Raw genomic sequence first — 230,686 nt, forward strand, 5'->3', positions numbered from 1 at the left:
TTGGGAGTCGGCTTTGCGCTATTGCTGGCGATATTGAATGCAATGTGGGGTGAGAATGAAGCGAGTCGGGCCTTGAGTGACAATGACGAGCAACCGCGATGACTCAGCAATGCTCAGATGCCCAGCCGTCTTCACGCATTCATCTGGCGAGTCTGATGATTGCCATAGCCATCATGCTTGCCTGCACGCTGTACCCTCCGATAATGGCAACCCCGGAGGGAAAAGCTGATCACGCTCTGGCGGGCGCATTATTTGCGGCGATGAGCGTGGCTTTCGTCAGGGGCGTGGGTTTTATCCCGCGCCGCTGGCTGTGGCGCTGGCTGTTCTCAGGCTGGACCTGCACTGCGGCATTGGTACTGGCCGGATGGCTGATGTTCGTGCGGTGATGGCGGGCTAGACGTTCAATGACGCTGCACGAGAACGGCGACAGTAGTATTTGCTGCGCCGTTCATTCAGTTCCCTGGCCAAGTATCACGCCGTTCACTTCTTTGCCATAAAGATTGACCCCGTCATTGGCATGGAATTTCAATCGGGTCTGCTCGATGGAACCGGCAATCATTCTGGGGTCTTTCGGCCGTTCGTGGCTGTTCATGTAGGCAGCAACGTGCCAGGCCTCATCGGCGGACAGGGTGGCGCCTTTACCCAATGGCATATTCGACTTTATGAACCCGGCTGCGGTATTGATGCGATGCATCCCCGCGCCCCAGTTGAATGAATCTTTGCCCCATAACGGTGGGAATACGTAGTCGTTCCCCGCCTTTTGACCTTCGCCCTCGTTGCCATGACACACAGCGCATTGCTTGGTGTAGATGACCTTGCCCTTGGCCAGATCGAAGCCTCCCGCCGGTTGCGGCACTTCAGGATAAGCTCGCCCGGGCAGCTCCTGGCCTAGCGGTGCTCCCGTTGCCAACCAGTAGGAAAAGGCAGTCAGGGCGGCGATGACCTGCCCGTCGGCCGGAGGCGGTTTTCCGTTCATGCTGAACTCAAAGCAACCTTGTAAGCGCTCGGCGTAGGTATTGACCTTGTCGTTCTTTTTTCGATAGGCCGGGTACATCGTGTAAGCCGCCCAAAGGGGCGCCGAGTCGGCTTTTCTGCCTTGTTCCAAATGACAGTTGGTGCAGTTCATCCCGTTCCCCACGAACTCGGGGGCGTTGGCTTTGGTATCGACAAAGATCGCATGCCCTTGCCGCACCAGACGGCCAAAGGCGTTATCAGGCAGCGTGTCCTCTGCGGGCGGAGTAAACGTCGCCGTCCTCTGTTGGGGGGTGTCTGGGCCGGGGGAGGGGACCGATGTATTTGCCACATCAGCAGCGCCTGCCATCGATACTAGGTTGAAACTGATGAGTGCCGCGATGAATGACTTCATGGCCAGACCTCTATTGACTGAGCTCAGCAAAATACCGGGAGACAGCCTCGACCTCGGCTTCAGTGAGGGACCTCGCAATGTGGCCCATGAGATCGTCTGGATCATTTTTTCGGGTCTTCTGTCGCCAGGCATTCAGTTGCGAGACCAGGTACTGAGTCGATTGGCCGGCCAGCGGTGGAAAAGAGGCACCGACCCCGATTCCGCCAGGGCCATGACAGGAGACACACTCGGGTATGTTTCGATCCCACGCCCCTCTCAACGCCAGGACTTGCCCAGGGCCCTTGGCCGCATTCGCACGATTGACCGGGTTGACGGCTGGACCTGGCTTTTTGGCGAGCATACTGGCGAGGGCTTGTACTTCGTCCTCGCTCAACGCCTGGGCGATGGGAAGCATGATTGGGTTGGCCCTGGAGCCTGAGCGAAAGTCCGCGATCTGCTTTGCGAAGTATTCAGCAGGTAACCCTGCAAGCCTTGGAAAGCCTGCCGCGGGCATCCCTGTACCGTCCGCACCATGACAGGTCGAACAAGCAATGGCGGCGGGATTGGCCCCGCCTTGGGTGAAGGTCTTTTGCGCGTCCGCTGCATAAGCGGATGTTGCCAGCGCACCGGATAAAATAAGGACTGATCCCCATCGCGACATACCCATCGTTCTGCCTCGCAGACGTTATGAGGGACAGGCCCCCTGGTGCGCCATCAACTGCAACTCACCCTCTTATTTGACCAGGGTAATCGGGATACTGGACAGCTGGATGACTTTGGCCGCGACAGAGCCCAGGAAGATGCCTTCGAGAAAACCACTGCCGTGCGAACCCAGGATGATGCTGTCGCACCCCAGGGATTTGGAGCACGCCACGATTCTGGTGGCCGCGTCGCCGTGCAGCGTATGAAAGGTGAAGGCGATGCCTTGCTGCTTCAGAAGAGCGATTGCCTTATGGGCATCTTCGGCACTTTTGCCATCGTAGTAACGGTCAAGTTCATCCTTGCTCATGGTTTGCGCGATGCGAGTGGGTAAAAATGACTGCGCATTAACCAGGTGCACTTCCACGTTGCCTCCCAGCAATCCGCCGTCCTGGATCAGTCCAATGAGGTAACGCACCACACGTTCGGAGTGCTCTGAACCATCGACAGCGACCAATACTTTGTGCATTTCCCGGATCCTCTTTCAGTAACATTCAGCGGCTGGTCGAATACCTTGCCATCCGCAGCGTCAGGGTGACTTCGGGTCCTGTCCCACTATGAGCGTAGCGCCCTTGGGGTCGGTTAACCGTAGCCGAATCTGTTTTTCAGTTTCGATGATCGCAAAGAGCGCGATGCCCACTGCGATAATCAATAGCCCATCCATAAAGGGAATCGCTTGAGTGGCAAACACCCTTTGCAGAGGAGGCGCATAGGTGATGGCGAACTGAGCGAAGGTTACCACCGCGACGGTCAGCCACACGACCTTTGTGCCTCTTACAGCCTTCCAGGTCAGTGACGTGCCATAAAGATTGCGAATGAAGAACAGGTGGAATATTTCCATCACAACCAGTGTGTTGACAGCGATGGTGCGGGCCAACTCCACCGGGTAGCCCCGGTCGAGCGCGTAGGTAAAAATCCCGTAGACGCCGCAAAGAAACAGGATCGAAACCAGCACCATGTGCCAGATCAAGGCGCCGCTTATCAACGGCTCGTGCCTGGCGCGTGGCGGCCTGCGCATGGTGTTTTCTTCGGTCGGCTCGAACGCCAGGGCAATACCTAGCGTGATCGCGGTAATCAGGTTGATCCACAAGATTTGAATCGGTGTCACCGGCAGGGTGAAGCCAAACAGCAGCGCGACAATGATGGTCATGGTTTCGCCCGCGTTGGTGGGCAACGTCCAGCTCAGCACTTTCTTGATGTTGTCGTAGACCGTTCGACCTTCACGTACCGCAGCCACGATGGAGGCGAAGTTGTCATCGGCCAGTACCAGGTCCGCGGCCTCTTTTGCCGCTTCACTGCCTTTGTCACCCATGGCGATGCCGGCGTCGGCGCGTTTGAGCGCTGGCGCGTCGTTGACGCCATCGCCGGTCATGGCCACGGTCATGCCGTTGGACTGCAGCAGCATCACCAGGCGCAGCTTATGTTCGGGGCTGGTGCGGGCGAAGATATTCACGTCCTTGAGCGCTTCTTTGAGCGTGGCGTCGTTCATCGCATCCAGGTCGACGCCGGTCAGCACCTTGTCGGGATTTTGCAGGCCGATTTGCGCGCCGATGGCGGCGGCGGTGCCGAAGTGATCGCCGGTGATCATCTTGACTGCGATACCGGCAGCCCGGCATTGCTGGACCGCCTGGATCGTCTCTGGGCGAGGCGGGTCAATCATGCCTGTCATGCCGATCAGGGTCAGCGAACCCTGCACGTCGCCAAACTCCAGCACGGTGTGCTCGGACGGCACGGGCCGGCTGGCAAACGCCAGCACGCGCTGGCCTTTGCTGGCAATGGTGTTCGCCTGTTGGAGCCAGTAGTCAGCATTGAGCGGCTCTGTGGCACCGGTACTGCCACGCTGCTGCGCGCACATGGCCAGGATCTGTTCCGGCGCGCCTTTTACATAGATTGAGGCTTGTCGCTCATGGTTGTGGTGCAACGTCGCCATGAAGCGGTGTTTGGCGTCAAACGGAATCGCATCGGTGCGAGGCCAGGTGTGTCGCTCTTCTTCGCCATCGATTCCGGCCTTCACGGAAAACGCCAGCAGCGCACCCTCCATGGGATCGCCCTCGACCTTCCATGTGGCTTCGTGCTGCCTCAACACCGCGTCATTGCACAGCGAGGCGGCGCGTCCCAGTTCGGCTAACGTGGGGTGATTGGAGGTGTCGATCAACTGGTCCGCCAGGTTCATGTTTCCCGACGGTTGATAACCGGCGCCGTCGACCGTGAACGTGAGATCACTGGTGACCACCGACGCGACCATCATTTCGTTGCGGGTGAGGGTGCCGGTCTTGTCCGTGCAGATGACCGAAACCGAGCCCAGGGTTTCGATGGCGGGCAAGCGGCGCACGATGGCGTTGCGACGGGCCATCGCGCGAACCCCGACCGCCAGGGTAATGGTCAGTACGGCGGGCAGTCCTTCGGGTATGGCGGCGACCGACATGCCCACCACCACCATGAATATCTCGTTAAAGGCGTAATGGCCGACAAAATGACCGTAAACGAGTAGCAGCCCTGCCACGAGCAAAATCAGGATCGTCAGCCAGCGCGCAAAGACGTTCATTTGCTGGACCAATGGAGTGGTCAGCGTCTCGACTTCCGACAACAGATTGCTGATGCGCCCGATCTCGGCCGCAGTTGCGGTCGCCACCACGACCCCGGTGGCCTGCCCACAGGTCACCAGGGTTCCACTGAAGGCCATGCAGGCACGATCCCCCAGGGCCGCTCCAATGCGCACAGGTTCAGTGTGCTTCTCCACGGGGGCGGACTCACCGGTCAGGATGGCTTCCTGGATCTGCAGCCTGTTGGCGTGCAGCAAGCGAAGGTCCGCGGGGACTTTATCGCCAGCTTCTAACAAGACGATATCGCCGGGTACCAGCGCTTCACCCGCGATGCTCAAACGTTCACCGGCACGAATCACTGCGGCGCGGGGCGCCAGCATCTGCCGGATCGCGTCCATGGCTTTTTCCGCTTTGCCTTCCTGGACATAGCCAATGATGGCGTTGGCCACCACCACCGCCAGAATGACCACCGTATCCCAGACGTGTTGCAGCAACGCGGTGATCACCGCAGAGCCCAGCAGCACATAAATCAGGATGTTGTGGAACTGCAACATAAACCGCAGCCACGCCGGTCGCCGTGCCGATTCCGGCAGGCGATTGAAGCCTGTGCGCTCAAGCCGGGCTTGAACGTCGGCGTCGCTCAGCCCGGTGTGCTCGTTGACCTCGAGCAGCGTGAGCACTTGCGGGGCGGTGCGTGTGTACCAAGCCTCAGCCTCCGTGGGAATCGGGTTCTGTTCAGTCGGTGCGTTACTCGCTCGGTTCATCAGGCAATTGTCCCTGTGCTCATTACATGCTCGGCGGTCCTGCCTTCAATCGAACTGCTGCGGCGCAATCACCCACAAGCTGCACGGCATCTTGTACAGCAGCCCTTCCACGGTGCTGCCGATCAGCTTGTCCAGGCCACCATAGCGCACGCGCCCCATGACGATGACGTCAATCTCATGGGATGCAGCATAGCTGGCCAGCACCCTGACCGGGTCGCCCATGACCATGCGCCGTTGTTCCGGCGCGATCCCGTTGCGTTCGGCCAATGCGTCAAAGGCTTCGCCCTGGGATTCATAGAGCTGTCGGGCCAGAGTGGAGGAAAAGAACATCGAGCCGCTGCCGAAACCGTATTCGGAGGCGGTGATGGACGACAGGTCATAGGCGTAGATGACTTCCAGGCTCGCGTCGCAGGAAGCGGCCAGTTTGTTGGCTTCGCTCAGGATCCGGTCGTTGAGGCCTTCGTAGCGGCCGTCGAGATGAAAGGGGTCAATGGCCGCCATAATTTTGCGCGGACGGGCGTGAGTGACCTTGTTGACGAAATGCAGCGGGACTTCGCTTTCGCGCAGCAGATGCACATCCAGTGGGGTGAACATCAGGCGCGAGAACCAGGACTCATGCTCCACCGTCTTGATCAGGGCATCCATCGGTTGCTCTTTGAGGTGGACCAGAATCTCCTGCAGCGGGCGCTCAACCCATGTCACTTCGGTCGTGACTTCAATGCCCAGCTTGCGCAGCGGCCGGGCCTGCTCCTCCAGCCAGTGGCGATGGCGTTCAACGTAACCCAGGCGCATCTGCTCCAGGGCCTGCTCATTGACCAGGTTGGCGGTCGCCAGGCCTTCGAGGTAGTCGAAGGCAACGATGTGCAGCGCGGCGCCTTCAGCCTTGGCCAGTGCCGCTGCCCGGTCGAAGGCCGGGCTGTGTTCCATCAGCGGCGAGACGACCAACATCAAGCGTGATTGTGTGGACATGACAAACCTCCCGAGCTTCGACGTGTTGGCACCGGGCGACCTTTCGCGCGGCGTGCTGTCTGGGTTTGATCATGATCGTATCGAGCACCGTGGGCTTGATTTGCATCAAGCTCACGCCAGAAGCGTGGTATCAATGCGCACGACGCCGGGCAATGGCGCTATGTTTGATCATGAATCTTCCCAGGGGCTACCCTGGACTCAGGTACAACCGGAACATTCAGTATAGAACCGCCACCATGAGCGAAACCCTGGACTTTGCCAACGCCGCCGCTGCGCTGGGAATCGGTCTGTTGATCGGGCTTGAGCGCGAGCGTCGCAAAGGCGAGGGCGTCAGGCGCGACTTCGCCGGTCTGCGGACCTTTGCCATCACTTCGTTGCTTGGCTACCTCACGGTCCAGGCCGGCGGCCCGTTGTTGCTGGGGTTCATGGCGCTGGCATTGGGCGCCTTGGTGACGGTGGCGTACTGGAAAAGCCTCGACGAAGACCCCGGCATCACCAGCGAAGTGGCGTTGTTTGCCGTGTTGGCCTTAGGCGCGCTCTGTGTGAGTGCCCCGGCCCTCGCGACCGCGATTGGCGTGGTGATGGCCGGTCTGCTCGCCAGCCGCCAGGCGTTGCACCATTTTGCCCGCAATCAATTGACCGCAGCCGAGATGCGCGACGGCCTGGTGCTGTTGATCGCCGCGCTGGTGGTGTTGCCGCTGGTGCCGGATCGTTTCCTCGGGCCTTACGATGCGATCAACCTGCGCACCATCTGTATGTTGACGGTCATGTTGATGGCGGTGGGTGCGCTGGGGCATGTCGCGGTGCGTACGCTTGGCACTCACTACGGTTACGCCCTCAGCGCGGTTGCGTCGGGGTTTGCCTCGGCCACGCTGACCGTTGCGACCATGGGTAACATCGCCGCGAAAGAGCCGGCCAATCTCAAGGTGCTGAGCGCCGCTGCCATATTGTCCAATCTGGCGACAGTGGCGCAGATAGGACTGATCCTCGGCGCGGTAGAACCGGCCCTGCTGCTTTGGATGTGGGGCCCGCTGCTCTGCGGCGTGCTGACAACGTTGGTCTACGCCGGGGTGTTGATGTTTCCCCGTTCCAGGGTACGGGCTGATGAACCGATCAAGCGCGGCGGGGCCTTCAACCTAAAACTGGCCTTGACGGTAGTCCTGGCGATGACCGGTATTACGGTCCTGTCGTCGGCGATGCTTGCCGAATTCGGTCAGACCGGGGTAACCGTAACCGCGGTTTTCAGCGGGCTGGTTGATGCTCATGCCTCGATTGCCTCTGTTGCTTCCCTGGCGAAGGCCGGGTTGTTGCCCCTGGATGGCATCGCCATACCGGTCTTGATGGCGATGAGCAGCAATTCCCTGAGTAAATGCGTGGTGGCCTGGCTCAGTGGTGGACGGCGTTTCGCCGGGTATTTCATTCCCGGCCAGGTGCTGGTGACGCTGGCGATGTGGGCCGGTGTTCTGCTCCCGAATCTGTGAGCCTGTGTGGTGGCAGTTTGATGAAGATCAAGTCCCGCCCGTGCCATACGTTCATTCTGGAACCCTCAATCCTTTAAGTGGCTAGCGCCACGTGCCGAGGTGTTCCATGTCCCAGACCCAACGTTTGTTGTTATTGGCACCCGATGCCATGACCCGTTCGCCTGCGTTCGACCGCGCCACCGAACTGGCCCTGGCACTGGATTTGCCCCTGCACATCGTCGCCATCGATTATCTGGAGGTGCTCTCGGTGGCCGGTCTTTTTGCGCCGGAGCAGGTCAAGAAGGCTCGCGACGGGTATCTGGAAACGCATCGGCACTGGTTATGGCAACAGGCTGAGCTGGCGCGCCGCCACGGTGTGGAGGCAACGAGCGAGGTGGTCTGGGGCAAAGACGCTTATCAGGCCTTGCAGCAGTACGTCAAAGAGCTGCCATTGGCGCTGATCATCAAGGACGCCGAGCCTGAACCGGTGATGAAGCGGATTTTCTTCACGCCCATGGACTGGCGCCTGCTGCGGGACTGTCCGGTGCCGGTACACCTGGTCACTGATGCGCGTCATCCGCGGCCCCGGCAGGTCCTGGCGATCGTCGATGTGCTGCGCAGCGAGGAGCAGGACCTGGTGTTCAACGACCGGATCGTCGATGCCGCGGTGAAACTGGCTGAACAATGCAACGCTCAGGTCGAGTTGCTGCACGCCTTCGACTGGACGGCGGTGTACGCCGCCGATATGGGCGTGGGTGCGCTCCCGCTCGCCACCGGGCTCTATGAAGCATTGGGGCAGGCGCAGCACGAAGTGTTTGAATCGCTGGCCGAGCGTCACGGGGTGCCGCCGCAGCAGCGCCACTTCATTGAAGGTGCGCCGCTGAGCAGCATCTGCACGTTCGCCACCGATCATCAGTGCGACGTCATTGTCATGGGCACGACACAGCATCGAGGCCTGGACAAGCACTTGGGCAGTACCGCCGAGCAGGTGCTGCAACGGGCACCTTGCAGCGTATGGGCAATCAAGCCGGGCGAGTGAAGGCAGTAGCAACTGCGCGGGACCTGAAGCCGGGGCCCGCGCTATGAGTTGTGGCTAAAGATAGAGACGATGGATGACCTGCCGGGCGTCGTCGGGGTCGGTGCGGGTTTCGAACCCCAGGCTATGGGCCAGGTCCCGCATGGGGGCGTTATCGGCGGAGTCGATGGAATACAACTGGCGATAGCCGTTCTTGCGGGCCGCCTCTATCAGATGCTCCATCAACAACGTACCCAGCCCCAGATGCTGCCATTGATCGGCGACCGTCACGGCGCACTCGCATTCGTGTTCACTGGTGGCGCAATAGCGACTGACACCGATTTCGATCAGTTGTCCGTTGTCATGGATCAGGGCGATGTAGGCCAGGCGCGTCTTGCAGTCGACATCCATCAACTGGTCGAGCATGGCCGCGCCTGGTTCATTGATTTGCGCCAGGAAACGCATGTGCCGGGACTCCGGCGACAGATGCTTGATGAAGTCGTATTCACGCTGGCGATCTTCTTCCTTCAGTGGCCTGATCAGCACGTGCCGGCCATCTCTGAGTGCCTGGATCCAGTGCTTGCCGCTGATGCTGGCATACATGGCAGCGGCGCGTTCATTGTGGTCTTTGGCGTTGAGCATGATGCGTTCCTCCATCGGGTGTGAACTTTCGGCGCGGCAAAGGCCGTGCATTCGTTACTGTTCTACGCCGGCGCGGCGGATCGATTCTGATCTGGATCAGTGCTCTCCAATCCGCTCGTCGATGATCAATGCCGGGGGGATATTGGCGGGGTGTGTCGGGATTGCGCTGGGGCTGGTGGGTTTGGATCGATGGCGTCGCGCAAATAAAGGTTTTTGGGGGCAATTTCTGTGGGAGCCAAACCTGTGGGAGCAAGGCTTGCCCGCGATGAACATTCATGCGGTCCACCTGAAGACCTGGGTGCCTGCATCGCGAGCAAGCTTTGCTCCCACAGGTATGTGCATGCAGTTGATAAAGATCAAGCCGCCCCGGGGTGACAAGCGCACGCTGTGTCCATGCCAGAGAGGGACCGCTCGGGACCTGATGGCGAACAGACCCGTGGAGGTATGTGATGGGACAGTACCAACGTTTGCTATTGATCGTTGAGGCCGACCTGCATCCGTCTGCCGCGCTGCGTCGGGCCTGTGCCCTGGCCAGGGTCAGCGGCGCGGCCTTGCACCTGTGCGCATTCGTTCAACCACCGCCACACACCCATTTGTGGGGCGAAAAAGACGATGAAGCGACGGTTCAGCGCTATATGCACCACTATCGTCGCTGGATGGTGGAGGAAGCGGCACTGCTCAAGGAGCAAGGGCTGGATGTGACGACACATGTGGTCTGGACCACTCATCCATTGCTGGACATTCTGCGTTACGTCGAACAGTTCCAGCCCGACTTGCTGATCAAGGATGTGACCCTCGAGCCGCTGCTCAAGCGTGTTTTCGTGACGCCTCTGGACTGCCATCTGCTGCGCGATTGCCCGGTGCCGGTGCATCTGGTCAACCATGCCACCCACAGTTTGCCGCGCCGGGTCGTGGCGGCGGTGGACCCCGCCAGTCCCCAGTCCTATGCTTTGAATGAGCGCATTATCCAGGCTGCCGGGGCAATGGCCCTGCAATGCAATGCCCCGTTGCATCTGCTGCACGCCTGCGATCTGTCACCGGCCTTCAACGGCGAGACCCCGTTGCTGGCAGGGGCTGGGGATGACGACTTTGCCGAGGCCTTGCGAGAGTCGCTGCACACTGCATTCATCAATTTGGCCGAGCGCTGGAGCGTTCCTCCCGAGCGCCGGCACTTCGTCATTGGTATGCCGGTGCCGGTGATCCAGGAATTCCTCAATGAGTTCGAGGTTGATGTGGTGGTGATGGGCACCGAGCAACGCCTGGGCCTGGACCGTCTGATCGGCAGCACGACAGAGCGGGCCCTGTATTCGGTGTCGGGCAGTCTGTTGGCGGTCAGGGAATGAGCAGGGCGCTGATTCTGATGTAAATCAAGTCGGGCCTGTTCAAGCGCTCCAGAATCAGTCATGGCAGACCGTTCGATAGCGGTTCAAGCGACCAGGACAGGTCGCGGTTAGTCCAGCCTCTTTGGGAGAATGTGATGAGCGATTTTCTTAGCCCCGACCAACTGGAAGGCATTGACGCCTATTGGCGTGCCTCCAATTACCTGGCCGTGGGCCAGATTTACCTCAAAGACAACCCTTTGTTGCGCAAACCGCTGCTACTGGGCCACGTCAAACCACGCCTGTTGGGCCATTGGGGGACGACGCCGGGGCTTAACCTGGTTTACGTGCACCTCAATCACCTGATCAAGGCCCACGACCTGAACATGATTCTGGTCACCGGCCCTGGGCACGGCGGACCGGCCATCGTCGCCCAAAGCTATCTGGAGGGCAGCTTCACCCAGTGTTATCCCTCGGTGGAACAGAACGAAAACGGGATGCTACGCCTGTTCCGGCAGTTCTCCTGGCCCTACGGGTTGTCCAGTCATGTCTCGGCGCAGATTCCGGGTTCCATCCATGAAGGCGGGGAACTGGGGTATTGCCTGGCCCACGCCTACGGTGCGGCGTTCGACAACCCTGACCTGATCGTGGCCTGCGTCATCGGTGACGGTGAAGCCGAAACCGGTACGCTGGCAGCGAGCTGGCATTCCAACAAGTTCCTCAACCCCAGGCGCGACGGCGCCGTGCTACCCATTCTTCATCTCAATGGCTTCAAAATCGCCAACCCCACTTTGCTTTCGCGTATCAGTGAAGACGAGCTGTCAGCCCTGATGTACGGGTATGGCTACGATCCCTATTTTGTCGAAGGCGATGATCCGCAAACCGTTCACCAGCAACTGGCGATGGTCCTGGACGGCATGCTGCTCAAGATCCGCGAAATCCAGCGCACGGCCCGTGCGGACTCCTCGGGACAGGAACTGGAGCGGCCATTGTGGCCCATGCTGGTGCTGCGCACGCCCAAGGGTTGGACCGGTCCGCGGTTTGTCGACGGTCAGCAGGTCGAGGGCACCTGGCGCTCCCACCAGGTGCCACTGAGCCATTTCGAGCAGCCCATGCATTTGACGCAGTTGCAACAATGGCTCGAGAGCTACCGGCCGCAGGAACTGTTCGACGCCGGCGGTGCGTTGCTGCCGGAGATTGCGGCGCTGGCGCCCACAGGGCATCGGCGTCTGGGCGCCAATCCCCACGCCAATGGCGGCTTGCTCATCCAGCCACTTGAGCTGCCGCGGTTTACCGATTACGCCGTGCAGTTTTCCGCGCCCGGCAGTGTGCAGGCCGAGTCCACCCGGGTGTTGGGCGGTTTTGTCCGGGACGTGATGAAGTACAACCTCAAGGCTGGCAACTTTCGCCTGTTCGGCCCCGACGAAACCGCCTCCAATCGCCTTGACGCGGTGTACGAGGTCAGTGGCAAGACCTGGATGGCGACCACTGAAACGGGGGATACCAACCTGGCATGCGACGGCCGGGTGATGGAAATCCTCAGCGAGCAGGTGTGTGAAGGCTGGCTTGAAGGGTATTTGCTGACGGGCCGTCATGGACTGTTCTCCTGCTATGAGGCGTTCATCCATATCGTCGATTCGATGTTCAACCAGCACGCCAAATGGCTCAAGACCGCTGCGCAGATTCCCTGGCGGGCGTCGATCGCTTCGCTCAACTACCTGCTCACATCCCACGTCTGGCGCCAGGACCACAATGGCTTCTCCCATCAGGATCCGGGGTTTATCGATCATGTGGCGAACAAGAGTGCCAATGTGGTGCGTATCTACTTGCCGCCGGATGCCAACTGTTTGTTGTCGGTTGCCGATCACTGTCTCAAGAGTCGCGATTACATCAACGTAATCGTGGCCGGCAAGCAACCGGAGTGGCAATGGCTGGATATCGACTCGGCCATCAGGCACTGCTCCACTGGCATCGGTCGTTGGGCCTTCGCCTGCCACAACGATGAAGACCCGGACGTGGTGATGGCCTGCGCCGGTGACGTGCCGACCCTGGAAACCCTGGCTGCCGTGACCCTGTTGCGCGAATACGTGCCGGATCTGCGCGTGCGGGTCGTGAACGTGGTGGACCTGATGGCCCTGCAACCGCCGCAACAACATTCCCATGGTCTGCCGGATGCCGGATTCGATGAGCTGTTTACTGTGGACAAACCGGTGATTTTCGCTTTCCACGGCTACCCTTCACTGATCCATCGTCTGGTCTACAAACGCCATAACCATGACAATTTCCATGTGCGCGGTTTCATGGAGGAGGGGGCCACCACCACGCCGTTCGACATGGTGGTGATCAATCACCTGGATCGCTACCAACTGGCATTCGATGTCATCCAGCGGGTACCACGGTTGCAATCGCTGGTGGAGAACGCCCGGGACCGCTACTGGGCCACCATGGAGAAGCACCAGCTTTACCTGATCGAACATGGGCAGGACATGCCTGAAGTCTTGAACTGGCACTGGACGCCGACGCCGGGTTGACTGTCTCACGCATGTCATGACTTCGGCGTCGCGCCGTTCCACTTTTTGGAGATCCATCATGAGCCAGTACCAGCGCTTGCTGTTGATTCTCAACCCGGCACAACGACACTCTCCCGCGCTGCATCATGCCGCAGCCCTGACGGCGGCCAGCGGGGCGCACTTGCATGTTTCTGCGTTGGTGCCGTCACTGGACATACTCTCGCTGTTGGAGCAAGAGCCCCGTGATGAAGCGCGCCAGAACTACCTGCAGGACCATCGCCACTGGCTCGAGGAGGAGGCCGACAAGATGCGGCGTCGAGGCCTGAGGGTCACCACGCAGGTGGAGTGGGTCGACGGCATGGACGAGCAAATTCTGCAGCACGTTACGCAAATCCAGCCTGATCTGCTTATCAAGCAGGTGCAACACGAGCCCCTGCTCAAACGGGCCTTCCTTACACCGCTGGACTGGCGTCTGTTGCGCCAGTGCCCGGTTCCGATGTACCTGGTGGGCGCCACTGGCCACGCCTTGCCGCGCAAAGTGGTTGCTGCGGTGGATCCTTCCAGCGACTTTGCGCAAAACAGTGGGCTCAACGACCGGATCATTCGCGAGGCAATCGGCTTGGCCTTGCAGTGCGACGCCGAACTGCATCTGATTCACGCCTATGAGGTCTCCTCGGTCTATCTGGGCGATGTCGGTGGTGGTGGCCTGACGCTCAAACAGCTCAGCAATGAACTGCGCAGAAGCCTGGAAAAAACTTTCCTGGAGCTGGCCAACCTGTTCGGCGTGCCGGCCGAGCGCAGGCACTTCGTGCTCGGCCATCCGGTTTCAGCCTTGAGTGAATTTGCCCTGGAACATGAGGTAGATGTCGTGGTCATGGGCCGCTCCCAGAAGGGTGGCCCACACGGGCTATTGGGTAGTACCACAGAGCATATTTTGTATCAGGTGTCGTGCAGCGTGCTGGCTGTGTGAGGAAACCGGCGTTCACCGCTGCGTCCTTGATGAAAGTCAATGGCCGTTTGTGTGAATAGTGCGACCAATGGAACTTCCATCGATGGTTCAGGAGCACGCTCATGCGCATGACGTTTCTAGGGGCGGCCGGCACGGTCACCGGTAGCAAATACCTGTTGGAGCACGACGATCAGCGAATCCTGATCGACTGCGGGCTGTTTCAGGGCTACAAACAGTTGCGCTTGCACAACTGGGACCCCTTCGAACTGCCGATGCGTGACCTGGACGCGATCGTGCTGACTCACGCACACCTGGACCACAGCGGTTACCTGCCAGTGCAGGTACGCAACGGCTATCGCGGTCCGGTCTATGCCACGCCGGCCACCTGCGAGTTGGTCAAGATCCTCTTGCTCGACAGCGCCCGCTTGCAGGAAGAAGAGGCCGAATACGCCAACCGCAAGGGGTTTTCCAAGCATGATCCTGCCATGCCGTTGTACACCCGGGACCATGCCGAGCGGGCGCTGAAACTGTTACGCCCGATAGCGTTCGATCATCCGGTGGATATCGCCCGTGGGGTGGGGATTGTGCTGCGCCGCGCGGGACACATCCTGGGCGCCGCTACGGTGCAGGTGCAGGCCGGTGGCGTTACGTTGGTGTGCTCCGGCGACCTGGGGCGCCCCGAGGACCCGGTGATGTTTGCCCCGCAGACCATCGAGCAGGCGGACTACCTGTTGGTTGAGTCCACCTACGGCGACCGGCGGCACCCGAATCAATCGCCGGAAGATCAACTGGCTGACGTCATCACCCGCACCGCGTTGCGCGGCGGCATCACCTTGGTGCCCTCGTTCACGGTCGGTCGGGCACAACTGCTGATGTATCACCTGTACCGCCTGAAACAACGTATGGCGATCCCGGACATTCCCATCTACCTGAACAGCCCCATGGCCATCGACGTAACCCGCTTGTATCAACGCTTTGGCGATGAACATCGTTTGTCCAGGGAGGAGTGCGAAGGCATGTGCCACATCGCGCATCCAGTGCGCTCGGCCAGGGACTCCATGAACCTGGACCTGCAACGCACCCCCGCGGTGATCATCGCCGCCAGTGGCATGGCTACCGGAGGGCGGGTGTTGTTTCACCTCAAGAGCCTGGCGCCCAACCCCATCAATACCTTGTTGATGCCGGGTTTCCAGGCCGGTGGCACGCGCGGCGCAAGGATCGTGGCGGGCGAGCCTGCGGTGCGCATCCATGGCAAGGACGTGCCAATCAACGCTGAAGTGGTGCCGATGCAAACATTGTCCGCCCATGCCGATGCCGACGAAATCATGCAATGGTTGCGCGGTTTCAAGACACCGCCCCGGCATACCTATGTCGTCCACGGCGAACCCAACGCTTCCGATGTCTTGCGCCATCGCATTCGCGATGAACTGGGCTGGTCGGTATCGGTGCCGGAATATCGCGACAGCGTGGAGCTCTGAGGGCCCCCTTCGCGAGCAGGCTCGCTCCCACATTCGTACGCGGTATTTGTGTTCACCGCCGGACCCTGTGTGCGAGCTTGCTCGCGAAGCGGCCATCAGCTTCAACAACACATTCGAGCAAGTTCATTCCCGCACGAATGCACAGGCAAGAAAAAGCCCCTCATGCGTGGCTAGCTCGCCCGAGTTTCTTTGGGTAGCTGGGGTCCTGAACTGCCCTGCAAGGAAATTGATATAAATCAACGCCTGGGCAGCTATATCGGAGGACGCTGGATTATCGTTGAACGATGGGCACAACAGCCTGGGGAGATTTTCCAATGAATCAGAGTCCTTCATTGCAAACGGTGTGGGAGGACAGGCGCGCAGCGGGGCATGGGCTGGTGGAAGATTTGCTCAAATACGCCCATCGACCCGACGTCATCGTCCTGGCCTTGCCGCGCGGCGGGGTTCCGGTGGCCTATGAAGTGGTCACCGCTCTGCAGGTACGCCTGGACCTTTTGCTGGTCCGCAAACTGGGTGTACCGTCCAACCCGGAATTCGCCATGGGCGCCATTGCCAGTGGCGGCATACAGATTCTCAATGATGAGGCACTTCGTGCTCACCCGATTGATCAGGCCGGTTTCGACGCCGTGGTTGCTCGGGAAACCCGGGAGCTGTTGCGTCGTGAGCAGGCTTACCGAGGCACGCGTGCGCCTGTACAACTCAAGGACCAGGTGGTCATCCTGATTGACGACGGCGTGGCGACAGGGGCCTCGATGATGGCGGCGATCCACGCGGTCCGCACGCAAGGACCTTCGCGCATCGTGGTCGCCGTACCGGTTGCGCCGCTTGAAACGCTGGAGGCGCTGCGCAGCGAAGTGGATGAGGTGATTTGTCCGTTGATTCCTGACTGGATGATGTCCATAGGCTATTGGTACAAGGAGTTTCCCCAGACATCGGATGAAATCGTCATCGATTTGCTGCAGCGAGCCTGGCACCGGGAATCGACCGCCGACTTTCAGGGGGAGGGCGGCCGGCAGCCATAGCGACGATGTGGGCTTCGCTGGCCAGTTGCGGGTCGATGCAGTCCAGATATCCTGGTCGTGGCCGTTCACGCTCAGCGCGTTAGAGGTCGCGCAGCCCGTATCAAGGGGCGCTTGAGCGGTAGGAGCGGGGCAAATTCTTCAGGGGTCAGGGTTTCCCTTTCCAGCAAGAGACGAGCGCCGGCGTCGAGATCGTCCCGATGGCTTTCAAGCAGGACCTTGGCTCGCTGATAGGCTTCATCGAGTAGGGCGCGTATGCCCAGATCCACTTCTCTGGCGGTTATTTGCGAATAATCCCGTTCTGCGACTTCCTGCATGCGTTCACCCAGGTAAGTGGCACTTTTACGTTCCAGCACCGCCTGACCAAGCTCAGCACTCATGCCGAACCGGGTGATCAGCTGGCGGGCTATATCGGTTGCACGGGCCAGGTCATCGGCGGCGCCGGTTGATATCTGGCCATAGGCAAGGAATTCGGCGGCGCGGCCGGCCATCAGCACGACAATGCGATCCTTGAGCATCTGGCAACTGATGAGGAAATGGTCTTCGGTCGGTCGCTGTAACGTGTAACCGAGCGAACCGATGGCGCGGGGCACAATCGAGACCTTGTGGACCGGGTCCATGGCCGGCAGGTTGCTGGCGGCCAGGGCATGACCAATTTCGTGATAGGCCACCACCTGGCGTTCATCAGGCAACAACAGGCTGCTCTTGCGTTCAATCCCGGCGACGATGCGTTCCACGGCTGCCGTGAAGTCATCGAGACTGACGGTTTCGGCGCCGCGACGAGTGGCAACGATGGCGGCTTCGTTGACCAGGTTGGCTATGTCAGCGCCAGTGAAACCGGTGGTGATGTCAGCGATGCGCTCGCTGTCAAGGTCCGGCCCCACGACGATTTTCTTAAGGTGAACGGTGAGGATCGCCTGCCGGCCTTTACGGTCGGGGCGATCGATCAGAATCTGCCGGTCTATCCGGCCGGCACGCAGCAATGCCGGGTCCAGTACCTCGGGCCGGTTGGTGGCGGCGAGCAACACAACACCCTCTCGAGGGTCGAACCCATCCAGTTCCGCCAGTAATTGGTTAAGGGTCTGTTCTTTCTCGTCATTGCCACCCCAGGCGCCGACACCGCGCATCTTGCCCAGCGCATCGAGTTCATCGATAAAAATGATGCAGGGGGCCGCCTGCCGGGCCTGCTCGAACAAATCGTGTACGCGAGCGGCACCGACACCGACGAACATCTCGACGAACTCGGAGCCCGATATCGAGAAGAAGGGCACCCCGGCTTCTCCGGCGATGGCTTTGGCCACCAGGGTCTTGCCGGTGCCCGGCGGGCCGACCAGCAGCGTACCTTTGGGGATATGCGCCCCCAGCCGTGCGTATTTGGCCTTGTCCTTGAGAAAGGACACAATTTCCACCAGTTCGACCCTGGCCTCGTCGATTCCTGCCACATCGGCAAAGGTCACTCCGGTATCCCGCTCGACGAATACCTTGGCGCGGGACTTGCCGATGTTCATCAGCCCGCCCATGCCTTGTTTTTCCGCCAACCCCCGGAACATGAAATGCCAGATCAGCATGATCAAGCCGAAGGGCAGCAACCAGCCCAGCAAACCACCCAGGAAGGTGTTTTCGTTGACCCCGGTAAAGCCGACACCCGAGTGGGCGAGATCCGTCGCTAGCGCAGGATCGACCCGTATGGTCGAGAACAGGTTATGACCGGCGATGGGCTCCTGCAGTTTGCCGCTGATCCGGTCGTTTTCCACCCGTAGGTCGCTGACCTTTTGCTCGTTGACCAGCTGCAGGAACTGGCTGTAGGGGATGACCTGCACCGTTGGCCGTTCGGAAAACAGAAACTGCGCAACGCTGAACACAACCAGTGCGACCAGGAAATATGACAGGTTCCATTGGTGATTTTTTTCATGGCCTCGGCTCAATGACGACAACGGCTGGACACACAACGCAAGGATCGCCGCAGAGAAGGTTCGCCCTGCGGGTCTGCGACTCAGACAAGCAACAGGTGATTGTCCACCTCTCTGACTCCCGGCACCGACCACGCCGCCCGTTCCGCGATTTTACGCTGGCGCCATAGATGGACCTTGCCTTCGAGCCTCACCACATCCCCATCGACCTTGACGTGAATCCCCTTGGCATCCACTTCGGCATTGCGTTTAAGGGCCTCCTCGATACGACGCTGGATCTGGATATTGCCCGCGTCCACTCGAGGGCGCAGGGTAAGCCGGTTGCTCACGCCCACCACGCCGGACAACTTGAATACGGCCCGCTCCACGCTTTCTTTCTGGTATTGCCAGTCCACTTCGCCTTCCAGGCTGACCCAGCCGTTTTGCACGATGACTTTTATGTCGCCTTCAGGAACGTCGCAGCTCCAATTGATGATCTTCAAGGCGCGATTGGCAATGGTGTCGTCTGCGGTGCCGGCGTTTTTATTCAGTCGGACCTGGATTTGCTCAGCCACGGCGCGCACGCCTTCGATGTTTTTGACGGCGCGTTCAGCGCTGATTTTTTCTGCATAGCTGCTGACGTGGCCGGAGAGGGTGACAACGCCGTTGTCGACGGCCACGCCAATATGGGCTGCATTGATGTCGGGTTGGAACTCCAGTTCTTCCAGAATGGTCTTGCGCAGGGTCAAGTCGCTCATCGAGGCGTCCTCCAGATGATGCAAAGCGGGCGAGCTGTCAGGGCCCGGTCTGCTTTTTCTACGCCTGGGTGATGGCGAGACATTGAGCTAAATCAACAAGGGGGTAAGTGAGCCGTCGCGCGGCCTGGCAACTGCCTGTGAGCTGACAAAAGTCAGAAAGGCAGCCCCGCCTTCCAGTTGGATGGTCGATCAGGCAACGGGCAGATAATCAGGGACGCAAGCGCGTCGAGAGGGTTTTACAGCGCTGAGTGACGATGACAACCAGCGACTTTTTGCCTGAGGCCGGGCAGGTCCAGGATGGTGACGTTGCGTCCATGCATTTCTACCAGTTCCTCTTCTCGCAGGTGCGCGATACCCCGGCAGATCGTTTCCAGCCGCAGGCCCAGATAAGAGCCGATAGCCTCACGGCTCATGCGCAAGACGAATTCCCTGGAGGAGTAACCGCGCATATTCAGGCGTTGAGACAGGTTCAGCAGAAACGCCGCAAGTCGCTCATCGGCATTCATGTTGCCAATCATCAGTAGCATGCTGTGGTCGCGCACGATCTCTCGGCTCATGAGCTTGTTGAGGTTGTGCTGTAACGATGGCAAATCGTGGGCAAGTTTTTCCAGGCTGTTGAAAGGAAGCGGGCACACTTCGCTGTCTTCCAGCGCTATTGCATTGCAGGCGTAATGATCGGTGCTGATGGCGTCCAGACCGAGCATTTCGCCTTGCATCTGGAACCCGGTGATTTGTTCGCGACCGTCGATCGACAATACGCTGGTCTTGAAGAAGCCCAGCCGCACGGCATACAACGAGCGCAGCGGATCGCCGGTGCGGTACAGCGCCGCACCTTTTTTGATCTTCACCCGCTGAGAAATCAAGGTGTCCAGACGCTCGACTTCGCCCCCCGTCAGCCCGATAGGCAGGCACAGCTCAAGCACGCTGCAGTTGGAGCAGGCGGCCTTGAGGGAGTGCACGTGTAGCAATCGCGGTTCAAGTTCAGCCATTCGAAGAAACTCCTTTAATGGAGCCAGCATAGAGGATCAATCCCGCTACGCCTGATGTTTGTCGCCCATAGCGGTACCGCCTGTCTTGTTTTCAACATGTCGCGCGCCTGCGCAGCGGTGTTTTCTGGCGATAACGTTGGCACGCTGAACTTTCATGAACTCGTGCGTTGCACAGGGATCTAGATTTGCAACCTGAAGGCTCTATGAAAAATATCCGAACCCGCATTCGAAGGATTTATCCGAGCTGCAAGTCCCGACTCTGGATACTGAAACCGGGGCGAAGGAGAGCGAAGGCGTTTCAGCCAAGCGGATTGAGGATTATCAATGTCGAACATCAATGAGCTGGCCACGCCAACACCCACGCCTAGCGAATACGAAAGCTTCATCACCATGGGTGCCAGCGCGCTCGATGCCATCCCTGGCGCGCTCTACCTTTGCGACCACGAGGGTTGGATTGTCAGGCACAACAGTGAGGCGGCCGAGCTGTGGGGGAGAGCGCCGGACCTTGGAAAAAACGGTGACCGTTTCTGCGGCTCCTATCGGCTTTTCCTCCCAGACGGTACACCGTTGGCCTTTGAAGATTGCCCTATGGCTTCGGCGCTTGATACCGGCGTAGCGGTACGTAACCGCAAAGTGCTGATTGAGCGTGCGGACGGGAGCCGTATCGTGGCCCTGGTGAACATCCAGGCCCTTAGAGATCGGCACGGTGCCATTCAAGGGGCGATCAATTGCTTTCAGGACGTCTCGGCGCACCACGCCATGGCCGAAGAGCTGCGACGCAAGAGTGCCGACTTCGAGGACTTTTTCGATAATGGCGCAGTGGGTCTGCACATTGTCAGTGGAGAGGGCATTATCCTGCGCGCCAACAAGGCTGAACTGTCCCTGTTGGGTTATTCGGCTGAAGAATATATCGGTCGCCCTATCACTGAGTTTCATGTGGATGAGTCGGTCATTGGCGACATCCTCAATAAACTGGGCAGCGGCAAGAGTCTTGACAGTTATCCGGCGCGGTTAAGAGCCAAAGACGGCACGATCAAACATGTCGCGATTACTTCCAATGGCAGGATTGAGGACGGCAAGCTTTTCCACACGCGCTGTTTCACCATCGACGTCACCGTCGCCCAGCGAATGGAAAGCCAGATTCGTGAAAGCGAACGGCATATGCGCAATCTTCTCGAGGCTCTGCCCGCTGCGGTGTATACGACCGATGCACAAGGGCGCATCACCTTTTTCAATCGGGCGGCCGTGGAGTTGTCCGGCCGAACGCCTCAGTTGGGTGACCTGTGGTGTGTGACCTGGAAACTATTCAACACCGACGGAAGCGCGCTTGCCCACGACCAATGCCCGATGGCGGTGGCCTTGAAGGAAAACCGCCCGATACGTGGTGTCGAGGCCATTGCCGAGCGGCCCGATGGCACTCGTGTGCCGTTTGCGCCTTATCCCACACCGCTGCATGACGCCGATGGCAACCTGGTGGGCGCCATCAACATGCTGGTGGATATCACCGAGCGAAAGCAGGCGGAAAACCGCCAGAAGACCCTGATCGACGAACTCAATCATCGGGTCAAGAATACCCTGGCCACTGTGCAGTCCCTGGCGGCACAAACGGCGCGCAATGCCGAGGATGCGAACGACGGTTACAAACGTTTCGAAGCCAGGCTGCTTGCGTTGTCCCGGGCCCACGATCTGTTGACCCGGCGCCATTGGGGGCAGACGCCAATGGGGTCCCTTGCCCATGAAGTGCTGATGCCGATATTCGGTCAGGAACCCGGTCGAATCGTGGTTGAGGGCGACCCTGTCGATGTCAGTACCCGAGTCGCCCTCAACCTCACGATGACCCTCAATGAGCTGGCGATCAATGCACTTAAATACGGAGCGATGTCTGTGGAGACGGGCACGGTGTCCGTGACGTGGGCGGTGCAACCACAATCCAATGGCGTGCTGCTGACCCTGGACTGGCGCGAGCAGGGCGGGCCGCAGGTATCCCAGCCAAGCCGGCAGGGGCTGGGTTCGCGTTTGATGAAACGCTGCATCGAGCGCGACTTGGGCGGGGCATTTGACCTCACCTTTGACCCGAAGGGGGTTTGCTGCCGACTCTCGTTTCAGATCGGGGCGCCCAGCCCATGAGTTCGTTCCCTGGAGTCAGAGTGCTGGTGGTCGAGGACGAAGGCGCGATTGCCATGCTGGTCGAAGAAATGCTGGAGGAACTCGGCTGCGTGGTGGTGGCGTCAATGGCTCGGCTTGCTACGGCGTGTGAAGTGGCGAACCTGGTGGCGATCGACCTGGCCATTCTGGATGTCAACCTGGCCGGCGAGCGGGTTTTTCCGGTTGCCGAAATTCTTCAGGCCCGGCAAATTCCGTTTTTATTCAGCACCGGATACGGCGCCAGCGGGTTGCCGAACGAGTTCGCCCATCGTCCTGTGTTGCGCAAGCCCTTCTCCCAAAACGATTTGCAACTGAAGATCGCTCTTGCACTGGGGCGCTGACCTTCAGCGGTGAACGGACCGACTGTCCGGTTCTGGTGATTCTCCCGCAGGCGTCCCTGTGCGGGTTCATTCCAGTTTATGAAACGATGGATTGCAGTTCGTGCGTATTCCTCCCCAATCCCTTTGGGAAGAAGATAACCCCACCTGCAATGCACCCTCGGCAAGAGGCGTAGCGCAGTCCCCCTGACCGTAGCGTCTCAACGCAGTCTGCAAGGCTGCGGGCGCGAGGAGTAGCTGATGGACGAAGCCTCGAAACTACAATCGTCACCCTGGCATGAAGGCGAATTGACCTTGCAACGCTCGGTCGGTGCGGTCGACATGATGACCAGCGTTGGCCAGCGCCAATTGGCGCGCAACTGGATGCCGGACCAGCACCGGGAGTTCTACGCGCAGTTGCCTTTCGTGGTATTGGGCGCCGTGGATCGGCAAGGTGACGTGTGGGCGACCCTGCGCACCGGCAAACCCGGCTTCATGCGCTCACCTGATCCGCAAACCCTGCAGATCAATCTCAAGCCGCAACCCAGTGATCCGGCCCAGGAGGGCATGGGCGAGGGGGCTGCCATCGGCATGCTGGGTATCGAATTGCACACCCGTCGGCGCAACCGCATGAACGGCAACATTCGCCGCCTGCTCGATCACGGGCTGGAAATTTCCGTCAGCCAGGCCTATGGCAATTGCCCTCGCTATATCAACCTGCGCCAATATTCCTTTGTCCGCGAGCAGGCTGGTGACGCCCGACACTTGGTGGCAACGGACCCATTGGCCCGGCGCCTGATCACGGCGGCTGATTCGTTTTATATCGCCACCTATGTGGAGCGCGACGGCGAGCGGCAGGTCGATGCATCTCATCGCGGCGGCAAGCCGGGTTTTGTGCGCATGGATGAGGACGGGACGCTGACCATTCCGGACTTTTCCGGAAACCTGTTCTTCAACACCCTGGGCAACATCCTGCTCAATCCCCGTGCGGGCCTGACCTTCATCGATTTCAAGACCGGCGATCTTCTGCAAATGACCGGTTCAGCCCAAGTGTTGCTGGACGACCCCGAAATAGCAGCGTTCCAGGGCGCCGAGCGGCTGCTGCGCTTCAAGCCGCAGCGCGTTGTTTACCGCACGGCAGCGATCCCATTGCGCTGGAAGGACCAGAGCGCGGGCGACTCACCCAATTCATTGATGACCGGGAGCTGGGAGCAGGCCGCTGAGCGCTTGCAGGCCGAAGCCCTGCGGACCCATTGGCGCCCCTTGCGCGTGGTTCGTGTGGTGGATGAGAGCCACAACATTCGCTCTTTCTATCTGCAAGCGGCCGACGGAGCGGGCGTGCCCCGGTTTGACGCTGGCCAGCACTTGCCTGTGCGAATTTTGCTGGAGGGGCAGAAAGCCCCCTCGATTCGTACCTACAGCGTGTCCAGCGCGCCGTCGGATGATTTCCTGCGCATCAGCGTTAAGCGCGATGGCTTGGTCTCCGCGCATCTGCACGACCAGATTCAAGTGGCGCACGAGCTTGAGGCGCGAGCGCCTCAAGGGCATTTCACGGTTCAGGCCACTGAGCGGCGGCCCTTGGTGCTGCTGGCGGCGGGCGTGGGTGTGACGCCGCTGTTGTCGATGTTGCGCGAGGTGGTTTATCAGGGCCTGCGCATGAGCCGGATGCGTCCGGTCTGGATGGTGCAAAGCGCGCGTACGGTTGCCGACCTGGCCTTTCGCGAGGAAATCGATGAGCTGGTCAAGCGCGCCGCAGGCAAGGTAAAGGTCCTGCGTCTGGTCAGCCAACCGCCCAGCGAAGGGGCCGGGCAAGGTTATGACGCGACGGGCAGGATCGATGTCGAGCTGCTCAAGCAACTGCTGGCGCTCGATGACTACGACTACTACCTGTGCGGGCCCGGCAGCTTTACCCAGTCGCTGTATGACGGGTTGCGCACATTGCGCATTCCAGACGATCGCATTCATGCCGAAACCTTCGGCCCATCCACACTGGTACGCGACGCCGAAGTCAGCGTGCCAGCGGCCCCGCAAGTGCCTGCATCGAGCGAGTCGGTGAAAATCCTGTTCGCCAGCTCCGGCAAGGAGGCCCGCTGGGAACCGGGCAGCGGGACCCTGCTGGAGCTTGCCGAAGCCCGGGGCCTGAGCCCTGAGTTCAGCTGCCGCGGCGGTTCGTGCGGCACCTGTAAAACCCGGTTGAGCCAGGGGCAGGTGCATTATCTGAACAGTCCGGCCGAGCCGGTCGGCGAAGATGAGGTACTGATCTGTTGCGCAGTGCCGGCACAGGGGAGCGAGACCGTGGTTCTGGACGTTTGAGCAGGTGCTACTCCCTCGCCAAAAGAGCAGTTCGGAGATACATCATCTGAGCAGGTGAAACACCCTTTTGTGGCGAGGGGATTTATCCCCGTTGGGCTGCGCAGCGGCCCCAAACCAGCAACTCGGTGTGCCAGGAAGATTGAGTTGGTTGCTTTAGGGCTGTTACGCAGCCCAGCGGGGATAAATTCCCTTGCCACAGGCTAGATCGTACGTCGCACTTTTCCTGGTGCTTGCCCATAAATCTCCTTGAACTTCTTGCTGAACGCCGCCTGGGATTGGTAACCGACCTGCACGGCAATATCGCTCAAACCCAAGTGCGAATGGCTCAGCAGACTGAACGCTAACTCCATGCGTATTTGCGTCAACAACACCCAAGGCGATACGCCGGCCACGCGAACGAACGTGCGCATGAAGCTCGCGCGGGACATGTTCGCGAGGTCCGCCAGGCCTTGAATCGTCCACTCGTAGGCCGGATCTGCCAGCATCGCCTGCCACGCTCGCCCCAGACGTTTATCGCCCAACAGGGCCAGCGAGCCGCTGTCCTGGCCATGATTTGCCAGATGCGCACGCAGAATAAGCGTGAACAATGCCTGGGAAAGCGCATCGAGCAGAAAACGAGCGCCGACCTTGTCCTCATCGGCTTCCGCACGAATGACGTCCACCAGCGCGGGTAGCGGACCGTTGGCCGGTAACGCGCCGCTGGGGATGACCAGGTATTCGGGCAGGGAGGCAAACAGCAGTGAGGCCCGATTGAAGTGAAAGTCGCCACACAGCATGTCCAGTTCGGCACTGGCGTTGCCAATACGATGGACCGGCAGCGCGCCACCTGTGACGAGTTTCGGTGAGGTTGGCGCCACTGTTTTCCCAGGGCTGTGCATCAGGTGCCGCGCCCCACGAGGTAGAAGCAGGATGTCACCTGCGCGCATGGGTAAACGTTGCCCGTCGGGAAACTCCACCCGGCACTCTCCCGCCAACACAATGTGATAGGGCGCTCTGCCCAGGGCTTGCTGTTCATGATCCAGAGCCCAGTCACCCTGGAACTGACAGCGTAGATCCAGACTGCCGCGCACATTGGCCAGGCTGATGAGCCTATCGATCGCATTCATTTGAGAGCATCGCCAAAAAAACTGAGCGGATTGAACAAAATCGACCCGCGCCAGAGTGAAAAACTGAGGGCGTCGAAACAGTACACCCAACCCACTCAGGAGTTAATGCCATGTTCAACAACTGGTCTGAATTGTTGCCCACCATTCAAAAAGCCTTTGGCGCGCTGGGCAAGAGCAACCCTAAAATGGTCAAGGCCTACATGGCCCTTGGGGAGGCCGCCAGCGAAAACGACGTACTCGATGCCAAGACTCGCGAACTGATTTCAATCGCAATCGCAGTCACCACCCGCTGCGATGGCTGTATCGCCGCGCACACCGACGCGGCGATCAAGGCGGGTGCCAGCCGCGAAGAGGTGGCCGCCGCCCTGGCAACCGCGATCTCGCTGAATGCAGGTGCCGCGTACATTTACTCGCTGCGTTCGCTTGAAGCCTATGACACGTTGAAAAACCGGGCGTGACGCCACGTAACTTCAGACCCCGGCACTGCAAAGTACCGGGGCTTTTGTCCGTTTTATGGAAAACAGCCAGTTGATTGTGCTAAACCTTCTGATCGGTTGATGCCGGCTTGCTGGCAGTCAACTGTTCTAATAACCGCTTAAGGAATGATCATGAGCCTGCACGGTGATTACGATCCGCAGAACATCTTCGCGCTAATCCTTCGTGGCGACGCGCCGTGCTACAAGATTTACGAAGACGCCGATGTACTGGCCTTTCTGGATATTTTTCCTCAATCGCGCGGCCACGTCCTGGTGATTCCCAAAGCGTGCCAGGCCCGGAATATTCTTGATGTCGAGCCTGCGGTCCTTGGCGCGATGATGTCTGCCGTGCAGCGGCTCACGCGGGTCGTCGTGGACGAGTTGAAGCCCGATGGTGTGCAAATCGCGCAGTTCAACGGGGCTCCGGCCGGGCAAACGGTCTACCACATTCATGTACACATCGTCCCTCGCTGGGAGGGCGAGGAGGCGGGCATACATGGGCGGGGCAAGGCCGATCCCGAGGAACTCAAATTGCTGCAGGCACGTCTGGTCGAGCGCATCCGTGCAGGGGACTAGTGCTGGCCCGATCCTGACGTAGGTAGAGAGTCAGTACGAGTCAGTACACGGTTTTCTTGAAAGGGCGGGTGACCACGCCCTTGTAGAACGCCAGGATCGCGAGCCCTTGCACCACGACGGCGGCAACCACGATAGCGGCGATGGCCTGGCTCGGTTCGGCAAAGACGGAGCGGACCAGGCCGAAGAACGCCGGGGCGAAGGCGTAGGTGGCTTGACTGATTGCGACCATCAGCGCAATCACCCTGGCGGTTTGTTCACGGCTGAACTCAGCCTGGGCAATCAACGGCGGCAATGAAGTGGCGTTGCCGATCCCCGAACCGATCAACACCACCGCCACCCAGGCGACCGCCGGGTGGATATCCAGGCCCAGGAGCATCAGTGTTCCAAGCATCTGAATCCCATAACCCAGGCAGGCCAGTTGACGGCGGTTGACGCCTTGGGTCATCAAGCGTGCGGCTACGTAACGTCCGCCCATGGCGCTGGCGGTGGCCAGGCCCATGGCGTATGAGGCGTCATGGGCGCCCATGCGTCCCGCCAGAATCGAATACAGGTGCGCGATCAAGCCTATCTGGGCGAACAGCCCCAGGGACATGCCCGCTGCCAGGGAACGGAAATTTGCCGACTTGAGGGTTTGCGCCGCAGTCCAGGGGGCGGCGCTCGTGCCAGTGGCTACCGGTTCTGGTTGGTCGGCATTGTCGGGATGCTGACCGAGGCTTTGAGGGCTTTTATTGAAAACCAGAAAGGCGAAGCTACCCAGCAGCAGCACGGCTGCGAGGCTGATCACCAGTGCCGCCGTGGCAAAGCCAAAACGCTCGATCAGCAACACCCACAGCGGCGAGAAAATTACCCCACCCATGCTGGCGCCGTTGTAAGCCTTGCCCAAGGCCTTGGGCCGCTCCTTGATATACCAAGGGGCGATCAGGGTGTTAACGGCTGCGGCGCCTAATGTCACCCAACCGATGCCCGAGCAGATGGCCCCGGCATACAGCACCCATAACTGGCTCGCCTGCGCCCAGAGATTCACCCCGACCCCCAGCACCACGCAGCCCAGCAAGGTAATGGCCGGCACACCAACGCGCGCGTAGAGCCTTGGCAGGTTGGCGATGACCAGCGTACCGCTGAGAAAGTGCAGCGTGACGGCCGCCGACACCTGGGCAACCGGCCAGCCGGTGCGATCCATAACGGCTTGCATATAGATCGGCGGTCCATAGAAACCGACTCCCCAACCGATCATTGCCAGGATGAATGTGCAGGTCAGTACGGTCTTTCCAAAAAAACGGGTGGGCTTCATCGCCATCTCCTCCATGTGGGCTCACAGGTTATGCACCTGCTGCATCGCTCACTTCGAGGAGGGTCAAACTATGGATGTTGTTGCGCCTGATGCTGATTATCTGGTGCCCGGTGCCCGATTCAGCGCACGCGCGTGCGGCTCTGCTCCGCCAGGTCCAGCGCTTTTTGCATGTCCAGGCGCGCCGATCGACCGACGTCCTTGTCGTTTAGCTGATAGCGGCGCTCCGACGGCAGGATGGGCGCGGTGAGGTCCTCGCCATCCATCCGTTCGAAGTCGTGGTTTTCACCGATGGTCATGGCGCTGCGCCGTAGCAGCATGTGTAACTGCTCGGGCTGAAGTTGTGGGTTGATGGACAGCATCGCCGCCAGCAGGCCCGCGACCATGGGTGTGGCATAGGACGTGCCGCAATGCACTGCGCCGTTTTCGCCGGCGCGGGCGGTTGAGGCGTGGGCGCAAGCGGCGGCGGTGATATCCACGCGCATGTCGATGTTCGAGGAGCTGCGCTTGACCGCATAGCCCGGGTCATCGACGGCAAACCCGGCGCGCTCGCTGCGCTGGTGCCCGCCGACCACCAGCAGTTGTTCGGTGATGAACGAAGAGGGCAGGCGGTATTCATCGCTGCCCGAGAACGAAGACCCATTGCCAGCGGAGTTCACCACCACCACGTCGGGATGCTCCTTGCGCAGCCACAGGAAAAACTCCTCCAGCAGTTCCTCGTAACCGCTCATGGCGATGCCTGAGCGCAACAGCGAGTCCACTTCATCACCTTTGACGTTTTTCGCGCCAACGCGGTGAATGCCCCAACTCCAGTTGAGCACCCGCACGCCGTCCTCCACGAGGTTGACCGAGGCGGCGATGTTGGCAGTGATCCCGGCATCGGAGTTGCGCTCGACAATGACCTCAAAGCCTGCGCTGGCTTTGTCCAGACCCCGGAGAAAACCGGTGTTTCCACTCTCATCCCAGCGCGCGGCGAGAATGCCCGCGACGGTGGTGCCGTGGTTGTCCGGCGTGTTCGCATCGCGCGCATAGACGCAGGTGCGCGGCATCGAGCAGCCGCCGAGGTAGTCGGCGAAATCGGCGGTGTCGAAATCCACGTTACGTTCGATCAGGCCGATGCGCACCGGTTGTGGCCGGGCGGGCGGTTGCCGCGCGGGAATGCGTCGCTGGTAGTAATTCACTGCGTCGAGAAAGCGGTTGGCGGCCCATTCATCGGAGTCCAGGGCTGGCTTCTTCGGTTCTTCAGGACGGGTGCTGGCTTGCTCGGCTTCTTCTGCCGCCGACTCCTCGATCACCACGGCATCGACGCTGGTTTCGCTGCCCATCCGTAGCACCAGCGCGTCGCGCTGCACCAGGTCCTTGGCGGGTAGCCGAAGCTGATACAGGTTCAGGGGGGCAATACTGCCGACGACCTTGGCGCCGTATTTTTGGGCAAGACGCTCAGCTTCCTGGCGCCCATCGTGATTCTCCTCGATCAACAGGCTGACCAGATCGACGTAGGTGCTCAAGCCGTCCATGTTCTTCGCCACCTCGTCCGGCCCGGCGGCCAGTACGTGGCTGTTGCGCAGGCTCAGCCAGGCTGCATTGCTGAGGCGCGGGCCGTCCTCCAGCCAGAGAGGGCCGCTTTGATAGGCGGCGCTGTCGAGACGCAACCGCAGGGTTTCGCCTTTGCGCTGGACTGCCCGCGCGGGTAGCGCTTTTGCACCCAGTTTCAGTTGTGGCGTTTGATTGCCCAGCCCGCGCACGGTCAGGCACCAGTCCTGGCGCTGGCTTTGCAGCAGGTCACCGCAGCGGTCCAGGCGTTCCAGGCGCAGCGGTTCTTGCGCGGCGGACGCCGTGTGGGCGGCCAACGTGAGCAACGTAGCGAGGACAGCGGATCGTAAGGGCATGAGTCAGGTTTTTTGCCAAGGGGTCTGGTGTTCCGACTGCCCCGTAGGTTGATTCGTTCAGCGGCTGCAGGAACGACGACTGACTCAGCGCGCCTGGACAAAAACCAGTTTCACCTGACCTGCTCGCCGAGGATTTCGCCCGAAATCCTTGCCGCATCGCGTGCCGGGGGCAGCCCGAAGACCCGTGCGTAATCGCGACTGAACTGTGTAGCGCTTTCGTAACCGACCTCAAATGCCGCGCTAGTCACGCTTTTGGCATGGGCGACCAGGAGTGTCCGAGCCTGCAGCAAGCGCACTCTTTTTTGGTACTGCAGAGGGCTCAGTGCGGTCACGGCCTTGAAGTGACGGTGAAAGGCCGAAACGCTCATCGCTGCCCGTTGTGCCAGCGCTTCCACGCGAATGGACTCGGCAAACTCCCGGCGAATGTACTGGATCGCGAGGCTGACCCGAGCCATGGCACTATCGGGTGCTGCGATATCGCGCAGCATCCAGCCGTGGGGGCCTTGTAACACCCGGTAGAGGATCTCGCGTTCGTAAACGGGGGCGAGGGCTGCAATGTCTTCAGGCCGGTCCATCAATCGCAGCATGCGTACCCAGGCATCCATCAACTCGGGCGTGACTGCGGCGACCGAAAAGCCTGCGTCCTTTTCGTACTGGCCGACAGGTTTGGGCAGGTCGGCGAGCAAGGTCGCCAGGACCGTTGGGTCGAGTGTCAGACTGACTGCCAGATACGGCTCGCCGGATGCAGCTGGGTGGACTTGGCCGACTGCTGGCAATTCGATGGACATGACGAAATAGGTCGCGGGGTCATAGTCCAGCGTACGGTCGCCGATGGTCATTGACTTACTGCCTTGCAGAATCAGGTTGATCATCGGTTCGTAAACGGCGGCCAGCAAATGCGCCGGGATTTCACCCTGGACCATGGCCAGGCGTGGTATGCCCGTTTCGGTGCGGCGGTTTTCGGCCCGAGAGGCCAGGGCGCGCAGTTCATTGAGTGGGTTTGTCATGGGGATCATCTGAACCCAGGCTGATGCATTCACGCAAGCAAAAAGCAGAAACAGGCAGGATTCGAGCAGGAACGGCTGCGCTCGCTGCGAAGGCGATGGTTACTGTGGTGACTCAACTCAGTGACAGTGGAGCAGCGAATGAGCGTGATCGTGATCACCGGTGGCAGCCGCGGCATCGGCGCCAGTACCGCCGAACAGTGCGCCCGGCGCGGGATGGGAGTGATCCTGACCTACAAGAGCGAGGCTGAATCAGCCGATGCGGTGGTGCAGCGTATTCAGGCCTCGGGCGGCAAGGCTGTAGCGCTTGAACTGGACGTCGCCGACGTGAGCCGTTTCGACAGTTTTCGCCAAGCCGTGGTGCTTGCCTTGCAGGCGACCTGGGGCGTGAAAACCCTCGCCGGCCTGGTCAACAACGCCGGGTATGGCTTGTTCAATCCTCTGGAGTCGGTCACCGAGGCGCAGTTTGACGGCTTGCTGAACGTTCACCTTAAAGGCCCGTTTTTCCTGACGCAAACCTTGCTGCCGCTGATGGAGGAGGGGGCCTGCATCGTTAACCTGACCAGCGCCACGACCCGTGTCGCCACTGCGGGAGTCGCGCCTTATGCGGCCTTCAAGGGGGGGCTAGACGTTCTGACCCGGTACATGGCCAAAGAATTCGGCCCTCGGCGTATCCGTGCCAACGCTGTTTCGCCGGGAGCGATTCGCACGGAACTGGGTGGCGGTCTGAATGACGAATTCGAGGCGTTACTCGCCTCACAAACTGCCCTGGGCCGGGTGGGTGAGCCGGAGGATGTCGCTCGGGTTATCGCCATGCTGCTGTCCGAAGAAGGACGCTGGATCAATGCCCAGACGATCGAAGTCGCGGGCGGCTACAACATCTGAATAGCGAGGCTAACGCATGCTTGATCATATTTTTATCTCAGTCAGCGACATTGAGCGTTCCATCCGTTTCTACACCGCAACACTGACTCCGTTGGGCGTTACCGCGCGACTTGATTATGACGGCAAGGATGGCCCGCCAGGCCACCCGGATCTCAAGGGCTTCGGCGCCAATGGGCGGATGTTTTTCTGGTTGCGCGAGGGCGTCGTCGAGGGGCGGGCCGTACATGTCGGTTTCGTGGCGAGCAGCAAGGCCGAGGTCAACGCGGCGTATGCGGCGGCCATGGATAGTGGCGCTCGTGACAACGGCGCACCCGGCGCACGTCTGCATTACGACCCCGATTACTACGCAGCCAATGTCCTTGACCCGGACGGCTACAGCCTCGAATTCGTCTACAAGAACTGGCAGCACAATCAATGAAAAAATTAATGATCTACGGCGCGACGGGCTACACCGGTCGCATGGCTGCCGAGCATGCCAAAGCGTTGGGGCTGGATGTTGTCATCGCCGGACGCAATGACGAAAGGTTGCAGTCTCTGGCTGCGCAACTGAACGTCGCCTACCGAGTGTTCAGCCCGGATACCCACGCAGCAAAATCCCTGGAAGGCATCAGCGTGCTGCTCAATTTCGCAGGGCCTTTTGCACAGACAGCGCACGCCCTGATGCAGGCCTGCATCAACGCAGGGGTCGATTATCTGGACATCACCGCCGAGATCAACGTCTATCGGCAGGCGGAACAGCTTGGTACCCAGGCCGCCGAGGCGGGCGTGATGTTGCTGCCTGGCGTCGGCTGGGACGTGGTGCCGACAGACTGTCTGGCCATGCATGTCGCTCGCCGTGTACAGGATCCGCAGTCGCTGAAGGTGGCGCTGCAGGTCGCAGGTTCCATGTCACGGGGATCGGCTTTGAGCGTCAGCGAGATCATCGGCGCGGGGCTCTTGGCGCGGGTGGACGGATCGCTGGTTGCAACCCCCGACGCGCAGCCTCGGCACTTCGATTTTGGCGATGGCCCGGCACTGTGCGCGCCGCTGTCCTTCGGTGATCTGATCACCGGTTGGCATTCCACCGCTATCCCCAATATCGCCATGTTCGTGAATATCACCGGTGATGCTTTTCCCGAAGGCGACCTGTCACAACTTCCCGACGGCCCAAGCGTTGCGCAACGCGAGGCCAACCGCGCCCGCGCCGTGGCTGAAGTGACCGGGGCTGACGGCACGGTGGCGCGTTCAATGATCGAAACGGTCAACGGCTACACCTACACCCCCCTGGCGGCTGTGGAGGCGGCGCGCCGAGTCCTGGACGGTGAGCGACGGGCAGGCTTCGAAACCCCGGCGCGAATGTTCGGCGTCGGTTTCGCCGAGACGATTGCAGGGACGACAATCACTGATTTATAGGGTGCTATGGCGCCTCGATAACCTCTGGAGTGGACGTTCTGAACCTGGCGACATCGCGCGCCGGGGGCATCCCGAACAGACGCGCATATTCACGGCTGAACTGCGATGCGCTTTCATAACCCACCGTGAAAGCGATTGAGGCGGCATCGCGGGGCTCGAACAGCAACAACCAGCGCGCCCTGAGCAGGCGCAGACGCTTCTGATATTGAATGGGCGTCATGCCGGTGATGGATTTGAAGTGGCGATAGAACGACGCGACGCTCATATCAGTCATTGTCGCCAGTGGCTCGACGTGAAAGGGTTCAGTGTAGTGTTCACCGATCCATTGGGTGGCGCGGCGGACCTGCGCCAAACGGCCGTCCGGGCGAGCTATTTCACGCAGCATTGGTCCTAACGGTCCTTGCAAGACTCGAAACAGAATCTCTCGCTCAATCATCGGCCCTAGCACTGCAGCTTCGTTTGGGCGATCCATCAGCCGCATCATGCGTAACCAGGCATCAATCATTTCAGCAGGTGCTGACACCGCACAGAAGCGACTCGTGGCTGGTTGCTCGGCCGTCAGGGTCTCGCCCGTCAGCAGCGTGGCGATGACGTTCGGGTCCAGGGTCAGACTGATCGCAAGATAGGGCCGCCCCGGCCCGCTCGGATGAATCTCGCCGGTGGCGGGCACATCCACAGGCACGAGGAAATAGGTGATCGGCAAGTACTGCAGAACCTGATCGCCGATAGACAAGGTTTTGGCACCCTGGAGTACCAGGTGCAGCATCGGCTGATAAACCTGACTGGCACACGCCTCTGCCTGGACCATCGCCACCCGAGGCAGTCCGGTGTCCGTCCATTGGGTTTCTGCGCGCATTACCAGACTGCGCAGTTCATCGATCGCGTTGTTCATGTGCATGAACATGGGCCACAGCAGCGGGCAAAGCAAGCTATGTGAGAAGAATAGGCAAGCATCCGAGAACAACTGGCAAGCGTCTGGGCTTCTGTTGCCCGAATACTGTGAGCAAGCGGCAGGTTGCTGTCAGGCCATACAACCTGACGGCGAATGTCCATGCGACACATCACTCAACTTTGGAAAAGGTAACCCCATGAAGCTTGAAGGAAAGATTGCTGTTGTCACTGGCGCATCAAAAGGTATCGGTGCCGGTATCGCCAAAGCGTTAGGTGCGGCGGGCGCTACGGTCATTGTGAACTATGCCTCGAGCAAATCTGGCGCTGACGCGGTTGTTGCACAGATTCAGGAGCAGGGCGGTAAAGCCGTTGGCATCCAGGCAGACATGAGCAAGGCCGTCGACGTGATCCGTTTGTTCGATACGGTCAAGGCCGACTACGGCACGTTGGATATTCTCGTCAATAATGCCGGTGTAGCGGTGTTCCAGATGATCGAAGACCTCACCGAGGAGGCGTTCCACCAGCAATTCAACGTCAATGTACTCGGGTATCTTTTGGCGGTTCGAGAAGCCGTCAAGCTTCTTGGCCCATCGGCCAGCATCATCAACATCAGCTCAATCCTCAGCACCGATCCCTATTTGGCTTCCAGTGTCTATTCAGCCACCAAGGGCGCGGTCGATACGTTGACGTTCGCGTTGGCGCGAGAGCTTGGACCGCGTGGTATCAGGGTCAACTCGATTTTGCCTGGTCACACCAACACGCCAGCGACTGACGGTAACTTCGCTGGTGAGTTTGGCGAAACACTGATCGCTGGCACACCGCTGGGCCGTTTCGGCGAGCCCGAAGACATCGCACCGCTGGCGGTGTTCCTGGCGTCCGAGGACTCGCATTGGGTAACAGGCGAATCCATCCGAGCTTCGGGTGGCGTACGAGGGGTTGGTTACTAAACACCACCGATTAAAGCTGTAGGCGCACGGTGACGTGCGTCTGTAGATACTCAGGTTCCAAATTATGACCCAAGCCTTAGCCGCAGCAGGTGTTCACTCCGATTCATCCCCTTCGTCTATTTCTTCTCCCGGTCCCGCTTCATGGAGTGCGGTTGCAGCCATTGGTGTAGGGGCGTTTGCTCTCGTTACAGCAGAGTTCCTGCCTGTCGGGCTACTCCCTCAAATTGCCAGTGATCTAATGATCAGTGAGGGACAAACAGGCCTCATGATCACTATTCCAGGTCTCGTGGCGGCCTGTTCGGCACTCTTGACGATCAGTTTGGCCAAGTCTTTTGATCGCAGGCACGTACTTTGGGTCCTGCTCAGTCTCTTGGTCGCGTCTAACGCACTAATGGCATGCGCAAGTGGATTAATCGTTCTGTTAGCGGGTCGTGTCCTGCTTGGCATTGCGGTGGGCGGATTCTGGACTATCGGTGTTGCGCTTGGCCCGAGGTTGAGACCCGACGCGGTGGGACGGGCGACATCGATTATCTTTTCGGGGGTTACGCTTGGCACTGTCGCAGGCATCCCGACAGGGACGCTGCTTGGAGGCATTTTCGGTTGGCGAATGGCATTCGGCGTTTTCGCCGTATTGGCCTCATTTGTCGTCATTGCGTTAGTACTGCTTCTGCCATCGATTCGTCCAGAAAAGTCATCGGGTCTCGGGCAGATACCGAGGGTGCTGAAACAGCCTGAGGTTCAGGTGGGGCTGGTGGCGGTGATCCTCATATTTACCGGACAATTTGCAGCTTATACCTACATCACGCCCTATCTGAATCAAATCAGCGGGATTGAATCGAACGAGCTGAGCTTGCTGCTATTGGGATATGGCGTTGCCGGTGTATTTGGCAATCTGTTTTGCGGATGGTGTGTCGAACGTGATGTGCGCCTGGCAGTGTTGGGAACATCGCTGCTATTGGGGTTCGCAATGTTATTGCTCGCTTGTATGGGCAACAACCCACTGCTGGCAGTAGCTGCTGTCATCACTTGGGGGTTCGGGTTCGGGATGTTGCCCATTGCCATTCAGAACTGGATTTTCAGGGCAGCGCCTGATCGCCTGGAAAGCGTGGCGGCGCTATTTGTTTCCATCGCTCAGCTCGCAATGGGGGGAGGGGCATTGATGGGAGGATTGGCGGTCGATCACTATGGCGTCGCGAGCGCCGTTTGGCTAGGAGCAGTGGGTGCCTTGGGCGGGGCAATATGGATTTTTGTACGCTTCCCGCACAAGCAGATTAGATAGGTACCGTAACAAGCCAGCACGAATGGCTAGCTCGCCGGTATCAGCCATTTGGGTTGAGATCCCCCAAGCCAAGCGTCTATCTTTTTCTCTTCAGTCAGTCCTTGTCATTTAGTCGCTGTGCTTATCCATGGACCCTCACCGTGAACCTGAACGATGGTTTCATGTTCATTCCACGTGAAATGTGAGAGTCCAGGTGGAAACACGACAACTCCACCGGGTTTGAGTGGCACGCAACTGGCTCTGTCAAACGTTTCGCCCACTCCGACATAGAGGACCCCGGAGATCACCGTGTTGCGCTCTGCGAAAGGCGCGAGGTGTGAGTGTGGGGTTGCCTCAAGGCCAGCAGGTAGCTTGACTCGGGCAATGAAAGGACCGGGCTCGGTGATCGAGCCTTCGACGTCGAAATACTTGATCTCAGGTGCTCCGGGGAAATCCTTCCAATTTGTATCTTCAAAAATCGAAATAATGGCTGAGCGATTCAAAGCATTGATCCTTGTTCGTAAAGAGGAAGGCGGTGGTGGGAACGTCAGACTTGCGCCTGGCCGCCATCTGCAAAAATTTCGGCGCCATTCACAAAACTGGCGTCGTCAGAAGCCAGAAATAGCGCGACTCTGGCAATCTCTTCTGGCTCACCGACACGGCCCAAGGGGATGCGTGTACTGAGATAGTCGAGCATACCCTGTTGCTGAGCCGGATCTTCGCCAGCGAAGTCGAGGAGAAATGGTGTACGGACTGGGCCCGGGCTCAAAACATTCACACGAATGCCAGTCCCTTTGAGATCAAGTACCCAACTACGCGCCAGGTTGCGAACAGCTGCTTTGGAAGCGGAGTAGACACTGAACGCAGCGGTGCCCTCAATGCTGGCGCTCGAGCCTGCCAGGATGATCGACGCACCCTTGGCCATGAGTGGCAAGGCTTTCTGAACGGTCAAAATCGTGCCCTTAACATTTCGCCCGAACGTATCATCGACGTGTGCTTCGGTGATCTGTTCCAGAGCAAGCATGCTCCCGCCACCGGCGTTGGCGAATAACACATCAAGGCCGCCTGCTTCGGCCTTGATTTGATCAAACAACCGCTCAAGATCTGTGCTGCGGGTTGAATCTGCCTGGACGCTGGTGACGTTGCCGCCGATTTCGTCCTGCGCCGCTTTCAGGGTGTTCTGGTTGCGACCGGTTATGTAGACATGCGCGCCTTCAGCCGCGAACAGTTTCGCGGTGGCCAGACCGATGCCACTGGTAGCGCCGGTAATAAGGGCGATTTTGCCGTCAAGTCTATCCTGCATGGTGATGTTCCCTAGCGTCAGGAGCGCGGCTTATCCGAAAAAGTCGAATCAGCCTCCTGAATCGAGTCTAGAGCCGTTCAAAACGCAGCAGAAGCCCGCCACGGTGAAGACATAATCTACCTCACGGGATAATCGGATCAGCGCGTGACGTTGTGTTCACTGAGCGCAATGGATGTGTCGCAGCGGACATTTTTTTGTGGCGAAAAAACTACCCAGGCTTGCAGTCTTCTCTACTGAACAACTCGACGGCCCAGTCAGCGAAGGCGCGTAGTTTCGCGCTCGGGTGGCGGGTTGCCGGATACACAAGCTGGATCGGATGTGAGGGTTGAGTCCAGTCTTCCAGGATCGGAACCAACTGACCCGTGCCCAAATGCGCTCGCGCGCTGAAACGGAAAATCTGGCCGATGCCCAGTCCCGTCAGCACCGCTTCCGTGAGGGCGGTGCTCTCACTCACGTTCATCACTGAACGCCCGTTTGATTTCGTACTTCTGGGCGCCTTGACTGAAATGCAGCGGCAACGATTTACCAGTGTGTGGAAAGAAGTAGCGAATGGTTTGATGATGCTCTTCGAGTTCCTGGGGGTGCCGCGGGATTCCGTATTTAGAGAAATAAGCGGGAGTAGCACACGTCACATAATCGATACTGCAAAGGTGTCGCGCGATGAGTGAGCTATCAGGCAGAGCTCCGCCGCGAATCACGCAATCGACACCCTCACCGATGAGGTCGGCAGGACGATCACTGACACCCAGAAGCAGCTCCAAAGCGGGATAGCGTGCTTGGAATTCAGGTAGCGCCGGAATGATGACCAGGTTCGCCAGTGATGAACCGACGTCAACGCGAAGCCTACCGTGGGGGCTGACTCGCGCTTCCCCCGCGGTTGTGTCCATTTCGTCCAGCTGTGCCAGGAGCGCCAAGGTTTGTTCCCGGTATGCTTCACCCGCCGCAGTAATGGTGAATGAGCGCGTACTGCGCTCGACGAGTTTTACACCCAGATGCTGCTCAAGGTCCTGTAGTAGCTTGCTGACTGATGAGCGAGGGATATTGAGCGAGTCTGCCGCTTTGGCAAATGAGCGGGCATCTGTGATTCGAATGAAAACCCTCATGGCGAGAAGTTGGTTCAATGCTGCGCTCCTGCAACAGGTGAGGGAGAGACGTAACCGGCTACGTCCACAGTCGCATTGCTTTCTATGCTCGAAGCGGCATAACAGCGGCGTTTCTGAAAGACCTGCACCGTACACCTCCACCGATCGTTGGAATACCTAAAGAGGTGTTCACTCGAGAGGATTGAAAATGAAATATGAATGTTCCTGGTTCAGTGGTGGCCCCAGCGCGTGGCGCTCGCTCCTGGTTCTCAATCCTCAAGGCAAGGTGCTCTGTTTGCGATAGGTCTTTGCCAAGTCCCGAGCCAGCACGACGAAATTGTGCAATGCGGGTGATTCGTTGGTCTGGCGGCAGACCAGCGTCAGCGGCGCGACCAGGCGGGGGCGGGCGCCCAAGATGCGCCGGTAGACGACACTTTCCCGGTGAATGTCGCGCATCGAAGCTGGCACCACTGAAACCCCCTCGCCAGCCGCCACCAGGCTGACATTGGTCAGCATCCTTTCTACCTCGAAAGCGACTCGCGGTTCGAAGCCGGCCGCCTCGCAGGCTCGCAACAGATTGGCGTACATCCCTGGCGCGCCGGGCCGCCGCACCAGGATGAAGGGCTCGTCACGTATGGCCCGCAGCTCGACGGCATCGGGATACTCGGCCAGTGCGGGGTGGCCAACCGGCAACACCATCAATAACTCTTCCACTAGCAGTCGGTGGAACTCGATTCCGTCTGGTCGGCTGACCGGCGCACGAAGGAGGCTCACGTCCAACTGGCCGGCGCTGGCACGTTCGGTCAGGCGACCGGCGTTGCCTTCGGCGAGCGTGATCGCCACCGCCGGGTACTGTTCGCGAAAGGCACGGATGATGCGCGGAATCAGCGGGTGCGCCGCGGCCGACGAGGTGAAGCCAATCGCCAATGTGCCTTCCACTCCTTTGGCCACCCTCGCGGCCCGACGCGAACCGTCCTGCACGCGGGCCAGGATGGCCTTGGCCTCCTCCAGAAACACGGCACCGCCGGTGGTCAGGTCCGCGCCCTTGGGATGGCGTTTGAACAATTCGAACCCGAGTTCCGTTTCCAGCGCGCGGATCTGTTGGCTCAGCGGAGGCTGTTGCATGTTCAGGCGCGCGGCGGCGCGGGTGAAATGGCCTTCTTCGGCGACCATGACGAAATAGCGGAGATGGCGAAGTTCCATATAAGCGGGAGTCCTGGTGGGGCTGGAGCAGACCGGTGGCGCAACTGCGGCGCCTGATCGGTTAGGATACGGGGCACTGAAGCGACTAAAACAACAATATTGCGCGACGGCCCATGATTTTAGCCAAGCTATACCGCAACGATACCCTGCTGATCCTGATCGCGATTGCCTTGGGCATATCGCTCGGTGTCGTGCAGCCAGAATTGGCGACGCGGATGAAACCGCTGAGCGATGTTTTTCTCGGTGTGATCGGCCATGCGGTACCGCTGGTGATGTTCGTGCTGGTGGTGTCTTCTGCGGTAGCGGGTTTCGGCGAACGCGGGCAAAAGACGCGATGCGCCAGCCGCGTGCTGGCGTACTTCCTGCTGATGACTGTGCTGTCGCTGATCACCGGGGCGGCACTGGCGATATTGCTGGCGCCTGGCGGCGGTGAGTCGCTCCCGGCTTCCGTCGCGCGGCCGATTAGCGATCTGCCCTCGGCGGTGATGACCAGCCTGGCTCAGATAATGGCTCATACCGTTATTCTTCCCGTGTTGTTGGCGGCATTGGTGTTCGGCCTGGGGATTGGCTATGCCGGCGATGCGGGCGAGCCGCTGCGGCGCAGGCTGGATGCGCTGGTTGGCTGGCTGCTATGGGCGCTGCGCAAGGTGCTCAGATTCGCGCCGCTGGCCGCCTTCGGGGCAATGGCCTTCACAGTGGGACGCTATGGGCCAGCATCCGCCTGGTCGCTGCTCAAGTTCGTGGGCACGGTCTATTTCGCCTGTTTGCTGTTTGTCACCCTGGTGCTGGGCCTGACGGCGCGGTGTACCGGCTTCGGGTTATGGCGTCTTATCGCCTACATCAAGGCGGAGCTTTGTCTGGTGGCCTTTACCGGCGCTTCGGTGGCGGCGGTGCCAGGGTTGATCGAAAAACTTGAACGGGCCGGTTGCGATCGCCGGGTGGTGCGGCTGGTGCTCAGCACCGGCTACACCTTCAACCTCACCGGCTCGAACATCTACCTGACCTGCGCCCTGGTGTTTCTCGCCCAGGCCGCGGGTGTTGTGCTGGATGGACCGCTACTGGTGATGCTGCTGTTGGTGACGCTTGTGACCTCGATGGGTTCGACCAGCGCGGCTGGCTCTGCCTTTCTGACGCTTGCGGCCACGGTCGCGGGCCTGAATCTGGTGCCGCTGGAAAACCTCGGTCTCTTGCTCGGTGTCGAGCGATTGATGAAATGCCGATCACTGACCAACGTGATCGGCAACAGCCTGGCGTGTGTGGTGATCTCGGCCTGGAGTGGTGCGCTGGACCGCCTGGCCCTGCGCGAGGCGCTGATGCCCCGGAGGAAAACGGCGCTTCCCGACGCTGTCGCAGGGAAGCGCTAGGGCTCAGTTCTTCAGTAGGGCGCCAAAGGCATTGCCCAGGGTGGTCTCGGCCTTCGCCAGCCGGTCACGGCGACCATTGGCCCAGTGCTGATCACCGGCCAGCGCGTCGTTCGCTTCCTTGAGCATGCGCTTGACCTCAGCCGGTTGCGGGCCGCCCGTGCCGACGCGGGTCTTGACCATGTTCTGCGGCGACAAAGTGGCCCGGAAAGCCGACTCACTCAGCGGCAGGGTGCGGGTCTTCCAGTTGTACTTCTGCGCTGCTTTGGTGAACAGTTGCTGCGCCTCGGCGTAGGGGAAGTTGGCCGGCACAAAACCTTCCTTGCGCGCATGACCAACCACCATCGAGGCGAAACTGTGACCGATGCGGAAGGGCACCTTGTGCTCACGCTCCAGGGTGTCGGCCAGCTCCATCGAGGTGGTCCATTCGCCTTCCAGCTCCTCCAGCGCACGCTGCGGATTGACCACCAGCGCATCCAGGACCTGGCGCGTGCGGACGAACATCTGCTGCGCATTATCGAACAGCCCGAGCGCATCGAAGGCGAACTTGTAGTCAGTCATCCCGGTGGTCACGTTGTGCGCACGCAGGGTGACGGTCTGGGCAAGCCCCACCACATCGGTGGCCGATTCCCGCGCGCGCATGATCAGGCCCGGGTTGCGCTTCTGCGGCATGGCGCTGCTGGTGTAGGTGGCGCCTTCCTCAAGCAGCAGCCAGGGGCGAATCTGATGATATTGCGTATGGATGTCGCCCAGCATCGCGCCGACACGGATCGCTGAAGACGAGGCGATCCCGGCCGCCTCGATGGGGATGTCATAGGTCGAGACCTGTCCGGCATCCAGCGAATTTTCGCGCACACCATCGAAACCTAGCAGTTCGGCCAGGCGCTCACGGTTGAGCGGCCAGCCGGAATTGGCCAGCACCGCCGTACCCATAGGGCTGAGATTCAGACGCTCGTACAGCTCGCGAATACGCTGGGCGTCGCGCTCGAACGCGGCCTCGTAGGCCAGCAGGTAATGGGCGTAGGTGATCGGCTGCGCCTGCACGCCATTGGTGTAGGCGGGGATCAGTGTGTCGACGTTATCCTTCGCCAGCTTCAGCAGTTGCGCGCGGGTGTCATTCATCGCATCGGTGTAATCGAGCAGTTGGCTGCGCAAGGTCGCGAGGCGGTAGGTGGCGTACATGTCCTGGCGACTGCGGCCGGAGTGGATCAGCGAGGCCTGCGGGCCGATCTTGTCGATCATGATGCGCTCGATCTGTAGCACGTCGCTGGGCTTCTTGCCGTCGGGTTTGCCGGCCTGATCAATCACGTACTCAACGCCGCGGGCGATCTCTTGCCCCTGCTGACGGCTGACGATGTCTTCTTCGGTCAGCATGACGATGGACGCTTTGTTGATCCGGTTGACCCAGGCGAACTGGTTGTCGTGTTTGCTGGGCTTGGCAGCGGCACGATCGACCGTCGCGCCAATCTTCGCCGCCTCGGCCGCGCATTCAGCCGTGGTGCGGCAGGGCAGGTCGGCAGTGTCTGCCGCCTGTGCGCTCAGATGGGTGGTGGCCAGGGCGAACGCCACGGCCAGGGACAGCAGTGTCTTTTGCAAAGTCATGATGAATATCCTGTTCAGCAAACCGTTGCCCGCTCGGGCAACGGTACGGTGTGGGCGGGCGTTAGAGCAGCGACAAGGTGTAGCTGAGGATGAAGCGGGTCTGATCGATGTCATTGCCCGTGCTTCGGTAGGTGCCGTTGCGCAGCTTCACGCCGAAGTTCTTCAGAGCGCCTTGCTGGAACACGTAGCCGATGTCGGTATTGCGTTCCCACTCACGGCCGTCGCGTCCGCCAGGGCCGTCGAAGTCGTCGCCCCGTACATAGCGGGTCATGAAGCTCAACCCAGGCAGGCCCAAGGCCGCGAAGTCGTAGTCGTAGCGCAACTGCCAGGACTTCTCGCCGGGGCTGGCGAAGTCCGGCGAGATCATCACGTAGTTCACCAGATACGAATTGGTGCCATTGATATGCGGAAAACCCGTCTCGCCACTCATCTTCTGGTACGCCGCACCGAACGCGTGACCGCCCAGCTCATAGGTGAACTTGGCGCCAAAGGCATCGTTGTCGACGTTGGTGTTCCCAGCCTCGGTGGAACGGGCGAAGCGCAGATCGCTCTTGAACGCCTGGTCCTCGCCCAGCGCCAGCACGTGCGCCAGGTTGAAGATGTGCTGCTTGTAGTTCTGATCCAGATGGGCGTAGTGATAGCCCGTGGTCAGTTTGGGCGTCCAACGATAGCTGGCGCTGGCAAAATCGAACTGGTCGCTGGCCTGACCGCCTCTGATGCCTTTGCCGGCCACCAGCATGTCCTCATTGGCGGCGGAGTTGCGCAGGCTGTTCTGGGTCAGGCGACCGGCGTTCAGCGTCAGCCCTTTGATTTCCCGCGACGTCAGCATCCCGCCGCGAAAGGTTTGCGGCAGCAGGCGTGAATCGTTGGGCAGCACGGTCGGAAGCTTCGGCACCAAAGTCCCGGCGAACAGCGTGGTTTTCGAATAACGCGCCTTGGCTGTGACGCCCAACTGGCTGTACTCATCCGGGGCCTTGTCATCGCCGACCGGCAACAGACCGGAGTTCTGTCGGTCCGGCCCCGAGTCGAGCTTTACCCCCAGCAGGCCAATCGCATCGATACCAAACCCCACCGGCCCTTCGGTAAATCCGGACTGGTAATTGAATAGAAAGCCCTGCGCCCATTCTTCGCGTTTCGACTGGTTAGCGTCTTCCTGTCGGTAATCGGCGTTGAAGTAGAAATTGCGCAGCTCCAGCGATGCCTTGCTGTCCGCAAGAAAGTCGGCCATGACCACACCCGGCAAACCCGCGCCCAGCGCAGCGGCCGCAATTGCCGCGGCGAGCGGCTTCGGTGACCTGTGCATTGATGTCTCCTGATTATTTTTATTGGAGGTGGACGCCGCCGACACAAGGCCACGCAGCGTCCGGGCGAATGCTAGTCACCGGTGCAAGGGAATTGAAAATATATGTTATGTACTGAGTTCAGATGTTTTGCGTATGGCTTGGGCGAATGGGCGTTTTTTGGCGGGGTACTTGCTGGACCCATTGTTTATTGGTCGTTGAATAACGAATAGGTCGACTGCGACAGCAGCGCAGTGCTCCATGAACAGCGCCTTAGCGGCAACGATGATGCGTTCTCTGGGCGGCAGTTGGGGAATCATCTCTAGAAGATAAACCCATCCGAGGGTTGATCCTGTTTGATGCGAAGGGCTTCGAATTGCCAAAAGCAGCTGTTCGTGACCGGCAGGAATCGGCCATCAACAGGCCAAGATCTCCTTTCGTCTCATTGGCTCGATGTCGATGCGTTTGCTGGGAGCGGGGGGTCGCTGTTTTCTGCCGTTTTGCCTGAACCAATAGTCGGACGACCGATACACCACGCATCCCATAGCGTCATGATTTGCGTCACCGCGTCATCTATCTGTTTGAGGGGCACGCCGTCTCGGGCCAGTACCGAAATCCCCAACAGAAAGCTGTCAAACACCGTGGCCAATGTCTCGGGCACGACCGTGGTTGGTAGCTCCCCGGATGCGATAGCGCGTTCGACACACGCCACCATCCCTGCACGGTTCAAGGATCTGGCGTCAGCCAGCGGCTGCGAGATGGCTTTGCTTTCATCCGTGCAGGCACTCAGCAGACCCAGCGCCACCAGGCATCCTGTCGGGTGGTCGGGCTCGCACTGCATTTTTGCGGAGCGCCGCAGCGTGAGTTCGATCGACTCTCTCGGGGGGAGTGTGGTGTCAAACAGACTATCGGTCACCCGGCCATGGGTGTTCAGATAACGCTCCATCACCTCATTGAACAGCGCCTGCTTTGAGCCGAATGCAGCGTAGAAGCTGGGTGCGGTGATGCCGCCGCCAATATTTGCCTTGAGCTGGCTGAGTGATGTTGCGTCGTAGCCGTGCTCCCAGAACAAATGCATCGCCTGAGTAATCGCCACGCCACGGTCAAAGGTGCGTGGGCGTCCCATCTGTGCCATGTGAACCTCCTTTCGATCAATTAAATACTAATCGATATATAAGTCGTTGACTAGATCGCGGCACACCTCCATATTGTACCGATCGATATATATGTGGGATAGCAAATGACTACAGATGAGCGACAGAGCGCAAAACTTCCGCTTGGGGCATTACTTGCACTGGCCATGACGGGTTTCATTTGCATTGTCACCGAGACCTTGCCAGCGGGCTTGCTGCCCGGAATTGGCAGTGGGCTGGGTGTCTCTGCGTCTCTGGCCGGACAGATGGTGACTGTCTATGCATTGGGGTCATTGCTGGCAGCAATCCCGCTGACCATTGCCACGCAAAGCTGGCGTCGTAGAACGGTACTGCTGGTGACCATTGTCGGTTTCCTGGCATTCAACTCCCTCACGGCGCTGTCTTCCGATTACTGGCTGACGCTGATTGCACGGTTTTTCGCCGGGGTTTCAGCGGGGCTGGCCTGGAGCCTTATCGCGGGTTACGCACGGCGCATGGTCGCCCCTCATTTGCAGGGGCGCGCATTGGCGGTGGCGATGGTGGGTACGCCCATCGCGTTGTCGTTGGGTGTGCCCATGGGAACCTGGCTGGGTGGATTCATGGGCTGGCGCCTGGCCTTTGGATTGATGTCCGGCATGACCCTGGTATTGATCGTTTGGGTGCTGATCAAAGTGCCGGATTATCCAGGCCAATCATCCTCACAGCGCATGCCGTTACGTCAGGTGTTTTTCACCCCAGGCGTCCGCTCGGTATTGGCTGTCGTCTTCACCTGGATGCTGGCCCACAACATTCTTTACACCTATGTCGCGCCCTTCGTTTCCAAGGCTGGGCTGAACAGTCACGTCGATTTGGTATTGCTCACATTTGGTGTCGCGGCACTGGCAGGCATCTGGCTCACGGGTCGGTTGGTTGATCGGCACCTGCGAACAACCGTGCTGGCCAGCCTTGCAACATTCTCAGCGGTTTCGATTTTCCTCGGAATGTTCTCAGGCTCCGTCACGGCCATTTACGTGGGTGTCTTCATTTGGGGACTGACCTTTGGTGGCGCGGCCACCCTGCTGCAAACAGCACTTGCCGACGCAGCAGGTAAGGGCGCTGACGTTGCGCTCTCCATGAACGTCGTGGTCTGGAACAGCGCTATTGCCGGCGGTGGACTGCTGGGTGGCGTGTTACTCGGCCAATGGGGAACGAGTGCATTTCCGGGCGTGTTGCTGGCGTTGCTATTGATCAGCCTGGCCATTGCATTTCGGGCACGGGCGCATGGTTTTCCGCAAGGTCAACGGCACACCACCCAGGCGCTCCACGGTCATTGATCGGGGATAGCACGCCTTCGCATGGTCGTAATTTTCAGTCATAACTCGATGGATAAATAAAATGAAAAAGCGCATTAGATTGGCCCTCGCCACAGTCGCAATCACCCTGGCTTTGCCATGCTTGGCTCAAGCGGCAGAGTTTCCTGTTCCAGCGGGATTCAAGAGTGAATTCAAAACCATAGACGGCGTCAGACTCCACTATGTGAAGGGCGGTTCCGGGCCTTTGGTTTACCTGGTCCACGGATTTGGTCAAGCCTGGTATGAGTGGCACAGCTTGATGCCCGAACTCGCGAAGACTCACACCGTAGTTGCGGTGGATTTACCGGGCCTGGGCGAGTCGGAACCGCCCAAGACCAGTTACACCGGCACTGACGTCTCGAAATATCTGTTCGCCCTCGCGACACAGCTAAGCGGCAATCAGCCGTTTGACTTGGTTGCGCATGACATCGGTATCTGGAACACCTATCCCATGGCAGTAACCCACCAAAGCCAGATAAGGAAACTGGTGTACATGGAGGCACCGATTCCCGACAAGCGCATGTACGATTTCCCGGCATTCTCACCACAGGGTGAGTCACTGGTCTGGCATTTCAGCTTCTTTGCCGCTGGCAACCAATTGGCCGAAAGGTTGATCACTGGGCATGAAAAGTTGTTCCTCTCGCACTTCATCAAAGAACACGCTACCAACAAGGATGCCTTTACGCCTGAGCTGCTCGATCTTTACGCCAAGTCATACGCCAAGCCTCATACGCTGAACGCGTCGTTTGAATACTACCGAGCGCTTAACCACTCGATCACTGAAAACGTCGAGCTGTCGAAGACTTCCCTGAACATGCCCGTGCTGGCAATCGGCGGTGGAGGGCACGGCGGAATGGGGCAATTTCAAGTGGATCAGATGAAACAGTACGCGACCGATGTACAAGGCCAAGTCTTGCCCAATTGTGGGCATTGGTTGCCGGAGGAGTGCTCCGCTGAATTGAACCCTCTGGTGGTCAAGTTCTTGAATAACTGACGAATGCCCTTCGCGCTCGGCCAGTTCGCGGTCGACCATCAGGCCCAGACGCTCATTGAAGCCGAGGTCGTTGATGTCCGGTGTGACGCGCTGCTCGCCAAGCGCTTTGATTGTCCAATAAGTTGCTTCGCCGGCATACTCCGAGCGTTTCGATTCAACTTTGGGTTTCTACGATCCTGAGCCAAGGCCAGCGAGCCTGATAACTTTTCACCTTCTGATCGAACAGGTCTGGCTTGGGATTCTTTGGGTTGATGCGAAGGAGTCCTTGCTCGGTGTCGGTCAGGCCGTTGGGAGCATAGACTTCGCCAGTTTCAACATCCAAACCAATGCAGGTACCGGAAACCAGGTAGCGATCAATTCCGTCTTTAGCCGACTGAAGCTGGGGATAGTCCGCACCAAACCGCTGGCGGTACCACAGGTGAACGCGAGCCTGATTCTTGATCTCAACGTTCACTTCGAGGTCTTGGAAGAGACGCTGAGCTGCGTTGATGACCTCATTCTCAGCGTCCCAAGACAGATTACTGTCGAAGTAAAAAACGTCGTAATCCTTCACCCCCCAAGCTGGCGGCAGTTGTGACTGATGATTCCAGACGGCTTGGAACAGGCAGCCTGCAGTGAGCATGCATTGATTCAAACCGAGTGAAGGTAAGCGCGAGGTGATTTCAGCGTTTATTGGATTGGCCATGGCTATCCTGACCAACCTTTCGACAGTTAACGTCATTTTCGTCCCTTTGGAATCGATATAGTCCTGGCGACCGGCAATACATCATAGTTTTGTAAAATTTCTCCAAAGACAGCGTTTTCACACCCTATGGGCCAAGAGCGGTCGTCGGTGACGGGGGCTACAAACCGGGCTGTCGATGCCGGGCATAGAGTACTGAACCACCCACTCCAGACGTTCCTCTAGTTTGTAGTTCAAACGTATCCGGATATCCCTTGATTAACTCACTGAGTTTTTTATAACCATGGGTGCGAGGGTCGAATTCAGGTCTCAATTTGCTGATGTTGGTGCCCAGCGCACCCAGGTGAACCCAGCCATCCTCGTCGGCAATGTCATCCAAGATCTTCGCAATGAAACTTACGGGTGCCTTGGGCAGTTTTTTTGCCTCGGGCGCACTGGCGACATTGACGGTCTCAATTTCGGCGGGTGACTCGGGTTCGGGTCGATCATGTCCATTGCTTGAAGCGCCAAGCACTTCACCGCGCAGCAATTCGGTATAGATGAACTTGTCGCAGGCCGATACGAACGGTCTCGGGGTTTTTTCTTCACCAAACCCATAGACCGTCAAACCTTCTTCTCGTAACCGCGATGCGAGTCGGGTGAAGTCACTGTCGCTCGAGACCAGGCAGAAACCATCGAAGCGGCGGGTGTACAGCAGGTCCATTGCGTCGATGATCAACGCACTGTCTGTTGCGTTCTTACCTTTGGTATACGCGAACTGTTGAATAGGCTGAATCGAATGGTCGAGCAGCACCTTTTTCCATCCGCCCAACTGAGGGCCAGTCCAGTCGCCATAGATCCGCTTGACGTTGGCGACACCATACTTGGCGATTTCTTCGAATAAACCTTCAACAATTGCCGCGGCGGCGTTGTCGGCGTCGATTAACACTGCCAAGTGTTTTTGCGTGACGGTGGGTGCGTGGATGGCCATAGGTCGTCCTCGAGTTGAGGACTTAAACATACCGTTAAAGCAACGACGAACAAAAGGGGCACCGCTGCCAGAGGGCATGAAACAGTGGGCGGCTGCGTTGATGAGTTTGAAGTTCGATAGGGGTAAGAAATGGCGAATCAACCAGACCCCGAGTCATGCATGTTGCGCCATGAGGTGCAGGGGGACGCGTCAACAGGGGAAGCCTATGGGCCAGGAAATAAGCTGGGTAATCAGGAGTCCGGGATGCCGATGCTGTTATCCGAGTTACTGAGAAGGCGAATACGACCGTAGTACCTGAGAAGCCATGGAACAAAGGGCCTAGCCCTGTGAAGACGGTTTTTCATCCTGAAGGGTGCCCACCAGGGGCACCGTTTTCAGTTCTATCGCAAGACGGCCAGACTCAAACCAAGTCTTCAGGCTGCAGGGTCAAAATGATTTTTCCGACGTTCGCTGAAGATTCCATCCGGCGATGTGCATCGGCAGCACGTGATAACGGGAACGTGCTGTCAACGACAGGCTCGAGGCTTGCAGCGCCATCGAAGCGATCAAGCCAATGCTCGCGGAAGCGCCTGATCATGTCGTGCTTCTCCGGCTGCGTGCGGGACTTCATGACCGTGCCAATGATTTGCAAGTGACGGTAGAGGATCTGCTCCAGCTCTATAGTTACTTTGCCGCCACCGCCGAGGATGCCAACCTGAATCAGGCGGCCGCCATGCGCAAGGGACGCGACGTTTCGTGCGAAGTAGGGCTCGCCGACGAAGTCGATGACGACATCGACGCCTCGACCGTTGGTTTTATCGGCAATGACTTCGGCGAAGTCCTGTGTCTTGTAGTCAATTGCAACATCTGCCCCCAAGTGCTCGACACGAGACAACTTGCTGCCTTCAGTTGTCGCATACACCGTGGCGCCTGTGGCGTAAGCCAGTTGCACGGCGGCAGACCCAACGCCTCCAGCAGCCGCGTGAATCAGCACCGAGTCGCTGGCCTTGAGCCGAGCCAGATGCATCATCGCTTCATGGGCGGTGACGAAGACCTCCGGAATTGCTGCCGCGTGCACATAGTCCAGCTGTGCAGGGATGTGCATGGCCATGCGGTAGTCGATTCGAGCCAGTTCGGCATAGGCGCCGCCTCCAACAACGCCCATCACTCGATCACCCACCTCAAATCCGCTCACCTCACTGCCTGCTTCGATCACCTCACCGGCGATCTCCAGCCCGATGATCAGGGAGTCACCGAAATTAGGATGGCCATAGCCACCCGTTCGATGAGTCAGATCCGCACGGTTCACTCCCGCGGCATAGACACGCACTAGCAGGTCGGTAGGCCGCACTTCAGGGTTGGCAGCCTCTGCGAGTTCCAGGACGTCTGCGGCACCAAATTCTCTGATGTTGATGGCTTTCATGCTGGGTTTTTCTCCGATTCGGTAAACGTGGCGTTGGCGATAGCAGACGCGGTAATGGCACCAGGGAAGCCCACGTAGAAAGCCAGGTGAGTGATCGCCGCGGCAATTTCGTCATGGTTAACGCCATTGCCGACCGCCCGGCGTAAATGAGCGGGCAATTCTTCCGAGTGGCCTCCGGCGATCAATGCGGCCACGGTGATCAGGCTGCGGTCGCGGGGGGACAATGCCGGATCGCTCCAGATCTGCGGATAAAGCGTCGAGTCGACGAACTGCGACAGCTTCGGAGTGAACGCGCGCGCCGCTTCGCGGGGACTGCTGAAATTGATCTTGGACATGGGAATCCTCCTTAAACCTGGCTGATGAATTTGTGGGTCAGATAGTGCTCGATGCCTTCAATGCCGCCTTCCGAGCCATGACCGCTTTCTTTCATGCCGCCGAACGGAAGCTCGGTGGCGACGATGCGGTATTGGTTGATCCCGATCATTCCGGCCTCCAATCCGTCAGCAACGTCAATTGCGGTTCGCGCACTGGATGTGAATGCGTACGCTGAGAGCCCGTAGGGCAGGCGGTTCGCTTCTTTCAGTCCATCCGCCAATTCATCGAACGGCATCAGCACTGCGATGGGGCCAAAGGGTTCTTCGTGCATGACTCGGGCGTTCAGCGGCACATCCGCCAGAACGGTGGGCTGGAAGAAGAAGCCTTCACGTGACAAGGCTTCGCCACCGACCAATACCCGTGCACCTTTCTCGACGGCATCGGCCACCAGTTCTTCCATCTTTGCCAATTGCCTTGGGTTGGCCAAGGGACCTACTTGAGTGTCTGGATGCAGGCCATCGCCGATTCTCAGGGCTTTGGTTGCAGCGACAAAGTGATCGACAAATGCTTGATAGGCACCACGCTGGATCAGAAATCGAGTGGATGAAATGCACACCTGTCCGGTCCCACGAAACCGGTTCGCGACACCTTCGGTTGCAGCCTTTTCAATATCTGCATCTTCGAATACGAGCACGGGGCCGTGCCCACCCAACTCAAGGGTGATGGGCTTAACGCCTTCGGCAGCTCGGGCAGATAGCAGGCGACCGATGGGCACTGAGCCGGTAAAGGTCACTTTGCGAATGATCGGTGAGGCGATCAGATGGCTGGACACTTGATCCGGTACGCCGAAGACCACCTGCAGCACCCCTTTGGGCAAGCCTGCGTCGTCGAGCGCACGAGCCAGGGCCAGCGCTGTGGAAGGACTTTCTTCACCTGGTTTGAGGATAACGCTGCACCCGGCGGCCAAGGCTGCCGAGAGCTTGCGGGCTGGAGTAATGGCCGGGAAGTTCCAGGGTGTGAACGCTGCCACTGGGCCGATGGCCTGGCGTTTGACCAGTTGCAGTACGCCAGGACGGTTGGCCGGTACCACGCGGCCATCAATACGCCGGGCGCTCTCGGCGAACCACTCGAAGTATTCCGCCGCACGTGTCACTTCATCCATGCTTTCACCCAGTGGCTTGCCTTCTTCCAGGGTCATTTGCGCGGCGATGTGCGGGGCTCGTTCAATGATCAGGTCGGCGGCCCGCTTGAGGATTTTTGCGCGTTTGTCAGGTACGGTCTGGCGCCATTGTTCGAAGCTCAGTCGAGCCACCTCAAGGGCGTTATCAAGGTCACCTGCGGTGGCGAGGGGGACGCGCCCGATAATCCGTCCGGTCGCCGGGTTAACGACAGCAGCAGTGTCGCGCCCTTGGTCACTGATCCATTCACCACCGATGAAAAGATAAAGCGGGTCGTAGGGAGTGTTCATGATGTGGCCTTCATTTGGTTGTCAGGGTTTGGTATGACGCTCGGCGCCTGAGTGGCTTTGCCGCAGGGCCTGTTGAGGCGGCCTGTGCAACCAAGTCTATGGAAGGCGACACCGTTGATTTAGTCGGCCCAGAGGGAATCATTGTTGTCAGCAGAGGTAATATCGAGCCTCGGGACGAGCGTGTAGCATCATGGAAAAATGCGTGTTGTCACGGGTATGCGTCAGATCTGAAGGAAGGTCGCAATGGATAAGCTTTCGAACATGTCGGTCTACATAAAGGTTGTCGAGATGGGCAGTTTCACTGCCGTGGCAAATCATCTGGACTCCACAGTAGGTAACGTATCGCGTGCTGTTTCTGCACTTGAAAACGTGCTCGATGCGCGTCTATTGCAACGCTCGACCCGGCGCCTGTCGGTCACCGATGCGGGGCGGCGGTTCTATGAGCGGTGCAGGAAAATTCTGGCTGATCTTGAGAGTGCGGAAGCCGAAGCAAGCAACGCGGCCTTGCAGCCCAGGGGAACACTACGTGTGCATTGCGTACCCGGACTGGCCCGGCATCTGGTCACGGGGGCCGTGCTGGAATACCGCAAACATTTTCCGGATGTCACTGTGGATTTATTGCTTTCCCAGCGCATGCCTAACCTGCTTGAAGACCAGCTGGATGTCTCAATTCTGATTGCCCGAACGCTGCCTGATTCGGCGTATGTCAGCCAAAAGATCGGTGTCAGCCATTGCGTTCTGGTGGCATCACCAGACTACCTGGCTCGACATGCGCCGCCCGTGACGCCGAAAGATCTCGCTGATCACCAGTGTCTGCTGCTGGGCACCGTGGACTATGTCAGGGATGAATGGCAACTGAAGAGCAAGGCGGGCGACGCGACATTTGTCCCTGCCGGGCCAAGTTTCAGTGTGAACGATATGGATGCGATGGCGGTGGCTATTCGGGAGGGGGCTGGAATTGGGTTGCTGGCCGGGTTTACGGCTGTCGACGATTTGCGCTCCGGGAAGCTGGTGCGGGTTTTGCCTGACTTCCATACGTATGAGCGCAACGTCTATGCCATCTATAACTCACGACAGTTTGTCGATGCAAAAATCACCCGCTTCATCGACACGTTAAAGGATAGGGTGGGTCGTCAGCTGGCAGCCACCGCTCAGGAACTCATCCATTGAAATACCGCGAGTCATAAGTATTTGCACCTCGACATGACAACTTTCGAGCAGCTCGCCTAAGCGCAAGGATATGTAGCCCCCCAAAAACCACCACCGGTAGCATCGGCTGGCCAATACCCAATAGTGAATTAAGCTATGAGGGCTGACCGCTTCCCGGATCAAGTCGCTTTCAGGACACGTTAAGTCGTCTGTGTGCAATCGCCACCCCCCGGGAATGGCAAGCTGTAACGATGCCCCGGACCTGGTGCGCCTAGACACTTGGCCGGAGAGCGAGAAGAATGGTGACTGGATCAGCCACGCGTCCGTGACGTGGCCCGGCACCGCAGCCAAGACTCCGGACGGCCATCGCCCATGCGGCGGTGTCGTTCGAGATGCCGAGGTACGTTTATGCCTGATGAGACGCTTCACCTGCCTCTGATTCATAGCGTGTTGCAGCGCGAAAAGGACACCCCCGGTGCCTTGCTGCCGATTCTCCACGCCATCCAGGAAGGCTGCGGGTACGTTCCCGACGCCGCCGTCCCGGAGATTGCCCATGCCTTGAACCTCAGCCAGGCTGAAGTGCGCGGCGTAATCAGCTTCTACCACGATTTTCGGACCTCGCCGCCGGCGCGCCATACGCTGCGTCTGTGCCGGGCCGAGTCCTGCCAGAGCATGGGGGCCGAAGGCCTGGCTGCGCAGTTGCGTGAGCAACTGGCGCTGGATGACCACGGCACCAGTGCCGATGGCAGCATCAGCCTGCGTCCCGTCTATTGCCTGGGTGCCTGCGTCTGTTCACCCGCTCTGGAGCTGGACGGTGAGCTGCATGCGCGGTTAACCCCCGAGCGCTTGCGCGAGCTGGTGAAGGGTTGTATGGAGGAGGGCGCATGCTGAAGCTCTGTATCCCCCGTGATTCAGTGGCCCGTGCCGTGGGGGCGGACAAGGTCGCCGCTGCACTGGTGAGTGAGGCTGAGCGTCGACAACTGCCGCTTGAGCTGCGCCGCACCAGTTCCCGTGGGCTCTACTGGTTGGAGCCGATGCTGGAGCTTGAAACCGCCAATGGTCGGCTGGGCTTTGGCCCGATCACGCCGCAAGACGTGCCGAGCCTGCTCGATGCCCTGGCGGGAGATCCTGCCAGCCATCCGCTGGCCTTGGGGCCGGTTGAAGAAATCCCGTATCTCAAAAGCCAGCAGCGTCTGCTGTTTGCGCGTGCCGGCGTCACTCAACCGCTGTCTCTGGACGATTACCGTGCCCAAGGTGGTTTTCTCGGGCTTGCGCGGGCGATCCAGATGGACGGCGCAGAGGTGGTCGCCAGCGTGCTCGATTCCGGCCTGCGTGGCCGCGGTGGCGCGGCCTTCCCGGCGGGCATCAAGTGGCGCACCGTTCGCGACGCGGTAGGGGCACAGAAGTACGTGGTGTGTAACGCCGATGAGGGCGACTCCGGCACCTTTGCCGACCGCATGTTGATGGAAGGCGATCCGTTCCTTTTGATCGAAGGCATGATTATCGCGGGCATCGCCGTCGGCGCGACCATGGGCTACATCTATGTGCGTTCGGAATACCCGGACGCGGTTGCCACCCTCAACGCCGCGCTGGGCATCGCTCGCGAGGCGGGTTACCTGGGGACGAACGTGGGCGGCAGCGGTCGCGCGTTCGAGCTGGAAGTCCGGGTGGGCGCCGGGGCCTACATCTGCGGTGAGGAAACCGCCCTGCTGGAATCGCTGGAGGGCAAGCGCGGCACCGTTCGCGCCAAACCGCCATTGCCGGCGCTGCAAGGTTTGTTCGGGCTGCCGACACTGGTGCACAACGTGCTGACCCTGGCCTCTGTGCCCGTGATCCTGGAGAAGGGCGCGCAGTTTTACCGTGATTTCGGCATGGGCCGTTCCCTGGGCACGATGCCTTTTCAACTGGCGGGCAACATCCGCCACGGTGGTCTGGTGGAGCGCGCCTTCGGTTTGAGCCTGCGTGAGCTGGTGGAAGGTTATGGTGGCGGTACCGCCAGCGGTCGGCCACTCAAGGCCGCGCAGGTGGGTGGACCGTTGGGTGCCTGGGTGCCGCCTTCGCAGTTCGACACGCCGTTGGACTACGAGGCATTCGCCGCCATGGGCGCCATGCTCGGCCACGGTGGCGTGGTGGTGGCCGATGACAGCCTGGACATGGCCCAGATGGCCCGTTTCGCCCTGCAGTTCTGCGCCGAGGAGTCCTGTGGCAAGTGTACGCCGTGCCGGATTGGCTCCACCCGTGGCGTGGAAGTGGTGGACCGCTTGATCGCCAGCACCGATGCCGCTGCGCGCCAGGAGCAGGCACTGCTGCTGCATGACCTTTGCGACACTATGCAATACGGCTCGCTCTGCGCCCTGGGTGGGATGACTTCCTTTCCCGTCGGCAGCGCCCTCAAGCATTTTCCCGCCGACTTCGGTCTGGCGACCACGGAGGCCGACCAATGATCAATATCTTCGACCCAAGCAGCGATATCGACCTTGGCACCCCGGCACGTGAAAGCGATGTGCAGGTCAGCCTGACCATTGATGGCCGCGAAATCAGCGTCGCCTCCGGCACTTCGGTGATGCGCGCGGCGGCCATGCTCGGCACCACCATTCCAAAACTCTGCGCCACTGACAGCCTGGAAGCCTTCGGCTCCTGCCGCATGTGCCTGGTGGAGATCGACGGTATGCGCGGCTACCCGGCGTCCTGCACCACGCCAGTGACGCCAGGCATGGTGGTGCGCACTCAAACGTCCAAACTGGCCGATCTGCGGCGCAACGTGATGGAAATGTACATTTCCGATCACCCGCTGGACTGCCTGACTTGCGCAGCCAACGGTAATTGCGAATTGCAGACGGTGGCGGGGCAGGTGGGCCTGCGCGAGGTGCGCTACGGCTACGAAGGCGCCAATCACCTGGCCGAAGCCAAGGACGTCTCCAACCCCTATTTCGAGTATGACCCGAGCAAGTGCATCGTCTGTAACCGGTGTGTGCGTGCCTGTGAGGAAATCCAGGGCACCTTTGCCCTGACGATCACCGGACGCGGCTTCGATTCCCGCGTAGCGGCGGCCGGCGGTGACAACTTCCTCGACTCCGAATGCGTCTCCTGCGGCGCCTGCGTCCAGGCCTGCCCGACGGCGACCCTGATCGACAAGAGCGTCGTGGAGATCGGCCAACCGGAGCGCAGTGTCATCACCACCTGTGCCTATTGCGGTGTGGGCTGCTCCTTCCGCGCCGAAATGAAAGGCGAGCAACTGGTGCGCATGGTCCCGGACAAGAACGGCCAGGCCAACCATGGCCACTCCTGCGTCAAGGGCCGCTTCGCCTGGGGTTACGCCACCCACCCGGACCGCATCACCACGCCGATGATCCGCAAACACATCAGCGACCCGTGGCAGGAAGTCAGCTGGGAAGAGGCGGTCACCTACGCGGCCAGCGAATTGCGCCGCATCCAGCTCAAATACGGGCGCGACTCCATCGGCGGCATCACCTCCAGCCGCTGCACCAACGAAGAAACCTATCTGGTGCAGAAACTGGTGCGCACCGCTTTCGGCAACAACAACGTCGACACGTGCGCCAGGGTCTGCCATTCGCCCACGGGTTATGGCCTCAAGCAGACCTTGGGCGAATCCGCCGGCACCCAGAATTTCGACTCGGTGATGAAGGCCGACGTGATCCTGGTGATGGGCGCCAACCCCACCGACGCTCACCCGGTGTTCGGCTCCCAGCTCAAGCGTCGCTTGCGCCAGGGCGCTCGGCTGATCGTCATCGACCCGCGTCGTATCGATCTGGTGGACTCCCCCCATGCCCGTGCCGACCTGCACTTGCAACTGCGTCCGGGCACCAACGTGGCCATGCTCAATGCGCTGGCCCATGTGATTGTCACTGAGGGGTTGGTCAACCAGCCTTTCGTCGAGGAGCGCTGCGAGGCGGCGGATTTCACCCGTTGGCGCGACTTCGTCAGCCAGCCGGAAAACTCGCCCGAAGTCCTGGGACCGGTGTGTGGCGTGCCCGCCGAGCAGATCCGTGCTGCCGCGCGGCTGTACGCCAGCGTTAACAATGCGGCTATCTACTATGGCCTCGGCGTCACCGAACACAGCCAGGGCAGCACCTCGGTGATGGGTATCGCCAACCTGGCCATGGTCACCGGCAACATCGGCCGCGAAGGGGTCGGGGTGAATCCGCTGCGCGGGCAGAACAATGTCCAGGGCTCCTGCGACATGGGTTCTTTCCCCCACGAGTTGCCGGGCTATCGGCACATTTCCAACGAGACGGTACGCGCCCAGTTCGAACAGGCCTGGAACGTGACGCTGCAACCCGATCCGGGGTTGCGCATTCCCAATATGTTCGAAGCAGCGCTGGACGGGACCTTCAAGGCGCTGTACTGCCAGGGCGAGGATATCGCCCAGAGCGACCCGAACACCCAGCACGTGACTGCGGCGCTGTCGGCCATGGAATGCGTGGTGGTGCAGGATATCTTCCTCAACGAGACGGCCAAGTTCGCCCATGTGTTCCTGCCGGGCAGCTCGTTCCTTGAGAAGGACGGCACCTTCACCAACGCCGAGCGCCGCATCTCCCGGGTGCGCAAGGTGATGGAACCGCTGGCCGGTAAGGCCGACTGGGAAGCCACCGTGGCCCTGGCCGATGCCTTGGGCTACAAGATGCACTACAGCCATCCTTCGCAGATCATGGATGAGATCGCTCGCCTGACGCCGACCTTCAGCCGCGTCAGCTACGCCGAACTGGATCGTCACGGCAGCCTGCAATGGCCGTGCAACGATGCCGCACCGGACGGCACGCCGACCATGCACATCGATCAGTTCGTCCGCGGCAAAGGGCGCTTCATGCTCACCGGCTACGTGCCCACCGAGGAGAAGGTCAACGGCCGCTACCCGCTGCTGCTGACCACCGGACGCATCCTCAGCCAGTACAACGTCGGCGCCCAGACCCGACGCACCGACAACGTGGCCTGGCATGAGGAGGACCGCCTGGAAATCCACCCGACTGACGCCGAGAATCGCGGCATCGTCGAGGGCGACTGGGTCGGTATCGGCAGTCGCGCCGGGCAGACCGTACTGCGTGCGAAAGTCACCGAGCGGGTGGCGCCTGGGGTGGTCTACACCACCTTCCACTTCCCTGAGTCGGGCGCCAACGTCATCACCACCGACAACTCCGACTGGGCCACCAACTGCCCGGAATACAAAGTGACGGCGGTCGAGATCGTGCGGGTCAGCCAGCCTTCCGAATGGCAGAAGCGTTACCAGGCCTTCAGTGATGAACAGGGGCGTCTGCTCAGAGAACGTCGCCATGCCGAGAAAGCCGAGGTGCGGCGATGAGTTCCGAAAGCCTGATCAAGATGGCTAACCAGATCGCGCAGTACTTCGCCAGTGAACCGGATCACGCGCAGGCAGTGAACGGTGTGCGCCAACACATAAAGAGCTTCTGGACGCCGGCCATGCGTCGCCAGCTAAGTGCTTGGCAAACCGAGCACCCGGGCGCAGTACTGCATCCCCTGGTGCTGGCGGCACTGACGGAAACCACGGAGGGGGCGGTCTAGCCGGGGCTGCGATTGCAGGAGAAACCAGGCAAGTCAGCCGCCGTGCTCGTTCGTCCGGCTGCTGACTTCCGCCGGTACGTCATCCCCGGCCATGCGTTTGCGAAACAACGCGGCCCGGGCCAGCAACAGGGTGGTCACCGGCACCGTGATGGACAGCAGGATCGGTATCAGCCAGGCATGCAGGACCGGCTCGGACTTGAGCGCTGAAAAATAGATGATCGAGGCCAGTGCCACGCACCAGGCGCCCAGTGTCGAAGCCAGGGCCGGCGGGTGCATGCGCTGGAAATAGTCCTTCAAACGCACCAGGCCGATCGCTCCGGCCAGGGCGAACAAGCTGCTGAGTACCAGCAGGATCGCCACGGGAATTTCGACCCACATCGACAGTTCGCCGTTCATTCAATCACCTCGCCGCGCAACAGGAACTTGGCCAGGGCGAACGAGCCGACAAAGCCAAACAGGGCAATCATCAGTGCCGCCTCGAAATAGGTGTCACTGGCATAACGAATGCCCAGCACCAGCATCATCAGCATCGCCACGATGTACAGGTAGTCCAGGGCCAGTACCCGGTCTTGCGCCGACGGCCCCTTGAACAGACGCAGCAAGGTCAGCACCATCGTCAGCGAGAACAGGAACAGGCTCACCAGAATCGCATTGGACAGCAACGGGCTCATTCGAAAATCTCCATCAGCGGCCGTTCGAAGGTGGCCTTGAAGTGCGCGATGAATGCCGCTTCGTCGTCCAGATCGAACACATGCAGTAGCAGGACGCTGCGATCCAGGGCCAGTTCCGACCAGACCGTGCCGGGAATCACCGTGGTGATCATCGACAGCGCCGCCAGGCCATTGGCATCGTGCAGGTCCAGCGGCACCTTGATGAACCGCGAGCGAGGTGGGCGGTGTCCGGCGTTCATCACACTCCAGGCCACGGCCAGATTGGACACCAGCACCTCGCGACCCACTAGCAGGAACAACCGCAGCACCGCCCAGGGCCGCCGAATATGGATGGGCCTGGGGCGCAACGGGCGCATCATCAAAGGTGCCAGCACGCCGAGTGCCGCCCCCAGCAGCAGGTGCCCGGCGCTGAGGGACAGGTTCAACAGCAGCCAGAGCAAGCAGAGTGCCAGGGACAACCACGGGGCAGGAAACAGACGTTTCATGGTTGCACCTCTGTCAGTGCGCTGTCCGCTTTCGGGCCGGGGACGGCGCGGGTCGCGAGCACCGACATCACATAGTGTTCGGGATTGTTCAGCCCGGCGGCAGCCTCCTGGGTGCAGCGCAGCAGTGGCTCGGCCTTGAAGGTCAACGCGATGCCCAACCCTAGCAGCACGATGATCGGCAGGCATTCAAAAGGTCGCAACAACGGTGAAGGCCGCTCTTGCGGCGTCCAGAAACGCTGGATACCCAGGCGCGAGAACGCGATCAACGACGCCAGCCCCGACAGGATCAGCAACGCCAACAACCCCCACGCCTGGTTCGACACCGGTTCCACACTTTCCCCAAGCCCCTGAGGGTTGAGCAGCGCGCTCATGAGCCCCAGCTTGCCGATGAACCCCGAAAGCGGCGGCATGCCCACCACCAGCAGTGTGCAGGCGATGAAACTCAAGCCGAGGAAGGCCATGGTCCAGGGAATGACTTGCCCGATGACGGCTTTCTGTTCGTCATCGAGGTTGATGCCCTTGGGCGGTTGCAGGGATTCAAGCGGCCGAGGCAGGACATCGAGATCGTCCTCCAGCGACGGTTCATTGGCCGAGCGCGAGCGTTCGATCAGCTCGGCCAGCAAGAACAACGCACAGAGTGCCAGGGTCGAGCTCACCAGATAGAACAGCGCCGCACCCACCAGGTTTGGCTGGGCAAAGCCGATGGCCGACAACAGGATTCCGGCGGACACCAGGATACTCAGGCTGGCCATGCGTTCCAGGCGCTGGGCGGCAAGAATGGCGATGGCGGCACAGACAATCGTCGCCATGCCGCCGTAGATCAGCCAGTCGCCGCCGAAATACGCCGAGGCACCGGCCTGGCCGGAGAACAGCAACGTCCACAGACGCAGGATCGTGTAGACGCCGACCTTGGTCATGATCGCGAACAGCGCTGCCACCGGCGCACTGGCGGCGCTGTAGGCCGGCACCAGCCAGAAGTTCAGCGGCCACATCCCGGCCTTGGCCAGAAATGCCACCGCCAGGATTCCGGCCCCGGCGTGCAGCAAACCCCGGTCGGCTTCCGGCACCAGCGGCACCTTCAACGCCAGGTCAGCCATGTTCAACGTGCCGGTGACGCCATAGATCAGCGCCGCGCCGATCAGGAACAGCGACGAGGCCAGCAGGTTGATGGAAATGTAGTGCAACCCCGATGACACCCGCGCCCGGCCCGAGCCGTGCAGCATCAAACCGTACGATGCTGCCAGCAGCACCTCGAAGAACACAAACAGATTGAACAGATCCGCCGTCAGGAAGGCCCCGTAGAGGCCCATCAACTGGATCTGGAACAGCGCATGGAAACTCGCCCCGGCACGATCCCAGCGGGCTGTGGCGAACAGCAAGGCACAGACGGCGATGATACCGGTCAGCACCAGCATCAGCGCCGACAGACGATCGACCACCAATACGATGCCGAACGGCGCCTGCCAGTTGCCCGGCAGGTATACGCCGATGGAGGCGGGCAGGGCCTGGTCCTGGGTCCACTGCAACAACAGCATGGCGATGCCCAGGCCCAGCAGGCTGGATAACAGGTTGATCCGCGCTTTGAGCGGGCGATGCTTCTCGCCCAGCATGAGCATCAATGCAGCGGTCAGCAGCGGCAACAGGATCGGCGCCGCGATCAAATGAGGCGTCAAGATCATTCCTTGGGCTCCCGACCGTCCACATGGTCCGTGCCGGTCAGGCCCCGGGAGGCCAGCAGGACCACCAGGAACAGCGCGGTCATGGCGAAGCTGATCACAATCGCGGTGAGGACCAGGGCCTGGGGCAGTGGGTCGGTGTAATGCAGCAGGTCCTGGGGTATGCCGTCCTTGATGATCGGTTCCTTGCCGATGAACAGGCTGCCCATGCTGAAGATGAACAGGTTGACGCCATAGGACAGCAGGCACAGGCCCATGACCACTTGGAACGTCCGTGGCCGCAGCACCAGCCAGACCCCGGAGGCGGCCAGCACGCCGATTGCTATTGCGATGACTTCTTCCATCAGGCCGCGCCTCCCGCTACCGGTTGTGCAATGGGTTTTGGATGCAGGCCAGGCTTGTGGGCCCGCACCGATTGGTGCGCCAGAGCGGTGAGAATCAACAGGGTCGAACCGACCACTACGGCGTAGACGCCGATGTCGAAGAACAGCGCGCTGGCCAAGTGAATATCACCCAGCAACGGCAACTCGAAATGCCAGGTGTGGGTGGTCAGGAACGGATAACCGACGGCCATCGCCCCAAGTCCCGTGACCGTGGCGAACAACAGCCCCGTGCCCATCCAGCGCAGCGGACGCAGGCTCATCTGCGCTTCGACCCATTGGGTGCCGGCGACCATGTATTGCAAGATGAACGCCACCGACATCACCAGTCCGGCGACGAAACCGCCACCGGGTTGGTTATGACCGCGCATGAACAGGTAGAACGACACCACCAGGGAGATCGGCAGCAGCAAGCGCACCAGCACCGACGGCACCATCATGAACCCCAGCGCGGTATCACTGGCGTGGCGCGGGTTGACCAGATCGGTGACCACGTCGGGTGCCAGCAGACGCTGTTGGGCCGGTAGCTGCATGCTTTCCTTGGGTGGTCGGAAACGGCGCAGCAGGGCGAAGACCGCCAGGGCCACCGCCGCCAGCACTGTGATTTCTCCCAAGGTGTCGAAGCCGCGGAAATCCACCAGCATCACGTTCACCACGTTGCTGCCGCCGCCCTCGGGCAAGGCCCGGCTGAGGTAAAACGAAGAAATATCGTTGGGTGTCTGACGGGTCAGCATCGCGTAGGACAGCAGCGCCATGCCGCCACCGACGGCGATGGACAGCAACAGATCCCGCAGGCGCCGGATGCGGGCGCGTCGTTCGCTGTTGGGCCGCGGCGCTGCATCCTCGATCCGCCGGGGCAGCCAGCGCAGGCCCAGCAGGATCAGCACCGTGGTCACCACTTCCACGGCCAGTTGCGTCAGGGCCAGATCGGGCGCCGAGAACCAGACGAAGGTCACGCAGGTCATCAGGCCGCAGACGCTGACCATGGTCAGGGCCGCGAGCCGGTGATACTTGGCCTGCCAGGCCGCGCCCAGGGCGCAGGCAATTGCCAGTAGCCACAGGGTCACGAACACGATGGAGCCGGGGATCTTCGGCCGGTCGCCCCACACCAGCGGGCTGTTGAGCATCGGAATCAGTCCCGCCAGTACGGCGGCCAGCACCAGCCAGAACAACTGCGCTTGCAGGCGCCGGGTACTGATCTTGCGTTCCAGTCGTCGGCCCTGACGCATCATTAGCACCAGGCAGCGCTCGAACAGCCGCTTGCCGCTGAATCGACCAATGAACGGTGGATGGGTGATGTGGCCCAGTTTGAACTGATTGCGCAGCAGCAGATAAAGCACGATGCCGCCGGACATCGCCACCAGGCTCATGATCATCGGCGCGTTCAGACCGTGCCAGATTGCCAGGCTGTACTCAGGCAACGGGCCGCCCACCACCGGCAGTGCGGCGGCTGCCAGCAACGAACCGACCACTTGGGCAGGGAAAATGCCTACCAGCAGACAGGCGAACACCAGCAACTCCACCGGCGCTCGCATCCAGCGTGGAGGCTCATGGGGGGTATGGGGCAGGTCGGTGGCGGTGGGGCCGAAGAACACGTCCACGGTAAAGCGCAGGGAGTAGGCGACGCTGAAGGTCCCGGCGATGGTGGCGATGATTGGCAGCGCCAACTCGACCCAGGCCGTGGCGGAGATGAACACGGTTTCGGCGAAGAACATCTCCTTGGACAAGAACCCGTTGAGCAGCGGCACTCCGGCCATCGCCGCGCTGGCGACCATGGCCAGGGTGGCGGTGAACGGAATCAGCCGCACCAGACCGCTGAGCCGACGAATATCGCGGGTGCCGCTTTCGTGGTCGATGATCCCGGCGGCCATGAACAGCGAGGCTTTGAAGGTGGCGTGGTTAAGAATATGAAACACCGCCGCCACCGCGGCCAACGGACTGTTGAGACCCAGTAACAGGGTGATCAGCCCCAGATGGCTGATGGTGGAGTAGGCCAGCAGCCCCTTGAGGTCGTTCTGGAACATCGCGCAGTAGGCACCCAGCAACAACGTACAGGCCCCGGCGCCGCCGACGATGTAAAACCATTGTTCACTGCCCGACAGCGACGGCCACAACCGCGCCAGCAGGAATACACCGGCCTTGACCATGGTGGCCGAATGCAGATACGCCGACACCGGAGTGGGCGCGGCCATGGCATGGGGAAGCCAGAAATGAAAAGGAAACTGCGCACTTTTGCTCAGCGCGCCGATCAGGATCAGCGGCAGCAGAACGGGGTAGAGGGTGTGGTCACGGATCACGTTGCCGGCAGCCAGGACCTGGTCCAGGTCATAGCTGCCCACCACATGGCCGAGGATCATCACGCCGGCCAACAGGCACAACCCGCCGGCCCCGGTCACCATCAAGGCCATGTAGGCACCGCGCCGGGCATCGGCGCGGTGGTGCCAATAGCCGATCAGCAGGAATGAGAACAGGCTGGTCAGTTCCCAGAAGAACACCATCTGGATCAGGTTGCCGGAAATCACCAACCCAAGCATGGCGCCCATGAAGGCCAGGAAAAACGCAAAGAAACGCGGTACCGGATCGTCCGGCGACATGTAGTAGCGGGCATACAGCGACACCAGCGTGCCGATGCCCAGCACCAGCATCGCGAACAGCCAGGCGAAACCGTCCAGGCGCAGCACGAAATTCAGGCCCAGGCTCGGTAGCCAGAAATACTCCTCACGAATCACGCCACCGTCGGCGATCTGCGGGTACAGCAAAGCCACCTGAACGGTGCCGACCAAGGCCACGAGGCCTGCCAGCAAAGATTCGGCGTTACGGGCGTTATGCGGCAGCAGCGCCGCGATACAGCTGCCGATGAAGGGCAAAAGCAATAGAACTATCAGTGACATAGGCTTCTATTCGGCGGGAGTTTGTCAGGGATCATACGTGGCGTGCGTCCGATCACCAACCGCCAGCCTGTCGCAGAATCCTACAAGGTAGATGGATTTTTCCTGTTTTTGGGTGTTTCGGTGAGCGCCGGTTCGTTGGGATCGGCCAAGGATAACAAGGCACTCGTACCACACGAACGGTCTCCGGGTGCAGTACCTATGTACCGCACTTCAGCACGGCTTCATCGCCATGCTGCGCCATACAGAAAAGGAGATCTGTATGGCAACGCGAACATTTAGCGATGGATCAGATGGAACGGTAGTCATCAGGCCTGGGCCAACGGCTTCAGGTGGCGGTTTCCAGATTGGAAGCGGCGGCTTTTCAGGCGGGTTTGGTGGCTCGGGCAGCAGGCGCAGCAAACGCCGCCGTAAAGCCAGGGCCAGAGCCAGGTACGAACAGATTAAGGCCCAGCAAGAAGCTCAGGCAAAGGCAGACGCGGAGAAGGCCACCGCCATGGCCCAGGAGCAAGCGCGTCTCCAGGCACGGCAACAAGCGCTGGCGACAATGGTCCAGCGATACACCAATACCCGGGCCGAGGTGGATCGGAACTTCGCGGGCAAAAAGCAACAACTCGACGCATCTCTTCAAAAGGACATCGCCGCCGCAAAACGGCCCCCCGTTTCGAACTCGACCGAACGCTGGCAGCTATACACCATCACCAAAGAGAAAAACGAGATCGACGGGCTGATCGCCCGAAAAACCACGGAACTCAACGCCAAGAACAGCGCCGCCCGTGTCTTCGACGGACAGGATCCGCTCACCCGTTCGGCGAACGACTACCGCACGCGACTGGCTCAATTCGGCGCCGCGCTTGAAGAAGGTCACCGACTCTGGGAACAGGCTTACACCGCGGCCCAAGAGGCCCGGCTGCTGTCGGAGCAGATCAAGGCACTCACCGAAAAGTCCAACTCGCTGGCCCGGCACCATGCCGAACAGACCGTGGTTTGGCGGGAGCGGGAGGCTGTCTGGGAGCGCCAACGTCAGTATGCCGAGCAGCGGGCGGAGCGCATCCGTTTCAAACAGCAAGTGGATGAAAGCATTCGACTGGAGCGGTTCAGGCAAATCCATACCCTGAGTGTGCCTGCGCTTTCGATGACTGCGGGCGGGATGGTATTGAGCCAGGGGACCGTGTTTGTGCCCCGGCAAGACACGGCGGTATTGGACAAGGCTGTCCAGTCGACCGTGGAGATGCTCGGTGAGTTAAAGAGCATTGCCTTGAAGGGGCCAGGTTTATTTATCGCGCTGGCGACACACACCACCCCTCTGGGCAACGGAGAACTTACTGTCGAGCAACGTCGACGATTGTTTCAAGGCGTTGGCGTACCGGCCCAGGCACTGGGTCTGGCGGACGAGCAGAGGCTGAGGTCAGTTGCCGACGCAGGTGGCTCGGTAGAAATGCCTCACCGGCTAAAACCTGAAACCGTATCCGAAGGCACCACGATCCACGTCGCCAGTACCGGCGGGGCAATCAGTGCTCAGGTTCCGGTCATCAATGCAGTCCTGGACCCACTGTCCGGCCTCTATAAGGCCGAAGTTCCTGGCGTTGTAACCCGGCAACTACAGTTCGCCACTGACGCGGTGCCACACACTGCCCCGACAACCCCGTCAGTGCTGATGCTCATGGCGCCACAAGTCGAGACCCTTCCGGCGGGCGCGGACCTACGCATTCAAGACTGCATCGTCTGCGTGCCTGGCCTGCCACCAACCTATTTCTCTTTCGATTTGCCACCCCTCGGCTCAGGCATCGTCACGGGCGCTGGCAAACCGGCAGCGAATGATTGGTGGAACACCGCAAGCCAGGCCCAGGGTGCGGCCATTCCCGAACAGCTCGGCCACCAGCTACGGGCTCGGGAAATCAAGTCGTTCAGTGCTTTCGATCAGGCCGTATGGCAAACCCTGGCCGAGCATCCGACGCTGTGGAGCGACATAGACGAAATCAACCAAAAACGCATCGAACGTGGCTTTGCGCCCTATGCGCCGAAAAGCACTTGGGTCGGTGAGCGTCGCCAATTCGAACTGCGTTACCAGGAGCGGGCAGAGCTGGGTGAAAACCCGTTCAACCTCGACCGCATCAGCATTACCACGCCAAACAGCCTGCTCGGCAGACCGGGTATCGTCCCGGCCGTCATACCCTGGCCGGCGCCTCCCATCGGCAACGGCCCCCGAACACCCCTGGTCCCGCCGGGCATCGAACAGCTCGGCCCGACCACCTTACCGATTACACCGCCACTTTCGCCGGTATATCCCGGCAACCCTGTAATCCCGGTCCTACCGGAAAACGAGACGTTTCCGGCTGTTGATCCGGGGCAAGTCGGTGCCAATATTCCGGGGTATCCGGCGGACATGGAGCTGCCTTCGCCGGGGTTGGTGTTTGTCGGCCCTCCGGTAGAACCGTTGGAGGTGGGGCCGTATAACGAACTCAGTGGTCGAAGCAGAGCGGATGGGTTGGATATTGATCACATACCGTCTAGGAAGGCGTTGGAGTTTCATATTCGTATGAACGGTTACGATATGAGCCCCTTCGAAATCCGGGAAGCGATCCGACGGGCACCGTGCATTGCCGTTCCTTCAAGTGTCCATCGCGAATTCAGTGAGACGTATGGTGGACGCAACAGTTTGGAGAAGAGCATGAATGATGCTGCAGATCTGGAGGCAGCAGTGAACAGTAACCTAGCAGCACTAAAACCGGGTCTTATGGAGTCTGGTGCATCAGAGTCAGATATAGATGCGGCCCTAGAGTTGTTGCACGATTTGCATAAAAAACAGGGGTGGTACTGATGAATGTTTTTGAATTTGAAGTACTCATCGAACGTATCGGAACTTCGCACGAGGTACTGGTAGGGCAGGGCGTACTTCCCGACCAAACATTGACCGAAATATATGAGGGGCGAGATCGTCTTGAGCTTGAACTGGAACCGGGTATTGAGTTGGAGTTCTGGCGTGAGACGAGGAGGTTCGAGACGCTTTTCGTTACACTCATACGAACCATACCTTCTATGTCGAAATATGAAGGCGAGCTTCCTATTTCATATATGTTGGAAATGACGCAGTCTGATGTTCATGCGGTTTTCGGGGAACCGATGGCATCGAAAGGTCCAATAAAGATGCCAGTGCCGATAGGGATGACTGGGGGGTGGGATTCGTACCCGTTGGACCCAGAACTGTATCCCGGTAAAAAGGTTGTTTTTCAATATGCCCAGGATATGAGAGTGAAAACCTTGGTCTTCACTTTGATAGATAAAGGGCACCGTTGATCAAGATGATGATCGCGCCGAATCGCTTTTATCGAGAATGGCTGCTAAATGATCTTCAAAAAAATATGAAGACTATACCGAATTTGAGTCTTTATAAACCCGGCTTCAAGCCGGAATAGATCAGGCCCCGCGTACGCATCTGCTCGAACAATCGAGCAGGTGCATTGCCGAGCATGCACGCTTAAACATATTCCGTCGAGGGTGGCCTTCATAAAAAACAAGGATGGTACTAATGAACAAGTTGGGCTTGAAGAGCTTATTAAAAGTATTGGAAGTAGTCATGAGGCCTTGATAAGTCGGGGGCTCCTGCCGGATGGTCGTTGAGTGAAACGTATGAAGGTCGGGATCGGTTGGGGTTTAAGCCAGAGCTTCAACGAAAGGAATCTGAAACATATGCTTAACGGCTCTGCAGCGTATCCAAGTCAACTTGATCAAGTCGGCGGACGCAAAAAATTTGAATTGCACCATAAGGTAGAGGTGGCAAAAGGCGGCGGGGTTTACGATATGGAAAATCTGGTTGTTATGACTCCTAAGCGGCATATCCATATTCATAAAGGTAACGGCCAATGATCTTTGCGAAGAAGAAGTATGAGGAGTACACAAAGAGTGAATTTCTCGATTTTTTACGCTGTTTTTTTGAGTTTCCTGACGGCATGAGGGGGGAAGCCCTGAATGATTACACAGACCAACTAATTGATCACTTCAATGAGATTACTGAGCATCCAGATCGCTCAGACGTTATTTTCTACCCAAAGAAAGATCAGGAGGACAGTCCAGAAGGAATACTAAAAGAGGTAAAAGAATGGCGAGCGCGCCATAACAAGCCTGGTTTCAAGCCAGAATAAACCACCCTAACACCCCTGGTCCCGCCGGGCATCGAACAGCTCGGCCCGACCACCTTACCGATTACACCGCCACTCTCGCCGGTATATCCCGGCAACCCTGTAATCCCGGTCCTACCGGAAAACGAGACGTTTCCGGCTGTTGATCCGGGGCAAGTCGGTGCCAATATTCCGGGGTATCCGGCGGACATGGAGCTGCCTTCGCCGGATGCGCTGTTTTATGACCGGCGGGATGATCATGGCGTGGCGCTGGGGTTTGGGCGGCCAGTGTCGGGCATTTGGTTGGGGGAGGTGGCGAGGACGACTGGCGCACCTATTCCTGATCGGATTGCGGATCAGTTGAGGGGGAGGAAGTTTGCGAATTTTCATCGGTTCAGGGAGGCGGTTTGGAAGTCCGTGGCGGTGGATGCGGAGCTGGGTCAGCAATTTACCGGCATCAATTTGGATAGGATGCGAAATGGCCAGTCACCATACTCCATAAGAAAGGACCAAGTAGGAGGGCGAAAAGTATTTGAACTCCATCATGAGATTGAAATTTCAAAAGGTGGTGATGTGTATAACGTGGACAACATTCGTGTACTTACGCCCAAGCGTCACATCCAACACCACAGGGAGGGTTAAGGATAATGATCTTTAAAGAAGCGCTGGAAGATTATACCGAGCTGGAATTTTTATCCTTTCTCGGGGAGCTGTTCCATAATACGAGTGATCTTAAAGGGCAGGACCTGGGGAAGTATCTGGATAAACTGGTTGATCATTTCGAACTTATTACAGAACACCCCGACGGTTCAGATGTTCTCTTCTACCCAAAGGAAGGCCAGGAAGACAGCCCCGAAGGCATCCTGAAAGAAGTCAAGGAATGGCGCGCCCGCAATAACAAACCCGGCTTCAAGCCCGAATAATCCCGCCCGTTGAACGCATCTGCCCGACACGCCGCGAGCAGGTGCGTCATCGAGGACGTACGCTTAAACAAGGAAAACCCAAGATGGAACTTAAACCAAAACTCAAGGATTACACCGAGTCCGAGTTTCAGATGTTCGTCGACAAAATCTGGGACGTGGATACCGATAAAGAAAATCATGACCGGCTCATCGCCCACTTTGATCAAATAGTCGGTCATCCCAGCGGAGCGGACCTGTTGTTTTATTCGCAGGACCCCTTCAATCCGAATTCCCCGGGCGCTGTCGTCTACCATCTCAAACATTGGTATCACCAAAAGAAAGTTATTCCTTTCAAGAACGGAGTGCTTCCAGCGCCATTCACACCGGTCACCGGGTCGAGCTTCGTTGAAAACGCCACGGCGAGAGCCAGGCGCGAACTTGCCAATGCGCAGCGGATGGGGGCGGACATTGCCGCTGCAGAGCAAACGATTGAGTCGACGTACTCTCTGCTTGAAAGCGCTATTAAGCATCTGCCGATCCAACAAGATCCGAACGTGACGCTGAAGGAGTTGGAAAAAGGCATCCGCCAGATCGAGCACGCGCAGCATGAGGTGCTGATGGCCGTTCGTGCATTCGAACGCAAGAAAATGGGCGTTGAATTCGCCAAAAACACGGCCCAGCAGAATCTCACTTATAACCAAGCTGACAAAACCGTTTGGCAAGCCAATGTGCAGCAGGCTACGGCCAATCACGGTCGTTATATTGCGCGTTTATCCTTGATCACCCAGCGCCATGCTCAACTTCACGCCAGGGCCGAAACCGCGGTAGAACATGCTTGGCAGCAACGGGTGCGCTTGCGTACCTTCGATCAGTACCGAAACGTGTTTCGTCTGTCTATCGCCGATAACCAGGGCCGCCCGAATCTATTGATTAGCAACGCGCAGCCGCTGATGCCAGTGCAACGAATGGACTTGCAAAAGACCATCCGTTCGGCAATCGCCGAGTTCCATTGGTCACTGACCGACGGCGCGCAGGAGCATCTAGGGCAATACGCTGGCGTGGTGAGCTTCAACTTCGTCAGTCGAGCCAAGGCCGTGCGCTTTGGCCTCTGCGTGCCGTTGACCGAGCTCTCCCTGATTGATCCTGATTGGCATGTGCTTGCCGCCCAGCGTGGTGAGGTCGAGTTGCCTATGCGAATGAGTGCCACGACGGTCGCGGTGAAACCCGGCAGCCTGTCTTATGGGCTAAAAGCAATACGCGAGCTTTTCGAGATCTATATCACGCCCTGCGCCGGGGGTTTACCTGCGAAGGTTCGTGTCAGGCCAGCGGTCTGGCATGAAGACGAGAGGGTTTACCGTTTCACGACAGATGACCGGCAGGACTCCGCTATCGAATGGGCGCAACCCCCTGGCTTGGAGGCGTCAGTTGAGACCAAGCTGGATCGGCTCGATTCCGCTGGCTTTGTCCGGTCCTCACCGGTGCCCGAATTGGCCTCGTTCGACTCTGTCGAAGAGGTGCGATTCGATGATTATGTCGTGGTGTTCCCCCACGATTCCGGGCTGGAGCCGGTTTATGTGATGTTCAACGACCGTCGGGATTGTCCGGGTGTCGTGAGCGGAGCAGGGCTGGAGGTGGCTGAGGGCTGGCAGACGCAAGCGGCGAGCAGCCAGGGCGCCCCTGTTCCGGCGTTGGTTGCCGATCAATTGCGCGGGCAAGTCTTCGAGCGTTTAGACCTGTTCAAACGTGCGTTCTGGAAAGCTGTCGCGGCGACGCCGACACTGAACGCACAGTTCACAATGGACAACCGGGTGTTACTGCTCAGCGGTTCGGCGCCTCGCAGCGAGCAACCCGGTCATCGTGCGCTGCGCATCTTGCACCGTGTCGACGTCACGCAAGGCGGTGGTGTCTACGATCTTGATAACCTGATTGTTCGTGGTTGACTTCGTCTGGGCCCCTCAAATCGGTGCAGAGGATGGGGAATCAACCTTCGCGCTCAGGCACTTCAGCCACCTCGACCGCATTTTTGCCCCGAGTCTTCAGTTCGCTGACGATCACCGCCGCCACGATCAGCCCCGCGCCTACCAGCGCAATCGCCGGCAACCGCTCGCCGGCCAGGCGTCCGGCAATGCCGGCCCATACCGGTTCCCCGGCATAGATCAGCGTGGCGCGGGTGGGCGAGACGCTTTTCTGTGCCCAGTTCATCGCCACCTGGATCGCCGCGCTGGCGGCGCCCAGGCCCACGGCACTGACCAGTAGCAACCAGGAAAATGGCGGGATCGTTTCTTGGGTCGGCACCACCATCAGGAACGCCAGCACCGCCGTGCTCGCCAGTTGCACCACGGTTACCCGGCGCACATCGACCTGGCCGGCGTAGGCGCTGATCAGGATGATTTCGGCGGCAATGGCGATGGCGCTGATCAGCGTGGCGATTTCACCGGGGCTGAAATTCAACGATGCCCCGGCCGGGCCTGACACCAGCATCAACCCGGTGAATGCCAGCATGATGCCGAGGCTGGGCATCAAGCCGGGCCGGCGGCCCAGCACCAGCCACTGCAACAGCGGCACGAACGGCACGTACAGCGCGGTGATGAACGCCGACTGGCTGCTGGGAATGGTCTGCAGGCCGACGGTCTGCAAGCCATAGCCGAGCATGATCGCCACGCCGATGAAGCATCCGGCCTTGAGTTCGAACAGGGTCAGGTCGCGCAGATGCCGCCACGAAAACAGCGCGACAAACGCTGCTGCGGCGGCAAACCGCAAGCCTACGAAAAACATCGGTCCGCTGACCGTCATGGCGTGCTGCACCAGCAAGAAGGTTCCACCCCAGATCATGGTGATCAGCACCAGCACGCATTCGGCCTTGCTGAACCTTGAGAAACGGGAGGAAGCTTGAGGGGAGTTCACCGATGCCATGACCTTGCGCGCCACTTGAGGCGGACGCACAATGCGCCCGAAGAAGGTGGGCAGTATAATGCGCAACCCCAGCAGATGAGCAATATAGTGCACAAAGAAAACGGTCAGCGGGCATCCGTCCTGCAACACGTCAGCCAGAACGTCCGCCGCCTGCGGCACGCCTCGCAGCTGAGCCAGACAACCCTGGCCGAACTGTCCGGGGTCAGCCGGCGCATGCTGGTGGCCATCGAGGCCGGTGAAAAGAACGTCAGCCTGACCACCCTTGACCGTGTCGCCGAAGCCCTCGACGTGGCCTTCAGCGACTTGATTCAGGCCCCCGATGCTCGTGACCCGAGTCGCATCAACGAACTGGCCTGGGCCGGTACCATCCCCGGTAGCAAAGCGGTTTTACTGGCCAAGGCCACCGCCAGCCGCGAAGTCGAACTCTGGGAATGGCGCCTGGAGCCCGGGGAGCATTATCCATCCGAACCCGATGCCGATGGCTGGAGCGAGCAGCTCTATGTATTCGAGGGCTGCCTGACCCTGATGCTGGGCAGCGAAGAGCGCCAGATAGGCGCCGGTGAGTTTTTCATGTTCGCCAGCAACCAGCCCCATGCCTATCGCAATGATGGTTCGGTGGCGGCGAGATTCGTACGCAACGTGGTGATTTGATTCCTGGAGAGCGACATGCATACAGCGCTGGATCGACCTGGCAGCAGCATCACCCGCGAGGCCGACGTCCTGATCATCGGCGGCGGGCTGAGCGGAGCCATGCTGGCGGCGCAGCTATTGCGTCTGCCTGGACGGCGCAACGTGCTGATCGTCGAGCCGCGCAGCGAGCTGGGTCGGGGTGAGGCCTACAGCGCTGTGGAGCTGGGCCACACCTTGAACGGCAATGCCGCGCGGATGAGCGTCGATCCGGACAACGCCGATGACCTGACCCAATGGCTCGCCGAATTCATCGAGGCCGGTGGCTGGCCCGAGTCGGATCAGCAGCATGTACCGGTCAGCGAGCTGTTTCCCCCCCGGGGCATCTTCGGTTTGTATGTGCAACAGCGCCTGGCTGAAGCCCGGGCGCTGGGAGCCCGCAATGGCTCCGGGGTCGAGCATGTGCGCGGGGAAGCCGTGGATCTGCAGGTCGCGGGTGACACCGTGCTGTTGACGCTTGACGATGGCCAGACGTTGCGCGGAGGTTTCGCGGTGCTCGCCACTGGCATGTTCCCGGCGGCGCGTACCCCGCAGACCGAATCCAGCGGCTTGAATGCCGCCGCGCTGGACCCTTGGGATGTAGCGGCGATGCGTCGGCTCGACCCGCAATCCACGGTGTTGATCATTGGCTCAGGGCTGACAATGGTGGATGCCGTGGTGTCCCTGGAGCAGGCCGGACATCGTGGACCTATCGAAGTGTTTTCCCGTCATGGCCTGCTGCCCCATGTGCGTCGACAACCGCCTGAATGGGTGGATTTTCTCGCCGACGATCACAGTCTCCGCTCGCCGCGCCAATTGATGCGGGCCCTGCGTGAGCAATGTCGTCAGGCCCAGGCCGAGGGCATCGACTGGCAGGCCCCGCTGGACACGGTGCGCGCCCACATTGGGCGCCTTTGGAGCCAGGCCAGCGATGTGCAACGCCGACAATTCGTTCGCCACGTACGGCCATGGTGGGAGAGCCATCATCATCGTTCGCCTCCTTTGAGCGCCGAGCTGGTGGCGCGGCTGCACGAGGAAGGGCGGTTGCGGATCCAGGCGGCGTCGTTCAAGGGGCTGGCGTCGTCTGCCGAGGGAACGGTGAACATCCGCATTCGCCGGCGGGGCGAGGCGGATCTGACGGTGGTGCAGGGCGCTGCGCTGATCAACTCCAGTGGCATCGAATACGATTGGCGCCGGGTTGCACGCCCGTTGCCTCAACAACTGCTGGCTCGTGGATTGGTCCAGCCCGGCCCATTGGCCCTGGGTATCGCCGCCCATCCTGATGGCGCGGTGCTGGATGCCCAGGGCAAGCCTGCCAGTCGTCTGTTCGCCATGGGACCACCGTTGCGCGGGATGTGGTGGGAAAGCACCGCAGTGACCGATGTGGCGAGCCAGGCCAAGGTGCTGGCGGCGCGGTTGGTTGCGCTGCAAACCCAATACCCAGGCTGAACACCGCCCCCTGTGGCGAGGGGATTTATCCCCGCTGGGTCGCGTAGCGGCCCCAAAATTCCTTCCTGACACACCGAGGCGTCAGTTTCAGGGGCGCTTCGCACCCCAGCGGGGATAAATCCCCTCGCCACAAAGGTGGGGCACAAATCGGCAGCGTGTCAGCCAGTCACCTCCACCCACCGCTGCTCCCGCGCCGCCAGGCGAATCGCCGCCGCCAGCCGCTCCACTTCCCAGGCCTCTTCAAAATCGGTCCCGTTGCCGCCCTGGCCGGCGAGGGCCATGATCAATTCCTGGACCTCCAGGGTCTTCAATTCGTTGTACCCCAACTGATGCCCGGCCGCTGGGCTGAACGCGGCATAGCCTGGCAGCTCCGGGCCGGCCAGCAGACGTTGGAAGCCCCCATGGCCGACGCGGCACAAGCGCAGTTCATTCAGTCGTTCCTGATCGAACGCCAGGGTGCCGAGCGTGCCGCTGATCTCGAAGCTCAGGTGGTTCTTGTAGCCGTGCTTGAGCCAACTGCTGCTGACCGTGCCTCGGGCGCCGTTGGCAAAGCGCAGCAGGGCGTGGACCTGGTCATCCACGGCGATGGCGCGTTGTTCAGTGTTGCCGGCGCTGGCGGGACGCTGGCTGTGTACGGTCTGGCTGTCGGCACACACGGCCGCGACATCGCCCAATAAATGACGGGCCATGGCCAGCAAATGACTGCCCAGATCCGCCAACGCGCCGCCGGCGTGGGCGGCTTCGCAGCGCCATGACCACGGTGAGGTCGGGTCGGCCATGAAGTCTTCGCTGAACTCGCCCTGGAAACTGATGATCTGCCCCAGCTCCCCGCGCTGGATCATGTCCCGCGCCCGCTGAATGATCGGATTGTGCTGATAGTTGTAGCCGACCCGCGTGATCACGCCGGCCGCCTTGGCCGCCCGTTGCATCTGATCAGCCTGTTCGAGGGACACGGCGAGGGGTTTTTCACAATAAACCGGCTTGCCCGCTGTCAGGGCAGCCATGGCCATCGGGTAATGCAAATGATTGGGAGTGGTGATGGCGATCAGATTGACCTTGGGGTCGTCGATCAGTTGTTGCCAGTCGCTGTGTGCCGTCTCGAACCCCCAGTTCTGGGCACACTGCCGGGCACGCTGGGGATCGGCATCGGCCAAGGCCGCCAGTTTCAGGTTCAGGGGGAGGTCGAACACCGCTTTGGCATTATGAAATGCCAAGGCATGGGCACGGCCCATGAAGCCGGTGCCAATCAGACCGATGCCGAGTTCGTGCATGAGAAAGAGCCCTTTGAGTTTTTATTTTCAGAAGGGCTCTTTATGGAATAAATATTCGCATATTGCAAATATTGGAATAAATATTCATTTCGTGGGCACTGAGACCCTGTGGGAGCGGGCTTGCTCGCGAATGGGGTGGATCAGTCAATACAGTGGTGACTGACCTTCCGCATTCGCGAGCAAGCCCGCTCCCACAAGTGGAACATCATCAGGAGAGGAAACCCCCATCCACATTCAGGGACACACCCGTGGTATAGCTGGACGCATCACTGGCCAGGTACAGCACCGCGCCGGCCATTTCGCTTGGATCGGCCACACGCTTGAGCGGGATCTGCGCCAGGGCGGTTTTCAGGATCGCATCGTTCTTGACCAGCGCCGAGGCGAACTTGGTGTCGGTCAGGCCCGGCAGCAAGGCGTTGCAGCGGATGCCGAATTGCGCGCATTCCTTGGCGAACACCTTGGTCATGTTGATCACCGCGGCTTTGGTCACCGAATAGATGCCCTGGAAGATCCCCGGCGATATGCCGTTGATTGATGCAACGTTGATGATGCTGCCACCACCGTTCTCGCGCATCAGCTTGCCGGCTTCCACCGACATGAAGAAATAGCCGCGAATGTTCACGTCGACGGTTTTCTGGAACGCCCCCAGATCGGTGTCCAGCACGTTGCAGAACTGCGGGTTGGTGGCGGCGTTGTTCACCAGGATGTCCAGGCGCCCGAACTGCTCGCGGATACCGGCGAATACCTGGCTGATCTGCTCCATTTCACCGATGTGGCAGGCAATGGCGGTCGCTTTGCCGCCAGCGGAGATGATGGCGTCGGCCACGTGCTGGCAACCCTCGAGTTTGCGGCTCGAGACGATCACATGGGCACCTTGCTGGGCCAGCAGTTTGGCGATGGCCTCGCCGATGCCGCGGCTGGCGCCGGAAACGAAAGCGATTTTACCGTCGAGGTCGAACAACTGAGTCTTGGACATGCTGTTTCCTTGTTATAGAGGCGCTCAGAGCGTGGATTTGTTGATGACCTGCAGGCTCATCTGCTCCAGCAGTTTGTTCATCTGAACGAACTGCGCGAAGCGTTTGTCCTGGGTCTGGCCGTGGAAGAAGCGGTAGTAGATCTGCTGGACGATGCCGGCGAGGCGGAACAGGCCGTAGGTGTAATAGAAGTCGAAATTGTCGATGCGGATTCCGGCGCGTTCGGCGTAGTAATCGACGAACTCGCGACGCGTCAGCATGCCCGGTGCATGGCTCGGTTGGCGGCGCATCAGTTGCACCGGTGCCGGGTCGCCGGCTTCGATCCAGTAGGCGAGGCTATTACCCAGGTCCATCAGCGGGTCGCCAAGGGTGGTCAGTTCCCAGTCCAGCACGCCGATGATCTGCATCGGGTTCTCTGGGTCGAGGATCACGTTGTCGAAGCGGTAGTCGTTGTGGACGATGCTGGAGGTGGGGTGGTCGGCAGGCATTTTCTCGTTGAGCCAGGCCTTGACCGCCTCCCATTTCGGCGCGTCCGGGGTCAGGGCTTTTTCGTAACGGTCGCTCCAGCCACGGATCTGTCGGGCCACGTAGCCTTCGGGTTTGCCCAGGTCGGCCAGGCCGCAGGCCTTGTAGTCGACCTGGTGCAGTTCGACGAGCCGGTCGATGAAACTCTTGCACAGGGCTTCGGTACGGGCAGCGTCAAAACCCAGTTCCGGCGGCAGGTCGGAGCGCAGGATGATGCCCTTGACCCGCTCCATCACGTAGAACTCGGCGCCCATCACCGACTCGTCGGTGCAGTGCACGTAGGCTTTCGGGCAATACGGAAAACCTTCGCGCAACTGATTGAGGATGCGGAACTCACGACCCATGTCGTGGGCGGACTTGGCTTTATGGCCGAACGGCGGACGCCGCAGGACGAATTCCTGTTCAGGGTATTCCAGCAGGTAAGTCAGGTTCGACGCGCCACCGGGAAACTGGCTGATCTGCGGCGTACCGGTGAGGCCTGGAATGTGGGCCTTGAGGTACGGGTCGATCAGACTGGCATCGAGTTCTTCACCGTCGCGGACACGGGTGGACTGATCAGTAAACGCCATGCTTATCCCTTCTGCTTATTTTGGAGGCCATCGATCATTGGCTAATCTAATGGCAGGTGAAAGGCGTCACAAGCTCGCCAAGGTCTTATAGGTTAGCGTGTTGCAGGATAATCAGCGGGCCTGATGCCGGGTGGATGAGCTATGGTTTGAGCGTCTGTCGCTTTTCAGGGAGCCATCGCGATGGGATGCCCGCAAGTCTGTGGTACCGCAACCTTGCAATGCAGTTTCGGCGCGGCCCCGGCGGTGCTCAATGTGCTGCCGGTCAATCGGCTGCTGACCGGCGGGATGCCGGCGGCGAATATCATGGATCACATTCCTCTGGTGAACATCACCACATTCGGCATGTGTCAAAGCCTGGCTAACCCGACCGTCGCCGCCGCGACTGCCGCGGCATTGGGCGTGCTGACACCCATGCCGTGCATTCCCGCCACCGCGACGCCCTGGATCCCCGGCGGCCCACCGACCTTGCTGCTGGGCAACATGCCGGCCATCGATGCCAACAGTACCCTGATGTGTACCTGGGCCGGGGTGATCAAGGTCGTCGTGCCGGGGCAGGTGCAGATGTTGATTCCCTGACGGGCGTGAGGTGGACGCAGGCTTGCTGCCCACCGCGATCTCCCTGTGGGAGCGGGCTTGCTCGCGAAGAGGCCGGTACATTCAGTACTGAATGTCGACTGTTAGGCCGCTTTCGCGAGCAAGCCCGCTCCCACACTGGGTCTTCAGTGGACTCAAGTTTTGTGTTTGCCCCAAATCTCTTGTTGGAGTGGGGTGTTCAGGCTTGTGCCGGATCATTCCAGCGCCTGAACCACCAGCGCACCCTGGAGATCGGCTTGCCGTCGGCGTCCAGTGGTCGACCGTCTTCAGCGTAGGCGTGTGTCGGTTCCAGCAGTTGGCCGTTGAGGTAGCGGGCGTCGACGGCGGGCTTGCCATTGGGGTGCATGCGTCGATAACGACCGTCACGTACACCGTCACGATAGAACTCTGACTCGGCCAGTTGCCCGTCGGGAAAATAGTTGTTCGCTTCACCGTGCAGCAACCCACCCCGATAAGTGGCCTGGCGCTGCAGCCCGCCTTCGGCGGCGTAAAAACTCGCCACGCCCTGCAGTTTGCCTTTGACGAAGGGCAACACTGCCGAGACTTTGCCGTTGGGGTGATACAGCGTGCTGGTGCCTTGCAGCTCACCTTGCTGATAGTTGAGTTTCGCTTGCGGGCGCTGGGCCTCCTCAATCTGCAGCGGGCCGTTGAGGTGGCCGTCGACCAGTTGCCCGCTCAGGTGACTGTCGCCACGCTCCACGTCGAGTTTTTTCGAGGTCATTGGCACGCTCCCGTCAGTTGACCTTCACCAGGCCGCCCTTGATGGTCAGCATGCCGCCGCCGTCCACGGTCTGTTCGGCGGCGGCCTTGTTCAACAGGCTGATGCCGGCGTCGTTGGTCAGGGTCGTGCCGGCCTTGTTTTCCAATGATGTACCTGCCTGGTTGCTCAGGGCGGTTCCAGCCTTCTGGCTGATGGAGGTGCTGGCCTGGGCCGCGAGGTCCGCACCGCTCTTGATCGCGAAGCTACCGCCGCTTTGCAGGGTCAGGGTGCCACTGACCTTGATGGTCAGGTTGCCGTCCACCGTCAGCTCATAGTTACCGCTGACCTTGTGCGCGTAGTTGCCCCCGGTGCTGTGGTTCTGGTCAGAACCCACGGTGACGGTGCGGGTGTCCTTGACATCGAGGCTGTCGCTGCCGGTCTGGATGGTCACGCTGCGTTTGCCTTTTTCCAGGGTGACGGTTTCGTCGCCTTCCTTGACCGTGCGAGTGCGAGCATTCTGCACCGTGAGGGTTTCATCGTGACCGACCGTGGCGGTGGTGTCGTTGAGCACGTTGATGTTGAAGTCTTTCTGGGCTTGGAGAAAAACCTCCTCGGCGTCCTTCTTGTCCTCGAAGCGCAATTCGTTGAAACCGCCGCCGCCCTTGGACGAGTTGGTCTTGATCCCGGACTGGGTCTGGTTGGCCGGCAGTGCGTAAGGCAGGGCGTTGTCGCCGTTGTAGACACAACCGGTCACCAGTGGCCGGTCGGGGTCGCCGTCGATGAAGGTGACGATGACTTCCTGGCCGATACGCGGCACGAACTGCATGCCAAAACCCTTGCCGCTCCAGGGCAAAACCACACGAACCCAGCAGGATGAGCTTTCGTCGTTCTTGCCGGTGCGGTCCCAGGGGAACTGCAACTTGATCCGTCCGTATTCATCGGTCCAGATTTCTTCGCCGGCCTTGCCCACCACCAGTGCGGTCTGGGTGTGCATGCGCGGTTTTGGCGTGAGGCGGGGCGGTCGATAAGTCGTGGCCTTGGGAATCGCCTCGAAGCGGTTTCGGTAGCTGTCGTGGCTGGCTTCGTGGCTGACCGAGGTCACCACCCAATCGATATTCAGCGTCGAGTCTTCATGGCCGGCGAGGGTGAACCAATACCCCGGCACCAGCCAGCGGCAGTCGCTTTCGCCAACAAAACGCTTTTCCTGACTGCGCAGGCCGTCCACTCGCTGTTTGGTCAGTGCATCGCCCTGGGCCTTGGCGGTATAGCCGCCTGGATGCTCGTATATCGAACTCGGCCCGGCAACGGCTTCGGCCTGGCTGTAGAGCGACGTGGTCGGTGTGGTGAATTCATAATCGGTCGCCTGGTAAACCCCGGCCACCGCTTGCAGGCACACCTGGCCTGAACGGACACCGTGCAGTTCTCGATCCCCCATTTTCTGCCCGAGATAATTCACCGTCGGGCCATTGGGGATGGGCTCGAAGGCGTCGTTGCTGTCGGCCAGTACCAGCGTGTGCTTACCGTCTTCATGGCTGAAGAACCAGAAAATCCCGTCTTCCTCCAGCAGACGCGAGACGAAGGCCAGGTCGGTTTCGCCGTATTGCACGCAGTACTCGCGGGGTGTGTAGCTGCCGCTGAGCTTGAGCTGGAAGTCGGTGAAACCGTGGGCCTTGAAAATCGTGGTGACGATGTCCGAAGTGGCAAGGTTCTGAAACACCCGGTTGTTGCTCGCCAGGGTCAGCCACCAAAGCCATGGGCGCAGTAAAAGTTGATAGCGTTCGGCGGTAGCGTCGGCGGGGAGCTGACGGATTTCCGCAACCAGACAGTCCAGCAGGCGCAACAAGGCGTCTTTGTGCAGCGTCATGGTGACATGGCTGGCGATAGCGCTGGTGAGGGTCAGCGAAGGGCCGTCGTTGATGCCGTTGAGAATATGCGAGCCCAACGCATTGAGGCTCTCTTCGCCGGACAGCGATTCCGGATACAGCGCCGACAGCGTGGCGGCGGTGAGGGAAAGGGTGGTGTTGCTGTCGGTGGAGCGGGGCATTGATTATCCTCAGCGCCTTTAAATATCGTCAGGAAACCCTTCGACCGGGCCTGCCCATAAACATGACTCAACCGGGAAAGGAACATTGTCCAGTTGATTGGTATTGACCCCAATGCGTTGAGCGCAAATTTTGTCAGGCTCGCCAACTTTTTTAATCTTGATGAATCCGCTATTTACGTAATCATCCACTTTCTTCATCTGTTTTGGTTTTATCCATGCGAGGTTGAAATACAAAACATAGACTTCTGACAGTTTGCTAATGCCGAGTTTTTCTTTTTTCTCTCGTATTTCAGACGGTGGTATGGTCGTTAAATAGAAACCTTCGTCATGCTGCTTTTTGAACCAGGCCCACTTTTGAGGCTGATTCATCGTGCATTTCCACTCCCTGACGGCGGGGGTGCCGATTTGATTATCAGTGATGGATTTGGCCGCTGACTGGGTGGTGTAGTGATAGAACTTCATAAGGGCTCCGGTCCAACTCAGAAAGTCTTAACAGGCGATGAACGACGACGGTTTGTCACTCCAACACCCACTCCGCCAACTTCCCCGTCACCTGCGTCATCAACACATTCTCGACGTCCCGTGCCCCCGCCGCGCTGCATTTGGCCAACACGGCCTTGACGATCCCCGCATCGAACTCGAATTGCTTGCCGGTCGCAGCCTTGTAGCGCCCACGCAATTTCTCCAGCTTTGCCAGCACGATCCCTTCCAGCGTCGCCTCATCCAGCGGCCGATACGCCACCACCGTCATGCGCGCTAGAAAGGCGGGTCGAAACGCTTGCAGCAACACTGTATGCAAGGCTTCGTTGAAGGCGTCGCTGCCCAACTGCGCGGCCGGCGTGTCCAGTAGCAGTTCGGCGCCGACGTTGCTGGTGGCGAGCATCACCGTGTTCTTGAAGTCCACCACCAGGCCGGTGCCGTCTTCCATCAGGCCTTTGTCGAAGACGTTATAGAAGGCCTCGAGCACATCCGGGTGGGCCTTTTCGATTTCATCCAGCAACACTACCGAATAGGGTTTGCGCCGAACCGCTTCGGTGAGCACACCGCCGCTGCCGTAGCCGACATAGCCGGGCGGGGCGCCTTTGAGTTGGCTGACGGTGTGGGCTTCCTGGTATTCCGAAAGGTTGATGCTGATCAGGTTGCGTTCGCCGCCATACAAGGCATCGGCCAGGGCGTAGGCGGTTTCGGTCTTGCCCACGCCGGTGGGGCCCACCAGCAGGAACACGCCGACCGGTTTCTGCGGGTCGGTCAGGCCGGCGCGGTAGGCTTGCAGGCGCTGGGCGATGGTGTTCAACGCGGTGTCCTGGCCCATCACCCGCAGGCCCATGCGCTGGCCGAGGGTGCGCACGGCGTGGGCTTCGTCGGCGAGCATCTTGCCTACCGGAATGCCGGTCCAGCCGGCGATCACGGCGGCGACGGTCTTGCTGTCCACCTGTTCGGGCACCAGCGGATCGTCCTGGCGAATGGCATCCAGGCCGGCCTCCAGACGCAGCAGTTCGGCGGCCAGGTGGTCGATGCGGTTATCGATCTCGGTGTCGGGCTTTTCACCGTCGGCGCGTTCGCTCAAGGCCAGCAGTTCGCGGCGGGTGTCGAGCAGTTCGCGCACCGCTTCGCGCTCTTCGCCCCAACGGGTCTCCAGCTCGCGGATGGCCTGCACGTTACCGCCCGACTCTGCTTCCAGCAGGGTGATGCGCTCGCGGTGATCCAGCCCGGTGGCCTGTTCACGGCGCAAGCGTTCGACTTCGTCCTTGAGGCTGTTCTGGCGGTGGCGCAGGCTTTCCAGCGGCGGCGGCACATCGTGTTGGCCGAGGGCGACCCGGGCGCAGGCAGTGTCGAGCACGCTGATGGCTTTGTCCGGCAATTGTCGCCCGGAAATGTAGCGGTGGGACAATTTCACCGCTTCCTGAATGGCCGCGTCCAACACATGTACGCCGTGGTGTTGTTCCAGTTTGGTCGCCACGCCACGGAGCATTTCCACGGCGGTGAGTTCGTCCGGTTCTTCGACCTGCACCAGTTGGAAACGACGAGCCAGGGCCGGGTCTTTCTCGAAGTATTTTTTGTATTCCAGCCAGGTGGTGGCGGCCAGGGTGCGTAGTTCGCCCCGGGCCAAGGCCGGTTTGAGCAGGTTGGCCGCATCGCTGCCACCTTCGGCGCCGCCGGCACCGATCAGGGTATGGGCTTCGTCGATAAACAGAATGATCGGTTTTTCAGCGCTGCGCACGGCGTCGATCACGCCTTTGAGCCGCTGTTCGAACTCGCCCTTGACACCCGCGCCGGCCTGCAACAGGCCCAGATCCAGCACGCGCAACGTGACCTCCTGCAATGACGGGGGCACGTCACCGGCGGCGATGCGCAGGGCCAGGCCTTCCACCACGGCGGTCTTGCCAACACCCGGCGCGCCCACCAGGATAGGGTTGTTCTGCCGACGCCTGAGCAGGATATCGATGCACTGACGAATCTCACCGTCGCGCCCGACGATGGGGTCGATGCGTCCGTCCCGGGCGTCGGCGGTCAGGTCCTGGGTGTACTGGTCGAGCACCGGGTCCTGTTTCTGTGGCACCTCACCGGGCTTTGTCGGGCGCACACCGCCGACATGTTCCCGAGAGCTTTCGGTCCATTCCAGCAGATGAGCGCGCAGGGCCTCCCGGGGAATGCGCAGCAGCGATGAGGCGCTGTTGAGCAACAGGCTGCGACGCTCATCACGGTCCAGCAGCGCCAGCAACAACAAGCCGGAACGGATGCTGTCCAGGCCCAGCACGCTGGCCTGGACTACGGCGTCTTCCAGCAGGCCAATGGTTTGCGTCGACAGGGCCGGCGTGCGGGTGCTGCCGGATTTGAACAACTCCAGGGCCTTGTTGATTTCTGCCGCCACCGCGTCGCGCTCCAGGCCGAAGCGCGGCAGCAGGCAGGCGAAGTCACCGCCTTCGATGTCCAGCAGTTCCAATAGCAGGTGCTCGATTTCCACATAGTGATGGCTGCGTTGCAGGCAGCGTTGCGCAGCGCGTTCCAGGGCGCGACGGTTGTCCGGGTTGAGGCGTCCGATCAGGCTGGCCAGTTCCATTTCAGGCGATCTCCGGCTGACGAAGGCGGGTTTCGATCCGTTGTACGGTAAGGTTGGGCTGGCGTTGCAGGCCACCGTTCCAGCTCAATCGTGGCGGCGTCTGGCGAACCAGTTGCAGTGGCCCGGCGCCACGGATCAGCAGCACTAGGGTGCAATCCAGGTCGGGGCCGAAGTACAAGGCGTAAAGGCCGGCGAGCAGCGGATGGGTCTCGCCGGTGGGCAGCAATGTGTAGGCCTGGATGGCGGTCAGCGGGCCGAGGGTCAGGCGCACGCCGGCATGTTCGTCCCAGACCCGGGTGCCCGCCACCGCGCTGCGGCCCAGGCGCAAGTTACTGCCACCGGGCTGCAAGCGGCTGCGGCTGGCGGGGGGGATTTCCCGCCAGCCACCTTCGTAAGCGGTCAGTTCCACCGGCAGCCCGAACTGTTCGCGCACAATCGCCGCGAACCCGGCCAGGGAGCGCCGGCCATCGGCGTACAGCGCCGGACACGCCAGCACAGCAGCATCGGGCGCGGCCTGGCGTTCTTGCAAAGCCTTGGGCAGCAGGCCGGTCAACGCTCGCAATTGTGCCTGCACGGCGGACGCCGCCGGAGCAGTAAAACCCAGGGCGATGCGGTGTTTGCGCATCACTTTGTAGAGCAAACTGAGCAGGCGATGCTGGAACAGGTCGAGAAATTCCGCTGGCGCATGATCGCGTGCTCGGGTCCGTTGTTGCAGCCATTCCTGATAGGCGTAGGGCAGGGGACCGTCGGGGCCGCCGAGGCCAAAGATCGGCGTGGTCAGGATTGGCGCCGTACCGGGCTCGTGCTTCAGGCTTTCGACTTCACTGGCGGCGAACAACGGTGTCAACGGCCCGCGCAGGCGCAAGGCTTCGGCGTGGGGCGCGGTGCCGCTGCCCAGGGTTTCGGCCTGGGGCTGTTCGCGCTCCAGCACCAGCAACGCCTGAAGCCATTCGAAGCGCTGCGGATCGCGCCGCAAGCGTTGGCTCAGGTTCAGAGCGTCAGGGGTTTGCCGGCTTGGGGTTGCCATGTTTTCACCTCCCTGTCCGATTGAACCAGCACCGTGCACACGAAACGATTGGCGGTGGCATAGAGGGAAAAGAACTGCGCCAGCACCCCGGAGAACAGCACGGCACTGCTGCCGACGAAGTGTTGCGGGTCCAGTTGCAGGCGCACTTGCAGCCCGTTGCGCCACCCGCGCCAGGCGTCTTCGCCGACATGGGCGATGACCCGGTCACAAGCCAGTTCCAGGACCCCGGCGATCTGTCGCCGGGCGCTGGCCTCGTCCCGCAGATTGTGCAATTCGAGTATTTCCCGCAGCGCGTCGAGAGCCTGGGGACCTTCCACCAGTGATAGGTGGTTGAGGGTCAATTGCGACACCAGTCTCCAGCGCGATTCGCCGTCCAGGCGCGGCATGCTTTGCGGACTGGGTGGGTTGCGCAGGCGAGCCCAGGCCACCGGTCCGGGACGCTCAAAACCCAGGGCGGTGCCGGATGGCAGGCTCTGGGCCAGGTGCCGGTTGGTGCACAGCAACTCCGCGGTGAGGCTGTAGTCGCGCGTGTCAGCCAGCGGGTCGAACTGAGTGTCCACCAGGCTGACCATCAGATCAGTGCCCAGACGATTGGGGCTCATGCCGCTGACTCGCCGCGCATGCCAGTAACAGGCCTGGTCGTTGCCGTGCTGACTGCCGTAGTAGGCGGGGACTTTGTGCACACCCTGACTGGACGTTGCGCGCATGCCGCGGATGCTGTGGATCTCGACGCTGTTTTCCCGATGACTGTCGGCCACCAGACGGTACTCGCTGCGGGTGCCGTCGGGGCGTAGCGGCTCGGACGTCCTGGGGAACAGGTTGATCACTGGCGCGCAGCCCAGGGCGATGTCGCTGGCCTGGAGCGGCAGGCGGCTGACAGGGGCACGGTCGAACACGATATACAGGTACAAGGATTGGCTGTCGCTGGTCGCTCCGGCCAGTGGCAGGTCGAAAAAGCCGAATTTGTCGGGGAAGGCAAAGTATTCCGCCAGCAGACGCATGCCGGGATGCACACCGTCTTCGTCCGGCAGCAAGGCTTGGTCACTGGCGAAGCCGACGATCTCTGGCAGACCGCTCAGCGGTTCCGGCACGCTGCCCGGTGGGCCGGCCAGGACCTTCACGGCATGGGCGCCGAGCAGGTCATACAGCCAGGCGTTGATCATCGGTGAGGCAGCCAGGTGTACCCGCAAGGCGTCGATCCCCAGCGTCGACCATTGGCTTTCCCCCAGGCAGCGCAGGTTCAGGCGCAAGGCCGAACGCGCCTGAACCACCCCCGTCAGTGCTTGTGCCTCATCGCTGCCCAGCAGCAACGCTTCACTGACTTCGATCGGCCACAGGCGCACGGCGGCGGTGGTGCGAAAATGAATGCTCTGCCCCTTGTCGGTGGTGACGAACAAGGGGGTGTCCCGGGGCAGTGGGTAGCCTTCGTTGAGGTTGCCTTTGCTTGGGTCGGGCTCGAACTGCACGATGGCGCAGGACGGCAAAGGGCGTAAGGCCAGGGGGTAAAGCTGTTCGAGCAAGGCATCGCTGAACTCGGCGTAGTCGTCGTCCAGTCTTCGCTGCAAGCGGGCGGCCAGCAACGCGAAGCCCTCCAGCAGTCGCTCGACATGCGGGTCGGGGCATTCGCCGGGAGACAGCTCCAGGCGCCTGGCGACCTTGGGGTAACGTTCGGCGAACAGGCTCCCAGCATGCCTCAGCCAGGTCAGTTCACGCTGGTAGTAATCCAGCAGTTGCGGGTCAATCGAGTCGCTCATGTCGTACCTCAAGGCCGTCGCTGGCGGGCTCGATGACAAACGCCACAGGCCAGGAGTGCTGGTCGCCGCGCAACTCGCCCAATAACCGTATGTTCAGTTGCTGGGGATGACCCGGCACAGGGTTGACCTGGACCTCGCCCAATCGCAGGCGCGGTTCGAAGTGATTGATGGCCTGGCGGATCTCGCGGGTCAGTTGGCGACGGTCATCGCTGCGCTGCTGCTGTAGCGCGGTCCAGTCAGCGATGCCGTAATCCAGGATGCTCGGCGGTTCGGTCAGCGCTTTCGGGCCGCGGCGGGTGTTGAACAGGCGCAGCAGTTCGGCATGAACCGAGTCCTGCAACGCCTGCCGGTCGAACGCCCGCTCAGGGTCGTGCGCCGGGCTGGCCAGGCGTTCGAACAGGGGAGGGCGAAGCCCGAAGCCAGCCATGGGCGCGGCTTCTTTACTTGGTCATCTTGTTGGCCGCCAGGTCCCACGTCGTGCCCGCCGTGCCTTCCTTGGTGCCGTCGTCTTTCTGCGCGGTGAGTTCCCATTTGATCTTGGTGAAGTTCAGCGACAGGGTTTCCACCGGCTTGCCCCCGGTACCGCCACTGACGCTGACGTTGGACAGCACGACGTTGGTCAGGGTGTAGATGATGAAGGGCATGAGCTTGCCGCTGCCTTCGGCGGCGTTGCGGCCGATGGTGATGATGGCCTCGGGGATCGGTTTGCCGGCGCAGCAATATTCGTTGAGGGTGGGGGTGGAACTGTCGACGAATTTGGTCAGGGTGAATTCGCCGATGTGGGGCCGGCCAGAGGTGCGTTCCGAGTTGCTGACGTCGTTGGTGACTTGCATCGCCACGTTGTGGCTGTAGGACATGACTTCGATTTTGTCGGTGAAACCCTCAAGCAGGCTGTCGCCCTTGATGTCGCCGCCGAGGTCGAGAATGATCGCATCCATTGTGTGGAACTCCTGAAGTCGAGTGGGGTGTTACCCGATACCGAACCGTTAAAGATGAACGCTGAACCTGTGGCGAGGGGATTTATCCCCGCTGGGCTGCGCAGCAGCCCCCTAAGCGGTCCACTTAGGGTGGTCAGATTTAGGGCCGCTTCGCGCCCCAGCGGGGATAAATCCCCTCGCCACAAGCTCCTCGCCAGAGGTTTCAACCGTCAGGCAGCTACCGGCGGCGGCAGGGTCGCCACCAGGCGGATCGAGGCGGTCAGTTCCTCCAGCTGAAAGTGTGGGCGCAGGAACACCGTGGCCTTGTAGGCCCCTGGCTTGCCCGCCACTTCCGTGACGTCCACCCGCGCTTCGCGCAACGGGTACTGCGCCTTGATCTCTTGCGGCGCGTTGTCGTTGATCAGCACGTAATCGGCGATCCAGTTATTGAGGTAGGTCTGCACGTTGTCGCGGGTCATGAAGCTGCCGACTTTGTCGCGCATGATGACCTTCAGGTAATGGGCGAAACGCGAGGCCGCGAGCACGTACGGCAACATCGCCGAGATTCGCGCGTTGGCGTTGGCCTCGTTGGTGTTGTAGACCTTGGCCTTGTTGGTGGTCTGGCCGCCGAAGAACACTGCCACGTCACTGTTTTTCTTGTGGCACAGGGAAATGAAGCCCAAGTCGTTGAGTTCTTTTTCGCGACGGTCGGTGATCGCCACTTCGGTCGGGCATTTGAGCGACAGGTCCCCGGAGCTGGTGCGGAAGGTATGGGCCGGCAGGCCTTCTACCGCGCCACCGCCTTCGGCCCCGCGAATCGCCGCACACCAGCCATATTTGGCGAAGGCTTCGGTGATGCGTTGCGACAGCGTCCAGGCGGCGTTGCCCCACAGGTATTTGCTGTGGTCGGTGCCGTTGACGTCCTCGACGTAGTTGATGCCCTCCACCGGCAGCGTGTCCGGGCCGTAGGGCAGGCGCAGCAAAAAGTGCGGTAGTACCAGAGACACGTAGCGCGAGTCTTCGCTTTCGCGGAACGAGCGCCACTTGATCAGCTCCTGGCTCTCGAAGATCTTCGACAGGTCACGGGGCACGGCCAGTTCGGTGAAGCTGGTCATGTCGAACAACCGCGGGCTGGCGGCGGCAATGAACGGCGCGTGCGCGGCGGCGGCGACGTTCGACAGCTTTTCCAGCAGGCCGATGTCCTGGGGGTGGCGGCCAAACGTGTAGTCGCCCACCAACAGGCTGAACGGATGTCCGCCGAAGGTGCCGTATTCTTCCTCGTAGATCTTTTTGAACAGCGCGCTCTGGTCGAACTCGACGGCTTTTTCCAGATCGTTCTGCAGTTCTTTCTGGGTCACGTTGAGCAGGCGCAATTTAAGCCGCGTGCTGGTCTCGGTGTTCTGCACCAGCAGGTGCAGGCCGCGCCACGAGGCTTCGAGTTTTTGCAGCTCGGGGTGGTGCAGCACTTCGTTGAGCTGGGCGCTGATCAACTGATCAATCTGGCTGATGCGGTCGTTGATCATGGCCACGGTGTCTTTGTCGATGGCCATGCCTTCGTCGAGGACCTGGGTGGCGAATTCGGCCAGCATGTCGCGGGCGTAGTCCTGCTGGCTGTCGTCGTGGGCCATGCGGCCTTCGGCGATGATCTTGTCCAGCAGGGACAGGGTCTGGGTCGTGCTCTCGCTGGTTGGAGCGCTGGATGAAGCAGGCATGGCTTTATCTCCCTTGAGTGATGGGCGCGATCAGGCCTGTGGTTCGGCCGGGGCTGGGTCATCGTTGGCGGCTTCAGTCGGCAGGTCTTGCGCATCCTGAGGGCGGGCGGACTTGATCTCTTGCAGGCCTTCGGTGTTGGCGATCACGTCGCGCAGCAACTTGTCCAGATCGTCGTTGCCATCAAGCTTGGTCAACAGGTCCCGCAGACGCTGGCGGGCTTCGAACAGCCGGCGCAGGGGCGTGACCTGCTCCACGACCTTGACCGGGTCGAAGTCGTCGATGTGACGGAAGTTGAGTTCGATGTTGAGCTTGCTGTCATCACCGCTGAGGGTGTTATTCACCTGGAGCGTGGCGCGAGGCGAGATGGAGGCCAGTACCTCGTTGAAGTTGTCGCGATCGATTTCGGTGAAGCGCCGCTCGTTGAGCTTGGGCAGCGGATCCAGTGGTTTGCCCGAGAGGTCGGCCAGAATGCCGACCACCAGTGGCAATTCTTTCTTTTCGATGGCATTGCCGATTTCCACGTCATAGGTGATCTGGACGCGGGGAGGACGGACTCTGTCGAGCTTGTGCTGGGTACTTTCTGCCATGGCGGCCGACTCCGATGCATGTAGGGGAGCAATGCATCGGGGGGCCCGCTCATCGCATTCCCTTGCTGATCCGCAGGTTGCAAATGGAGGGCAGTAGACCTGTCATTCCCTTGACGAACCTGGTGCATTCGACTGTGTGGGTCGAACTACCCAAGACGCTAGAACAGGTCTATAAAAAAGCAAGCAAAAACAATTTTTGACCGCTGAGAAAAGGAAGATTCATTTTGCGTGTTTTTTTTTCCGGATTTTTTTTGAGCGTCGCGCTTACCGGTTGTTCGTTGTTTGCCCCCAGTGTCGACCTCGACAGCCTGACCCTGGACGTCGCGCCCCGGGCCAATGACGACACACCCATTGCGGTGGATTTTGTCGCCGTGAACGACCCGGACCTGCTCAAACAGCTGTCGGGAATCACCGCCCGCCAGTGGTTTGCCGAGCGCGAACAGTTCCAGCGCGACTATCGTCAACTCATGTCGGTATGGGGGCTGGAGCTGGTGCCGGGGCAATTCATCGACCGCCAACCCTTCCCGCTGGAGGGCCGGCGTGCCGCTGGACTTTTGGTCTTCGCCAGCTATAACACTCCCGGAGCCCACCGGCTTCGGCTGGACGATCAGCGCAAGGCCTGGCTGAAGTTCGAAAGTCGTGAGATGACCCTCGTGAATGATGGCCAGCTTGCCAGTCAGCCTTGAGTGACCGCGGGCCGCCCTCGGGCGGTGACATTGGGATGTCGAAGGGAGTCGTATGAGTCTGTTACCTGACGCGGTTTGCTGGCATGAGGGCATGCAGTTGCTGCCCCAGCATTTCCAATTGCAAGGGCTGCGCGCCGAGGCCCTGGCCGCGCATTTTGCCAGTGCCTGCAACCCGTGGTTCTGGGGTGTCAGCCAGCTGGAAGTCGACCCTTCAGCCCTCAGCGCCGGACAGGTCCGGCTGTTGCAACTGCAGGGCACCTTGCCGGACGGGTTACCGGTCAATTTGCAGGCCGGTGTCGGGCCGACCCTCGAGCTGGACATCACCGAGGCGGTGAACAAGACCGACGACGCGACGGTGACTGTGTACCTGGCCATCAGCCCGCTCTGGCGCGCTGGGCAATTGCTGCCACTCAAGGGACGGCTGCAATCGGTCGTGGGTGACGCCTTGCCGGATCTCACCAGCGGCGAATTCCCCGAGTCCATTACGGTGTGGCGGCCGAACCCTCGGCTGTGCACACAACTGAGCAAGGCCGACTCGATCTGCCTGCCACTGTTGCGCATCCGCAAGGAGGGCGGTGGCTTCCTGCGGGCGGCCTACACACCGCCAACGCCGATTCTGTTACCGGAATCGATTCTCGGTCGGCGAGTGGCCGGGTTATGCGCCAGGGCTCGGGAGAAATGTTTGTTCCTGGCCGGGCGCCTTCGTCAGGCCGAGGCGGCCGGCAACCAGGACGATGCAATGGAGATTCGCCGCCAATTGACTGCGTTGTGGGCGCGATTGCCGGAAGTCGAAGGCGCGCTGAACACCCGGGTGGCGACACCCCAGGCGTTGCATGGTCTGCTGTTGGGCCTGGCCGGTAGCTGGTCGGCGCTCGATCTGCTGGCGGGTGTCCCGGCCTTCGCGCCGCTGGATTTTCTTGAGCTGCAGCGCGGCTATGAACCGCTGCTCGACTGGCTGGAAGACACCCTGGAGCGGATCCGCGCCGGCTATCGCAGCCTGGCCTTCGAACGCAATGACCCGGTGTTCTCTATCCAGTTGCCCGGCGACCAGCCGAGCCAGCGCCTGGTGATCGGTCTGCGCATGCCCAACGGCGCCAGTGAGCAGGCTGCGGCCGAATGGCTGCGCGGGGCAATCATCGCGTCCGCGCCGCACATCCCGCTGTTGAGTCGCCAACGCATGAGCGGGCTGCCCCATCAGGCCATGAGCCGCAACGAACAGGTGGCCTACAGCGTGGGTGACGACACCCGGTTGTTCGTGGTGGCCGCCGGTGGGCAATGGTTTGACGGGCAATTGCCGTTGCACATCGTAGCGCCAGCCTCGCATCAGGCCAGCAGTCCATGGCAGGTGGTGTTGTTTGTGGCGCAGACCGGTGAAAGCGCCTGATCGTAAAAGGGGAGTCGTATGCCTGACGGAAGTGGCGGGGCGGTTCGGAGTCTGCATGAGGCACCGCTGAGCAGTGCGTTTCGTCAGGCCTGGCTGAAGTGGTCCCAGGAGTGGCAGGACTTGCCCAAGGACAGCGATCCCGCGGTATTGGTCAGCCGGGTGGTGGAGTTTTCCGGTCGCAGTGCCCAGCGTTTGTGGCGAGTCGCCTTCGCCACCGTAGGCGATGCGGCGACCGAGCAGGTCAAGGCACTGGTCTACGCCTTCGTGGCGCTGGTGGACGAGACCTTGCTGTTCACCCCGTGGCCGGGACAACTGGCCTGGCAGCAGCATCCCCTCGAATCGCGCATGTACTCCAGCCGCCAGGCCGGCGAACGGCTGCCGGCTGCCATCAAGAAACTGCTCGATGAGCAGATGCCCGGCACCCGGGACCTGGCCAACGTGTACCTGCAGTGCCTGATTCTCGGTTTTCAGGGCCGATTGCGTGGCGAGCCCGGTCAGGTCCAGCACGAAAAATGGCGTGTGGCGCTGTTCACGTTCGCTTGGCAGCACGAGCCGGATTATGTCGATGTCAGCCAGCGCCTGGCGATGCCTGCGGCGGCGACACCGATACGTGTCCCGGCCCAGCAGTCGTTACCGGACGGCTTGCGCCTGGGACTGGTGATCCTGGCGATGGTGTTGTTGCTGTCCGGGTTGGGGCAGGTGTTCTGGCGTGACATCCAGTCGGAGCTCGAACCGGTGCTGCAACTGAACGAGCCGGTGGTTCAGGAGCAGGACTCATGAGCTTCTTGAGCATCGTCGCCCTGGTGTTGCTGGCCCTTGTCGCGGTGCTGCTGATTGCGGCCGCGATTTGGTGGCTGCGCACCCAGGGCGGCGCGGCCATCCGCAGCTTCTATGGGGCGGTGCGCCACATGGAGCAGGAGCAGGGCACCCGGGACCGCTACCAGATGCCCTGGTTGTTGATGCTGGGCAACGAGGCCGACGGCGCGCAGTTGTGCGCCCAGTGGCGTTTGCAGCCGACAGACAAGGCGGCGTGGTTCGGGCGCTGGTGGTCGGATGCCGAAGGCGCGGTGCTGGTGGTGCCCCAGGCGCTGTTTTTGCCCGATGAGGGCATGAACATGCAACGGGGCAACTGGTGGCGCCTGTTGGGATTGATTGTGCGTCTGCGCAGCAGACGGCCGCTGGATGCTGTGATCTGGACCGTCCCGTTCGGCAAGCTCGATGACATCGAGCAGACGACCGAGCTGAGTCTCAAGGTTCGGCGCTGTTTCATCGACCTTCTGCAACGGTTCGGTCTGAGTTTGCCGGTGTATGTGGTGATCACCGGGATGGAGGAACTGCCAGGGTTTCAGGAACTGGTGAGTGCGTTGCCCGCCCAGGCCCGGGAATCGACGCTGGGCTGGTCGTCGCCATACGCGCCCGATGCAGCATGGCAATCACAATGGAGCGATCAGGCGCTGGACCAGGTCAACGCCGCGTTGTCCCAGTCGATCATCGAAATCGGTGCGCTGGCGGGGCAACTGAGCAGCGACCTGTATGGGTTGCCGGAGCGTTTCGAGGGGTTGCGGCGAGCCTTGCAGTTGTTGCTGGAACCGGTTTTTCAGGGCAACGCTCAGGGGGAGGCGCCGCACTTTCGCGGCGTGTATTTCACCGCCAGCCAGGCGCCGGCTGTCACCGGCGATGGCTTATCCGCCAGCGACAGCGTTGTGCGCCAAACGGTGTTCGCCCGGCAACTGTGGTCGCGCCGGCTGGTAGCCGAGCGGGGCCTGGCCCAGCCGGTGCCACGCCTGCTGCGCTTGCGCCAACGCTGGCATCGGCTGGCCGGAGGAGTGGCGCTGGTGGTCGGCGTGGTCTGGCTGGGGAGCATGGTCTGGGTCTGGCACGATTCTGTCGAGCAAGCCGAGGGGCTGTCGCGGTTGGTCCTCAGCGCGCACAAAAACCATGTCGTGGTCGATCCCGACAAACCTCAACTGGAACCGACCCGACACAACGTGCAGAACTACTGGAACGTGCTGGAAAAAGCCCCGCGCTGGCGTTTCGTCTCGGTGGTGTTTCCGACTTCCTGGTTCTCTTCCGTGGACGCACAGCTGGACAACGGGTTGCGCATGACCGCCCGCCATCATTGGATATTGCCGCTGCGTGACCTGCTGGCCTCGGACCTCGAACAGCTCAAGGGCATCCGCAATACCGAGCGGCGCGGCAACGTGGAAAGCGAAGACCCGGCGCAATGGCAAAGTTACGTAAAGGCCAAGGACCTGGTTGAACGCGCGGTGCGCCTGGAACAGCACAACCAAATGTTCAGCCAGGCGGTGAACAATCCCAAGGCGCCGCTGGACGAGCTGGTGCAACTGAGCAACAACGCCCTGTCGCTGAACCTCAACACCGGGACCTTGAGTCGGGCGCGTTTCTACAATCGTGTGCTGTTCGATGCCCAGAATGCCGATTTGAAAGGCCTGGACCTGAACGCCGCGCGCCCGGTGATTGCCGATAACTTCATGGGCCTGATGCAGCGCTGGCTGGATCATTACTTTCTGGCGGACAACTTCGTGCGCCAGGCCGGCTACTTGAAGCTGCATCTGCAACGGCTAGAGGCGGGCGGTGGCAACTCCTTGAGTGAACTCGAAGAGCTGATGGCGTTGGTCGATGACCTGCAGCGGCTCGTCAGCCTGACCAACTCGGCCTGGGGCCGGGGCAAGGGACAGGACCTGGTGCCCGGTTACACCCAGTTGATGGACAAGGTGGGCCACAGCACGCTGCTGGGGCCGGATCTTGAGCAGGATCTGCAGAGCCAGGCGGCAAAATTGCAGCAGAGCTTTCGCGACCAGTGGATCGTCCAGACCGGTTCCAGGGACAATCTGTTGATCCAGCAGGGCAGCGGTTTGCTGGTGCTGCAGGAGCATGTCACGGCACTGGACGGCGCGGTGCAAGCGCTGTTCAAGCGTGATTTCGTGGCGTTGGCCATGCAGAAGGCGCCGTCGGACAGTAACGGCGTCTCGATGGGCCGGGGTGACAGCGACGATTTCAGCGTTGCCCTGAACTACTTCGCCAGCTACCAGAGCTACGCCAATGAAGAGTTGCCGCGCATCCCGCCGGATTACCGTGGGGCGCTGATGGAGGCCGCTGAAAGCGCGGCGGCGCGGGCCATGTGGCTGAGTCTGGATGAAAGCGAGCAACCGCTACCGGGCATGAGTTTCAATGTGCAGACCTCCCAGGCCGTTTCCCTGCAAAAAGCCTTCATGGATGTGAACCGCAGCGATCTGGCGATTCGTTTTCAGCGCCTGCTCAACCGCCGAGCGTTGGCACAGATCAAGAGTGGCCTGAACGAAATCGACGCCCAGCCACTGTTTACTCAACGCACCGATATCCAGCGCTGGGACGGTTCGAAGAACTTCGGTTTGCAGTTGTACGGCGCGACTGATCCTCAGGACTTGAAGCTGAGCCTGAACCAGCAGTTCGGCGCCATGCTTCAGATCGCCGAGCACCGCATGCCCGCGCTGGAATGGCTGATTGTCCAGCAGGACAACCTGTCGGCCCTGGAGCACGATCAGGTTGCCCGGTTTATGGCGCTCAACGACGAACTGCTCAAATACAAAAACCAGAACCCGGCCAGTGCGGCTGCCCAACTTGAGCAATTGGTAAGCCGCGACTTCATCGAAATGGACACCACGTCCTGCGGGCAGATTCTGCAAACTTCCAGCCTGCCCGGCGGACGTGGCGACCTGGCTCTGCGCACCGTCACGCTGCAACAAAGCGCCTTGCAACGGTGCCTGTATCTGCAACAGAACCAGGCGGCGACCGCCTGGAATGATCTGGCCAATTATTTCAATCAGTACCTGGCCGGGCGTTTTCCGTTTTCCCAGGATGTGCGGGCCCGCGATGCCGACCCGGCTCGGGTACAACGCCTGCTGGAGCTGATCGACACGCGACTGCCCCAGGCACAGGCTGGGCTGGCGTTGAGCCGGACGCCGGAGCGATTGGCGGCGGAGGATTTTCTCAACCGTTTGAAACAGGCCGGTGCCTGGCTCGGGCCGTTGTTCGTGCGCGACAAGAGTGGCTTGCTCGGCGTGGAAATGGACGTGCGCTGGCGAACCGACCGCGAGCAGGAGCGCGGCGCGGATCAGGTGATCGCCTGGGGGCTGAACGCCGGCAACCAACAGATCAGTTACCCTGGTGAAACCGGGCAGAACTTGCGCTGGATGGTCGGGCAGCCGATGAGTTTGACCTTGCGCTGGGCCCGCAACGGTTACCAGCGTCCGGCCAACGACCCGTTACAACCCGATCTGGTGGTTCGTGACCTGGAAGCCGGTTGGGAGTACCAGGGGCCGTGGTCGTTGTTGCGCCTGATGCGCTCATTGGTGTCGAGCCAGCGTCAGCCGAATGCCGACTACACTGACTTCCCGCTGACTCTGCAACTGCCCGTGACGGCTCAGACCCAGGCGACCACGGCGCAGCAGACCCTGATGTTCCTGCGTTTGTCGCTGATGAGCCAGGGCTCGAAGCTGCCGCTGTCGATCCCGCCACTGCCAACCCAGGCACCCCGTTCACCTTTCATGGCGACCTCATCGAGCCCCGCCATCGCAACCCGCGAGGAGGGTTTGTGAGTTTGCCGATATCCCCGTTGCCCGAATTGATTACCCGCTTGCTTGAGCCGATCAGCGCTGAATCGCCCTGTGGCCAGGATCTGCGCTATGAGCCGGAATTCGACCAGTTGCGCGAGTTGCGCCGGGAGGACGACACCAGCCTGCCCACCGGTGTGTGGCAATCGTCGATCAAGCGCGGGCAATGGTCGGAGCTGGAAAAACTCGCCACTGCGCTGCTACTCGAGCGCAGCAAGGATTTGATGATCAGTGCCTGGCTGGGGGAGGCCTGGTTGCACCTGACCGGGCTGGAAGGATTGCCGGGCAGCCTGGCGTTGGTGGCGGGGTTGTGTGAGCGCTACTCCGAGCAGTTGTACCCCCAGGCTGATGACGGTGATCAGTCGTGGCGGGTGATTCCGCTGGAGTGGCTGGCCCGTCGCTACAGCGAAGTGTTGCTGACACGGGTGCCATTGTTCGATGGCCGGGATCAGGATTTCGACGGTTTTTGCCTGGCCGACTGGCAACGTTTGCAGCGCCAGCAGGTGCTGGTCAACGATACTAAAAACGCCAAGGCTTCGGCGGAAGCGGCGCGCAACGATCAGAAAAAACTCAGCGAACTGATTCGCACCACGCCATTGTCGTTCTGGCTGCATCGTCAGGGCAGCCTGATGCTGAGCCTTCAGCACCTGCAACGCCTCGAAGCCTGGAGTGATGCTTACCTGGGCAATCTGGCCCCAGGCTATAGCGCCTTGCAGGACGTCATGCAGGCCTTGCTGACATTGATAGAGGAGTTCATTGCGATGAACCCACAGCAACCCACCGTCGTGCCGGCACCCTCGGTGGCGACGCAGACCGCCCCGGCGCAGGCGGGCGCCGCCGCGACCCTGGCTTTTCAGGAGCCGGCCAGCCGCGAAGAAGCCTATCGCCAGTTACTGGTCATTGCCGGCTACCTGGCCCGCACCGAGCCCCACAGCCCGGTGCCCTATCTGATCCGGCGTGGCGTGGAGTGGGGCAACAAGCCTTTGAGCGAGCTGCTGGGCGAACTGATCAGTGCCGATGCCGAATCCAGGCGCCTGTGGACGCTGCTGGGGGTTCTCTAACGCAGCTCGTCAGGCAACCGCACCGGTGTCAGCACCGGTTTGCCAGAAAAGAATGCGGTCAGGTTCTGGCCCACCAGCTCTACCATCGCGCGGGTCGCTTCCGGCGACAGGCCAGCCACGTGGGGCGTGAGGACGACGTTGGGCAGGCTTTTCAGCCCCTGCGGCACTTCAGGCTCGTCATCGAACACATCCAGGGCCGCTCCGGCAATCCGCCGATGCTCCAGGGCGCTGATCAGATCGGCAGTGGCAACCACGCTGGCCCTGGCGACGTTGACCAGAAATCCTTTTGGCCCGAGGGCATCGAGGGTCTGCTTGTTGATCAACTGCCGGGTATCCAGGCCGCCTGGGGTGGCGACGATCAGGAAGTCCGAGACCCGCGCCAGTTCCGTAGGGGTGGCGCAGAAGGTGTAGGGCACGTCATTGCGTACTCGGCGATTGTGGTAGCTGACGCTCATGTCAAAGCCCAGCGCGGCCCGTTTGGCGATCGCCATGCCCACCGCGCCAAGGCCCAGCACGCCCAGCCGCTTGCCGGCCAGGGAAGGTCGCGCACTCCTCGGCCATTCGCCCCGTCGCAGGGCAGCATCGCAATGGGGTATGTCGCGCACCAACGCCAGCAACAGCGCCATGGCATGGTCGGCTACCGACGATGCGTTGACCCCGGCGCCATTGGTTACCACGACGCCGTGGTGGTGGGCGGCCTGCAAGTCCACCTGCTCGTAGCCGGCGCCGATCACGCAGATGATTTTCAGGTTGGGCAGGGCGGCAATTTCCTCGGCCGTCAAACCCAGGGGGCCGCGGGTCAGTACCGCGCTGAACCGTTCTCCATGTTCGAAAATCGCCGTCTTGCGCTCGGCAGGCGTTGGCGCCAACTCCAGGTGATAGCCCTGCCGCTCAAGAATCGGCAGGTATTCGTTGACGGTTTCAACCAGTACAAGAACGGTTGCGGTCATGCTGTGCTCCTGTGGGCGCTTTGCTGAGGTGCAGGTATTCAACCTGATTGTAGAGCCCAAGGCAGAGACCTTTGGTAATTTATATTTATTTCGGACTGAGCATCCTTGTGGGAGCGGGCTTGCTCGCGAATGCGGCGGGTCATTGAGCTAACGTGATGCTGACACACCGCCTTCGCGAGCAAGCCCGCTCCCACAGGACATGCGTCAGCAGCTTCTATTGGAATGATCTGATCCGTATTACCGCTCCTCAGCTAAGTCTTTGCTTCTGCTCGTTAATCCCGGACAATCGCGCCCCTGTTTCGGCCAGGGCGCTGCCTGTCGGGGTTTTCTGACTCGTCCCGGCCGGGTGCATGTGACCGGAATGCGGAGATCCGACCGGATGAATGATCAGGCCACTAGCGTCGAAGAACGCTTTGAAACGACAGCCCCAACTACGCTCAGCCAGTGGGGTCGCCATGACACCACCTGGATGTTGGGCCTGTTTGGCACCGCCATCGGTGCAGGTACTTTGTTTTTACCCATCAACGCCGGCCTCGGCGGTTTCTGGCCGCTGTTGATCCTGGCGCTGCTGGCGTTTCCCATGACGTTCTACGCCCATCGAGGCCTGACTCGCTTCGTGTTGTCCGGTCGTGACGGCGCGGACATCACTGAGGTGGTAGAAGAGCATTTCGGCATCAAGGCCGGTGCGTTGATCACGTTGCTGTATTTCTTTGCGATTTTTCCGATCCTGCTGATCTACAGCGTGGCGCTGACCAATACGGTGGGCAGTTTCCTGGAGCATCAACTGCATATCCAGCCGCCACCCCGGGTGGTGCTGTCGCTGGTGTTGATCCTGGGTTTGCTGGCAGTGGTGCGATGCGGGGAGCAGGCGATCGTCAAGGCCATGAGCCTGATGGTCTATCCGTTTATTGTCGCGTTGCTGTTCCTGGCGGTGTTTCTGGTCCCGCACTGGAACGGAGGCATCCTGAGCACGGCGTCCACGCTGCCTGAGCCAGCAGCGCTGCTGCATACTTTGTGGCTGGCGATACCGGTGATGGTGTTCTCGTTCAACCACTCGCCGATCATCTCGGCGTTTGCGGTGGATCAGAAACGTCGCCATGGCGACAACGCCGAAGTGCGCAGTTCGCAGATCCTGTCGCGCGCCCATCTGCTGATGGTGGTGATGGTGCTGTTCTTTGTGTTCAGCTGTGTTTTGACGCTTTCCCCGTCGCAACTGGCCGAGGCCAAGGCACAGAATCTGTCGATCCTGTCGTACCTGGCCAACCACTTCAGCAATCCGACCATCGCTTTTGCCGCGCCGTTGATTGCGTTCGTGGCGATCTCCAAATCCTTCCTGGGGCATTATATTGGCGCCAGCGAAGGCCTCAAGGGTCTGATCATCAAGAGCGGTCGGCGTCCGGCGCCCAAGACCCTGGATCGTCTGACCGCGGCGTTCATGCTGGTGGTGTGCTGGATCGTCGCCACCCTTAACCCGAGCATCCTGGGCATGATCGAAACCCTGGGCGGCCCGGTGATCGCGGCGATCCTGTTCCTGATGCCGATGTACGCCATCCACAAAGTCCCGGCCATGGCCCGTTACCGCGGCCAGGCGTCGAATGTGTTCGTAACGCTGGTGGGGTTGGTGGCGATTACTGCGCTGGTCTATTCCCTCATGACCTGACCGGATTTCCGGTGGGAGCGGGCTTGCTCGCAAAAGCGGTGGGTCAGTTTGCATTGATGTTGGATGTGCCGACGCCTTCGCGAGCAGGCTCGCTCCCACATGGAGTCTTGGGTATTCATAAATTCGACATTCACCATAAATCCCGGTGGGAGCGGGCTTGCTCGCGAAAGCGGTGGGTCAGTTTGCATTGATGTTGGATGTGCCGACGCCTTCGCGAGCAGGCTCGCACACATGGAGTCTTGGGTGTTCATAGATTCGTCATTCACCATAAATCCCGGTGGGAGCGGGCTTGCTCGCGAAAGCGGTGGGTCAGTTTGCATTGATGTTGGATGTGCCGACGCCTTCGCGAGCAGGCTCGCTCCCACAGTTTTTCGAGGCGTCCACAGAAACAGCGTCAGACACCGATCCCCTGTGGGAGCGAGCCTGCTCGCGATGGCGTCGGTTCAGTTTGCCTCGAAACTACAGGCATAAAAAAACGCCGCCCCTGGCAAGAGAGGCGGCGTTTTTAGTCGAGCGTTAAAGCCTTAGGCTTGAACGACCGGGATGTTGGCATTTGCAGCCGCTTCACGGAACTCGGCGATCTGGTCGAAGCTCAGGTAGCGGTACACGTCCGCTGCCATGCTGTCGATCTTGCCGGCGTATTCCATGTACTCCTCGACGGTCGGCAGGCGACCCAGGATGGACGCCACGGATGCCAGTTCGGCCGAAGCCAGGTAGACATTCGCGCCGTCGCCCAGACGGTTCGGGAAGTTACGGGTCGAAGTCGACACCACGGTGGAGTTCGGCTCCACGCGTGCCTGGTTGCCCATGCACAGCGAGCAGCCTGGCATTTCCATCCGAGCACCGGCCTTGCCGTAGATACCGTAGTAGCCTTCTTCGGTGAGCTGGTGAGCGTCCATCTTGGTCGGCGGCGAGAGCCACAGACGGGTTGGCAACTGACCCTTGACCTGTTCCAGCAACTTACCGGCAGCGCGGAAGTGGCCGATGTTGGTCATGCACGAACCGATGAACACTTCGTCGATCTTCTGCCCAGCGACGCTGGAGAGCAGGCGGGCATCGTCCGGGTCGTTCGGCGCGCAGAGCACAGGCTCCTTGACGTCGGCCAGGTCGATCTCGATGACTTCGGCGTACTCGGCGTCCTTGTCGGCTTCCAGCAGTTCCGGGTTGGCCAGCCAGGCTTCCATCGCCTGGGCACGACGTTCCAGGGTGCGGGCATCGCCGTAGCCTTCGCCGATCATCCAGCGCAGCAGGGTGATGTTCGATTGCAGGTATTCGGCAATCGATTCCTTGGACAGCTTGATGGTGCAGCCGGCAGCCGAACGTTCGGCCGAGGCGTCGGACAGTTCGAACGCTTGCTCGACGGTCAGGGTTTCCAGACCTTCGATTTCCAGGATGCGGCCGGAGAAGGCGTTCTTCTTGCCTTTCTTCTCAACGGTCAACAGGCCTTTCTGGATCGCGTAGTAAGGGATGGCATGAACCAGGTCACGCAGGGTGACGCCCGGTTGCAGCTTGCCCTTGAAGCGAACCAGGATCGATTCCGGCATGTCCAGCGGCATGACTCCAGTGGCGGCGGCGAACGCCACCAGGCCGGAACCGGCCGGGAACGAGATACCGATCGGGAAACGGGTGTGGGAGTCGCCACCGGTGCCGACGGTGTCCGGCAGCAGCATGCGGTTCAGCCAGCTGTGGATGATGCCGTCGCCCGGACGCAGGGACACGCCGCCACGGGTCATGATGAAGTCAGGCAGGGTGTGGTGGGTGGTCACGTCGATCGGCTTTGGATAGGCCGCGGTGTGGCAGAAGGACTGCATCACCAGATCGGTCGAGAAGCCCAGGCACGCCAGGTCTTTCAATTCATCACGGGTCATCGGGCCAGTGGTGTCCTGGGAACCGACGGTGGTCATCTTCGGCTCGCAGTAGGTGCCCGGACGAACGCCAGTCACGCCGCAGGCCTTGCCGACCATTTTCTGCGCCAGGGTGAAACCCTTGGTGCTTTCGGCCGGGGCTTCCGGCTTCTTGAACAGGTCCGAAGCGGGCAGGCCCAGCTCGGTACGTGCCTTCTCGGTCAGGCCGCGGCCGATGATCAGCGGGATGCGGCCGCCGGCACGCACTTCGTCCAACAGGACCGGGGTCTTCATTTCGAAGGTAGTCAGGACTTCATCGGTGCCGTGCTTGCAGACTTTGCCCGCATGCGGGTACAGGTCGATCACGTCGCCCATGTGCATGTTGGACACATCGAATTCGATCGGCAGGGCGCCAGCGTCTTCCATGGTGTTGTAGAAAATCGGGGCGATCTTGCTGCCGAAGCAGAAACCACCAGCGCGCTTGTTCGGCACGTAAGGAACGTCGTCACCGAAGAACCACAGCACCGAGTTGGTGGCCGATTTACGCGACGAACCGGTACCGACCACGTCACCGACGTAGGCAATCGGGAAGCCCTGGCCGCGCATTTCTTCGATCTGCTTCATCGGGCCGGTCTTGCCTTGTTCATCCGGCACGATACCGTCACGGGCCATTTTCAGCATGGCCAGGGCGTGCAGCGGGATGTCCGGGCGGGACCAGGCGTCAGGCGCCGGGGAGAGGTCGTCGGTGTTGGTTTCGCCGGTAACCTTGAACACCCGCAGGCTGATCTTGTCGGCCAGCACCGGGCGGTTCTTGAACCACTCGCCGTCGGCCCAGGATTGCAGCACGCCCTTGGCGTGAACGTTGCCATTGCGGGCTTTTTCAGCCACGTCGTGGAAGGCGTCGAACATCAGCAGGGTGTGCTTGAGTTCTTTGGCGGCGACGGGTGCCAGTTCGGCATCGTCCAGCAGGTCCACCAGGGTGACGATGTTGTAGCCGCCCTGCATGGTGCCGAGCAGTTCAACGGCGCGCTTCTTGTCCAGCAGAGGGGATTGGGCTTCGCCCTTGGCCAGGGCGGACAGGAAACCGGCCTTCACGTAGGCGGCTTCGTCGACTCCAGGCGGAACGCGATTGGTGATCAGGTCAACGAGGAAAGCTTCTTCGCCAGCCGGAGGATTCTTCAGCAGCTCGATCAGGCCTGCGGTTTGTTCGGCGTTAAGCGGCTGGGGAACGATACCCAGTGCTGCACGCTCTTCGATATGTTTGCGGTAGGCTTCAAGCACAGTTATTACCCTCATCAGTGGTCCCAAATGGGTGTCCGGGACGCTCATCCAGAAACCCACGGTACTCATGCGCGTTGGAGGCTTTTTGAGCCACCACGCCAGAGTTTCCGCGAGTTCCTCACAGAAGCTGCTTTCAAAGTTTTACGCCTGCAGAACGGGGAGCTGATGAGGGTTGGCGTTGGGCTTTCCCCGCTGGAAAGACCCTCGGCCAACACCGCTCTGAAGGAACGACTGTGCTCGTGACGCTTTGAAAACAGCTTCTAACGGACATTGGCGCCTTAAAAGGCTGGCTGATTCTACGGCAAAAAAAAAATTAAACGTAAGTTAGACCCTGAAGTTTGAGGGGTGATCAATCTTAGACAAAGGGCTAACATGCCGGCCTGTCCTGCTTTTGCGTGTGTTTTTCCTTATGCCCAACCAGCTCATCAAGACCCCCTGCGTCGGCCTTTGCTCCACTGTCTATGGTGACCTGGTGTGCCGTGGCTGCAAGCGGTTCCACCATGAAGTGATTCATTGGAACGGCTATAACGAGGACGAGAAACGCGCGGTGTGGATGCGGCTTGAGCAGTTGCTGGTTCAGGTGATGGTGGCCAAAGCTGGAGGTTTTTGATCCTGCTCTGCTGCGCCAGCAACTGGAAACACGCAAGATCCGTTTTGTGCCGCACCAGTCGGAATATTGCTGGGCTTATCAATTGATCGCCCGTGGCGCACGGGTGATCAACAGCCTGGAAGCCTACGGCATGGTGCTGATGCCCGAATTTCGCGACTGGGACCTGCCGGACCTGCGCGACGCCATTGATCGGGAATTTTTCCTGCTGTCCGAAGCCCATTACCAGCGCTACATCGCGCCGGGGTTCCTGAAGGATGCGATCGGCGGCTGAGATTCAAAAGCATCGCGAGCAGGCTCGCTCCCACAGGGGACTTGTGAGCACCCTGAATTCCATGTGGGAGCGAGCCTGCTCGCGATGACTACCCTGAGAGCTCTGGAGTGTCACTCCTTGACCGCCAACTCCACCAGATGATCCTCAACCTCCTGCGGTTTGAGCACCAGTACATCGCTTTCCAGCGTATCGAGCACCGCTTCGGCGGTGTTGCCGATCAGCACCCCTGACAACCCGGAACGCGCCACGGTGCCGATCACGGTCACGGCCGCCTGCAGCTTGCGGGCCATGTATGGAATCAGGACGTCCGCCGGACCTTCTTCGATGTGCAGGTGTTGGTCGTCGATGTCGAACTCAGCCTGGAACGCCCGGCATTGTTCGCGGTATTTGGCCTCGATGGTTTCCTTGAGCTGGAACGTCGGATCGGCGGACGAAAGCATCGGCGTGGGATGGGCGCTGATTACATGCAGGTGCGCCTTGGCCAGGCTGGCAATGTCATAGCCGTGATCGATGATGGTGGCGTGCAGGTGACGGTGCTCTCCGTCGGCATTGCCCACGTCGACGGCGGCCAGGATCACTTTGTCTTTCCAGGAACCGGCGGTTTTCACCAGCAGCACCGGCGTCGGACAATGGCGCAGCAATTTCCAGTCCGCGGGCGTCAGCAGGGCTTTTTTCAGCGGGCTGTCGGGGAAGTGTTGCTTGATCACCAGGCCGCAACCTTCGGCCTGCTGTACGTCAACAATGGTTTCGTACAGGCTTTCGTTCCAGGCCTGTTCGGTGGTGACGCTGTAGCCGTCCGCCAGCAGCGCGGCCTTCAGCACGCTGAGCATGCCGGCATGATCATGCTTTTTGTCGCACACCAGCAGGTGCAAGTGAGCCTGGGTCACACCGGCGATCAGTTTGGCGCGCTTGAGCGCCAGGCTTTCCGAATGTTCGGGGTCGATGACCACCAGAATGCTGCGAATGGCTTGCATGATCGGCGTCTCCAGCAATAAAAAGGCATGGCGTTGCTCAACTATAGTTGTTGTATGGCAGTCGTCGACTTGATGCATATCAACGGCGGTGACTGGTGGTCTGGAGGCAGGCCGGTATAATCGGCGCCCTTCGCTCGACTCTCTTTTTCCGTGAGCCCCATGATCCTTCCTGAAATTCATGAATTCCTTGGTTGCCGCACTCCTGATGCCTGGGTCCAGGCGGCGCTGGCCGATCAGGAAACGCTACTGATCGACCACAAGAACTGCGAATTCAAGGCGGCCAGCACCGCCCTGAGCCTGATCGCCAAGTACCACTCCCACGTCGACCTGATCAACCTGATGTCACGTCTGGCCCGGGAAGAACTGGTGCATCACGAACAGGTCATGCGCCTGATGAAAAAACGCAAGGTCGGTTTGCGCCAGCTCTCTGCCGGGCGTTACGCCTCGGGGTTGCGCAAAGTGGTCCGCAGCCACGAGCCGGTCAAACTGGTGGACACCCTGGTGGTCGGCGCTTTCATCGAGGCCCGCAGTTGCGAGCGTTTCGAGGCCCTGGTGCCACACCTGGACGAAGAACTGGGCAAATTCTATTTCGGCTTGCTCAAAAGCGAAGCCCGGCATTTTCAGGGCTACCTGAAACTGGCCTACCAGTATGGCGACGCCAAGGACATTGCTCAGGTGATCGACAAGGTTCGTGATGCCGAGCAGGCGCTGATTGAATCGCCGGATGTGGAGTTTCGCTTCCACAGTGGTGTGCCTGCAGCATAGGGCTGTTTGCCCTGACGCCATCGCGAGCAGGCAGCGCCGCATCCTTAATTGGTCAAACCCAGGCGTTCATGCCACTGGGCAATGGACTCCTGGGGGTAGACCTCGAACTGCTGATCGCCTGCATGCGTCTCGACTTCCACCCACGGCGCCTTGGAACCCAGCATCAGATGGGTATGCTCTGGCGGTACTGGTAGCGGCGTGTCGATGGCAGAGGCAAATGGGTGGATCAGCTCCGGCCACTCGGGGCTGAACAGCCACAATCCTGAGCCGCAAAGAGAACAGAAGTGCCGTTCGGCGCTGCTGCGGTGGGCGCGTTTATCCTCAGCATCCTTGAGCCGCGCATGATAGATCGAGATGTGCTTGCGACCGCGTACCTTCAGGCTCTGGGCATCGCCCCCCAGGTTGATGGCAAAACCGCCGCCGCCCTGGGTCTTGCGACAGATCGAGCAGTAGCAGCGCTGATAAGGGTGGGGGTGGGCGCTGTCGAGGCTGAATGACACCGCGCCGCAATGGCAGGATCCTTCGAGCTGCATGAGAACCTCCGGTTGGCGATTGGGAAATGGCTCAGGACAGCCTAGACGGTCAGTGTCTGGACCGTTGAATTGAAGGTGACCATGCGACCGCCTTCGCGAGCAAGCCCGCTCCCACAGGGAATTTGTGTCGGTTGCAAGTTCTTGCCCACTCTCGGTCAGTGTGGGAGCGGGCTTGCTCGCGAAGGCGTCGGTACAGCCGACATCACCTGGGCACCCGCCACAAATACCACGCCGCCACCGTCCGATGCGGGCTCCACGCCTGTCCAATCCCAACCATCTGTTTGCGCGTCGGTTGGACGTCCAAGCCCTTGAGCCGCCGATAACCCTCGCGAACCCCAAAGTCATCGGCGGGCAGGATGTCAGGTCGCTCCAGGCTGTAGATCAGCAGCATTTCCACGGTCCAGCGCCCGACGCCGCGCAGGGTGATCAAGCGCTCGATCAAGGCTTCATCATCCATGGCCAGCGCCGTGGCGTAATCCGGCACCACCCCGTTCAGCGTCGCTTGGGCGATGCCCTGTATGGTCGCGATCTTGCTGGTGGAAAATCCGCAATCGCGCATCTGTTGGACGTCAGTCGCCAGGATCTGCTCCGGTCTGGGAAAAATCGCGCCGGGAAACAGCCCCAGAAAGCGACCGAGAATCGCATCACCGGCTTTAGCATGCAGTTGTTGATAGGCAATCGCCCGGACCAGCGCTTCATACGGATCACGGGCCGGTTTGGGTTGCAGCAGGCAAGGGCCGGTTATCTCGACATGACGGCGCCAGTCTTCGTCGAGGCTTGCCAGAAAGGTGCTCGCTTCGCGATAGGGGACCGGCATCAGTTGTTCACTCGGCGGGCTGATCAAAATGCCAGTGGCAGGGACACCTGCACCGCAGCTCGTTCCAGGCGCAATAGAAATGCCTTGCGTGGCTGTCCGCCACCATAGCCGGTCAAAGAACCGTCTGTACCGATTACCCGGTGGCAGGGGATGACGATGGCCAGGCGGTTCTGGCCGTTGGCCAGCCCGACCGCGCGACTGGCGCCAGGGCTGCCAAGGGCGGTGGCGACGCTGCCGTAGCTACGGGTTTCGCCATAAGGGATCTTTTCCAGCTCAGCCCAGACCCGGACGGCGAAGGCGCTGCCGGGCATGTGCAGCGGCACGCTGAACGAAGTGAGTTTACCGGCGAAGTAGTCGGCCAGTTCGGTTTCGATCTGTTGCAAGTGGGGGTTGTGCCCCGGCGCCACTGTGTAGCCGTAGCGCTGTTGCAATTCTTCGATTTCCCGGGTCAGGGCCGGACGGTCGAGGAACTCCAGCAACACCAGGCCGCGCTCTTCGGCCATGGCCAGCATCGGCCCCAGTGGTGTTGTCAGGCGGGTGAACAGCAGGGGTTCGCTGTGGGCGGCGCGGCCCGGTGTGATGTGGAAAGACTTCACGAAGGCGTCACGAAATCCGCTCAGGGACTCGTAGCCCGAGTCGAAGGCCGCATTGTCGATGGAAATCCCTTCTTTGATGCCCCCCAGCGCGATGCCCAGCCTTCGAGTGCGCAGGAACGCATGGAAGGTCATGCCGAAATGCTGCTTGAACCAGCGCCGCAGCTTCAGCGGTTCAATGCCTTGTTCCTGCAACAAGGCATCGGTCCAGCGCAGGTCGGGCTCGGCGTCCACGGCCTTGAGCAGCGCCTGGATCCAGGCAGGCGCGATGGCCGCGGCATCCAGCGGCTTGCAACGCAGACAGGCCCGGTAGCCGGCCGACATGGCTTCGTCAGCGTGGGCGAAGAATTCGACGTTTTCCGGCTTCGGCTTGCGTGCCGTGCAGCTGGGGCGACAGAAGATGCCGGTGGTCTTGACCGCCGTGAAGAACACCCCCTCGTAGGCGGTGTCTCGTTCGAGCATGGCGCGGACCATCTCGGCATGGGGTGGGAGCAGCGAGTCGTGTAGGTTCATGGGGGAAGCATAGAGCCAGGCCCGGTACGGCTCCACCGGAAAATCGACAATGAATTTCCCACCTCCTCAGTACTTCCAGAATACCGGGGTAAACAGCACCAGGACGGTCAGAATCTCCAGTCGACCCAGCAACATGCCAATGGTCAGCAGCCATTTGGCGGCATCCGGCAAGGTGGAGAAGTTGCCGGCCGGTCCGATGATCGAGCCCAGCCCCGGCCCCACGTTGCACACGGCCGTGGCTGCACCGGTCAGGGCCGTCGTCCAGTCCAGGCCGATCAGCGCCAGTCCAAGGGCGATACCGCCGATGGTAATGGTGAAGAAAAAAGAGAACGTCAGCAGCGAACGGACAATCTCTTCGTCGATGGGGTGCTTGTTGTATTTTTTCTGGATCACCGCGCGCGGATGGATCAGTTGTTTCAAACTGCCCATCAGCAAGGCGCCGGCCACCTGAAAACGAAATATCTTCAGCCCGCCGGAGGTGGATCCCGAACAACCGCCGACAAACGTCAGGTAAAAGAACAGCAGCAGGGCAAAACTGCCCCACAGCGTGTAGTCACCCAGCGCCACACCCGTGGTGGTAACCACCGATGTCACGTTGACGGCCACGATCCGCACCGCGTCCAGCCAGGCGTAATCGCTGTTCAAACTCAGCCAGGTCCCGACCACGAGCCAGGTAATGACCAGGAATCCGATGAATCCCCGGACCTGGTGATCCCTGAATAACGCACGTTTGTGCCCGCGCAACGTGGCGACATACAAAGTGAAGGGCAGTGCGCCGGCGATCATGATAATCACTGAGACCCAGTGGATAGCCGGTTGAGGCCAGTGCGCCAGGGACGAATCAGAAGTGGAGAAGCCGCCGGTGGAGATCATGGACATCGCGTGGTTGATCGCCTCGAAAGGTGTCATGCCCGCCAACCACAAGGCCAGGGCGGCCAGGGCGCTCAACCCTAAGTAGAGCCACAGGATGTAGGTCGCCGCGACATGGGAGCGCGGTGTGACTTTCTCCGACCAGTCCGATGATTCGGTCTGGAACAGCCGCATGCCGCCGACTCGCAACAACGGCAGGATGGCCACCGCCATGCCGATGAAGCCGATCCCTCCGAGCCACTGCAACATCGAACGCCAGATCAGCAGGCCTGGGGAAGCGCTGTCAAGGCCGCTGAGTACGGTCGATCCGGTGGTGGTGATGCCGGACATCGTCTCGAAGAATGCGTCGGTGTAGCTGATGTGCTGGATAAACACCATCGGCAAGGCAGCGAAGGTGCAGACAACGACCCAACTGGCAGTGGTCAGCAGATACATGTCCCGCGGACGCAGATGTATGTGCTCTGGCCGGCCGCGAGCTACCAGCAAGACGCCGCAGACAAAGGTGATCAGGCTCGACCACAAAAACGCCGAGAGGTCATCGTTTCGCTCGTACACCATCAGTGTGATAAGCGGGATTGCCATGCTTGCGGCCAGGGTGATCAGGAAAATGCCGAGGATGAATCCGATAAACCGCACAGCCGCAAGGGACATAAAACACGCCTGAAAGAATGAGCCGCCCAGTATCGATTTCGTTGACCGGACGCTGCGTAAAGTTTGCGTAAAAAAGTGCCCGAAACAGCACCTCTTCACGCGGTGGCGGTGAATGGCCGTCATTGGGCAGTTTTGTTCAATACCGCCAGTGGCATGCAATTTACCTTGAACGCCACCCCACAGACATGAAGAAGGTATGCAATGAGTCTGATTATTTCCATGGCGGCGTTTGCACTGGTCGCCTCCATCACCCCCGGGCCGGTCAATATAGTCGCCCTCAGTTCCGGGGCGCGATTCGGGTTTCGTGCCACCTTACGTCACGTGGCCGGCGCCACCCTGGGGTTTGTCCTGTTGCTGGTGCTGATGGGCCTGGGGTTGCACGAGGTGCTGCAGCGCTGGCCCGGCCTTACGCGGGTGGTGCAACTGGGGGGCGTGGGTTTCTTGTTGTTCATGGCCTGGAAACTGGCAATGGACAACGGGCACCTGGGCGACGGAGACGAGGGGCGGGCGCCGTCGATGTTCTACGGTGCGTTGATGCAGTGGCTCAACCCAAAGGCGTGGCTGGCTTGTGTGGCAGGGATGGGCGCGTTCGTGGCCGATGGTGAAGCGCGGTTGGTGTGGCAGTTTGCGGCAATCTACCTGGTGATCTGTTACCTCTCGGTGGGCTGTTGGGCCTATGCCGGCAGCTTTCTACGGGCCTGGCTGGGCAACCCGGCGACCATGCGCCTGTTCAATCGGACGATGGCGGGGTTGCTGGTGCTCAGTGCGGTGTATTTGTTGTTGCCTTGACCCCTCCTCGCAAAAGCAGGATCGGGTATCAGCCGCGATATTGGCCCGGTGTGGCTGCCAGGTGTTGTTTGAAGGCGCGCTGGAAATGCGCCTGGTCGGCAAACCCACTGTTCAATGCGACGTCGGCGATCAGCTTGCCTTCGCGCAACTGTCGACGGGCAAACTGGATGCGACGGTTGACCAGGAAAGCATGGGGCGTCATGCCGTAATGGCGCTTGAAGGCCCGGCTCAGGTACGACGGCGAAAGTTGTGCGGCGGCGCAGATGTCTTCGAGTTTCAAGGCTTCGCTGCAATGGTCATGGATGAACTGCGCCGCGCGCATCAGAGCTGGGTGGCTGCCGCGGTCCGGGCGCCCGGCCGGGTTGAGCCGGTGTTGCAGGTCGATGAAGAACGCTTCGGCTTCGGCATGTTTGCGGGCGATGTCGATCCGCTCATCCACCAGTTGTTCATACAAGCCCTGTAATGCGGCAAACAGCTCAATGTCGCGGCTGTGGGTGGTGGCGAAACCCTGAAAATCCAGGGTCTCGTCAAAGCCGATTCGGCGCTGCAAGTCCGTCAGCCACTGGGTGTCGACGTACAGCATCACATACGACCATGGCTGATCGTTGATCGGGTTGCACGCATGGACGTCGCCAGGGTTCATCAACACGACCGTACCGCTCTCTACCTGGAAATTCGATTGTTCATGGAGGTAGGTGCTGCGTCCGGCCGTGATTGCCCCGATGGAAAAATGGTCATGGGAATGACGCGAATAGCAGACCTTGCGTCCGTCGGCGATGCCCCGGGCTTCGATGAAGGGCAGCGCCGCATCACGCCAGAAACGGGGGGCGGCATCATGGGTGGCGGGCTTCATCGGTGAGCGTCCTCGTCTTGAACCTGTGTCGCAGTGTATTAGGCCCCGTCGATAAATGCCTGTTTGATTTGGCTGTTCGGTTTGAAGAGGAGTGGGCCTGGGCTAGACTTCAACCAGCACCCCTCATGGAGTTCCCGATGCCTGCGCCAGGGAAACCGGATAACGAAGCCGTCCGCCTCAAGAATCTGCACTCGCTCAAACTGCTCGACACTGCCCCCGAGGAGCGGTTCGATCGCCTGACTCGCCTTGCCCGGCGTTTGTTCGATGTGCCCATTGCGCTGGTGTCGCTGGTGGATGCCAACCGTCAGTGGTTCAAATCCAACGCAGGCCTGGACGCCAGTGAGTCCGGGCGCGACGTTTCATTTTGTGGGCATGCCATTTTGCAGGATCAGATTATGGAGGTCTGCGACGCGCAACAGGACGAGCGGTTTCGCGACAACCCGTTCGTCACCGATGAACCCGGCATTCGTTTCTACGCCGGGCACCCGCTGGGACTGGACGACGGCAGCAAACTTGGAACCTTGTGCTTACTCGATACCAGGCCGCGCAAGCTCAATGACGAAGAACGCGAACTGCTGCGCGACCTTGCCAGCATGGCCGAGCAGGAAATGATTGCCGTGCAGATGGCGAGCATGGACGAACTGACATTGCTGTCCAATCGACGTGGCTTCAAGACGCTGGCCCAGCATGCGTTGAGCGTATGCGAGCGCCTCTCGCGTCCGGCGACGCTGTTGTTCTTCGATCTCAACGATTTCAAACGCATCAACGACCGCTATGGACACGCCGAGGGCGATACGGCATTAAAAACATTTGCCGACGTGTTACGCATCGCCTTTCGCGAAAGTGATGTGATCGGTCGTTTGGGCGGCGATGAGTTCGTGGCGTTGCTCACCGGCTCTTCCCATGTCGAAACCAGGGCAATCATGGCGCGGCTCGGTGAAATTCTCGACGAGCGCAACGCGATGTTGCAGCGTGGTTATGACATCCGTTTCAGTGTGGGCCAGATCGAATACGACCCGCAGCGTCATCAGTCCATCGACAGCCTTCTGGTGGATGCGGATGCGGCGATGTACATCCAAAAACAGGCTGGCTCGCGCTGACGGCGTCACATCAGGTTTTGATGTATGCAGGTCCACCGCCATCGCGAGCAGGCTCGCTCCCACATTTCCCGAGTTGCTCATAGACTTTGGGCAAAGCACAAATCCCCTGTGGGAGCGAGCCTGCTCGCGATAGCGCTGGCACATTCAATACGCATGCAAGCTGACCCGCCGCTATCACCAGGCGGGAATAAAAAACGCCGCTTGCCCTTTTCAGGACAAACGGCGCTTTTTACGCATCGGACGTGGCGTGAAGATTACTCTTCGATGTTACCCATGGCGGTAGTGTTGAACCCGCCGTCCACGTACATGATTTCACCGCTGATGCCCGAAGCCAGGTCCGAGCACAGGAAGGCGCCGGCGTTGCCGACTTCGTCGATGGTGACGTTGCGACGCAGCGGCGTCTGTGCTTCGTTGGCGGCCAGCATTTTGCGGAAGTTCTTGATGCCGGAAGCGGCCAGGGTGCGGATCGGACCGGCCGATACGGCGTTGACGCGGGTGCCATCCGGGCCCAGGGAACCGGCCAGGTAGCGCACGCCTGCTTCCAGGGAAGCCTTGGCCATGCCCATCACGTTGTAGTTTGGCATGGTGCGCTCGGCGCCCAGGTACGACAGGGTCAGCAGGCTGCCATTGCGGCCTTTCATCATTTCGCGACCGGCCTTGGCCAGGGCTACGAAACTGTAGGCGCTGATGTCGTGGGCAATGCGGAAGCCTTCGCGGGTGGTGGCTTCGGTGAAGTCGCCGTCCAGTTGGTCGCCCGGGGCAAAGCCCACGGAGTGCACGATGCAGTCCAGGCCGTCCCACTTCTTGCTCAGTTCTTCGAAAACCTTGGCGATTTCTTCATCGCTGGCCACGTCGCATGGAAAGCACAGCTCAGGGTTCGAGCCCCAGCCTTGTGCGAACTCTTCGACGCGCCCCTTGAGTTTGTCGTTCTGATAAGTGAAGGCAAGCTCAGCGCCCTCGCGATGCATGGCGGCGGCGATGCCGGATGCGATGGACAGCTTGCTGGCGACACCGACGATCAGTACGCGCTTACCGGCGAGAAAACCCATGTGTTGCTCCTCTTTCAGGTTATTCGGCAGTTGTTGGGGCCAGGAAAGCGGCCTCCAGCAACTGCTGTGTATAGGGGTGTTGCGGCGCGGCGAATATGCTGCGGGCATCACCTTGTTCGACCACTTGGCCATGCTTGACCACCATCAACTGGTGGCTTAGCGCTTTGACGACAGCCAGGTCATGGCTGATAAACAGGTACGTCAGGTTGTACTTGGTTTGCAGCGACCGCAACAGCTCCACCACCTGGCGTTGCACGGTACGGTCCAGGGCCGACGTCGGTTCATCCAGCAGAATCAACGCCGGCTTGAGCACCAGGGCCCGGGCAATGGCGATACGCTGCCGCTGCCCTCCGGAAAATTCATGGGGGTAGCGGTTCCGGGTTTCCGGATCCAGGCCTACCTCCTTCAATGCCGCGATTATCGCTTGTTCCTGCTCAGCGGCGGTGCCGATCTTGTGGATCCGCAGGCCTTCGCCGACGATCTGGCTTACACACATCCGTGGGCTCAGGCTGCCGAACGGGTCCTGAAACACCACTTGCATCTCCCGGCGCAGCGGCCGGACCTGTTGCTGCGACAGGCAGTCCAGCTGCTTGTCTTCAAACCGGATTCCCCCCTGGCTGCCAATCAGTCGCAAGATCGCCAGCCCCAAGGTGGACTTGCCGGAGCCGCTTTCGCCAACGATGCCCAGGGTCTGGCCCTGGGGCAGGCTGAAGCGGATACCGTCCACGGCCTTTATATAATCGACCGTGCGTTTGAACAGGCCTTTTTTGATCGGGAACCAGACTTTCAGGTCCTCGACCTGCAACAGCGGCGGGCCGACAACATTGGTCGCCGGGTTGCCGCTGGGCTCGGCGGCCAGCAGTTCCCGAGTGTACGGATGCTGCGGCGCGCGGAACAGCTCTTCGCACGATGCCTGTTCGACGATGCAACCACGCTGCATGACACATACGCGATGAGCAATTCTTCGCACCAGGTTCAAATCGTGGCTGATCAGCAGCAGCGACATGCCCAATCGCGCCTGCAGCTCCTTGAGCAACTCGAGGATTTTCAGCTGGACGGTGACGTCCAGTGCCGTGGTCGGTTCGTCGGCAATCAGCAGTTCCGGCTCGTTGGCCAGGGCCATGGCGATCATCACCCGCTGCCGCTGGCCGCCGGACAGTTCGTGGGGCAGGGCCTTGAGGCGCTTTTGCGGCTCGGGGATGCCCACCAGTTCCAGCAATTCGAGGGTGCGACGGGTAGCGACCTTACCGGACAGGCCCTTGTGAATGCCCAGCACTTCGTTGATCTGCTTCTCGATGCAATGCAGCGGATTGAGGGACGTCATCGGCTCCTGAAAGATCATCGCGATCCGGTTGCCTCGGATATGGCGGATAGTTTTTTCTTTCAGACCCAGCAAATCCTGGCCGGCGTACTGGATGGTCCCGCTTGGGTGGTGGGCGAGCGGGTAGGGCAGCAACCGCAGGATCGAGTGGGCGGTCACCGACTTGCCTGAGCCGCTTTCGCCGACCAGGGCCATGGTTTCGCCACGCTTGATGTCAAAACTGACGCCTTCGACGACCCGTTGGCGACGTTCGCCGACAATGAACTCCACCGCCAGGTCGCGCACTTCGATCAGATTGTCCTGATTCATTTCACTTCCTCGGGTCGAAGGCATCGCGAGCGGACTCGCCGATGAATACCAGCAGGCTCAGCATGATCGCCAGCACGGCGAACGCGCTGATGCCGAGCCAGGGCGCCTGCAGGTTGGATTTGCCCTGCGCCACCAGTTCGCCCAGGGACGGGGCGCCCGGAGGCAAGCCAAACCCGAGGAAGTCCAGGGCCGTGAGGGTGCCGATGGCCCCGGTGAGAATGAACGGCATGAACGTCATGGTTGAGACCATGGCGTTGGGCAGAATGTGGCGGAACATGATCGCGCCGTTCTGCATGCCCAATGCCCGCGCGGCCCGCACGTACTCCAGGTTGCGTCCGCGCAGGAATTCGGCGCGGACCACGTCCACCAGGCTCATCCAGGAGAACAGCAGCATGATGCCCAGCAACCACCAGAAGTTCGGCTGCACGAAGCTGGCCAGGATGATCAGCAGGTAAAGCACCGGCAGCCCCGACCAGATCTCCAGGAAGCGCTGGCCGGCCAGGTCGACCCAGCCGCCATAAAAGCCCTGCAAGGCGCCGGCGATCACGCCGATGATCGAGCTGAGGACAGTCAGTGTCAGGGCAAACAGCACCGACACACGGAAGCCATAGATCACCCGGGCCAGCACATCTCGGCCCTGGTCGTCGGTGCCCAGCCAGTTGACCGAGGAGGGCGGCGCCGGGGCGGGGACCTTCAGGTCGTAATTGATGCTCTGGTAGCTGAACGGGATCGGTGCCCACAGCACCCACGCGTCCTTGGCGGCCAGCAGATCGCGGATGTACGGGCTCTTATAGTTGGCTTCCAGCGGAAATTCGCCGCCGAACGTGGTTTCCGGGTAGCGTTTGAGGGCCGGGAAGTACCAGCCGTCGTCGTAATGCACCGCCAGCGGCTTGTCATTGGCGATCAACTCGGCGCCCAGGCTGAGCCCGAACAGGATCAGGAACAGCCACAGCGACCACCAGCCTCGCTTGTTGGCCTTGAACAGCTCGAAACGGCGGCGATTGAGGGGGGACAGGTTCATCTCAATGCTCCCGGCTTTCAAAGTCGATACGTGGATCGACAAAGGTGTAGGTCAGGTCACCGATCAGTTTCACCACCAGCCCCAGCAGGGTGAAGATGAACAGGGTGCCAAAGACCACCGGGTAGTCACGGTTGATTGCCGCCTCGAAACTCATCAGTCCGAGGCCATCAAGGGAAAAAATCACCTCTACCAACAAAGAACCGGTGAAGAAGATTCCGATGAACGCCGAGGGAAAGCCGGCAATCACCAGCAGCATGGCGTTGCGGAACACATGACCGTAGAGCACTCGGTTGCGGGTCAGGCCCTTGGCCTTGGCGGTGACCACGTATTGCTTGTTGATTTCATCGAGGAAGCTGTTCTTGGTCAGTAGGGTCATGGTGGCAAAGTTGCCGATCACCAGGGCCGTCACGGGCAAGGCCAGGTGCCAGAAGTAGTCGAGGATCTTGCCGCCCATGCTCAGTTCGTCGAAATCGTTGGACGTCAGGCCCCGCAACGGGAACCAGTTGAAATAGCTGCCGCCGGCAAACACCACGATCAGCAGGATGGCAAACAGAAATGCCGGGATGGCATAGCCGACGATGATCGCCGAACTGGTCCAGACGTCGAAGTGACTGCCGTGACGCGTCGCCTTGGCGATCCCCAGCGGGATCGACACCAGGTACATGATCAGCGTACTCCACAGCCCTAGCGAAATGGACACCGGCATTTTTTCCTTGATCAGGTCGATGACCTTGGCGTCTCGGAAAAAACTGTCACCGAAATCCAGGCGAGCGTAATTCTTGATCATGATCCACAGGCGTTCCGGCGCCGACTTGTCGAAGCCGTACATGCGCTCGATTTCCTTGACCAGCGCCGGGTCCAGACCCTGGGCTCCGCGATAGGTGGAGCCGGCCACCGACACTTCGGCACCACCACCGGCAATGCGGCTGGTGGCGCCTTCGAAACCTTCGAGTTTGGCGATCATCTGCTCCACCGGCCCGCCTGGCGCGGCCTGGATGATCAGAAAGTTAATCAACAGGATGCCAAACAGAGTCGGGATGATGAGCAACAGACGCCGAAAGATATAAGCCAGCATCGGTTACTCCACACTCGCCGGGACGACGATTTTTTGCTCGACGACCTGTTTTTCCACCTCGATGGAAGGCTTGATTTCTGGCTTGACCCACCAGGTCGTGGTGCCAATGTCGTAGGTCGGCGTGATTTTCGGATGGCCGATGTGGTTCCAGTAGGCTACGCGCCAGGTCTTGATGTGCCAGTTGGGAATCACGTAGTAGCCCCATTGCAGCACCCGGTCCAGCGCCCGGGCGTGGGCCACCAGACTCTTGCGTGAGTCGGCGTTGATCAGTTGTTCCACCAGTTGGTCGACGGCCGGGTCTTTCAGGCCCATGGTATTGCGGCTGCCGGGATTATCGGCGGCGGCTGACATCCAGAACTCGCGCTGTTCGTTACCCGGTGAGCTGGACTGCGGGAAGCTGCCCACTATCAGGTCGAAATCCCGCGAGCGCACGCGATTGATGTATTGGGACACGTCGACCCGGCGGATCACCAGTTCGATGCCCAGGTCACTGAGGTTGCGCTTGAATGGCAGCAGCACCCGCTCGAATTCGGTCTGGGCCAGCAGGAATTCCAGTACCACGGGTTTGCCCTGGGCATCGACCATCTTGTCGTCGACGATGCGCCAGCCGGCCTCCTGCAGCAATTGATAGGCCTTGCGCTGCTGGTCGCGGATCATGCCGCTGCCGTCGCATACCGAAGGCTGGAACGCCTGGGTGAAAACCTGCTCGGGAATTTTCCCGCGCAGGGGCTCGAGGATCTTCAGTTCGTCCTCACCGGGCAGGCCGGTGGCGGCCATCTCGGAGTTTTCAAAATAACTGCGCGTGCGGGCGTAGGCACCGTGGAACAGTTGTTTGTTGGTCCATTCGAAGTCCAGCAGCAGGTTCAAGGCCTTGCGCACCCGCACGTCCTGGAAGACCGGGCGGCGCAGGTTGTAGACAAAGCCCTGCATGCCGGTGGGGTTGCCGTTGGGGATCTGTTCCTTGATCAACCGGCCTTCGGTCACGGCCGGGATGTTGTAGGCGTTGGCCCAATTCTTGGCGGCCATTTCCAGCCAGAAATCGAACTGCCCGGCTTTCAGTGCCTCGACCGCTACGGTGTTGTCGCGATAGTAATCGGTGGTCAGCACGTCGAAGTTGTAGAAACCGCGGTTGACCGGCAGGTCCTTGCCCCAGTAGTCCTTCACGCGTTCATAGCGGATCGAGCGCCCGGCCTTTACTTCGGCGACCCTGTAGGGACCGCTGCCGAGAGGGATCTCCAGGTTGCCCTTGTTGAATTCGCGCCCGGCCCACCAATGCTTGGGCAATACCGGTAGTTGGCCGAGGATCAGCGGCAGTTCGCGGTTATTCGTGTGCTTGAACTTGAACAATACCTTGAGCGGTTCTTCGGCGATCACTTCGGCGACGTCGTTGTAATAACCGCGGAACATCGGGGCGCCGTCCTTGGTCAAGGTCTGGAAGCTGAACACGACGTCTTCGGCGCGTACGGGATGGCCGTCGTTGAAGCGGGCTTCGGGTCGCAGGTAGAAACGCACCCAGGCATTGTCCGGGGCTTTCTCGATTTTTTCGGCGATCAGGCCATATTCAGTAAAGGGTTCGTCCAGGCCTTGCTTGGCCAGGGTGTCGTAGATCAGGCCGATGTCATCGGCGGGGACCCCCTTGCTGATAAACGGGTTGAGGCTGTCGAAGCCACCAAACCCGCCCTGACGAAAAATCCCTCCCTTGGGGGCGTCAGGGTTCACATAGTCGAAATGCTTGAAGTTGGCCGGGTATTTCGGCGGCTCGTTGTACAAGGTCAAGGCGTGCTGCGGTGCGGCACAGGCCAGTCCTGCGAACAACAGGCCGCTGGCCTGCAGGAGCAGGGCGCGTAAAGGCTTCATTGATCTTTCTCCGAAGATTTCAGCCACCATGCGCTCAAGCCCAGGGTGTAGGGCGGCGTGGTGACAAAGGCAAACCGGTTACGGTAGGCCAGGCGATGATAATTGAGATACCAGTTAGGGATGCAGTAGTGCTGCCACAGCAGCACGCGGTCCAGGGCTTTGCCGGCGGCGACCTGTTCGTCGCGGGTACGGGCAGACAATAGCTTTTCCAGCAGGTGATCGACCACCGGGTTGTTGATGCCGGCGTAATTTTTGCTGCCCTTGACCCCCGCCTGGCTGGAATGGAAGTACTGCCATTGCTCAAGGCCCGGACTGAGGGTTTGACCCAAGGTCAGCAGGATCATGTCGAAGTCGAATTGGTCCAGGCGCTGCTTGTATTGCGCGCGATCCACCGTACGCAGGCGGGCCTGGATGCCGATGCTGGCGAGGTTTTCCACGTAGGGCTGCAGGATGCGCTCCAGATTTGGGTTCACCAGCAGGATCTCGAAGCGCAGGGGCTGGCTGTCGGCGTTGAGCAGGCGCTGGCCGTGGATGGTCCATCCGGCTTCCTTCAATAACCCCAGGGCTTTGCGCAGGGTTTCCCGGGGAATGCCCCGGCCGTCGGTCCGGGGCAGGCTGAAGGGTTGGGTGAGCAATTGGGGCGGCAGTTGTTCCCGATATGGCTTGAGCAGTAGCCATTCGTGACCCACCGGCAGGCCGCTGGCGGAGAATTCACTGTTGGGGTAATAGCTGAGGGTGCGTTTGTAGGCACCGCTGAACAACGTGCGATTGGTCCATTCGAAGTCGAACATCATCCCCAGGGCCTCACGAACCTTGACCTGGGCAAACGTGCTGCGCCGGGTATTCATGAACAGACCCTGGGTCTGGGTCGGGATCTTGTGGGCAATCTGTGCCTTGATTACATCGCCGCGGTTGACCGCCGGGAACTGATAGCCGTTGGCCCAGTTTTTGGCCTGGTGTTCAATGTAGATGTCGAATTCCCCGGCCTTGAAGGCTTCGAAAGCCACTTCACTGTCACGATAGAACTCCACCTCCATCCGGTCATAGTTGTATTTGCCGCGATTGACCGGCAGGTCCTTGCCCCAGTAATTCTTGACCCGTTCAAACACCAACTGGCGACCAGGCTGCACTTTGGTAATCCGGTAAGGGCCGCTGCCCAAGGGCGGCTCGAAGGTGGTGGCCTTGAAATCGCGGTCTTTCCAGTAATGCTGGGGCAGCACCGGTAACTCACCCAGGCGCAGGATCAGCAGTGGGTTGCCCGTGCGCTTGAACACAAAACGGATCTTCAGCGGGTTGAGGATGTCGACCCGCAGCACTTCCTGAAGGTTGGTGCGGTACTGCGGATGGCCTTCCTTGAGTAGCGTTCGATAGGAGAACGCCACGTCATAGGCGGTAATCGGCACGCCATCGTGAAAGCGGGCTTCGGGTCTGAGGTTGAACACCACCCAACTGCGATCTTCGCTGTATTCCACCGACCGGGCGATCAGGCCATAGCTCGACGTCGGCTCGTCGCCGGACGGCGCATATTGGCCGGTGCCGACCATCAGCGGTTCGTTCAGCTCGTTGATGCCGTACTGCAAGAAGTTGGCGGTCGAAACCGGGCTGCTGCCCTTGAATGTGTAGGGGTTGAGCGTATCGAAGGTGCCGAATGCCATGACCCGCAAGGTACCGCCCTTAGGCGCTTGCGGGTTGACCCAGTCGAAGTGGGTGAATCTGGCCGGGTACTTGAGCGTGCCGAACTGGGCATAACCATGGCTTTCGCTGATGGTTGCGCCGGCGGGGGAGCTCAAGGCCAGGCTGATCAGGAGCAGGAGGCGGGGACGTATCAAGTCTGAGATCCGATCCCGGCGGCTTGGGCTTTATGGCCTGTACAGTAACAGCTTGTATCGGCAGGAAAAAGGCGGTGGCTTGTGGCGAGGGGATTTATCCCCGCTGGGGCGCGAAGCGGCCCTAAAATCTGACAACTCGGTGTACCAGATAGAACCAGGGGGCTGCTTCGCAGCCCAGCGGGGATAAATCCCCTCGCCACAACAAGCCCCTAGCTACAGGAGCCCCGGTATCAGTGCGGAGAGTAAACCGTCAGCATCTGCCCCGGCTTCAGTGCCTTGCCTACCCGCGGGTTCCAGCGCTTGAGGTGCTGCATTTCCACGTTGAAGCGCTTGGCGACCACGTACAGCGAGTCGCCTCGCTTGACCTTGTATTGGGTCTGCTTCTTTTTGCTCTTGCTGTTGGCGGCGACCACGGTGCTGGTGCGCTTGCGGGTGTCCTGCATGACCAGGGCCTGGCCAATCTTGAGCTTGTTGCCGCTCAACTTGTTCCAGCGTTGCAAGTCTTTGGTCTGAACCTTGTGGGTCCTGGCGATCTGGCTCAGGGTATCGCCGCGTTTGACCCGGTAGGTGCGCTTGGCGCCTTGGACGGAACTGCCTCCGGCTGTTTCAAAAACCGGTTTGAGCGATCGTTTGCTGATCAGTTCTTCCGGACGCATGGTGGACAGGCTGGCGGTCAGCAACTGGGCCTTGGACGTGGGCACCAGCAGGTGCTGCGGACCGTCGATGGTGGTGCGCTGCTTGAAGGCCGGGTTGAGCTGGAACAGTTCGTCTTCGTCGATATCGGCCACCGCTGCGACCTTGGACAGGTCCATGCGCTGGTTGATCTCGACGACCTGGAAATACGGTTCGTTGGCGATCGGGTTGAGGTTGACCCCGTAGGCCTCGGGAGACAGTACGACCTGGGACAATGCCAGCAACTTCGGCACATAGGCCTGGGTTTCGCTGGGCAGCGGCAGGTTCCAGTAATCGGTGGGCAGGCCGAGCTTTTCGTTGCGCTCGATGGCACGGCTGACCGTCCCTTCACCCGCATTGTAAGCAGCCAGCGCCAACAGCCAGTCGCCGTTGAACATGTCGTGCAGGCGCGTCAGGTAGTCCATCGCGGCGGTGGTGGAGGCGGTGATGTCACGACGCCCGTCATAGAAGCGGGTCTGGCGCAGGTTGAAGTAGCGCCCCGTGGACGGGATGAACTGCCACAGACCCACCGCATGGGCCCGGGAATAAGCCATGGGGTTGTAGGCGCTTTCGATCACCGGCAGCAGCGCCAGCTCCAGCGGCATGTTGCGTTCTTCAAGGCGCTCAACGATGTAATGAATGTAGAGGCTGCCACGTTCGCCGGCGTTTTCCAGGAAGGATGGATTGCTGGCGAACCACAGGCGCTGTTGCTCGATACGCGGGTTGACGGCGGCGGTTTCCTGCAGCTGGAAGCCTTGGCGCATGCGTTCCCAGACGTCCTGGGGCGCTTGAGGTGCGGGTTTTTCAGTGAGCCAGATAGGCTTTTGTTTGGCCCGCGCGGCGATATTCGGTGTGTGAGCCACATCGGCCTGCGGCACCTGGCTCGTGCTCTGACAGCCCGCCAGAGTGGCGGACACAGCCACTGCAATAGCTTGGGCCAGGCGGGTCAATGTGTCTGACTGGACGGACTTACGTATAGATGACGACATTGGCTGGAAGTAAGTTCCGGGCAAAAATGTCGGCCGATTCTAGGAAGCGCACCCCGACAGGTCAACCATTCAGAATTTTTGTATCAATCACCTGCTGCCTTAGAACTTATCTTTCCATGCCCTCAAGGCCGCAAAAACCTCACTTGGCGTCTCGTTGCGCTGGCCATTCCGTTCGTCTGCTTTTTGTTTAACGGATGTTTCAGTCGTGCGCAAAAATGGATTGGTGAGCTTTTCAAGCGCCAGGGTCGAGGGCAGGGTCATGACGCCGGCGTTGCGTTGCTGGCCGACTTTTTCCAGGCGGGCGGCAATGTCCGGGTTGCCCGGCTCCACCGCAGCGGCGAACTTCAGATTGCTGAGCGTGTATTCATGGGTGCAATAGACCAGCGTATCCTCAGGCAGCGAGGCAAGGCGGCTAAGGGACTGATGCATTTGTCCAGGCGTGCCTTCGAAGAGCCGGCCACAACCGGCGGCGAACAGGGTGTCGCCACAGAACAACAGGCCGTGATGGTAATAGGCGATATGGCCCAGGGTATGGCCGGGCACTGCGTAGACATCGAAGTCCCAGCCGAGCACGCTGAGCTGGTCGTTGTCCTGAAGCGCCACGTCCCGCGCCGGGATATTTTCACTGGCCGGGCCGTAGACGGTGGCGTGTGTCGCGTTTTTCAGCGCCTGGACGCCGCCGACATGGTCGTGATGATGGTGGGTGATCAGGATGTCGCTCAAGACCCAGCCCGGATGGGCGTCGAGCCAGGCCTGCACCGGCGTGGCATCACCAGGGTCGACTACGGCGCAGCGTTGAGTGGCGTGGTCCTGTAACAACCAGATGTAGTTATCGGTGAACGCGGGCAGGGCACTGATCTGTATCATCGCGGAATTCGCCAAGCAGAAAACAAAGGCGCATCTTAGAACTTCCTGACGCGTTGGAGAATGCAATGACCGATGAAGCGTTCGCTCAGGCTGATCCTGACTGGCTGGCATTGATCAGCGCGGCCCGTGAGTGGCTGTCCGGCCCTATCGGGCAGTTTTTGCTGGAAGAAGAGCGGCGCATGCTCGAAGACGAGCTGGGCCGGTTCTTTGGTGGCTATCTGGTGCACTACGGTCCATCGGCGCAAACGCCGCCGTCGGCGCCGCAGGTCCAGCGTAATGTACGCCTGGGCGCGCCATTGCCCGGTGTGGAGATTGTCTGCGAGGAGCAGGCCTGGCCGTTGAGCGAGCATGCCGCCGACGTGGTCGTGATGCAACATGGCCTGGATTTCTGTCTCTCGCCTCACGGATTGCTGCGCGAAGCCGCCAGCAGTGTGCGGCCCGGCGGGCACCTGCTGATCATCGGCATCAATCCCTGGAGTAGTTGGGGCTTGCGCCACGTTTTTGCTCACGATGCGTTGCGCCAGGCTCGCTGCATCTCGGCGTCAAGGGTCGGCGACTGGCTCAACCTGCTGGGCTTCGCGCTGGAGAAACGCCGCTTCGGATGCTATCGTCCGCCGCTTGCGTCGCCCAAGTGGCAGGCCCGTCTGGCCGGCTGGGAGCGCAAGGCCGGTGACTGGCAACTGTCCGGCGGCGGCTTCTATTTATTGGTGGCGCGCAAGATCGCAGTCGGCCTGCGCCCGGTGCGTCAGGCGCGACGCGAGCCGATGGGCAAGCTGATTCCCTTGCCGATGGCCAAGGTCAATCGTCGCCACATCGAGCCGTAAACTTTTTCTGATGGTCTGGCCGGTATCTCGGTTGCGGGTATTGTCGTTCCCGTCCGGCAGGCCTTTGCATTTTTTCTGGATGGATTGGCATGAGCGATAGCGTAGAACTCTTCACTGACGGCGCCTGCAAGGGCAACCCCGGCCCGGGTGGCTGGGGGGCGTTGCTGGTGTGCAAGGGTGTTGAGAAGGAGCTTTGGGGTGGTGAAACCAATACCACCAACAACCGCATGGAGCTGATGGGCGCCATTCGGGGTCTGGAAGAGCTCAAGCGCTCCTGCGACGTATTGCTGGTAACCGACTCGCAGTATGTGATGAAAGGCATTAATGAGTGGATGGCCAACTGGAAGAAGCGCGGCTGGAAAACCGCAGCGAAAGAACCGGTGAAGAACGCCGATCTCTGGAAGCAGCTCGACGAGCAGGTCAACCGTCATAACGTCACCTGGAAATGGGTGCGCGGCCATATTGGCCATCACGGTAACGAACGGGCCGACCAGTTGGCCAACCGTGGGGTGGATGAGGTGCGGGGTTTTAAGCAGGCTTGATACGAGTGTTGTCGGGGCCTGAACAGGATGAGGCGAGGGAGCTTGTGTGGGAGCAAAGCTTGCTCGCGACACAGGCGCTCTGGTTTTCCTGAACGACCGCATTATCTTCATCGCGAGCAAGCTTTGCTCCCACAGCTTCGCTCCCATAAGCCAGGTTTCAGGTAAGTCCCCTAGCTATCGGAGCGTGTTAACATCAGCGCTTTTTGCAAGCATGCCCGTTGAGAGCTGAACACTGATGGCCAACAGATCTGTAGTACTGGATACCGAAACCACCGGCATGCCGGTGACCGATGGTCACCGGATTATCGAAATCGGCTGTGTCGAACTGATCGGCCGGCGCCTGACCGGTCGCCATTTCCATGTCTACCTGCAACCGGACCGCGAAAGTGACGAAGGCGCCATCGGCGTGCATGGCATCACCAACGAGTTCCTGGTGGGCAAGCCGCGCTTCGCCGAAGTAGCCGACGAGTTTTTCGAGTTCATCCAGGGTGCGCAGCTGATCATCCATAACGCGGCGTTCGACGTTGGTTTCATCAACAACGAATTTGCCCTGATGGGGCAGCACGACCGGGCCGATATCACTCAGCACTGCTCCATCCTCGACACCCTGATGATGGCCCGGGAGCGGCACCCGGGGCAGCGCAACAGCCTCGATGCCTTGTGTAAGCGTTATGGGGTCGACAACTCCGGCCGTGAACTGCACGGCGCCTTGCTTGACTCGGAGATTCTTGCCGACGTCTACCTGACCATGACAGGCGGCCAGACCAGTCTGTCGCTGGCTGGCAACGCCTCCGATGGCAATGGCACGGGTGAAGGTTCGGGTAACCAGGCCACGGAAATTCGACGCTTGCCCGCCGACCGCAAGCCAAGCCGGATCATTCGAGCCAGCGAAAACGACCTGGCCGAACATGCCGCACGTCTGGAAGCCATCGCCAAATCTGCCGGTGCTCCGGCACTGTGGTCGCAATTGGCCGAATCCCAGGCCGCAGCGAACTGATGCGCCCTTGTGGGAGCGGGCTTGCTCGCGAAAGCGGCGGGTCAGCTTGCATATGTGCTGACGGTATCGCCGCCTTCGCGAGCAAGCCCGCTCCCACAAACGCTATCGCCCTCCATCATTCATTTCTCGCCACAATTGCCAGTACCTTCTAACCTGAAGTGACGGGCAGGCTACGGATACCCGCTTGATGTATGAAGTTTCGAGAGGCAAGGGCAATGGATGGCAGTGCGCCTTTGGTTGCCTCAAGGGATGAGGACTTTTCCCAGTATGCAGCCGGTTATCAATCCCAAGCACCCCGGCTTGTCGGTGCGTGTCGTCGATGACGGCTTTGCGACCTACATATGGGGCAGCGATTTCAGCTTCGAAGTCAGCGCCTATGGGGCCGCTCAGGTTGGTCGATCGGTGAGCCAATGGCCAGTGACGCCGATTGCCCCTTATCGCAAATGTTATGGCATCGATCCAGAGGAGTTCAGCAGCTTCCGAGACGCTCCGGACAGCGAGATATTCATGGCGTATCTCGACGACCAGCCGGTAGGGCATCTGGTGGTGAGCACTAACTGGAACGGTTTTGCCCACATTGATGAACTCGCCGTGCATGCCCCGGCTCGTCGCCACGGTGTGGCCAAGGCTTTGCTAGACGTCGCTCACTTCTGGAGCCGCAAGAAAAAACTACCGGGAATCATGCTCGAGACCCAGAACAATAACCTGGGGGCTTGCCGGCTCTATGAGCGTTGCGGTTACGTGCTGGGTGGGATCGATCACCTGCGTTATCGCGGCATTGACCGTCATACCGCCGAGGTGGCGCTGTTCTGGTACCGGTTGTTCGACGATCCGCTGGGCACGGCGATCAGCGGCCCAACAGCGCCTCGGCTTGTTCCGTAATCAGTTCCAGCAACGACTGGAGCGTGGAAGAGGTCGCTGTGCCGTTCAGACTCAGCGCATACAGGCAGATGGGAATGGCGGGCGATACCGGGCATACGTCCAGCCCGCCGTCCTTGGCCCCTGAAGCGGTGAAGGGGTCCACGATGGCAAGCCCTTCACCGGCCTCGACCATGGCGCGCATCATCTGATGGGTCTGTACGCGGATCTGGATGACCGGTGCGGGGCGCAGCGTCGCCAGTTTATGGTCGAACGCAGGGCTCAGCGGGTCATGGCCATCCAGGCCTACCAGTGATTGGCCGGCCAGATCCTGAACCGAAATGTATTTTTGCCGCGGTTGCAGCCAGCCGTGGGGCGCCAGCAATTGCAGTTTGCCCTGGGCGATCATCTGGCACTGGATGTCGGGGTGTTCAGGGTCGTGCAGACTAAGGCCCAAGTCACTGTCGCGCAGCAGAAGGCTCTGAACGATGTCTCGGGTCGGTTGGCTGAGCAGGGTGCAAGGAGCGTCCGGATGGCGTCGACGCAGGGCAGCGATGCTCTGGGGCAGTAACTGCTGGGCCAGCGGAGGGGTGCAAATGATCCGCAGTGGCGGCGCCTGATAGTGTTTCAAACTGCTGGCCAGGCGTTGCACCGGTTCGAGGGTGTCATACACTCGCGTGATGCCGTCGCGCAACTCAAGGGCTTCGCGAGTCGCCTGCAATCGCCCGCGCACACTGGCAAACAGCATGAACCCCAACTGCTCCTCGGCATCGCGTAGCGTCGCCTCGACCGCTGTCACCGGTAATTGCAGCCATTCGGCCGCCGTGCCGAGATGGCCGGTCTGCAACAGCGCCTGGATTACTTCGATGTGGCGTAAACGCATGCAAGCAGTCCATGTTGGGCGGGAGAGCCATTAAGTGGCTGAATCCTAACCCAAGTCCGGGCATGACTTCTGCTCATAACAACTGGTTATGAAGCAATTAGCGTTTCAGCGGCCGTTTGAGCGGCCGGTGGCGTTTCCGGTTCGCGCGTTAATTCGATCTGCGACTGCACCAGCATGAATTTGCCGTCTTCGAGTTGGTTGACGCGATCTCCGATCGCCAGCTTGAAAGTAGTCACAGGCTCCTTGCCGCTACCGTCAGGCGACGGGGTCGATTCTTGGTATTCATGCACTGAATAGACGCGACCTTCGGCGTCCCGCGCATGAAATTGTCCGACAAGTACTGCTGCCATTGCTTAGAACCTCTGGAAATAAATCACTCGATTTGCGGTTCTGTAGACCTTGGTCAAGCGCGGTAAGTTTTCCCACATGAAAAAAATAGTCCAATGGAAAGGTTTTCGGCTCTCCGCTGGTCCAATTGTCCGCCCGATCATCTATAAATAGACGCTCCATTTGAGCCCATAGTCGAGAAGTGTCCAATGAATAATGTCTACACCGTGGCCGTTTTAGTGGGGAGCCTGCGCAAGGCTTCGATCAATCGCAAGCTGGCACTGGCACTGGCGGATCTGGCGCCGGCCAACCTGAAGCTGGAGATCATCGAAATAGGCGACCTGCCGCTCTACAACGAAGATATTGACGATACACCCCCGCCAGCCTACAGCACTTTCCGTCAGCAGGTTGGCGCGGCCGACGCATTGCTGTTTGTCACCCCTGAATACAACCGCTCGGTTCCGGCGCCGATGAAAAATGCCATCGACGTCGGCTCGCGGCCTTACGGCAAGAGCTGCCTGAGCGGCAAGCCGGGTGCGGTGATCAGTGCCTCGCCGGGGGCGATGGGTGGTTTCGGCGCCAATCATCATTTGCGCCAGTCCCTGGTTTTCCTTGATGTGCCTTGCATGCAGCAGCCGGAGGCTTATCTGGCCGGCGCGGGGAGTGCGTTCGACGAGCAGGGCGAGCTGTCAGAGTCGGTACGGCCTTTTTTGCAGAAGTTCATCGATGCCTACGGCAAGTGGGTCGAGCAACACAAGAAGGCTTGATATCTTTGCGCAGCTTCAAGCCAATCACCTTTGTGGCGAAGTGATTTTCTGTGGGGGCAAGGCTTGTCCGCGATGAACGATATCGCGGTTCAGCTGTTAAGCCGCGGCGCGGCTATCGCGGGCAAGCCTTGCTCCCACAGTGGGATAAGCCTTGCTTCCACAGTGAGGTAAGCCTTGCTCCCACAGTGGAATGACCCTCCCTCGCGAGATCGGCAACTCGTCTGCGCGCTTTACTGAATATTCGAGTTTCCATATATTCGCCCCTTCGCCCCACCAGGCCTTTCTTCGTCATGTGCGACTCCCGCAATCGCGTCGATGCCCTCAGTGTGAGCGCCATGGCTGATCGTCCGGTAGCGCGTTGCTGCTGGTTTCCGCTTTTCAATCCTTCTTCCAAGGCTGTTGCGCATGCTCCTCGCATCGTTGATTTTCCTGCTGACCATTACGCTGGTGATCTGGCAACCCAAGGGCCTGGGCGTCGGTTGGAGCGCGACGCTGGGTGCGTTGCTGGCGCTGTTGAGCGGGGTGGTGCAGGTCGGTGACATTGTCCTGGTGTGGCAGATCATCTGGAACGCCACCGGTACGTTTATCGCGTTGATCATCATCAGCCTGTTGCTGGACGAGGCCGGGTTCTTCGCCTGGGCGGCCCTGCATGTGGCCCGTTGGGGCCGAGGCAGCGGGCGCAAGCTGTTTGCGTTCATGGTGCTGCTGGGCGCATTGGTGTCGGCGTTGTTCGCCAACGATGGCGCGGCGTTGATCCTGACGCCTATCGTTATTTCGATGTTGCTGGCCTTGCGTTTTTCTCCGGCGGCAACCCTGGCATTCGTGATGGGCGCCGGCTTCATTGCCGATAGCGCGAGCCTGCCGCTGGTGGTGTCGAACCTGGTAAACATCGTCTCGGCCGACTTCTTCGGTATTGGCTTCAACCGTTACGCGGCGGTCATGGTGCCGGTGAACCTGGTCAGCGTCGCGGCGAGCCTGGCGATATTGTTGTGGTTCTTTCGCCGCGATATCCCGCGCGATTATGACCCGCATCAACTGGATGACCCGGCGAGTGCCATCCACGACAGGGCCACTTTCTTCGCAGGCTGGGCGGTGCTGGCCATTCTGCTGATCGGCTGCTTCGCCCTCGAGCCGCTGGGCATTCCCATTAGCGCGATTTCGGCGGTCTGCGCCGCGTTATTGCTGGCTGTCGCGGCTCGCGGCCACAAGATATCCACCCGCAGGGTCATGAAGGAGGCGCCGTGGCATATCGTGATTTTTTCCCTGGGCATGTATCTGGTGGTCTATGGCCTGCGTAATGCGGGATTGACCGGCTACCTGGCCCAGTGGCTCGACGGTTTCGCCGCATATGGCGTGTGGGGCGCGGCCATGGGCACCGGGCTGTTGACGGCTTTGCTCTCGTCGATCATGAACAACTTGCCGACGGTGCTGATCGGCGCCTTGTCCATCGATGCCAGCCAGGCCACCGGGGTCGTGAAAGAAGCAATGATCTATGCCAACGTCATCGGCAGCGACCTGGGCCCGAAAATCACTCCGATCGGCAGTCTGGCGACCTTGCTCTGGTTGCATGTGCTGGCGCGCAAGAACATTCGGATCGGCTGGGGATATTACTTCAAGGTCGGGATTGTGCTGACCGTGCCGGTGTTGTTGGTGACGTTGGCGGCGCTGGCGTTGCGGTTGTCACTCTAAACCGTAGCGGCCCCTTCGCGAGCAAGCCCGCTCCCACAGGAGAGTGCATTCCAATGTGGGAGCGGGCTTGCTCGCGAAGACGGCCGTTCAGGCAGCACAAGACTCAACCATTACCCGGCACATCCGGCCAAAGATCAGCCACCAGGAACACCCGCTCGGCTTCTTCCCACTCACCCTCGGTGTTTTCGCTCAGGCGCACCATCAACTGCGCGGGAGCCATGGGGTCGAGCGCCGTTCGCCATGCTGCCAGTTGCTCGGCGCTCCAGGCCTGGTCCGCCGGATAATGGGCCGGAGCCAGCCAGCCAGCGCGGGGTAGGGGTTGCCAGCGTCCCGGCGGACGCTGGGCAACGAACGCCGGCCAGTCCCGCTGATGCAGCCAGCTGCCGCGTAAATGCCTGGGATGGGCGCCGGTTGGGGGTTCGGCATGGCCGGGCCAGGGGTAAAGCAGATAACCGCCCAGCCAGAGTTCCGAGCGAAACAGCTCGATGCCCGAGGGTTCAATGCCCAGTGCCGCCAGGGCCTCTCGGCTTTCCGGGCGAGCAGAGATCGGTAGCTGGTGTTCGCGCAAATGCGCCAGCTTTCGGTCGAGCCGGTCATGGCAGCCTGGGCCGAGCCATTGTGCGGCGTCCTGACCGTGACCGTTTTGGGGGCCGAGATACAGCTTGATCGCCAGTTCCAGATGATGGATACCGTCGCCATCGCGCAGCAGCATGTCCAGCTCACCCAAGGTCTGGCCTTGGTGGCGGATTGGCAGGTTTGCGGCGATCAGTTCAATACCCGGCGCGTGTTGCACTGCAAATTGCCACAATCTTTCGTAATACAGGCCCAGGCGCCGTGTTCTGCCCTGGGACAGGCAATGCAGTAACGGATAGCTGTCGCGGTCCAGTTGTCGCAGCCAGTGTTCCAGTCGATGGGGCTGATGCACCCAATCACTGCCGGTCAGGGGATGGCGCTGGGGCCAGGGCGTGTCGATCAGCATCGGCGGGGCAAGGATCGCCCACGCCAGGTCGCGCACTTCGGGATGGCGCAGGCGGCGGGGCAAGTCGAGCAATTCGGGGAACAGGATCATTTTGCGAGCATAGCCTGCGTCGAAGGCTTAAAGAATTTTGTCTATGGGCGGCTTTCGCCCATAATCGTGTTTTTCGCCCGACGCAGACCCTCGCAGGAGCCCCATGGAGCAATTTCGCAATATCGGCATCATCGGTCGCCTGGGCAGTTCGCAGGTGCTGGACACCGTTCGCCGGCTCAAACGTTTCCTCCTGGAACGGCACCTGCACGTGATCCTCGAAGATACCATCGCCGAAGTCTTGCCCGGCCACGGCCTGCAGACTTCGTCGCGCAAGATGCTCGGTGAAGTCTGTGACATGGTGATCGTGGTCGGCGGCGATGGCAGTCTGCTGGGGGCCGCCCGAGCCCTGGCGCGCCACAACATTCCGGTGCTGGGCATCAACCGGGGCAGCCTGGGGTTCCTGACCGATATCCGCCCCGACGAACTGGAAACCAAGGTGGCCGAAGTGCTGGATGGCCACTATCTGGTGGAGAACCTTTTCCTGTTGCAAGCCGAGGTGCGCCGTCACGCCGAGGCCATCGGCCAGGGCGATGCCCTCAACGATGTGGTACTGCACCCCGGCAAATCCACGCGCATGATCGAATTCGAGCTGTACATCGACGGCCAGTTCGTCTGCAGCCAGAAAGCCGACGGCCTGATCGTCGCCACGCCCACCGGCTCCACGGCCTATGCGCTTTCCGCCGGTGGCCCGATCATGCATCCCAAGCTCGACGCTATTGTGATTGTGCCGATGTACCCCCATACCTTGTCTGGGCGACCCATTGTGGTCGATGGCAACAGTGAGCTGAAAATCGTCGTGTCCAAGGATATGCAGATCTACCCGCAAGTGTCCTGTGACGGCCAGAACCATTTCACCTGCGCGCCGGGTGACACCATCACCGTCAGCAAAAAGGCGCAGAAGCTGCGCCTGATTCACCCGCTGGATCACAATTACTACGAAGTCTGCCGGACCAAGCTCGGTTGGGGCAGTCGGTTGGGGGGTGGAGGCGACTGATGCTCGATCCTGCGCGCAGTTACGACCTGATCGGCGACGTGCACGGATGCGCCCTGACCCTGGAACGCCTGCTGGACCGCCTCGGTTATCACAAGCAGGGCGGCGTCTGGCGACACCCGTCGCGCATGGCCGTGTTCCTGGGGGACATCATTGACCGTGGCCCGCGGATCCGCGAAGCCCTGCACATCGTCCACGACATGGTGGTGGCCGGCCAAGCGCTGTGCATCATGGGCAACCACGAGTTCAACGCCTTGGGCTGGAGCACGCCGGCATTGCCGGGCAGCGGCCAGCGCTACGTGCGCGAACGCACCCCGCGCCATGCCCGTCTGCTCAACGAAACCCTGACCCAGTTCGAGCAGCATCCTGGCGATTGGCATGACTTTCTCAAGTGGTTTTACGAGTTGCCGCTGTTTGTTGATGCTCAGCGTTTTCGGGTGGTACATGCCTGCTGGGACAACGGTCTGATCGAGCCGCTGCGGAGCTTGTTCCCTAACGGGTGTATCGACGAGCATTTCCTCCAGGCCTCGGCGGAGCCGGGCAGTTTCGCCTGTACGGTGTTCGATCGCTTGCTGCGTGGCACCGACATGCGCTTGCCCCATGGTCTGACCCTCACCGGCGGCGACGGGCTGACCCGTTCGTTCTTTCGCACCAAATTTTGGGAAGACGATCCACAGACCTACGGTGACATTGTGTTCCAGCCTGATGCTTTGCCTGACCCGGTGGCCCGCACGCCGCTGTCGCGGGATGAAAAAAACAACCTGCTGCGCTATGGCGTTCATGAGCCACTGCTGTTCGTCGGTCATTACTGGCGCAGCGGCAAACCCGCGCCGATCCGCTCGAACCTGGCCTGCCTGGATTACAGTGCGGTGCTTTACGGAAAACTGGTGGCCTATCGTCTCGACGCAGAGACCCGACTGGACCCGCATAAATTTGTCTGGGTCGATGTCGAGCGGCCGGAGGAACTGCGATGAGCGTCGTGGCGGTCTTGCGCTTGCCCTTGGCCGAGGATTTGAGCGGCTTCGTCAAATTGCTGCAACGCATGCAGGTGCCCCATCGGGTCAGCGAGGAGGCGGGCGAGCAGGTGCTCTGGGTGCCGAATGAAATCAGCGAAGACGTGCGCTCGTTGTACGCGCGCTTCCCGAGCGGCGATCCCGAGCAACAGTTGGAGTTGCCAGGCACCGGCAGCACGTCGCCACGGCCTGGTTTTGTCCAGCAATTGACCCGCAGTCCGGTCACCGCCCTGGTGTTGCTGCTGAGCCTGATCGACGGCGCCGTGACTCTGCTGGGGGAGAATCTTGAAACCCTGCGTTGGCTGACTTTCCTGGAGTTTCGCGTTGTCGGCGACTATATCCATTTCACGCCCCTGGCCGACAGCCTGGCGGCGGGGCAGTGGTGGCGCCTGGTGACGCCGATGCTGATCCACTTCGGCTTCCTGCACATCGCCATGAATGGCATGTGGTATTGGGAGCTGGGGCGACGGATCGAAGCGCGCCAGGGCGGCATCAACCTGCTGGGGCTGACGCTGCTATTCAGTCTCGTGTCCAACTTCGCCCAATATTTCTTCAGCGGCCCGACCTTGTTCGGTGGGTTGTCCGGCGTGCTGTATGGCCTGCTGGGGCATTGCTGGATCTATCAACTACTGGCACCGAACCCGACCTATCGCCTGCCCCGTGGGGTGCTGGTGATGATGCTGGTGTGGTTGGTGCTGTGCCTGTCCGGGCTGATCTCGCTGATCGGTTTCGGCGAAATCGCCAATGCGGCCCACGTCGGCGGGCTGCTCATCGGTTGCTTCACAGGTTTGTTGGGCGGGCTGTTCGCTCGTCGTAAAATGACCCTTTGACTGGCGCCTGTAATGCTTGAATATGCGCGATTGCGCGGAGAACCCATGTCCTCGTTCAACGAAATGATCAAAAACATCACCCCTGACATCTACCAGAGCCTGAAACTGGCGGTGGAAATCGGTAAATGGGCCGATGGCAACAAGCTCACCGCCGAACAGCGCGAGTTGTCGCTGCAGGCGATGATCGCCTGGGAGATGCAGAACCTGCCCGAAGAAGAACGCACCGGCTACATGGGCCCGCAGGAGTGCCAGTCGAAGGCCACAGAAGTGCCGAATATCCTGTTCAAGTCGGATGCCATCCATTGATCGAGATTGGCCGCGGTGCAATCAGCAAGATGTCGGCACGCCTTGACGGGCCGACTGTTCAATATGCCTTTCGCCTGGGCGATGTCGAGGTGCCGGTCAATCCGTTGATCGGCAGCACGGTGCGTCTGGAGTTTCTCGGTGCAATCCACTGCAGCCATTGCGGGCGCAGGACCAAGACCAGCTTCAGCCAGGGTTATTGCTACCCCTGCATGACCAAGTTGGCCCAATGCGACCTGTGCATCATGAGCCCCGAGCGCTGCCATTTCGACGCGGGCACCTGTCGCGATCCGGCCTGGGGCGAACAGTTCTGCATGACCGATCATGTGGTGTACCTGGCCAATTCCTCGGGTGTGAAAGTTGGCATCACCCGCGCCACGCAACTGCCGACCCGCTGGCTGGATCAGGGCGCCAGTCAGGCGCTGCCGATCCTGCGGGTTGCCACTCGCCAGCAATCGGGATTTGTCGAAGACCTGTTCCGTAGCCAGGTGGCGGACAAGACCAACTGGCGCGCATTGCTCAAGGGCGACGCAGTGGCGGTGGACCTGCCGCAGATCCGCGATTCGCTGTTCGAAAGCTGCGCCGAGGGTCTGCAAGGCTTGCAGGAACGATTCGGCCTGCAGGCGATCCAGACCATAGCGGACGTCGAGCCCATCGAGATCCGTTATCCGGTGGAGCAATACCCGGCCAAGATCGTCAGCTTCAACCTGGACAAGAACCCGATTGCCGAAGGCACGCTGCTGGGGATCAAGGGCCAATACCTGATTTTCGACACTGGCGTGATCAATATTCGTAAATACACGGCTTATCAGCTCGCCGTGCATCAGTAGAAGGATTTGCCCCATGCGCACCGAACAACCGAAGATGATTTACCTGAAGGACTATCAGGCGCCCGAGTACCTGATCGACGAGACGCACCTGACCTTCGAGTTGTTCGAGGACCACAGCCTGGTCCATGCGCAACTGGTGATGCGCCGCAACCCCGAGCGCGGTGCCGGCCTGCCGCCCCTGGTGCTCGATGGCCAGCATCTCGAACTGCTCTCGATCAAGCTCGATGACACCGACCTCAATCCGCTCGACTATCAGTTGGACGGCAGCCACCTGACCCTGCAACCCAAGGCCCCGGCCTTCACGGTGGACACCACTGTCAGGATCCACCCGGAAACCAACACCGCCCTGGAAGGCTTGTACAAGTCCGGCAGCATGTTCTGCACCCAGTGCGAGGCCGAAGGTTTCCGCAAGATCACCTATTACCTCGACCGCCCGGATGTGATGAGCACGTTCACCACCACGGTGGTGGCCGAGCAGCACAGCTATCCGGTGTTGCTGTCCAACGGCAACCCGATCGCCAGCGGTCCCGGCGAAGATGGCCGGCACTGGGCGACCTGGGAAGATCCGTTCAAGAAACCCGCCTACCTGTTTGCCCTGGTGGCCGGTGATCTGTGGTGCGTCGAAGACACCTTCACCACCATGACCGAGCGCACCGTTGCGCTGCGCATCTATGTCGAGCCGGAAAACATCGACAAGTGCCAGCACGCCATGACCAGCCTGAAGAAGTCGATGCGCTGGGATGAGGAGGTCTATGGGCGTGAGTATGACCTGGACATCTTCATGATTGTCGCGGTCAACGACTTCAACATGGGCGCCATGGAAAACAAGGGCCTGAACATCTTCAACTCCAGCGCCGTGCTGGCCCGCGCCGAAACCGCCACCGATGCCGCGCACCAGCGGGTCGAGGCGATCGTTGCCCACGAGTATTTCCATAACTGGTCGGGCAACCGCGTGACGTGCCGTGACTGGTTCCAGTTGTCCCTCAAGGAAGGCTTCACTGTGTTCCGCGACGCCGGTTTTTCGGCTGACATGAACTCGGCCACGGTCAAGCGTATCCAGGACGTGGCGTACCTGCGCACTCACCAGTTTGCCGAAGACGCTGGCCCCATGGCTCACCCGGTGCGCCCGGACAGCTTCATCGAGATTTCCAACTTCTACACCCTGACCGTGTACGAAAAGGGGTCGGAAGTGGTCGGCATGATCCACACCTTGTTGGGGGCCGAGGGCTTTCGCAAGGGCAGTGACCTGTATTTCGAGCGCCACGACGGCCAGGCGGTGACCTGCGATGATTTCATCAAGGCCATGGAGGATGCCAACGGCGTCGATCTGACCCAGTTCAAACGCTGGTACAGCCAGGCCGGCACGCCACGGCTGGCGGTGAGCGAATCCTACGACGCTGCGGCCCGGACCTATAGCCTGACGTTCAGCCAGAGCTGCCCGCCGACCCCGGACAAGATGGAAAAACTGCCATTCGTGATTCCCGTGGAGCTGGGTTTGCTGGACAGCAAGGGCAACGAGATATCTCTGCGCCTGGCCGGCGAAGCGGCGGCAAACGGCACGTCCCGGGTGATCTCGGTGACCGAAGCCGAGCAGACCTTCACCTTTGTCGACATCGCCGAAAAGCCGTTGCCGTCGTTGTTGCGTGGCTTCTCGGCGCCGGTGAAGCTGAGCTTCCCGTACGATCGGGACCACTTGATGTTCCTGATGCAGCATGACAGCGACGGCTTCAACCGCTGGGATGCCGGTCAGCAGTTGTCGGTGCAGGTGCTGCAGGACCTGATCGCCCAGCATCAGAAAGGCGAAAACCTGGTGCTGGACCCGCGTCTGGTCAGCGCGTTGCGTAGCGTGCTGTCGGACGAATCCCTGGATCAGGCCATGGTCGCGGAAATGCTCTCGCTGCCAAGCGAGGCTTATCTGACGGAAATCAGTGAAGTGGCCGACGTGGAGGCGATCCATGCCGCCCGGGAATTCGCCCGTCAGCAACTGGCGGACAACCTGTTCGAAGCCCTGTGGCTGCGCTATGAAGCCAACCGCGACCTGTCCAAGCGCACGCCGTATGTGGCCGAGGCCGAGCATTTCGCCCGGCGCGCCTTGCAGAACATCGCGCTGTCGTACCTGATGCTCACCGACAAGCCGGAAGTGCTCAGTGCCACCCTGGAGCAGTTCGACTCCGCCGACAACATGACCGAGCGGCTCACGGCCCTGGCGGTGCTGATCAACTCGCCATTCGAAACCGAGAAGGCCAAGGCCCTGGAAGTGTTCGCGGAAAACTTCAAGGGCAACCCGTTGGTCATGGATCAATGGTTCAGTGTCCAGGCCGGCAGCCCGTTGCCGGGCGGCCTGGCGCGGGTCAAGGCCTTGATGGAACACCCGGCGTTCAATATCAAGAACCCGAACAAGGTTCGCGCGTTGGTGGGGGCGTTCGCCGGGCAGAACCTGATCAACTTCCACGCGGCCGACGGTTCAGGTTATCGCTTCCTGGCGGATCTGGTGATCCAGCTCAATGGCTTCAACCCGCAGATCGCCGCACGGCAACTGGCGCCGCTGACCCGCTGGCGCAAATACGACAACGCCCGCCAGGCGCTGATGAAAGCCGAGCTGGAGCGCATCCTGGCGTCCGGCGGGCTGTCGGCCGATGTGTTTGAAGTGGTGAGCAAGAGCCTGGCGTGACCTCAGGGCCGCGGTCTGCCTGGCAGACCGCGTTGCCTTCTTCGCGAGCAAGCCCGCTCCCACATTCGATCTCCAGCGGATGCAATACTTGTGTTCACCGCGCATCGAATGTGGGAGCGGGCTTGCTCGCGAATGGGGCGCCACCATTACTTGCCTTGAAATGCGCTCCAATCACCCCACCGAATACCCCTTCATTCACCCCCGCCCGCATTCCCCCATGGTTAACAAAAGATAACGCGGCGTCGATTGTCAGACCTTTCCAAAGCCCGATAGGATAGGTCAGCTTCCGAAGTGGCTCTAGATTGCAGGTTTCAGGACTATGCTCCAGAACAGTCAATCGCGATGAGCCCGCTTACGGCGCCCTGAAGGGTTGAATGACCTAACAATAATAATGGGGGAAAGGTCTATGAATGAGCCTGTCATGGCTGTGGGCCGCTGCCGGCCGCCGGTACTGCGCAGAGTCGCGTTGCTGGTCTCGGCGCTCTCGCTGCTGGGCTCTGCCGTGTTGTCTGCACCGGTGATGGCCGTAGCGGCTTCAACAGCCGATGTCATCTATTCCGTCGAGTCGGCCAAGGCCAGCAAAACCCTGATGCTCGATGTGGTCCATGCCGGCAAACGCCTGGTGGCGGTCGGTGATCGCGGGCACATTGTCTATTCGGACGATCAGGGCAGCTCCTGGACTCAGGCCAAGGTGCCGACCCGCCAGTTGCTCACCGCAGTATTTTTCGTCGATGACAAACACGGCTGGGCCGTGGGGCATGACGCGCAGATTCTCGCCAGCGAAGACGGTGGCACCACCTGGACCAAACAATTCGAAGACCTGGCCCGTGAGTCGCCGCTGCTGGATGTCTGGTTCAAAGACGCGAACAACGGTTTTGCCGTGGGCGCCTACGGGGCGCTGTTCGAAACCACCGACGGCGGCAAGCACTGGGAAGAGGTCGGGGATCGTCTCGACAACGAAGACCAGTTCCACCTCAACGCGATAGCCGCCGTTAAAGACGCCGGGCTGTTCATCGTCGGTGAGGCCGGCAGCATGTTCCGCTCCTCCGACTGGGGCCAGACTTGGGAAAAGCTCCAAGGCCCATACGAAGGCTCGCTGTTCGGCGTCATTGGCACCGCTCAGCCTTCAACGCTGCTGGCCTACGGCCTGCGGGGCAACCTCTATCGCTCCACCGACTTTGGCGGCACTTGGGAGCAAGTCGAGCTCAAGGCCACTCGGGGTGCCCTGGAATTCGGTCTGTCCGGGGCCACGCTATTACCAGATGGCTCCATCGTAATTGTCGGCAACGGCGGCAGTGTGGTGCGCAGCACCGATGACGGCGTGACCTTCAGCGTGTTCAACCGCCCGGATCGGATTTCCGTGGCGGCCGTCACGGCGGCGGGCAACGGCAATCTGATCCTGGCAGGACAGGGTGGCGTTCACGCCACCACCCCCACCGGCGCTGAATTGAGCAAATGAGCCGCAAACATCCGGCGGGCACAATAACAAGAAGGCGGACCCCATGAGCAGTCATCACCAAGACAAGGCGACGTTTCTCGAGCGCCTGATTTTCAACAACCGCCCGGCAGTGATCGTCATTTGCCTGTTGGTCAGTGTTTTCCTGTTCTGGCAGGCCACGCTGATTCGGCCGTCCACCAGTTTCGAAAAGATGATTCCCCTCGAGCACCCCTTCATCGAGAAGATGCTCGAACATCGCAATGACCTGGCGAACCTGGGCAACACGGTGCGGATTTCGGTGGAGGCCACCAACGGTGACATTTTCTCCAAGGATTACATGGAGACTTTGCGCCAGATTCATGACGAGGTGTTCTACATTTCCGGTGTCGACCGCTCCGGCCTCAAGTCGTTGTGGAGCCCGAGCGTGCGCTGGACCGAAGTGACGGAGGAGGGCTTTGCCGGCGGCGAGGTGATTCCCCAGAGCTATGACGGCTCGGCCGACAGCCTCGACCTGTTACGCAACAATGTGCTCAAGTCAGGCCAGGTCGGACGCCTGGTGGCCAACGATTTCAAATCGAGCATCATCGATATCCCGCTGTTGGAGTCCTATCCGGACCCACAGGACCAGGGCAAGCTGCTGGCCCTGGATTACCAGAAGTTCTCCCACGAACTCGAAGACAAGATCCGCAACAAGTTTGAAGCCCAGAACCCCAACGTAAAGATCCATATCGTAGGCTTCGCCAAGAAGGTCGGTGACTTGATCGACGGCCTGACCATGGTGGTGATGTTCTTCGGCGTGGCCTTCATCATTACCCTGGTGCTGCTGTACTGGTTCACCAACTGCATGCGCAGCACCATTGCGGTGCTGAGCACCACCCTGGTGGCGGTGGTCTGGCAGTTGGGGCTGATGCACGCCGTCGGTTTCGGGCTCGATCCTTATTCGATGCTGGTGCCGTTTCTGATCTTCGCCATTGGCATCTCCCACGGCGTGCAGAAAATCAACGGTATCGCGTTGCAATCCAGTGAAGCGGACAACGCCCTGACGGCGGCGCGGCGCACGTTCCGCCAGTTATTCCTGCCGGGGATGATCGCGATCCTGGCGGATGCCGTCGGTTTCATCACCTTGCTGATCATCGATATCGGCGTGATCCGGGAGCTGGCCTTTGGTGCGTCCATCGGCGTGGCGGTGATCGTGTTCACCAATCTGATTCTGTTGCCGGTGGCGATTTCCTATGTCGGTATCAGCAAGCGCGCCATCGAGCGCAGCAAGAAGGATGCGACCCGCGAGCACCCGTTCTGGCGCCTGTTGTCGAAGTTTGCCAGCGCCAAGGTCGCGCCGGTGTCGGTGGCCCTGGCCCTGATCGCCTTCGGTGGCGGCCTCTGGTACAGCCAGAATCTGAAGATCGGTGACCTGGACCAGGGCGCGCCGGAGCTGCGTCCGGACTCGCGCTACAACCAGGACAACAACTTCATCATCAGCAACTATTCCACCAGCTCCGATGTACTGGTGGTGATGGTCAAGACCAAGGCTGAAGGCTGTTCACGCTACGAAGCCATGGCTCCCATCGACGAGCTGATGTGGAAAATGCAGAACACCGAAGGGGTGCAGTCGGCGATCTCCCTGGTTACGGTGTCCAAGCAAATGATCAAGGGCATGAACGAGGGCAACCTGAAGTGGGAAACTCTGTCGCGTAACCCCGACGTGCTGAACAACTCCATTGCCCGGGCCGATGGCCTGTACAACAACAACTGCTCCGTGGCCCCGGTATTGGTTTTCCTCAACGACCACAAGGCCGAGACCCTGGACCGCGCCGTGAAGGTGGTGCAGGAGTTTGCCAAGGAAAACAACCGCGATGGCCTGGAGTTCATCCTCGCCGCCGGTAACGCCGGCATCGAAGCTGCGACCAACGAAGTGATCAAGGAGTCGGAACTGACGATCCTGATCCTGGTGTACATCTGTGTGGCAACCATGTGCATGATCACCTTCCGTTCCTGGGCGGCGACGCTGTGCATCGTGCTGCCGCTGGTGCTGACCTCGGTGCTGGGCAACGCGCTGATGGCCTTCATGGGTATTGGCGTGAAGGTCGCGACGCTACCAGTAGTGGCGCTTGGCGTGGGGATAGGCGTGGACTACGGTATCTACATCTACAGTCGCCTGGAAAGCTTCCTGCGGGCCGGATTGCCGTTGCAAGAGGCTTACTATCAAACGCTGAAGTCCACCGGTAAGGCCGTGCTATTCACTGGTCTGTGCCTGGCCATCGGTGTGTGCACCTGGATCTTCTCGGCCATCAAGTTCCAGGCCGACATGGGACTGATGCTGACGTTCATGTTGCTGTGGAACATGTTCGGTGCGCTGTGGCTGCTGCCGGCGCTGGCGCGGTTCCTGATCAATCCTGAGAAAATGGCAGGGCAGAAGAGCAAGTCATTGTTTGCTCATTGATTGGCACATGGCGCATCTCTCGCGCCACATTACTTGACTGCTAGGCATAAGCCGCAACCCTGAGGTTGCGGCTTTTTTTTGCAATGGCGGGATATCAGGCTGGATCGCTGCCCAACACCACATTCAGCGCGCTGCGGGCATCGTCCAGTTGCACCAGCGTGGCGTGGCGGGCACCGAGGGCATCGCGGTTCTCGATGGCGGTGAGGATCGCCTTGTGTCGCGGCATCGCCAGTTCATGCAGGTTGGGCCGCTGGTTGGAGTGCTTGAGCGCTTCGGCGATGGCGACCGACAACATATTGCACAGGTTGGCGAGCAGGTCGTTGTGGGTGGCGTCGGCGATGCGGCTGTGGAAGTCCAGGTCTGGTTGCAGCACGGCCTCGGGGGTTGGTGCCGCTTCCATGCGCTGGTAGGCCTCGCGGATGGCGGCGATGTCGGCCTCGTTGGCGAACTGTGCAGCCAGGGCAGCGGCGGCCGGCTCGATGATGCTGCGCACGCTGGTCAGCAGATTGAAGAACTCATTCTGCGGGCTGCTTTGCATCAGCCAGTGCAGCACATCCGGGTCGAGCATGTGCCATTCCCGACGGGCCTTGACCACCGTGCCCACGCGCGGGCGCGAATACACCAAACCCTTGGCTACCAACACTCGCGTGGCCTCGCGCAACACTGGACGGCTGACGGCATACTCCTCGCACAACAAGGCTTCGGCGGGCAGTTTATCGTCCGGCTTGAAACGCCCGGAAACGATCTGCATGCCCAGTTCCTGGACGATGCGCGCGTGCATGCTTTTGCGGTCGGAGGGTTTACGGTAGTCCATGGGGGATGGCGCGATCCTGTGCGAAGGGGATGCCGCGCATGATAGCAGGCGCGGCGAGGGCGGGTCGCTAGTGCGATTTTTTTGAGCAGGATGCAGACCCCATTGTGGGAGCTTGTGTGGGAGCTGAGCTTGCTTGCGATGAGGCCCTTCCAGTCAATATCTCTGTTGTCTGGTACACCGCAATCGCGAGCAAGCTCAGCTCCCACAAAAGCTTGCATCCCACAGGGGGGATGCCACAGGGGATGGGTGGGGTCAGTGGGAGTGACGCGGCACCTCGGCGCGCCGCGGCAACCGACCAGGAAGTCGAAGTCACAGCCCTGGTCCGCTTGCAGCACGTGGTCGATGTACAACTGGCGGTAGCCACCCACCAGCAGTTGTTGCGGCGGCGGAAGGTCGGCCAGGCGGGCGGCGAGTTCGGCGTCGGGGATGTCCAGGTGCAGGCGGCCACTGGCGCAATCGAGCTCGATCCAGTCACCTTCCTTCACCGCTGCCAAAGGTCCGCCGGCCGCGGCTTCCGGGGCTACGTGCAGCACCACACGGTGCCGTAGGCGGTGCCGCTCATGCGCGCATCGGAAATACGCACCATGTCGGTCACACCCTGGGCCAGCAACTTGGCCGGCAAGCCCATGTTGCCCACTTCGGCCATGCCCGGATAACCCTTGGGCCCGCAGTTCTTCATCACCAGGATCGAGCTGGCATCGACATCCAGTTCCGGGTCATTGATCCGCGCCTTGTATTCGTCGAAGTTCTCGAACACCACCGCGCGACCGCGATGCTGCATCAGTTCGGCGGTGGCGGCGGACGGTTTGAGCACCGCACCGAGGGGCGCCAGGTTGCCGCGCAGTACGCAGATACCGCCGTCGGCGCGGATCGGGTTGTCCAGGGTGCGGATGACTTCGTCCTGGCCATAGATCGGTGCGTCCTTGGTGTTCTCGCCAAGGCTCTTGCCGTTGACGGTCAGGGCGTCCGGGTTGGGGATCAGGTTGGCTTCGCCGAGACGGCGCAGCACGGCGGGCAAACCACCGGCGTAATAGAACTCCTCCATCAGGAAACGCCCCGACGGTTGCAGGTCGACGATGGTTGGCATGCCGCGACCCATGCGGGTCCAGTCGTCCAGGTCCAGGTGCACACCGATGCGTCCGGCAATGGCCTTGAGGTGGATCACCGCATTGGTTGAACCGCCAATGGCCGCGTTGACCCGGATGGCGTTTTCGAAGGCTTCCTTGGTCAGGATCTTCGACAGTTTCAGGTCTTCGCGGACCATTTCGACGGCACGCATCATGCCGGACATGTGGGCCAGCACATAACGGCGCGCGTCCACCGCCGGAATCGCGGCGTTGTGCGGCAGCGATGTGCCGAGGGCTTCGGCCATGCAGGCCATGGTCGAGGCGGTGCCCATGGTATTGCAGGTCCCGGCCGAGCGGGACATGCCGCCCTCGGCCGCAAGAAAATCATCGATCGTGATGGTGCCGGCCTTGACCTGTTCGCTCAGTTGCCAGACCACTGTGCCCGAACCGATGTCCTGGCCCTTGTGCTTGCCGTTGAGCATCGGTCCGCCGGTAACGACGATGGCCGGCACGTCGCAACTGGCGGCGCCCATCAGCAAGGCTGGTGTGGTCTTGTCGCAACCGGTGAGCAGCACCACGCCGTCAATCGGGTTGCCGCGAATGGCTTTCCTCCACGTCCATGCTCGCCAGGTTGCGCGTCAGCATGGCAGTAGGGCGCAGGTTCGATTCGCCATTGGAGAACACCGGAAACTCCACCGGGAAGCCCCCGGCCTCGATCACGCCGCGCTTGACGTGTTCGGCGATCTGCCGGAAATGCGCGTTGCATGGCGTCAACTCCGACCAGGTGTTGCAGATGCCGATGATTGGCTTGCCATGAAACTGATGGTCGGCGATGCCCTGATTTTTCATCCAGCTGCGGTACATGAAGCCGTTCTTGTCGGCGGTGCCAAACCATTGGGCCGAGCGCAGGGAGGGTTTCTTATCAGACATGATCGATTCTCTTATTGTATGACTATATGGTTTTAGCTTGCGCCTAACATAAGCGCAATTTGCTCTGTTTGGAAGTGTTGTTGGGCAAATAGTATTACTATATAGTCCGATTCAACGGAGGGATTGTCCTGGCGCTTATTTGTCAGAGAAATCCCCCAGCGTTCTATAACAACAACAATCGGAGACCGGTCCCATGAGCCAGGAATTGCGGCTTATTCGCCGCATCACGCTGAAACTGATTCCCTTCCTGATCCTGCTATACCTGATCGCCTACGTGGACCGCTCTGCGGTGGGCTTTGCCAAGCTGCACATGGGCGCCGACATCGGCATCGGCGACGCCGCCTACGGCCTGGGTGCCGGGCTGTTTTTCATTGGCTATTTCCTGCTGGAGATCCCCAGCAATCTGATGCTCGAACGCTTCGGTGCCCGGCGCTGGTTCGCCCGGATCATGATCACCTGGGGCGCCATCACCATCGGCATGGCCTTCGTGCAGGGGCCTCACAGCTTTTATGTGATGCGCTTTTTGCTCGGCGCGGCGGAAGCCGGGTTCTTCCCTGGCGTGCTGTACTACATCACCCAATGGTTCCCGGTACGCCATCGCGGCAAGATCCTGGGCCTGTTCATCCTGTCTCAGCCCATCGCAATGATGATCACCGGTCCTGTGTCCGGCGGCTTGCTGGGCATGGACGGTATCCTGGGCCTGCACGGCTGGCAGTGGTTGTTCATCGTCATCGGTATGCCGGCGATACTGCTGACCTGGCCGGTGCTGCGTTATCTGCCGGATGGTCCGCAACAGGTGAAGTGGATGGACCAGGCCGAGAAGAACTGGCTGACCGGCGAGCTGAAGAAGGACCTTGAGGAATACGGCCAGACCCGTCACGGCAATCCGCTGCACGCCTTGAAGGACAAACGTGTCCTGCTGTTGGCGCTGTTCTACCTGCCGGTGACCCTGAGCATCTACGGGTTGGGGCTGTGGCTGCCAACCTTGATCAAGCAGTTCGGCGGAACGGACCTGGTGACCGGTTTCGTGTCCTCGGTGCCCTACATCTTCGGCATCATCGGTTTGCTGATCATTCCTCGCAGTTCCGACCGTTTGAACGATCGTTATGGTCATCTGGCCGTGCTCTATGTGCTGGGGGCCATCGGCCTGTTCCTCAGTGCCTGGCTGACGGTGCCGGTGTTGCAGCTGGCGGCGTTGTGCCTGGTGGCGTTTGCGCTGTTCTCCTGTACGGCGGTGTTCTGGACGTTGCCAGGGCGCTTCTTTGCCGGCGCCAGTGCGGCGGCGGGGATCGCGCTGATCAACTCGGTAGGCAACCTGGGTGGCTATATCGGGCCGTTCGTGATCGGTGCGCTGAAGGAATACACCGGCAACCTGGCGTCGGGGCTGTACTTCCTGTCATGCGTGATGGTGTTCGGCCTGGTGTTGACCGGCGTGGTGTATCGCCTGCTGGAGCGCAAGCATGTGCTGCCGACGGATCAGTTCGCGGCCAGCGCCCGAGGGGCGACGCGGACCTGATCGACTGCGATCTACTGTGGGAGCGGGCTTGCTCGCGAAGACGGTGGGTTAGCTTGCACCAATGTTGGATGTGCCACCGCCTTCGCGAGCAAGCCCGCTCCCACAAGGGGCGGTGGCGAATTCAAGTTCTGTTTACAGGGAGAAAAATATGCGTTTAGTTCAGTTCGAATTGAATAACGGCGAGCGCCGCGTCGGTGTGATCGACGGTGAGCAAGTGCGCGAAGTGCAGGGCGCCCTGACCGTGCGCGACCTGGCTCTGGCGGCCATCGAGGCGGGCGTGAAGCTTGAACAGCAAGTCAACAGCCTGGGCCTGGGAACCGCCCATGATTACTCGCAGTTACTCAGCGAACTGCGCATCCTGCCACCGCTGGACCACCCGGACCCGGCGCACCTGCTGGTCAGCGGCACCGGCCTGACCCACTTGGGCAGTGCCTCGGCCCGGGACAAGATGCATCAGCAGGCCGGCGACGAAGCGGCCATGACCGACACCATGCGCATCTTCAAGTGGGGCGTGGAGGGCGGCAAGCCTGAAAGCGGGCGGGCCGGTGTGCAACCGGAGTGGTTCTACAAGGGCGACGGCAGCATCGTGGTCCGTCCGGGCCATCCGTTCCCGCTGCCACCCTTTGCCGAAGACGCCGGCGAAGAGCCGGAAATCAGCGGGCTGTATGTCATCGGTCACGACGCTAAGCCATACAGACTGGGCTTTGCGGTGGGTAACGAGTTTTCCGATCATGTGATGGAACGCAAGAATTACCTGTACCTGGCCCACTCGAAATTGCGCAGTTGCAGTTTTGGCCCGGAACTTCGGGTGGGAGAACTGCCTCAACATCTTTCCGGGACCAGTCGTATCCTGCGTAACGGCCAAGTGCTGTGGCAGAACGAATTCCTCAGTGGCGAGGCGAACATGTGCCACAGCCTCGAGAACCTTGAGTTCCACCACTTCAAGTACAGTCAGTTCCTGCGTCCGGGTGACGTGCACGTTCATTTCTTCGGTACCGCGACCCTGTCGTTCGCCGACGGCATCCGTACTCAACCGGGGGATGTGTTCGAAATCAGCCAGGCCGAATTCGGCGCACCGCTGGTCAACGGCATTGCCCCGGTGGACGCGGTGTTCAACCCGGGTACTATCGGCACACTTTAAAGGAGACGTTCGATGAACCAGATTCTTGGCCACAACTACATTGGTGGCGCACGTAGCGCGGCCGGCCAGACACGCTTGCAGAGCCTTGACGCCAGCAGCGGCGAAGCCTTGCCCCATGAGTTCGTTCAGGCGACGGCCGAAGAAGTTGACGCCGCTGCCAAGGCCGCGGCCGCCGCTTATCCGGCCTACCGCAGCCTGAGCGCGGTGCGCCGGGCCGAGTTCCTCGAAGCCATTGCCGATGAACTGGATGCCTTGGGCGATGAGTTCGTGGCCGTGGTCTGCCGGGAAACCGCGTTGCCGGCGGCGCGGATCCAGGGTGAGCGCGGGCGCACCAGCGGTCAGATGCGTCTGTTCGCCAAGGTCTTGCGTCGTGGCGATTTCTACGGCGCGCGCATCGACCGGGCCTTGCCGGAACGCACGCCGTTGCCGCGCCCGGATTTGCGTCAGTACCGCATCGGCCTCGGGCCGGTCGCGGTGTTTGGCGCCAGTAACTTCCCACTGGCATTTTCCACGGCCGGTGGCGACACCGCATCGGCCCTGGCTGCCGGTTGCCCGGTGGTGTTCAAGGCCCACAGCGGCCATATGGCAACGGCCGAGTGGGTGGCTGATGCGATTATCCGCGCGGCCGAAAAAACCTCGATGCCGGCCGGCGTGTTCAACATGATCTACGGCGGCGGTGTGGGCGAATGGCTGGTCAAGCATCCGGCGATCCAGGCGGTAGGCTTCACCGGTTCCCTCAAGGGTGGCCGTGCCCTGTGCGACATGGCCGCCGCGCGGCCACAACCCATCCCGGTATTCGCCGAGATGTCGAGCATCAACCCGGTGATCGTATTGCCGCAGGCGTTGGAAAGTCGTGCAGACAGCATTGCTCGCGATCTGACCGCCTCGGTCGTCATGGGTTGTGGTCAGTTCTGCACCAATCCCGGCCTGGTGATCGGCATCCGTTCGCCGCAATTCACCGCGTTCACCCAGCAAGTGGCCGCGCTGATCGGCGATCAGGCCCCGCAAACCATGCTCAACGCCGGCACGCTGCAAAGCTACGGCAAGGGCCTGCAGAAGCTGCTGGCTCACCCGGGCATCGAACATCTGGCCGGGCGCGCACAACAGGGCAACCAGGCCCAGCCGCAGTTGTTCAAGGCTGACGCCAACTTGTTGATCAACGGTGACGAGGCGCTGCAAGAAGAAGTGTTCGGCCCGACCACGGTCTTCGTCGAAGTGGCGGACCAGGCTCAACTCAGCGCTGCGCTGAACGGCCTGCACGGTCAATTGACCGCAACCATGATCGGGGAGCCAGCGGATTTCGAGCAGTTCAGCGAATTGACCCCGTTGCTGGAGCAAAAGGTCGGTCGCATCCTGCTCAACGGATATCCAACCGGCGTCGAGGTCTGCGACTCGATGGTCCATGGCGGGCCTTACCCGGCGACTTCCGATGCCCGTGGGACTTCGGTGGGTACGCTTGCGATCGATCGTTTCCTGCGCCCGGTGTGCTTCCAGAACTACCCCGACAGCCTGTTGCCAGAGCCGTTGAAAAACGCCAATCCGCTGGGCATTCAGCGGTTGGTCGATGGAGTGTCGGGGCGCGAGGCGCTCTGAGGATTGCGATCAGGCCGTTACATCGATGTTGAATGTGCCGGCCTCTTCGCGAGCAGGCTCGCTCCCACAGTGGATTAGTGGTGAATACAAGTTTTGTGTTCGCTGCAAAATCCAATTGTGGGAGCGAGCCTGCTCGCGATGCGATCTGGCAGTCGACAGTGCTTTCGAACCTTTTGGCCCAAGGCCCACTCCGACATTGGGTTATCATGAGCACTTTCCCAACGACCGACTGATCGCCATGACTGCCTCGACCGACACCTTGCTGGACGCCCTTGATTCTTGTGACATGCTGATTATCGACGGGCTGCACGCATTCGATTTTTCCCTCGACGAACAGGACCAGTTGCACGTCGAGTGCATGAACGGTCGCACCCTCGAGCATTGGCGTTTCACGCCTGCGCAGATGGAGGCCGCGACGTTCGACAAGGTCACCAAACACTGGATCATCACCAGCGATTCGGGTGACCACCACCTGGAGTGCGTCGAAGCGACCAGCGGCCACGACGATGAGGACGGCGAACATGAGGATGCGTAGTTTCTGGCCCTTGTTGATGGCCGGTAGCGTGGGCGCCATGGGCGTCCAGGCAGAGACCGATGAGCGTCATCAACTGCTGGTGGGCTCCTATACTGCCGGCCAGAGTCAGGGCATCTATCGTCTGCAATTCGACAGCCGCAGCGGCCAGCTCGATGCCAAGCCGTTGCAAGTGATCAAGACCGACAACCCATCCTGGATGACGCTTTCCAATGACGTCAGCCAACTGTTCGTGGTCAATGAAAATGGGCCGGGGCAGAAAGACCCGGTGGGCAAGGTCAGCAGCTACGCCATTGACCCAAAGACCCATGAGCTGAGCCTGATCAGCCAAGTGCAGTCATTGGGCAACGAGCCGACTCATTCGAGCCTCAGCGGCGATGGTCGGCATTTGCTGGTCAGCAACTATTCGGTGGTGGAAGACCCGGGTGGCACCCTGGCGGTGTTGCCGGTAGGAACCGACGGCAAGTTGTCGCCGGTGGTGCAACTGAGCAGCCATCAACCGAGCCGGGTCAATCCCGAGCGGCAGATGTCCGCCCACGTGCACTCGGCGGTGTCTTCGCCCGATGGCAGATACGTGTTCGCCAGCGACTTGGGGGCAGACAAGGTGTTCGTCTATCGATATGACCCCAAGGCTAATCCCGAGCGGCCGCTGACCGCTGCCGATCCGGCATCCGTGCAACTGCCTCCCGGTAGCGGGCCGCGCCATTTGCTCTTCAGTGGCGATGGCAAGCACGCGTGGCTGACGATGGAAATGACCGCCCAGGTGGCGGTGTTCGATTATCAGGACGGGCGTTTGGCCCAGCGGCAACTGATTGACCTTGCAGCAGGCAAACCACAGCCAGGCAGGGCAGCGGCAGCGCTGCATGCCTCCAGGGATGGCAAGTTCCTGTACGTCAGCAATCGTGGCACCACCAACGAAGTGCTGGTGTTCGCCATCGACCCGGTTGCCGGCACGCTGAAAGAACTTCAGCGCCGCTCCGTGGAGGGGGATCATCCGCGGGAATTCAGCCTCGATCCGAGCGAGAAATTCCTGCTGATCGCCAACCAGAAGAGCAACCAGATCGTGGTCGTTGAACGTGATCCCAAGACCGGCCTGCTGGGTAAAACCGTGCAGAAGCTGGCGATGGATGCACCGAGCGATCTTAAGTTCATGGTCCGTCAATAGACTCATCAGAAGACCGCAGGACCCGATTTCCGGGGCCTGCGCCGTTGTATCAACGAGGCTGATAGTCGCTAGTAGTGCAAAGCATTTCAAAGCGAGACGCCTCGGCGCGTAAGTTTGCTTCACGGCCCAACCGGGCAGGCAAGCCAACTGAATCCGAGGACTACCGACATGAATCTGAATCTCTTCTCTGTGATCGCCGCTTCCGCTATCTCTGCCACCGTGGCGCTGCCAGCCAGTGCCAGCATCGAAATCAGCGACAAGAAAAACCGCACCCAGAGCTACACCGAAAAATACCTGCAACAGAGCGCCAACTTCTACGCCGCGCTGGACCACAAGACTCAACACTGAGCCGAGCTTAAGATTGAAGCCTGCGATCTTTTCATCTTCTAGAAGAGAAAAAATCGCAGGCTTTGCCTGTTCCTATGAAAATCCCGCTGTAATATCACTTGGCCATGTGTTTAAATTTGACGCTAGTAAATTGACTCCTTCTCCAACAAGAGATCGACACTATGGCGATGCGTCTGGCAGTGATGCTGCTGTTTCTCTATTCCACCCCCATTGTCTCGGCCGCCCAGCCGACCCCTGGCGAGCTGGAAGTTGCCCGTGAGCGATTATTGAGCTTGCTGAGCGATTGAGAGGCTCGCACACCAGGTGCCTGTATGTGGGCAAGACTTCCCACAGCGGAGGGTTGTTTTTCTCTGTGGGAGCAAGCTTTGCTCCCACAGAAATCCGCGCCACTAAGCGTGCTGTGCAGGCAGTTACTTGGCCATGATCGCCACGAACAGCTCGGAATCCAGAAAGCGTTGCAGCCAGCGCTGCAAATGAGGGTAGGGCGCCCGGGCAAACCATTCGCGGTCGACATGCGCAAACTGCCGTACGAACGGCATTAGCGCCACGTCGGCCAGGCTCTGATGATTCGCCGCCAGAAATGCTCGGGTTTCAAGCAATGCTTCCAGCCTGCGCAGAAAGACCTCACCCTCGGCCCGATAATGCTCCAGGGGGGATTCGGGATGGCGTTCGGGGTATTTGTAGCGGTTCAGATGAAGCTTGAAAACCTGGTCGTTTTCCTCGATCAACGCTGCCGTCAACGCCTGGCCTTCGAGGTCGCCGAGCAACCTCCAGTTATCCGGATCGTGCTGCGCGAGGGACCAGCGCATGATCTCCAGGCTTTCATCGATCACCTTGCCATCGACCTGCAGCACCGGCACCGTGCCCTTGCTGGAAAGCGCCAGCATCTGGGGCGGTTTGGCCTTGAGGCTGACTTCGACAATCGCAAGCTTCACCGCGCTGTAGCGCAACGCCATGCGCGCCCGCATCGCGTAGGGACAACGCCGGAAGGAATAGAGCGTGGCGCGGTTCATTTCACCTCCACGGTACTCAAACCATTCCCTTGACGACGGACCTGAATCTGCACCGGGATCCGTTCGTGCATTTCCTGTACGTGGGAAATGACCGCGACCTTGCGTCCTTGGGCTTGCAAACCGTCGAGCGCATCCATGGCCAGTTGCAGGGATTCAGGGTCGAGGCTGCCAAAGCCTTCGTCAATGAACAGCGATTCGATTTTCAGCGTGCTGGACGCCATAGAGGCCAGGCCCAGCGCCAGGGCCAGGGAGACGAGGAAGGTTTCGCCACCGGACAACGAATGCACCGAGCGCAGCTCATCGCCCATCTCCGTGTCCATCACCAAAAGCCCCAGCATGCTGCCACCGCGCTTGAGCCGGTAGCGGCGCACCAGTTGTCGCAACTGGACATTGGCGTGATGCACCAGCAAATCGAGGTTGTATGCCTGGGCCAGCTTGCGGAAACGGTCGCCGGTGGCTGAACCGATCAGCGCATCGAGCCGCGCCCAGCGCTGGTACTCGGTATAAGCCTGTTCGATCTGCCGGGCCAGGGCCTGGTTGGCGTTTTGTCGGCGTTGGTCCTCGGCCTGTTCGGCGCGTAGCTCAGCGCAGCGTTGTTCGCTGGCAGTAAATTGAGTTTGAAGCTCGGTAAGGGCCTGGGTCAGTTGTTCAGACTCCAGGTTGCCGTTGTGCTGGGCCTGATGGTTTTGCAAGCGCTGCTCACGTTCAGTGAGCAGCACACGGGCCTGTTCAATGGCTTTTTCGCTGTTGAGCAATTGCTGGCGCAGTTGGCCGACGCTTTGCTCATCCAGGTCAAGCAAGGCGGCCAGAGAGGCATCATCCAGTTCCGGATGGCAGGCGCGCCATTGCGCGATGCCGGCGGCCAGGGTCTTGTGTTCGGTGTCCAGGGCTTGGGTTTGTTCCTGGCGGGCTTTGAGTTCGGCGGCCAGCTCCACCAGGCTATGGCGCAACGCCTGCAATTGTTGATTGGCCGCTGTTTCGGCGCTGTGGGCCTGTTCCAGGGCCTGGTCGAGTTGCTGCTGCCACTGTTCGGCGCTGGCGTGTTCGCCCAGCAATTGCATGAGCCGCTGCTGGCAGGCCTGCTGTTGTTCGGTCAGGGCGCTCAGTTGCCGTTTCGCCAACTCCAACTGCTGGAGACGGGTTTGCTGGCGATCCTGCTCTTTTTCCAGGGTCTGCTGACGCTGAAGTTGCTCGCTGAGTTCGTCGCGCTGTTGTTCCAAGTGCGCCAGGCGTTGAGAGATCTGCTGGTCAAGCTGCAGGAACGTCGCGGCGGGTTCGGTGCGCAGGGCCTGTAACGTGTCTGCCGGCAACAACGTACTGAAGTGGCTCAGTTCCTCGTCCAGGCGCTGGCGATCACGGGCCAGTTCCTGCTGTTGGTTGTTCAGGTGCAGGGATGCCTGCTGGTGCGCGGTTTCAGCCTGGCGCAATTGCTGCGTCAGGCGCGCGGCGTCCTGTTGCAGGGTGAGCAGGGCGGCCTGGCGTTGTTCGTCCTGGCTGATACGCAGGCTTAGCTGACTGTTTTGCTGGTCCAGCCAGGCGTCGCGTTGGGTCGCATCCTGGGCCAGCAGTTGCGCCGACAGCGGATGGCGTTCAAGGCTGGGCGCCAGACTATGCTGCTGGCTGGCAAGCTGTTCCTGTTGCTGCTTGAGTTCTTTGAGCTGGGCGATGACGCCGCTGTATTGCGCGCGCAGCTCGATGACCTTTTCATGGAGCGACTCGACGGCTTTGCGCGCGTTGGCCTCTTCGCTTTCATCAAAGCGCCCCAGGCTTTGCAGCAAGGCTTCGGGGTGATGATAAGGATGCTCGATGCTGCCACACACCGGGCATGGCTGGTCATCCTTGAGCTGTTCGCGCAGTTGTTCAACGCTTTCGCTGCGGGCCAGACGCTGGCGCTCGAGCAGTTGGCGGGTGACGCTCAGGGTCTGCTCGGCAATCGCCAGTTCGGCCTTGGCTTCGCTGCCTTCGCGCACCAGTCGGTCGCGTTCCTGTAACGCCCGTTGCTGGCGCTGCTCAAGCTCGGCGCCACGTTTGTCCAGCTCTTGCTGGCTGGCCCAGAGCCGCGTCAGATCTTCGAAGGCACGCAGTTGCTTGCGGTTGTCTTGCAACAGATTAGCGAGCAACTGGATCTGCTCGGCCACCGCTTGCGGTTCGGCGTCGGCTTCCTTGTAAAGGACTTCGAGGTTTTGCCGGTGGGTTGTCAGGTCCTCGGCGGCGTGAGCGGCATTTTGCTCCAGGGTGGCGAGTTCGGTCTGCCCCTGGTTCAGGCGGTTGCCGATCTGCATCAACTGTTGGAGGCGATCACGATAGGCTTTCCAGGCGTCACTCAGCGGCGCCAGGTGAGTGCTTTGTTCAAGCTCCCCAGTAATTCGCTGCAAGCGCCCGGCCACCTGCTTTTGCTGCTCAAGCAGGGTGTCGATGGTGCGCTGGCCTTCGCTACAGGCGTGTTGTGCCTGTTCCTGGCGTTCGGCGCTTTGGCGGGTGTCCATGACGAGGCGGGCGAGGGTGCCTTGTTCTTCAAAGGCCTGGCGCAGCAAGGGGGCGCTGTCGGTGCTTTGTTGCCGGGCCGCGGTCAGCGCCAGTTGCGCAACGCCCAGGCCTTTCTCCAGTTCGGCCTGGCGTTCATGCAGGTCGATCTGTTGCTGGGTGAGCTGCTGAACCTGTACCGCCAAGGGCTCGAGCTGCCGGGTCAGTTCCGTCTGGCGGATGAATTGATGTCGTTGCGGCGCAAGTTGTTCCAGGCGGGTCAGCTTCAGGCGTTCGTCGACCAGGGCCTTCCAGTCGGCTTGGGCCTGCTGCAGTTGCTCGGCGGCGCTGGCCTGTTGCTCTTGCAACTGGCGCAGGTCTTTGAGCCAGGTGTGTTGCTGCTCCAGTTGCTTGAGTTGCGCCTGTTGGGTCTTGAGCTGTTGCTGGGCTTCGTTGAAGCGCTGGTCCAGTTCGGCGCGGGCCTCGGGGGCTAGCGGTGTGACGCCGGTGGCCTGATCCTGCAATTGCTTGTGGGACTCTTTGGCCTGTTTGGCCTTGTCGAAGGCTCGCCGGCCCAAGTCGGGTATACAGGGCCGTATCGGTGAGCTTTTCCAGCAGCTCGCTGCGGTCGTTGTCATCGGCCTTGAGAAATGCACTGAACTCGCTCTGGGCCAGCAACACGGCACGAGTGAACTGTTCAAAGTTCAGGCCCAGGGCGGCTTCGAGTTGGGCTTTGTATTCGCCTTTCTGACTCGCCAACAACTGGTCGTTGTCCAGATCCCGCAGGCTCTGGCGACTGGCTTGCAGCTTGCCACCGGCCTTTTCCCGGGCGCGATTGGCTTCCCAACGGGCCCGATAGCGGCGCCCGTCGATACCGCGAAAATCCACTTCGGCGTAACCATCGCCGGTACCACGGCGCAACAGCGTGCGCGGGTCGCCCGTGGCGATTTCACCGTCGGCGTCCGGCACCTTGGCGTCGCGCCCGGTGTTGTTGAGGCGCGGCACGGCGCCGAACAACGCCAGGCACAAGGCGTCGAGCAGGGTGCTCTTGCCAGCACCCGTGGGGCCGGTGATGGCGAAGAGTCCGGCGCTGGCGAGCGGTTCGGCAGTGAAGTCTATTTCGAAAGGCCCGGCCAGGGAGGCGAGGTTCTTGAGACGGATCGCGAGAATCTTCATGGCTGCTCGCCCTCCATCTGTACGTCTTGCAACAGCACGGCAAAATCCTTGAGGGTCTGTTCGTCCACTTCATTGCCGTAGCTGTCCTGCCAGGCGCGGCTGAACAATTCCTGCGGGCTCAACTGATCCAGTTCGACCAGCGCGGCGCCGTCATCAACGCCTGCGCTGCCGCCGCTGCCGGCGTACTCGGCGGCGATCCGCACCAGGCGCACGGCTTTGCCTTGCAGGGCGGTTTCCACTTGATGGCGCAGGTCTGGCTGCGGCTCATCGAGGCGCACCCGCACCTCCAGCCAGGGCTGGCGCTGGGCATCGGCCAACAGGTCGATGTCCGGCAGGTCCTTGAGTTGCACCAGAATCTCGGCCAGCGGTGCCGGGCCCAGTCGTTGCAGGTTGACGGCCCGGGGAATCAGCCGCGGCTCGATCTTGACCAGGGTTTCGCCGTCCAGGGTGACGTCGAGGATCTGATGCTGATAACCGATTTCCGAAAACGACAACGGAATTGGCGAGCCGCTGTAGCGGATGCGCTCTTCGCCGTTGACCTTTTGCGGCTTGTGCAAATGGCCGAGGGCGACGTAGCTGATGCTCGGGCCGAACAGGCTGGCGGGCAGGGCTTCGGCGTTGCCGATGATCAGGCTGCGTTCGGAATCCTCGGACACCGAGCCGCCGGCCATGTGCGCATGGCTGATGGCGATCAGCGCCTGGCCTTTCTTGCGCTTGTCGTTGGCGGCGGCGATCAGCCACTCATGAACCTGGCCGATGCCGCGCAGGTAGTCGTCACCCAGTTGTGCGCCGGTCACCTCGGCAGGCCGCAGGAACGGCAGGGCCAGGCACCACGCCTTGACCTTGCCCTTGGCGTCGGGCAGCGGCAGCAGCAGGCGCTCGACGTCCAGTTGCCCGTCGTCCAGCCACAACACCCGGCCCAGGGCATGCGTGCGTAACCGGCGCATCAGCGGCGCCGGCAGTTCGATGCGCGAGCCGGAGTCGTGGTTGCCGGCGATCATCACAATGGTCAGGTTGGCGTTTTGTTCATGGGCGCTGACGATGAAATCGTACAGCCGCTCCTGGGCTTTGACCGGCGGGTTCACCGTGTCGAAGATATCGCCGGCAATCAGCAGCACGTCGGGTTTTTCGCTGGTCAACTGACGCAGCAGCCAGTCAAGGAAACAGGCGTGTTCGAAATCGCGCTCCTGGCCGTGCAGGTTTTGCCCAAGGTGCCAGTCGGAGGTGTGGAACAGACGCAAGGTGAACTCCAGAAAACAGATAATGGCCGCGGGAAGAAGGGCGGCTAAAAGATGGAGAGTTTACTGGGAAACAGGGCAGAGAAACCGGGCAACATCTCAAAATGAGTTGGCACCACTCCTGTGGCGAAGGGATTTATCCCCGCTGGGCTGCGTGAAGCAACCCCAATAAAGCGGACTCAATCAACCAGGCAGATCGAGATCTCGGGTTTCAGGGCTGCGTTGCAGCCCAACGGGGATAAATCCCCTCGCCACAGAAGCGCTATGTCCGGCAAATGGGATTATTTGGGGTAGAGCGGTGGCAACCCACTGTCGCCGGCCGGGTCCTGGAAGCCTTCCGCCGCGGGAATGGTGCGAATGGCCCGCCACAAATCTTCACCTTGCCAATACTGGCCGGTTTCGCTGTAGAGCGCGCCGTTGAGGCCGTCCAGGGCGTCGGACAGTGGCACGAAGCGCGCGGCCATGTCGGCCAGCGTTTCGGGTTGCTGCCGCGCCCAGGCGTCCAGCGCCTGACGTGTAGCGTGGGTGTCGTTGGCCAGGCAGGCACGCTTGAGGTCGTCCAGCAAGGTCCGCGGGCTTGGCCCGGTCTGGGTCGCGCGCAGAATGGCCGGCTGCGAACGGGCGCGCCACCACAGGCCCAAGCCCAGCAGCGTGGTGCAGGCCAGGACAAAGGTGCTCAGTTGCCAATACCACAAGGTGTCGCTGTCGACGATCGTGACAATCTGCGGTGTGCTCGTTGGCGTGTCCACCATCAGGCTCGGATTGTTCGCCACTTGCAGAGTCCGTGCTGGAAGGCTGGTGCGGTCCAGGTGGTCTTCCAGGGTGTTCCACCAAACCACTTCCACCGGCGGCAGTTCAATCGTGCCACTGCGGTTGGGCACCAGGGCCTCGCGGTCTTCACGGCTGCCCACCAAACCGCGTTCACTGCTGCGACTGCTGAGTACCGGTTGGTCGGGGTAGCGCCGCAGGCCGCTTATTTCAGTGGCTGGCAGGGGCGGTAACTGGGCGCTGGCCAGGCCCTCGGCTTCCAGGGTCAGGCTGCGGGTCAGGGAGTCACCCACCTGGCTGTGGGTCGGCTCCGGACTCCAGCTCTCGCTCAAGGAAAGGCTGCGCGCCGGCAGCCAGGGCACATCAGCCGGGTAACTGGCGGGCTTGGGGTTGACGGTCAGGCGCAGTTGCTCGGAGCTGACACGCATCAACTGGCCGGGTTTGGGGCCCGACGGCGCGGTTCCCTGGGCCACCGGCTCAACCAGGGTGGCGCTGAAGGTCTGAGCCGGGATCATCAGTTCGCCGCTGCGCTGGGGGTAGATGCCGTAGCGCAGTTCGATCACGCCGTGGCGTACGTTGTTGATGACCTTTTCGTAGGTGCGTGATTCGCCTAGTTGTTCGGTGCGGGCATCGGGGATGTGCAGCGGCGTCAGGCTGCTGTCGTCGTACAGCGACACCGAATGGTAGATGCGCAAGGTCAGGATCGCCTGTGCCTGGACATAGACGTGGGTCTGGTCGAGGCTGGCCTCGATGAACACCGGTGCCAGTTTGCCAGGTTCATTGCGCGTTTCACTTTCGATCACTTGCAGGGTGATCGGCTGGCTCGTCACTTCGCCCAATTGCAGGGCCGGAATGACCACAGTGCCACTTTGGCGCGGTAGCAGGGTGACGATCCAGCGGGTGGTGGCGCGATTTTCGCCGTCGAGGGTCGTCAGTTGGTTGACCTGGCGGGTGCCGCGAACATCGAACAGCGCCTGGAGCGGGCTCAGGTCGGGTTTACCGAACTGTGTGGCGTCATTGGATTCCAGGGTCAGCTCCACGGTTTCCCCGGAACTCAGGCGCCCGCGATCCACACTGGCAGTCAACTGTGCGGCCTGGGTTCCAGATGCCCATAGCAGCAACACGAGGAGATAGGCGGTGAAGCGGGTCATTGGGTTTTTCCCTGGGCCTGATGGCTTTGCTGTTCATACCAGAATTTACGTCTGAGCAGTTCGCCCGGATTATCCGGGATCTGACGCAGCCATTGCTCCAGTGCCTGGCGCTGTTCTTCGTCATTGCGCTGCCCGGCCGCGGGGCGCAGCGGTGGGGTCGTGGTCCGCTCATCGGGCAACTCGCTGCCCGGCACATCCTGGGCGCCGGGCGGTGGCGTTGTCTGGCGCGCCTGGGCTTGTTCCGCCGCCGCAGGTGCTTCGGAGGATGGCTGTCCCAGCGTAGAAGACTGGGCCTGCGTATCGGCAGGCGGCGATTGCTCGGCGGGGCCCGTCTGCTCGCTTTCGTCGGGTTTCGGTTCCTCCGGTGACGGTGCCTGCTCTTTCAACAGGCTTTCCACCAGAACCTTGTTGGTTTGGGCGGGCCGCAGGTCCGGTTGCAATTCCAGGGCTTGTTCGTACGCATCCAGTGCGGCGTCCAGTTCGTTGCTTTTGGCCAGGGCGTTGCCGCGATTGTAGTGGGCGCGGGCGTCGTTGCCCTCGGCAAAGCGGCGGGCGGCTTCGCTGTAGTTACCGGCTTCATACAGCGCCACACCTTGCCATTGGTGGTCCTCGAAGTGGGCGGCGGCCTCGGCCGGACGTTTCTGCTTGAGCAGGTGCTGGCCCTGTTGATCGGGGCGCAGCCACAGGTCCTGGAATTCGAAGGCATGACCGGTTTGCGGCAACATGAACAGCAACGGCAGGCAGAACAGCCAGCCGCGACGTCCAGCGCAGGCGGCCAGCAGCAACAGCGGCAGGAGCAGCCAGTAGCCATGGTCCGCCCAGGTATCCAGGCGCAAGGTCTGACCGTCGCTGCGCACATGGCGAGGGCCGTCCAGCAGCCCCAGGCCGCGCAGGTCGCTATCGTCCAGGCGTGCCGGGCGATAGCGGCCGTCCAGCTCATTGAGGAAGGACTTGAGGCTCGGGCTGTCCAGACGCGGTACCAGAATCGCGCCCTGGGCATCCTTGAGGTAACTGCCATCTTCCTGGGTTACCGGGGCGCCTTCGCGGGTACCGATGCCCAGCATCAGCAATTGCGTGGCAGATCCATCGAGGATCTGGCGGATATGCTCGCGTTCCTGTTCGTTCAGCGATGAACCCATCAGCAGGATCCGGCCGTGGCCGAGCCCGCTCTGATTCAGCAGCGCCATGGCCTTGTTGACCGCCAGGTCGGCACGATGGCCGTTTTGCGGCATGATCGAGGGCGTGAGCGCTTCCAAGAGGTTGGCGCTGGTGGACAGGTCGTCGGACAGCGGCACCAACGTGTGGGCGCTGCCGGCATAGACGATGATTGCGGTCTGGACATCGCTGCGGCTATGCAGCAAGTCCAATACCTTGCGCCGGGCCTGTTCCAGACGCGTCGGCGGGACATCGGCGGCGAGCATCTGCGGTGTCAGCTCCAGCACCACCACCAAAGGGTCGGCAGGTTTTTGGCTGGTCTGTTCGACCCGCGCCCAACTGGGGCCTAGTAGCGCAAGCACGATCAATAGCCAGCCCAGGCCAAGGGCAACCCATGGGAGCTTGCTTTCGCGGCCGTTGCCGCCACTGAGCAGCACGGCATGAAACGCCGGCGGCAGAATCATCTGCCAGCGGCCCACGCGTTTCTGCCGGTGCCACAGTTGCCACAACAGCCACCCCAGCAACGGCAGCAACAGTACGAACCAGGGGCGCAGCCAGTGCGGCCAGAGGGCGATCATCGGCGTCTCCCCAGGCGCAAGCGCTTGAGTCGTTGGCGCCACTCGGAGTGTTCTGCCGGTCGGAATAGCGGCTGGGTAAACAGGCGCTGCAAAGGGTTGTCCGGCCAGCGCTCCCGCGCCGCCAGCAAGATGCTCAACAGCAGCGCACCGGACAGCGGCCATTGATAAAGCGCCAGGGCCGGGCGGGCCTGGGTCGGTTGCTGGGTCACTGGTTCGAGCTGATCGAGGGTGCCCTTGATTGCCAGCAGTTGTTCGCCATCCTGGGCGCGAAAATACTGGCCACCCGTGGCTTGGGCAATTTCCCTGAGTGTCGCTTCGTCGAGGTCCAGGCTCGGATTTACCCCGACAAATCCTGCCGTGACGCTTTCTTCCGGATCGGCGCCAATGCCAATCGGGTAGATCTTCACGCCCTCTTCGGCGGCCAGTCGGGCGGCGGTCAGCGGGTCGATCTCGCCACCGTTGTTGGCCCCATCGGTCACCAGGATCAGCACGCGGCTGTTTGCCGGACGTTGACGCAGGCGCTTGAGCGCCAGGCCGATGGCGTCGCCGATAGCGGTGTTCTTGCCGGCGATGCCGATGCGCGCTTCATCCAGCCAGAGCCGCACGGTGCGACGGTCGAAGGTCAGTGGTGCCTGGAGGTAGGCCTGGCTGCCGAACAGGATCAGGCCGACCCGATCACCTTCACGGCCCTCGAGAAAATCCCCGAGCAGGTGCTGGACCAGCGCGAGGCGACTGATGTCCTCGTCTTGCCAGCGCATATCGGGGAAGTCCATGGATCCCGAGACATCCACCGCCACCAACAGGTCTCGGCCGCTGGCAGCGATCGGCAGCGGCTCGCCCAACCATTGCGGGCGCGCAGCGGCAATCAGCAACAACAGCCAGAGCAGGATGAAGGGCGCCTGCTGACGCCAGGTCGGCAGATTGCTTCGGGCCCGGCGCCCCACGAGACCTTCGAGGTCGCCCAGGAAACTGACCCTGAGGGCCGGCTCGCCACTGTCGGCGGCGGGCAGCACCAGACGCATCAGCCAGGGCAGCGGCAACAGCGCGAAAATCCACGGCCAGGCGAACTCAAACATGTTTGCGAATCCAGATTTCGACGGCCTGGGTCAGGCCGGCAATGGCTTTGTCATCGAGCTTGCATTCGGGTTTGTAGGCGCCTTCCACCAGTACCATCCAGTGGGTCAGGCCCGCTGCCGGGCAGCGGTTATCCAGGAAAGCCAGCCATTGACGTCCGTTGAGGGTGTGGCTCTGGCTATAAGGATAGTGGTTGCGGCACAGGCGCTTGAGCAGCCCGTTGAGCTGTTGCAGCCAGGCGCCGGCAGGGGCGCCATCGTAGGGTTTGGGCAGCAGGGCGAGTTCCGCCAGAGCGGCCAGACGCGCCGGGTCCAGGGGTTGCTCGGCGTGGGCGGTGGAGCGCCTGGCGGGCATGAAACGGCGCAATTGCCATAGCCCCAGGCCCAGCAACGGCAACACCACCAGCAGCAGCCACCAGCCCGGCGCGGGGGGCCAGAAACCGATGGGAGGAGGCGCTATCAACGGCTGCAGTTGATCGAGACTGCTCATTGGTTTTTCCCCGAGCGCTTGGGGTTCAGGTATTCGCGCAACTGATCGACCATGTCGCCCTGGGTGCTCAGGGGCATCAGCAGGATCCGCAACTTCTGCGCCAGTAGTTCCCAGCGTTCCTGGCGTGCCTCGGCTTGGGCGCGATAGGTCTGGCGCAAGTCGAAATTCAGCGTGTCGAGCTCCAATTGTGCGCCGCGCTGGGCGAAACGCAGCAACCCGGCTGCGGGCAGGGCGTGATCCAGCGGGTCCGAGAGCGGCAACAGCAGCAGGTCGCAATGGCGCGACAGTAGGCTTAATTGTTGCTCGGCACCGTCGGACAGCGCACGTTCATCGCAAATCACGATGACCAGGCTGCCGGGCCGTAGCACTTCCCGGGCCCGGCGCAGGGCGATGCCGAACGAATCGCGGTCCGGCTCACCTTCGGTGTGCAGCGACTGATTGACCCGCACCAGGCGGTTAAGCAGTTGCAGTAGGCTCTGTTTACTGCGCCGGGGCTTGACCTCGTAATGGGTATTATCACCGAACACCAGCCCGCCAACCCGGTCGTTGTGCCCCAGCGCGGCCCAGCCGATCAGGCTGGCGGCCTGGGCCGCTAGCACCGACTTGAACATTAATCCCGAGCCGAAGAACAGCCGATGGCTTTGCTCGATCATGATGAAGATCGGCCGCTCTCGCTCCTCATGAAACAGCTTGGTGTGGGGCTCCTGGGTACGGGCGGTCACGCGCCAGTCAATGGTGCGCACATCGTCGCCGGCCTGGTAGACCCGCACCTGATCGAAATCCACGCCGCGTCCGCGCAGCTTGGAGTGGTGCAGGCCGATCAGCGGGCTACGCTGGCCTGGCGTCGAGAACAACTGCACTTCACGCACGCGATGGCGCATCTCGATCAGCTCCGAAAGGCTGACGCGGATGCCCGGTACGGGCGCCAGTGGGTTGTTCACGGCTGGCTACTCAAGCGACGGCGACGACATCGAGAATTCGTTGTACGACGCGGTCCTGGTCAATGCCGGCCGCTTCGGCTTCGAACGACAGGATGATGCGATGGCGCAGTACGTCAAACAAAACGGCCTGGATGTCCTCGGGGCTGACGAAGTCGCGGCCGGCGAGCCAGGCGTGGGCACGGGCGCACCGGTCCAGGGCGATGGAGCCCCGCGGGCTGGCGCCGTAGGCGATCCATTCGGCCATTTCCGGGTCAAACTTGGCCGGCGTACGGGTGGCCATGACCAGTTGCACCAGGTATTCCTCCACGGCGTCGGCCATGTACAACCCGAGGATCTCCTTGCGTGCGGAGAAAATAGCCTGCTGGCTCACGCGGCGCTCGGGTTTGGTTTCGCCGTGCAGCGCTTCACCTCGGGCCTGCTGCAGAATACGACGCTCCACCGCGGCATCCGGGAAGCCGATCTTGACGTGCATCAGGAAACGGTCGAGCTGGGCTTCGGGCAGCGGGTAGGTGCCTTCCTGCTCGATCGGGTTCTGTGTGGCCATCACCAAAAACAGTGGCGACAGCTCATATGTGCTGCGCCCGACGCTGACCTGGCGCTCGGCCATTGCTTCGAGCAAGGCTGACTGGACCTTGGCCGGGGCACGGTTGATTTCGTCCGCCAGCACCAGGTTGTGGAAGATCGGCCCCTGCTGGAACACGAAACTGCCGGTTTCCGGGCGGTAGATTTCCGTGCCGGTAATGTCGGCAGGTAGCAGGTCGGGGGTGAACTGAATACGATGAAACTGCGCCTCAATGCCCTCGGCCAGTTCTTTGATGGCCTTGGTCTTGGCCAGCCCCGGCGCGCCTTCCACCAGCATGTGGCCGTCGGCGAGCAGGGCGATGAGCAGGCGCTCGATGAGTTTTTCCTGGCCGAGGATCTGCGTTGAAAGAAAGGTTCGCAGCGCCAGCAGCGCTTCACGATGTTCCATCGGTGACTGTTCCTGGAAAGGGTGGCCCCGGGCGTTCGGATAACGTCGGGGCTGGGGGCGTTACTTTAATGCATGGCGGGGGGTGGCGACTAACGGGATTTTGTTTGACGGGCGGATTTGTGACCGGGTTGGATTCATTGTGGGAGGGGGTTTGCTTGCGATGTTGATAGAGCCAGCGGCTAAGGACTCAACCCTACCAGATAGCGGATCCATCAGATTCACCACATTTGCGCCACTGTTTACGCCGGACCGGGTTTTCGCAATGTATCTTCGCGTTCTGCTGCGTGAAGGAACTCTCGCGCCAACTGCTGATACAACTCTGGTCCCATCCTTGAGCTCACGGCCTTGGCTATTAACGCCACGGCCATGAGACTGATGACCATCTCATGGCTATCGATCATCTCCATGACGATGATCGCGGAGGTGATTGGAGACTGTGTGACGGCGGCGAGAAAACCGACCATGCACAACGCAATAATGGGTTGCAGGGCAAGCCCAAACAATTCGGCAACGTTGGATCCAACGGCTGCTCCGATCGCCAGGGACGGGGCGAAGATCCCGCCCGGAATACCTGAAAAGTAAGTGATGATTGTCGCCAGGAAACGGGTGATCGGTGCATGCCAGGGAAGACTGATGTCATTGTTGATGACCTGCGAGGTAATCCCGTAGCCGCTTCCAAATGACGTGCCTGCGCTGAGCCAGCCCAGTATCGCCACAATCATTGCGCAGATCCCTGCGAACCACACCGGATGGCTGCGGCGCCACTCCCAGAGCACGAATCGATGATGACGCTGAGGCCACAGCAGGATACGGCTGAACAGTCCTCCCAACAGGCCGCAGCCAATGCCCGCCGCCAGTATTGGAGGGAGAATATCTCGGCCGATCTCCTGAACATCAAAATGGCCGAAATAGTTGTAGTTTCCCTGCAAGGCGATAGCGACCATCCCTGAAAGAATAATGGTGCTGAGTAATACCCCGCTGGTACGGGTTTCCAGCTTGCGGCCAAGTTCTTCTACCGCGAAGGCAATGCCTGCCAGGGGTGTATTGAACGCCGCGGCAATACCGGCTGCGCCACCCGCCAGTATCAAGTCCTCTACGCGAACGATTCGCCCATTCGGCAGAAAACGGTGGAAGAAATGCATGATCGAGGCGGCGACTTGTACCGATGGCCCTTCGCGTCCAGCGGAGAAACCTCCTGTCAGCGCGAGCGTACCAAGGCCGATCTTGCCAAAGGCAATTCGCAGCGAAACCAGTTTGTCGACACTTTTCCCTTGTTTCGCCAGTTTCGTTGCAGCAATCACCTGAGGTATCCCGCTGCCTTGAGAGCCATTGAAAAAGCGGGTGGTCAACCAGACCACGAACATGCCGATCAGTGGTGTGTAAATAAATGGCAGCCAAGGCCGCTCAGCTGTTTGTTGGGCGAATTGCGATAATGCTAAATCGGCCAATCGGGTGAACATGACTACGAGCAGACCGGCAACCGTCGCGGCTGTCCACAACGTCACTCGAGTACGCCAACGGATGGAGGTGAAACGACGATGTATCAGAGTAAACGGCTTGATCACCCGGCCTGCTTCCTGTTGACGTCCAACATTTCTCTATGCGGACAAGCCTAACCTCATCCATCACGCCATCCAAGTCGGGGATGAACACCGATTCCATGAGCACTCAAGATCAGTGCGGGAGCCGAGTCTGATTGCGATTGTGGTGGGTCAGGCTGCATTGAAGTTGAATGTGCCGCCGTCATCGCGAGCAAGCTCGGCTCCCACAGGGATTGGCGGTGGACACAAAACTAAGAGCGCCACAGATCCATTGTGGGAGCGAGCCTGCTCGCGATAGCGTCATTAGCATCACCGTCCATTCCCTAGCGTGAGCCCGCGTCCCGCTGGAGTACAACCAGCTCAATGCGTTCCAGACTCGGTATGCAGCGGCCATTCGGGCCGGTGGTGGTTCCGGGCTGGTCCTGATCAGTCAGAACAACAAACTGATCAAGGACCTGGGTGCCTACACCAGCCTGGATGTGCCGGATAACGGCAATGAGGCCCGTTATTACGTGAGGGACCTGAATGATAGTGACGCGTACCTGGCCTATGACGTTGACGGCAATCTGGTGCAGAAAGACGAATAACAGTTGGTGCACTGACCTGTGGTGAGGGGATTTATCCCCGTTGGGCTGCGAAGCGGCCCCCGAACCAGGCAACTCGGTGTGCCAGGAAGATTGAATTCGCTGCTTTGGGGCTGCTGCGCAGCCCAGCGGGGATAAATCCCCTCGCCACAAGGAATCAGAGCTGGCTTATATAGGTCCCCGTCCCCTTGAGGATGTTCTGCAAGGTCAGTTCCACTTCCGCCAGGTCCGCCGCATCGGTGTCATGGGTGATTTCCAGCACGTCGTCGCCATTGAGCACATCGGCATCCGCCGCAGCAATTTCGATTTTCAGCAGGGTCGGGCTGAGGGTGACCTTGACGCCCTCCAGGGTCGAAGGCTCACCCTCCAGGGCGATTTCCAGTTCGTTTTCGTCGGGGTAGCGGGTCATCAGGAACATTTCGCCCTGGGCACTGTGGCAGCACAACATGGCCATGTTGTCTTCCTCGTCGTCACACGGGTTGGCGATCAGAAGGGCGGTGGTCATTTGCATGGTGATGGCTCCTGGCTCGATGAGCCGAAAAAAGTGGATTTTGCCAGCCTGGAGGACTTTGCGCTGGATTACCGCAATCGGGCTGCGATTTCACACCGTCAGGTGCCGTTTCGCCCCTGGGCTGCTAGGGTTGTTCGATGAACTCGGGCCGGTTTAGCTTGCCGATGACCGAATATGTCGCAGCGCTGCAAGCAGGCACATTGTCGCACTCGTTAAGCTGCACGGCGGATGTACACCTGCAAAGGGCACCACGAGGGCTTTTTGCAGGTGTCCATTACATGGAAATTACATGGAAAAGGATGTGACCTGCCGGTCTTGTCCAGCTTCACCCACCTGTCATCCTGTTTCCTCTGCCCGAGAATCAGGAGCAGGATGGCCGACAGCTCCGAAAGGGGCTGCACGCGACGCTTCCATCAATAACAAGCCCAAGCGGAGTACCACAGATGGCGTTCTTCACCGCAGCCAGCAAAGCCGACTTCCAGCACCAACTGCAAGCGGCACTGGCGCAGCACATCAGTGAACAGGCACTGCCACAAGTGGCGCTGTTCGCTGAACAATTCTTCGGCATCATTTCCCTCGATGAACTTACCCAGCGCCGGTTGTCTGACCTCGCCGGCTGCACCCTGTCTGCCTGGCGCCTGCTTGAGCGCTTCGAACACGCGCAGCCGCAGGTCCGCGTCTACAACCCGGATTACGAACGCCACGGCTGGCAGTCGACGCATACCGCAGTGGAAGTGCTGCACCACGACCTGCCGTTCCTGGTGGATTCGGTCCGCACCGAACTGAACCGTCGCGGCTACAGCATCCATACCCTGCAAACCACCGTGTTGAGCGTGCGTCGCGGCAGCAAGGGCGAGTTGCTGGAGATCCTGCCAAAAGGCACCCAGGGCGACGACATCCTGCAAGAGTCGTTGATGTACCTGGAGATCGACCGCTGTGCCAACGCCACCGAACTCAACGTCCTGAGCAAGGAACTTGAGCAGGTGCTGGGCGAGGTGCGCGTGGCGGTGGCTGATTTCGAGCCGATGAAAGCCAAGGTCCAGGACATTCTGGCCAGCCTGGACAACAGTGCCTACGCTATCGATGCCGACGAAAAAGGCGAGATCAAGAGCTTTCTGGAATGGCTGGTGGGTAACCACTTCACCTTCCTGGGCTACGAAGAGTTCGTGGTTCGTGATGACGCCGACGGCGGCCATATCCAATACAACCCCGATTCGTTCCTCGGCCTGACCAAACTGCTGCGCGCCGGCCTTACGGTCGATGACCTGCGCATTGAAGACTACGCCGTCAATTACCTGCGCGAACCGACCCCGCTGTCGTTTGCCAAGGCCGCGCATCCGAGCCGCGTACACCGTCCTGCCTACCCGGACTACGTGTCGATCCGTGAGATCGATGCCGATGGCAAGGTCATCAAGGAATGCCGCTTCATGGGCCTGTACACCTCGTCGGTGTATGGCGAGAGCGTGCGTGTCATTCCTTACATTCGCCGCAAGGTCGAGGAAATCGAACGCCGCTCGGGCTTCCAGGCCAAGGCGCACCTGGGCAAAGAGCTGGCCCAGGTGGTCGAAGTGCTGCCCCGTGACGACCTGTTCCAGACTCCGGTGGACGAGCTGTTCAGCACTGTGATGTCCATCGTGCAGATCCAGGAACGCAACAAGATCCGCGTATTCCTGCGCAAAGACCCGTACGGCCGTTTCTGCTACTGCCTGGCCTATGTGCCACGCGACATCTATTCCACCGAAGTGCGTCAGAAGATCCAGCAAGTGCTGATGGAACGTCTGAAAGCCTCGGACTGCGAGTTCTGGACCTTCTTCTCCGAATCCGTGCTGGCCCGTGTACAGCTGATCCTGCGCGTGGACCCGAAGAACCGTCTCGACATCGACCCGGTATTGCTGGAAAAAGAAGTGGTGCAGGCCTGCCGCAGCTGGAAGGATGACTACGCGAGCCTGGTGATCGAAAGCTTCGGCGAAGCCCAGGGCACCAACGTACTGGCCGATTTCCCGAAAGGCTTCCCGGCCGGCTACCGCGAGCGTTTTGCCGCGCACTCGGCCGTGGTCGACATGCAGCACCTGTTGAGCCTGCATGAAAAAAATCCGCTGGTCATGAGTTTCTACCAGCCGCTGGGCCAGGTTTCCGGTCAGCGCGAGCTGCACTGCAAGCTGTACCACGCCGATACGCCGCTGGCATTGTCCGATGTGCTACCGATCCTGGAGAACCTCGGCCTGCGCGTGCTGGGCGAGTTCCCGTATCGCCTGCGCCACACCAATGGCCGCGAGTTCTGGATTCATGACTTCGCGTTCACCGCCGCTGAAGGCCTGGACCTGGACATCCAGCAGCTCAACGACACCTTGCAGGACGCCTTCGTCCACATCGTGCGCGGCGACGCCGAGAACGATGCATTCAACCGCCTGGTGCTGACCGCCGGCCTGCCATGGCGTGATGTAGCGCTGCTGCGCGCCTACGCCCGTTACCTGAAGCAGATCCGCCTGGGCTTTGACCTGGGTTACATCGCCAGCACCCTGAACAACCACACCGACATCGCTCGCGAGCTGACCCGGTTGTTCAAGACCCGCTTCTACCTGGCCCGCAAGCTCAGCAGCGACGACCTGGAAGACAAGCAAGTACGCCTGGAACAGGCGATCCTCACGGCGCTGGACAACGTCCAGGTGCTCAACGAAGACCGCATCCTGCGTCGCTACCTGGACCTGATCAAGGCCACCCTGCGGACCAACTTCTACCAGACCGACGCCAACGGTCAGAACAAGTCCTACTTCAGCTTCAAGTTCAATCCGCACTTGATCCCGGAATTGCCCAAGCCAGTACCAAAATTCGAGATTTTCGTGTACTCGCCACGGGTCGAAGGCGTGCATCTGCGCTTCGGCAACGTAGCCCGTGGTGGTCTGCGCTGGTCCGATCGTGAAGAAGATTACCGCACCGAGGTGCTCGGCCTGGTCAAGGCCCAGCAAGTGAAAAACTCGGTAATCGTGCCGGTCGGTGCCAAGGGCGGTTTCCTGCCACGGCGCCTGCCGCTGGGCGGCGGCCGGGACGAAATTGCGGCCGAGGGCATCGCCTGCTACCGCATCTTCATCTCGGGTCTGCTGGACATCACCGACAACCTCAAGGAAGGCGCACTGGTACCGCCGGCCAACGTCGTGCGTCATGACGACGATGACCCGTACCTGGTGGTGGCGGCGGACAAGGGCACCGCGACCTTCTCCGACATCGCCAACGGCATTGCCATCGACTACGGCTTCTGGCTCGGCGATGCGTTCGCCTCCGGCGGATCGGCCGGCTACGACCACAAGAAAATGGGCATCACCGCCAAGGGCGCGTGGGTCGGTGTTCAGCGTCACTTCCGCGAACGCGGTATCAATGTTCAGGAAGACAGCATCACCGTGGTAGGTGTCGGCGACATGGCCGGCGACGTGTTCGGTAACGGCCTGTTGATGTCTGACAAGTTGCAACTGGTCGCAGCGTTCAACCACCTGCACATCTTCATCGACCCGAACCCGGAACCGGCCAGCAGCTTCGCCGAGCGCCAGCGTCTGTTCGACCTGCCGCGTTCGGCCTGGACCGACTACGACACCAGCATCATGTCCGAAGGCGGCGGTATCTTCTCGCGCAGCGCCAAGAGCATCGCCATCTCGCCACAGATGAAAGAACGCTTCGACATCAAGGCCGACAAACTGACTCCGACCGAGCTGCTCAACGCCTTGCTCAAGGCGCCAGTGGATCTGTTGTGGAACGGCGGTATCGGCACTTACGTCAAGGCCAGCACCGAAAGCCACGCCGATGTGGGCGACAAGGCCAACGATGCGCTGCGCGTGAACGGTGACGAACTGCGCTGCAAGGTCGTGGGCGAGGGCGGCAACCTGGGCATGACCCAATTGGGTCGTGTCGAGTTCGGCCTGCATGGCGGCGCCACCAACACCGATTTCATCGATAACGCCGGCGGCGTGGACTGCTCCGACCACGAAGTGAACATCAAGATCCTGCTCAACGAAGTGGTGCAGGCCGGCGACATGACCGAGAAGCAACGCAACCAGTTGCTTGGCAGCATGACCGACGAAGTCGGCGGCCTGGTGTTGGGCAACAACTACAAGCAGACCCAGGCCCTGTCCCTGGCGGCACGCCGTGCATTCGTGCGCATTGCCGAATACAAGCGCCTGATGAACGATCTGGAGGCACGCGGCAAGCTGGATCGCGCCATCGAGTTCCTGCCGGCCGAAGAACAACTGGCCGAGCGTGTCGCGGCGGGCCAAGGCCTGACCCGTGCCGAACTGTCGGTGCTGATCTCCTACAGCAAGATCGACCTCAAGGAAGCGCTGCTCAACTCCCAGGTGCCGGATGACGATTACCTGACCCGTGACATGGAGACCGCGTTCCCGCCGACGCTGGTGAGCAAGTTCTCCGAAGCCATGCGTCGCCATCGCCTCAAGCGCGAGATCGTCAGCACCCAGATCGCCAACGATCTGGTCAACCACATGGGCATCACCTTCGTTCAACGGCTCAAGGAGTCCACCGGCATGAGCCCGGCGAACGTGGCGGGTGCGTATGTAATAGTTCGAGATATCTTTCACCTTCCGCACTGGTTCCGCCAAATAGAAGCCCTGGACCACCAGGTGTCGGCCGACGTACAGCTGGAGCTGATGGACGAGCTGATGCGCCTGGGTCGTCGTGCGACGCGCTGGTTCCTGCGCAGTCGTCGTAACGAGCAGAACGCTGCCCGGGATGTTGCTCACTTCGGTCCGCACCTGGCGGCGCTGGGCCTCAAGCTCGACGAGCTGCTGGAAGGCCCGACCCGTGAAGGCTGGCAGACCCGTTACCAGGCCTATGTGGCGGCCGGCGTGCCGGAGCTGCTGGCGCGCATGGTTGCAGGCACCACGCACCTGTACACCTTGCTGCCGATCATCGAAGCGTCCGACGTCACCGGCCAGAACGCCGCCGATGTGGCCAAGGCCTACTTCGCCGTGGGCAGCGCCCTGGACATCACCTGGTACTTGCAACAGATCAGCGCGCTGCCGGTAGAAAACAACTGGCAGGCCCTGGCCCGTGAAGCGTTCCGTGATGACGTCGACTGGCAGCAGCGGGCTATCACCATTTCGGTCCTGCAACAGGGCGACGGCACTCAGGAGGTGGAAACACGTCTGGCGCTGTGGCTGGAACAGCATAACGACATGGTCGAGCGCTGGCGCGCCATGTTGGTGGACATCCGTGCCGCCAGTGGCACGGACTACGCCATGTACGCGGTCGCCAACCGCGAACTGCTGGACCTGGCGTTGAGTGGTCAGGCGGTCGTAACGGCCAACTGATCCTGCGTTGAATGAAAGAGCCCCGCATCGAGAGATGCGGGGCTTTTTTATTAGTGCGGTGGCTCCCTGGGTAAAAATACTCCTGTGGGAGCAAAGCTTGCTCGCGATAGCGTTGGATCAACAGTATTGATGTAACTGACGGACCGCTATCGCGAGCAAGCTTTGCTCCCACAGAGGCGTAGTGGTATGGCCGGTTAGTTCTTCAGCGGTATCAACACCGCTTCATCCTTGCCCATCACCATGAACACCAGCAATTTGGCCGGTTCGGTCGAGCTGGCGTTTTTCGAAACCAGATGCTCGGACCCCGCAGCTTCGTACCAGAATTCCCCGGCCTTGTAGGTGGTCGCCGGCTCGCCTTGGACCTGGGAGGTGATGGCACCTTCCAGCACATAGGCCATGGCCGTTCCTTCATGTTTGTGGGCGACGGACGACTGGCCGGGGGCGTAGTCGACCGTCAGCATCATGGCTTTGTTACCGGGCAGGTTCTTCAGCATCTTCTCCTGCAGCACGTTGATCTTTTCCGAAGGCGCGGTTTCGTGGGCATAGACCGGGGCCAGAGGCAGCAGACTGAGGGTGGCGATCAGGCAAAGCGTTTTCATGGGAATGACCTTCGTGGGTTTGAGTGATTTCGCGCTGTAGCGGCGATGGATTCACCCTAAGCCCCACGGTAGGGCAAACAAACGTCCAATCTTTCGGAAGGCGGGTAGACCAATGCCACGATCCACCTCATGGCAAAGGTCAGCGGTTGAAGTCCACGCTTCGAGCCAGGCGGTTGTCGATCAGGCCGATGAAACCTTGCACTTCAGGGCAGTTGAAGTGGGCTTGCATCGCCGCTTCCGATTGCCAGCGGGCGCTGACGTTCCAGCGGTCGCCGTCCTCCGGGCAACGGTCAACCATGTAGGCATCGCACCCGGGTTGCGCGCGCAAGGTTTCGACGATTTTCTGCAACTGGCGGCCCAGTTCTTCCGAGCGACCAGCGGCGGCTCGGACCTGTACGGTATTGATCACTTGGCGAGTCATTGCTCTGGCTCCTGAATCAAGTCGGACGGGATTTACTCAACACTCAACAAGACCCCTGCAGGATAGGCCTGTAATTACGAGGCTAAAACAGCCAATGGGCGGATAAATGCCCAGTCCAATGGCTCAGGCGACCTGCTGCAAAATGTCCCGCAAGCGGTCCAGGGCGGTGTCGATGTCGAGGATTTCGATGGCGCCAAAACCGAAGAACAGACCCGGTCGCACCGGGACATCGTTGAAAAAGCCATCGAGGCGGTACAGGCCGACTTCGGCTTTTTTTGCCAGTTCGATCACCAGCGCCAGATCGATGGGCACCTTGCACAATACTGCCAGGTGGAAACCAGCGGTCGTCGGAACCGCCTCGAACCAGGGTGACAGGTCCCCGGTCATACGTGCCAGGATTCGCTCGCGGCGGCCGGCATACAGCGTGTGACAGCGGCGGATGTGCTTGAGCAGGCAGCCCTCGGCGATGAATTTGGCCAATGCCCACTGGGGTAGGGTGGAGGTGTGTTGATCGGTGAGGCGCTTGGCCAGGATCACCGCTTCGAGAATCGCGGGTGGCAGGATCGCGTAACCGAGGCGCAGCTCCGGTAGCAACGTCTTGGAGAAGGTCCCGACGTAGGCCACGATCCCGCGTTCGTCCATGCTTTGCAGTGAGTCGGCGGGCCGGCCTTCGTAGCGGAATTCGCTGTCGTAATCATCCTCGATGATGATTGCCCCCAACTCGTAGGCCCGCGCCAGCAAGGCCTCGCGGCGGGCCTGGCTCATGGGCATGCCCAAGGGAAACTGGTGGGACGGCGTCACATAAATCAGGCTCGTGCCGTCGGGAATGAGGTCCACCCGCATGCCCTGTTCATCCACCGGTATCCCGGCCACCGTGGCGCCGTGGGAGCCAAACAGCAGGCGTGCCGGCGGATAGCCCGGGTCCTCCATGGCCACCAGGCTGCCCGACCGGGTCAAGACTCGCGAGATCAGGTCCAGAGCCTGTTGTGCGCCGTTACACACCACCACCTCATCGTCCTGACAGTTGACCCCGCGAGAGAACGCAATATGCCGGGCGATGGCATTGCGCAGCGCCGGCAAACCCTCGGGCTGGCTGTAGAAGCCTTTGGCATTGGCGATCTGGCGCAAGGCGTGGGCGGTGCAACGCCGCCAGTCGTCCAGGGGAAACTGGCCCTTGCCGGTGGCGCCGCCGATGAAGTCGTAACGAAGTGCCCCTTCGATTGTCGGGTGACGCAGCAGGTCCGGCATGTTGCGCCAGGTCTCGACGACGTCGGCGCCGGCCAGTTCCCGGTGGCTTTGTTTGCGCACGATTCTGGCCGGGCGCGCATTGACATAGGTGCCTTTGCCAATGATGCCGGTGAGGAAATTTTCGTAAGTCAATTGGGCGTAGGTGTCGGACACGGTCTTGCGCGAGACGCCCAACTGTTCAGCGAGCAAGCGGCTGGGCGGCAGTTGCGTGCCGGCGGCCAGGCGACCGGTTTCGATGGCGCTGCGCAATTGTTGATACAACTGGCCTGCCAGGTCCTTGCGGCCGTTGATGACAACATGAAGTTCCATACCCGCGCGCTCCTGGGCGATTGTGTGGCGCTAGCCCTCAAAGGCGAAAGATTAACCGCATTGTGCGATTGCATAGAAGTTGCGTGGAGAAAATCGCGCTGATTGGTCCGGTATGAAATGGTCCTGGATTTTTCGACACATTGGATCTGTCGCGCAGCGTGCTCACGTCCTACCGTACGGGTCTAGATCATCACGGAGTTCCGCCATGAGCCAGCGTCTGGATTACTACAGTGCGTCCCCAAGGGCGATGAAAGCCATGATTGGCCTGGAAGCGCTAAGCAGTCGCCTGAGTATAGAACCGGGACTTCTGCATCTGATCAAGATCCGTGCCTCGCAGCTTAACGGCTGTGCGTTCTGCACTGACATGCACTCGGTAGATGCGCGGCGCCTGGGTGAGAGCGAGCGGCGTCTGTTCGCCGTGGCAGTGTGGCGCGACAGTGGCTTTTTCACCCCCCGCGAACGCGCCGCCCTGGCCTGGACCGAGGCGGTAACGCTGTTGGCCGAAAGCCAGGTGCCGGATGAGGTCTTCGCCCAGGCCCGCGCCGTGTTCAGCGAGGAGGAACTGGTCGACCTCACGCTGGCAATCAGCACCATCAACAGCTGGAACCGGCTGGCGGTGAGTTTCCGCCAGAGTCCCGGTCCCTGATCATTGATAAACCTGCTTGCCGCCCCCCAGGTCAGGCCGTGAAGTCGCTGGCATGCAGCTCCTTGACGCCCACCAGTTCGAATTCGAACTCGGCGCTGGCGTCGGCATTGACACTGCCATAGAGGATGCCATCGGCAAAACGCAGTTGCCCGGTGGCATCGGCTCCAAAGGCGTTGCTGCCAATGAATGTGAACGTGTCGATATCGGCGGTCAGCGGATTGGCGTCCAGCCCGCTGAAGTCCAGTTGGTCGAACTCCGTGCTCTTGAAGCCGCTGATGACATCGCGTAACGCCCCGACGCCCATATCCGTCAGCGCGTTGAAGGCGTATGTGTCAGCGCCCGTGCCGCCGGTCAGGCTGTCAGTGCCTGCGCCACCGATCAACCGGTCGTCGCCCGAGCCACCCACCAGCGTATCGTCGCCCGCCCCACCGTTGAGCACGTTGGCACCGCTGTTACCCGTCAGGTTGTCAGCGTGGGCACTGCCGGTCAGGTTCTCGACAGACTTGAAGGTGTCGAGGCCCGAACCCACGGTGTTCTGTTGCGCGGAGGTGGAAAGGGTGGCCGTGACACCGGCCATGGCCCGTTCAAACGACACCGTGTCATTGCCATCGCGGCCGTCCAACACGTTGTTGCCGGCCCCGGCGAACAGCGTGTTGTCCAGCGCATTACCCGTGCCGTTGGCGGCGTCGGGGGTATCGATGTACAGGTTTTCGACGTTGTTGCCGAGGGTATAGGCCGTCAGGCTGCTGTGTACGCTGTCGATCCCGCCGGACACTGGGTTGCTGTTGGTTTCGATCACCGCATCGTCGCTGTTGTCGACATAATAAGCGTCGTTGCCATCGCCCCCGCTCATGCTATCGGCCCCGGCGGCGCCATCGAGCACGTTGTTGGCGGCATTGCCGGTGATGAAATTGCGTCGCTCATTGCCGGTGCCATCAATGTCCGATACACCCGTGAGCAGCAGATTCTCCAAGTTGTCGCCCAACGTCCAGCTGACCGAGGACTGCACCGTGTCGATCTGCGCGGTGGAGGTGTTGCTTTCGACCACGCTGTCGAACGCGTTGTCGACCACATAGACGTCGTTGCCGTCGCCGCCGGTCAGGCTGTCGGCGCCCAGGTCTCCATCCAGCGTGTCGTTGCCCGAGCTGCCGACCAGCGTGTCTGCCTGGTCAGTACCGGAAATCATTCCGCCTTCGTTCTGGGCATCGTCGAATATGTCCTGCACGCTGTTGTTGTCATCAGGATTGCCCTGGAAACCCAAGTCATCGGCGATGTAATCGGCCAGGCGCTGGCCAACGATTTCCGCCGACTCCTCGTGCAAGTGCCAGACGTCGTCGGGATACACCAGCGGATCGACTTCGTAGCGCAGGGGCAAGTCGGTGTAGTCCACCGCCAGCTTCACGTCCGCGCGCTCGGCGGCGATGGCCTCCTGGGTGGCGCGGACATAACCGACACCTTCGACAATGTCAGCGATCTTTTCTTCCGAATAGCCACGGGCACGCGCCGCGTCCTGCTGGTAATGCCCGGTCTCCATCAGGTACACATTGAAACTGCCGAACTGGGCGTGCAGGTAATCAAACACCGCCAGTGTCGCGGTCTTGTAGGCCGCCGCCGCAGCTTCCTTGTCGGAGGCACGGGCGATTTCCTGGGCCGCTTCCTCGCCCTGGCCCCAGACGATGCCCAGGGTGACATTGTCGATGGCCCGAAGCTCGGCAAGCTGATCCTGCAACAACGCCACGGCGCGTAACAGCGCAGGCCCCGGTTGGTTGGTGTCGGTCAGCCACCAGCACAACTTGAGCTCCTCGGCACCCAGGGTCGACAGGCCATTGACCGTACTGCCACCCACCGCGATGTCGATGCCATTGCCGTCGGCATCGTCAAACTGACTGCGTACGTCATAAGGGGTGTACTTGCTCAGGTCATTGACCAGCATCGAGGTACCGGACTGATCGTCGTCCTCGCTCATGCGCAGCAGGCGCGCGTTGGATTGGCCGAGGGTCGGCAGGTAAAGGATGTCCTGTTGGGCGCGCTCGCCGAACACGAAGTCATCGGCGGTCAGGGTGTCGAGGTAGTTGCCGCTGAGGGCGATTTCGAAGCGATTGCCGTCGGCGTCGGCTTCGCTGGATTTGACATAGGTCTTGTCGCCGGCCGAGTTCAGGGTCATGTACAGCGTGCCGTTGCTGCCATTACCGAGGCCGAGAAAGCCCAGGCCGGAGACATCGATCTGGTCGACGCCCACGGTGAAGTCGTAGATCGTGTCCGTGGCTGTGACGCCGCCGGTGTCGTAGTCGCGATAGCTGTCGAGCACGTCGGTGTAGCGGAAGGTATCGGCGCCGTCGCCGCCGTACAACGAGTCGCGTCCGGCGCCGCCGTCGACAATGTCCGCGCCAGTGCCGGCCCTGATCGTGTCGTTGCCACCCAGGCCGAGGATCAGGTCCGCGCCCGCGGTGCCGGTGAGGGACTCGGCGTTGTTGGTTCCGGTGATGGTATTGGCCGGCGCATCGGCCACTGCCAACGCAAAACTGTCGCTCACCGAGGCACCTGACGGATCGGTGGCCTTGACCAGTACGTTGTAGTTGCCTGCCGCGGTACTGGTCGGCGTGCCGGTGAACGTCAGATTGCTGGCATTGAAGCTCAGCCAGGCAGGCAGGGCGCTGCCGTCGGCCAGGGTGGCGGTGTAGGTCAGTACATCCTGATTGGCGTCGCTGAAGCTGTCGGCGGTCACGGTGTAGGTGAACGGTGTGCTTTCGGTGGCGTTCTGGTCGAGCAGGGGGATAACCACCACGGGCGCCACATTGCTGGGGGTGTTCTGGTCGGCGAAGACGAAATGACTGGCAGTCAGGCTGCTGACCAGGTTACCTGCCAGCGACACTTCGAAGCGGTTGCCGTTGGCATCGACAGTCAGGTCCTTGAGGTACGTGCGGTTGGTCGAGCTGCTGTAGGTCACCAGCAGCGTGCCGCCCTGGCCATTGCCCAGCCCAGTGTAGCCGAGGGCCGATACATCGATTTTGTCGGCGGCCACATCGAAATCGAGAATCTGGTCACTGGCGCTGGTGGAACTGGTGCGGTAGCTGTCGAGCTTGGAGGTGTAGCTGAACACGTCGGCACCCGCACCGCCGGTGAGTTTGTCCACGCCAGTGCCGCCCACCAGAATGTCGTTACCGGCGCCTGCGTTGAGCGTGTCGTTACCGGCGCCCCCAAACAGTTGTTCGTTGGCTGCGGTGCCGGTCAACGTGTCGTTGTTCGGCGTGCCATTGATCACGATGGGCGCGGCCGGAACGTCCTGCACCGCGAGGGTGAAGCTGTCGCTGACAGTGGCGTTGCTGCCGTCGGTCGCCGTGACCTGTATGGAATACGTGCCCGATGCCGTATCGCTTGGCGTGCCGCTGAATGTGCGGCTGGCGGCATCGAAGACCAGCCAGCCGGGCAGGGCGCTGCCATTGGCGAGGGTGGCGGTATAGCTGAGGCTGTCGTTGTCCGGGTCGGTAAAACTGGTGGCCGGCACCACGTAGCTGAACGGAGTGTTTTCGGTCGCATTCTGATCCAGCAACGGCGTGGCCAGCACCGGTGCCTGATTGGTGGGCGAGGCCGTGGCGAAGACAAAATTGGCGCTGGTCAATGTGTCGAGGTAGTTGCCTTCCAGCGCCACTTCGAAGCGGTTGCCATTGGCGTCGGCGGACAGCGACTTGATGTAGGTCTTGGTCCCGGCGCTGTTGAGCACTACGTACACGGTGTCGTTCTTGCCGTCGCCAAGGCCGGTGAAGCCCATGGCCGACAGGTCGATCTTGTCGGCGCTTGCATCGAAGTCGGTGATCAGATCGCCCAGGTTGACGCCGCCGGTGTCGTAGTTGCGGTAACTGTCCAGGCGATTGGAGAACACAAAGGTATCGGCCCCAGTGCCACCGGTGAGGGTGTCCTTGCCGGCACCGCCGTCGAGCTTGTCGTCGCCCGCGCCACCACTGAGGCTGTCGTTGCCCGCCAGGCCCAGCAGGGTGTCGGCCGACTCGCTGCCGATCAGCGAGTCACTGCCACTGGTGCCGGTGATCACCCGGTTGAAGATGAAGTTGCTGGCCGTCAGGGTGCTGGTCAGGTTACCCGACAGAATCAGCTCGAAACGGTTGCCGCTGGCGTCGGCATCGTAATCCTTGATGTAGGTGCGGTTGCTGCTGGCGCTGTAGCTGATCTGCAACGTGCCGCCACGGCCATTGCCCAGGCCGGTGAAGCCCAGACCCGCGAGGTCGATTTTGTCCTGGGTGACGTCGAAATCGGTGATGGTGTCATCGAAACTGGTGGTGGCGTTGCGGTAACTGTCGGACTGGCTGGCGAAGCGGAACGTATCAGCGCCGGTGCCGCCAGTCAGTCTGTCGAGGCCGGCGCCACCCACCAGGATGTCGTCTCCCGCGCCGCCATTGATGGTGTCGTTGCCGGCACCGCCGTAGAAAAGCTCGTTGGCGCCGCTGCCCAGCAAGGTGTCGTTGCCGGCGGTACCTTGCACGGTGGTCACCGGTACCGTGGCGCTGACATAGCTGCCGTCGCCATAGACCAGCGTCGCGCCCTTACTGGTGTGACTGATGGTGTTGGCGATGATCGCATTGCGGTCGGTGCCGTCTTCGTTGCGCTCGGCAACGCCGTAGGTCGACAGGTCGCTGCCGCTGATGATGTTGCCCTGGATGAGGTTGTCGCTGCCGTTGAAGTAGCGGCCGGACACGCCCAGGGTGTCGTCGTAGGACTGGATGATGATTTCCGGTACGGGGTTGCCCAGGGAATTGTTGTTGAGGGTGTTGTCGATGACTTCAACGTGGTTGCTGCCGTAGATGCGAATCCCCGCGCTGGCGTTGTCGTGGATGTCGACGCCGCTGACGGTGACGTCGCTGGACAGCTTGATCAGTACGCCTTCGCCGCCGTTGCCATACACCTCGCCGCCGGTGATGGTGATGTTGCTGGGGGAGGGAATGTCCTCGCTGCCTCGCTGTACCACGATGCCGTTGCCGCCGTTGTTGTAGGCAACATTATTGGTGAGGGTGAAGTCGTGGGTGCTGGTGACGACGTTGAAACCGTGGCGGTCATTGTCGTAGGCGACATTGTTTTCAAAGGTGCTGTCGCTGAGAAAGTCAGCGACGAAGCCGTCCAGACCGTTGCCATGGGACACGCTGTTCTTGATGACCATGTTGACGGTCTGCTCGTGGGGGTCGAAACCGTACCCGGAGCAATCCTTGATCTCGACGCTGTCGAGGGTGACGTTGGAATCGTAGCCTTCTTCGCCGGGAATGTAGCCGTTGAACCAGCCGTCGATCTTGCCGGTGGTGTTGTCGCGGTTGCCGTCGATGGTGAGATGGCTGACGCCGAAGTCGTGGGTTTCCTCACCGTAGGCCGAACGGATGATGCCGGTGATCTTGGTGTCGGAGCCGTCGGCCACCTTGACGGTGGTTTCGCCCATGCCGTCGCCGTACAAATAGACGTTGCTTTTGAGCATCAGGCAGCCGTCTGAGGGTTCCTCGCCGGCCGAAACGATGTAGGTCCCGGTCGGCATGTACACCTGCCCGCCGCCTGCGGCAGCTGCCGCATCAATGGCACTTTGTATCGCCGCCGTGTCGTCGGTGATGCCATCTCCTTTGGCGCCAAAATCTTGTACGTTGAAAATCATGAGCTTATCTCCGTATCGGGCTGGAACCACGGTAGAAGCCAATATTCCATCGGCGGCCACCGAGTTATGACCCACAGGAGCGCGAAAGTTGTGACCGCATATCGGCTGAGCGTCAAAAAAACCAACGGGCTGATCAACGGTCGGAACGACTTCAGCAACAGGTAACGTTCTGTTGACGCTTTTTGGCGCAAAACCCTTGTGGGAGCGAGCCTGCTCGCGATCGCGGTGTGTCAGTCGATAGGGATGCAAGCTGAACCGACGCTATCGCGAGCAGGCTCGCTCCCACAGGTGTGGCACGGCGGGTATCGGGATTTGGCTTTCCTTGATTGGCATCAACCCCCCCAGGTCCGCCCGCAGGATAACCTCGAATAAACCATCGCCCGATGATCAAGGGCGACCGAGGAGCCTATGAGCTATCCGCTGTTTCTGACATTGCACCTGTTTGCCGCGCTGATTTTCATTGGCACGGTGTTTTTCGAGGTGTTGTTTTTGGAGAGCATCCGCAAACAGTTGCCCGCCAAAGTCATGGTGCTGTTGGAACAGGGCATCAGTCGGCGAGCCCGGCAGTTGATGCCCTGGGTATTGCTGACGCTGTTCGGTGCGGGCGTCGCCATGGTCTGGCTGCGTTACTGGTCGGTGCTTTCAGCCCCATTGGCGTCCTCGTTTGGTTTGCTGCTGGGGCTCAAGATTGTGTTGGCGTGCAGTGTGCTGGGGCATTTCCTCTGGGCCATGTGGCTCTTCAGAAGCGCGCGCATGAACGCCCGTTATGTGCAGATTATCCATACCAGCGTGTTCATCCATCTGGTGGCGATCGTGCTGTTGGCCAAGGGTATGTTTTACCTGACCTGGTGAGCAGTTCCGGTACGCATTCAAGGCGCTTGATACAGGTCAAGGCGACCCACCGGGTTAAGTCCGACACTGTGCCTGCGCAGCCATTCGGAGATTGTCATGTTCGACCTGTTCCACACCCTCGGCGATCGACCCCCGCCCCTTACCCCGGCGGTGGCTGATCTCGATTGCCCGGTCGGTACGCGCAAATTCCATACGGGGGTTGGCTCGCTTGATCTGCTCCGGGAGTTGCGCGACAGCCGTTCTAAACGGCGGCCGCTGTCCCTGGCGGTGCATCTGCCTTCGCGCTTGCGTTTGTCATCGTGTTCGCCCCTGGCGAGCGTGTGCCGGTGTGGCGAGATCGAGGGCTATCTGCAACACCTGACCTATGAAATCGGCCTGGTCGGTTGCCACTTGGGTGCAGGGCGTCGGGTCGAGGCGTTCTGCCTGACTGGCGGCACGCCGGTGATCGCCCATTTGCAGCGGCTGATGGATGATCTGCGCAAGCGCTTTGAGTTCTGTGAATACGACAGCGCCGAACACAGCATCGAGGTCGATCTGCATCACACCGACTGGTCCACCATGGGGCTGATTCGCGACCAGGGGTTTACCCACGTCAGCATCGGTGTGCCGGACATTGGTCTGGACAGCGATTTGTCCGTGGATTGCTATCAGAACCCGGCACCGATTCATTCACTGATCGATGCGGCGCGAACCTTCGGTTTCCGTTCCATCAACATCGACCTCGGTTATGGCCATGCCTGGCAAACACCCCACAGCTTCGCGCGCAAACTGGCCACGCTGATCGAGCTGGAGCCAGACCGGCTGCAGGTGTTCGACTACGCCCATGCGCCGTATCGCTATCGTTCAAAAAAACTTCAGGCCACGGGTGCCTTCAGCAGCCAGGCCGATACAGACACCATGCGCCGGATCTGCTGCGAGCAACTGACCGGTGCGGGTTATCACTACATCGGGCTGGGGCAGTTCGTCAGGGCAGACGATGATCTGGCCGTCGCCCAAGAGCACGGACGCCTGCATCGCAATTGCCAGGGCTTCACCCGGCGCGGTTGCTGTGACCACTTGGGTTTCGGCCTGTCGGCCATCACCCAGATCGAACACTTGTACGTGCAGAACACCGATGACCTGCTTGAGTACTGCCGGCAGTTGGACGCCGGGCAGTTGCCTGTGTGGCGCGGCTGGCGCTGTGAGGCGCAGGACCTGCTCAGGGCCGCGGTGACCGAGCAACTTTCCTGCGACCTGGAGCTGGATATTCCGGCCATGGAGGCGCGGTTCGGGCTGGTGTTGCGCGATTATTTCGCATCCATCTGGCCACAGCTGGAGGCGTTGCGCAGCAAGGGTTTGATCGACTTGACCAGCCGTTTTATCGGCATTTTGCCCGCCGGGCGCCTGAGTGTGGATGCGATCTGCAATCTGTTCGACCCAGATCCGCACGACGCAGGCGTTTTGCCCGGCCCTTTTGACAGGTTGACCCCATCATGAACGCTGCCTCCGCTTTCAATCGCGCCCTGGTCGAGAAGTACGACCGTCCGGGGCCGCGCTACACCTCCTATCCGACGGCACCGCAGTTCCATCAGGCGTTTGCCATGGATGAATACCGCCAGGCCGCCGAGCTGAGCAACCAGGCCCCGGTGCCCAAGCCCTTGTCGGTCTACATCCATATTCCGTTTTGCCAGAGCCTTTGCTACTACTGCGCGTGCAACAAAATCATTACCCGCAAGACCCATCGCGCCACTGAATACCTGACTTACCTCAAGCGCGAAATTGCCCTGCAGGCGACGTTGTTCGATCGCTCGCGCAAACTGACTCAACTGCACCTGGGCGGCGGTACACCGACCTATCTGACCCATGAGCAACTGGCCGAGCTGATGGACTGTCTGCACCAGGCGTTCGACATGGATGACAGCGATGCCCATGAGTTTTCCATCGAGGTCGATCCGCGCACTATCGATGCGCAACAGATCCAGGGGCTGCGCCAGCTGGGGTTCAATCGCCTGAGCTTCGGCGTCCAGGATTTCGATGCCCAGGTGCAGGCCGCGGTCAATCGGGTGCAGAGCGAGGCACAGGTTGTCGAGTTGGTGGAAGCCGCCCGCGTGGCGCGTTTCAAGTCCGTCAGCGTTGATCTGATCTACGGCTTGCCGCTGCAAACCATTGCCAGTTTCGATGTCACCCTGAGCAAGATCATCGCCCTGCGTCCCGACCGGATTGCCGCCTACAGCTATGCGCATCTGCCGCAACGGGTGCGGGCGCAACGGATGATCCGGCCCGAAGACATGCCGCCGCCAGAACGCAAGCTGGAGTTGCTCGAACTGACGATCAATCGTCTGACCGAAGCCGGTTATGTCTACATCGGCATGGATCATTTTGCCTTGCCGGACGACGAGCTGGTACGCGCCCGGGCCCAGGGCACGTTGCAGCGCAACTTTCAGGGGTATTCCACCCATGCCGATTGCGATTTAATCGGGCTGGGTGTGTCCTCGATCGGTAAGGTCGGTGACAGCTATGGTCAGAACGTCAAGGAGCTTTCCCAGTATTACGCTCGCCTGGATCAAGGCCTGCTGCCAGTGCAGCGCGGCTATCGCCTGAGCGACGATGATCGGTTGCGCCGCGAGGTCATCAGCGAATTGATGTGCCATGGACGGATCGATTTCGCCCGGATCCAGATCAGTCACGGTGTGGGTTTCAACGCGTACTTTGCCGATGCCCTGGTCCGGCTTCAGGAGCTGGTGCGCGACGGACTGCTGGAGATCCACCCCGACTCACTGGTGCTGCTGCCCCAGGGGCAATTGATGATGCGCAACGTGGCGATGGCTTTCGACGCGTACTTGGGCGTGGACCAGACGGTGCAGTATTCGCGTACGGTTTGACGTCATGACGAGAGCTGGCCCTTCCCGCTGGCTGCGCAGCCAGCGGGGATAAATCCCCTTGCCACAGGGAGTGCGCCAGGCAGGTCGCACTTCAATTTCCGGGTTGCAGCACTCTGCCCAGAAAGGCCGCCGTTCGACTTTCCTGACATTCGGCGACCTTCGCCGGAGCCCCGCATACCACGACTTTTCCGCCTTGGTTCCCAGCGCCCGGGCCGATGTCGATGACCCAATCACTCTGCGCAACTACGCGCATGTCATGTTCCACCACAACCACGCTGTGGCCTTCATCCACCAGGCGATTCAACTGCACCAGCAAGCGATCCACGTCCTGGGGATGCAAGCCGTTGGTTGGCTCATCCAGCACGTACAAGGTGGCGCCCCGGGCTTTGCGTTGCAGCTCGGTCGCCAGTTTGATGCGCTGGGCCTCGCCGCCGGACAGTTCCGTGGCCGGTTGGCCCAAACGCAGGTAACCCAGCCCGATATCCTGCAGCACTTGCAGTGAGCGCTTGGCCGATGCCTGCTCGGCAAACACCTCAAGCGCCTGGTTCACGGTCAGTTGCAACACCTGAGCAATGTTCAGCCCCTGCCAGTTCACTTCAAGGGTCTGGGGGTTGTAGCGATCCCCGTGGCACGTGGGGCAGGGTGCATACACGCTGGGCATGAACAACAACTCGACGCTGACGAAGCCCTCGCCCTCGCAGGTTTCGCAACGGCCTTTGGCGACGTTGAAGGAGAACTGTCCGGCATCGAAACCCAGTTCCCGCGCCTGCGGCGTGGCGGCGAACAATTTACGTACGTGATCGAACAGCCCGGTGTAGGTGGCGAGGTTGGAGCGCGGGGTGCGGCCGATGGGTTTCTGGTCCACCTGGACCAGTCGCTTGACCGCCTCGAGCCCGGCGGTGACGTGGCCACTGCTGGTTTGCAGCGGTTCATCCTCCAGGCTTTGTTCATCGGCTTCGGCGTTGTGGCTGGCCTGGCCCAGATGGCTGCCCACCAAGTCCAGCAGGGCCTGGCTGACCAGGCTGGATTTACCCGAGCCGGAAATGCCGGTCACAGCGCTGAAGCAACCCAGGGGAAAGGCGGCGCTCAGGTTATCCAGATTGTTGCGGGTGATGCCTTCCAGGCGCAACCAGTCCTTGGGTGTCCGAGGCGTACGCCCCGTAGCGCTGTCCTCGGCAAACAGGTAGGCACGGGTGCGTGACTCCGGTACCTGCCGCAGGCCGGCGGGTGGGCCGCTGTAGAGGATTTTCCCGCCTTGTTCACCCGCGTCGGGGCCGACGTCGATGAGCCAGTCGGCGCGGCGCATGGTGTCCAGGTCGTGTTCGACCACAAACACTGAATTACCCGAGGCCTTGAGGCGTTGCAGGGCCTGGAACAGCGCTTCGCTGTCGGCCGGGTGCAGGCCGGCAGAGGGTTCATCCAGCACATAGATCACGCCGAACAGCTGGGAGTTGAGCTGGGTTGCCAGGCGCAGGCGTTGCAGCTCGCCGGAAGACAGCGTCGGTGTGCTGCGCTCCATGGCCAGGTAGCCGAGGCCCAGATCGATGAGGGTGACGATGCGCTCCAGCAATTCAGTGGCGATGCGTTGGGCGGCCAGGCGTTTTTCCAGGGAAAGATTGTGGGTGTGGCGTGCATCAGGCCCACCGGCGTGGGGATTTTCACCGCGGGCGGCGCGTTGCTCGCGGGCCTCTCGGGTTTGCTGGTGGGTGAGGGTTGTTCCCGGTTCCTCGGCTTGTGCCAGATAAGCGGGGGCGGCAACGCCCTTGAGCACCTCGGCCAGCTCCAGCAACGGCAGGTGGGACAGTTCGGCGATGTCCAGGCCGGCGAAGGTCACCGTCAGCGCCTGGCGCTTGAGGCGTTTACCCTCGCACACCGGGCAAGGGCTGGCGCGCATGTATTGCGCCACGCGTTTGCGCATCTGGGCGCTTTGGGAGTGCATGAACGTGTGCAGCAGGTAGCGTCGGGCGCCACTGAACGTGCCTTGATAGCTGGGTTCGAGTTTGCGCTTGAGGGCCGTGCGGGTCTGGGCCGGGGTGAGCCCGGCGTACACCGGGACGGTTGGGGTTTCTTCGGTGAAGAGAATCCAGTCACGCTGCTTTTTCGGCAGGTCGCGCCAGGGGATGTCGACGTCATAACCCAGGGTCACCAGGATGTCCCGCAGGTTCTGGCCCTGCCAGGCCATGGGCCAGGCCGCCACGGCGCGCTCGCGGATGGTCAGCGAAGGGTCCGGCACCATGGACGCTTCGGTCACTTCATAGACCCGACCCAGGCCATGGCATTGCTGGCAGGCGCCCTGAGGCGTGTTGGGCGAAAAATCCTCGGCGTAGAGCATGGGTTGCTCGGCCGGGTAGCTCCCGGCCCGGGAGTAGAGCATGCGGATCAGGCTCGACAAGGTGGTGACGCTGCCTACCGAGGAGCGTGCGCTGGGGGTGCCGCGCTGTTGTTGCAAGGCCACCGCTGGCGGCAGGCCTTCGATGCTGTCCACGTCCGGCACGCCCACCTGGTCGATCAGGCGTCGGGCATAGGGTGCGACGGACTCGAAATAGCGGCGCTGGGCTTCGGCATAAAGCGTGGAAAAGGCCAGCGACGACTTGCCCGACCCCGACACGCCAGTGAATACCACCAGGGCATCGCGGGGGATGTCGACGTCGACATTTTTGAGATTGTGTTCGCGGGCGCCACGCACCCGGACGAAGCCGGTGTTTTCAGGCAATGGGGCGGTGGGAGCGGAGCGTTGGGGCATGGAGCGTTCCTTGGTGTGCGTTTGCGTAGCGCATTGAGGCTTTACTTGCGAAACGGCGGCACGGGGAGAATGGCGCCTGAGTCACCGCGCTGACAAGTATCCGACCGGGTTGATTGACGCTCGTGCAATAAAAATGCGCCGGAACAGACCCGCAGAAGCGCTGCTCCACGGTGGTGATCTTCACTGGCTCCAGCGTCGAACTGCTTTTGTGTTGGTCGCGGCAAATTTTCCCAAGTTGATTTCAATCAAGGGCCGAGCATGGGCGCGGCCCCTACCATGAGCGCCAAGTTCCTGTCCCCAAGACCTGGCGTCCATGACCCGTCCTTTTGTGATATTGCCCCCATCCCGTTTCTGGCTTTATGGACTGTCGGTTCTACTGCTTTTGTTCACCAGCCTTGCCCAGGCCAGGGACTACGGTGACACCCCGCAACAGCGCATCCACCACGTCCTGAAACAGACCGACGCGATCTCCGAACCCGAAGGGCCGTACAAGGTGCGCAGGCTGTCCGCTGCCGGCAAGGTTCTGGGATACGTGTTTCAAAGCCTCGACGTTGTGGACATTCCCGCTTACTCGGGCAAGCCCATCAACGTCCAGGTGATCCTCGACCCGGCTGGTGTGATCCTCGATGCTTTTGTGCTTGAACACCACGAACCGATTCTGCTGATCGGTATTGCCGAAGAAAAGCTCCACGCTTTTAGCGCCCGCTACAGCGGCATCAAGGTCAACCAACGGGTGGTGGTGGGGCACTCCAGTGACCCGAATGCGGTGACGGTGGATGCAATTGCCGGCGCCACCGTGACGGCGATGGTGGTCAATGAGGTCATCATGCGCGCCGCTCACGATGTCGCGGTCTCCCTGGAACTGGTCAAGGGTGACGCGGGGCTGGCGGTGGCGCCGGCCCGGGTGCGTGAAGACCTTTACGAACCCGCCGACTGGACGACCTTGACCGGTAACGGCGCGGTGCGTCGCCTGCACCTGACCCGCGGCCAGGCGGACGCTTCCTTCAAGGGGACCGAGGCCGAGGGAGTGGAGGCCGCCAGCGCCGAGCAAGCAGACGCCACCTTCATCGACCTGTACGTCACCCATCTGAACCCGCCCACCATCGGCCGCAACCTGCTGGGCGAGGCGCAATACCGCACGCTGATGGCCGAGCTCAAGCCCGGCGAGCAGGCCATCGCCGTGATGGGCAGCGGTCGCTATTCCTTCAAGGGTTCGGGGTATGTGCGCGGCGGCATTTTCGATCGCGTGCAGGTGCGTCAGTTCGGCGATGCCATCAGCTTTCGCGACCTGGACTTCCAGCGTCTGGACGATGTGGCGGCCGCGGACATGCCGGAGTTCGACGAGATGGCGATCTTCATCGTCCGCGCCGCCCACCGTTTCGACCCGGGTTCGCCCTGGAGCCTGGAACTGCTGGTGCGTCGTCAGACCGGGCCTGTCAGCGGCACCTTCAGCAGCTTCGAACTGACTTATCAATTGCCCGAGCCTTATCTGGAAAGGCCATTGCCGACGGCTGAGCAGTTGGCGGCGGCCGAAGAGGCCAGCCGACCGATGTGGTTGACCCTCTGGTACCAGAAAAGCCTCGAGATCACCGTACTGGGTGTGGCCCTGCTGGTGCTCACGGCGATCCTGTTCCTGCAGGATGCGCTGGCCCGGCGACCGAAACTGCTGCACTGGCTGCGTCGCGGCTACCTGATGTTCACCGTGGTGTTTCTTGGGGGTTATGCATTGGCCCAGTTGTCGGTGGTCAATGTGCTGACCTTCGTTCACGCCCTGTTCGAAGGCTTTCGTTGGGAACTGTTCCTCACCGACCCGCTGATTTTCATCCTCTGGGTGTTCACCGCCGCCAGCATTCTGCTGTGGGGGCGTGGGGTGTTCTGCGGCTGGTTGTGTCCGTTCGGTGCGCTGCAGGAGTTGCTCAACGAACTGGCGCGCAAGCTGAAAGTGCCGCAGTACGAGCTGCCGTTCGCCGTCCACGAGCGACTCTGGGCAATCAAATACATCATTTTGCTGGTGCTGTTCGGCATCTCGCTGGAGTCGATGTCCAGCGCCGAACGGTTGGCCGAGGTGGAACCCTTCAAGACCGCCATCACCCTCAGGTTCGACCGTCAGTGGTGGTTCGTGGCGTATGCGCTGGGTCTGCTGGTGATCAACCTGTTCACCCGCAAAGTCTATTGCCGCTACATCTGCCCGCTGGGTGCCGCCCTGGCGATGCCGACCCGGCTGCGGCTGTTTGACTGGCTCAAGCGCCGCAAGGAATGTGGCAACCCCTGCCAGCTGTGCGCCAAGGAATGCGAGATCCAGGCGATTCACCCCGATGGCCGGATCAACGCCAACGAATGTCACTACTGCCTCGATTGCCAGATGACCTGGCACAACGAAAACAAATGCCCGCCACTGATCAACAAGCGCAAAAAGCGCGGTAAGGCGAGCGCGACCGAAGCGCAACTGATTCCCGTGGTGCAGGTGAACCCGGCGCCTTGAGACCCCGAATGTCCTGTCCCTTGACCCTTTCATTCTTCATGGAGCACACAGCATGAGCGATAAAAAAACCGAAACCAGCGGCGCGGTCGAAGAACCCAGGGGCGTCAGCCGTCGAGGCTTTTTGGGCACAAGTGCGGTGACCGGCGCGGTGCTGGCCGGCGCCACGGCGTTGGGTGGCGCGGTGTTCAGCCGTGAGTCCTGGGCCGCAGCGGCCAAGGAAGCCAAGTCCAAAGTGCACGTCGGCCCCGGCGAGCTGGACGACTATTACGGTTTCTGGAGCGGCGGCCACCAGGGCGAGGTGAGGGTGCTGGGTGTGCCGTCGATGCGCGAGCTGATGCGTATTCCGGTGTTCAACGTCGACTCGGCCACCGGTTGGGGGCTGACCAACGAAAGCAAGCGCATCCTGGGTGACAGCGCCAAGTACCAGAACGGCGACTGCCATCACCCGCACATCTCCATGACCGATGGCAAATACGACGGCAAATACCTGTTCATCAACGACAAGGCCAATTCCCGGGTCGCGCGCATTCGCCTGGACATCATGAAGTGCGACAAGATTCTCACCGTGCCCAACGTACAGGCGATTCATGGCCTGCGCCTGCAAAAGGTGCCGTACACCAAGTACGTGTTCGCTAACGCCGAATTTGTCATCCCGCACCCCAATGACGGTCGCACGTTCGACCTGCAAGACAAGAACAGCTACACGATGTTTAACGCCATCGACGCCGAAAAAATGGAAATGGCCTTCCAGGTGATCGTCGACGGCAATCTGGACAACTCCGACGCCGACTACACCGGCAAGTACGCCGCCAGCACCTGCTATAACTCCGAGAAGGCCTACGACCTGGGCGGCATGATGCGCAACGAGCGCGACTGGGTGGTGGTGTTCAACATCCCGCGCATCGAAGCGGCGATCAAGGCCGGCAAGTTCATTACCCTGGACGGCTCCAAGGTGCCGGTGGTCGATGGTCGTAAAACCGATGGCAAGGACAGCGCGTTCACCCGCTACATTCCGGTGCCGAAGAACCCTCATGGGCTCAATACCTCACCGGATGGGAAATACTTCATTGCTAATGGCAAGCTGTCGCCCACCGTTTCGATGATCGCCATTGACCGGCTGGATGACCTGTTCGACGACCGCTACAAAGACCCGCGCGAGGTGATCATCGCTGAACCGGAATTGGGCCTGGGGCCGTTGCACACCACCTACGACGGGCGCGGCAATGCCTACACCACCTTGTTTATCGACAGTCAGGTGGTGAAGTGGAACATGGACGAGGCCATCCGCGCCTACAAGGGCGAGAAGGTCAACTACATCAAGCAAAAGCTCGATGTGCAGTACCAACCCGGTCACAACCACGCGTCCCTGACCGAAACCAGCGAGGCGGACGGCAAATGGCTGGTGGTCTTGTGCAAGTTCTCCAAGGACCGCTTCCTGCCCACCGGTCCGTTGCACCCGGAAAACGACCAGTTGATCGACATCTCCGGCGAAGAAATGAAGCTGGTACACGATGGCCCGGCCTTTGCCGAACCCCATGACTGCATCCTCGCCCGGCGTGACCAGATCAAGACCCAGAAGATCTGGAGCCGCACCGATCCGTACTTCGCCGACACCGTGGTCTTGGCCAAAAAGGATGGCATCAACCTGGAGACCGACAACAAGGTCATCCGTGACGGTAACAAGGTTCGGGTCTACATGACCTCGATGGCACCGGCCTATGGCCTGACGGAGTTCACCGTCAAGCAAGGCAACGAGGTGACGGTGACGATCACCAACATCGACCAGATCGAAGACGTCTCCCACGGCTTTGTCATGACCAACCACGGCGTGAGCATGGAGATCAGCCCGCAACAGACCTCGTCCATCACCTTCATCGCCGACAAGGCCGGTTTGCATTGGTACTACTGCAGCTGGTTCTGCCACGCCCTGCACATGGAAATGGTCGGGCGCATGCTGGTTGAAAAGGCCTGAGTCGGCTCATCGAGGAGACAGGTTCAATGACCGGTAACCAGCAACGGCCCACGGGTTACGCTCGCGCACCGGTCATTGCCCTGGTGCTCCTGGGACTGTCGGGCGGCGCGCTTGCAGCGCCGCAGCCGATCACCGACCTGCCTTTACAGGCCGACGGTGAACAGCAATGGCGCCTGCCCGCGGGGCAATACCGCGGGTCGTTCAGCATCGACCAACCCATGAGCCTGACGTGTGCGCCGGACGCCGTATTTCAGGGGCAGGGCCAGGGCAATACGTTGATCATTCGCGCACCCAACGTTCAGGTCCAGGGCTGCACCTTCCTGGACTGGGGGCATGACCTCACGGCCATGAATGCTGCGGTGTTCATCCAGCCTGTCGCCCAGGGGGCGGTGGTTCGTGGCAACCGCCTGCAGGGCCAAGGCTTCGGGATCTGGGTCGATGGGGCGCGGGATGTCAGCCTGATCGACAACCGCATCCAGGGCGATCCCGGGCTGCGCTCCCAGGACCGGGGTAACGGCATTCACTTGTACGCAGTACACGGTGCCCGGGTGATCGGCAACCACGTACGCGAGACTCGCGACGGCATCTACATTGATACCTCCAACGGCAACCTGCTTGAGGGCAACATCCTGGAGGACCTGCGCTACGGCGTGCATTACATGTTCGCCAACGACAACCGCCTGGAGGGCAACGTCACCCGGCGCACCCGCACCGGTTATGCCTTGATGCAAAGCCGGCAACTGACGGTCATCGGCAACCGTTCCGAACAGGATCAGAACTACGGGATCCTGATGAACTACATCACCTATTCCACCCTGCGCGACAACGTCGTCAGCGATGTTCGCGACGGGTCCACCGGCGACACCATGATCACCGGTGCCGAGGGCAAGGCCCTGTTCATTTACAACTCGTTGTTCAACTGCATCGAAGGCAATCATTTCGAGCGCAGCGCGGTGGGCATCCACCTGACCGCCGGCTCGGAAGACAACCGCATCACCGGCAACGTCTTCGCCGGCAACCAACGCCAGGTCAAATACGTGGCCACACGGTTGCAGGAATGGTCGGTGGACGGGCGCGGCAATTACTGGAGCGACTACCTGGGCTGGGATCGCAACGGCGACGGTCTGGGGGACGTGGCCTATGAACCCAACGACAACGTCGATCGCCTGCTGTGGCTGTACCCCCAGGTACGGCTGTTGATGAACAGTCCGGGTATCGAGCTGCTGCGCTGGGTACAGCGGGCGTTCCCGGTTATGAAATCCCCGGGGGTGATGGACAGCCATCCATTGATGCACGCGCCGCTCCAGCCCCCGCCACGCAACAGTGATCAGGAGGACGCGTCTTGAACGTCGTCGAGATCGAAGGCGTCAGTCAGCGCTACGGCAATGTCGCCGTGTTGCGCGAGCTGAACCTGAACCTGGCCCAGGGCGAAGCGCTCGGCCTGTTCGGGCACAACGGTGCGGGCAAGACCACGACCATGAAACTGATACTCGGTCTGCTGCAGGCCAGTGAGGGTCAGGTTCGGGTATTTGGCCGCGAGCCGAGTGATCCGGGCGTGCGCCGAATGCTCGGTTACCTGCCGGAGAACGTGATGTTCTACCCGCAGTTGAGCGGCCTGGAAACCTTGCGCCATTTCGCCCGGCTCAAGGGCGCGGCGCCAGAGCAGGTCGACCGCTTGCTGGAGGAGGTCGGGCTGACGGAAGCGGCCAGGAGGCGCGTGCGTACGTACTCCAAGGGCATGCGCCAGCGCCTGGGGCTGGCCCAGGCCTTGCTCGGCCAGCCGCGGCTGCTATTGCTGGACGAACCCACCGTTGGCCTGGACCCCATTGCCACCCAGGATCTCTATCAACTGCTCGATCGCCTGCGCTGGCAGGGCACCAGCATCATTCTTTGTTCTCACGTCTTGCCTGGCGTGGAAGCGCACATCAACCGCGCAGCAATTCTCACCCAAGGTCGTCTGTTGGCCCTGGGCAGCCTGGACCGGTTGCGCGAGGACGCGGGGCTGCCGACGTTGATCCGCGCCTCGGGTCTGTCACGGGCCGATTGGCTTCGCCAGCATTGGCGCAGCGAAGGGCACGCCACCCAAGGCTGGGGCGCGCAAGGGCTGCAGGTGTCCGCGCCGGATGGCAGCAAACTCAAATTGCTGCGCCAGTTACTGGCCCAGGATGATCCGGCGGATGTCGAGATCAAACCGCCGTCCCTGGAAGACTTGTACCGCTATTACATGGTTCGCGCGGCGACCGAGGAGGCCGGCTCATGAACCCGATCTGGAACATGGCCCGCAAGGAATTCAGTGACGGCTTGCGCAACCGCTGGTTGTTGGCGATCAGTCTGTTGTTCGCTGTGCTGGCCATCGGCATCGCCTGGCTTGGCGCGGCGGCGTCCGGCCAGCTGGGTTTTACCTCGGTGCCGGCAACGGTGGCGAGCCTGGCCTGCCTGGCAACGTTCCTGATGCCGTTGATCGCGTTGCTGCTGGCCTATGACGCGATTGTCGGCGAGGACGAGAGCGGCACCTTGCTGCTGTTGCTGACGTATCCGTTGGGGCGCGGCCAGTTGCTGCTGGGCAAGTTTGTCGGTCACGGCCTGATTCTGGCGCTGGCGACCCTGATCGGCTTTGGTTGCGCGATGTTCGCCATCGCCCTGCTGGTGGACGATATCGAGCTGAGCTTGCTGCTCTGGGCCTTTGGCCGCTTCATCGTCTCCAGCACGCTGTTGGGTTGGGTTTTTTTGGGGCTGGCCTATGTGCTGAGCAGCCTGTCGGCGGAGAAATCCACCGCCGCCGGCCTGGCGCTGGGGGTGTGGTTTTTCTTCGTGCTGGTGTTTGACCTGGCGTTGCTGGCACTGCTGGTGCTGAGCGAGGGCCGCTTCAGTGCGGACCTGCTGCCATGGCTGTTGCTGTTCAACCCCACCGATGTGTATCGGCTGATCAACCTGTCGGGGTTCGACACCGGTTCCAACGGCGCGGCAGTGCTGACCCTGGGCAGCGACCTGCCGGTGCCCGGGCCTTGGCTCTGGCTGTGCCTGTGGTTGTGGATGGCTGTGCCGTTGTGGCTGGCCTATCGATTGTTCAACCGCCGGTGCCCGTGAATTCTGATCTTGATAAAGGGAGCATGTAACGATGAACAGGCTGTATTCGAATACGGGCCGAGTCCTGGCCGGGGTGTTGGTGTGCCTGGCGCTGGTGGCATGCGGCAAGACTGAGCCGCCACCGGCCACTGAGGCGGTGCTGGCGTTCCACCCCAGCGACGAGTGCCATGTGTGCGGCATGGTCATCACGGATTTTCCCGGACCCAAGGGTGCGGCAGCGACCGCCAGCGGCGTGAAAAAGTTCTGCTCGCCGGCCGAGATGCTCGGTTGGTGGCTGCAGCCGGAGAACCATCGGGCCGACGTCCAGCTGTACGTCCACGACATGGGGCGCAGCCACTGGAATACCCCGGATGATGCGCACCTGATCGATGCGCGGACCGCCTATTTCGTCATCGGCTCCAAGCTCAAGGGTGCCATGGGCGTCGTGCTGGCCACGTTCGCCGACGTCCAGGCGGCGGAAAAACTTGCCAGCGATACCGGCGGCCGGGTGCTGCGCCTGGAAGACATTGATCAGAAGCTGCTGGGACAGGCAACCGCCATGTCGCCGATGAGTCATTGAACCCGCAACCTGCTCCCGCTGAGGCGAGCAGGTTTGCCCTTATCACCCGTTCAGTGAGACGTACCTTCGGCAAATTCGATCTTGTTGCCCACGTTGTATTTGCCCGAAGGTTTGTTCATGGGCAGGCGTTTGATTTCCTTGAGGGTGTTGCTGTCATAGACGATCAGCGCGCCATCGGTGTCCCAGATGCTCAGCAGCAGGTAACGGCCGTCATGGGTAAATTCGACGTGGGCGGCGGTTTTGCCGGGCATGGGGCGCAAGGTGTGGGCGATTTCCAGGGTTTGTTTGTCGATCAGGTGGATGGCATCGTTGCCGGCGGCGAAGAACACGTCAGTCCAGGCATAGCGTGAGTTGGCATGGCTGCGCAGGAAGAAACCCGGCCCGAGGGTAGGGATCTGCCGGATGACTTTCCAGGTGTTGATGTCGATCACCGACACCAGTCCTTTGCTGATGTTGGGGGTCGCGAACACCCAGCGGCCATCGCGCTGCCAATAGGTGCCCGAGCCCAGGTGCGGCATGCCCGGCAGACTGATGTCGGTGACCACCTGGCCACTGTCGAGATCGATCACCTGTCCACCCTGGGCCTTGCGCGAGGTGGCGAGCAACTGGCGGTAGTCGGGTGAGAAGGAAAAATCGTCCAGATGATCCTGGACCTTGATGCGCCTGGGCAGGAAGTCCGGGTTCGGACCGGTGGACAGTTCCCAAACCTCTTCCACATCCTTGAGTGCGACGATGAAGCTGTTGCGCGGCGCAGCGGTGTAGACCGCGCTGACCCGCGAAGCCTGGCCATCACTGCCCAGCGTCGCGATCGTCTTGACCAGTGACAAGTCCCTTGCATCCAGCACCGCCAGATTGCCGGGTAGCGAGTTGCCCACCAGCACCCAGCGACCGTCCTTGCTCACCGCCAGGTTGCGAGTATTGAGCCCGGCCCGCACCTCGGCAATCAGTTTGAGGTTGTGCAGGTCATACAGACTGATCCAGCCATCGCGCGACGCCAGGTAGACAAAACGTCCGTCCGGGGAAAACTTGGGGCCGCCATGCACTGCAAAGTGCGAGGCGAAGCGCGCGAGCACTTCGAAGCGATCCCCGTCGACCACCGCGACATGGTGGTCGCCGGCTTCCACCACCACGAACAGGTTCAGCGGGTCCGCCCTGTGTTGGGGGTGGTCGGGCAATGTGGCGACGTCCACCAGCACCCGATGGCTTTGGCGAATATCCTCTTCATTCCAGTTTGGCGCGACGGCGGGCGGGCGCTGGAGATAAAGCGCCAGGGCGTCGATTTGCGCAGGCTCCAGCAGCGCACCGAAGGCCGCCATCTGACTGGCCGGGCGACCGTTCTCGATCACCTGGCGGATTTCGCTGGGTTTGATCCGGCCCAGGCTCTGGGGCAGCAACGCAGGCCCGGCGCCGCCGATGCGATTCACACCATGACATTGTTGGCAGAGCTGCTGGTAATTGCGCTCGGCCTGTTCCAGCTCGGCGCCGGTGGTAACGGCGCCATGGCTTGCACCGATCCACAGCATCGCAACCCAGCAGCGTCTCATAGCGCCACCTTCAAAGCCTGGGGGATGGGATGAACGCGCGCTGGATGCTGCATTGGCTGCTGGGCAAACAAGCCGACCACCTTACCGATCACCGTCAATGTCGGCAGGCCTTCGACGCAATCCAGTGCCATGGCCGGCAGTTGTTGCAGGGTGCCACGGAGCACTTGCTGGTCGGGACGAGTGCCGTTGCTGATCAACGCCGCCGGCGTATCAGCGGCCAGGCCTGCCGCCATTAGCCGCGCGGCAATGCTGCCCAGGTTCGACAAGCCCATGTAGAACACCAGGGTCTGGCTGTCATCCGCCAGGCTTTGCCATGGCAGGTTCAAATCACCTTCGCGCTGCAAGTGGCCGGTGATGAAACGGCAGGAGTTGACCAGGTCGCGATGGGTCAGCGGAATGCCGGCGTAGGCGCTGCAACCGGATGCGGCAGTGATACCGGGTACCACCTGGCAATCGATGCCACGCGCCAGCAAGTATTCCAGTTCTTCGGCACCGCGACCGAAGATGAACGGATCGCCGCCCTTGAGCCGGACCACCCGCTGCCCCTGATCCGCGAGGTCGGCCAGCAATTGGTTGATCTGTGCCTGGGGCAGGCTGTGGCAACCGGCGGCCTTGCCGACGTAGTGCCGGGCGCAGGTCAGCGGGATCAGGTTCAGCAGTTGCGCACTGATCAGGCGGTCGTAGACCACCGCGTCGGCCTGCATCAACAGGCTCCAGGCACGCAACGTCAGCAGGCCCGGGTCACCGGGACCGGCACCGACCAGCGCGACTTCCCCCGGTCTGAAGGACGATTGCAGGGCAGCGGGCAGAACGATAGAGGCAGACATGGGACTTCCTTGGTTCATCATCAGGTTCGCCGTCGGGTTATCGGGCGCAGGGCAGTGCAACGCTGGGAATCAAAGCGCTGGGGAGCGCGTGCAAGCCAATTTCGTCATCGCTGAGGTGGCAGCCGGGGTCCTGACCCCACAGGTCGCCGTCGGCCCAGGCGCGTGTGCGGGTGTTGCCGTTGCAGATGGCCAGCCAACGACACTGTCCGCAACGGCCACCTACGGTGCGCGGATGCTCGCGCAGTTTTTGCAACAGCGCGTCGGGCCGTTCGAGCCAGAGTGTGCGAAAGGGGGTCTGGCGCACGTTGCCCACCGAGTGCTGCCACCAGTAAGTGTCGGGATGTACCTCACCGGTGTTGTCGATGTTGGCAATGCCGCTGCCCGAGGCGTTGCCGCCCCAAGCCTTGAGCATGCGTTCCAGTTCGGCGTAGTGATGGGGCAGGCGCCAGGCCACCCATTGCAGCAACAGTACCGCATCAGCGTCGTTGTTACCGCTGACGAAGTCCGTGTCGCGACCGTGCAGGATGTCGCTCCAGGCTCGCTCGAAGATCAGGGTCATGGCCTCGCGGCTCATCTGTTGCCGGGCGTCGAGCTGGCGACTGCGCTTGCCGCGACCGCTGTAGTTGAGGTGCGACAGGTAGAATTTCTGCACGTCGTAGTCAGTCATCAGATCCAGCAGTCGCGGTAACTGGGCGTGGTTCTGCTGGGTCAGGGTGGTGCGCAATCCGACCCGGATCCCTCGTTCGCGACACAATCTGATGGCCTCCATGGAACTGGCGAAACTGCCTTTGAGCTGGCGGAAGGCGTCGTGAGTCGCTTCCAGGCCATCGATGCTGATGCCCACATAATCGAAGTTCGCCGCCTCGATCTGGCCAATGTTGCTCGGGTCGATCAGCGTGCCGTTGGTGGACAAGGCCAGGAAAAATCCCTTGCGCCGGGCATAGGCACTGAGCTGGAACAGATCCTCGCGCAGCAGCGGCTCGCCACCGGACAGGATCAAGACCCGTACGCCCGCGTCATGCAAATCGTCGATGACCTTGAGCGCAGCCGCCGTGTCCAGCTCATCACGAAACACGCTGTCGGCCGAGGTGGCGTAGCAGTGTTTGCAAGTCAGGTTACAGCGCCTGAGCAGATTCCAGATCACCACCGGTGGCCGTGTGCTGCCCGGTGGCGCAACACGCGGCGCGGGACATTGACCGGCCAGGGCGCGCAGGTAGTGGCTGATCCTCAACATCAGTCGCTCCTTCGTTGTGGGAGCAAGGCTTGCCCGCGATGCGGTCCCTCAGAAACCGAGGCGGCTGTTTCGCGAGCAAGCTTTGCTCCCACAGGCGACAGGCGCAGGCCGGTCTTTTTCAGAATGCGACTGCTCACCAGCATGTCGTCGGCGCGACAGGCGTCACCCAGCAGATAGCGCAGGTGCTCGCGGTAGCTGTCGATCTCCTCGCGGCTGCGGCCGTGGACCATGGCAAACAGGTTGTAGCGCCAACCGGCCCGGCGCGGGCGGCGGTAGCAATGGCTGACAAATGGCTGCGCACCCAGCAGCGCGCCCAGGCGCGGCAAATCGGCGTCGGCCACATCCCAGACGGTCATGCCGTTGTGGCGATAACCCAGGCGATAGTGATTGGGCACCGCGGCGATGCGACGGATCGCGCCTTCGGCCTGCAAACGCTTGAGCAGGTCGAGGGTCGACTCCACACTCAGCCCCAGCTGCTCGGCCAGCCAGGCCCAGGGATCTTCGAGCAAGGGCAGACCGTCCTGGGTCAGTTCCACCAGCCGCAAGGCCAAAGGCGTTTCATCCAGGTGAGGTGGCGTCTGCGGCAACGGCTCAGACCGGGAAATACAGGCCGACATGGTAGGTCTCCTCCTTGGGCAGGTTCAGCGGCTCCAGGCCGGTCAGGCGTTCGATACGCAACAAGGTGTCGCTGATCGCCTGTTCGCTGGGGCAAGCAAGCACGAACCACATGTTCCAGGTGTGCTCGCGGCGGTAGTTGTGGGCCACTTCGGGCATGGTCGCGAGCAGCTCGGCGATGGTCTCGAAACGCGGTTCGGGCACCGCCAGCGCCGCCAGGGTGAACGCGCCGCCCAGATGGTCGATGTCGAACATCGGGCCGAAGCGGGTGAGTACGCCGTCGTTGAGCATCTCGTGCAGCCGGTCGAGCAGTTCGGCACTGCTGCTGTCCAGTTCATCGGCCAATGCTTGCCAGGGATGGCGTACCAGCGGCAGACCCAGTTGCAGGCGATTGATCAGGCGTCGGTCCAGGTCATCCATCGATACGGGCTCCGGCCGGTGCGGCGAAACGCCCGCCGCATTGCTTGAACAGGTGCGTGCTGAACAGCAACTGGCGGGGCAGGTCGTCCAGCAGGTGTTCTTCAAGCAGCGCCAGGACCTGGGCCTCGACACGGTCGCGCTGGCGACCGTGAATCATGCAGAACAGGTTGTATTGCCACTGGGGCAAGCGTCGTGGTCGTTGATAGCAAAGGCTGATGCCTGGCGCCTGGCCGAGGCGACGACCGACTTCATCGACCAATGCATCCGGCACGTCCAGCACCAGCATGGCGTTGGCGGCAAAACCCAATGCGCGGTGATTGACCACCAGGCCGACGCGGCGGAACAAACCCTGTTCATGCCAGTGGTGCATCTGGTCGAGAACCTGTTGTTCGCTGGCGTCGATCTGCTCGGCCAGGGCCTGGAAGGGGCGTGATGTCAGGGGCAGGCCGGTCTCCAGCAGACGGCGCAGTTGCAGTGACTGGTGCTCACTCAGGGTCGTGTTCATGGGGTAGCCTCCAGGGCAAAGCCCAGGTCGATGCGGTAAGCGGTGAGCATGGGCAGGTCCAGCGGCGTGAGGCCGGTGTCGTCTTCCAGTTCCCGGAGAATGTTGTCCAGGTGGGCACGATCAGGACCGGTCAGCACGAACCAAAGGTTGTAGCGATGTTCCCGGGCGTAGTTGTGATTGACTTCCGGGTATTGGCTGACGCGCGCCGCCACCTGGTGCAATCGGTCCACGGGCACCGCCAGGGCGGCGAGGGTGCTGGCGCCGGCTCGGGTGTGTTCGAACACCGGACCGATCCGCGACAGGGTGCCGGCCAGTTGCAGGTGCTGCAGGCAATCGAGCACCTGGGCTTCGCTGCAACCCAGGGCATCGGCCATTGCCCGATAGGGTTCGGCGCACAACGGCAGGCCATGCTGGAACTGATCGATCAGGCGGCGGGCGAGTGGGCTTGGTGTCATGGTCAGTACCCCGGTTTGTGCGCACGGCTGCTGAAGAAGATGCCGCTGGGGCTCAAGGCGGGCAGGCTGCTCAGGCGTTCGAGCCGATACGGATCCCAGACCTGCACCTCACCGCCATCGCGGGCGGACAGCCACACTTGGTCGCCTCGTGCGGTGAACTCCATGTGCAGCACCGCAGGCCCTGGTCGCAGGTCGGCGATGATGGCGTGAGTCTGGGTGTCGATGACCTGCACCCGGTCGTTGTCCGGGTAGGCGAAGTTGACCCACAGCTGGCGACCATCGGGGCGCGCGGTGACAAACACCGGCTGGCCGGCCACGGCGATGGCGTCGACCGGTTGCCAGGTGCGGGCGTCCATCACCAGCACCTGATGGTGTCCCACGGCGGGCACAAACGCCTGTTGATCGGCCAGGGCCCAGCCTTCCAGGTGAGGCATCTTGTATACCGGGAGCCGCGTTTCGCCGCGCCCGTACTGGCCCAGCACCCGTTTCACGCCACGCTCCGGGTGCCAGAGGTCAAGTTGCGCCATGCCGTCTTCACCAAACAGCCCGGCCATGTAATAACGCCCGTCCGGAGTAATCAGCGCGTCATAGGGTTGCCGACCGATGGCGGTGAAGCGTTCGATGCGTGGCATTTGGCTTTGGCTGAAATCGGCGGTCCAGATTTCGCCGGTGTCGAACAGGCTGAATACGAAGCGCTGCCCTGGCGCGTCCACCAGGCCGACCACCCGCGAACGTTTTTGTCCGTCGGGCAGTGGTGTGGCCGGGATGTCCGCGACCGGTTCCAGCGTCTTCGCGTCGAAGACCTTGACGCCGCCGGGTTCGTAGTTGGAGACGGCGATCAGCTTGCCGTCCTGGCTGATCGCGCCGCCGATGCTGTTGCCGCCCTGAATGATGCGCCGGTCGATGCGTGCGCTCAGCAAGTCGACCTTGCTCAACCCGCCATCGCGGCCAAATACATAGGCATAACGTTGGTCGCGGGAAAACACCACCGAGGCGTGAGACAGATCCCCCAGCCCTTCGACGCGGGCGAGGGCGGTGCGGGTGTCGCTTTCGATGATTTGCAGGCTGCCGGTGGCACGTTCCACCACCACGCCCAAGTCGCCGCTGCCGCGCAGCGGTGGCTGGGCACAAGCCGAGAGCAACAGCACGCAGGCGGTGAGAGATAGCAGAGAACGGATCATGAGGCAGGAATTCCTTGAAGGAGCCGGTCCACCAACCAGCGAATATCGTCGGGACCGAGCAGCGGTGCCCAACCGGGCATGGCGCTGCCGGGCCGTCCCTGGGTGACGGTGGCGATGAGACTGTCGCGGGTTTTTCCGGCCAGGGCATCACGGGTCAGGGGAGGGCCGAGGCCGCCAGTCATGTGCAGGCCGTGGCAGGCGCCACAATCCTGAATCAGCAGGTGTTGCAGTTGCGCCTGGCGCTGGTGATCGGGAGCCGCCAGCACGCAGGTGGAGAAAACCAAGAGGAGGGAGGTCATCAAGGTGGTAAAGCGGTGTCGTTCCATGACGTCCTCCTGATCAAGAAATAAAGCCAAGCGCGGCCCCTGTGGGCGGGGATTTATGTGGGAGCAAAGCTTGCTCGCGAAACAGACGCCTTGATCTATGAAAGACCGCACCGCCCCCATCGCGGGCAAGCCTTGCTCCCACATAAATCCCCTCGCCACACAGGAAGATGCTCTTAATCAACGTTACTAGGGTCAAGACCCACGCCGCGAGGATCTTGGCTTCTTCATCGGTCACCGGATTGGCCGGCATCGGCATCGGTCCCCAATTTCCTTGCGTGCCTTCCTTGATGTGCTTGGCCAGCAGCTCTTGCGCCCCGGCGACGCCGGCATTTTTTGCCGCCACCTCCTTGAGCGCCGGCCCTACCAACTTGGTGTCAATGGAGTGGCAGGCGCTACAGGGTTTGCTCTTGAACAGCGTCGGGCCGTCTTGGGCCAGCGCCGGTTGCAGGCTGAATGCGGCACTCAAGGTCAGGGCAATCAGAATAGGTTTCATGGGTTTTCCTCTTATTGATGGGGCTCAATAGATGTCGTGTTGGGTGTTGTAAACGTTGAATTTTCCAGTAGGGGTAATCAGGCGCTTGTCCTTGATCACGCTCTTGAGCTTGAGGGTCTTGTCATCGATCACCACCAGCGCCGACTCGTCTTCCTGGCCGCTCCAGACCGAGAACCAGACCTCATCGCCGGCCTGGTTGTATTCCGGTTGCACCACGCGCATCGCGCCCTTCTTGATACCGGCGTACTCGGCAATCGGCAGCACGGTGTAGCCGGCGTCGAGTTTGTCGATGTCGAACACCGCCACCGATTGGCTGAGCTTGGTGTCGGGGCTCAGGGTGGTGTCGACATACAGGTGGCGGGATTTGGGGTGGGTCTTGATGAACAGCGAACCGCCGCCCTGACCCTGGAGTGAAGCGACCTGTTTCCAGGCATATTGCGGATGCTTGACCGGGTCGGTGCCGATCAGCGAGACGCCGGCATCGCCCAGGTGGCTGGTAGCCCAGACCGGACCATATAGCGGGTGGTTGAAGTTGGCGCCGCGTCCCGGGTGCGGGGTTTTACCGACATCCACCAGAGCGGTGAGCTTGCGCTCCTTGGAGTCGATAACTGCAACCTGGTTGGAGTTGTTCGCCGCCGTCATGAAATAACGATGGCTGCTGTCCCAGCCGCCGTCATGCAGGAACGGTGCGGCGTCGATGCTGGTGATGGTGAGGTTCTTGATGTCCTGGTAGTTGACCAGCATCACCTTGCCGGTTTCCTTGACGTTGACGATGAACTCCGGCCATTCATGTGACGCGATGATCGCTGCAACCCGGGGTTCAGGGTGATATTGCTGGGTATCGACAGTCATGCCGCGAGTCGAGACGATCTGCCTGGGCTCCAGGGTCTCGCCGTCCATGATGGTGAACTGCGGCGGCCAATAGGAACCGGCGATGGTGTACTTGTCTTCGTAGCCCTTGAACTTGGAGGTTTCCACCGAGCGGGCCTCGATACCTACTTTGATCTCGGCCACCTTGGTTGGCTCTTGCGGCCACAGGTCGATCATGTCGATCTTGGCGTCCCGGCCGATCACCAGCAGATAACGCCCGGACGCGGAGATGCGGGAAATGTGCACCGCGTAACCGGTGTCGATCAGTTTGACGATCTTTTTGCTGTCGCCGTCGACCAGGGCGATCTTGCCGTCGTCGCGCAGGGTGACTGAAAACAGGTTTTGCAGGTTGAGTGAGTTGAGTTGTCGGGTGGGCCGGTCTTCGGGTTTGACCAGCACCTTCCAAGTCTTGAGGGTTTCGGCCATGCCCCATTCCGGTGGGGTGGGCGGGGTGTGCTGGATGAATTTGGCCATCACCGTGATCTGGTCTTTGGTCAAGGCATTGGAGGTGCCCCAGTTGGGCATGCCAGCGGCTGAACCGTAGGTAATCAGCGCCTCCAGGTAGGCTTGGCCACGGCCCTGGGTGATGTCGGGTGTCAGTGGTTTACCGGTGGCGCCCTTGCGCAGCACACCGTGGCAACCGGCGCAGCGCTGGAAGTAGATTTGCTTGGCCGAGTCGAAGTCGGCCTGGCTCAGGTGCGGCGCGCCTTCGGTCTTGACCATACGGGCGTGTTGCGGCGCAGCGGGTGGGTTGGCGAAGGCATTGAGTGCAGCCAGCGCCGAACACAGCGCTCCAACCCCCATGACCCACGATTTTTTGTGGCTGATCAGCATTCCATTTCTCCTCAGGCATGACCTGCGCAGCCCTGCAATTGAGGTTCGGCGCGCAGATTCTTGGTGCGCTGCAAGGCTATGCCCAGGCCGGTGGTTACCCGCTTGACGGCGATCAAGTTTGCCCGCCACAGCCCTTGCCAGGTTGTCGCAGGGGCCCGTAGCGTGGCTGGCAATCGTGTTATCTGATCAGGTCATGCCATGAATGCTATCCACACCCTTGAACACCCGGCCGAACCTTTCTACCAACCCCAGGACAACGAGCTGGCGTTGTTCGAGGAGGCCTGGCGGCACGGCATGCCGGTGCTGGTCAAAGGCCCTACCGGCTGCGGTAAGACCCGATTTGTCCAGCACATGGCGCACCGTCTGAAATTGCCGCTGTACACCGTGGCCTGCCACGATGACCTGAGCGCAGCCGACCTGGTGGGGCGTCACCTGATTGGCGCCCAGGGCACCTGGTGGCAAGACGGGCCGCTGACCCGAGCGGTGCGCGAGGGCGGTATCTGTTATCTGGACGAGGTGGTGGAAGCGCGCCAGGACACCGCAGTGGTGTTGCACCCCTTGGCCGATGATCGCCGGCAGCTATACCTGGAACGCACCGGCGAGGTTCTCCAGGCACCGCCTTCGTTCATGCTGGTGGTGTCATACAACCCCGGTTACCAGAACTTGCTCAAGGGCATGAAGCCCAGCACCCGCCAGCGTTTCGTGGCGATGCGCTTTGGCTATCCTGCGGTTGCCGATGAAGAGCGCATCGTTGCCCGCGAGGCTGGGGTGGAGATGGCTCTGGCGGCCCAGGTGGTGCGGTTGGGGCAGGCGCTGCGTCGGCTCGATCAGCATGACCTGGAGGAGGTGGCCTCCACGCGCCTGCTGATTTTCGCCGCGCGCATGATCGGGTCCGGCATGGACCCGCGCCAGGCTTGTCTGGCCTGTCTGGCCGAGCCGTTGAGCGACGATCCGCAGACCGTTGCCGCGCTGATGGATGTGGTCGATGTCCACTTTGGCTGAAGCCGCTGCGCTGTCCACCCGGCGTTTGCCAGGGGACCTGGCAATGTGGTTTTTCATCCTTGCCGAGCTGACGGTGTTTGCCTTGCTGATCCTCGCGTTCGCCGTCGCCCAGGCATTGAATCCGCCGTTGTTCAGCGAAGGCCGGCAAATGCTGGATCGCTCCACCGGCCTGGCGATGACCCTCAGCCTGCTGAGCGCCGGGTTGTTTGCAGCTCTGGCTCAGGAGCAAGTCAGACAGGACCGGCCACGCCAAGCGTCGCTGCTGTTGTGGCTAGCCTTGCTGGTTGCCGGCGGCTACGTGGCGCTCAAGCTCATTGAGTACAGCCACCTGTTGGCCAACGGCCTCGGGCTGGAGCACAACACCTTTTTTACTTTGTACTGGATCCTCACGGCGTTTCATTTCCTGCATGTGCTGCTGGGCATGGTGATCCTCGCCTGGCTGGCCGAGGGTTGCCGGCGGCGTCGCTACGGCTCGCAGCAGTGCAGCGGGCTGGAGTCCGGCGTGCTCTATTGGCACATGGTGGACCTGGTCTGGGTGCTGCTGTTTCCGGTTGTCTACATTCTCGGTTGAGCGGAGGTGCTCATGTCCGTTTCCCGTGTCTTGATCGCCTGCTGGATGACACTGGCCGTGCTGAGCATCGGCACCGTTGCCCTGGGCCAGGTCGCTGCCTCCGGGCTGGTTTCCATCGCCATCCTGGCGGTGGCGGTGACCAAGGCCTGGTTGATCGCCGACGGCTTCATGGAACTGCGCCATGCGCCGCGATTGTGGCGCTGGTTGGTGTTGAGCTGGGCGGCGCTGCTCGCGATTGCGATCTCGTTCGCGCTCTGAATCCCGACCCCCCCCTGTGGCGAGGGGATTTATCCCCGCTGGGCTGCTTAGCAGCCCTCAAACCAGGCAGATCGGTGTGCCAGGAAGATTGAGTTAACTGCTTTAGGGCCGCTACGCAGCCCAGCGGGGATAAATCCCCTCGCCACAGACCGGGTTCACTGCGCGACAGCGCAGCGTCGCAGACGCGGCGGCCACTCCGTCACCACAACAGTTCATCTGCCTTTCGGGCTGTGCTGGAACAACCCACCAAAACCATCGGAGATTCTTGATCGCCATCAAGCGGGTTCTGGACCCTCGCTTCCTAGAATGGACACGCCAAGCAATGAGGAAGTGACCATGTCAGATACCTTCACCAAAGGCATGGCCAGGAATATTTATTTCGGGGGAAGCGTGTTCTTTTTCCTGATATTCCTGGCCCTGACCTACCACTCGGAACAGACCTTTCCAGAACGCAGCAACCAGGCGCAATTGAGCGAATCGGTGATACGCGGCAAGGGCGTCTGGGAGCGCAACAACTGCATCGGCTGCCACACCCTGCTGGGCGAGGGCGCGTATTTTGCGCCGGAGCTGGGCAATGTGGTCAACCGTCGCGGTGGCGAGGAAGCCTTCACGCCGTTCCTGCAGGCCTGGATGAAAATGCAGCCGCTGAACGTTCCCGGCCGTCGCGCCATGCCGCAGTTCAACCTCAGCGAACAGGAAGTCGACGACATCGCCGAATTCCTCAAGTGGAGTTCGAAAATCAATACCAATGGCTGGCCGCCAAACAAGGAGGGCTGAGAGATGAGCATGGCTAATCCGCATCTGAAATTCGCCTCGCAGGCCGTCGCCAAACCTTACTTCGTGTTTGCCCTGATGTTGTTCCTGGGGCAAGTGTTGTTCGGTTTGATCATGGGGCTGCAATACGTGGTCGGCGACTTTCTGTTCCCGCTGATTCCCTTCAACGTGGCCCGTATGGTCCACACCAACCTGCTGATCGTCTGGCTGCTGTTTGGCTTCATGGGCGCGGCGTATTACCTGATACCCGAGGAAGCCGACCGGGAGCTGCACAGTCCGAAGCTGGCGATCGTGCTGTTCTGGGTGTTCGCCGCTGCCGGGGTGCTGACGATTTTGGGCTACCTGGCGGTGCCTTATGCCACGCTGGCGAAAGTCACCGGCAACGATTTGCTGCCGACCATGGGCCGTGAATTCCTGGAGCAACCGACGATTACCAAAATGGGTATCGTGGTGGTCTGCCTGGGCTTTCTCTACAACATCGGCATGACCATGCTCAAGGGTCGCAAGACCACGGTCAGCATGGTGATGATGACCGGCCTGATCGGCCTGGCGGTGTTCTTCCTGTTCTCCTTCTACAACCCGGAAAACCTTGTCCGCGACAAATATTACTGGTGGTGGGTGGTGCATCTTTGGGTTGAAGGCGTCTGGGAACTGATCATGGGTTCGATGCTCGCCTTTGTACTGATCAAGGTCACTGGCGTGGACCGGGAAGTGGTCGAGAAGTGGCTCTATGTGATCATCGCCATGGCCCTGATTACCGGGATCATCGGCACCGGTCACCACTTCTTCTGGATTGGCGCACCCGAGGTCTGGTTGTGGGTCGGGTCGATCTTCTCCGCGCTCGAACCGCTGCCGTTCCTGGCGATGGTGATCTTCGCCTTCAGCATGGTGAAGAACCGTCGCCGGCAACACCCCAACCGCGCCGCCACCTTGTGGGCCAAGGGCACCACGGTCACCGCGTTCTTCGGTGCCGGCGTCTGGGGGTTCCTGCACACCCTGGCACCGGTGAACTTCTACACCCACGGTTCGCAACTGACCGCAGCCCACGGACACCTGGCCTTCTACGGTGCCTACGCGATGATCGTCATGACGCTGATCAGCTACGCCATGCCGCGCCTGCGCGGATTGGGTGAAGCGGCGGATGAGCGCTCGCAGCGCCTGGAAATCTGGGGTTTCTGGCTGATGACGCTGTCGATGGTGATGATCACCTTGTTCCTCACCGCCGCCGGTGTCGTCCAGGTGTGGCTGCAACGCTGGATGACGGACGGCAGCGCCTTGCCGTTCATGGCGACGATGGATCATTTGATGCCGCTGTTCTGGGCGCGTCTGGTCAGCGGCGTCGGGTTCCTGGCCGGATTGCTCTGCTACCTGTTCAGTTTCCGTCAGCGCGGCCGTGCGGCCCTGCGCGCACCAGCGGCGGTGGTGCCTTCTTGAATCACCACAACTACTGAGCTGGACTCATTTGTGATGAGAGGATTCATGTGGGAGCAAGGCTTGCCCGCGATGGGGGCGATGCGGTCTTTCAGAAATCAAGGCGCCTGTTTCGCGAGCAAGCTTTGCTCCCACATGAATCCCCTCGCCACAATGGGCTCGGTTTAAGAGGAAGTAACCATGGCATTCACCCTTGAACTGGAAGAGTGGGTCGGCAGCGTCTGGCACCGCTTCATCACCCGACGTGCCAGTGTGGATTTTCCCGAAGCACGGGTGGAGTTGGTCCACCGGCAACGTGCGCTGCACGTGCTGTTTCGCGCCACCGGTGGTGCTGCTCATCTGGGTGTGGAGGCCGTCAGCGACCGCGACCTGCTGCTGCGCCGCAACCTGTTGCAGCAGATCGCCGGCACCTGCAAGCAAGTACCACTGGCCTGGTGCGATGGCGACAACCTGCGTCTGCCAGCGAGCCTGGCGGCGTTTCCCGATGCCGGGTTGAACGAAGAGCTGTACCGCTGGCTGGCGTTGCTGGCCGCGCAATCGGGGCCAATGAAGCATTGGGGGCGGGACAACCAGCGCTGGACTCAAGCGCTGCTGGGGCGTTACCCGGCGCTGCGCAGCCGATATCGGCGGCTGGTGGATGCGCATCTGTCCTTGCGTCCCGATCCACAATCATTGCCCCCGGCCGAGGCGGCCCTGGAGCGCGCGCTGTGTCAGGCGTTACGCGAACCGGGCAGCGTCGAGCATTTTCCACGCAGTGAGCGGGCCGCCTGGCCGCTGCCGCTGTGGCTGTATCCACCCCAGCATCTGGGCAATCCCCAGGCGGCCAACCTCGAGGAGTCTGAGCAATACCTGGCCACGCCGCCGGGTGAGCAGCAGGGCGGTCGCAAGCGCGCCGAGCGCATCGATGACACCACCCGTGACGGTGGGTTGCTGATCGTGCGCCTGGAGAGCCTGTTCAGTTGGACCGAACATGTCGACCTGGATCGCTGGGCGGACGACAGCGAAGACCCGGACGCGGCGCGAGTCGCCGAGGACCTGGATCAACTGACCCTGTCGCGCACCCGCCTGCGCAAGGGCGGCGGCTTGAAGCTGCATCTGGACCTGCCGCCGGCCGATGTGGATGACATTCCCCTCGGCGCGGGCATCCTGTTGCCGGAATGGGACTACCGCAAGCAACGCCTCCAAGACGATTTCGTCAGCGTGCAGACTTTCATTCCCCGGGACTGCGAACCTCAGCCGCTGCCTGCCCGCCTGCAAGCCTCGGCCCAGCGTTTGCGGCGCCAGTTCGAGCACCTGCGTAACGATCGACAATGGCTGCGCCAGCAAACCCAGGGTTCGGAGCTGGACCTGCAAGCCTGGCTGGATTTTCACGTCGAGCGCCAGCACGGCCAGTGCAGCGAGCGTGGCCTGTTCATGGAACAACGCCAGACTCGCCGCGACCTGGCTTGCCTGCTGTTGGCTGATCTGTCGATGTCCACCGATGCCCACCTCAACGACGAACACCGGGTGATCGACGTGATCCGCGACAGCCTGCTGCTGTTCGGTGAAACCCTGTCGGTGCTGGGGGATGACTTTGCCTTGTACGGGTTCTCTTCACTGCGCCGACAACAGGTGCGGATGCACGAGATCAAGGCGTTCAACCAAGGCTATGACGAGCACACCCGGGGCCGGATCCAGGGACTCAGGCCCGGTTATTACACGCGCATGGGCGCCGCCATTCGCCAGGCGACCCAGCGGCTGGAGGGGTGCAAGCGGCGACGCAAGTTGTTGTTGCTGGTGAGCGACGGCAAACCCAACGATCTGGATCTCTATGAAGGGCGCTATGGCGTTGAGGACACCCGCCAGGCGGTACTGGAGGCCCGGCGCCAGGGATTGACGCCGTTTTGCATCACCATCGATCGTGAAGCCGGGGATTACCTGCCGTACATGTTCGGCGCCAATGGCTACACCTTGATCCGTCAGCCCGAACAACTGCCGCTGCGTTTGCCGCAGTTGTACCGGCAGTTGACTCAGGATTGAGGGTTCAAGCGATGCTGCGGGGTAACCAGAAAAACATGACGATGCAGAATATCGTCAGGCCGACACAGAACCAGGTGAAGCGCCGCAACCGGCGCTCGCCGGCCAGCGCTGCCTCGGCCGGCAGCGGCATGCCGCACTGGCGACATTCGGTTTCATTGCCGGGGTTGGCGTGTTGGCAATACAGGCAGGTGGGTTGCGCACTCATTCGAAATGTTCCAGGCGCAGGCGGTCAAGAATGGCGATCTGGCGACCGTCCTGGGTAATGATCTTTTCATCGATCAGCCGGCGGATGATCCGCGAGAAAGTCTCCGGCTGGATCGACAGGTGCCCGGCGATCAGTTGCTTGGCCATGGGCAGCTCGAACTGGCTGTCAACGGTCTGCAAGCGCACCAGTTGCGTCAGCAGGTAGCGCACCACGCGGTGGGTGGCGTTCTTCAGTGACAGGGTTTCAATCTCGTTGACCCGTTGGTGCAGGCGCACACAAAGTTTGCCGAGCAGGGCGAAGGTCAACCGGCTGTTACTTTGCAAAAGACGCATGTACGTGGCATTGGACAGGCGATACAGCTGGGTTGGCCCAACGGCTTCTGCGCAAGCGACGTAGTTCGGCGTGTCCATCAGCATCATGGCTTCAGCGAAGGTCTGGCGCTCGCCGATCACCTCGAAGACTTTTTCCTGGCCGTCCGGCGTCAACCGGTAGATTTTCACCGCGCCGGAAATCACGAAGTAAAACGCCTGCGCCGGCTCGCCCTGGCGGAACAGCGGTTCGCCCCTGTCGACATTCAGCAGTTGGCTGGTACTCATCAGTTCGTTGAGCTGTTCTTCGTTCAGCGGCTCGAACAGGTGATGACTGCGCAGAATCTGGTGATGAACACGGTGGAGCACCATGGCATGAGTCCTTGTATGGCAGGGAAATGAATCGGATTCAGACGAGGCTCAGGGACAGGCCGCTGGCCAGCGCCACGACGCAAGAGAGCACGACGAACCAGGTAAGCGGCAGCGCGACGTATTTCATGGATAACCCCGGCAAAAAAAGTCTGTGCCCTGCCTGAGCAAGAGACGGGCCATGCCCGCAGCCGTTGATTTGTGGGGCCATCCTGTTGGGCGGGTACAAATGACCCTGAGCTGTTAGGGTGATAACCACCACGACAGGGTTATATTTACCCAATGGATGGCAATCTGTGAGAGCGAGCCTGCTCGCGATGGCGGCGCGACAGTCAACGGTGATGTCGAGTTGACCGGCTTCATCGCGAGCAGGCTCGCTCCCTCAGGGGACAAGCAGACGCTTTATTGAGTGGGGTGCTGCGTCCTCGACCGGTTTCGGCAAGCCCCTTGCAAGTACCTGGGCGAGGCAGACTGGCTTGATCTCAGACAAGGCCCGTCAGCGCCGATAGCTGATCATTCGAATCCTGATTGTTGACCCTTCATCGCTGGGCCCGTCCCGCGGTGAGGTAAAGGAGTGGTGTATGCAAGTGCTTGACCGTCGCAAGGCCATGGCCATCCTGCCGTTGTGGCGGCTGGCGTTTCGGCCGTTTTTCCTGGCCGGGTGTGTGCTTGCGTTGTTGGCCATACCGTTGTGGCTGGCGGCGTTTACCGGAAGGCTGGCGGCCTGGCAACCGGCTGGCGGTTGGTTGGCCTGGCACCGTCATGAGCTGTTGTTCGGCTTCGGCCTGGCGATCATCGCCGGGTTTCTGTTGACGGCAGTACAGACCTGGACAGGTACCCCGGGGCTGAGCGGCAAACGCCTGGCGGCGCTAGCGCTGTTATGGCTGGGCGCGCGGCTGGCCTGGCTGGTGGACGCGCCCTGGCCATTGCTGACGGTGCTGGAGCTGGGTTTCGCCCTGGCGGTTGCGGCGTTGATGGGCATGACGTTGTGGCGCGTACGGCAGAAGCGCAATTATCCGATTGTGCTGGTCTTGCTGCTGTTGGCCGCCGCTGATGCGTTATCCGTGTACGGTCTGGTGCAACATGACGAAGGTTTGCAGCGCCAAAGCGTGCTCACGGGCCTCTGGCTGGTGGCCGCGATGATGGGGCTGATCGGCGGGCGGGTGATTCCTTTCTTTACCCAGCGCGGTCTGGGCCGGGTAGAGGGCGTTGCTCCCTGGCCGTGGCTCGATCGCCTGTTACTGGCGGGGTCGGTGTTGGTGGCGCTGCTGTATGCCTTCGGCCCGGCGCTGTCGGCCAGCCTCTGGGTCGGCCTGCTGTTCACCGCGCTGGCGGTAGGGCACGGGGTGCGACTGGTGCGTTGGCATGATCGGGATTTGTGGCGGGTGCCGCTGCTGTGGTCGTTGCACCTGGCCTACGCCTGGCTGGCGCTGGCTTGCCTGGGCATGGCGCTGTGGCATTTCGGCGTCGCGCTGAACCCGAGCCTGGCGGTGCATAGCTTGTCCATCGGCGCCATGGCCGGGTTGATCCTGGCGATGATTGCCCGCGTCAGCCTGGGCCATACCGGGCGCGCCCTCGAGCCGCCGGCCGGCATGACCCTGGCTTTCGTCCTGCTGAACCTGGCATGCCTGAGCCGAGTGCTGCTGGTGCTGCTGTTCCCGTTGGCCGCGCTGTGGCTGGCGGGGTTGTGCTGGACCCTGGCATTCGGACTCTACGCCTGGCGTTATGGCCCGATGCTGTTGCAGGCCCGAGTGGATGGACATCCGGGATGAGCCGACTGTACGGAGATAATCGATGATGTATGGCGTCTTGCTGGTCATCCACTTGTTGGCGGCCATCGCGTTCATTGGCACGCTGTTTTTTGAGGTGTGTATCTGGCATGCCGCCCGCCGGCCATTGGCCGAAAGCGCCCGGAACACCGCCGACCAGGCGATCGCCCAGCGCTCGCGGCACGTGCTGCACGGCGTGGTGCTGTTGCTGTACGGTGCCGGGATCGGCCTGGCCTGGCAGCATCGCGGCGCCTTGAGCCAGCCTTTGAACAACAGCTTTGGTCTGCTGCTGAGCCTCAAGATCCTGTTGGCCCTGAGCATCATTGGGCACTATCTGTGGCTGGCGTATTGGCTCAAGCAAGGCGTATTGACCCCCGCCCGGGCCTGCTGGCTGCGGCGCAGCATCCTGGGGCACATGCTGTTGATCGTGGTGTTGGCCAAAGGCATGTTTTATTGGCAGTTTTGAGCCGGGATGAGAGCAACAAACGCCTGAGGGAGCAACAAATCCCTATGGGAGCAACAAATGCCTGTGAGAGCAACAAACTCCTGTGGGAGCAAAGCTTGCTCGCGATAGCAATTGATCAGTCAACATTGATACCGACTGACACTGCGCCATCGCGAGCAAGCTTTGCTCCCACAGGGGTAGGCTCCCACAGGGGTAGCTCCCACAGGGGTAGCTCCCACAGGGATAGGCCCCCACAGGGGTAGCTCCCTGCGGGGTGATGAAGTGATGTTGGAGGGCTAGCGGGCAGGCTTGACCGCATTCACGAACAACACGTTGTTTTCCAGATGGATGTGCTGCATCAGGTCGTCACGAAGCTCCACAAGCCCGCGATACAGGGCGCGCCAGGTGTTGCAGGCATCGGAGGCCGGGGTGATCTGGTCGGTCAGGGCGAGCATGGTCTCCAGCGCCTCACCGTGCTGGTCGTGTTCGTAGCGCAGCACCTGGATGGGCGCCGCGGCCCGTTCACCCAGGCCCTGTTGCAGCATCGGGAACAGCACCTGCTCCTCCTTGAGCATGTGGCCTTCGAGTTCCTGATACATGTCCTGCAAGTGATCGGCCAGGCCGACGGGGCAACTGGCCCGGGCGCCATGGACCCTCTCGACGCGGCGGGCCAGACGGATCAATTCCGGCAGCTGTTCGCGATGACGGGCGTGGTAGCGTTCCAGGATGTGGGCGATCAACAGCGCCTGGGGTTCATCGCGCCAGTCATGGCCCAGCTCCCCGGCGGCTTGCAAGGTGCGCAGGGCATCGGCGATCAGCAGCGGGTTCAGGCCTTTGCCCAGCGCTGCCTCGCGCAAGGATTTGTGCCCGCCGCAACAGAAGTCGAGGTTGTAGTGATGGAAGGTACGGGTGGCACCGGGAATGTCGCAGGCCAGTTGGCCGAGGCTTTGTTCCAGCAGATCGAGGCTCATCATGTTTCCTTGGGTTGAATCCCGGCAGGGACAGATAAGCGAACTTTGCAGCCGACGTGCCAGATTTAAATGCTTGAAAATTAACGACTAGATATTTACCAGGGTGATTCTCACCCTGGCTGCAAGGGGTCAAACGAACCCTGGAGGGTAATCACTACCATGCTGCGTGAAAGCCTGGCCGCCGACCTGATCGTCGAGCTGCCCAATGCCGTTCGATTCCAACGCCTGGTACAGACCCTGCGTGAATACTTCAGCTGTGGCGCCGTAGGATTGTTGCGTCTGGACGACGACAGCCTCAGACCCGTCGCTACCATAGGCCTGGTGCACGAGGCGCTCGGCCGTCGGTTCGTGATCGCCCAGCATCCGCGGCTGGCGGCGATCATGGCGTCGCGCGAACCTACCTGGTTCGAGCCCGACAGCCGCTTGCCCGACCCTTATGACGGCCTGCTCGACAACCACGTCGGCGAGCCGCTGCCGGTGCATGACTGCATGGGCGTGAGCCTGTACGTGGAGGGGCGGCTCTGGGGCGCGATCACCCTGGATGCCTTGCACGCCGGCACCTTCGACAGCCGTGCAAGGGAGGAACTCAAACGCTGCACCTTGCAGATTGAAGCGGCGGTGCGGGTGACCCGGCTCGAGCAGGAAAACCGCAGTCTGCGGGCCTCGCGCAGTGATCTGCCGGATGTCCGGCTGCCGGCCGAGGAGGGCGAGATCCTCGGCCGTAGCGAGGTGTTGGATCAACTGCTCAACGAGCTGGATGTGCTGGCCGACTCGGAACTGCCGGTACTGTTGCTGGGCGAAACCGGTGTCGGTAAGGAGTTGTTTGCGCGTCGTTTGCATCGCCTGTCCCGGCGCAGCCACAAGCCGCTGGTGCAGGTCAATTGCGCGGCATTACCGGAGTCCTTGGCCGAAAGCGAACTGTTTGGCCACGTCAAAGGGGCGTTCTCCGGGGCTACGACCGACCGCGCCGGGCGCTTCGACGCGGCCAATGGCGGCACGCTGTTTCTCGACGAGGTGGGCGAATTGCCGTTGAGCGTGCAGGCCAAGTTGCTGCGCACTTTGCAGAACGGCGAAATCCAGCGCCTGGGGGCAGACAAGCCGCTGCACGTCGATGTGCGGATCATCGCCGCCACCAACCGCCACCTGCCGGACAGCATTCGCGATGGGCTGTTTCGCGCCGACTTGTATCACCGGCTCTCCGTCTACCCGGTGCCGATCCCGCCGTTGCGCGAGCGCGGTCACGATGTGCTGATGCTGGCCGGGCATTTCCTCGAACTGAACCGCACGCGCCTGGGCTTGCGCGGTTTACGCCTGTCGCCGGCCGCTGAACAGGCGCTGCTGGCGTACTCCTGGCCGGGCAATGTACGGGAGCTGGAGCACGTGATCAGTCGCGCAGCCTTGAAGCAACTCAGCCGCGGGGCCAGTCGCAGCCTGATCATGACCCTGGAGCCGCAAGTACTGGACCTGGACGTCAATGCCAACACATCCACGGCCCACGCGATGCTTGAACAGTCTCTGGCGGTCGCCGATGCACCGGTCCAGCCGTTGAATGAAGCTGTCGACACTTGTCAGCGCCAGGCGATCCTCAACGCCCTGGAACGCTGCGGACAAAACTGGGCCGGCGCAGCGCGGCTGCTGGAGGTCGATCCGAGCAACCTGCATAAACTGGCACGGCGGTTGGGGCTCAAGTAGGGCAGCCTTCTTTATCTCCCAGTCAGACCGGGTTGCCGCCTTCGCGAGCAAGCCCGCTCCCACAGCGATTTATGGTGATCATAAAACTGAAGACAATCACAGATCCCTTGTGGGAGCGGGCTTGCTCGCGAAGAGGCCGACACATTCAACACAAGAACCGCCATTGACAACGATCAAGGCCCGCCATCACGGCAGAACTCACACTGGAGCAAATCCATTGTGGAGATCACCGTCATGCCCCTTTCCCTGGCCAAAATGCGTCGTCAGTACACCCTGGACGGGTTGGATGAAGCCCAGGCACCGGATGACCCAATGGTCCTGTTCGAGCTATGGATGCAACAAGCCCGCGACACCGAAAGCCCTCCGGTGGAAGCCAACAGCATGGCCCTGGCGACCGTGGACGGGCAGGGCCGGCCGCATTGCCGGATCTTGTTGCTCAAGGGGTTCAGCGATGAAGGTTTCACATTTTTTGGCAACTACGACAGCGGCAAGGGACAGGACCTGGCGATCAGTCCGTGGGCAGCCATGACCTTTTTCTGGCCGGGGCTGGAACGGCAAGTGCGCGTTGAAGGCCAGGTCCACAAACTCGACCCCGGGCTCTCGGACGCCTATTTCATTTCCCGCCCCCTGGCCAGCCGTCTTGGTGCCTGGGCCTCGCCGCAAAGCCGTGTGCTGGACGATCGGGCCACTCTCGGGACCTTGCTGGCGCAAACCGAACGACGGTTCATCAATCAACCGGTGCCGCGCCCAGAACATTGGGGCGGCTATTGCCTGCGGCCCGAACGACTGGAGTTCTGGCAAGGCCGCGCCGACCGCCTGCACGATCGCCTCGACTATCGCCTGCAAGATGGCGTCTGGCAGCGTAGCCGTCTGGCACCGTGAACGCCGAGGGAGGTACCTCTATCGGGGAATAGGCCCAGCCCCGATTGCGGTTCAGGCTGGGCCATCTTTTTTATAAGGACGGCTGACCATGGCCCATCTGACGCAACGCCACTTTCAACCGCTGAATATTGCGGTGCTGACCATCAGCGATACCCGTAGCTTCGAGACCGATACCTCCGGCCAGACCCTCGCCGATCTGCTGCAAACGGCCGGGCATGTGCTGATCGACCGTGGGCTGGTGAAGGACGATATCTACCAGATCCGTGCCCAGGTCTCGCAGTGGATCGCCGCCCCTGAAGTGCAAGTGGTGCTGATGACCGGCGGCACCGGTTTCACCGCCCGCGATAACACCCCGCAGGCAGTGCTGCCACTGCTGGATAAACAGGTGGACGGTTTCGGCGAGCTGTTCCGGCAGGTGTCACTGGCGGAGATCGGCATGTCCAGCCTGCAATCACGGGCATTGGCAGGCATGAGCAACGGCGTACTGGTGTGCTGCCTGCCGGGTTCGCCGGGGGCGTGCCGCACCGGTTGGGAACAGATCCTGGCAGGGCAGTTGGACAGCCGCACCGGCCCGTGCAACTTCACTCCCCATCTCAAGCCGCAGCCAGGCGTTGTCGTTGAGCCTTGTGGGACGCGCTCATGAGCAGCGGCGCGTGTGGCAGCGTCTGTGAGAGCGGCGCGCTGATGCCGGTGGATGAAGCCATCCACTACCTGCTGGATCAGGCTCCGCTGCCACCTCCGGTGCAACAGGTGGCGCTGGACCAGGCTCTGGGCCGGGTGCTGGCGACAGACATCCGCAGCCCCATGAACTTGCCTCCCTGGGACAACAGCGCCATGGACGGCTACGCCCTGCGGGCCGCTGACCTGCCAGCCGTCGGTGGCTCACTGACCCTGGTCGGGCGCATTGCCGCCGGGCAGGCATCGAATAAACCGCTGCAGCCTGGACAGGCAGTACGGATTTTCACTGGCGCGCCGCTGCCCCCGGGGGCAGACACCGTGGTGCCTCAGGAAAGCTGTCGGGTAGAAGGTGAGCGGGTCTGGTTACCACCGGTCAATGACGGGGACCATGTGCGCAAGGAAGGCGAAGAGGTGCGCCGAGGGGACCTTTTGCTTCGTGCCGGCAAGCGCTTGCGGGCCCAGGAGCTGGGGTTGCTGGCCGGTGCCGGGATTGCGCGGGTGGAGGTCTATCGGCCCTTGCAGGTGGGCCTGCTCAGCAGCGGCGATGAACTGCGCGAACCGGGCGAAGCGTTGGCGCCGGGGCAGATATACAACAGCAATCGCCATAGCCTCGCGGCACTGCTGCGCGGCTGGGGTATGGACGTGCATGACTATGGCGCCATGCCAGACAAACTGCTTGCCAGTCGCCAGGCCTTGGGGCTGGCGGCGGCCGAGTGTGACTTGCTGCTGACCTCCGGCGGCGTTTCGGTGGGCGAGGAGGATCACCTCAAACAAGCCATCGAAGCGCTGGGCAGCGTCGACCTGTGGCGCCTGGCAATCCAGCCGGGTAAACCGCTGGCCTTTGGCGAAGTGGCCGGTAAACCCTGGATCGGCCTGCCAGGTAACCCATCGGCGGCGCTGATTACCGCGTTGATTGTCGTGCGCCCGTTCCTGTTCCGGGCCCAAGGCGTGGACGAAGTGTTGCCCGTCCCGTTGCAGTTGCCGGCCGGGTTTGACTGGCCAAAGCCCAACCGGCGGCGGCAGTACCTGCGGGCGAAACTGGCCCCGGGCGCCGATGGTTCGCTGTGTGTCGAACTGCATCCCCAGCAAAGTTCGGCCATGTTGGCTGCCGCATGCTGGGCCGATGGTCTGGCCGTGGTCGAGTGCCAGGCGCACGTGCGTATGCACGACAAGGTGATGTATTTGCCGTTCGCCAGCCTGATGCAGTGACGGCAATTGATTGTCGTCAAGGTCGCCGCCCATGAGCTGACTAGACTGGCGGCGGCCCGAGTTTTCTCATGAGGATGCCCCATGCAACTGGTTTGCCCGGCAGGGAATCTGCCTGCCCTCAAAGCGGCGGTGCGCCAAGGCGCCGACGCCGTCTATGTCGGCTTTCGCGATGACACCAACGCCCGGCACTTCGCCGGGCTGAACATGGACGACAAGCAGTTCGACGCGGCGGTCGCGCACATCCGCCAGCACCAACGCAAACTCTACGTGGCGGTCAACACCTACCCGCAACCCAAGGGCTGGGAACGCTGGCAGCGAGCGGTGGATCGCGCCGCCGATTTGGGCGTCGACGCCCTGATCGCCGCCGACCCCGGCGTGCTCGGCTACGCCAGTCAGCGTCACCCACAACTGGCCCTGCATCTTTCGGTACAAGGTTCGGCGACCCATGCGGCAGCACTGGCTTTTTACGCCGAGCGCTACGGCATTCGGCGTGCGGTGCTGCCACGGGTGCTGTCCCTGGCCCAGGTGCGGCAAGTAGCAGCGGCCAGCCCGGTGCCGATCGAAGTCTTCGGTTTCGGCAGCCTGTGCATCATGGCCGAGGGCCGTTGTCACTTGTCCTCCTACATCACCGGTGAGTCGCCGAACCTGTGCGGGGTGTGTTCGCCGGCCAAGGCGGTGCGCTGGAGCGAGGACGCCGATGGCCTGAGCGCACGCTTGAGCGAGGTGTTGATCGACCGCTACACCCCTGAAGAACCGGCCGGTTACCCGACCCTGTGCAAGGGCCGCTTTCTGGTGGGCGGCAAGCGCTTCCATGCCCTGGAAGAACCCACCAGCCTCGACACCCTGGACCTGCTGCCGGAGCTGACGGCCATCGGCGTTGAGGCAGTGAAGATCGAAGGTCGCCAGCGCAGCCCGGCCTACGTCGAACAAGTGACCCGGGTCTGGCGCGCCGCCCTGGATGCCCACCGGGCTGCGCCGCAACGATTCCGGGTGCGGGAAGAATGGCGCCAGGTGTTGGCCGGTTTGTCGGAAGGCAGCCAGACCACCCTGGGCGCTTACCATCGATCATGGCAATGAGGGAGGCCAGATGAAACTCAGCCTGGGACCGGTCCTGTTTTATTGGGACAAAGCGCAACTGGGGAATTTCTACGCCGAGATGTCGGCCTTGCCGCTGGATGTGATTTACCTGGGGGAAACCGTGTGTTCCAAACGTCGGGCATTTTCTCTGGATCAATGGCTGGGCCTGGGGCGCGAACTGCAAGCGTGCAGCCAGGCACAAATTGTCTTGTCGAGCCTGACGTTGATCGAAGCGGCCTCGGAGCTGTCGTCGCTGCGTCGCCTGTGTGACAACGGCCAGTTGTTGGTGGAAGCCAATGATATGGGCGCGGTGCAGTTTCTCGCCGAACGCAAGCTGCCCTTCGTCGGCGGCCCGGCATTGAACTTGTACAACGGCCACGCCCTGGGTCAATTGCTCGACAGCGGCATGATTCGCTGGGTGCCGCCTGTGGAATGCTCGGCGGCGCTGATCGGCGATGTGCTGGAGCAGGTGCGGGAACTGGACCGCGAGGTGCCCGAGGTGGAGATCTTTGCCTACGGCCACTTGCCCCTGGCGTATTCGGCACGCTGCTTTACCGCCCGGGCCGAAAACCGGCCCAAGGACGACTGTCAGTTCTGTTGCATCAACTATCCTGATGGACTGGCGTTGAGCAGTCAGGAGGGGCAACAGCTGTTCACCCTCAATGGCATTCAGACAATGTCGGGGGAGGTGACCAATCTGCTGGCCGATTACCCCGCGCTGATGGCCAGTGGCGCCAACGTGCTGCGCCTGAGCCCGCGCGCCCAGGGCATGGCCGAGGTGGTCCGGGCCTTCGACAAGGTTCGCCAGGGCGAGGCACCACCGCTGTTTGTGGACGGTTGCAACGGCTATTGGCACGGCCATGCCGGCATGTTGAAAGTTGAGGAGGCGGGCCTGTGCTGAGTCCAAAAAAATGGTTGCTCAAAGGCGCTGACCGGGTGCTGCCGTTGGTAGGCAAGGTGCCGTTTGTCGTGCAGCGTCTAGCGCTGCAGCAGGCGCTCAATCGTTGCCTGGCCGAGCCGCTGCGTGATGGCGGGTTCGAGGTGCTGCGCGGGCGCTGGCTGTGCCTGCGGGTGCCGGACCTGAAGTTGTGCTGGTATCTGACGCTGTCGCGGGACGGACTGCGCATCGCCGAACGGGCCGAAGCCCAGGTCACCATCAGCGGTAACTGGCGTGAGTTTCTGTTGCTGGCCAGTCGGCAGGAAGACCCGGATACGTTGTTTTTTCGTCGTCGGTTGGTGATCGAGGGGGATACTGAGTTGGGGTTGGCGTTGAAGAACTTGATCGACAGTCTTGATCCGGAGGTATTGCCGCCGTGGCTTTGGCGCAATCTGGAGCGGGCGGGTAAGGGGTTGGCGGCGGTCTGAGAGGTTGAGTTGCTGTGATAACTGTCAGATCAAGTCTGAGTCTCTACGCCCAAGGGAAACGCTTGTTGACAATCGGGCTAGCGCTCGTCGAAAACCTTCCACTTTGGACACATCTCCCCGGGTTCTATGGGTAGTGACGGCATAGGCGTAAGGGAATAAACCCTCCAGCCAGTCTCGTGGGTGGATATCGACGCTGTTCTCCAATGTCGCGACGACCCAGTCGGGCAGCCATGACATATCGCGGTCCGAGAAATTGACTTCGCCTGCGATCAGCAACGCCAGGGTGGTACGCAGCGACGATTTGTCTGTCAATAATCGCTCTAGCAGTGCTTGGCAAGCGTCCGGGTCATCCAGTAGCACACGAAGATCGTTGGGCTTACTCAGCTTCAGCGAGGCCGGAAGCAGCGCAGACAAGGCCGGTAACGAGTCCATCCAGCGTTTTTGCACCTCCAGATCAATCCCTACGAAGTCCAGCGCCGGGGGCACAAGCGGCGCGTGATGGATAACCGTGGGTGTCAGGTAACGCAGGCGAAGGCTCATGATGTCCATAAAGAGCCGGTCACTGGCGCATAAAAACTCCACTGCAGGTGCGGTGCCCAGTATGGTTGATGGCGGTGGGCCGATAATGAACGTCGCATTGCGTCGATGGGGCAGGTGATGAATGTCGCCCCAGCTGTCGTTCAGGCAGTGGGCGAGCCAAGCCTGGGGAGTAGGGCCGTTGAACGGGTCCAGGTTCATGGGAACGCCAAAACCGTTGAACACCACGTGACCGAGGGGATTGAGGCGGCTCTTCAATAGTTGGTGGAATCCGTGATCAAACACGATCGGGGCATAAGCGCTCTGGGTGTAGAGGTCGACAATAATGACGTCGTACCGGTCGGGAGTGACGACCAGGAAGTGCGCGGCATCGGAGACCACGCTGTCAAAGTCGATATGCGCTGCAAGTCGGTTCCGGTTGTCGAGGCTGCGCACGAGCGCGGTCTCGTCCAGATCAACGGCCAACAGACTGGCCACTCTGGTGCTGGCTGCGATCGGCGCCAGCGCCACACCGTCCGAAAGCCCCAGCATCAGAACCGAGATTCGATCCTTGGACGGATCCCCCAGAAAACCGATACAGCTCATGTCGTCATAATACTGGCCGCAGAAGATCTGTTCATGTCGAGCAGGTTCAGGTCGATCCTTGAAGTCCGGCATGTTGAAAGGCAACTCCGTTTGTAAGAGGCAGGGGTACGGCGTGGCACGTCAGTGCGCAAACGCTTTGGGGTATTTGTCCAGATAGGCATCAGTGAGCTGCGTATCCTGGGAGCGCATGAACGTTTTGAAGTCGGGTACCAGGAAGACCAGCAGAGACAACAACAGCACCATGACGCCCAGCAGCGTAATTGTCAGTGCAACCCCCAGATAGGCGATCAGGGTGTTCATCGCGAAACTGCCCAAGGGGCTGGCCGCCGCAGACAGAAATGAAACCGTGGCAAAAATCCGGTTGCGATGGAGCTTTGGCGTTGCCAGCAACCTCACAGCGGAGGTGGGGATGTTAATCAACATCAGGCCGACGCCACCGCAGAAAAAGGCTGCGGGCACGATGAACGACGATGAAACGGTCCCGACCACCACTAGGTTGCACCCCAGCAAGGCAAAGCCTGCGGACACACACATGTCACGGGGGACCCGGTCGGATAACCAGCCGATGATCTTGTAACTGCCCGCCAGAATGCCCAGCCCGAAGCACGAATCCAGAAGACCGATGTAAGTGACCGGGTACTGGATGACGTTCTTTACATACAGTGGGATCAGGATGGTGAAGAACGGAAACAGGGCAAAGTTGATCAGCATTGCAATGATGGCCAGGTAAAATTCGACTTTCACTCCGTAAACCACTTTGAAGCCGGAATAGATCATGCTGAAGCCGTTGGCACCCGGGGCTTTTTCGCCTTGGCCAGTGGCACCGATGGGGCTCGGGATGGTCGCGATCAACGCCCCGGCGATGAGAATCGCAAAAAAATCGACGGCAAAGGCGAACGTGATACCGAACCCGTAAATCAACCCGCTGGCCAGTACCGGCCCCAGCAGAATGGAAAAGGACGACATCACGCTTTTGGTCCGAAAGGCCAGGGAGACTTTATCGTCGTCTGCAAACAAAGGAATGATCGACGCCTGGAGAGGGTCGCGTACGCCGACGATCGCACTGCTGATCATCATCAGCGCGCCCACCGTCCAGGGGTTGAACGACCCCGTGGTGGACAGCACCACCATCAACAACGCTGTCAGCAGGCTGATCCATGAACCCAGCTTGATGATAAGGATTTTGTTGTACTTGTCCCCCAGCCACCCCAGCAGAGGTTTGGCTAACACTTCCGCCGCGATGGAACAGGCAATCATGTTGGCGAAATAGAGTGCAGAGCCTGTTTCCTGCAAGGCCCACCAGGCCACCGCTAGTTGATTGCACCGTCCACCCAGAATCATCAGTAAAAAGCTGAATTGCAGCTTCAGCAGAGGCCGGTCGATGCCGGGAAGGCCCCACGTTATGCCTGAAAAACTTGCGCTCATTGACGTACCTTTGATCCGAATAGAGTGACCGCGCAACCAGGGGCGTTCAAGAAACTGCGGGGTGGCGGTCATCAGGGTAAATCGCCAGATATCGCTCGATTCCACCCTCAAGGCTATAGAGTTCTGCTTCCTGGCTGAAGCTGCGAACTGCCAGCAGGGCCGCCTTGCTCCTGACGCCGGATTTGCAATAGAAAACGATACGGCGGTTGGTATCGAGTTCTTCCTGGCGTTTGATGATGTCTTTGAGCGGAATCAGACTGCCGCCCAGCGAACCTTGCTGATGCTCGTCGATATCGCGCACATCGACCAATTGAAATGGCGCTTGTTTCGCTATCCAGTCATGCAGTGTCTCCGGTGACAGCCAGTCGCTGTCGCGCCACGCAAGCGTGGTCGTAGCACCAAGCGTTTTCGCAGGGGGGCGGTCCCGTGTTTTTTTGTTGATGTTCAACAGGTGGAAAGTGTTGTCCAGGCAGTCGATAGACAACAAATGTCCGCTCAAGGGGGCCCCGGCACGGAGGATTAGCTTGAGTACTTCATTGGCCTGAAAGCAACCGAGCAAGCCAGGTATGACGCCAAGAACTCCCGCTTCCGAGCAGTTTCTCGTCAAGTGCGGTGGCGGAGGTGTTTCGAACAGATCCCGGAAGCACGGCCCCCGTTGTTGGGTGTGCCGATTGTAATAATTAAATACCGACACCTGCCCCTCGAATTGACTGATCGAGGCATAGACCATCGGTTTCTCACACTCGATACAGGCGTCACTGATGAGGTATTTAGCGTCGAAGTTATCAGTAGCGTCGACGATGATGTCGTATTCCGCCAGCAGCGAAAGGACGTTGTCCGGGTTCAGCGTGGTGGCTACGGTGTGGACGACAATGTCGGGGTTCAACTGATTGATGCGACGTTTGGCTGCCAATACTTTCAGGTCACCTACATCGGCAATCGCATAGAGAATTTGTCGGTGCAGATTGCTCACGTCGACAATGTCGTTATCAACGATGCCGATCGTCCCGACGCCAGCACCTGCCAGGTACAAGAGTACCGGGCAGCCCAGTCCCCCGGCGCCGACCACCAGCACCTTGCTGTCTCTGAGGCGCTGTTGCCCCTGAGCGCCGACCTCGCTGAGGATGATTTGGCGGGCGTAACGGGAGGTGTCCGTCTTCAGGTTGCATTGCATGTCAGCCACCTGCCACTGCGTTGATCAGAATCAATTGCGCATTACTGTCCATGGGACAACGGCGATCATGCTCACTGGTCACGGGCATGCCGTCGACAAACAACCCCACGAACGGCAACGGGTACAGGTCCTCAGAGAAGACCGGGCCAATCAGGTCGGGAAACCGTGCGGTCAGATTGTTCAGTACATCGCTGACGCACAAGCCCTCAGTGACGTATGTTTTATGCTGTTCGGTGTAGAACATGAACTGCCGGGGAAAGTGTACGACGGCCATAGGTCATCCTTGAGCGGTGTCAGTTGTCAGGTCGCTGGAAAACGCATCCAGCCTGGAGGTGATCAGTTTTCCGATTTCGGAAAGTTCGGTCGAAGCCTGGAGAGTAGCCAGACTCTTGAGGAAGTACTGATGCAAGTAGTCGAGTCGTTCGGGACGAGCTCGCACGGAACCGCTGGCCAGCAACCGCCTGTGGTAGTTCATGGCGCTGACCGCAAACAGGCAAGCCAGCAAGACTCCCCTAGGATTCTTGCCTCCGGTTCCTGACGGCAGTATGTAGTCGTTCGAACTGTCCTTAAGTTGGAAGTCGTAAATTTCAGCCATCAAACTGGACCAGATATGGGACAGTTCATGCACCAGTAACTCTTCAAGGTCCGTCATGCTGGAAAACGCGGCTTCGCCCAGAAACATTTGTTGCGGCAGCACAGGATTGGTCAGGCTGATTTGTTGGGTAAGCAACTTATATATATTAACCGGCAGGTCTAATAATTTGGTCCATTCCGGCAGCAAGGCTTTTAGGTTGCTCTTCGCTTCGGCCAACATGATCTGCTCGGCGTTACCGAGTGCTTGATGGGGTGGAAACGCGGGCGCACCTTCGATGTGCCGATTATACAGGGTGGTGGCAAAGGCTGGTTGTAAATAGGTGGTTAAAGGTAACTCGCCTCCCTCGATATTTTTACGTGCAATGGCGACGAGCGTTAAAAGTTTTGTGCTATTGAACACGGGGTGCACAAAGGGCAAACCATTTATTTCACACAGTATCTCTGATGGTGACATTCTGTTTCACCGTCCTCGTCCATGGTTGCAGTTTGAGAAAATCGATCAAGTCCAGGCTCTTTATTCTGTAGGCAGAAAAGTTGGTCAGGGCGCTGTCTATTTGTTTCGCCGCGACAGGGAGTGCCAGCAAGGCTTCTTTCAAACAATTTAGTGTTCGATGTCCGTACCACATGTTTTTCAGGTAGTGAAGTATGTGCTGTTCTTGTGCTGGCGTAATGATCTGTTCAGTCGTCCACTGTCCTAAAAACCGCCTGATATGAATAAGTGGTTCGCTGAGTGAAAGAAAGGGCTCTTGTGCTTGATGTATCAGGGTCACTTCGTCGTCGGACATGTCCGGATCGCTGGCGAATTGTCGATACACTTCACCAAAGCCTGTCATTCCCAGCGTATCCATTTCACAGGCGCGAATGGCACCCATGGATGACAATCCCCAAATGCGCCAACCCGCGCCCAAGGCGTCGAGTATCTCGGCATGGCCGACGGCAGGGTGAGCATGGAACACGCCATCGACAATGGCGAGGTTCGAAGGGGGCGATTGCGCCACCAAGTGTTCGATATCGCCGCGCTTGACGGGCGGGCGTAACACCAGGCCACCACCGCACAGTAATTGGCTGTCTATTCCTTGCAGGGAGGGGCCCGCAAACAGCGTGCATGCCTCAAGCGCTTTGTCTGACATACGTAAGTAACCTCGGACCGACCCTTTTCAAACCGGGCTCAAAGGCTTCAAGCCCCGGAATAATGATTCTGACCACAGCGATGTCGTCCGTCGCTTTACTGAGCACAACCCTTAGCACGGTACTGAGCCCGATACTTTGCAACCGCTCAATGAGCAACTCCCAGGCCGATTCGATCGTGGGGATCGCGGCTTCCTGGCAGTCGATGGAGGAGTAATCGATCATCTGGTCCCGGGAAGTGGCCACGGTACGCAAGCGTGAGATGGCCTGAAGTTCGACCGAACGGCCCTTCTTCTCGAAGTATTTGACGCGCTGGATGATGTCGTCCCGGCCCCCGTGGATGTGGCTTAAACGGCTTTGGGCCGCCTCACAGATGGCCCGGATCAAGGCGATTTCCTTGATGGGATGTAACCCGGAACCGGTAGCCACAGAGATGGGCGCCTGGGAAGATTCTTCCATGATAAAAGCCTGAAAGTAGGCCAGGCCAAAACAGTTTTCGGTGTAACGAACCGACAGGCTCAATCCCGCGGCAATGATTTTATTGATCAGGGAGTCGGTTTCTGCGCTGTAGCAGTCCAGATTGACGAGGCAGGAGCGGTCATGCAGGTGATTAAAGGCTTGAACATCGCGCTCCATGAGTTCGCAAACAGCGTGTACTGAGGCTTCCACCAAGTCATTGCCTGAAGCCAAGCCACTAGAGCTTTCCCCGAAGAGTTGTTGTCCGGGGTTTTCAGGGTAGGGAATGAAGACCAGTTCGGCGGGTGCAAGCACCTTTCGCTTGCGCAATATATCTTCAACTTCGATGGCCGTGATGAGCGAATCAACATCGGCAGAGAAACCATACAACATGCAAAATTGATTGAACGCTATTCGTCCTTCATGGCTTTCAATGAGTTGCCTCGGCGTTGTCCTTAACAGATTCAGTTGCGCCGTGTTGTATTGCGCAAGGCTGAACTCGATGGCTTCCATGTACGCGCCTATCTTGGCTTCTGCTGATCTGAGGCCTTTGCCAGCATTTACACACAGCGATCCCTTCAATGCATCGGGACGTATACTAGCAAATACTGGAATTCCAATGCGGTCCAGCCAGGTTGTGTCGGTTACTCGGGTAATGCCCAAGCGTGGGGCTATATCGTTGACGATGATTTTTAATGTTTCTTCGGCGCTGCGGCGACGGAGGCTTGAACTAAGCCTTTGCATAATTGGCCACCTTTGACTGATGAAAGGTATAAGCAAGCATTATGTTCGACATAAAAAGCGGGAGAGAATTACTTCCCTCCCGCTTTTTCAGGCTGCGTTTTTAACGTCTTCAGCCAGAGCCAGCGTCAATACGTTATTCGACTGATGTGCCACAAAACCGGCATGCATCAGACTTTCATCATTCAGAATGGCGGAAAACTTATCCGCGGTTTCTGCGTCCAGTTCAAGCTCGAAAGCTGCATCATTAACTAGAGAGTCCATTTTATTTATCCTGTCCGTAGCATTGCGTTTGAGTAAATTTGTTGCGCAACACCTATGAGGTTTACAGGTGATGGAGAGAGTGCCAAGTAAATACTAGTTTCAAAATGTTGCGACTTTATATTCTCGCGACGTGCTGACGAGTTGCTTGA

The 230,686-nt window shown here is 60.7% G+C and carries 196 protein-coding genes and 5 pseudogenes (1 of these 201 running past the window's edge); 94 read left to right on the forward strand and 107 right to left on the reverse strand.

Features of this window, described 5'->3' with window-relative positions:
- Positions 1–102, forward strand: the 3' portion of a protein-coding gene (cydX, locus tag PSH57_RS12690) for a cytochrome bd-I oxidase subunit CydX (protein ID WP_305389850.1). The gene continues 21 nt to the left of window position 1, outside the view; only the last 102 of its 123 coding nucleotides appear in the window; the start codon falls outside the window, past its left edge; its stop codon occupies positions 100–102.
- Positions 99–386 (forward strand): cyd operon YbgE family protein, encoded by a 288-nt coding sequence (locus tag PSH57_RS12695; RefSeq protein ID WP_305389852.1) that lies wholly within the window; start codon positions 99–101, stop codon positions 384–386. The genes cydX and PSH57_RS12695 overlap by 4 nt, the downstream gene beginning before the upstream one ends.
- Positions 387–448: 62 nt before the next feature.
- On the opposite strand, the gene PSH57_RS12700 is transcribed toward PSH57_RS12695, so the two are convergent.
- The 5 genes from PSH57_RS12700 to PSH57_RS12720 all read right to left on the reverse strand — a co-directional run bounded on the left by PSH57_RS12700 (position 449) and on the right by PSH57_RS12720 (position 6,320).
- Positions 449–1,366, reverse strand: coding sequence for a c-type cytochrome (locus tag PSH57_RS12700; protein ID WP_305389853.1), 918 nt, complete (start codon positions 1,364–1,366; stop codon positions 449–451).
- Between the two features lie 10 nt (positions 1,367–1,376).
- Positions 1,377–2,012 (reverse strand): c-type cytochrome, encoded by a 636-nt coding sequence (locus PSH57_RS12705; protein WP_305389854.1) that lies wholly within the window; start codon positions 2,010–2,012, stop codon positions 1,377–1,379.
- A gap of 66 nt (positions 2,013–2,078) precedes the next feature.
- Positions 2,079–2,513 (reverse strand): universal stress protein, encoded by a 435-nt coding sequence (locus PSH57_RS12710; RefSeq protein WP_305389855.1) that lies wholly within the window; start codon positions 2,511–2,513, stop codon positions 2,079–2,081.
- A 60-nt stretch (positions 2,514–2,573) separates the two neighbouring features.
- Complete coding sequence (locus PSH57_RS12715; RefSeq protein ID WP_305389856.1) at positions 2,574–5,351, reverse strand: cation-transporting P-type ATPase; 2,778 nt, start codon at positions 5,349–5,351, stop codon at positions 2,574–2,576.
- A 45-nt stretch (positions 5,352–5,396) separates the two neighbouring features.
- Positions 5,397–6,320 (reverse strand): universal stress protein, encoded by a 924-nt coding sequence (locus tag PSH57_RS12720; protein ID WP_305389857.1) that lies wholly within the window; start codon positions 6,318–6,320, stop codon positions 5,397–5,399.
- 236 nt (positions 6,321–6,556) lie between these two features.
- On the opposite strand from PSH57_RS12720, the gene PSH57_RS12725 reads away from it, so the two are divergent.
- Complete coding sequence (locus tag PSH57_RS12725) at positions 6,557–7,801, forward strand: MgtC/SapB family protein (RefSeq protein ID WP_305389858.1); 1,245 nt, start codon at positions 6,557–6,559, stop codon at positions 7,799–7,801.
- A 106-nt stretch (positions 7,802–7,907) separates the two neighbouring features.
- Positions 7,908–8,819, forward strand: a complete 912-nt coding sequence (locus PSH57_RS12730; protein WP_305389860.1) for a universal stress protein — start codon at positions 7,908–7,910, stop codon at positions 8,817–8,819.
- Between the two features lie 54 nt (positions 8,820–8,873).
- Here the strand turns inward: PSH57_RS12730 and PSH57_RS12735 are convergent, their stop codons facing one another.
- Positions 8,874–9,437, reverse strand: a complete 564-nt coding sequence (locus PSH57_RS12735) for a GNAT family N-acetyltransferase (RefSeq protein ID WP_305389861.1) — start codon at positions 9,435–9,437, stop codon at positions 8,874–8,876.
- Between the two features lie 449 nt (positions 9,438–9,886).
- On the opposite strand from PSH57_RS12735, the gene PSH57_RS12740 reads away from it, so the two are divergent.
- From PSH57_RS12740 to PSH57_RS12760, 5 genes are all read left to right on the forward strand, one after another.
- A complete protein-coding gene (locus PSH57_RS12740; RefSeq protein WP_305389862.1) occupies positions 9,887–10,780 on the forward strand; it encodes a universal stress protein in 894 nt (297 codons plus the stop codon).
- 134 nt (positions 10,781–10,914) lie between these two features.
- Positions 10,915–13,287 (forward strand): phosphoketolase family protein, encoded by a 2,373-nt coding sequence (locus PSH57_RS12745; protein WP_305389863.1) that lies wholly within the window; start codon positions 10,915–10,917, stop codon positions 13,285–13,287.
- A 58-nt stretch (positions 13,288–13,345) separates the two neighbouring features.
- Entirely contained in the window at positions 13,346–14,236 is an 891-nt protein-coding gene (locus PSH57_RS12750) for a universal stress protein (RefSeq protein ID WP_305389864.1), read from the forward strand.
- Between the two features lie 101 nt (positions 14,237–14,337).
- Positions 14,338–15,693: an MBL fold metallo-hydrolase RNA specificity domain-containing protein gene (locus tag PSH57_RS12755; RefSeq protein ID WP_305389865.1), complete on the forward strand. Its 1,356-nt coding sequence runs from the start codon at positions 14,338–14,340 to the stop codon at positions 15,691–15,693.
- A 314-nt stretch (positions 15,694–16,007) separates the two neighbouring features.
- Positions 16,008–16,715, forward strand: a complete 708-nt coding sequence (locus PSH57_RS12760; protein ID WP_305389866.1) for a phosphoribosyltransferase — start codon at positions 16,008–16,010, stop codon at positions 16,713–16,715.
- Between the two features lie 71 nt (positions 16,716–16,786).
- Here the strand turns inward: PSH57_RS12760 and ftsH are convergent, their stop codons facing one another.
- The 3 genes from ftsH to fnr all read right to left on the reverse strand — a co-directional run bounded on the left by ftsH (position 16,787) and on the right by fnr (position 20,348).
- Positions 16,787–18,637 (reverse strand): ATP-dependent zinc metalloprotease FtsH, encoded by a 1,851-nt coding sequence (ftsH, locus tag PSH57_RS12765; protein ID WP_305390372.1) that lies wholly within the window; start codon positions 18,635–18,637, stop codon positions 16,787–16,789.
- 68 nt (positions 18,638–18,705) lie between these two features.
- Complete coding sequence (locus tag PSH57_RS12770) at positions 18,706–19,359, reverse strand: BON domain-containing protein (RefSeq protein WP_305389867.1); 654 nt, start codon at positions 19,357–19,359, stop codon at positions 18,706–18,708.
- A 236-nt stretch (positions 19,360–19,595) separates the two neighbouring features.
- On the reverse strand, positions 19,596–20,348 hold the full coding sequence (gene fnr / locus PSH57_RS12775; protein ID WP_305389868.1) for a fumarate/nitrate reduction transcriptional regulator Fnr: 753 nt from the start codon (positions 20,346–20,348) through the stop codon (positions 19,596–19,598).
- Positions 20,349–20,672: 324 nt separating this feature from the next.
- On the opposite strand from fnr, the gene PSH57_RS12780 reads away from it, so the two are divergent.
- The 3 genes from PSH57_RS12780 to PSH57_RS12790 all read left to right on the forward strand — a co-directional run bounded on the left by PSH57_RS12780 (position 20,673) and on the right by PSH57_RS12790 (position 25,123).
- Positions 20,673–22,475 (forward strand): sensor histidine kinase, encoded by a 1,803-nt coding sequence (locus PSH57_RS12780; RefSeq protein ID WP_305389870.1) that lies wholly within the window; start codon positions 20,673–20,675, stop codon positions 22,473–22,475.
- Entirely contained in the window at positions 22,472–22,834 is a 363-nt protein-coding gene (locus tag PSH57_RS12785) for a response regulator (RefSeq protein WP_305389871.1), read from the forward strand. Before PSH57_RS12780 ends, PSH57_RS12785 begins: the two co-directional genes overlap by 4 nt.
- Positions 22,835–23,071: 237 nt before the next feature.
- The gene (locus tag PSH57_RS12790) at positions 23,072–25,123 is read left to right on the forward strand and encodes a 2Fe-2S iron-sulfur cluster-binding protein (RefSeq protein ID WP_305389873.1); all 2,052 of its coding nucleotides are present in this window, start codon (positions 23,072–23,074) and stop codon (positions 25,121–25,123) included.
- A gap of 200 nt (positions 25,124–25,323) precedes the next feature.
- Here PSH57_RS12790 and PSH57_RS12795 read toward each other — a convergent pair whose 3' ends face one another.
- A complete protein-coding gene (locus tag PSH57_RS12795) occupies positions 25,324–26,229 on the reverse strand; it encodes an AraC family transcriptional regulator (RefSeq protein WP_305389875.1) in 906 nt (301 codons plus the stop codon).
- A gap of 110 nt (positions 26,230–26,339) precedes the next feature.
- On the opposite strand from PSH57_RS12795, the gene PSH57_RS12800 reads away from it, so the two are divergent.
- Positions 26,340–26,687 carry a carboxymuconolactone decarboxylase family protein gene (locus PSH57_RS12800; RefSeq protein WP_305389877.1) on the forward strand — a complete coding sequence of 116 codons (348 nt, stop codon included), beginning with the start codon at positions 26,340–26,342 and terminating at the stop codon, positions 26,685–26,687.
- 150 nt (positions 26,688–26,837) lie between these two features.
- On the forward strand, positions 26,838–27,281 hold the full coding sequence (locus PSH57_RS12805; protein ID WP_305389878.1) for an HIT family protein: 444 nt from the start codon (positions 26,838–26,840) through the stop codon (positions 27,279–27,281).
- 40 nt (positions 27,282–27,321) lie between these two features.
- Here the strand turns inward: PSH57_RS12805 and PSH57_RS12810 are convergent, their stop codons facing one another.
- The 3 genes from PSH57_RS12810 to PSH57_RS12820 form a co-directional block, all read right to left on the reverse strand.
- Complete coding sequence (locus tag PSH57_RS12810; protein WP_305389880.1) at positions 27,322–28,572, reverse strand: MFS transporter; 1,251 nt, start codon at positions 28,570–28,572, stop codon at positions 27,322–27,324.
- Between the two features lie 119 nt (positions 28,573–28,691).
- Positions 28,692–30,458 carry a S8/S53 family peptidase gene (locus PSH57_RS12815; RefSeq protein ID WP_305389881.1) on the reverse strand — a complete coding sequence of 589 codons (1,767 nt, stop codon included), beginning with the start codon at positions 30,456–30,458 and terminating at the stop codon, positions 28,692–28,694.
- A 110-nt stretch (positions 30,459–30,568) separates the two neighbouring features.
- A complete protein-coding gene (locus PSH57_RS12820; RefSeq protein ID WP_305416630.1) occupies positions 30,569–31,465 on the reverse strand; it encodes an AraC family transcriptional regulator in 897 nt (298 codons plus the stop codon).
- A gap of 138 nt (positions 31,466–31,603) precedes the next feature.
- Between PSH57_RS12820 and PSH57_RS12825 the strand changes: the two genes are divergently transcribed.
- Genes PSH57_RS12825 through PSH57_RS12835 form a run of 3 tightly spaced genes read left to right on the forward strand, consistent with a single transcriptional unit; the run spans position 31,604 to position 33,739 of the window.
- Positions 31,604–32,347, forward strand: a complete 744-nt coding sequence (locus PSH57_RS12825; RefSeq protein WP_305389883.1) for an SDR family NAD(P)-dependent oxidoreductase — start codon at positions 31,604–31,606, stop codon at positions 32,345–32,347.
- Between the two features lie 16 nt (positions 32,348–32,363).
- Positions 32,364–32,765: a VOC family protein gene (locus PSH57_RS12830; RefSeq protein WP_305389884.1), complete on the forward strand. Its 402-nt coding sequence runs from the start codon at positions 32,364–32,366 to the stop codon at positions 32,763–32,765.
- Positions 32,762–33,739, forward strand: a complete 978-nt coding sequence (locus tag PSH57_RS12835) for a saccharopine dehydrogenase family protein (protein ID WP_305389885.1) — start codon at positions 32,762–32,764, stop codon at positions 33,737–33,739. The genes PSH57_RS12830 and PSH57_RS12835 overlap by 4 nt, the downstream gene beginning before the upstream one ends.
- 4 nt (positions 33,740–33,743) lie before the next feature.
- On the opposite strand, the gene PSH57_RS12840 is transcribed toward PSH57_RS12835, so the two are convergent.
- Positions 33,744–34,631: an AraC family transcriptional regulator gene (locus tag PSH57_RS12840; RefSeq protein WP_305389886.1), complete on the reverse strand. Its 888-nt coding sequence runs from the start codon at positions 34,629–34,631 to the stop codon at positions 33,744–33,746.
- A gap of 196 nt (positions 34,632–34,827) precedes the next feature.
- On the opposite strand from PSH57_RS12840, the gene PSH57_RS12845 reads away from it, so the two are divergent.
- Positions 34,828–35,577 (forward strand): glucose 1-dehydrogenase, encoded by a 750-nt coding sequence (locus tag PSH57_RS12845; protein ID WP_305416632.1) that lies wholly within the window; start codon positions 34,828–34,830, stop codon positions 35,575–35,577.
- 64 nt (positions 35,578–35,641) lie between these two features.
- Entirely contained in the window at positions 35,642–36,856 is a 1,215-nt protein-coding gene (locus PSH57_RS12850) for an MFS transporter (RefSeq protein WP_305389889.1), read from the forward strand.
- Between the two features lie 104 nt (positions 36,857–36,960).
- Here PSH57_RS12850 and PSH57_RS12855 read toward each other — a convergent pair whose 3' ends face one another.
- From PSH57_RS12855 to PSH57_RS12875, 5 genes are all read right to left on the reverse strand, one after another.
- A complete protein-coding gene (locus PSH57_RS12855) occupies positions 36,961–37,338 on the reverse strand; it encodes a cupin domain-containing protein (RefSeq protein ID WP_305389890.1) in 378 nt (125 codons plus the stop codon).
- A gap of 44 nt (positions 37,339–37,382) precedes the next feature.
- Positions 37,383–38,138, reverse strand: a complete 756-nt coding sequence (locus tag PSH57_RS12860; protein WP_305389891.1) for an SDR family oxidoreductase — start codon at positions 38,136–38,138, stop codon at positions 37,383–37,385.
- Between the two features lie 208 nt (positions 38,139–38,346).
- Positions 38,347–38,598: a LysR substrate-binding domain-containing protein gene (locus PSH57_RS12865; protein WP_305444898.1), complete on the reverse strand. Its 252-nt coding sequence runs from the start codon at positions 38,596–38,598 to the stop codon at positions 38,347–38,349.
- The gene (locus PSH57_RS12870) at positions 38,585–39,259 is read right to left on the reverse strand and encodes a LysR family transcriptional regulator (RefSeq protein WP_305444900.1); all 675 of its coding nucleotides are present in this window, start codon (positions 39,257–39,259) and stop codon (positions 38,585–38,587) included. Before PSH57_RS12870 ends, PSH57_RS12865 begins: the two co-directional genes overlap by 14 nt.
- A gap of 237 nt (positions 39,260–39,496) precedes the next feature.
- Entirely contained in the window at positions 39,497–40,423 is a 927-nt protein-coding gene (locus PSH57_RS12875) for a LysR substrate-binding domain-containing protein (RefSeq protein ID WP_305389893.1), read from the reverse strand.
- Positions 40,424–40,536: 113 nt separating this feature from the next.
- On the opposite strand from PSH57_RS12875, the gene PSH57_RS12880 reads away from it, so the two are divergent.
- Positions 40,537–41,787 carry a cation:dicarboxylate symporter family transporter gene (locus tag PSH57_RS12880; protein ID WP_305444902.1) on the forward strand — a complete coding sequence of 417 codons (1,251 nt, stop codon included), beginning with the start codon at positions 40,537–40,539 and terminating at the stop codon, positions 41,785–41,787.
- Positions 41,788–41,790: 3 nt separating this feature from the next.
- On the opposite strand, the gene PSH57_RS12885 is transcribed toward PSH57_RS12880, so the two are convergent.
- The 3 genes from PSH57_RS12885 to PSH57_RS12895 all read right to left on the reverse strand — a co-directional run bounded on the left by PSH57_RS12885 (position 41,791) and on the right by PSH57_RS12895 (position 45,801).
- Positions 41,791–43,386, reverse strand: a complete 1,596-nt coding sequence (locus PSH57_RS12885) for an argininosuccinate lyase (protein ID WP_305389895.1) — start codon at positions 43,384–43,386, stop codon at positions 41,791–41,793.
- A gap of 61 nt (positions 43,387–43,447) precedes the next feature.
- On the reverse strand, positions 43,448–44,689 hold the full coding sequence (locus PSH57_RS12890; protein ID WP_305389896.1) for an OprD family porin: 1,242 nt from the start codon (positions 44,687–44,689) through the stop codon (positions 43,448–43,450).
- 419 nt (positions 44,690–45,108) lie between these two features.
- The gene (locus PSH57_RS12895) at positions 45,109–45,801 is read right to left on the reverse strand and encodes a TetR/AcrR family transcriptional regulator (protein ID WP_305389897.1); all 693 of its coding nucleotides are present in this window, start codon (positions 45,799–45,801) and stop codon (positions 45,109–45,111) included.
- Positions 45,802–45,906: 105 nt separating this feature from the next.
- Between PSH57_RS12895 and PSH57_RS12900 the strand changes: the two genes are divergently transcribed.
- The gene (locus PSH57_RS12900; RefSeq protein ID WP_305389898.1) at positions 45,907–47,112 is read left to right on the forward strand and encodes an MFS transporter; all 1,206 of its coding nucleotides are present in this window, start codon (positions 45,907–45,909) and stop codon (positions 47,110–47,112) included.
- A gap of 61 nt (positions 47,113–47,173) precedes the next feature.
- The gene (locus tag PSH57_RS12905) at positions 47,174–48,124 is read left to right on the forward strand and encodes an alpha/beta fold hydrolase (protein WP_305416636.1); all 951 of its coding nucleotides are present in this window, start codon (positions 47,174–47,176) and stop codon (positions 48,122–48,124) included.
- A 15-nt stretch (positions 48,125–48,139) separates the two neighbouring features.
- Here the strand turns inward: PSH57_RS12905 and PSH57_RS12910 are convergent.
- The 6 genes and pseudogenes from PSH57_RS12910 to PSH57_RS12935 all read right to left on the reverse strand — a co-directional run.
- A pseudogene (locus tag PSH57_RS12910) lies at positions 48,140–48,235 on the reverse strand (AAA family ATPase); the annotation flags it as partial.
- 43 nt (positions 48,236–48,278) lie between these two features.
- A complete protein-coding gene (locus tag PSH57_RS12915; RefSeq protein ID WP_305389900.1) occupies positions 48,279–48,809 on the reverse strand; it encodes a nucleotidyltransferase family protein in 531 nt (176 codons plus the stop codon).
- 157 nt (positions 48,810–48,966) lie between these two features.
- Positions 48,967–49,776, reverse strand: coding sequence for an NYN domain-containing protein (locus PSH57_RS12920; protein WP_305389901.1), 810 nt, complete (start codon positions 49,774–49,776; stop codon positions 48,967–48,969).
- Between the two features lie 400 nt (positions 49,777–50,176).
- A complete protein-coding gene (locus tag PSH57_RS12925; RefSeq protein WP_305389902.1) occupies positions 50,177–51,178 on the reverse strand; it encodes an NAD(P)H-quinone oxidoreductase in 1,002 nt (333 codons plus the stop codon).
- Positions 51,175–51,513, reverse strand: a complete 339-nt coding sequence (locus PSH57_RS12930; RefSeq protein ID WP_305389903.1) for a carboxymuconolactone decarboxylase family protein — start codon at positions 51,511–51,513, stop codon at positions 51,175–51,177. Before PSH57_RS12930 ends, PSH57_RS12925 begins: the two co-directional genes overlap by 4 nt.
- Before the next feature lie 11 nt (positions 51,514–51,524).
- Positions 51,525–52,961: an NAD-dependent succinate-semialdehyde dehydrogenase gene (locus PSH57_RS12935; protein ID WP_305389904.1), complete on the reverse strand. Its 1,437-nt coding sequence runs from the start codon at positions 52,959–52,961 to the stop codon at positions 51,525–51,527.
- Between the two features lie 243 nt (positions 52,962–53,204).
- On the opposite strand from PSH57_RS12935, the gene PSH57_RS12940 reads away from it, so the two are divergent.
- The 5 genes from PSH57_RS12940 (at position 53,205) to PSH57_RS12960 (ending at position 59,648) form a co-directional block, all read left to right on the forward strand.
- Positions 53,205–54,131: a LysR family transcriptional regulator gene (locus tag PSH57_RS12940; RefSeq protein WP_305389906.1), complete on the forward strand. Its 927-nt coding sequence runs from the start codon at positions 53,205–53,207 to the stop codon at positions 54,129–54,131.
- Positions 54,132–54,518: 387 nt separating this feature from the next.
- Positions 54,519–55,001 carry a formate dehydrogenase subunit gamma gene (locus PSH57_RS12945; protein ID WP_305389907.1) on the forward strand — a complete coding sequence of 161 codons (483 nt, stop codon included), beginning with the start codon at positions 54,519–54,521 and terminating at the stop codon, positions 54,999–55,001.
- A complete protein-coding gene (locus tag PSH57_RS12950; RefSeq protein ID WP_305389908.1) occupies positions 54,995–56,554 on the forward strand; it encodes a formate dehydrogenase beta subunit in 1,560 nt (519 codons plus the stop codon). The genes PSH57_RS12945 and PSH57_RS12950 overlap by 7 nt, the downstream gene beginning before the upstream one ends.
- Entirely contained in the window at positions 56,551–59,427 is a 2,877-nt protein-coding gene (fdhF, locus tag PSH57_RS12955; RefSeq protein WP_305416638.1) for a formate dehydrogenase subunit alpha, read from the forward strand. The genes PSH57_RS12950 and fdhF overlap by 4 nt, the downstream gene beginning before the upstream one ends.
- Complete coding sequence (locus PSH57_RS12960) at positions 59,424–59,648, forward strand: formate dehydrogenase subunit delta (RefSeq protein WP_305389910.1); 225 nt, start codon at positions 59,424–59,426, stop codon at positions 59,646–59,648. The genes fdhF and PSH57_RS12960 overlap by 4 nt, the downstream gene beginning before the upstream one ends.
- Before the next feature lie 33 nt (positions 59,649–59,681).
- Here PSH57_RS12960 and PSH57_RS12965 read toward each other — a convergent pair whose 3' ends face one another.
- From PSH57_RS12965 to PSH57_RS12990, 6 genes are read right to left on the reverse strand one after another with little or no spacing between them, the layout of a single operon-like run.
- Positions 59,682–60,044, reverse strand: coding sequence for a Na+/H+ antiporter subunit G (locus tag PSH57_RS12965; RefSeq protein ID WP_305389912.1), 363 nt, complete (start codon positions 60,042–60,044; stop codon positions 59,682–59,684).
- Positions 60,041–60,319 carry a K+/H+ antiporter subunit F gene (locus tag PSH57_RS12970; protein WP_305389914.1) on the reverse strand — a complete coding sequence of 93 codons (279 nt, stop codon included), beginning with the start codon at positions 60,317–60,319 and terminating at the stop codon, positions 60,041–60,043. Before PSH57_RS12970 ends, PSH57_RS12965 begins: the two co-directional genes overlap by 4 nt.
- The gene (locus PSH57_RS12975) at positions 60,316–60,804 is read right to left on the reverse strand and encodes a Na+/H+ antiporter subunit E (protein WP_305389916.1); all 489 of its coding nucleotides are present in this window, start codon (positions 60,802–60,804) and stop codon (positions 60,316–60,318) included. The genes PSH57_RS12970 and PSH57_RS12975 overlap by 4 nt, the downstream gene beginning before the upstream one ends.
- A complete protein-coding gene (locus PSH57_RS12980) occupies positions 60,801–62,483 on the reverse strand; it encodes a monovalent cation/H+ antiporter subunit D (protein ID WP_305416640.1) in 1,683 nt (560 codons plus the stop codon). Before PSH57_RS12980 ends, PSH57_RS12975 begins: the two co-directional genes overlap by 4 nt.
- Positions 62,480–62,824: a Na+/H+ antiporter subunit C gene (locus tag PSH57_RS12985; RefSeq protein WP_047225720.1), complete on the reverse strand. Its 345-nt coding sequence runs from the start codon at positions 62,822–62,824 to the stop codon at positions 62,480–62,482. Before PSH57_RS12985 ends, PSH57_RS12980 begins: the two co-directional genes overlap by 4 nt.
- A complete protein-coding gene (locus tag PSH57_RS12990; RefSeq protein WP_305389921.1) occupies positions 62,824–65,751 on the reverse strand; it encodes a monovalent cation/H+ antiporter subunit A in 2,928 nt (975 codons plus the stop codon). The genes PSH57_RS12985 and PSH57_RS12990 overlap by 1 nt, the downstream gene beginning before the upstream one ends.
- A gap of 259 nt (positions 65,752–66,010) precedes the next feature.
- Here PSH57_RS12990 and PSH57_RS12995 point away from each other — a divergent pair, with 259 nt between their 5' ends.
- The 7 genes from PSH57_RS12995 to PSH57_RS13025 all read left to right on the forward strand — a co-directional run bounded on the left by PSH57_RS12995 (position 66,011) and on the right by PSH57_RS13025 (position 72,708).
- Complete coding sequence (locus tag PSH57_RS12995) at positions 66,011–68,569, forward strand: S-type pyocin domain-containing protein (protein ID WP_305389923.1); 2,559 nt, start codon at positions 66,011–66,013, stop codon at positions 68,567–68,569.
- The gene (locus PSH57_RS13000) at positions 68,569–69,045 is read left to right on the forward strand and encodes a DUF6392 family protein (protein WP_305389925.1); all 477 of its coding nucleotides are present in this window, start codon (positions 68,569–68,571) and stop codon (positions 69,043–69,045) included. Before PSH57_RS12995 ends, PSH57_RS13000 begins: the two co-directional genes overlap by 1 nt.
- 333 nt (positions 69,046–69,378) lie before the next feature.
- Positions 69,379–69,615, forward strand: a complete 237-nt coding sequence (locus PSH57_RS13005) for an HNH endonuclease signature motif containing protein (protein ID WP_340368602.1) — start codon at positions 69,379–69,381, stop codon at positions 69,613–69,615.
- The gene (locus PSH57_RS13010; protein ID WP_305389929.1) at positions 69,612–69,890 is read left to right on the forward strand and encodes a bacteriocin immunity protein; all 279 of its coding nucleotides are present in this window, start codon (positions 69,612–69,614) and stop codon (positions 69,888–69,890) included. Before PSH57_RS13005 ends, PSH57_RS13010 begins: the two co-directional genes overlap by 4 nt.
- Positions 69,891–70,076: 186 nt before the next feature.
- Positions 70,077–70,508, forward strand: coding sequence for a hypothetical protein (locus tag PSH57_RS13015; RefSeq protein ID WP_305389931.1), 432 nt, complete (start codon positions 70,077–70,079; stop codon positions 70,506–70,508).
- Positions 70,509–70,513: 5 nt separating this feature from the next.
- The gene (locus PSH57_RS13020) at positions 70,514–70,789 is read left to right on the forward strand and encodes a bacteriocin immunity protein (protein ID WP_305389933.1); all 276 of its coding nucleotides are present in this window, start codon (positions 70,514–70,516) and stop codon (positions 70,787–70,789) included.
- An 83-nt stretch (positions 70,790–70,872) separates the two neighbouring features.
- Positions 70,873–72,708: an S-type pyocin domain-containing protein gene (locus PSH57_RS13025; RefSeq protein ID WP_305389934.1), complete on the forward strand. Its 1,836-nt coding sequence runs from the start codon at positions 70,873–70,875 to the stop codon at positions 72,706–72,708.
- Between the two features lie 40 nt (positions 72,709–72,748).
- On the opposite strand, the gene PSH57_RS13030 is transcribed toward PSH57_RS13025, so the two are convergent.
- Positions 72,749–73,774 carry a DMT family transporter gene (locus PSH57_RS13030; protein WP_305389935.1) on the reverse strand — a complete coding sequence of 342 codons (1,026 nt, stop codon included), beginning with the start codon at positions 73,772–73,774 and terminating at the stop codon, positions 72,749–72,751.
- On the opposite strand from PSH57_RS13030, the gene PSH57_RS13035 reads away from it, so the two are divergent.
- Both PSH57_RS13035 and PSH57_RS13040 read left to right on the forward strand, forming a co-directional pair.
- Positions 73,769–74,332: a helix-turn-helix domain-containing protein gene (locus PSH57_RS13035; protein WP_305389936.1), complete on the forward strand. Its 564-nt coding sequence runs from the start codon at positions 73,769–73,771 to the stop codon at positions 74,330–74,332. The two genes, PSH57_RS13030 and PSH57_RS13035, sit on opposite strands and share 6 nt — an antisense overlap.
- A gap of 15 nt (positions 74,333–74,347) precedes the next feature.
- Positions 74,348–75,796: an FAD/NAD(P)-binding protein gene (locus PSH57_RS13040; protein WP_305389938.1), complete on the forward strand. Its 1,449-nt coding sequence runs from the start codon at positions 74,348–74,350 to the stop codon at positions 75,794–75,796.
- Positions 75,797–75,954: 158 nt separating this feature from the next.
- On the opposite strand, the gene PSH57_RS13045 is transcribed toward PSH57_RS13040, so the two are convergent.
- The 3 genes from PSH57_RS13045 to PSH57_RS13055 all read right to left on the reverse strand — a co-directional run bounded on the left by PSH57_RS13045 (position 75,955) and on the right by PSH57_RS13055 (position 79,135).
- Entirely contained in the window at positions 75,955–77,067 is a 1,113-nt protein-coding gene (locus PSH57_RS13045; protein WP_305389940.1) for a Gfo/Idh/MocA family protein, read from the reverse strand.
- A 208-nt stretch (positions 77,068–77,275) separates the two neighbouring features.
- Positions 77,276–78,043 (reverse strand): SDR family oxidoreductase, encoded by a 768-nt coding sequence (locus PSH57_RS13050; RefSeq protein ID WP_305389942.1) that lies wholly within the window; start codon positions 78,041–78,043, stop codon positions 77,276–77,278.
- 24 nt (positions 78,044–78,067) lie between these two features.
- Positions 78,068–79,135 (reverse strand): phosphotransferase family protein, encoded by a 1,068-nt coding sequence (locus tag PSH57_RS13055; protein ID WP_305389944.1) that lies wholly within the window; start codon positions 79,133–79,135, stop codon positions 78,068–78,070.
- Between the two features lie 180 nt (positions 79,136–79,315).
- Here PSH57_RS13055 and PSH57_RS13060 point away from each other — a divergent pair, with 180 nt between their 5' ends.
- Positions 79,316–79,711: a DUF4280 domain-containing protein gene (locus PSH57_RS13060; RefSeq protein WP_305389946.1), complete on the forward strand. Its 396-nt coding sequence runs from the start codon at positions 79,316–79,318 to the stop codon at positions 79,709–79,711.
- Between the two features lie 196 nt (positions 79,712–79,907).
- On the opposite strand, the gene PSH57_RS13065 is transcribed toward PSH57_RS13060, so the two are convergent.
- From PSH57_RS13065 to tssB, 10 genes are all read right to left on the reverse strand, one after another.
- On the reverse strand, positions 79,908–80,450 hold the full coding sequence (locus tag PSH57_RS13065; RefSeq protein ID WP_305389947.1) for a toxin-antitoxin system YwqK family antitoxin: 543 nt from the start codon (positions 80,448–80,450) through the stop codon (positions 79,908–79,910).
- Between the two features lie 13 nt (positions 80,451–80,463).
- Positions 80,464–82,473: a type VI secretion system tip protein VgrG gene (tssI, locus tag PSH57_RS13070; protein ID WP_305389949.1), complete on the reverse strand. Its 2,010-nt coding sequence runs from the start codon at positions 82,471–82,473 to the stop codon at positions 80,464–80,466.
- A gap of 18 nt (positions 82,474–82,491) precedes the next feature.
- Complete coding sequence (locus PSH57_RS13075) at positions 82,492–82,935, reverse strand: hypothetical protein (protein ID WP_305389951.1); 444 nt, start codon at positions 82,933–82,935, stop codon at positions 82,492–82,494.
- A gap of 55 nt (positions 82,936–82,990) precedes the next feature.
- Positions 82,991–85,534 (reverse strand): type VI secretion system ATPase TssH, encoded by a 2,544-nt coding sequence (gene tssH, locus PSH57_RS13080; RefSeq protein WP_305389952.1) that lies wholly within the window; start codon positions 85,532–85,534, stop codon positions 82,991–82,993.
- 1 nt (position 85,535) lies between these two features.
- The gene (tssG, locus tag PSH57_RS13085; protein WP_305389953.1) at positions 85,536–86,561 is read right to left on the reverse strand and encodes a type VI secretion system baseplate subunit TssG; all 1,026 of its coding nucleotides are present in this window, start codon (positions 86,559–86,561) and stop codon (positions 85,536–85,538) included.
- Positions 86,525–88,315, reverse strand: coding sequence for a type VI secretion system baseplate subunit TssF (gene tssF, locus PSH57_RS13090; protein WP_305389955.1), 1,791 nt, complete (start codon positions 88,313–88,315; stop codon positions 86,525–86,527). The genes tssG and tssF overlap by 37 nt, the downstream gene beginning before the upstream one ends.
- A complete protein-coding gene (tssE, locus tag PSH57_RS13095; protein WP_305389957.1) occupies positions 88,299–88,742 on the reverse strand; it encodes a type VI secretion system baseplate subunit TssE in 444 nt (147 codons plus the stop codon). The genes tssF and tssE overlap by 17 nt, the downstream gene beginning before the upstream one ends.
- Positions 88,743–88,755: 13 nt before the next feature.
- The gene (locus tag PSH57_RS13100; protein WP_256228467.1) at positions 88,756–89,253 is read right to left on the reverse strand and encodes an Hcp family type VI secretion system effector; all 498 of its coding nucleotides are present in this window, start codon (positions 89,251–89,253) and stop codon (positions 88,756–88,758) included.
- A 209-nt stretch (positions 89,254–89,462) separates the two neighbouring features.
- Positions 89,463–90,944: a type VI secretion system contractile sheath large subunit gene (gene tssC, locus PSH57_RS13105; RefSeq protein ID WP_305389959.1), complete on the reverse strand. Its 1,482-nt coding sequence runs from the start codon at positions 90,942–90,944 to the stop codon at positions 89,463–89,465.
- Positions 90,945–90,974: 30 nt separating this feature from the next.
- Complete coding sequence (tssB, locus tag PSH57_RS13110; protein WP_047225738.1) at positions 90,975–91,532, reverse strand: type VI secretion system contractile sheath small subunit; 558 nt, start codon at positions 91,530–91,532, stop codon at positions 90,975–90,977.
- Positions 91,533–91,756: 224 nt separating this feature from the next.
- On the opposite strand from tssB, the gene PSH57_RS13115 reads away from it, so the two are divergent.
- From PSH57_RS13115 to tssA, 5 genes are read left to right on the forward strand one after another with little or no spacing between them, the layout of a single operon-like run.
- Positions 91,757–92,218, forward strand: a complete 462-nt coding sequence (locus PSH57_RS13115) for a type VI secretion protein (RefSeq protein WP_305389962.1) — start codon at positions 91,757–91,759, stop codon at positions 92,216–92,218.
- Between the two features lie 52 nt (positions 92,219–92,270).
- Positions 92,271–93,602 (forward strand): type VI secretion system baseplate subunit TssK, encoded by a 1,332-nt coding sequence (tssK, locus tag PSH57_RS13120; protein WP_305389964.1) that lies wholly within the window; start codon positions 92,271–92,273, stop codon positions 93,600–93,602.
- An 18-nt stretch (positions 93,603–93,620) separates the two neighbouring features.
- Positions 93,621–94,382: a DotU family type IV/VI secretion system protein gene (locus tag PSH57_RS13125; protein WP_305389966.1), complete on the forward strand. Its 762-nt coding sequence runs from the start codon at positions 93,621–93,623 to the stop codon at positions 94,380–94,382.
- A complete protein-coding gene (locus tag PSH57_RS13130) occupies positions 94,379–98,200 on the forward strand; it encodes a type VI secretion system protein (protein WP_305389968.1) in 3,822 nt (1,273 codons plus the stop codon). Before PSH57_RS13125 ends, PSH57_RS13130 begins: the two co-directional genes overlap by 4 nt.
- Positions 98,197–99,276, forward strand: a complete 1,080-nt coding sequence (gene tssA, locus PSH57_RS13135; RefSeq protein ID WP_305416642.1) for a type VI secretion system protein TssA — start codon at positions 98,197–98,199, stop codon at positions 99,274–99,276. The genes PSH57_RS13130 and tssA overlap by 4 nt, the downstream gene beginning before the upstream one ends.
- Here tssA and PSH57_RS13140 read toward each other — a convergent pair.
- A complete protein-coding gene (locus tag PSH57_RS13140; protein ID WP_305389972.1) occupies positions 99,273–100,226 on the reverse strand; it encodes a 2-hydroxyacid dehydrogenase in 954 nt (317 codons plus the stop codon). The two genes, tssA and PSH57_RS13140, sit on opposite strands and share 4 nt — an antisense overlap.
- Positions 100,227–100,605: 379 nt before the next feature.
- On the opposite strand from PSH57_RS13140, the gene PSH57_RS13145 reads away from it, so the two are divergent.
- A complete protein-coding gene (locus PSH57_RS13145) occupies positions 100,606–101,886 on the forward strand; it encodes a serine/threonine transporter (RefSeq protein WP_305389974.1) in 1,281 nt (426 codons plus the stop codon).
- A 524-nt stretch (positions 101,887–102,410) separates the two neighbouring features.
- Here PSH57_RS13145 and acnB read toward each other — a convergent pair.
- Positions 102,411–105,011: a bifunctional aconitate hydratase 2/2-methylisocitrate dehydratase gene (acnB, locus tag PSH57_RS13150; RefSeq protein ID WP_305390376.1), complete on the reverse strand. Its 2,601-nt coding sequence runs from the start codon at positions 105,009–105,011 to the stop codon at positions 102,411–102,413.
- Between the two features lie 409 nt (positions 105,012–105,420).
- On the opposite strand from acnB, the pseudogene PSH57_RS13155 reads away from it, so the two are divergent.
- Positions 105,421–105,892, forward strand: a pseudogene (locus PSH57_RS13155) (DUF1289 domain-containing protein).
- 110 nt (positions 105,893–106,002) lie between these two features.
- On the opposite strand, the gene PSH57_RS13160 reads toward PSH57_RS13155, so the two are convergent.
- Complete coding sequence (locus tag PSH57_RS13160) at positions 106,003–106,866, reverse strand: universal stress protein (protein ID WP_305389978.1); 864 nt, start codon at positions 106,864–106,866, stop codon at positions 106,003–106,005.
- Between the two features lie 159 nt (positions 106,867–107,025).
- On the opposite strand from PSH57_RS13160, the gene PSH57_RS13165 reads away from it, so the two are divergent.
- On the forward strand, positions 107,026–107,631 hold the full coding sequence (locus PSH57_RS13165) for a MiaE family protein (RefSeq protein WP_305389980.1): 606 nt from the start codon (positions 107,026–107,028) through the stop codon (positions 107,629–107,631).
- Positions 107,632–107,675: 44 nt separating this feature from the next.
- Here the strand turns inward: PSH57_RS13165 and PSH57_RS13170 are convergent, their stop codons facing one another.
- From PSH57_RS13170 to PSH57_RS13185, 4 genes are all read right to left on the reverse strand, one after another.
- Positions 107,676–108,164 (reverse strand): GFA family protein, encoded by a 489-nt coding sequence (locus PSH57_RS13170; RefSeq protein WP_305389982.1) that lies wholly within the window; start codon positions 108,162–108,164, stop codon positions 107,676–107,678.
- 202 nt (positions 108,165–108,366) lie between these two features.
- Complete coding sequence (locus PSH57_RS13175; protein ID WP_305389984.1) at positions 108,367–108,981, reverse strand: DNA-3-methyladenine glycosylase family protein; 615 nt, start codon at positions 108,979–108,981, stop codon at positions 108,367–108,369.
- A 23-nt stretch (positions 108,982–109,004) separates the two neighbouring features.
- Positions 109,005–110,087: a bifunctional transcriptional activator/DNA repair enzyme AdaA gene (locus PSH57_RS13180; protein WP_305389986.1), complete on the reverse strand. Its 1,083-nt coding sequence runs from the start codon at positions 110,085–110,087 to the stop codon at positions 109,005–109,007.
- A 66-nt stretch (positions 110,088–110,153) separates the two neighbouring features.
- On the reverse strand, positions 110,154–111,608 hold the full coding sequence (locus PSH57_RS13185) for a TrkH family potassium uptake protein (protein WP_305389988.1): 1,455 nt from the start codon (positions 111,606–111,608) through the stop codon (positions 110,154–110,156).
- A 201-nt stretch (positions 111,609–111,809) separates the two neighbouring features.
- Here PSH57_RS13185 and PSH57_RS13190 point away from each other — a divergent pair, with 201 nt between their 5' ends.
- On the forward strand, positions 111,810–112,397 hold the full coding sequence (locus tag PSH57_RS13190; protein ID WP_305389990.1) for a LysE family translocator: 588 nt from the start codon (positions 111,810–111,812) through the stop codon (positions 112,395–112,397).
- A gap of 28 nt (positions 112,398–112,425) precedes the next feature.
- Here the strand turns inward: PSH57_RS13190 and PSH57_RS13195 are convergent, their stop codons facing one another.
- On the reverse strand, positions 112,426–113,250 hold the full coding sequence (locus PSH57_RS13195) for a helix-turn-helix transcriptional regulator (protein WP_305389992.1): 825 nt from the start codon (positions 113,248–113,250) through the stop codon (positions 112,426–112,428).
- Between the two features lie 137 nt (positions 113,251–113,387).
- On the opposite strand from PSH57_RS13195, the gene PSH57_RS13200 reads away from it, so the two are divergent.
- Positions 113,388–114,350: a GGDEF domain-containing protein gene (locus PSH57_RS13200; protein WP_305389994.1), complete on the forward strand. Its 963-nt coding sequence runs from the start codon at positions 113,388–113,390 to the stop codon at positions 114,348–114,350.
- A 254-nt stretch (positions 114,351–114,604) separates the two neighbouring features.
- On the opposite strand, the gene fabI is transcribed toward PSH57_RS13200, so the two are convergent.
- The 8 genes from fabI to gloB form a co-directional block, all read right to left on the reverse strand.
- Positions 114,605–115,399, reverse strand: a complete 795-nt coding sequence (gene fabI, locus PSH57_RS13205; RefSeq protein WP_305389996.1) for an enoyl-ACP reductase FabI — start codon at positions 115,397–115,399, stop codon at positions 114,605–114,607.
- 19 nt (positions 115,400–115,418) lie between these two features.
- Positions 115,419–117,029: an ABC transporter ATP-binding protein gene (locus tag PSH57_RS13210; RefSeq protein ID WP_305389997.1), complete on the reverse strand. Its 1,611-nt coding sequence runs from the start codon at positions 117,027–117,029 to the stop codon at positions 115,419–115,421.
- Position 117,030: 1 nt separating this feature from the next.
- Positions 117,031–118,050 (reverse strand): ABC transporter permease, encoded by a 1,020-nt coding sequence (locus PSH57_RS13215; protein ID WP_305389998.1) that lies wholly within the window; start codon positions 118,048–118,050, stop codon positions 117,031–117,033.
- A gap of 1 nt (position 118,051) precedes the next feature.
- The gene (locus PSH57_RS13220) at positions 118,052–119,125 is read right to left on the reverse strand and encodes a microcin C ABC transporter permease YejB (RefSeq protein WP_305389999.1); all 1,074 of its coding nucleotides are present in this window, start codon (positions 119,123–119,125) and stop codon (positions 118,052–118,054) included.
- Positions 119,126–119,128: 3 nt separating this feature from the next.
- The gene (locus PSH57_RS13225) at positions 119,129–120,982 is read right to left on the reverse strand and encodes an extracellular solute-binding protein (RefSeq protein ID WP_305390000.1); all 1,854 of its coding nucleotides are present in this window, start codon (positions 120,980–120,982) and stop codon (positions 119,129–119,131) included.
- Positions 120,979–122,811 carry an extracellular solute-binding protein gene (locus PSH57_RS13230; protein WP_256228434.1) on the reverse strand — a complete coding sequence of 611 codons (1,833 nt, stop codon included), beginning with the start codon at positions 122,809–122,811 and terminating at the stop codon, positions 120,979–120,981. The genes PSH57_RS13225 and PSH57_RS13230 overlap by 4 nt, the downstream gene beginning before the upstream one ends.
- Positions 122,812–123,041: 230 nt before the next feature.
- Complete coding sequence (locus PSH57_RS13235) at positions 123,042–124,472, reverse strand: transglycosylase SLT domain-containing protein (protein ID WP_305390001.1); 1,431 nt, start codon at positions 124,470–124,472, stop codon at positions 123,042–123,044.
- Between the two features lie 99 nt (positions 124,473–124,571).
- Entirely contained in the window at positions 124,572–125,339 is a 768-nt protein-coding gene (gloB, locus tag PSH57_RS13240) for a hydroxyacylglutathione hydrolase (protein WP_305390002.1), read from the reverse strand.
- A 65-nt stretch (positions 125,340–125,404) separates the two neighbouring features.
- Between gloB and PSH57_RS13245 the strand changes: the two genes are divergently transcribed.
- The 4 genes from PSH57_RS13245 (at position 125,405) to PSH57_RS13260 (ending at position 128,584) form a co-directional block, all read left to right on the forward strand.
- A complete protein-coding gene (locus PSH57_RS13245) occupies positions 125,405–126,163 on the forward strand; it encodes a class I SAM-dependent methyltransferase (RefSeq protein WP_305390003.1) in 759 nt (252 codons plus the stop codon).
- An 89-nt stretch (positions 126,164–126,252) separates the two neighbouring features.
- Entirely contained in the window at positions 126,253–126,705 is a 453-nt protein-coding gene (gene rnhA / locus PSH57_RS13250) for a ribonuclease HI (RefSeq protein WP_256228430.1), read from the forward strand.
- A gap of 235 nt (positions 126,706–126,940) precedes the next feature.
- Positions 126,941–127,702 carry a DNA polymerase III subunit epsilon gene (gene dnaQ, locus PSH57_RS13255; protein ID WP_305390004.1) on the forward strand — a complete coding sequence of 254 codons (762 nt, stop codon included), beginning with the start codon at positions 126,941–126,943 and terminating at the stop codon, positions 127,700–127,702.
- Positions 127,703–127,969: 267 nt separating this feature from the next.
- Positions 127,970–128,584, forward strand: coding sequence for a GNAT family N-acetyltransferase (locus tag PSH57_RS13260; RefSeq protein ID WP_305390006.1), 615 nt, complete (start codon positions 127,970–127,972; stop codon positions 128,582–128,584).
- Here PSH57_RS13260 and PSH57_RS13265 read toward each other — a convergent pair.
- Both PSH57_RS13265 and PSH57_RS13270 read right to left on the reverse strand, forming a co-directional pair.
- Complete coding sequence (locus tag PSH57_RS13265) at positions 128,550–129,443, reverse strand: LysR substrate-binding domain-containing protein (protein ID WP_305390007.1); 894 nt, start codon at positions 129,441–129,443, stop codon at positions 128,550–128,552. The genes PSH57_RS13260 and PSH57_RS13265 overlap by 35 nt on opposite strands.
- Positions 129,444–129,529: 86 nt before the next feature.
- Positions 129,530–129,793: a hypothetical protein gene (locus PSH57_RS13270; RefSeq protein ID WP_305390008.1), complete on the reverse strand. Its 264-nt coding sequence runs from the start codon at positions 129,791–129,793 to the stop codon at positions 129,530–129,532.
- A 186-nt stretch (positions 129,794–129,979) separates the two neighbouring features.
- Between PSH57_RS13270 and PSH57_RS13275 the strand changes: the two genes are divergently transcribed.
- The gene (locus PSH57_RS13275; protein ID WP_305390010.1) at positions 129,980–130,537 is read left to right on the forward strand and encodes an NADPH-dependent FMN reductase; all 558 of its coding nucleotides are present in this window, start codon (positions 129,980–129,982) and stop codon (positions 130,535–130,537) included.
- 405 nt (positions 130,538–130,942) lie between these two features.
- Positions 130,943–132,226, forward strand: coding sequence for an arsenic transporter (locus tag PSH57_RS13280; protein WP_305390011.1), 1,284 nt, complete (start codon positions 130,943–130,945; stop codon positions 132,224–132,226).
- 103 nt (positions 132,227–132,329) lie between these two features.
- On the opposite strand, the gene PSH57_RS13285 is transcribed toward PSH57_RS13280, so the two are convergent.
- Entirely contained in the window at positions 132,330–133,295 is a 966-nt protein-coding gene (locus tag PSH57_RS13285; protein ID WP_305390012.1) for a DUF1853 family protein, read from the reverse strand.
- A gap of 103 nt (positions 133,296–133,398) precedes the next feature.
- Between PSH57_RS13285 and PSH57_RS13290 the strand changes: the two genes are divergently transcribed.
- The 8 genes from PSH57_RS13290 (at position 133,399) to PSH57_RS13325 (ending at position 143,811) form a co-directional block, all read left to right on the forward strand.
- Positions 133,399–134,289, forward strand: a complete 891-nt coding sequence (locus PSH57_RS13290) for an NAD(+) kinase (RefSeq protein ID WP_305390013.1) — start codon at positions 133,399–133,401, stop codon at positions 134,287–134,289.
- On the forward strand, positions 134,286–135,260 hold the full coding sequence (locus PSH57_RS13295) for a metallophosphoesterase (RefSeq protein WP_305390378.1): 975 nt from the start codon (positions 134,286–134,288) through the stop codon (positions 135,258–135,260). The genes PSH57_RS13290 and PSH57_RS13295 overlap by 4 nt, the downstream gene beginning before the upstream one ends.
- Complete coding sequence (locus PSH57_RS13300) at positions 135,257–136,129, forward strand: rhomboid family intramembrane serine protease (RefSeq protein WP_305444905.1); 873 nt, start codon at positions 135,257–135,259, stop codon at positions 136,127–136,129. The genes PSH57_RS13295 and PSH57_RS13300 overlap by 4 nt, the downstream gene beginning before the upstream one ends.
- A gap of 45 nt (positions 136,130–136,174) precedes the next feature.
- Positions 136,175–136,435, forward strand: coding sequence for a YeaC family protein (locus tag PSH57_RS13305; protein WP_256228415.1), 261 nt, complete (start codon positions 136,175–136,177; stop codon positions 136,433–136,435).
- Entirely contained in the window at positions 136,432–137,262 is an 831-nt protein-coding gene (locus PSH57_RS13310) for a DUF2797 domain-containing protein (RefSeq protein ID WP_305390015.1), read from the forward strand. Before PSH57_RS13305 ends, PSH57_RS13310 begins: the two co-directional genes overlap by 4 nt.
- A gap of 13 nt (positions 137,263–137,275) precedes the next feature.
- Positions 137,276–139,933, forward strand: coding sequence for an aminopeptidase N (pepN, locus tag PSH57_RS13315; protein WP_305390016.1), 2,658 nt, complete (start codon positions 137,276–137,278; stop codon positions 139,931–139,933).
- Positions 139,934–140,339: 406 nt separating this feature from the next.
- Positions 140,340–141,392 carry a WD40/YVTN/BNR-like repeat-containing protein gene (locus PSH57_RS13320; RefSeq protein WP_305390017.1) on the forward strand — a complete coding sequence of 351 codons (1,053 nt, stop codon included), beginning with the start codon at positions 140,340–140,342 and terminating at the stop codon, positions 141,390–141,392.
- A 43-nt stretch (positions 141,393–141,435) separates the two neighbouring features.
- On the forward strand, positions 141,436–143,811 hold the full coding sequence (locus PSH57_RS13325; RefSeq protein WP_305390019.1) for an efflux RND transporter permease subunit: 2,376 nt from the start codon (positions 141,436–141,438) through the stop codon (positions 143,809–143,811).
- 94 nt (positions 143,812–143,905) lie between these two features.
- Here PSH57_RS13325 and PSH57_RS13330 read toward each other — a convergent pair whose 3' ends face one another.
- Positions 143,906–144,625 (reverse strand): FadR/GntR family transcriptional regulator, encoded by a 720-nt coding sequence (locus PSH57_RS13330; RefSeq protein WP_305390020.1) that lies wholly within the window; start codon positions 144,623–144,625, stop codon positions 143,906–143,908.
- Between the two features lie 252 nt (positions 144,626–144,877).
- Positions 144,878–146,622: pseudogene (locus PSH57_RS13335) on the reverse strand (IlvD/Edd family dehydratase).
- A 193-nt stretch (positions 146,623–146,815) separates the two neighbouring features.
- Here PSH57_RS13335 and PSH57_RS13340 point away from each other — a divergent pair.
- The 7 genes from PSH57_RS13340 to PSH57_RS13370 all read left to right on the forward strand — a co-directional run bounded on the left by PSH57_RS13340 (position 146,816) and on the right by PSH57_RS13370 (position 153,204).
- Entirely contained in the window at positions 146,816–148,138 is a 1,323-nt protein-coding gene (locus PSH57_RS13340) for an MFS transporter (protein WP_305390022.1), read from the forward strand.
- A gap of 148 nt (positions 148,139–148,286) precedes the next feature.
- On the forward strand, positions 148,287–149,279 hold the full coding sequence (gene araD1, locus PSH57_RS13345) for an AraD1 family protein (RefSeq protein ID WP_305390024.1): 993 nt from the start codon (positions 148,287–148,289) through the stop codon (positions 149,277–149,279).
- A gap of 12 nt (positions 149,280–149,291) precedes the next feature.
- A complete protein-coding gene (locus PSH57_RS13350; protein ID WP_305390026.1) occupies positions 149,292–150,872 on the forward strand; it encodes an aldehyde dehydrogenase (NADP(+)) in 1,581 nt (526 codons plus the stop codon).
- 238 nt (positions 150,873–151,110) lie between these two features.
- A complete protein-coding gene (locus PSH57_RS13355) occupies positions 151,111–151,407 on the forward strand; it encodes a DUF5629 family protein (protein ID WP_305390027.1) in 297 nt (98 codons plus the stop codon).
- Positions 151,394–152,569, forward strand: a complete 1,176-nt coding sequence (locus tag PSH57_RS13360) for a lactonase family protein (protein ID WP_305390028.1) — start codon at positions 151,394–151,396, stop codon at positions 152,567–152,569. The genes PSH57_RS13355 and PSH57_RS13360 overlap by 14 nt, the downstream gene beginning before the upstream one ends.
- Positions 152,570–152,737: 168 nt before the next feature.
- Positions 152,738–152,917 carry a hypothetical protein gene (locus PSH57_RS13365; RefSeq protein ID WP_018611529.1) on the forward strand — a complete coding sequence of 60 codons (180 nt, stop codon included), beginning with the start codon at positions 152,738–152,740 and terminating at the stop codon, positions 152,915–152,917.
- Positions 152,918–153,078: 161 nt separating this feature from the next.
- Positions 153,079–153,204: a hypothetical protein gene (locus PSH57_RS13370; protein WP_305390030.1), complete on the forward strand. Its 126-nt coding sequence runs from the start codon at positions 153,079–153,081 to the stop codon at positions 153,202–153,204.
- 123 nt (positions 153,205–153,327) lie between these two features.
- Here PSH57_RS13370 and PSH57_RS13375 read toward each other — a convergent pair whose 3' ends face one another.
- The 11 genes and pseudogenes from PSH57_RS13375 to PSH57_RS13425 all read right to left on the reverse strand — a co-directional run bounded on the left by PSH57_RS13375 (position 153,328) and on the right by PSH57_RS13425 (position 168,569).
- Positions 153,328–153,930 carry a glutathione S-transferase gene (locus tag PSH57_RS13375; protein ID WP_305390032.1) on the reverse strand — a complete coding sequence of 201 codons (603 nt, stop codon included), beginning with the start codon at positions 153,928–153,930 and terminating at the stop codon, positions 153,328–153,330.
- Positions 153,927–157,569: pseudogene (locus PSH57_RS13380) on the reverse strand (AAA family ATPase). Before PSH57_RS13380 ends, PSH57_RS13375 begins: the two are co-directional and overlap by 4 nt.
- On the reverse strand, positions 157,566–158,810 hold the full coding sequence (locus PSH57_RS13385) for an exonuclease SbcCD subunit D C-terminal domain-containing protein (protein WP_305390035.1): 1,245 nt from the start codon (positions 158,808–158,810) through the stop codon (positions 157,566–157,568). The pseudogene PSH57_RS13380 and the gene PSH57_RS13385 overlap by 4 nt, the downstream one beginning before the upstream one ends.
- Positions 158,811–159,088: 278 nt before the next feature.
- Complete coding sequence (locus PSH57_RS13390; protein ID WP_305390036.1) at positions 159,089–160,726, reverse strand: BatD family protein; 1,638 nt, start codon at positions 160,724–160,726, stop codon at positions 159,089–159,091.
- On the reverse strand, positions 160,723–162,459 hold the full coding sequence (locus PSH57_RS13395; RefSeq protein WP_305390037.1) for a vWA domain-containing protein: 1,737 nt from the start codon (positions 162,457–162,459) through the stop codon (positions 160,723–160,725). Before PSH57_RS13395 ends, PSH57_RS13390 begins: the two co-directional genes overlap by 4 nt.
- Entirely contained in the window at positions 162,456–163,535 is a 1,080-nt protein-coding gene (locus tag PSH57_RS13400; protein ID WP_305390039.1) for a vWA domain-containing protein, read from the reverse strand. Before PSH57_RS13400 ends, PSH57_RS13395 begins: the two co-directional genes overlap by 4 nt.
- The gene (locus PSH57_RS13405; protein WP_305390040.1) at positions 163,528–164,022 is read right to left on the reverse strand and encodes a DUF4381 domain-containing protein; all 495 of its coding nucleotides are present in this window, start codon (positions 164,020–164,022) and stop codon (positions 163,528–163,530) included. The genes PSH57_RS13400 and PSH57_RS13405 overlap by 8 nt, the downstream gene beginning before the upstream one ends.
- Positions 164,019–164,963: a DUF58 domain-containing protein gene (locus PSH57_RS13410; protein WP_305390041.1), complete on the reverse strand. Its 945-nt coding sequence runs from the start codon at positions 164,961–164,963 to the stop codon at positions 164,019–164,021. The genes PSH57_RS13405 and PSH57_RS13410 overlap by 4 nt, the downstream gene beginning before the upstream one ends.
- A 10-nt stretch (positions 164,964–164,973) precedes the next feature.
- Positions 164,974–165,933 (reverse strand): AAA family ATPase, encoded by a 960-nt coding sequence (locus PSH57_RS13415; RefSeq protein WP_047225799.1) that lies wholly within the window; start codon positions 165,931–165,933, stop codon positions 164,974–164,976.
- Positions 165,934–166,172: 239 nt separating this feature from the next.
- Positions 166,173–167,498, reverse strand: coding sequence for a chloride channel protein (locus tag PSH57_RS13420; protein ID WP_305416647.1), 1,326 nt, complete (start codon positions 167,496–167,498; stop codon positions 166,173–166,175).
- Positions 167,499–168,215: 717 nt separating this feature from the next.
- Positions 168,216–168,569, reverse strand: coding sequence for a hypothetical protein (locus PSH57_RS13425; protein WP_305390044.1), 354 nt, complete (start codon positions 168,567–168,569; stop codon positions 168,216–168,218).
- A 443-nt stretch (positions 168,570–169,012) separates the two neighbouring features.
- On the opposite strand from PSH57_RS13425, the gene PSH57_RS13430 reads away from it, so the two are divergent.
- Positions 169,013–173,881, forward strand: coding sequence for an NAD-glutamate dehydrogenase (locus tag PSH57_RS13430; RefSeq protein WP_305390045.1), 4,869 nt, complete (start codon positions 169,013–169,015; stop codon positions 173,879–173,881).
- Positions 173,882–174,075: 194 nt separating this feature from the next.
- Here PSH57_RS13430 and PSH57_RS13435 read toward each other — a convergent pair whose 3' ends face one another.
- The 3 genes from PSH57_RS13435 to pdxR form a co-directional block, all read right to left on the reverse strand.
- A complete protein-coding gene (locus tag PSH57_RS13435) occupies positions 174,076–174,480 on the reverse strand; it encodes a cupin domain-containing protein (protein WP_305390046.1) in 405 nt (134 codons plus the stop codon).
- A 139-nt stretch (positions 174,481–174,619) separates the two neighbouring features.
- A complete protein-coding gene (locus PSH57_RS13440) occupies positions 174,620–174,901 on the reverse strand; it encodes an antibiotic biosynthesis monooxygenase family protein (RefSeq protein WP_305390047.1) in 282 nt (93 codons plus the stop codon).
- A 123-nt stretch (positions 174,902–175,024) separates the two neighbouring features.
- Positions 175,025–176,458, reverse strand: a complete 1,434-nt coding sequence (gene pdxR, locus PSH57_RS13445; RefSeq protein WP_305390048.1) for a MocR-like pyridoxine biosynthesis transcription factor PdxR — start codon at positions 176,456–176,458, stop codon at positions 175,025–175,027.
- 205 nt (positions 176,459–176,663) lie between these two features.
- Here pdxR and PSH57_RS13450 point away from each other — a divergent pair, with 205 nt between their 5' ends.
- Positions 176,664–177,104 (forward strand): carboxymuconolactone decarboxylase family protein, encoded by a 441-nt coding sequence (locus PSH57_RS13450; RefSeq protein ID WP_305390049.1) that lies wholly within the window; start codon positions 176,664–176,666, stop codon positions 177,102–177,104.
- Between the two features lie 31 nt (positions 177,105–177,135).
- Here the strand turns inward: PSH57_RS13450 and PSH57_RS13455 are convergent, their stop codons facing one another.
- Positions 177,136–182,748, reverse strand: coding sequence for a putative Ig domain-containing protein (locus PSH57_RS13455; protein ID WP_305416650.1), 5,613 nt, complete (start codon positions 182,746–182,748; stop codon positions 177,136–177,138).
- Positions 182,749–183,156: 408 nt separating this feature from the next.
- On the opposite strand from PSH57_RS13455, the gene PSH57_RS13460 reads away from it, so the two are divergent.
- The 3 genes from PSH57_RS13460 to hemN all read left to right on the forward strand — a co-directional run bounded on the left by PSH57_RS13460 (position 183,157) and on the right by hemN (position 186,461).
- Positions 183,157–183,600, forward strand: a complete 444-nt coding sequence (locus PSH57_RS13460; protein WP_305390051.1) for a CopD family copper resistance protein — start codon at positions 183,157–183,159, stop codon at positions 183,598–183,600.
- A gap of 96 nt (positions 183,601–183,696) precedes the next feature.
- Positions 183,697–185,076: an oxygen-independent coproporphyrinogen III oxidase gene (locus tag PSH57_RS13465; protein ID WP_305390052.1), complete on the forward strand. Its 1,380-nt coding sequence runs from the start codon at positions 183,697–183,699 to the stop codon at positions 185,074–185,076.
- Positions 185,073–186,461, forward strand: a complete 1,389-nt coding sequence (gene hemN, locus PSH57_RS13470; RefSeq protein WP_305390053.1) for an oxygen-independent coproporphyrinogen III oxidase — start codon at positions 185,073–185,075, stop codon at positions 186,459–186,461. Before PSH57_RS13465 ends, hemN begins: the two co-directional genes overlap by 4 nt.
- A gap of 91 nt (positions 186,462–186,552) precedes the next feature.
- Here hemN and PSH57_RS13475 read toward each other — a convergent pair whose 3' ends face one another.
- Positions 186,553–189,204, reverse strand: coding sequence for an excinuclease ABC subunit UvrA (locus tag PSH57_RS13475; RefSeq protein WP_305390055.1), 2,652 nt, complete (start codon positions 189,202–189,204; stop codon positions 186,553–186,555).
- A 313-nt stretch (positions 189,205–189,517) separates the two neighbouring features.
- On the opposite strand from PSH57_RS13475, the gene nosR reads away from it, so the two are divergent.
- From nosR to PSH57_RS13505, 6 genes are read left to right on the forward strand one after another with little or no spacing between them, the layout of a single operon-like run.
- A complete protein-coding gene (nosR, locus tag PSH57_RS13480) occupies positions 189,518–191,686 on the forward strand; it encodes a transcriptional regulator NosR (protein ID WP_305390056.1) in 2,169 nt (722 codons plus the stop codon).
- A gap of 52 nt (positions 191,687–191,738) precedes the next feature.
- Positions 191,739–193,658 (forward strand): TAT-dependent nitrous-oxide reductase, encoded by a 1,920-nt coding sequence (gene nosZ / locus PSH57_RS13485; protein ID WP_305390057.1) that lies wholly within the window; start codon positions 191,739–191,741, stop codon positions 193,656–193,658.
- A 26-nt stretch (positions 193,659–193,684) separates the two neighbouring features.
- Complete coding sequence (locus PSH57_RS13490; RefSeq protein ID WP_305390059.1) at positions 193,685–195,004, forward strand: nitrous oxide reductase family maturation protein NosD; 1,320 nt, start codon at positions 193,685–193,687, stop codon at positions 195,002–195,004.
- Positions 195,001–195,918: an ABC transporter ATP-binding protein gene (locus PSH57_RS13495; protein ID WP_305390060.1), complete on the forward strand. Its 918-nt coding sequence runs from the start codon at positions 195,001–195,003 to the stop codon at positions 195,916–195,918. The genes PSH57_RS13490 and PSH57_RS13495 overlap by 4 nt, the downstream gene beginning before the upstream one ends.
- A complete protein-coding gene (locus PSH57_RS13500; protein ID WP_305390061.1) occupies positions 195,915–196,745 on the forward strand; it encodes an ABC transporter permease in 831 nt (276 codons plus the stop codon). Before PSH57_RS13495 ends, PSH57_RS13500 begins: the two co-directional genes overlap by 4 nt.
- Positions 196,746–196,776: 31 nt before the next feature.
- Entirely contained in the window at positions 196,777–197,304 is a 528-nt protein-coding gene (locus PSH57_RS13505; RefSeq protein ID WP_305390062.1) for a nitrous oxide reductase accessory protein NosL, read from the forward strand.
- A 50-nt stretch (positions 197,305–197,354) separates the two neighbouring features.
- Here PSH57_RS13505 and PSH57_RS13510 read toward each other — a convergent pair whose 3' ends face one another.
- The 11 genes and pseudogenes from PSH57_RS13510 to PSH57_RS13560 form a co-directional block, all read right to left on the reverse strand.
- Positions 197,355–198,848 (reverse strand): nitrite reductase, encoded by a 1,494-nt coding sequence (locus tag PSH57_RS13510; protein ID WP_305390063.1) that lies wholly within the window; start codon positions 198,846–198,848, stop codon positions 197,355–197,357.
- On the reverse strand, positions 198,845–199,675 hold the full coding sequence (cobA, locus tag PSH57_RS13515; RefSeq protein ID WP_305390064.1) for a uroporphyrinogen-III C-methyltransferase: 831 nt from the start codon (positions 199,673–199,675) through the stop codon (positions 198,845–198,847). Before cobA ends, PSH57_RS13510 begins: the two co-directional genes overlap by 4 nt.
- Positions 199,676–199,712: 37 nt before the next feature.
- Complete coding sequence (gene nirJ / locus PSH57_RS13520; protein WP_305390065.1) at positions 199,713–200,909, reverse strand: heme d1 biosynthesis radical SAM protein NirJ; 1,197 nt, start codon at positions 200,907–200,909, stop codon at positions 199,713–199,715.
- Entirely contained in the window at positions 200,909–201,526 is a 618-nt protein-coding gene (ahbB, locus tag PSH57_RS13525; protein WP_305390066.1) for a siroheme decarboxylase subunit beta, read from the reverse strand. Before ahbB (PSH57_RS13525) ends, nirJ begins: the two co-directional genes overlap by 1 nt.
- On the reverse strand, positions 201,501–201,944 hold the full coding sequence (locus PSH57_RS13530) for an Lrp/AsnC family transcriptional regulator (RefSeq protein WP_305390067.1): 444 nt from the start codon (positions 201,942–201,944) through the stop codon (positions 201,501–201,503). The genes ahbB (PSH57_RS13525) and PSH57_RS13530 overlap by 26 nt, the downstream gene beginning before the upstream one ends.
- A complete protein-coding gene (ahbB, locus tag PSH57_RS13535) occupies positions 201,937–202,449 on the reverse strand; it encodes a siroheme decarboxylase subunit beta (protein ID WP_305390068.1) in 513 nt (170 codons plus the stop codon). The genes PSH57_RS13530 and ahbB (PSH57_RS13535) overlap by 8 nt, the downstream gene beginning before the upstream one ends.
- Positions 202,446–202,904, reverse strand: coding sequence for an Lrp/AsnC family transcriptional regulator (locus PSH57_RS13540; protein ID WP_305390070.1), 459 nt, complete (start codon positions 202,902–202,904; stop codon positions 202,446–202,448). The genes ahbB (PSH57_RS13535) and PSH57_RS13540 overlap by 4 nt, the downstream gene beginning before the upstream one ends.
- Before the next feature lie 2 nt (positions 202,905–202,906).
- Positions 202,907–204,085 (reverse strand): cytochrome D1 domain-containing protein, encoded by a 1,179-nt coding sequence (locus tag PSH57_RS13545; protein WP_305390071.1) that lies wholly within the window; start codon positions 204,083–204,085, stop codon positions 202,907–202,909.
- The gene (locus PSH57_RS13550) at positions 204,082–204,411 is read right to left on the reverse strand and encodes a c-type cytochrome (protein ID WP_305390072.1); all 330 of its coding nucleotides are present in this window, start codon (positions 204,409–204,411) and stop codon (positions 204,082–204,084) included. The genes PSH57_RS13545 and PSH57_RS13550 overlap by 4 nt, the downstream gene beginning before the upstream one ends.
- Before the next feature lie 187 nt (positions 204,412–204,598).
- Positions 204,599–204,904, reverse strand: a pseudogene (locus PSH57_RS13555) (c-type cytochrome); the annotation flags it as partial.
- Positions 204,905–204,928: 24 nt separating this feature from the next.
- Entirely contained in the window at positions 204,929–206,608 is a 1,680-nt protein-coding gene (locus PSH57_RS13560; protein ID WP_479692294.1) for a cytochrome D1 domain-containing protein, read from the reverse strand.
- A gap of 198 nt (positions 206,609–206,806) precedes the next feature.
- Here PSH57_RS13560 and PSH57_RS13565 point away from each other — a divergent pair, with 198 nt between their 5' ends.
- From PSH57_RS13565 to PSH57_RS13590, 6 genes are all read left to right on the forward strand, one after another.
- Positions 206,807–207,610 (forward strand): CbbQ/NirQ/NorQ/GpvN family protein, encoded by an 804-nt coding sequence (locus PSH57_RS13565; RefSeq protein WP_305390073.1) that lies wholly within the window; start codon positions 206,807–206,809, stop codon positions 207,608–207,610.
- Positions 207,594–208,181 carry a cytochrome c oxidase subunit 3 family protein gene (locus PSH57_RS13570; protein WP_305390075.1) on the forward strand — a complete coding sequence of 196 codons (588 nt, stop codon included), beginning with the start codon at positions 207,594–207,596 and terminating at the stop codon, positions 208,179–208,181. Before PSH57_RS13565 ends, PSH57_RS13570 begins: the two co-directional genes overlap by 17 nt.
- Before the next feature lie 12 nt (positions 208,182–208,193).
- On the forward strand, positions 208,194–208,439 hold the full coding sequence (locus tag PSH57_RS13575) for a cytochrome C oxidase subunit IV family protein (RefSeq protein ID WP_305390077.1): 246 nt from the start codon (positions 208,194–208,196) through the stop codon (positions 208,437–208,439).
- A gap of 336 nt (positions 208,440–208,775) precedes the next feature.
- The gene (locus tag PSH57_RS13580) at positions 208,776–209,216 is read left to right on the forward strand and encodes a c-type cytochrome (protein WP_047225837.1); all 441 of its coding nucleotides are present in this window, start codon (positions 208,776–208,778) and stop codon (positions 209,214–209,216) included.
- A 3-nt stretch (positions 209,217–209,219) separates the two neighbouring features.
- Entirely contained in the window at positions 209,220–210,647 is a 1,428-nt protein-coding gene (locus PSH57_RS13585; RefSeq protein WP_256228346.1) for a cbb3-type cytochrome c oxidase subunit I, read from the forward strand.
- Between the two features lie 177 nt (positions 210,648–210,824).
- Positions 210,825–212,663 carry a nitric oxide reductase activation protein NorD gene (locus PSH57_RS13590; RefSeq protein ID WP_305390079.1) on the forward strand — a complete coding sequence of 613 codons (1,839 nt, stop codon included), beginning with the start codon at positions 210,825–210,827 and terminating at the stop codon, positions 212,661–212,663.
- A gap of 4 nt (positions 212,664–212,667) precedes the next feature.
- Here the strand turns inward: PSH57_RS13590 and PSH57_RS13595 are convergent, their stop codons facing one another.
- The gene (locus tag PSH57_RS13595) at positions 212,668–212,868 is read right to left on the reverse strand and encodes a protein DnrP (RefSeq protein WP_305390080.1); all 201 of its coding nucleotides are present in this window, start codon (positions 212,866–212,868) and stop codon (positions 212,668–212,670) included.
- The gene (locus PSH57_RS13600) at positions 212,865–213,548 is read right to left on the reverse strand and encodes a Crp/Fnr family transcriptional regulator (RefSeq protein ID WP_305390081.1); all 684 of its coding nucleotides are present in this window, start codon (positions 213,546–213,548) and stop codon (positions 212,865–212,867) included. Before PSH57_RS13600 ends, PSH57_RS13595 begins: the two co-directional genes overlap by 4 nt.
- Before the next feature lie 578 nt (positions 213,549–214,126).
- Here PSH57_RS13600 and PSH57_RS13605 point away from each other — a divergent pair.
- Together PSH57_RS13605 and PSH57_RS13610 are read left to right on the forward strand one after the other, a co-directional pair.
- Positions 214,127–215,317, forward strand: a complete 1,191-nt coding sequence (locus tag PSH57_RS13605) for an NnrS family protein (protein ID WP_305390083.1) — start codon at positions 214,127–214,129, stop codon at positions 215,315–215,317.
- A gap of 22 nt (positions 215,318–215,339) precedes the next feature.
- A complete protein-coding gene (locus PSH57_RS13610; protein WP_305390085.1) occupies positions 215,340–215,780 on the forward strand; it encodes a hypothetical protein in 441 nt (146 codons plus the stop codon).
- 275 nt (positions 215,781–216,055) lie between these two features.
- Here PSH57_RS13610 and ytfE read toward each other — a convergent pair whose 3' ends face one another.
- A complete protein-coding gene (ytfE, locus tag PSH57_RS13615) occupies positions 216,056–216,730 on the reverse strand; it encodes an iron-sulfur cluster repair protein YtfE (protein WP_305444907.1) in 675 nt (224 codons plus the stop codon).
- A 159-nt stretch (positions 216,731–216,889) separates the two neighbouring features.
- Here ytfE and norR point away from each other — a divergent pair, with 159 nt between their 5' ends.
- From norR to ubiT, 7 genes are all read left to right on the forward strand, one after another.
- Complete coding sequence (norR, locus tag PSH57_RS13620; protein WP_305390087.1) at positions 216,890–218,422, forward strand: nitric oxide reductase transcriptional regulator NorR; 1,533 nt, start codon at positions 216,890–216,892, stop codon at positions 218,420–218,422.
- Between the two features lie 234 nt (positions 218,423–218,656).
- On the forward strand, positions 218,657–219,304 hold the full coding sequence (pdxH, locus tag PSH57_RS13625; protein ID WP_305390088.1) for a pyridoxamine 5'-phosphate oxidase: 648 nt from the start codon (positions 218,657–218,659) through the stop codon (positions 219,302–219,304).
- 88 nt (positions 219,305–219,392) lie between these two features.
- Positions 219,393–219,947: a molybdenum cofactor biosynthesis protein B gene (moaB, locus tag PSH57_RS13630; RefSeq protein WP_305390089.1), complete on the forward strand. Its 555-nt coding sequence runs from the start codon at positions 219,393–219,395 to the stop codon at positions 219,945–219,947.
- Positions 219,944–221,191, forward strand: a complete 1,248-nt coding sequence (locus PSH57_RS13635) for a molybdopterin molybdotransferase MoeA (RefSeq protein WP_305390090.1) — start codon at positions 219,944–219,946, stop codon at positions 221,189–221,191. The genes moaB and PSH57_RS13635 overlap by 4 nt, the downstream gene beginning before the upstream one ends.
- Positions 221,192–221,272: 81 nt before the next feature.
- Positions 221,273–222,268 carry a ubiquinone anaerobic biosynthesis protein UbiU gene (gene ubiU, locus PSH57_RS13640; protein WP_256228333.1) on the forward strand — a complete coding sequence of 332 codons (996 nt, stop codon included), beginning with the start codon at positions 221,273–221,275 and terminating at the stop codon, positions 222,266–222,268.
- A 10-nt stretch (positions 222,269–222,278) separates the two neighbouring features.
- Complete coding sequence (locus PSH57_RS13645) at positions 222,279–223,169, forward strand: U32 family peptidase (protein ID WP_305390091.1); 891 nt, start codon at positions 222,279–222,281, stop codon at positions 223,167–223,169.
- Entirely contained in the window at positions 223,163–223,633 is a 471-nt protein-coding gene (ubiT, locus tag PSH57_RS13650) for a ubiquinone anaerobic biosynthesis accessory factor UbiT (RefSeq protein WP_305390092.1), read from the forward strand. Before PSH57_RS13645 ends, ubiT begins: the two co-directional genes overlap by 7 nt.
- A 24-nt stretch (positions 223,634–223,657) precedes the next feature.
- Here the strand turns inward: ubiT and PSH57_RS13655 are convergent, their stop codons facing one another.
- From PSH57_RS13655 to PSH57_RS13690, 8 genes are all read right to left on the reverse strand, one after another.
- Positions 223,658–224,827 (reverse strand): spermidine synthase, encoded by a 1,170-nt coding sequence (locus PSH57_RS13655; protein WP_305390094.1) that lies wholly within the window; start codon positions 224,825–224,827, stop codon positions 223,658–223,660.
- 48 nt (positions 224,828–224,875) lie between these two features.
- Positions 224,876–226,252, reverse strand: coding sequence for an MFS transporter (locus PSH57_RS13660; RefSeq protein ID WP_305390095.1), 1,377 nt, complete (start codon positions 226,250–226,252; stop codon positions 224,876–224,878).
- Positions 226,227–227,354, reverse strand: a complete 1,128-nt coding sequence (gene moeB / locus PSH57_RS13665) for a HesA/MoeB/ThiF family protein (protein WP_305390096.1) — start codon at positions 227,352–227,354, stop codon at positions 226,227–226,229. Before moeB ends, PSH57_RS13660 begins: the two co-directional genes overlap by 26 nt.
- Position 227,355: 1 nt before the next feature.
- Positions 227,356–227,628: a MoaD/ThiS family protein gene (locus PSH57_RS13670; protein WP_305390098.1), complete on the reverse strand. Its 273-nt coding sequence runs from the start codon at positions 227,626–227,628 to the stop codon at positions 227,356–227,358.
- A 3-nt stretch (positions 227,629–227,631) separates the two neighbouring features.
- A complete protein-coding gene (locus PSH57_RS13675; RefSeq protein ID WP_305390100.1) occupies positions 227,632–228,402 on the reverse strand; it encodes a hypothetical protein in 771 nt (256 codons plus the stop codon).
- Positions 228,377–229,078 carry a TfuA-like protein gene (locus PSH57_RS13680; RefSeq protein WP_305390102.1) on the reverse strand — a complete coding sequence of 234 codons (702 nt, stop codon included), beginning with the start codon at positions 229,076–229,078 and terminating at the stop codon, positions 228,377–228,379. The genes PSH57_RS13675 and PSH57_RS13680 overlap by 26 nt, the downstream gene beginning before the upstream one ends.
- Entirely contained in the window at positions 229,059–230,276 is a 1,218-nt protein-coding gene (locus PSH57_RS13685) for a YcaO-like family protein (protein ID WP_305390103.1), read from the reverse strand. The genes PSH57_RS13680 and PSH57_RS13685 overlap by 20 nt, the downstream gene beginning before the upstream one ends.
- Before the next feature lie 87 nt (positions 230,277–230,363).
- On the reverse strand, positions 230,364–230,537 hold the full coding sequence (locus tag PSH57_RS13690) for a hypothetical protein (protein ID WP_305390105.1): 174 nt from the start codon (positions 230,535–230,537) through the stop codon (positions 230,364–230,366).
- Positions 230,538–230,686 lie beyond the last annotated feature (149 nt).

The organism is Pseudomonas hefeiensis, assembly GCF_030687835.1.
Taxonomy (GTDB): domain Bacteria; phylum Pseudomonadota; class Gammaproteobacteria; order Pseudomonadales; family Pseudomonadaceae; genus Aquipseudomonas; species Aquipseudomonas hefeiensis.

Excerpts from the sequence above, each read along its gene's own strand:
- PSH57_RS13025 (WP_305389934.1), top strand. The coding sequence starts at position 70,873 with ATGGAACTTAAACCAAAACTCAAGGATTACACCGAGTCCGAGTTTCAG.
- PSH57_RS13490 (WP_305390059.1), top strand. The coding sequence starts at position 193,685 with ATGACCGGTAACCAGCAACGGCCCACGGGTTACGCTCGCGCACCGGTC.
- pdxH (WP_305390088.1), top strand. The coding sequence starts at position 218,657 with ATGCCCCTTTCCCTGGCCAAAATGCGTCGTCAGTACACCCTGGACGGG.
- PSH57_RS13290 (WP_305390013.1), top strand. The coding sequence starts at position 133,399 with ATGGAGCAATTTCGCAATATCGGCATCATCGGTCGCCTGGGCAGTTCG.
- PSH57_RS13575 (WP_305390077.1), top strand. The coding sequence starts at position 208,194 with ATGTCCGTTTCCCGTGTCTTGATCGCCTGCTGGATGACACTGGCCGTG.
- rnhA (WP_256228430.1), top strand. The coding sequence starts at position 126,253 with ATGAGCGATAGCGTAGAACTCTTCACTGACGGCGCCTGCAAGGGCAAC.
- dnaQ (WP_305390004.1), top strand. The coding sequence starts at position 126,941 with ATGGCCAACAGATCTGTAGTACTGGATACCGAAACCACCGGCATGCCG.
- PSH57_RS12875 (WP_305389893.1), bottom strand. The coding sequence starts at position 40,423 with ATGGAACTTCGCCATCTCCGCTATTTCGTCATGGTCGCCGAAGAAGGC.
- PSH57_RS13130 (WP_305389968.1), top strand. The coding sequence starts at position 94,379 with ATGAGCTTCTTGAGCATCGTCGCCCTGGTGTTGCTGGCCCTTGTCGCG.
- PSH57_RS12760 (WP_305389866.1), top strand. The coding sequence starts at position 16,008 with ATGAATCAGAGTCCTTCATTGCAAACGGTGTGGGAGGACAGGCGCGCA.
- PSH57_RS13215 (WP_305389998.1), bottom strand. The coding sequence starts at position 118,050 with ATGAACCTGTCCCCCCTCAATCGCCGCCGTTTCGAGCTGTTCAAGGCC.
- PSH57_RS13145 (WP_305389974.1), top strand. The coding sequence starts at position 100,606 with ATGAATGATCAGGCCACTAGCGTCGAAGAACGCTTTGAAACGACAGCC.
- PSH57_RS13300 (WP_305444905.1), top strand. The coding sequence starts at position 135,257 with ATGAGCGTCGTGGCGGTCTTGCGCTTGCCCTTGGCCGAGGATTTGAGC.
- PSH57_RS13340 (WP_305390022.1), top strand. The coding sequence starts at position 146,816 with ATGAGCCAGGAATTGCGGCTTATTCGCCGCATCACGCTGAAACTGATT.
- PSH57_RS12720 (WP_305389857.1), bottom strand. The coding sequence starts at position 6,320 with ATGTCCACACAATCACGCTTGATGTTGGTCGTCTCGCCGCTGATGGAA.
- PSH57_RS13350 (WP_305390026.1), top strand. The coding sequence starts at position 149,292 with ATGAACCAGATTCTTGGCCACAACTACATTGGTGGCGCACGTAGCGCG.
- PSH57_RS12845 (WP_305416632.1), top strand. The coding sequence starts at position 34,828 with ATGAAGCTTGAAGGAAAGATTGCTGTTGTCACTGGCGCATCAAAAGGT.
- PSH57_RS12980 (WP_305416640.1), bottom strand. The coding sequence starts at position 62,483 with ATGATCTTGACGCCTCATTTGATCGCGGCGCCGATCCTGTTGCCGCTG.
- PSH57_RS13015 (WP_305389931.1), top strand. The coding sequence starts at position 70,077 with ATGGAGCTGCCTTCGCCGGATGCGCTGTTTTATGACCGGCGGGATGAT.
- PSH57_RS12850 (WP_305389889.1), top strand. The coding sequence starts at position 35,642 with ATGACCCAAGCCTTAGCCGCAGCAGGTGTTCACTCCGATTCATCCCCT.
- PSH57_RS12790 (WP_305389873.1), top strand. The coding sequence starts at position 23,072 with ATGGACGAAGCCTCGAAACTACAATCGTCACCCTGGCATGAAGGCGAA.
- PSH57_RS13430 (WP_305390045.1), top strand. The coding sequence starts at position 169,013 with ATGGCGTTCTTCACCGCAGCCAGCAAAGCCGACTTCCAGCACCAACTG.
- araD1 (WP_305390024.1), top strand. The coding sequence starts at position 148,287 with ATGCGTTTAGTTCAGTTCGAATTGAATAACGGCGAGCGCCGCGTCGGT.
- PSH57_RS12915 (WP_305389900.1), bottom strand. The coding sequence starts at position 48,809 with ATGGCCAATCCAATAAACGCTGAAATCACCTCGCGCTTACCTTCACTC.
- tssC (WP_305389959.1), bottom strand. The coding sequence starts at position 90,944 with ATGCCTGCTTCATCCAGCGCTCCAACCAGCGAGAGCACGACCCAGACC.
- PSH57_RS13460 (WP_305390051.1), top strand. The coding sequence starts at position 183,157 with ATGAGCTATCCGCTGTTTCTGACATTGCACCTGTTTGCCGCGCTGATT.
- PSH57_RS12810 (WP_305389880.1), bottom strand. The coding sequence starts at position 28,572 with ATGAAGCCCACCCGTTTTTTTGGAAAGACCGTACTGACCTGCACATTC.
- PSH57_RS12735 (WP_305389861.1), bottom strand. The coding sequence starts at position 9,437 with ATGCTCAACGCCAAAGACCACAATGAACGCGCCGCTGCCATGTATGCC.
- PSH57_RS13355 (WP_305390027.1), top strand. The coding sequence starts at position 151,111 with ATGACTGCCTCGACCGACACCTTGCTGGACGCCCTTGATTCTTGTGAC.
- PSH57_RS13210 (WP_305389997.1), bottom strand. The coding sequence starts at position 117,029 with ATGAATCAGGACAATCTGATCGAAGTGCGCGACCTGGCGGTGGAGTTC.
- PSH57_RS13545 (WP_305390071.1), bottom strand. The coding sequence starts at position 204,085 with ATGATCCGTTCTCTGCTATCTCTCACCGCCTGCGTGCTGTTGCTCTCG.
- PSH57_RS13465 (WP_305390052.1), top strand. The coding sequence starts at position 183,697 with ATGTTCGACCTGTTCCACACCCTCGGCGATCGACCCCCGCCCCTTACC.
- PSH57_RS13505 (WP_305390062.1), top strand. The coding sequence starts at position 196,777 with ATGAACAGGCTGTATTCGAATACGGGCCGAGTCCTGGCCGGGGTGTTG.
- PSH57_RS13050 (WP_305389942.1), bottom strand. The coding sequence starts at position 78,043 with ATGTCCAAGACTCAGTTGTTCGACCTCGACGGTAAAATCGCTTTCGTT.
- PSH57_RS13415 (WP_047225799.1), bottom strand. The coding sequence starts at position 165,933 with ATGGAACATCGTGAAGCGCTGCTGGCGCTGCGAACCTTTCTTTCAACG.
- PSH57_RS12730 (WP_305389860.1), top strand. The coding sequence starts at position 7,908 with ATGTCCCAGACCCAACGTTTGTTGTTATTGGCACCCGATGCCATGACC.
- PSH57_RS13660 (WP_305390095.1), bottom strand. The coding sequence starts at position 226,252 with ATGACCGCCACCCCGCAGTTTCTTGAACGCCCCTGGTTGCGCGGTCAC.
- gloB (WP_305390002.1), bottom strand. The coding sequence starts at position 125,339 with ATGATACAGATCAGTGCCCTGCCCGCGTTCACCGATAACTACATCTGG.
- PSH57_RS12960 (WP_305389910.1), top strand. The coding sequence starts at position 59,424 with ATGAGTTCCGAAAGCCTGATCAAGATGGCTAACCAGATCGCGCAGTAC.
- tssH (WP_305389952.1), bottom strand. The coding sequence starts at position 85,534 with ATGGAACTGGCCAGCCTGATCGGACGCCTCAACCCGGACAACCGTCGC.
- pdxR (WP_305390048.1), bottom strand. The coding sequence starts at position 176,458 with ATGGAACTTCATGTTGTCATCAACGGCCGCAAGGACCTGGCAGGCCAG.
- PSH57_RS12935 (WP_305389904.1), bottom strand. The coding sequence starts at position 52,961 with ATGAACACTCCCTACGACCCGCTTTATCTTTTCATCGGTGGTGAATGG.
- ahbB (WP_305390068.1), bottom strand. The coding sequence starts at position 202,449 with ATGAACACGACCCTGAGTGAGCACCAGTCACTGCAACTGCGCCGTCTG.
- cobA (WP_305390064.1), bottom strand. The coding sequence starts at position 199,675 with ATGTCTGCCTCTATCGTTCTGCCCGCTGCCCTGCAATCGTCCTTCAGA.
- PSH57_RS12890 (WP_305389896.1), bottom strand. The coding sequence starts at position 44,689 with ATGCACAGGTCACCGAAGCCGCTCGCCGCGGCAATTGCGGCCGCTGCG.
- PSH57_RS12865 (WP_305444898.1), bottom strand. The coding sequence starts at position 38,598 with ATGAACGTGAGTGAGAGCACCGCCCTCACGGAAGCGGTGCTGACGGGA.
- tssG (WP_305389953.1), bottom strand. The coding sequence starts at position 86,561 with ATGGCAACCCCAAGCCGGCAAACCCCTGACGCTCTGAACCTGAGCCAA.
- PSH57_RS13390 (WP_305390036.1), bottom strand. The coding sequence starts at position 160,726 with ATGACCCGCTTCACCGCCTATCTCCTCGTGTTGCTGCTATGGGCATCT.
- nirJ (WP_305390065.1), bottom strand. The coding sequence starts at position 200,909 with ATGTTGAGGATCAGCCACTACCTGCGCGCCCTGGCCGGTCAATGTCCC.
- PSH57_RS13305 (WP_256228415.1), top strand. The coding sequence starts at position 136,175 with ATGTCCTCGTTCAACGAAATGATCAAAAACATCACCCCTGACATCTAC.
- PSH57_RS13510 (WP_305390063.1), bottom strand. The coding sequence starts at position 198,848 with ATGAGACGCTGCTGGGTTGCGATGCTGTGGATCGGTGCAAGCCATGGC.
- PSH57_RS12755 (WP_305389865.1), top strand. The coding sequence starts at position 14,338 with ATGCGCATGACGTTTCTAGGGGCGGCCGGCACGGTCACCGGTAGCAAA.
- PSH57_RS13365 (WP_018611529.1), top strand. The coding sequence starts at position 152,738 with ATGAATCTGAATCTCTTCTCTGTGATCGCCGCTTCCGCTATCTCTGCC.
- PSH57_RS13060 (WP_305389946.1), top strand. The coding sequence starts at position 79,316 with ATGGGATGCCCGCAAGTCTGTGGTACCGCAACCTTGCAATGCAGTTTC.
- PSH57_RS13065 (WP_305389947.1), bottom strand. The coding sequence starts at position 80,450 with ATGACCTCGAAAAAACTCGACGTGGAGCGTGGCGACAGTCACCTGAGC.
- PSH57_RS13405 (WP_305390040.1), bottom strand. The coding sequence starts at position 164,022 with ATGAGCAGTCTCGATCAACTGCAGCCGTTGATAGCGCCTCCTCCCATC.
- tssK (WP_305389964.1), top strand. The coding sequence starts at position 92,271 with ATGAGTCTGTTACCTGACGCGGTTTGCTGGCATGAGGGCATGCAGTTG.
- PSH57_RS12705 (WP_305389854.1), bottom strand. The coding sequence starts at position 2,012 with ATGGGTATGTCGCGATGGGGATCAGTCCTTATTTTATCCGGTGCGCTG.
- PSH57_RS12700 (WP_305389853.1), bottom strand. The coding sequence starts at position 1,366 with ATGAAGTCATTCATCGCGGCACTCATCAGTTTCAACCTAGTATCGATG.
- PSH57_RS13325 (WP_305390019.1), top strand. The coding sequence starts at position 141,436 with ATGAGCAGTCATCACCAAGACAAGGCGACGTTTCTCGAGCGCCTGATT.
- PSH57_RS12930 (WP_305389903.1), bottom strand. The coding sequence starts at position 51,513 with ATGTCCAAGATCAATTTCAGCAGTCCCCGCGAAGCGGCGCGCGCGTTC.
- PSH57_RS13675 (WP_305390100.1), bottom strand. The coding sequence starts at position 228,402 with ATGTCACCATCAGAGATACTGTGTGAAATAAATGGTTTGCCCTTTGTG.
- PSH57_RS12715 (WP_305389856.1), bottom strand. The coding sequence starts at position 5,351 with ATGAACCGAGCGAGTAACGCACCGACTGAACAGAACCCGATTCCCACG.
- PSH57_RS12900 (WP_305389898.1), top strand. The coding sequence starts at position 45,907 with ATGACTACAGATGAGCGACAGAGCGCAAAACTTCCGCTTGGGGCATTA.
- PSH57_RS13265 (WP_305390007.1), bottom strand. The coding sequence starts at position 129,443 with ATGCGTTTACGCCACATCGAAGTAATCCAGGCGCTGTTGCAGACCGGC.
- ubiU (WP_256228333.1), top strand. The coding sequence starts at position 221,273 with ATGCAACTGGTTTGCCCGGCAGGGAATCTGCCTGCCCTCAAAGCGGCG.
- fabI (WP_305389996.1), bottom strand. The coding sequence starts at position 115,399 with ATGGGTTTTCTCGCCGGTAAGCGCGTACTGATCGTCGGTGTCGCCAGC.
- PSH57_RS12925 (WP_305389902.1), bottom strand. The coding sequence starts at position 51,178 with ATGAAAGCCATCAACATCAGAGAATTTGGTGCCGCAGACGTCCTGGAA.
- PSH57_RS12975 (WP_305389916.1), bottom strand. The coding sequence starts at position 60,804 with ATGAAACGTCTGTTTCCTGCCCCGTGGTTGTCCCTGGCACTCTGCTTG.
- PSH57_RS13360 (WP_305390028.1), top strand. The coding sequence starts at position 151,394 with ATGAGGATGCGTAGTTTCTGGCCCTTGTTGATGGCCGGTAGCGTGGGC.
- PSH57_RS13195 (WP_305389992.1), bottom strand. The coding sequence starts at position 113,250 with ATGAAGCCCGCCACCCATGATGCCGCCCCCCGTTTCTGGCGTGATGCG.
- PSH57_RS13455 (WP_305416650.1), bottom strand. The coding sequence starts at position 182,748 with ATGATTTTCAACGTACAAGATTTTGGCGCCAAAGGAGATGGCATCACC.
- PSH57_RS13280 (WP_305390011.1), top strand. The coding sequence starts at position 130,943 with ATGCTCCTCGCATCGTTGATTTTCCTGCTGACCATTACGCTGGTGATC.
- PSH57_RS12750 (WP_305389864.1), top strand. The coding sequence starts at position 13,346 with ATGAGCCAGTACCAGCGCTTGCTGTTGATTCTCAACCCGGCACAACGA.
- PSH57_RS12965 (WP_305389912.1), bottom strand. The coding sequence starts at position 60,044 with ATGAACGGCGAACTGTCGATGTGGGTCGAAATTCCCGTGGCGATCCTG.
- PSH57_RS13075 (WP_305389951.1), bottom strand. The coding sequence starts at position 82,935 with ATGAAGTTCTATCACTACACCACCCAGTCAGCGGCCAAATCCATCACT.
- PSH57_RS13175 (WP_305389984.1), bottom strand. The coding sequence starts at position 108,981 with ATGCCGGTCCCCTATCGCGAAGCGAGCACCTTTCTGGCAAGCCTCGAC.
- PSH57_RS13235 (WP_305390001.1), bottom strand. The coding sequence starts at position 124,472 with ATGTCGTCATCTATACGTAAGTCCGTCCAGTCAGACACATTGACCCGC.
- PSH57_RS12885 (WP_305389895.1), bottom strand. The coding sequence starts at position 43,386 with ATGACTTTGCAAAAGACACTGCTGTCCCTGGCCGTGGCGTTCGCCCTG.
- PSH57_RS13680 (WP_305390102.1), bottom strand. The coding sequence starts at position 229,078 with ATGTCAGACAAAGCGCTTGAGGCATGCACGCTGTTTGCGGGCCCCTCC.
- PSH57_RS12820 (WP_305416630.1), bottom strand. The coding sequence starts at position 31,465 with ATGACAAACCCACTCAATGAACTGCGCGCCCTGGCCTCTCGGGCCGAA.
- PSH57_RS12830 (WP_305389884.1), top strand. The coding sequence starts at position 32,364 with ATGCTTGATCATATTTTTATCTCAGTCAGCGACATTGAGCGTTCCATC.
- PSH57_RS13330 (WP_305390020.1), bottom strand. The coding sequence starts at position 144,625 with ATGGACTACCGTAAACCCTCCGACCGCAAAAGCATGCACGCGCGCATC.
- PSH57_RS13165 (WP_305389980.1), top strand. The coding sequence starts at position 107,026 with ATGATCCTTCCTGAAATTCATGAATTCCTTGGTTGCCGCACTCCTGAT.
- PSH57_RS12695 (WP_305389852.1), top strand. The coding sequence starts at position 99 with ATGACTCAGCAATGCTCAGATGCCCAGCCGTCTTCACGCATTCATCTG.
- PSH57_RS12995 (WP_305389923.1), top strand. The coding sequence starts at position 66,011 with ATGGCAACGCGAACATTTAGCGATGGATCAGATGGAACGGTAGTCATC.
- PSH57_RS13685 (WP_305390103.1), bottom strand. The coding sequence starts at position 230,276 with ATGCAAAGGCTTAGTTCAAGCCTCCGTCGCCGCAGCGCCGAAGAAACA.
- PSH57_RS12795 (WP_305389875.1), bottom strand. The coding sequence starts at position 26,229 with ATGAATGCGATCGATAGGCTCATCAGCCTGGCCAATGTGCGCGGCAGT.
- PSH57_RS12895 (WP_305389897.1), bottom strand. The coding sequence starts at position 45,801 with ATGGCACAGATGGGACGCCCACGCACCTTTGACCGTGGCGTGGCGATT.
- moaB (WP_305390089.1), top strand. The coding sequence starts at position 219,393 with ATGGCCCATCTGACGCAACGCCACTTTCAACCGCTGAATATTGCGGTG.
- PSH57_RS13225 (WP_305390000.1), bottom strand. The coding sequence starts at position 120,982 with ATGAAGCCTTTACGCGCCCTGCTCCTGCAGGCCAGCGGCCTGTTGTTC.
- PSH57_RS12950 (WP_305389908.1), top strand. The coding sequence starts at position 54,995 with ATGCTGAAGCTCTGTATCCCCCGTGATTCAGTGGCCCGTGCCGTGGGG.
- PSH57_RS13600 (WP_305390081.1), bottom strand. The coding sequence starts at position 213,548 with ATGGTGCTCCACCGTGTTCATCACCAGATTCTGCGCAGTCATCACCTG.
- PSH57_RS13585 (WP_256228346.1), top strand. The coding sequence starts at position 209,220 with ATGAGCATGGCTAATCCGCATCTGAAATTCGCCTCGCAGGCCGTCGCC.
- PSH57_RS13245 (WP_305390003.1), top strand. The coding sequence starts at position 125,405 with ATGACCGATGAAGCGTTCGCTCAGGCTGATCCTGACTGGCTGGCATTG.
- PSH57_RS13055 (WP_305389944.1), bottom strand. The coding sequence starts at position 79,135 with ATGGCGTTTACTGATCAGTCCACCCGTGTCCGCGACGGTGAAGAACTC.
- PSH57_RS13125 (WP_305389966.1), top strand. The coding sequence starts at position 93,621 with ATGCCTGACGGAAGTGGCGGGGCGGTTCGGAGTCTGCATGAGGCACCG.
- PSH57_RS12990 (WP_305389921.1), bottom strand. The coding sequence starts at position 65,751 with ATGTCACTGATAGTTCTATTGCTTTTGCCCTTCATCGGCAGCTGTATC.
- PSH57_RS13170 (WP_305389982.1), bottom strand. The coding sequence starts at position 108,164 with ATGCAGCTCGAAGGATCCTGCCATTGCGGCGCGGTGTCATTCAGCCTC.
- PSH57_RS12785 (WP_305389871.1), top strand. The coding sequence starts at position 22,472 with ATGAGTTCGTTCCCTGGAGTCAGAGTGCTGGTGGTCGAGGACGAAGGC.
- PSH57_RS12840 (WP_305389886.1), bottom strand. The coding sequence starts at position 34,631 with ATGAACAACGCGATCGATGAACTGCGCAGTCTGGTAATGCGCGCAGAA.
- PSH57_RS12815 (WP_305389881.1), bottom strand. The coding sequence starts at position 30,458 with ATGCCCTTACGATCCGCTGTCCTCGCTACGTTGCTCACGTTGGCCGCC.
- PSH57_RS13530 (WP_305390067.1), bottom strand. The coding sequence starts at position 201,944 with ATGGATGACCTGGACCGACGCCTGATCAATCGCCTGCAACTGGGTCTG.
- PSH57_RS13605 (WP_305390083.1), top strand. The coding sequence starts at position 214,127 with ATGCAAGTGCTTGACCGTCGCAAGGCCATGGCCATCCTGCCGTTGTGG.
- PSH57_RS13450 (WP_305390049.1), top strand. The coding sequence starts at position 176,664 with ATGAGCCAGCGTCTGGATTACTACAGTGCGTCCCCAAGGGCGATGAAA.
- PSH57_RS13320 (WP_305390017.1), top strand. The coding sequence starts at position 140,340 with ATGAATGAGCCTGTCATGGCTGTGGGCCGCTGCCGGCCGCCGGTACTG.
- PSH57_RS13100 (WP_256228467.1), bottom strand. The coding sequence starts at position 89,253 with ATGGATGCGATCATTCTCGACCTCGGCGGCGACATCAAGGGCGACAGC.
- ahbB (WP_305390066.1), bottom strand. The coding sequence starts at position 201,526 with ATGTCGGCCTGTATTTCCCGGTCTGAGCCGTTGCCGCAGACGCCACCT.
- PSH57_RS13200 (WP_305389994.1), top strand. The coding sequence starts at position 113,388 with ATGCCTGCGCCAGGGAAACCGGATAACGAAGCCGTCCGCCTCAAGAAT.
- PSH57_RS12770 (WP_305389867.1), bottom strand. The coding sequence starts at position 19,359 with ATGAGCGACTTGACCCTGCGCAAGACCATTCTGGAAGAACTGGAGTTC.
- PSH57_RS13260 (WP_305390006.1), top strand. The coding sequence starts at position 127,970 with ATGCAGCCGGTTATCAATCCCAAGCACCCCGGCTTGTCGGTGCGTGTC.
- PSH57_RS13000 (WP_305389925.1), top strand. The coding sequence starts at position 68,569 with ATGAATGTTTTTGAATTTGAAGTACTCATCGAACGTATCGGAACTTCG.
- PSH57_RS12940 (WP_305389906.1), top strand. The coding sequence starts at position 53,205 with ATGGATAAGCTTTCGAACATGTCGGTCTACATAAAGGTTGTCGAGATG.
- PSH57_RS12920 (WP_305389901.1), bottom strand. The coding sequence starts at position 49,776 with ATGGCCATCCACGCACCCACCGTCACGCAAAAACACTTGGCAGTGTTA.
- PSH57_RS13645 (WP_305390091.1), top strand. The coding sequence starts at position 222,279 with ATGAAACTCAGCCTGGGACCGGTCCTGTTTTATTGGGACAAAGCGCAA.
- tssE (WP_305389957.1), bottom strand. The coding sequence starts at position 88,742 with ATGGCTGGCTTCGGGCTTCGCCCTCCCCTGTTCGAACGCCTGGCCAGC.
- PSH57_RS13635 (WP_305390090.1), top strand. The coding sequence starts at position 219,944 with ATGAGCAGCGGCGCGTGTGGCAGCGTCTGTGAGAGCGGCGCGCTGATG.
- PSH57_RS12780 (WP_305389870.1), top strand. The coding sequence starts at position 20,673 with ATGTCGAACATCAATGAGCTGGCCACGCCAACACCCACGCCTAGCGAA.
- PSH57_RS13190 (WP_305389990.1), top strand. The coding sequence starts at position 111,810 with ATGAGTCTGATTATTTCCATGGCGGCGTTTGCACTGGTCGCCTCCATC.
- tssB (WP_047225738.1), bottom strand. The coding sequence starts at position 91,532 with ATGGCAGAAAGTACCCAGCACAAGCTCGACAGAGTCCGTCCTCCCCGC.
- PSH57_RS12970 (WP_305389914.1), bottom strand. The coding sequence starts at position 60,319 with ATGAGCCCGTTGCTGTCCAATGCGATTCTGGTGAGCCTGTTCCTGTTC.
- PSH57_RS12710 (WP_305389855.1), bottom strand. The coding sequence starts at position 2,513 with ATGCACAAAGTATTGGTCGCTGTCGATGGTTCAGAGCACTCCGAACGT.
- moeB (WP_305390096.1), bottom strand. The coding sequence starts at position 227,354 with ATGCAATGCAACCTGAAGACGGACACCTCCCGTTACGCCCGCCAAATC.
- PSH57_RS13440 (WP_305390047.1), bottom strand. The coding sequence starts at position 174,901 with ATGACTCGCCAAGTGATCAATACCGTACAGGTCCGAGCCGCCGCTGGT.
- PSH57_RS13220 (WP_305389999.1), bottom strand. The coding sequence starts at position 119,125 with ATGCTGGCTTATATCTTTCGGCGTCTGTTGCTCATCATCCCGACTCTG.
- PSH57_RS13425 (WP_305390044.1), bottom strand. The coding sequence starts at position 168,569 with ATGCAAATGACCACCGCCCTTCTGATCGCCAACCCGTGTGACGACGAG.
- PSH57_RS12825 (WP_305389883.1), top strand. The coding sequence starts at position 31,604 with ATGAGCGTGATCGTGATCACCGGTGGCAGCCGCGGCATCGGCGCCAGT.
- PSH57_RS13270 (WP_305390008.1), bottom strand. The coding sequence starts at position 129,793 with ATGGCAGCAGTACTTGTCGGACAATTTCATGCGCGGGACGCCGAAGGT.
- PSH57_RS13565 (WP_305390073.1), top strand. The coding sequence starts at position 206,807 with ATGAATGCTATCCACACCCTTGAACACCCGGCCGAACCTTTCTACCAA.
- PSH57_RS13040 (WP_305389938.1), top strand. The coding sequence starts at position 74,348 with ATGCATACAGCGCTGGATCGACCTGGCAGCAGCATCACCCGCGAGGCC.
- PSH57_RS12745 (WP_305389863.1), top strand. The coding sequence starts at position 10,915 with ATGAGCGATTTTCTTAGCCCCGACCAACTGGAAGGCATTGACGCCTAT.
- ytfE (WP_305444907.1), bottom strand. The coding sequence starts at position 216,730 with ATGAGCCTCGATCTGCTGGAACAAAGCCTCGGCCAACTGGCCTGCGAC.
- PSH57_RS13370 (WP_305390030.1), top strand. The coding sequence starts at position 153,079 with ATGGCGATGCGTCTGGCAGTGATGCTGCTGTTTCTCTATTCCACCCCC.
- PSH57_RS12835 (WP_305389885.1), top strand. The coding sequence starts at position 32,762 with ATGAAAAAATTAATGATCTACGGCGCGACGGGCTACACCGGTCGCATG.
- tssF (WP_305389955.1), bottom strand. The coding sequence starts at position 88,315 with ATGAGCGACTCGATTGACCCGCAACTGCTGGATTACTACCAGCGTGAA.
- tssI (WP_305389949.1), bottom strand. The coding sequence starts at position 82,473 with ATGCCCCGCTCCACCGACAGCAACACCACCCTTTCCCTCACCGCCGCC.
- PSH57_RS13435 (WP_305390046.1), bottom strand. The coding sequence starts at position 174,480 with ATGAAAACGCTTTGCCTGATCGCCACCCTCAGTCTGCTGCCTCTGGCC.
- PSH57_RS13285 (WP_305390012.1), bottom strand. The coding sequence starts at position 133,295 with ATGATCCTGTTCCCCGAATTGCTCGACTTGCCCCGCCGCCTGCGCCAT.
- PSH57_RS13400 (WP_305390039.1), bottom strand. The coding sequence starts at position 163,535 with ATGTTTGAGTTCGCCTGGCCGTGGATTTTCGCGCTGTTGCCGCTGCCC.
- fdhF (WP_305416638.1), top strand. The coding sequence starts at position 56,551 with ATGATCAATATCTTCGACCCAAGCAGCGATATCGACCTTGGCACCCCG.
- fnr (WP_305389868.1), bottom strand. The coding sequence starts at position 20,348 with ATGGCTGAACTTGAACCGCGATTGCTACACGTGCACTCCCTCAAGGCC.
- nosZ (WP_305390057.1), top strand. The coding sequence starts at position 191,739 with ATGAGCGATAAAAAAACCGAAACCAGCGGCGCGGTCGAAGAACCCAGG.
- PSH57_RS13590 (WP_305390079.1), top strand. The coding sequence starts at position 210,825 with ATGGCATTCACCCTTGAACTGGAAGAGTGGGTCGGCAGCGTCTGGCAC.
- pepN (WP_305390016.1), top strand. The coding sequence starts at position 137,276 with ATGCGCACCGAACAACCGAAGATGATTTACCTGAAGGACTATCAGGCG.
- PSH57_RS13045 (WP_305389940.1), bottom strand. The coding sequence starts at position 77,067 with ATGCACGAACTCGGCATCGGTCTGATTGGCACCGGCTTCATGGGCCGT.
- PSH57_RS13395 (WP_305390037.1), bottom strand. The coding sequence starts at position 162,459 with ATGATCGCCCTCTGGCCGCACTGGCTGCGCCCCTGGTTCGTACTGTTG.
- PSH57_RS13005 (WP_340368602.1), top strand. The coding sequence starts at position 69,379 with ATGAAGGTCGGGATCGGTTGGGGTTTAAGCCAGAGCTTCAACGAAAGG.
- PSH57_RS13020 (WP_305389933.1), top strand. The coding sequence starts at position 70,514 with ATGATCTTTAAAGAAGCGCTGGAAGATTATACCGAGCTGGAATTTTTA.
- norR (WP_305390087.1), top strand. The coding sequence starts at position 216,890 with ATGCTGCGTGAAAGCCTGGCCGCCGACCTGATCGTCGAGCTGCCCAAT.
- PSH57_RS13500 (WP_305390061.1), top strand. The coding sequence starts at position 195,915 with ATGAACCCGATCTGGAACATGGCCCGCAAGGAATTCAGTGACGGCTTG.
- PSH57_RS13275 (WP_305390010.1), top strand. The coding sequence starts at position 129,980 with ATGAATAATGTCTACACCGTGGCCGTTTTAGTGGGGAGCCTGCGCAAG.
- PSH57_RS13690 (WP_305390105.1), bottom strand. The coding sequence starts at position 230,537 with ATGGACTCTCTAGTTAATGATGCAGCTTTCGAGCTTGAACTGGACGCA.
- PSH57_RS13655 (WP_305390094.1), bottom strand. The coding sequence starts at position 224,827 with ATGCCGGACTTCAAGGATCGACCTGAACCTGCTCGACATGAACAGATC.
- PSH57_RS13375 (WP_305390032.1), bottom strand. The coding sequence starts at position 153,930 with ATGAACCGCGCCACGCTCTATTCCTTCCGGCGTTGTCCCTACGCGATG.
- PSH57_RS12800 (WP_305389877.1), top strand. The coding sequence starts at position 26,340 with ATGTTCAACAACTGGTCTGAATTGTTGCCCACCATTCAAAAAGCCTTT.
- PSH57_RS13475 (WP_305390055.1), bottom strand. The coding sequence starts at position 189,204 with ATGCCCCAACGCTCCGCTCCCACCGCCCCATTGCCTGAAAACACCGGC.
- PSH57_RS12725 (WP_305389858.1), top strand. The coding sequence starts at position 6,557 with ATGAGCGAAACCCTGGACTTTGCCAACGCCGCCGCTGCGCTGGGAATC.
- PSH57_RS13140 (WP_305389972.1), bottom strand. The coding sequence starts at position 100,226 with ATGACCGCAACCGTTCTTGTACTGGTTGAAACCGTCAACGAATACCTG.
- PSH57_RS13570 (WP_305390075.1), top strand. The coding sequence starts at position 207,594 with ATGTCCACTTTGGCTGAAGCCGCTGCGCTGTCCACCCGGCGTTTGCCA.
- PSH57_RS13670 (WP_305390098.1), bottom strand. The coding sequence starts at position 227,628 with ATGGCCGTCGTACACTTTCCCCGGCAGTTCATGTTCTACACCGAACAG.
- PSH57_RS13560 (WP_479692294.1), bottom strand. The coding sequence starts at position 206,608 with ATGCTGATCAGCCACAAAAAATCGTGGGTCATGGGGGTTGGAGCGCTG.
- hemN (WP_305390053.1), top strand. The coding sequence starts at position 185,073 with ATGAACGCTGCCTCCGCTTTCAATCGCGCCCTGGTCGAGAAGTACGAC.
- PSH57_RS13610 (WP_305390085.1), top strand. The coding sequence starts at position 215,340 with ATGATGTATGGCGTCTTGCTGGTCATCCACTTGTTGGCGGCCATCGCG.
- PSH57_RS13580 (WP_047225837.1), top strand. The coding sequence starts at position 208,776 with ATGTCAGATACCTTCACCAAAGGCATGGCCAGGAATATTTATTTCGGG.
- PSH57_RS13180 (WP_305389986.1), bottom strand. The coding sequence starts at position 110,087 with ATGAACCTACACGACTCGCTGCTCCCACCCCATGCCGAGATGGTCCGC.
- nosR (WP_305390056.1), top strand. The coding sequence starts at position 189,518 with ATGACCCGTCCTTTTGTGATATTGCCCCCATCCCGTTTCTGGCTTTAT.
- PSH57_RS12945 (WP_305389907.1), top strand. The coding sequence starts at position 54,519 with ATGCCTGATGAGACGCTTCACCTGCCTCTGATTCATAGCGTGTTGCAG.
- PSH57_RS12740 (WP_305389862.1), top strand. The coding sequence starts at position 9,887 with ATGGGACAGTACCAACGTTTGCTATTGATCGTTGAGGCCGACCTGCAT.
- PSH57_RS13185 (WP_305389988.1), bottom strand. The coding sequence starts at position 111,608 with ATGTCCCTTGCGGCTGTGCGGTTTATCGGATTCATCCTCGGCATTTTC.
- PSH57_RS12985 (WP_047225720.1), bottom strand. The coding sequence starts at position 62,824 with ATGGAAGAAGTCATCGCAATAGCAATCGGCGTGCTGGCCGCCTCCGGG.
- PSH57_RS13550 (WP_305390072.1), bottom strand. The coding sequence starts at position 204,411 with ATGGAACGACACCGCTTTACCACCTTGATGACCTCCCTCCTCTTGGTT.
- PSH57_RS12880 (WP_305444902.1), top strand. The coding sequence starts at position 40,537 with ATGATTTTAGCCAAGCTATACCGCAACGATACCCTGCTGATCCTGATC.
- PSH57_RS13540 (WP_305390070.1), bottom strand. The coding sequence starts at position 202,904 with ATGACACCAAGCCCACTCGCCCGCCGCCTGATCGATCAGTTCCAGCAT.
- PSH57_RS12805 (WP_305389878.1), top strand. The coding sequence starts at position 26,838 with ATGAGCCTGCACGGTGATTACGATCCGCAGAACATCTTCGCGCTAATC.
- PSH57_RS13160 (WP_305389978.1), bottom strand. The coding sequence starts at position 106,866 with ATGCAAGCCATTCGCAGCATTCTGGTGGTCATCGACCCCGAACATTCG.
- PSH57_RS12860 (WP_305389891.1), bottom strand. The coding sequence starts at position 38,138 with ATGCAGGATAGACTTGACGGCAAAATCGCCCTTATTACCGGCGCTACC.
- PSH57_RS13010 (WP_305389929.1), top strand. The coding sequence starts at position 69,612 with ATGATCTTTGCGAAGAAGAAGTATGAGGAGTACACAAAGAGTGAATTT.
- PSH57_RS13595 (WP_305390080.1), bottom strand. The coding sequence starts at position 212,868 with ATGAGTGCGCAACCCACCTGCCTGTATTGCCAACACGCCAACCCCGGC.
- PSH57_RS12905 (WP_305416636.1), top strand. The coding sequence starts at position 47,174 with ATGAAAAAGCGCATTAGATTGGCCCTCGCCACAGTCGCAATCACCCTG.